This window comes from Paracoccus sanguinis (assembly GCF_012689545.1).
Taxonomy (GTDB): domain Bacteria; phylum Pseudomonadota; class Alphaproteobacteria; order Rhodobacterales; family Rhodobacteraceae; genus Paracoccus; species Paracoccus panacisoli.
In genome coordinates this window covers 1,011,935-1,233,608 of the sequence record NZ_CP051542.1, presented here as the reverse complement: position 1 = coordinate 1,233,608, position 221,674 = coordinate 1,011,935, and the positions used below count along the sequence as shown (strand labels likewise).

Annotated in this window: 212 protein-coding genes, 3 tRNA genes and 4 pseudogenes (2 of these 219 cut by a window edge); 133 read left to right on the top strand and 86 right to left on the bottom strand. The window is 72.1% G+C overall.

Annotation, left to right across the window (positions count from 1 at the left end; all coding sequences use genetic code 11):
* The 4 genes from fliF to fliP form a co-directional block, all read left to right on the top strand.
* Positions 1 to 565, top strand: partial view of a flagellar basal-body MS-ring/collar protein FliF gene (fliF, locus tag HGN31_RS05935; protein WP_168782630.1) — the 3' end only. It extends 1,031 nt beyond the left edge of the window; the window shows 565 of its 1,596 coding nt (coding positions 1,032-1,596); the start codon falls outside the window, past its left edge; the stop codon is at positions 563 to 565.
* Positions 566 to 567: 2 nt separating this feature from the next.
* Positions 568 to 1,125, top strand: a complete 558-nt coding sequence (locus HGN31_RS05930) for a hypothetical protein (RefSeq protein WP_036736148.1) — start codon at positions 568 to 570, stop codon at positions 1,123 to 1,125.
* 1 nt (position 1,126) lies between these two features.
* Entirely contained in the window at positions 1,127 to 1,378 is a 252-nt protein-coding gene (locus HGN31_RS05925; protein WP_036704629.1) for a FliM/FliN family flagellar motor switch protein, read from the top strand.
* Between the two features lie 452 nt (positions 1,379 to 1,830).
* Complete coding sequence (gene fliP / locus HGN31_RS05920; RefSeq protein WP_036736161.1) at positions 1,831 to 2,574, top strand: flagellar type III secretion system pore protein FliP; 744 nt, start codon at positions 1,831 to 1,833, stop codon at positions 2,572 to 2,574.
* A 418-nt stretch (positions 2,575 to 2,992) separates the two neighbouring features.
* On the opposite strand, the gene HGN31_RS05915 is transcribed toward fliP, so the two are convergent.
* From HGN31_RS05915 to chvE (HGN31_RS05875), 9 genes are all read right to left on the bottom strand, one after another.
* On the bottom strand, positions 2,993 to 3,952 hold the full coding sequence (locus HGN31_RS05915; RefSeq protein WP_168782629.1) for an acetyl-CoA carboxylase carboxyltransferase subunit alpha: 960 nt from the start codon (positions 3,950 to 3,952) through the stop codon (positions 2,993 to 2,995).
* Positions 3,953 to 4,434: 482 nt separating this feature from the next.
* Positions 4,435 to 5,298 carry an SMP-30/gluconolactonase/LRE family protein gene (locus HGN31_RS05910; protein ID WP_168782628.1) on the bottom strand — a complete coding sequence of 288 codons (864 nt, stop codon included), beginning with the start codon at positions 5,296 to 5,298 and terminating at the stop codon, positions 4,435 to 4,437.
* A 50-nt stretch (positions 5,299 to 5,348) separates the two neighbouring features.
* Entirely contained in the window at positions 5,349 to 5,951 is a 603-nt protein-coding gene (locus HGN31_RS05905) for a 2-dehydro-3-deoxy-6-phosphogalactonate aldolase (RefSeq protein ID WP_168782627.1), read from the bottom strand.
* Positions 5,948 to 6,865, bottom strand: a complete 918-nt coding sequence (locus tag HGN31_RS05900; RefSeq protein ID WP_211096371.1) for a 2-dehydro-3-deoxygalactonokinase — start codon at positions 6,863 to 6,865, stop codon at positions 5,948 to 5,950. The genes HGN31_RS05905 and HGN31_RS05900 overlap by 4 nt, the downstream gene beginning before the upstream one ends.
* A gap of 20 nt (positions 6,866 to 6,885) precedes the next feature.
* Complete coding sequence (locus HGN31_RS05895; RefSeq protein ID WP_211096343.1) at positions 6,886 to 7,854, bottom strand: Gfo/Idh/MocA family protein; 969 nt, start codon at positions 7,852 to 7,854, stop codon at positions 6,886 to 6,888.
* A gap of 6 nt (positions 7,855 to 7,860) precedes the next feature.
* Positions 7,861 to 9,063, bottom strand: coding sequence for a multiple monosaccharide ABC transporter permease (mmsB, locus tag HGN31_RS05890; protein WP_168782625.1), 1,203 nt, complete (start codon positions 9,061 to 9,063; stop codon positions 7,861 to 7,863).
* Positions 9,060 to 10,586 (bottom strand): multiple monosaccharide ABC transporter ATP-binding protein, encoded by a 1,527-nt coding sequence (gene mmsA / locus HGN31_RS05885; RefSeq protein WP_036735900.1) that lies wholly within the window; start codon positions 10,584 to 10,586, stop codon positions 9,060 to 9,062. The genes mmsB and mmsA overlap by 4 nt, the downstream gene beginning before the upstream one ends.
* 59 nt (positions 10,587 to 10,645) lie before the next feature.
* On the bottom strand, positions 10,646 to 11,710 hold the full coding sequence (gene chvE / locus HGN31_RS05880) for a multiple monosaccharide ABC transporter substrate-binding protein (RefSeq protein ID WP_036735898.1): 1,065 nt from the start codon (positions 11,708 to 11,710) through the stop codon (positions 10,646 to 10,648).
* Positions 11,711 to 11,814: 104 nt separating this feature from the next.
* Positions 11,815 to 12,879, bottom strand: coding sequence for a multiple monosaccharide ABC transporter substrate-binding protein (gene chvE / locus HGN31_RS05875; protein ID WP_036735895.1), 1,065 nt, complete (start codon positions 12,877 to 12,879; stop codon positions 11,815 to 11,817).
* A 142-nt stretch (positions 12,880 to 13,021) separates the two neighbouring features.
* On the opposite strand from chvE (HGN31_RS05875), the gene HGN31_RS05870 reads away from it, so the two are divergent.
* From HGN31_RS05870 to HGN31_RS05860, 3 genes are all read left to right on the top strand, one after another.
* Positions 13,022 to 13,960 (top strand): LysR family transcriptional regulator, encoded by a 939-nt coding sequence (locus HGN31_RS05870; protein ID WP_168782624.1) that lies wholly within the window; start codon positions 13,022 to 13,024, stop codon positions 13,958 to 13,960.
* A 196-nt stretch (positions 13,961 to 14,156) separates the two neighbouring features.
* Positions 14,157 to 14,810: a histidine phosphatase family protein gene (locus HGN31_RS05865; protein ID WP_168782623.1), complete on the top strand. Its 654-nt coding sequence runs from the start codon at positions 14,157 to 14,159 to the stop codon at positions 14,808 to 14,810.
* Between the two features lie 45 nt (positions 14,811 to 14,855).
* Complete coding sequence (locus tag HGN31_RS05860; RefSeq protein ID WP_168782622.1) at positions 14,856 to 15,686, top strand: CoA transferase; 831 nt, start codon at positions 14,856 to 14,858, stop codon at positions 15,684 to 15,686.
* Here the strand turns inward: HGN31_RS05860 and HGN31_RS05855 are convergent.
* Genes HGN31_RS05855 through HGN31_RS05840 form a run of 4 tightly spaced genes read right to left on the bottom strand, consistent with a single transcriptional unit; the run spans position 15,676 to position 19,158 of the window.
* Positions 15,676 to 16,497 carry a metal ABC transporter permease gene (locus HGN31_RS05855; protein ID WP_168782621.1) on the bottom strand — a complete coding sequence of 274 codons (822 nt, stop codon included), beginning with the start codon at positions 16,495 to 16,497 and terminating at the stop codon, positions 15,676 to 15,678. The genes HGN31_RS05860 and HGN31_RS05855 overlap by 11 nt on opposite strands.
* Positions 16,494 to 17,363 (bottom strand): metal ABC transporter permease, encoded by an 870-nt coding sequence (locus HGN31_RS05850; protein ID WP_168782620.1) that lies wholly within the window; start codon positions 17,361 to 17,363, stop codon positions 16,494 to 16,496. Before HGN31_RS05850 ends, HGN31_RS05855 begins: the two co-directional genes overlap by 4 nt.
* Positions 17,360 to 18,256, bottom strand: a complete 897-nt coding sequence (locus tag HGN31_RS05845; protein WP_280529903.1) for a manganese/iron ABC transporter ATP-binding protein — start codon at positions 18,254 to 18,256, stop codon at positions 17,360 to 17,362. Before HGN31_RS05845 ends, HGN31_RS05850 begins: the two co-directional genes overlap by 4 nt.
* Positions 18,253 to 19,158 carry a metal ABC transporter solute-binding protein, Zn/Mn family gene (locus HGN31_RS05840; protein ID WP_168783829.1) on the bottom strand — a complete coding sequence of 302 codons (906 nt, stop codon included), beginning with the start codon at positions 19,156 to 19,158 and terminating at the stop codon, positions 18,253 to 18,255. Before HGN31_RS05840 ends, HGN31_RS05845 begins: the two co-directional genes overlap by 4 nt.
* A gap of 266 nt (positions 19,159 to 19,424) precedes the next feature.
* On the opposite strand from HGN31_RS05840, the gene HGN31_RS05835 reads away from it, so the two are divergent.
* From HGN31_RS05835 to HGN31_RS05730, 22 genes are all read left to right on the top strand, one after another.
* Positions 19,425 to 19,850, top strand: coding sequence for a Fur family transcriptional regulator (locus HGN31_RS05835; protein WP_211096370.1), 426 nt, complete (start codon positions 19,425 to 19,427; stop codon positions 19,848 to 19,850).
* Positions 19,851 to 19,989: 139 nt separating this feature from the next.
* The gene (rplO, locus tag HGN31_RS05830) at positions 19,990 to 20,487 is read left to right on the top strand and encodes a 50S ribosomal protein L15 (RefSeq protein ID WP_168782618.1); all 498 of its coding nucleotides are present in this window, start codon (positions 19,990 to 19,992) and stop codon (positions 20,485 to 20,487) included.
* Positions 20,488 to 20,662: 175 nt separating this feature from the next.
* Entirely contained in the window at positions 20,663 to 22,033 is a 1,371-nt protein-coding gene (secY, locus tag HGN31_RS05825) for a preprotein translocase subunit SecY (RefSeq protein ID WP_036711910.1), read from the top strand.
* Between the two features lie 61 nt (positions 22,034 to 22,094).
* Positions 22,095 to 22,754, top strand: a complete 660-nt coding sequence (locus tag HGN31_RS05820) for an adenylate kinase (RefSeq protein WP_211096342.1) — start codon at positions 22,095 to 22,097, stop codon at positions 22,752 to 22,754.
* Complete coding sequence (locus HGN31_RS05815; RefSeq protein WP_168782617.1) at positions 22,751 to 23,062, top strand: hypothetical protein; 312 nt, start codon at positions 22,751 to 22,753, stop codon at positions 23,060 to 23,062. The genes HGN31_RS05820 and HGN31_RS05815 overlap by 4 nt, the downstream gene beginning before the upstream one ends.
* Positions 23,063 to 23,065: 3 nt before the next feature.
* Positions 23,066 to 23,320, top strand: coding sequence for a hypothetical protein (locus HGN31_RS05810; RefSeq protein ID WP_168782616.1), 255 nt, complete (start codon positions 23,066 to 23,068; stop codon positions 23,318 to 23,320).
* Between the two features lie 129 nt (positions 23,321 to 23,449).
* A complete protein-coding gene (gene rpsM / locus HGN31_RS05805; RefSeq protein ID WP_036704565.1) occupies positions 23,450 to 23,818 on the top strand; it encodes a 30S ribosomal protein S13 in 369 nt (122 codons plus the stop codon).
* A gap of 12 nt (positions 23,819 to 23,830) precedes the next feature.
* Entirely contained in the window at positions 23,831 to 24,220 is a 390-nt protein-coding gene (rpsK, locus tag HGN31_RS05800) for a 30S ribosomal protein S11 (RefSeq protein WP_036704563.1), read from the top strand.
* Positions 24,221 to 24,338: 118 nt separating this feature from the next.
* Positions 24,339 to 25,355 (top strand): DNA-directed RNA polymerase subunit alpha, encoded by a 1,017-nt coding sequence (locus tag HGN31_RS05795; RefSeq protein WP_036704562.1) that lies wholly within the window; start codon positions 24,339 to 24,341, stop codon positions 25,353 to 25,355.
* Positions 25,356 to 25,463: 108 nt separating this feature from the next.
* Positions 25,464 to 25,895: a 50S ribosomal protein L17 gene (rplQ, locus tag HGN31_RS05790; RefSeq protein ID WP_036711914.1), complete on the top strand. Its 432-nt coding sequence runs from the start codon at positions 25,464 to 25,466 to the stop codon at positions 25,893 to 25,895.
* A gap of 242 nt (positions 25,896 to 26,137) precedes the next feature.
* On the top strand, positions 26,138 to 26,749 hold the full coding sequence (locus HGN31_RS05785; RefSeq protein ID WP_168782615.1) for an autoinducer binding domain-containing protein: 612 nt from the start codon (positions 26,138 to 26,140) through the stop codon (positions 26,747 to 26,749).
* 62 nt (positions 26,750 to 26,811) lie between these two features.
* The gene (locus HGN31_RS05780) at positions 26,812 to 27,402 is read left to right on the top strand and encodes an acyl-homoserine-lactone synthase (RefSeq protein WP_036704559.1); all 591 of its coding nucleotides are present in this window, start codon (positions 26,812 to 26,814) and stop codon (positions 27,400 to 27,402) included.
* 56 nt (positions 27,403 to 27,458) lie between these two features.
* Positions 27,459 to 28,838 (top strand): replication-associated recombination protein A, encoded by a 1,380-nt coding sequence (locus HGN31_RS05775; RefSeq protein ID WP_168782614.1) that lies wholly within the window; start codon positions 27,459 to 27,461, stop codon positions 28,836 to 28,838.
* Between the two features lie 129 nt (positions 28,839 to 28,967).
* Positions 28,968 to 29,333, top strand: coding sequence for a fluoride efflux transporter CrcB (gene crcB / locus HGN31_RS05770; protein ID WP_168782613.1), 366 nt, complete (start codon positions 28,968 to 28,970; stop codon positions 29,331 to 29,333).
* Complete coding sequence (locus HGN31_RS05765) at positions 29,330 to 30,382, top strand: RluA family pseudouridine synthase (protein ID WP_168782612.1); 1,053 nt, start codon at positions 29,330 to 29,332, stop codon at positions 30,380 to 30,382. The genes crcB and HGN31_RS05765 overlap by 4 nt, the downstream gene beginning before the upstream one ends.
* The gene (locus HGN31_RS05760) at positions 30,382 to 31,038 is read left to right on the top strand and encodes an HAD-IA family hydrolase (protein WP_168782611.1); all 657 of its coding nucleotides are present in this window, start codon (positions 30,382 to 30,384) and stop codon (positions 31,036 to 31,038) included. Before HGN31_RS05765 ends, HGN31_RS05760 begins: the two co-directional genes overlap by 1 nt.
* Entirely contained in the window at positions 31,035 to 31,751 is a 717-nt protein-coding gene (locus tag HGN31_RS05755) for an ATP12 family chaperone protein (RefSeq protein WP_168783827.1), read from the top strand. Before HGN31_RS05760 ends, HGN31_RS05755 begins: the two co-directional genes overlap by 4 nt.
* A 180-nt stretch (positions 31,752 to 31,931) precedes the next feature.
* Positions 31,932 to 32,957 carry an amino acid ABC transporter substrate-binding protein gene (locus HGN31_RS05750; protein WP_036703421.1) on the top strand — a complete coding sequence of 342 codons (1,026 nt, stop codon included), beginning with the start codon at positions 31,932 to 31,934 and terminating at the stop codon, positions 32,955 to 32,957.
* Positions 32,958 to 33,137: 180 nt separating this feature from the next.
* Complete coding sequence (locus HGN31_RS05745; RefSeq protein ID WP_036703432.1) at positions 33,138 to 34,400, top strand: amino acid ABC transporter permease; 1,263 nt, start codon at positions 33,138 to 33,140, stop codon at positions 34,398 to 34,400.
* 1 nt (position 34,401) lies between these two features.
* A complete protein-coding gene (locus HGN31_RS05740; RefSeq protein WP_168782610.1) occupies positions 34,402 to 35,853 on the top strand; it encodes an amino acid ABC transporter permease in 1,452 nt (483 codons plus the stop codon).
* A gap of 90 nt (positions 35,854 to 35,943) precedes the next feature.
* Entirely contained in the window at positions 35,944 to 36,693 is a 750-nt protein-coding gene (locus HGN31_RS05735; RefSeq protein ID WP_168783826.1) for an amino acid ABC transporter ATP-binding protein, read from the top strand.
* 33 nt (positions 36,694 to 36,726) lie between these two features.
* The gene (locus tag HGN31_RS05730; protein WP_156127490.1) at positions 36,727 to 37,587 is read left to right on the top strand and encodes a calcium-binding protein; all 861 of its coding nucleotides are present in this window, start codon (positions 36,727 to 36,729) and stop codon (positions 37,585 to 37,587) included.
* 258 nt (positions 37,588 to 37,845) lie between these two features.
* On the opposite strand, the gene HGN31_RS05725 is transcribed toward HGN31_RS05730, so the two are convergent.
* Together HGN31_RS05725 and HGN31_RS05720 are read right to left on the bottom strand one after the other, a co-directional pair.
* Positions 37,846 to 39,035, bottom strand: a protein-coding gene (locus HGN31_RS05725; RefSeq protein ID WP_168781936.1) for an IS3 family transposase whose coding sequence is annotated in 2 segments (ribosomal slippage) — positions 37,846 to 38,783 and positions 38,783 to 39,035 — 1,191 coding nt in all. Because the reading frame shifts where the segments join, the coding sequence is not laid out codon by codon here.
* Positions 39,036 to 39,200: 165 nt separating this feature from the next.
* Entirely contained in the window at positions 39,201 to 40,061 is an 861-nt protein-coding gene (locus tag HGN31_RS05720; protein WP_168782609.1) for a D-amino-acid transaminase, read from the bottom strand.
* Positions 40,062 to 40,229: 168 nt separating this feature from the next.
* Between HGN31_RS05720 and HGN31_RS05715 the strand changes: the two genes are divergently transcribed.
* Positions 40,230 to 41,198 (top strand): L-malyl-CoA/beta-methylmalyl-CoA lyase, encoded by a 969-nt coding sequence (locus HGN31_RS05715; RefSeq protein ID WP_168782608.1) that lies wholly within the window; start codon positions 40,230 to 40,232, stop codon positions 41,196 to 41,198.
* Positions 41,199 to 41,459: 261 nt separating this feature from the next.
* On the opposite strand, the gene HGN31_RS05710 is transcribed toward HGN31_RS05715, so the two are convergent.
* The 8 genes and pseudogenes from HGN31_RS05710 to HGN31_RS05675 form a co-directional block, all read right to left on the bottom strand.
* Positions 41,460 to 43,244 carry a BCCT family transporter gene (locus tag HGN31_RS05710; protein WP_168782607.1) on the bottom strand — a complete coding sequence of 595 codons (1,785 nt, stop codon included), beginning with the start codon at positions 43,242 to 43,244 and terminating at the stop codon, positions 41,460 to 41,462.
* 169 nt (positions 43,245 to 43,413) lie between these two features.
* Positions 43,414 to 43,896, bottom strand: a complete 483-nt coding sequence (locus tag HGN31_RS16760; protein ID WP_168782606.1) for a TFIIB-type zinc ribbon-containing protein — start codon at positions 43,894 to 43,896, stop codon at positions 43,414 to 43,416.
* A 9-nt stretch (positions 43,897 to 43,905) separates the two neighbouring features.
* A complete protein-coding gene (locus tag HGN31_RS05700; protein ID WP_168782605.1) occupies positions 43,906 to 45,558 on the bottom strand; it encodes an ABC transporter ATP-binding protein in 1,653 nt (550 codons plus the stop codon).
* On the bottom strand, positions 45,555 to 46,391 hold the full coding sequence (locus HGN31_RS05695) for an ABC transporter permease (RefSeq protein ID WP_168782604.1): 837 nt from the start codon (positions 46,389 to 46,391) through the stop codon (positions 45,555 to 45,557). The genes HGN31_RS05700 and HGN31_RS05695 overlap by 4 nt, the downstream gene beginning before the upstream one ends.
* Positions 46,388 to 47,326 carry an ABC transporter permease gene (locus HGN31_RS05690; RefSeq protein WP_168782603.1) on the bottom strand — a complete coding sequence of 313 codons (939 nt, stop codon included), beginning with the start codon at positions 47,324 to 47,326 and terminating at the stop codon, positions 46,388 to 46,390. Before HGN31_RS05690 ends, HGN31_RS05695 begins: the two co-directional genes overlap by 4 nt.
* A 239-nt stretch (positions 47,327 to 47,565) precedes the next feature.
* Positions 47,566 to 47,904: a helix-turn-helix domain-containing protein gene (locus HGN31_RS05685; RefSeq protein WP_244961204.1), complete on the bottom strand. Its 339-nt coding sequence runs from the start codon at positions 47,902 to 47,904 to the stop codon at positions 47,566 to 47,568.
* Positions 47,905 to 47,968: 64 nt separating this feature from the next.
* Positions 47,969 to 48,298, bottom strand: coding sequence for a hypothetical protein (locus tag HGN31_RS05680; RefSeq protein WP_168782602.1), 330 nt, complete (start codon positions 48,296 to 48,298; stop codon positions 47,969 to 47,971).
* A 21-nt stretch (positions 48,299 to 48,319) separates the two neighbouring features.
* Positions 48,320 to 49,991 (bottom strand): annotated as a pseudogene (locus HGN31_RS05675) (MFS transporter).
* A gap of 72 nt (positions 49,992 to 50,063) precedes the next feature.
* On the opposite strand from HGN31_RS05675, the gene HGN31_RS05670 reads away from it, so the two are divergent.
* Entirely contained in the window at positions 50,064 to 50,393 is a 330-nt protein-coding gene (locus tag HGN31_RS05670; protein WP_168782601.1) for a hypothetical protein, read from the top strand.
* 56 nt (positions 50,394 to 50,449) lie between these two features.
* On the opposite strand, the gene HGN31_RS05665 is transcribed toward HGN31_RS05670, so the two are convergent.
* Complete coding sequence (locus HGN31_RS05665) at positions 50,450 to 50,728, bottom strand: GlsB/YeaQ/YmgE family stress response membrane protein (protein ID WP_036705893.1); 279 nt, start codon at positions 50,726 to 50,728, stop codon at positions 50,450 to 50,452.
* Between the two features lie 381 nt (positions 50,729 to 51,109).
* Here HGN31_RS05665 and HGN31_RS05660 point away from each other — a divergent pair, with 381 nt between their 5' ends.
* The 3 genes from HGN31_RS05660 (at position 51,110) to HGN31_RS16480 (ending at position 54,828) form a co-directional block, all read left to right on the top strand.
* Entirely contained in the window at positions 51,110 to 51,913 is an 804-nt protein-coding gene (locus HGN31_RS05660) for a L,D-transpeptidase (RefSeq protein ID WP_168782600.1), read from the top strand.
* Between the two features lie 194 nt (positions 51,914 to 52,107).
* Positions 52,108 to 53,022, top strand: coding sequence for a hypothetical protein (locus tag HGN31_RS05655; protein WP_168782599.1), 915 nt, complete (start codon positions 52,108 to 52,110; stop codon positions 53,020 to 53,022).
* A gap of 381 nt (positions 53,023 to 53,403) precedes the next feature.
* Complete coding sequence (locus tag HGN31_RS16480) at positions 53,404 to 54,828, top strand: lytic transglycosylase domain-containing protein (RefSeq protein WP_244961146.1); 1,425 nt, start codon at positions 53,404 to 53,406, stop codon at positions 54,826 to 54,828.
* A gap of 189 nt (positions 54,829 to 55,017) precedes the next feature.
* Here the strand turns inward: HGN31_RS16480 and HGN31_RS05645 are convergent, their stop codons facing one another.
* The 3 genes from HGN31_RS05645 to HGN31_RS05635 all read right to left on the bottom strand — a co-directional run bounded on the left by HGN31_RS05645 (position 55,018) and on the right by HGN31_RS05635 (position 57,996).
* Positions 55,018 to 56,493, bottom strand: a complete 1,476-nt coding sequence (locus tag HGN31_RS05645; RefSeq protein WP_168782598.1) for an ABC transporter substrate-binding protein — start codon at positions 56,491 to 56,493, stop codon at positions 55,018 to 55,020.
* Between the two features lie 70 nt (positions 56,494 to 56,563).
* A complete protein-coding gene (locus HGN31_RS05640) occupies positions 56,564 to 57,265 on the bottom strand; it encodes a CDP-alcohol phosphatidyltransferase family protein (RefSeq protein ID WP_036705434.1) in 702 nt (233 codons plus the stop codon).
* A 242-nt stretch (positions 57,266 to 57,507) separates the two neighbouring features.
* Entirely contained in the window at positions 57,508 to 57,996 is a 489-nt protein-coding gene (locus HGN31_RS05635) for an Lrp/AsnC family transcriptional regulator (protein WP_036712621.1), read from the bottom strand.
* 119 nt (positions 57,997 to 58,115) lie between these two features.
* On the opposite strand from HGN31_RS05635, the gene HGN31_RS05630 reads away from it, so the two are divergent.
* The 21 genes and pseudogenes from HGN31_RS05630 to ftsH all read left to right on the top strand — a co-directional run bounded on the left by HGN31_RS05630 (position 58,116) and on the right by ftsH (position 79,254).
* Positions 58,116 to 58,487, top strand: coding sequence for a DUF2849 domain-containing protein (locus HGN31_RS05630; RefSeq protein ID WP_168782597.1), 372 nt, complete (start codon positions 58,116 to 58,118; stop codon positions 58,485 to 58,487).
* Positions 58,480 to 60,162 carry a nitrite/sulfite reductase gene (locus tag HGN31_RS05625; protein ID WP_168782596.1) on the top strand — a complete coding sequence of 561 codons (1,683 nt, stop codon included), beginning with the start codon at positions 58,480 to 58,482 and terminating at the stop codon, positions 60,160 to 60,162. The genes HGN31_RS05630 and HGN31_RS05625 overlap by 8 nt, the downstream gene beginning before the upstream one ends.
* Positions 60,155 to 60,880 (top strand): annotated as a pseudogene (locus tag HGN31_RS05620) (phosphoadenylyl-sulfate reductase); the annotation flags it as partial. The gene HGN31_RS05625 and the pseudogene HGN31_RS05620, both read left to right, overlap by 8 nt.
* Positions 60,881 to 60,985: 105 nt before the next feature.
* On the top strand, positions 60,986 to 61,453 hold the full coding sequence (locus tag HGN31_RS05615; RefSeq protein WP_168783823.1) for a DUF934 domain-containing protein: 468 nt from the start codon (positions 60,986 to 60,988) through the stop codon (positions 61,451 to 61,453).
* A gap of 137 nt (positions 61,454 to 61,590) precedes the next feature.
* Positions 61,591 to 62,379 (top strand): ferredoxin--NADP reductase, encoded by a 789-nt coding sequence (locus HGN31_RS05610; RefSeq protein WP_036713032.1) that lies wholly within the window; start codon positions 61,591 to 61,593, stop codon positions 62,377 to 62,379.
* Complete coding sequence (locus HGN31_RS05605) at positions 62,379 to 62,768, top strand: VOC family protein (protein WP_211096340.1); 390 nt, start codon at positions 62,379 to 62,381, stop codon at positions 62,766 to 62,768. The genes HGN31_RS05610 and HGN31_RS05605 overlap by 1 nt, the downstream gene beginning before the upstream one ends.
* A 178-nt stretch (positions 62,769 to 62,946) precedes the next feature.
* On the top strand, positions 62,947 to 65,754 hold the full coding sequence (gene topA / locus HGN31_RS05600) for a type I DNA topoisomerase (protein WP_168782594.1): 2,808 nt from the start codon (positions 62,947 to 62,949) through the stop codon (positions 65,752 to 65,754).
* Between the two features lie 273 nt (positions 65,755 to 66,027).
* A complete protein-coding gene (locus HGN31_RS16300; RefSeq protein ID WP_211096339.1) occupies positions 66,028 to 66,465 on the top strand; it encodes an MliC family protein in 438 nt (145 codons plus the stop codon).
* A 196-nt stretch (positions 66,466 to 66,661) separates the two neighbouring features.
* Positions 66,662 to 67,393 (top strand): CoA transferase subunit A, encoded by a 732-nt coding sequence (locus HGN31_RS05590; RefSeq protein WP_036712472.1) that lies wholly within the window; start codon positions 66,662 to 66,664, stop codon positions 67,391 to 67,393.
* On the top strand, positions 67,393 to 68,022 hold the full coding sequence (locus HGN31_RS05585) for a 3-oxoacid CoA-transferase subunit B (RefSeq protein WP_036705695.1): 630 nt from the start codon (positions 67,393 to 67,395) through the stop codon (positions 68,020 to 68,022). The genes HGN31_RS05590 and HGN31_RS05585 overlap by 1 nt, the downstream gene beginning before the upstream one ends.
* 20 nt (positions 68,023 to 68,042) lie before the next feature.
* Positions 68,043 to 68,615, top strand: a complete 573-nt coding sequence (locus HGN31_RS05580; protein WP_168782593.1) for a putative glycolipid-binding domain-containing protein — start codon at positions 68,043 to 68,045, stop codon at positions 68,613 to 68,615.
* 54 nt (positions 68,616 to 68,669) lie between these two features.
* On the top strand, positions 68,670 to 69,236 hold the full coding sequence (locus tag HGN31_RS05575; protein ID WP_036736913.1) for a hypothetical protein: 567 nt from the start codon (positions 68,670 to 68,672) through the stop codon (positions 69,234 to 69,236).
* 159 nt (positions 69,237 to 69,395) lie between these two features.
* A complete protein-coding gene (gene ybgC, locus HGN31_RS05570; RefSeq protein ID WP_168783820.1) occupies positions 69,396 to 69,791 on the top strand; it encodes a tol-pal system-associated acyl-CoA thioesterase in 396 nt (131 codons plus the stop codon).
* 154 nt (positions 69,792 to 69,945) lie between these two features.
* On the top strand, positions 69,946 to 70,638 hold the full coding sequence (gene tolQ / locus HGN31_RS05565) for a protein TolQ (protein WP_036705851.1): 693 nt from the start codon (positions 69,946 to 69,948) through the stop codon (positions 70,636 to 70,638).
* A pseudogene (locus HGN31_RS05560) lies at positions 70,638 to 71,135 on the top strand (ExbD/TolR family protein); the annotation flags it as partial. The gene tolQ and the pseudogene HGN31_RS05560, both read left to right, overlap by 1 nt.
* A gap of 103 nt (positions 71,136 to 71,238) precedes the next feature.
* Positions 71,239 to 72,912 (top strand): protein TolA, encoded by a 1,674-nt coding sequence (locus HGN31_RS05555; RefSeq protein ID WP_168782592.1) that lies wholly within the window; start codon positions 71,239 to 71,241, stop codon positions 72,910 to 72,912.
* Between the two features lie 130 nt (positions 72,913 to 73,042).
* Positions 73,043 to 74,371: a Tol-Pal system beta propeller repeat protein TolB gene (tolB, locus tag HGN31_RS05550; protein WP_425325334.1), complete on the top strand. Its 1,329-nt coding sequence runs from the start codon at positions 73,043 to 73,045 to the stop codon at positions 74,369 to 74,371.
* Between the two features lie 53 nt (positions 74,372 to 74,424).
* A complete protein-coding gene (locus HGN31_RS05545; RefSeq protein WP_036705447.1) occupies positions 74,425 to 74,955 on the top strand; it encodes an OmpA family protein in 531 nt (176 codons plus the stop codon).
* Positions 74,955 to 76,031, top strand: coding sequence for a tol-pal system YbgF family protein (locus tag HGN31_RS16655; RefSeq protein WP_168782591.1), 1,077 nt, complete (start codon positions 74,955 to 74,957; stop codon positions 76,029 to 76,031). The genes HGN31_RS05545 and HGN31_RS16655 overlap by 1 nt, the downstream gene beginning before the upstream one ends.
* Positions 76,021 to 77,304, top strand: a complete 1,284-nt coding sequence (gene tilS, locus HGN31_RS05535) for a tRNA lysidine(34) synthetase TilS (RefSeq protein ID WP_168782590.1) — start codon at positions 76,021 to 76,023, stop codon at positions 77,302 to 77,304. The genes HGN31_RS16655 and tilS overlap by 11 nt, the downstream gene beginning before the upstream one ends.
* Positions 77,305 to 77,367: 63 nt before the next feature.
* On the top strand, positions 77,368 to 79,254 hold the full coding sequence (gene ftsH, locus HGN31_RS05530) for an ATP-dependent zinc metalloprotease FtsH (protein ID WP_168782589.1): 1,887 nt from the start codon (positions 77,368 to 77,370) through the stop codon (positions 79,252 to 79,254).
* A gap of 208 nt (positions 79,255 to 79,462) precedes the next feature.
* On the opposite strand, the gene HGN31_RS05525 is transcribed toward ftsH, so the two are convergent.
* Complete coding sequence (locus tag HGN31_RS05525) at positions 79,463 to 79,690, bottom strand: hypothetical protein (protein ID WP_168782588.1); 228 nt, start codon at positions 79,688 to 79,690, stop codon at positions 79,463 to 79,465.
* 105 nt (positions 79,691 to 79,795) lie between these two features.
* Here HGN31_RS05525 and HGN31_RS05520 point away from each other — a divergent pair, with 105 nt between their 5' ends.
* Positions 79,796 to 80,110: a chorismate mutase gene (locus HGN31_RS05520; protein ID WP_036711467.1), complete on the top strand. Its 315-nt coding sequence runs from the start codon at positions 79,796 to 79,798 to the stop codon at positions 80,108 to 80,110.
* On the top strand, positions 80,100 to 80,978 hold the full coding sequence (gene folD, locus HGN31_RS05515; protein WP_168782587.1) for a bifunctional methylenetetrahydrofolate dehydrogenase/methenyltetrahydrofolate cyclohydrolase FolD: 879 nt from the start codon (positions 80,100 to 80,102) through the stop codon (positions 80,976 to 80,978). Before HGN31_RS05520 ends, folD begins: the two co-directional genes overlap by 11 nt.
* Positions 80,979 to 81,017: 39 nt before the next feature.
* Here the strand turns inward: folD and HGN31_RS05510 are convergent, their stop codons facing one another.
* Positions 81,018 to 81,545: a TIGR00645 family protein gene (locus HGN31_RS05510; protein WP_036704900.1), complete on the bottom strand. Its 528-nt coding sequence runs from the start codon at positions 81,543 to 81,545 to the stop codon at positions 81,018 to 81,020.
* A gap of 210 nt (positions 81,546 to 81,755) precedes the next feature.
* Between HGN31_RS05510 and fsa the strand changes: the two genes are divergently transcribed.
* From fsa to HGN31_RS05495, 3 genes are read left to right on the top strand one after another with little or no spacing between them, the layout of a single operon-like run.
* A complete protein-coding gene (gene fsa, locus HGN31_RS05505; protein WP_036704902.1) occupies positions 81,756 to 82,412 on the top strand; it encodes a fructose-6-phosphate aldolase in 657 nt (218 codons plus the stop codon).
* On the top strand, positions 82,409 to 83,164 hold the full coding sequence (locus HGN31_RS05500) for a DUF484 family protein (RefSeq protein ID WP_168782586.1): 756 nt from the start codon (positions 82,409 to 82,411) through the stop codon (positions 83,162 to 83,164). Before fsa ends, HGN31_RS05500 begins: the two co-directional genes overlap by 4 nt.
* Positions 83,161 to 84,117, top strand: coding sequence for a tyrosine recombinase XerC (locus tag HGN31_RS05495; protein ID WP_168782585.1), 957 nt, complete (start codon positions 83,161 to 83,163; stop codon positions 84,115 to 84,117). Before HGN31_RS05500 ends, HGN31_RS05495 begins: the two co-directional genes overlap by 4 nt.
* 8 nt (positions 84,118 to 84,125) lie before the next feature.
* On the opposite strand, the gene HGN31_RS05490 is transcribed toward HGN31_RS05495, so the two are convergent.
* The 6 genes from HGN31_RS05490 to HGN31_RS05465 all read right to left on the bottom strand — a co-directional run bounded on the left by HGN31_RS05490 (position 84,126) and on the right by HGN31_RS05465 (position 89,711).
* Positions 84,126 to 85,112, bottom strand: a complete 987-nt coding sequence (locus tag HGN31_RS05490) for an aldose epimerase family protein (protein ID WP_168782584.1) — start codon at positions 85,110 to 85,112, stop codon at positions 84,126 to 84,128.
* Entirely contained in the window at positions 85,109 to 85,831 is a 723-nt protein-coding gene (locus HGN31_RS05485; protein ID WP_168782583.1) for an SDR family oxidoreductase, read from the bottom strand. The genes HGN31_RS05490 and HGN31_RS05485 overlap by 4 nt, the downstream gene beginning before the upstream one ends.
* Positions 85,828 to 86,613: a GntR family transcriptional regulator gene (locus tag HGN31_RS05480; protein ID WP_168782582.1), complete on the bottom strand. Its 786-nt coding sequence runs from the start codon at positions 86,611 to 86,613 to the stop codon at positions 85,828 to 85,830. The genes HGN31_RS05485 and HGN31_RS05480 overlap by 4 nt, the downstream gene beginning before the upstream one ends.
* Complete coding sequence (gene denD / locus HGN31_RS05475; RefSeq protein ID WP_168782581.1) at positions 86,610 to 87,599, bottom strand: D-erythronate dehydrogenase; 990 nt, start codon at positions 87,597 to 87,599, stop codon at positions 86,610 to 86,612. The genes HGN31_RS05480 and denD overlap by 4 nt, the downstream gene beginning before the upstream one ends.
* A gap of 64 nt (positions 87,600 to 87,663) precedes the next feature.
* Complete coding sequence (locus tag HGN31_RS05470) at positions 87,664 to 88,803, bottom strand: fumarylacetoacetate hydrolase family protein (protein WP_168782580.1); 1,140 nt, start codon at positions 88,801 to 88,803, stop codon at positions 87,664 to 87,666.
* Positions 88,800 to 89,711, bottom strand: coding sequence for a dihydrodipicolinate synthase family protein (locus HGN31_RS05465; protein WP_168782579.1), 912 nt, complete (start codon positions 89,709 to 89,711; stop codon positions 88,800 to 88,802). Before HGN31_RS05465 ends, HGN31_RS05470 begins: the two co-directional genes overlap by 4 nt.
* A 79-nt stretch (positions 89,712 to 89,790) precedes the next feature.
* Here HGN31_RS05465 and HGN31_RS05460 point away from each other — a divergent pair, with 79 nt between their 5' ends.
* Genes HGN31_RS05460 through HGN31_RS05440 form a run of 5 tightly spaced genes read left to right on the top strand, consistent with a single transcriptional unit; the run spans position 89,791 to position 94,814 of the window.
* A complete protein-coding gene (locus HGN31_RS05460) occupies positions 89,791 to 91,572 on the top strand; it encodes an IlvD/Edd family dehydratase (protein WP_168782578.1) in 1,782 nt (593 codons plus the stop codon).
* 14 nt (positions 91,573 to 91,586) lie between these two features.
* The gene (locus HGN31_RS05455) at positions 91,587 to 92,321 is read left to right on the top strand and encodes an SDR family oxidoreductase (RefSeq protein ID WP_168782577.1); all 735 of its coding nucleotides are present in this window, start codon (positions 91,587 to 91,589) and stop codon (positions 92,319 to 92,321) included.
* The gene (locus HGN31_RS05450) at positions 92,321 to 93,115 is read left to right on the top strand and encodes an SDR family oxidoreductase (RefSeq protein WP_168782576.1); all 795 of its coding nucleotides are present in this window, start codon (positions 92,321 to 92,323) and stop codon (positions 93,113 to 93,115) included. The genes HGN31_RS05455 and HGN31_RS05450 overlap by 1 nt, the downstream gene beginning before the upstream one ends.
* 9 nt (positions 93,116 to 93,124) lie before the next feature.
* Positions 93,125 to 94,063, top strand: coding sequence for a 2-hydroxyacid dehydrogenase (locus tag HGN31_RS05445; RefSeq protein WP_168782575.1), 939 nt, complete (start codon positions 93,125 to 93,127; stop codon positions 94,061 to 94,063).
* Positions 94,064 to 94,091: 28 nt separating this feature from the next.
* On the top strand, positions 94,092 to 94,814 hold the full coding sequence (locus HGN31_RS05440) for a GntR family transcriptional regulator (protein ID WP_036702755.1): 723 nt from the start codon (positions 94,092 to 94,094) through the stop codon (positions 94,812 to 94,814).
* A gap of 9 nt (positions 94,815 to 94,823) precedes the next feature.
* Here HGN31_RS05440 and HGN31_RS05435 read toward each other — a convergent pair whose 3' ends face one another.
* From HGN31_RS05435 to HGN31_RS05410, 6 genes are read right to left on the bottom strand one after another with little or no spacing between them, the layout of a single operon-like run.
* Positions 94,824 to 95,237 carry a Na+/H+ antiporter subunit G gene (locus tag HGN31_RS05435; protein WP_168782574.1) on the bottom strand — a complete coding sequence of 138 codons (414 nt, stop codon included), beginning with the start codon at positions 95,235 to 95,237 and terminating at the stop codon, positions 94,824 to 94,826.
* Entirely contained in the window at positions 95,234 to 95,524 is a 291-nt protein-coding gene (locus HGN31_RS05430; protein WP_231555327.1) for a K+/H+ antiporter subunit F, read from the bottom strand. Before HGN31_RS05430 ends, HGN31_RS05435 begins: the two co-directional genes overlap by 4 nt.
* Entirely contained in the window at positions 95,521 to 96,012 is a 492-nt protein-coding gene (locus tag HGN31_RS05425) for a Na+/H+ antiporter subunit E (RefSeq protein ID WP_168782573.1), read from the bottom strand. The genes HGN31_RS05430 and HGN31_RS05425 overlap by 4 nt, the downstream gene beginning before the upstream one ends.
* On the bottom strand, positions 96,009 to 97,604 hold the full coding sequence (locus HGN31_RS05420; protein ID WP_168782572.1) for a monovalent cation/H+ antiporter subunit D: 1,596 nt from the start codon (positions 97,602 to 97,604) through the stop codon (positions 96,009 to 96,011). Before HGN31_RS05420 ends, HGN31_RS05425 begins: the two co-directional genes overlap by 4 nt.
* On the bottom strand, positions 97,601 to 97,999 hold the full coding sequence (locus HGN31_RS05415; protein WP_168782571.1) for a Na+/H+ antiporter subunit C: 399 nt from the start codon (positions 97,997 to 97,999) through the stop codon (positions 97,601 to 97,603). Before HGN31_RS05415 ends, HGN31_RS05420 begins: the two co-directional genes overlap by 4 nt.
* Positions 97,999 to 100,833 carry a monovalent cation/H+ antiporter subunit A gene (locus tag HGN31_RS05410; RefSeq protein WP_168782570.1) on the bottom strand — a complete coding sequence of 945 codons (2,835 nt, stop codon included), beginning with the start codon at positions 100,831 to 100,833 and terminating at the stop codon, positions 97,999 to 98,001. The genes HGN31_RS05415 and HGN31_RS05410 overlap by 1 nt, the downstream gene beginning before the upstream one ends.
* Positions 100,834 to 100,999: 166 nt before the next feature.
* Here HGN31_RS05410 and ruvC point away from each other — a divergent pair, with 166 nt between their 5' ends.
* The 7 genes from ruvC (at position 101,000) to HGN31_RS05375 (ending at position 106,833) form a co-directional block, all read left to right on the top strand.
* The gene (gene ruvC, locus HGN31_RS05405; RefSeq protein WP_036702760.1) at positions 101,000 to 101,494 is read left to right on the top strand and encodes a crossover junction endodeoxyribonuclease RuvC; all 495 of its coding nucleotides are present in this window, start codon (positions 101,000 to 101,002) and stop codon (positions 101,492 to 101,494) included.
* Between the two features lie 10 nt (positions 101,495 to 101,504).
* Positions 101,505 to 102,188: a Holliday junction branch migration protein RuvA gene (ruvA, locus tag HGN31_RS05400; RefSeq protein WP_168782569.1), complete on the top strand. Its 684-nt coding sequence runs from the start codon at positions 101,505 to 101,507 to the stop codon at positions 102,186 to 102,188.
* Between the two features lie 82 nt (positions 102,189 to 102,270).
* Positions 102,271 to 103,128: a M48 family metalloprotease gene (locus HGN31_RS05395; protein ID WP_168782568.1), complete on the top strand. Its 858-nt coding sequence runs from the start codon at positions 102,271 to 102,273 to the stop codon at positions 103,126 to 103,128.
* The gene (gene ruvB, locus HGN31_RS05390; protein WP_168782567.1) at positions 103,125 to 104,153 is read left to right on the top strand and encodes a Holliday junction branch migration DNA helicase RuvB; all 1,029 of its coding nucleotides are present in this window, start codon (positions 103,125 to 103,127) and stop codon (positions 104,151 to 104,153) included. Before HGN31_RS05395 ends, ruvB begins: the two co-directional genes overlap by 4 nt.
* A gap of 6 nt (positions 104,154 to 104,159) precedes the next feature.
* A complete protein-coding gene (locus HGN31_RS05385) occupies positions 104,160 to 104,576 on the top strand; it encodes a PaaI family thioesterase (protein WP_168782566.1) in 417 nt (138 codons plus the stop codon).
* 380 nt (positions 104,577 to 104,956) lie between these two features.
* On the top strand, positions 104,957 to 105,109 hold the full coding sequence (locus HGN31_RS05380; RefSeq protein ID WP_168782565.1) for a hypothetical protein: 153 nt from the start codon (positions 104,957 to 104,959) through the stop codon (positions 105,107 to 105,109).
* 548 nt (positions 105,110 to 105,657) lie between these two features.
* Positions 105,658 to 106,833 (top strand): pyridoxal-phosphate-dependent aminotransferase family protein, encoded by a 1,176-nt coding sequence (locus HGN31_RS05375; protein WP_168782564.1) that lies wholly within the window; start codon positions 105,658 to 105,660, stop codon positions 106,831 to 106,833.
* Between the two features lie 25 nt (positions 106,834 to 106,858).
* Here HGN31_RS05375 and copM read toward each other — a convergent pair whose 3' ends face one another.
* The 3 genes from copM to HGN31_RS05360 all read right to left on the bottom strand — a co-directional run bounded on the left by copM (position 106,859) and on the right by HGN31_RS05360 (position 109,262).
* Complete coding sequence (gene copM, locus HGN31_RS05370) at positions 106,859 to 107,410, bottom strand: CopM family metallochaperone (protein WP_168782563.1); 552 nt, start codon at positions 107,408 to 107,410, stop codon at positions 106,859 to 106,861.
* An 80-nt stretch (positions 107,411 to 107,490) separates the two neighbouring features.
* Positions 107,491 to 108,348 carry a TIGR02186 family protein gene (locus HGN31_RS05365; RefSeq protein WP_244961143.1) on the bottom strand — a complete coding sequence of 286 codons (858 nt, stop codon included), beginning with the start codon at positions 108,346 to 108,348 and terminating at the stop codon, positions 107,491 to 107,493.
* Positions 108,345 to 109,262 (bottom strand): sulfite exporter TauE/SafE family protein, encoded by a 918-nt coding sequence (locus HGN31_RS05360; protein ID WP_168782562.1) that lies wholly within the window; start codon positions 109,260 to 109,262, stop codon positions 108,345 to 108,347. The genes HGN31_RS05365 and HGN31_RS05360 overlap by 4 nt, the downstream gene beginning before the upstream one ends.
* Positions 109,263 to 109,434: 172 nt before the next feature.
* Here HGN31_RS05360 and surE point away from each other — a divergent pair, with 172 nt between their 5' ends.
* From surE to HGN31_RS05345, 3 genes are all read left to right on the top strand, one after another.
* A complete protein-coding gene (gene surE / locus HGN31_RS05355) occupies positions 109,435 to 110,229 on the top strand; it encodes a 5'/3'-nucleotidase SurE (RefSeq protein WP_168782561.1) in 795 nt (264 codons plus the stop codon).
* Positions 110,230 to 110,365: 136 nt separating this feature from the next.
* Positions 110,366 to 110,983 carry a protein-L-isoaspartate(D-aspartate) O-methyltransferase gene (locus HGN31_RS05350; RefSeq protein WP_036703190.1) on the top strand — a complete coding sequence of 206 codons (618 nt, stop codon included), beginning with the start codon at positions 110,366 to 110,368 and terminating at the stop codon, positions 110,981 to 110,983.
* A gap of 546 nt (positions 110,984 to 111,529) precedes the next feature.
* Entirely contained in the window at positions 111,530 to 112,420 is an 891-nt protein-coding gene (locus HGN31_RS05345) for a M23 family metallopeptidase (protein WP_244961142.1), read from the top strand.
* 572 nt (positions 112,421 to 112,992) lie between these two features.
* Here the strand turns inward: HGN31_RS05345 and HGN31_RS05340 are convergent.
* The 3 genes from HGN31_RS05340 to HGN31_RS05330 form a co-directional block, all read right to left on the bottom strand.
* On the bottom strand, positions 112,993 to 114,006 hold the full coding sequence (locus HGN31_RS05340) for a hypothetical protein (RefSeq protein ID WP_168782559.1): 1,014 nt from the start codon (positions 114,004 to 114,006) through the stop codon (positions 112,993 to 112,995).
* A gap of 957 nt (positions 114,007 to 114,963) precedes the next feature.
* On the bottom strand, positions 114,964 to 116,370 hold the full coding sequence (locus HGN31_RS05335; RefSeq protein WP_168782558.1) for a TolC family outer membrane protein: 1,407 nt from the start codon (positions 116,368 to 116,370) through the stop codon (positions 114,964 to 114,966).
* The gene (locus HGN31_RS05330) at positions 116,370 to 117,023 is read right to left on the bottom strand and encodes a protein-L-isoaspartate O-methyltransferase family protein (protein ID WP_168782557.1); all 654 of its coding nucleotides are present in this window, start codon (positions 117,021 to 117,023) and stop codon (positions 116,370 to 116,372) included. The genes HGN31_RS05335 and HGN31_RS05330 overlap by 1 nt, the downstream gene beginning before the upstream one ends.
* A 242-nt stretch (positions 117,024 to 117,265) precedes the next feature.
* Here HGN31_RS05330 and mog point away from each other — a divergent pair, with 242 nt between their 5' ends.
* A complete protein-coding gene (mog, locus tag HGN31_RS05325) occupies positions 117,266 to 117,808 on the top strand; it encodes a molybdopterin adenylyltransferase (protein WP_036703172.1) in 543 nt (180 codons plus the stop codon).
* A 295-nt stretch (positions 117,809 to 118,103) separates the two neighbouring features.
* Positions 118,104 to 119,069 (top strand): TAXI family TRAP transporter solute-binding subunit, encoded by a 966-nt coding sequence (locus HGN31_RS05320; protein ID WP_168782556.1) that lies wholly within the window; start codon positions 118,104 to 118,106, stop codon positions 119,067 to 119,069.
* Here the strand turns inward: HGN31_RS05320 and rsmD are convergent.
* Positions 119,042 to 119,617 (bottom strand): 16S rRNA (guanine(966)-N(2))-methyltransferase RsmD, encoded by a 576-nt coding sequence (gene rsmD, locus HGN31_RS05315; protein ID WP_036735679.1) that lies wholly within the window; start codon positions 119,615 to 119,617, stop codon positions 119,042 to 119,044. The genes HGN31_RS05320 and rsmD overlap by 28 nt on opposite strands.
* 107 nt (positions 119,618 to 119,724) lie before the next feature.
* Between rsmD and rfbC the strand changes: the two genes are divergently transcribed.
* Genes rfbC through rfbA form a run of 5 tightly spaced genes read left to right on the top strand, consistent with a single transcriptional unit; the run spans position 119,725 to position 124,049 of the window.
* On the top strand, positions 119,725 to 120,321 hold the full coding sequence (gene rfbC, locus HGN31_RS05310) for a dTDP-4-dehydrorhamnose 3,5-epimerase (protein ID WP_168782555.1): 597 nt from the start codon (positions 119,725 to 119,727) through the stop codon (positions 120,319 to 120,321).
* Positions 120,318 to 121,361 carry a dTDP-glucose 4,6-dehydratase gene (gene rfbB / locus HGN31_RS05305; RefSeq protein WP_168782554.1) on the top strand — a complete coding sequence of 348 codons (1,044 nt, stop codon included), beginning with the start codon at positions 120,318 to 120,320 and terminating at the stop codon, positions 121,359 to 121,361. Before rfbC ends, rfbB begins: the two co-directional genes overlap by 4 nt.
* Complete coding sequence (locus HGN31_RS05300) at positions 121,361 to 122,323, top strand: hypothetical protein (RefSeq protein WP_168782553.1); 963 nt, start codon at positions 121,361 to 121,363, stop codon at positions 122,321 to 122,323. The genes rfbB and HGN31_RS05300 overlap by 1 nt, the downstream gene beginning before the upstream one ends.
* A complete protein-coding gene (rfbD, locus tag HGN31_RS05295) occupies positions 122,320 to 123,171 on the top strand; it encodes a dTDP-4-dehydrorhamnose reductase (protein ID WP_168782552.1) in 852 nt (283 codons plus the stop codon). Before HGN31_RS05300 ends, rfbD begins: the two co-directional genes overlap by 4 nt.
* Positions 123,168 to 124,049, top strand: coding sequence for a glucose-1-phosphate thymidylyltransferase RfbA (rfbA, locus tag HGN31_RS05290; protein ID WP_168782551.1), 882 nt, complete (start codon positions 123,168 to 123,170; stop codon positions 124,047 to 124,049). Before rfbD ends, rfbA begins: the two co-directional genes overlap by 4 nt.
* Positions 124,050 to 124,179: 130 nt before the next feature.
* Here the strand turns inward: rfbA and HGN31_RS05285 are convergent, their stop codons facing one another.
* Positions 124,180 to 124,896, bottom strand: coding sequence for a response regulator (locus HGN31_RS05285; RefSeq protein ID WP_036703183.1), 717 nt, complete (start codon positions 124,894 to 124,896; stop codon positions 124,180 to 124,182).
* Entirely contained in the window at positions 124,893 to 125,444 is a 552-nt protein-coding gene (locus HGN31_RS05280; RefSeq protein WP_052513243.1) for a MarR family winged helix-turn-helix transcriptional regulator, read from the bottom strand. Before HGN31_RS05280 ends, HGN31_RS05285 begins: the two co-directional genes overlap by 4 nt.
* A 254-nt stretch (positions 125,445 to 125,698) precedes the next feature.
* Here HGN31_RS05280 and HGN31_RS05275 point away from each other — a divergent pair, with 254 nt between their 5' ends.
* The 6 genes from HGN31_RS05275 to HGN31_RS05250 all read left to right on the top strand — a co-directional run bounded on the left by HGN31_RS05275 (position 125,699) and on the right by HGN31_RS05250 (position 134,773).
* Complete coding sequence (locus HGN31_RS05275) at positions 125,699 to 126,571, top strand: branched-chain amino acid aminotransferase (protein ID WP_036712442.1); 873 nt, start codon at positions 125,699 to 125,701, stop codon at positions 126,569 to 126,571.
* 148 nt (positions 126,572 to 126,719) lie between these two features.
* On the top strand, positions 126,720 to 127,862 hold the full coding sequence (locus HGN31_RS05270) for a GNAT family N-acetyltransferase (RefSeq protein ID WP_036712440.1): 1,143 nt from the start codon (positions 126,720 to 126,722) through the stop codon (positions 127,860 to 127,862).
* Positions 127,863 to 128,000: 138 nt separating this feature from the next.
* Complete coding sequence (locus tag HGN31_RS16650) at positions 128,001 to 131,102, top strand: calcium-binding protein (protein ID WP_280529902.1); 3,102 nt, start codon at positions 128,001 to 128,003, stop codon at positions 131,100 to 131,102.
* Between the two features lie 93 nt (positions 131,103 to 131,195).
* Entirely contained in the window at positions 131,196 to 132,095 is a 900-nt protein-coding gene (argB, locus tag HGN31_RS05260; protein WP_036711816.1) for an acetylglutamate kinase, read from the top strand.
* 87 nt (positions 132,096 to 132,182) lie between these two features.
* The gene (locus HGN31_RS05255; protein ID WP_036711806.1) at positions 132,183 to 132,701 is read left to right on the top strand and encodes a SixA phosphatase family protein; all 519 of its coding nucleotides are present in this window, start codon (positions 132,183 to 132,185) and stop codon (positions 132,699 to 132,701) included.
* A 1,415-nt stretch (positions 132,702 to 134,116) separates the two neighbouring features.
* Positions 134,117 to 134,773: a L,D-transpeptidase gene (locus HGN31_RS05250; protein WP_168782550.1), complete on the top strand. Its 657-nt coding sequence runs from the start codon at positions 134,117 to 134,119 to the stop codon at positions 134,771 to 134,773.
* A gap of 333 nt (positions 134,774 to 135,106) precedes the next feature.
* On the opposite strand, the gene HGN31_RS05245 is transcribed toward HGN31_RS05250, so the two are convergent.
* Positions 135,107 to 136,375, bottom strand: a complete 1,269-nt coding sequence (locus tag HGN31_RS05245) for a PP2C family protein-serine/threonine phosphatase (RefSeq protein WP_168782549.1) — start codon at positions 136,373 to 136,375, stop codon at positions 135,107 to 135,109.
* Between the two features lie 116 nt (positions 136,376 to 136,491).
* Between HGN31_RS05245 and HGN31_RS05240 the strand changes: the two genes are divergently transcribed.
* Positions 136,492 to 136,854 carry an Hpt domain-containing protein gene (locus HGN31_RS05240; RefSeq protein WP_168782548.1) on the top strand — a complete coding sequence of 121 codons (363 nt, stop codon included), beginning with the start codon at positions 136,492 to 136,494 and terminating at the stop codon, positions 136,852 to 136,854.
* A 25-nt stretch (positions 136,855 to 136,879) separates the two neighbouring features.
* On the opposite strand, the gene ilvA is transcribed toward HGN31_RS05240, so the two are convergent.
* Positions 136,880 to 138,127 (bottom strand): threonine ammonia-lyase IlvA, encoded by a 1,248-nt coding sequence (gene ilvA, locus HGN31_RS05235; RefSeq protein WP_168782547.1) that lies wholly within the window; start codon positions 138,125 to 138,127, stop codon positions 136,880 to 136,882.
* A gap of 247 nt (positions 138,128 to 138,374) precedes the next feature.
* Between ilvA and HGN31_RS05230 the strand changes: the two genes are divergently transcribed.
* From HGN31_RS05230 to HGN31_RS05215, 4 genes are all read left to right on the top strand, one after another.
* On the top strand, positions 138,375 to 139,604 hold the full coding sequence (locus HGN31_RS05230) for an argininosuccinate synthase (protein ID WP_168782546.1): 1,230 nt from the start codon (positions 138,375 to 138,377) through the stop codon (positions 139,602 to 139,604).
* Positions 139,605 to 140,543: 939 nt separating this feature from the next.
* Positions 140,544 to 140,617 (top strand) — tRNA-Cys (locus tag HGN31_RS05225).
* 99 nt (positions 140,618 to 140,716) lie between these two features.
* A complete protein-coding gene (locus tag HGN31_RS05220; protein WP_168782545.1) occupies positions 140,717 to 141,907 on the top strand; it encodes a 3-deoxy-D-manno-octulosonic acid transferase in 1,191 nt (396 codons plus the stop codon).
* Positions 141,908 to 141,979: 72 nt separating this feature from the next.
* Positions 141,980 to 142,402: a DUF1178 family protein gene (locus HGN31_RS05215; RefSeq protein WP_168782544.1), complete on the top strand. Its 423-nt coding sequence runs from the start codon at positions 141,980 to 141,982 to the stop codon at positions 142,400 to 142,402.
* A gap of 69 nt (positions 142,403 to 142,471) precedes the next feature.
* Here the strand turns inward: HGN31_RS05215 and HGN31_RS16645 are convergent, their stop codons facing one another.
* Positions 142,472 to 146,047: a Hint domain-containing protein gene (locus HGN31_RS16645; RefSeq protein WP_168782543.1), complete on the bottom strand. Its 3,576-nt coding sequence runs from the start codon at positions 146,045 to 146,047 to the stop codon at positions 142,472 to 142,474.
* Positions 146,048 to 146,473: 426 nt separating this feature from the next.
* On the opposite strand from HGN31_RS16645, the gene HGN31_RS05205 reads away from it, so the two are divergent.
* Entirely contained in the window at positions 146,474 to 147,730 is a 1,257-nt protein-coding gene (locus HGN31_RS05205; RefSeq protein ID WP_036735956.1) for an aspartate kinase, read from the top strand.
* A 49-nt stretch (positions 147,731 to 147,779) separates the two neighbouring features.
* Positions 147,780 to 150,038: a phosphoenolpyruvate--protein phosphotransferase gene (ptsP, locus tag HGN31_RS05200; RefSeq protein WP_168782542.1), complete on the top strand. Its 2,259-nt coding sequence runs from the start codon at positions 147,780 to 147,782 to the stop codon at positions 150,036 to 150,038.
* A gap of 40 nt (positions 150,039 to 150,078) precedes the next feature.
* Here the strand turns inward: ptsP and HGN31_RS05195 are convergent, their stop codons facing one another.
* Positions 150,079 to 151,200: a zinc ABC transporter substrate-binding protein gene (locus tag HGN31_RS05195; RefSeq protein WP_168782541.1), complete on the bottom strand. Its 1,122-nt coding sequence runs from the start codon at positions 151,198 to 151,200 to the stop codon at positions 150,079 to 150,081.
* A gap of 89 nt (positions 151,201 to 151,289) precedes the next feature.
* Between HGN31_RS05195 and HGN31_RS05190 the strand changes: the two genes are divergently transcribed.
* From HGN31_RS05190 to HGN31_RS05180, 3 genes are read left to right on the top strand one after another with little or no spacing between them, the layout of a single operon-like run.
* Positions 151,290 to 151,748 carry a Fur family transcriptional regulator gene (locus tag HGN31_RS05190; protein WP_036704781.1) on the top strand — a complete coding sequence of 153 codons (459 nt, stop codon included), beginning with the start codon at positions 151,290 to 151,292 and terminating at the stop codon, positions 151,746 to 151,748.
* Positions 151,745 to 152,647 carry an ATP-binding cassette domain-containing protein gene (locus tag HGN31_RS05185; protein ID WP_168782540.1) on the top strand — a complete coding sequence of 301 codons (903 nt, stop codon included), beginning with the start codon at positions 151,745 to 151,747 and terminating at the stop codon, positions 152,645 to 152,647. Before HGN31_RS05190 ends, HGN31_RS05185 begins: the two co-directional genes overlap by 4 nt.
* Positions 152,647 to 153,438 (top strand): metal ABC transporter permease, encoded by a 792-nt coding sequence (locus tag HGN31_RS05180; RefSeq protein ID WP_168782539.1) that lies wholly within the window; start codon positions 152,647 to 152,649, stop codon positions 153,436 to 153,438. The genes HGN31_RS05185 and HGN31_RS05180 overlap by 1 nt, the downstream gene beginning before the upstream one ends.
* Positions 153,439 to 153,489: 51 nt before the next feature.
* On the opposite strand, the gene HGN31_RS05175 is transcribed toward HGN31_RS05180, so the two are convergent.
* From HGN31_RS05175 to HGN31_RS05160, 4 genes are all read right to left on the bottom strand, one after another.
* Positions 153,490 to 155,280 carry a peroxidase family protein gene (locus HGN31_RS05175; RefSeq protein WP_168782538.1) on the bottom strand — a complete coding sequence of 597 codons (1,791 nt, stop codon included), beginning with the start codon at positions 155,278 to 155,280 and terminating at the stop codon, positions 153,490 to 153,492.
* 156 nt (positions 155,281 to 155,436) lie between these two features.
* Positions 155,437 to 157,170, bottom strand: coding sequence for a di-heme-cytochrome C peroxidase (locus HGN31_RS16295; protein WP_244961140.1), 1,734 nt, complete (start codon positions 157,168 to 157,170; stop codon positions 155,437 to 155,439).
* A 245-nt stretch (positions 157,171 to 157,415) separates the two neighbouring features.
* Positions 157,416 to 158,573 carry a helix-turn-helix transcriptional regulator gene (locus HGN31_RS05165; RefSeq protein WP_036736042.1) on the bottom strand — a complete coding sequence of 386 codons (1,158 nt, stop codon included), beginning with the start codon at positions 158,571 to 158,573 and terminating at the stop codon, positions 157,416 to 157,418.
* A complete protein-coding gene (locus HGN31_RS05160; protein WP_168782537.1) occupies positions 158,570 to 160,633 on the bottom strand; it encodes a DNA/RNA non-specific endonuclease in 2,064 nt (687 codons plus the stop codon). Before HGN31_RS05160 ends, HGN31_RS05165 begins: the two co-directional genes overlap by 4 nt.
* A gap of 310 nt (positions 160,634 to 160,943) precedes the next feature.
* On the opposite strand from HGN31_RS05160, the gene HGN31_RS05155 reads away from it, so the two are divergent.
* From HGN31_RS05155 to HGN31_RS05140, 4 genes are read left to right on the top strand one after another with little or no spacing between them, the layout of a single operon-like run.
* Entirely contained in the window at positions 160,944 to 161,945 is a 1,002-nt protein-coding gene (locus tag HGN31_RS05155) for a trypsin-like serine peptidase (RefSeq protein ID WP_168782536.1), read from the top strand.
* Entirely contained in the window at positions 161,942 to 163,303 is a 1,362-nt protein-coding gene (locus tag HGN31_RS05150; protein ID WP_168782535.1) for a hypothetical protein, read from the top strand. The genes HGN31_RS05155 and HGN31_RS05150 overlap by 4 nt, the downstream gene beginning before the upstream one ends.
* Positions 163,300 to 165,198 (top strand): hypothetical protein, encoded by a 1,899-nt coding sequence (locus tag HGN31_RS05145; protein ID WP_168782534.1) that lies wholly within the window; start codon positions 163,300 to 163,302, stop codon positions 165,196 to 165,198. Before HGN31_RS05150 ends, HGN31_RS05145 begins: the two co-directional genes overlap by 4 nt.
* Before the next feature lie 41 nt (positions 165,199 to 165,239).
* Complete coding sequence (locus HGN31_RS05140) at positions 165,240 to 166,787, top strand: SGNH/GDSL hydrolase family protein (protein WP_168782533.1); 1,548 nt, start codon at positions 165,240 to 165,242, stop codon at positions 166,785 to 166,787.
* A 28-nt stretch (positions 166,788 to 166,815) separates the two neighbouring features.
* Here the strand turns inward: HGN31_RS05140 and HGN31_RS05135 are convergent.
* Positions 166,816 to 166,892 (bottom strand) — tRNA-Arg (locus HGN31_RS05135).
* A 110-nt stretch (positions 166,893 to 167,002) separates the two neighbouring features.
* On the bottom strand, positions 167,003 to 168,406 hold the full coding sequence (locus tag HGN31_RS05130) for a sensor histidine kinase (RefSeq protein WP_036709569.1): 1,404 nt from the start codon (positions 168,404 to 168,406) through the stop codon (positions 167,003 to 167,005).
* 305 nt (positions 168,407 to 168,711) lie between these two features.
* On the opposite strand from HGN31_RS05130, the gene rpmH reads away from it, so the two are divergent.
* The 4 genes from rpmH (at position 168,712) to ttcA (ending at position 170,706) form a co-directional block, all read left to right on the top strand.
* Positions 168,712 to 168,846: a 50S ribosomal protein L34 gene (rpmH, locus tag HGN31_RS05125; protein ID WP_036703770.1), complete on the top strand. Its 135-nt coding sequence runs from the start codon at positions 168,712 to 168,714 to the stop codon at positions 168,844 to 168,846.
* Between the two features lie 2 nt (positions 168,847 to 168,848).
* Positions 168,849 to 169,316: a ribonuclease P protein component gene (rnpA, locus tag HGN31_RS05120; protein WP_331429089.1), complete on the top strand. Its 468-nt coding sequence runs from the start codon at positions 168,849 to 168,851 to the stop codon at positions 169,314 to 169,316.
* Positions 169,317 to 169,387: 71 nt separating this feature from the next.
* The gene (gene yidD, locus HGN31_RS05115) at positions 169,388 to 169,633 is read left to right on the top strand and encodes a membrane protein insertion efficiency factor YidD (protein WP_168782532.1); all 246 of its coding nucleotides are present in this window, start codon (positions 169,388 to 169,390) and stop codon (positions 169,631 to 169,633) included.
* Between the two features lie 161 nt (positions 169,634 to 169,794).
* Positions 169,795 to 170,706 (top strand): tRNA 2-thiocytidine(32) synthetase TtcA, encoded by a 912-nt coding sequence (gene ttcA / locus HGN31_RS05110; RefSeq protein WP_168782531.1) that lies wholly within the window; start codon positions 169,795 to 169,797, stop codon positions 170,704 to 170,706.
* A gap of 6 nt (positions 170,707 to 170,712) precedes the next feature.
* Here the strand turns inward: ttcA and HGN31_RS05105 are convergent, their stop codons facing one another.
* The 5 genes from HGN31_RS05105 to HGN31_RS05085 all read right to left on the bottom strand — a co-directional run bounded on the left by HGN31_RS05105 (position 170,713) and on the right by HGN31_RS05085 (position 174,422).
* On the bottom strand, positions 170,713 to 171,567 hold the full coding sequence (locus HGN31_RS05105; protein WP_168783816.1) for a carbon-nitrogen hydrolase family protein: 855 nt from the start codon (positions 171,565 to 171,567) through the stop codon (positions 170,713 to 170,715).
* A 56-nt stretch (positions 171,568 to 171,623) separates the two neighbouring features.
* The gene (locus HGN31_RS05100; RefSeq protein WP_036703765.1) at positions 171,624 to 172,130 is read right to left on the bottom strand and encodes an isoprenylcysteine carboxyl methyltransferase family protein; all 507 of its coding nucleotides are present in this window, start codon (positions 172,128 to 172,130) and stop codon (positions 171,624 to 171,626) included.
* Positions 172,131 to 172,137: 7 nt separating this feature from the next.
* Positions 172,138 to 173,244: a type III polyketide synthase gene (locus tag HGN31_RS05095; RefSeq protein ID WP_168782530.1), complete on the bottom strand. Its 1,107-nt coding sequence runs from the start codon at positions 173,242 to 173,244 to the stop codon at positions 172,138 to 172,140.
* Positions 173,245 to 173,412: 168 nt separating this feature from the next.
* Complete coding sequence (locus HGN31_RS05090) at positions 173,413 to 174,012, bottom strand: GNAT family N-acetyltransferase (protein ID WP_211096337.1); 600 nt, start codon at positions 174,010 to 174,012, stop codon at positions 173,413 to 173,415.
* Positions 174,009 to 174,422 carry a ketosteroid isomerase-related protein gene (locus tag HGN31_RS05085; protein ID WP_168782529.1) on the bottom strand — a complete coding sequence of 138 codons (414 nt, stop codon included), beginning with the start codon at positions 174,420 to 174,422 and terminating at the stop codon, positions 174,009 to 174,011. The genes HGN31_RS05090 and HGN31_RS05085 overlap by 4 nt, the downstream gene beginning before the upstream one ends.
* An 89-nt stretch (positions 174,423 to 174,511) precedes the next feature.
* Between HGN31_RS05085 and HGN31_RS05080 the strand changes: the two genes are divergently transcribed.
* Positions 174,512 to 175,882: a phosphohexomutase domain-containing protein gene (locus tag HGN31_RS05080; RefSeq protein ID WP_168782528.1), complete on the top strand. Its 1,371-nt coding sequence runs from the start codon at positions 174,512 to 174,514 to the stop codon at positions 175,880 to 175,882.
* A 49-nt stretch (positions 175,883 to 175,931) separates the two neighbouring features.
* Here HGN31_RS05080 and metG read toward each other — a convergent pair whose 3' ends face one another.
* Entirely contained in the window at positions 175,932 to 177,653 is a 1,722-nt protein-coding gene (metG, locus tag HGN31_RS05075; RefSeq protein ID WP_043133087.1) for a methionine--tRNA ligase, read from the bottom strand.
* Positions 177,654 to 178,196: 543 nt separating this feature from the next.
* On the bottom strand, positions 178,197 to 178,958 hold the full coding sequence (locus HGN31_RS05070) for a GcrA family cell cycle regulator (RefSeq protein WP_168782527.1): 762 nt from the start codon (positions 178,956 to 178,958) through the stop codon (positions 178,197 to 178,199).
* Positions 178,959 to 179,119: 161 nt separating this feature from the next.
* Between HGN31_RS05070 and HGN31_RS05065 the strand changes: the two genes are divergently transcribed.
* The gene (locus HGN31_RS05065; protein ID WP_244961200.1) at positions 179,120 to 179,932 is read left to right on the top strand and encodes an ABC transporter permease; all 813 of its coding nucleotides are present in this window, start codon (positions 179,120 to 179,122) and stop codon (positions 179,930 to 179,932) included.
* Positions 179,933 to 180,115: 183 nt separating this feature from the next.
* Entirely contained in the window at positions 180,116 to 181,285 is a 1,170-nt protein-coding gene (locus tag HGN31_RS05060) for an aspartate aminotransferase family protein (protein WP_168782525.1), read from the top strand.
* An 84-nt stretch (positions 181,286 to 181,369) separates the two neighbouring features.
* Here the strand turns inward: HGN31_RS05060 and HGN31_RS05055 are convergent, their stop codons facing one another.
* The 5 genes from HGN31_RS05055 to HGN31_RS05035 form a co-directional block, all read right to left on the bottom strand.
* Positions 181,370 to 182,278 carry a carbohydrate kinase family protein gene (locus HGN31_RS05055; protein WP_168782524.1) on the bottom strand — a complete coding sequence of 303 codons (909 nt, stop codon included), beginning with the start codon at positions 182,276 to 182,278 and terminating at the stop codon, positions 181,370 to 181,372.
* A 76-nt stretch (positions 182,279 to 182,354) separates the two neighbouring features.
* Complete coding sequence (locus tag HGN31_RS05050; RefSeq protein ID WP_244961139.1) at positions 182,355 to 183,668, bottom strand: TFIIB-type zinc ribbon-containing protein; 1,314 nt, start codon at positions 183,666 to 183,668, stop codon at positions 182,355 to 182,357.
* A 70-nt stretch (positions 183,669 to 183,738) separates the two neighbouring features.
* Positions 183,739 to 184,884, bottom strand: coding sequence for an SPFH domain-containing protein (locus tag HGN31_RS05045; protein ID WP_168782523.1), 1,146 nt, complete (start codon positions 184,882 to 184,884; stop codon positions 183,739 to 183,741).
* Positions 184,885 to 184,994: 110 nt separating this feature from the next.
* On the bottom strand, positions 184,995 to 186,101 hold the full coding sequence (locus HGN31_RS05040) for a DUF2927 domain-containing protein (protein WP_168782522.1): 1,107 nt from the start codon (positions 186,099 to 186,101) through the stop codon (positions 184,995 to 184,997).
* Between the two features lie 35 nt (positions 186,102 to 186,136).
* A complete protein-coding gene (locus HGN31_RS05035) occupies positions 186,137 to 187,348 on the bottom strand; it encodes a toxic anion resistance protein (protein ID WP_074826499.1) in 1,212 nt (403 codons plus the stop codon).
* Between the two features lie 251 nt (positions 187,349 to 187,599).
* On the opposite strand from HGN31_RS05035, the gene fabF reads away from it, so the two are divergent.
* The 21 genes from fabF to cysE all read left to right on the top strand — a co-directional run bounded on the left by fabF (position 187,600) and on the right by cysE (position 206,559).
* Positions 187,600 to 188,862, top strand: a complete 1,263-nt coding sequence (fabF, locus tag HGN31_RS05030; RefSeq protein ID WP_036711797.1) for a beta-ketoacyl-ACP synthase II — start codon at positions 187,600 to 187,602, stop codon at positions 188,860 to 188,862.
* Positions 188,862 to 190,040 (top strand): endolytic transglycosylase MltG, encoded by a 1,179-nt coding sequence (mltG, locus tag HGN31_RS05025; RefSeq protein ID WP_036703912.1) that lies wholly within the window; start codon positions 188,862 to 188,864, stop codon positions 190,038 to 190,040. The genes fabF and mltG overlap by 1 nt, the downstream gene beginning before the upstream one ends.
* A 345-nt stretch (positions 190,041 to 190,385) precedes the next feature.
* Positions 190,386 to 190,784, top strand: a complete 399-nt coding sequence (locus tag HGN31_RS05020) for a hypothetical protein (RefSeq protein ID WP_052171956.1) — start codon at positions 190,386 to 190,388, stop codon at positions 190,782 to 190,784.
* A complete protein-coding gene (locus tag HGN31_RS05015; protein WP_081962789.1) occupies positions 190,687 to 192,081 on the top strand; it encodes a DNA-packaging protein in 1,395 nt (464 codons plus the stop codon). The genes HGN31_RS05020 and HGN31_RS05015 overlap by 98 nt, the downstream gene beginning before the upstream one ends.
* A 396-nt stretch (positions 192,082 to 192,477) precedes the next feature.
* Positions 192,478 to 193,623: a phage portal protein gene (locus HGN31_RS05010; protein ID WP_211096368.1), complete on the top strand. Its 1,146-nt coding sequence runs from the start codon at positions 192,478 to 192,480 to the stop codon at positions 193,621 to 193,623.
* A gap of 1 nt (position 193,624) precedes the next feature.
* Positions 193,625 to 193,858 (top strand): GTA head formation protein, RCAP_rcc01685 family, encoded by a 234-nt coding sequence (locus HGN31_RS05005; RefSeq protein ID WP_036703910.1) that lies wholly within the window; start codon positions 193,625 to 193,627, stop codon positions 193,856 to 193,858.
* 4 nt (positions 193,859 to 193,862) lie between these two features.
* Entirely contained in the window at positions 193,863 to 194,435 is a 573-nt protein-coding gene (locus HGN31_RS05000) for an HK97 family phage prohead protease (protein WP_425325327.1), read from the top strand.
* Between the two features lie 215 nt (positions 194,436 to 194,650).
* On the top strand, positions 194,651 to 195,826 hold the full coding sequence (locus tag HGN31_RS04995; protein WP_168782520.1) for a phage major capsid protein: 1,176 nt from the start codon (positions 194,651 to 194,653) through the stop codon (positions 195,824 to 195,826).
* A 136-nt stretch (positions 195,827 to 195,962) separates the two neighbouring features.
* Positions 195,963 to 196,577 (top strand): head-tail connector protein, encoded by a 615-nt coding sequence (locus tag HGN31_RS04990; RefSeq protein ID WP_036703904.1) that lies wholly within the window; start codon positions 195,963 to 195,965, stop codon positions 196,575 to 196,577.
* The gene (locus tag HGN31_RS04985; RefSeq protein ID WP_036703902.1) at positions 196,574 to 196,912 is read left to right on the top strand and encodes a head-tail adaptor protein; all 339 of its coding nucleotides are present in this window, start codon (positions 196,574 to 196,576) and stop codon (positions 196,910 to 196,912) included. The genes HGN31_RS04990 and HGN31_RS04985 overlap by 4 nt, the downstream gene beginning before the upstream one ends.
* Complete coding sequence (locus HGN31_RS04980; protein ID WP_036711801.1) at positions 196,909 to 197,340, top strand: DUF3168 domain-containing protein; 432 nt, start codon at positions 196,909 to 196,911, stop codon at positions 197,338 to 197,340. Before HGN31_RS04985 ends, HGN31_RS04980 begins: the two co-directional genes overlap by 4 nt.
* Before the next feature lie 13 nt (positions 197,341 to 197,353).
* On the top strand, positions 197,354 to 197,770 hold the full coding sequence (locus tag HGN31_RS04975) for a phage major tail protein, TP901-1 family (RefSeq protein ID WP_036703899.1): 417 nt from the start codon (positions 197,354 to 197,356) through the stop codon (positions 197,768 to 197,770).
* A complete protein-coding gene (locus HGN31_RS04970) occupies positions 197,770 to 198,084 on the top strand; it encodes a gene transfer agent family protein (protein ID WP_036703895.1) in 315 nt (104 codons plus the stop codon). The genes HGN31_RS04975 and HGN31_RS04970 overlap by 1 nt, the downstream gene beginning before the upstream one ends.
* Positions 198,071 to 198,367, top strand: coding sequence for a phage tail assembly chaperone (locus tag HGN31_RS16755; protein WP_168782519.1), 297 nt, complete (start codon positions 198,071 to 198,073; stop codon positions 198,365 to 198,367). Before HGN31_RS04970 ends, HGN31_RS16755 begins: the two co-directional genes overlap by 14 nt.
* A 21-nt stretch (positions 198,368 to 198,388) precedes the next feature.
* Positions 198,389 to 199,057 carry a phage tail tape measure protein gene (locus tag HGN31_RS04960; protein ID WP_168782518.1) on the top strand — a complete coding sequence of 223 codons (669 nt, stop codon included), beginning with the start codon at positions 198,389 to 198,391 and terminating at the stop codon, positions 199,055 to 199,057.
* Entirely contained in the window at positions 199,057 to 199,689 is a 633-nt protein-coding gene (locus tag HGN31_RS04955) for a DUF2460 domain-containing protein (protein WP_168783813.1), read from the top strand. The genes HGN31_RS04960 and HGN31_RS04955 overlap by 1 nt, the downstream gene beginning before the upstream one ends.
* Positions 199,686 to 200,528: a DUF2163 domain-containing protein gene (locus HGN31_RS04950; RefSeq protein ID WP_168782517.1), complete on the top strand. Its 843-nt coding sequence runs from the start codon at positions 199,686 to 199,688 to the stop codon at positions 200,526 to 200,528. The genes HGN31_RS04955 and HGN31_RS04950 overlap by 4 nt, the downstream gene beginning before the upstream one ends.
* Positions 200,525 to 200,980, top strand: a complete 456-nt coding sequence (locus HGN31_RS04945) for an NlpC/P60 family protein (protein WP_168782516.1) — start codon at positions 200,525 to 200,527, stop codon at positions 200,978 to 200,980. Before HGN31_RS04950 ends, HGN31_RS04945 begins: the two co-directional genes overlap by 4 nt.
* 58 nt (positions 200,981 to 201,038) lie before the next feature.
* Positions 201,039 to 204,914: a baseplate multidomain protein megatron gene (locus HGN31_RS04940; RefSeq protein WP_168782515.1), complete on the top strand. Its 3,876-nt coding sequence runs from the start codon at positions 201,039 to 201,041 to the stop codon at positions 204,912 to 204,914.
* Positions 204,907 to 205,632, top strand: coding sequence for a DUF2793 domain-containing protein (locus tag HGN31_RS04935; protein WP_168782514.1), 726 nt, complete (start codon positions 204,907 to 204,909; stop codon positions 205,630 to 205,632). Before HGN31_RS04940 ends, HGN31_RS04935 begins: the two co-directional genes overlap by 8 nt.
* Before the next feature lie 99 nt (positions 205,633 to 205,731).
* A complete protein-coding gene (cysE, locus tag HGN31_RS04930) occupies positions 205,732 to 206,559 on the top strand; it encodes a serine O-acetyltransferase (RefSeq protein ID WP_168783812.1) in 828 nt (275 codons plus the stop codon).
* On the opposite strand, the gene HGN31_RS04925 is transcribed toward cysE, so the two are convergent.
* The 8 genes and pseudogenes from HGN31_RS04925 to HGN31_RS04895 all read right to left on the bottom strand — a co-directional run bounded on the left by HGN31_RS04925 (position 206,556) and on the right by HGN31_RS04895 (position 212,556).
* Positions 206,556 to 207,620: a quinone-dependent dihydroorotate dehydrogenase gene (locus tag HGN31_RS04925; RefSeq protein ID WP_168782513.1), complete on the bottom strand. Its 1,065-nt coding sequence runs from the start codon at positions 207,618 to 207,620 to the stop codon at positions 206,556 to 206,558. The two genes, cysE and HGN31_RS04925, sit on opposite strands and share 4 nt — an antisense overlap.
* Positions 207,621 to 207,911: a DUF952 domain-containing protein gene (locus HGN31_RS16445; protein ID WP_244961198.1), complete on the bottom strand. Its 291-nt coding sequence runs from the start codon at positions 207,909 to 207,911 to the stop codon at positions 207,621 to 207,623.
* Between the two features lie 45 nt (positions 207,912 to 207,956).
* Positions 207,957 to 208,607: pseudogene (locus HGN31_RS16440) on the bottom strand (N-acetylmuramoyl-L-alanine amidase); the annotation flags it as partial.
* Complete coding sequence (locus HGN31_RS04915) at positions 208,604 to 209,050, bottom strand: cupin domain-containing protein (RefSeq protein ID WP_168782512.1); 447 nt, start codon at positions 209,048 to 209,050, stop codon at positions 208,604 to 208,606. The pseudogene HGN31_RS16440 and the gene HGN31_RS04915, both read right to left, overlap by 4 nt.
* A complete protein-coding gene (locus HGN31_RS04910) occupies positions 209,047 to 209,652 on the bottom strand; it encodes a hypothetical protein (protein ID WP_168782511.1) in 606 nt (201 codons plus the stop codon). The genes HGN31_RS04915 and HGN31_RS04910 overlap by 4 nt, the downstream gene beginning before the upstream one ends.
* 31 nt (positions 209,653 to 209,683) lie before the next feature.
* Entirely contained in the window at positions 209,684 to 211,159 is a 1,476-nt protein-coding gene (gene gatA / locus HGN31_RS04905) for an Asp-tRNA(Asn)/Glu-tRNA(Gln) amidotransferase subunit GatA (protein WP_168782510.1), read from the bottom strand.
* A complete protein-coding gene (gene gatC / locus HGN31_RS04900) occupies positions 211,156 to 211,443 on the bottom strand; it encodes an Asp-tRNA(Asn)/Glu-tRNA(Gln) amidotransferase subunit GatC (RefSeq protein ID WP_036704735.1) in 288 nt (95 codons plus the stop codon). The genes gatA and gatC overlap by 4 nt, the downstream gene beginning before the upstream one ends.
* Before the next feature lie 99 nt (positions 211,444 to 211,542).
* The gene (locus HGN31_RS04895; RefSeq protein WP_036707592.1) at positions 211,543 to 212,556 is read right to left on the bottom strand and encodes a LacI family DNA-binding transcriptional regulator; all 1,014 of its coding nucleotides are present in this window, start codon (positions 212,554 to 212,556) and stop codon (positions 211,543 to 211,545) included.
* A gap of 128 nt (positions 212,557 to 212,684) precedes the next feature.
* Between HGN31_RS04895 and HGN31_RS04890 the strand changes: the two genes are divergently transcribed.
* Both HGN31_RS04890 and HGN31_RS04885 read left to right on the top strand, forming a co-directional pair.
* A tRNA-Arg gene (locus HGN31_RS04890) sits at positions 212,685 to 212,761 on the top strand.
* Between the two features lie 78 nt (positions 212,762 to 212,839).
* On the top strand, positions 212,840 to 213,637 hold the full coding sequence (locus HGN31_RS04885) for a M55 family metallopeptidase (RefSeq protein ID WP_168782509.1): 798 nt from the start codon (positions 212,840 to 212,842) through the stop codon (positions 213,635 to 213,637).
* Here HGN31_RS04885 and HGN31_RS04880 read toward each other — a convergent pair.
* Entirely contained in the window at positions 213,579 to 214,502 is a 924-nt protein-coding gene (locus HGN31_RS04880) for an EamA family transporter (RefSeq protein WP_168782508.1), read from the bottom strand. The two genes, HGN31_RS04885 and HGN31_RS04880, sit on opposite strands and share 59 nt — an antisense overlap.
* A 68-nt stretch (positions 214,503 to 214,570) precedes the next feature.
* Between HGN31_RS04880 and HGN31_RS04875 the strand changes: the two genes are divergently transcribed.
* Positions 214,571 to 215,476 carry a LysR family transcriptional regulator gene (locus HGN31_RS04875; RefSeq protein WP_168782507.1) on the top strand — a complete coding sequence of 302 codons (906 nt, stop codon included), beginning with the start codon at positions 214,571 to 214,573 and terminating at the stop codon, positions 215,474 to 215,476.
* A gap of 10 nt (positions 215,477 to 215,486) precedes the next feature.
* On the opposite strand, the gene HGN31_RS04870 is transcribed toward HGN31_RS04875, so the two are convergent.
* The 5 genes from HGN31_RS04870 to HGN31_RS04850 form a co-directional block, all read right to left on the bottom strand.
* Positions 215,487 to 217,025, bottom strand: a complete 1,539-nt coding sequence (locus HGN31_RS04870; RefSeq protein ID WP_168782506.1) for an acetolactate synthase large subunit — start codon at positions 217,023 to 217,025, stop codon at positions 215,487 to 215,489.
* A 4-nt stretch (positions 217,026 to 217,029) separates the two neighbouring features.
* The gene (locus HGN31_RS04865) at positions 217,030 to 218,115 is read right to left on the bottom strand and encodes an ABC transporter ATP-binding protein (protein ID WP_168782505.1); all 1,086 of its coding nucleotides are present in this window, start codon (positions 218,113 to 218,115) and stop codon (positions 217,030 to 217,032) included.
* Positions 218,112 to 219,098 (bottom strand): ABC transporter ATP-binding protein, encoded by a 987-nt coding sequence (locus HGN31_RS04860; RefSeq protein WP_168782504.1) that lies wholly within the window; start codon positions 219,096 to 219,098, stop codon positions 218,112 to 218,114. The genes HGN31_RS04865 and HGN31_RS04860 overlap by 4 nt, the downstream gene beginning before the upstream one ends.
* Complete coding sequence (locus HGN31_RS04855; protein ID WP_168782503.1) at positions 219,095 to 220,543, bottom strand: amidohydrolase family protein; 1,449 nt, start codon at positions 220,541 to 220,543, stop codon at positions 219,095 to 219,097. The genes HGN31_RS04860 and HGN31_RS04855 overlap by 4 nt, the downstream gene beginning before the upstream one ends.
* Before the next feature lie 81 nt (positions 220,544 to 220,624).
* A protein-coding gene (locus HGN31_RS04850) for an ABC transporter substrate-binding protein (protein ID WP_168782502.1) crosses the window boundary here: on the bottom strand, positions 220,625 to 221,674 show its 3' portion. It continues 534 nt past the right edge of the window; 1,050 of the gene's 1,584 nt are visible here — the last part of the coding sequence; its start codon lies beyond the right edge, outside the window — the gene reads right to left on this strand; the stop codon is at positions 220,625 to 220,627.

The following is a 221,674-nucleotide window of genomic DNA, read 5'->3' as shown; positions in this document are numbered from 1 at the left end:
CACGGTCCAGACCGCGGCGGACGGGACGCAGAGCATCGTGCCGCGCGCCGAACCCGAGCTCGAGGCGCTGCGCGAGCTGGTCGCCTCGGCGGTTGGCTTCGACGAGGCGCGGGGCGACGTGATCACCGTCAAGTCGCTGCCCTTCTCGGCGGTGGGGGGCGAGGGGACCGCGGCCGAGGCGGGCGGGCTTCTGAGCCGGCTTGCGCTGAACGATCTGGCGCGGCTCGCGATCATCGGGTTCTTCGCGCTGGCGCTCGCCTTCGTGGTGATGCGCCCGGTCCTGCGGGCCCGCGCCGCGGCCGCCCTGCCGGCGCCGGCGCTGGACAGCTCGGGGCCGGCGATGCCCGAGTTGCTCGCCCCGGCCGCGTTAAGCCCGCGCGAGGTCGAGCCGTCCGACGGCGCGCTGGCCCTGCCCAACCTGGCCCTCAACGTGCCTGATTTCGAATTCACCCCGGCCGGCACGGTGGCCGACCCCGTGGCGCGGCTGCGCGACCTGATGCGCGAGCGGCAGGATGAAAGCCTGCGGCTGCTCTCGGGCTGGATCGGCGCGCGGGAGGAGGCGTGATCATGGGCGCCGTCCTGCAACTCGAGCGGTTCGACGTGGCCCCCGCGTCCGCGGCCCCGGAGCTCTACGGCCCGGCCGAGTTGGCCGCTGCCTATGCCCGCGGCCGGGCCGACGGCGAGGCTGCTGCGCGCACGGCCGAAAGCGACGCCCTGCGCGCGGCCCTCTCTGACGCCGTCGCGGCGATGGCCGCGGGGGATGCCCGGCGCCGCGAGGAGGGTCGGGCCGCCGGGGCGGCTCTCGCCCCGCTGGTGCGGGCCCTGGTGGACGGCGTGCTGCCGGCACTGGCGCGCGCCCGGCTCGAGGCGGCGCTGCTCGACGAACTCCTCCGGCTTGCCGAGACGGTCACGCCGCTCGAACTGCGCCTCTGCTGCGGGGCGGACCTCGAGCCGTTCGTGTCCGCAAGCCTGACCGCGGCGGGCATCGCGGCGGTCGAGATCGACACCACCGGCCCCGCGGGGACGGTCACGGCCGAGGTTCTGGGCGGCGTCATCGCCTGGGACGAGGCGGCGGTCGCGGCGCAGCTGCGCGGCATCGTTCAGGACATCATGGAAGCGAACTGACATGGACGTGGAACCCGGCCTCATCCCCACCCATCACATTCAGGTCGAGATCAGCATCCGGCTTGGCCGGACCCGCCTCTCGGTCGCCGAATTGGCCCGGCTTCAGCCGGACGATGTGCTGCCTCTGGACCAGGACGCCCTCGACGGCGTCGAGATCTGCATCGGCGACCGGGTGGTGGCCCGGGGCGAACTGGTGGAGGAGGGCGACGACGGACGGCTGTCGGTGCGGATCGTCGGACCGGCGGCGCCATGAGCTGCGGCAGAGCAGGGCGACGGCTGGGCGAGCCGCCGCAGGGCTGGCGAGGACATTCCCGGCGGGGTGGCGTGGCGGTGTCGGAGGGGGTGGTCGGTCTGCGGGTGCGGCTGGGACACCATCGCAGCGGCCGGATCAGCGCGGCGAGCGGTGTCCTAAGCGCTTCTCAGTACTCAAAATTGCTGGCGACGCTGGTGTGGTCCGCAGTTTCGGTGTTCTCAGCCCTCTCGGTGCACTTCGTTGTCCCGATCCTTTCCGGCGGATCCCCGTCGCAGACCGGGGTTTCGCGCTGTCGGGAACCCGCGTTGTCGGCGGGCGATCCCAGCCAAGGCCTTTTCCCATGCTGCATAGTTGAGTTCAGTCACCCCCTGTGGCGCATGGCGATCTGTCTGCACACCCGTGTGTTCGGATCAGTTTCGGCCTCCCGCTGCGCCTCACAATTCGCCGCGGCCATCGCAGCACTTCTGATCGGTCTCGCGCTGACCGGCCCGGCTGCGGCGCAGGACCTCCCGGGCTTCAGCGCAGGGGGCGAGGCGCTGGGCGGGCTCGGCCGGAATGCGATCCTGCTGGTGGGCGGGCTTACGCTGCTGTCTTTGGCGCCGGGGCTCGCGATCATGGTGACTTGCTTCCCGTTCGTGGTCACCGTGCTGTCGATCCTGCGCCAGTCGATCGGGCTGCAGCAGTCTCCGCCGAACATGCTGATCGTGAGCCTCGCCATCTTCCTCAGCTGGTATGTCATGGACCCGGTGCTGCGCGACGCCTGGCAGGTCGCGGGCGCCCCCCTCCAGCGGGGCGAGATCACCCTCCCCGTCGCATTCGAGCGCGGGGTCGAGCCGTTCCGACGGTTCATGGCAGAGCGCATCGATCCCGACACCATGGCGGCCCTCGCCGACGTGGCACCGACCCCCGCGGGCGCCGCGCCTGTGACTGACGACCCCCAGACGGCGCCGCTGTCGCTGATTGTGCCGTCGTTCATGCTGTCCGAGATCCAGAAGGCGTTTGCCATCGGGTTCCTCGTGTCGCTGCCGTTCCTGATCATCGACCTGGTGGTGTCGGCGATCCTCATGTCGATGGGCATGATGATGGTGCCGCCGACCGTGGTCGCGCTGCCCTTCAAGCTCGCATTCTTCGTGGCGGTCGACGGCTGGGGGCTCCTCGCGTCCGCGTTGGTGCGAGGATATCAGGGGGGAGGATAGTGGCTTCCGGTCGGTGGGAGCGCGATGGCCAGCGCGGATGGAGCGGTTAGCAAAGGCTGACGCTGAGCGTGGGACGTCTGTTTCGCCGAAGGTGCCAGCTTTGCGTGAGGTGTAAGTTTCGCCTGAGAAGTCAGGTGTCAAACCTCCCCCGCCGGTGCGTAAGGCTGCTTCGCGCATGAAGCGACGAGCGCGTTTCGCGAGCAGGTGCGAACGCATCGCGCGGAAACGTAAGAACGCTTCCCTTGCACAAGGAAGAGCGCTTTAGCCGAGCAGGTGAAAGCGCCCCGGCCAAGCACATATGACCGCTTCGGCCGATCAGGCATGGACGCGTCGCGGGGTTCCACTGAACCCTTGTCGGGAGCCAGCGCCAAGGCTTCGGCGGGACCAGTGCGGCCCGACCCCCGCCCCACTCAAGCGCTCAGGCCGCGAGACCCTTTGCACCCATCTCCACGTATTTCCGGCGCCGGGCGCGCAGAAGCTCGGCGGGTTTGCGGCCGGAGAGTTCCTTGAGAAACCGGGCGATCTCGTCGCCGACCCGGGCGACGGCCTCGGCGGGGGCGCGCTGGGCGCCGCCGACCGGCTCGGGGATGATCGCGTCCACGACGCCCAGCCGGGTCAGGTCCTGCGCGGTCAGGCGCAACGCCTCGGCGGCCTCGCGCATCTTCTCGGCGTCCTTCCACAGGATCGAGGCGCAGCCCTCGGGCGAGATCACCGAGTAGATCGAGTGCTCGAGCATCGCCACCCGGTCCGCCGTCGCAAACGCCACTGCCCCGCCCGAGCCACCCTCGCCGATGATAACGCTGACCAGCGGCACCCCGATCTGCAGGCACTTCTCGGTCGAGCGGGCGATCGCCTCGGACTGGCCGCGCTCTTCGGCGCCCTTGCCGGGATAGGCGCCGGGGGTGTCCACCAGCGTCACCACCGGCAGCCCGAAGCGGTCGGCCATGTCCATCAGACGGATCGCCTTGCGGTACCCCTCGGGCCGGGCCATGCCGAAGTTGCGGTGGATGCGCGACTTGGTGTCGTTGCCCTTTTCATGCCCGATCACCACCACCGGCTGGTCGCGGAAGCGTGCGAGGCCGCCCATGACCGCGTGGTCGTCGCCGAAGGTCCGGTCGCCGGCCAGCGGCGTCCACTCGGAAAACAGCGCGTTGATGTAGTCGATGCAGTGCGGCCGGTCGGGGTGGCGCGCGACCAGCGTCTTCCGCCACGGATCAAGGTTGCGGTAGAGGTCGCGCAGCAGGTCCTCGGCCTTGCGGTCGAGCGCGGCGGCCTCCTTTTCCAGATCGACGCCCTCGCCCTTGCGGGCCAGCACCCGCAACTCCTCGGCCTTGCCCTCGAGATCGGCGAGGGGCTTTTCAAACTCGAGATAGGTCATGGACGGCCTTTCCGCTGTTCGCCGGATATATGATCCGCCGCCCGGTGGATTGCAACGCGGGCGGGGAGGGGGCACCGGCGCGGGGCCGGCAGCCAGCGTCGGCCGGCACGGCGGGTGACGCGCCGGCGCCCATGCTACCGCGGAACCGCGGCGCCGCTGGGATGAGTGACACTGGCAGAGGCGGGCACGCTGCTCACGGTGCATCGGCTCTGGTTCACTCATATCAGCCGACAGCGTCGGTATGGAAAGCGTCGGCATGGGCACCTGAGCCTCCCCTGCGCTTTGCCGATCTGCACGAGGCTTCGCCGCGTCCCAGCGGGAGGAGCCTTCGCCGCACTTCCCGTTCCCCGTGCTATAAGGCGCTACCGGACCGCTCCGGGAAATGGACCATTAAACAGGCGCGACTGCGGGGGGCGGCAGAACGCAACGCCATGCGAACCGGATGGCCTCGCTCCCCCGCCGCCCAGCCCCGTCCCCCCGGCTCAGCCCTTGTCCACCCGCACCCGCGGCGCCGGAAGCCCACGCGCCGTGGACTGCACGACGAAGCAGCACCCGGCCTGCGGGTCGGCGGCGCGGGCGGCGGCGTCCAGCCCCTCCCACGCCGAGGTGGCCATCAGCGCGCCGAGGTCGGGGCCGCCGAAGGCCGGGCAGCTCACCTGCCGCGCGGGCACGGGGACCGAGCCGACGCGCCGCCCCTCGGGGTCGAAGGCGTCGATCCGCCCCGCCCCCCAGAGCGCGATCCACACCCGCCCCTCGGCGTCCGTCACCGCCCCGTCCGGGTTCAGCCCCTCGGGCCCGAGGTCCAGGAACACCCGGTGCGGCCCCGCGGGCCAGCCCGCCGCGTCGAGCGGCTGGACCCAGACCACCTGCGCCGCGGTGTCGGCGAAATAGGCAAGCCGCCGCCCCTCGTCGAAGCAGATCGCGTTCGGGATGGTGATGTTGCGATAAAGATGGCGCAGCGTGCCGCGGTGCCAGCGCCAGATGCCGCCCGCGCCCGGCTCGGCCGACTTGCCCATCGTCGAGTGCCAGAACCCGCCCCACGGGTCGGCGCGCCCGTCGTTCGAGCGCAGCCCGGACGCGTCGGCGGCGATCGCCGTGAGCGGCTCGCGCAGCCCGCGGTCGAGGTCGAAGAGCCAGAGCCCGCTCTCGGACGACAGCACCACCAGCCCGCCGCCGACCCAGCCCATCGCCGAGGTCAGCTCGGGCATCTCCCACTCGGTGCGGCCGGCGGGGCCGCGCTCGTAGAGGCGGCGTCCGAGGATGTCGAACCAGAAGAAGCTCTGCCGCTCGGGGTGCCAGAGGGCGCCCTCGCCGAGTTCGCAGCGCGTTTCGTCGAAAATCTGCATGGAAGGCTCCGTAAGGGTCCGGTGAGGGTCCGGTCGGGGTCGCGGCGGGGTCAGCCGCTGGCGTCCCAGGCGGCGGCGATCTCGGCCGCGGCGCGGGCGGTGGCCTCGACCGGCTGGCCGGGGCGGTAGAGGGCGGTGCCGATGCCGAAGCCCGCGGCCCCCGCGCGGCGCCACGCGGCGAAGTTGGCAGGGCCCGCGCCGCCCACGGCGTAGACCGGCAGCTCGGGCGGCAGCACCGCGCGCAGCGCCGACAGCCCGGCCGGGCCGATCAGCGACGCGGGAAAGAGCTTCAGCCCGGTCGCGCCGGCGGCGTGGGCGGCGAAGCACTCGGTCGGCGTCATCACCCCCGGCCAACTCTCCATCCCGGCGGCGCGGGTGGCGGCGATCACCGCCGGGTCGGCGTTGGGCGAGACGACCAGATGCGCGCCCATCCCGGCGAGGCGCTCGACCTGCGCCGGGGTCAGCACCGTGCCGGCCCCGATCCGCGCCTGCGCGCCGAAGCGGGCCAGCAGCCGGGCGATGCTGTCCCACGGGTCGGGCGAGTTCAGCGGTATCTCGAGCGTGGTGATCCCGGCCGCCATCAGGGCCGCGGCATGGGCCTCCGCCTCCGGCGGCGCGATGCCGCGCAGGATGGCGATGAGGGGGCGGGTCATGGGGCACCTGTGGCGGCGGGGGGCGGGGCGAGGCTGCGGGCGCGGGCGAGCCCGGCGAGCGTCGCCGCCTCGGCCGGCGCGCGCCGCGCGGCCACGCCCTGCGCGGCGAGCCCGCGGGCGTAGAGCGCGGCGAGGCGTCCCTCGCCCACGATCACCACGTCGCGGCCGAGCCACCACGGCTTCGCCGCGGCGAGTTCGGCGCCGATCAGCAGCCCCGACAGCCGGGCGCGGGCGGTGTCGGGCGCGAGGCCGGACAGCAGCCCCTCGGCGCGCAGCCCGAACAGCCGCGCGGTCAGCGCCTCGGGCCGGGCCATGCCCTCGGCGAGGCCCGCGTCGAACCCGGCCTCGTCCCAGCCGTCGCCCATCCCGTGGCGCAGCACCGAGTGGCCGGCGAGCAACGCGAACAGCTCTCCGGTCAAAAAGCTGCGGAAGCTGACCACCTCGCCCGCCGAGACCTCGGCCCATTTGCTGTGGGTGCCGGGCAGGCAGACCACCCCGTCCCAGTTCGGCGCGGCGGCGAGGACGCCGGCGATCTGCGTTTCCTCCCCGCGCATCACGTCCGCCGCGGGGCGGGTCTGCGAGAGGCCGGGGACGATGGCGACGCTGAGCCGCGGGTCGGAGACGGGGGCCGGGGTCAGCGGCGGGCCGACGGGCGGGCAGGGGAGGGGGCGATAGGCGGCCTCGACCCAGCCCTGCCTCGCGCCGACCATGCCGCAGGCGATCACGTCGGTGGCACGGCCGGGGGTGAGCCAGTCGTCGATCAGGGCCAGCAGCGCCGGCTCGAACCCCGCGGGGGCCAGGCCGCCCATGCCCGCGTCGCTCTCGCGCCGGTCGAGGATGGCGCCGTCCGCGCCCATCGCCCAGACCCGCAGCCGCGAGGTGCCCCAATCGGCGGCGATCCAGTCGGGCGCGATCAAGTCGGGCACCGCCCCGCCTACCATGCGAAGTCGTCGGCCGGCGCCCAGCGGGCGGCGAGGAAGGCGTCGGCGGTCAGTTGCAGCGGCGCCGCGTCCACGTCCGAGCGGCGCAGCGCGATCAGGTCGGCGAAGCGTTCGTAGATGCGCCGGTATTCGTCGGGCATCGCCCCGCCGGTGCGCGCGACGTCCAGCCCCGGCGCCGACACCACCGCCCCCCCGCGCGAGAGCCTCAGCTCGCCCCGGTCGGTGCGGATCACCATGTCCCAGCGCGCCTCGCCCGCCTCGCGGAAATCCATGTCCATCGTGACCGGCGCGCCGTCCTCGGTCGCCATGACCAGCCGCGCGCCGATCGGAGCGGCGCGGTTGGCGGGCAGGTCGTGCTCGGCCGAGACGACCCGCAGGTCGGCAGGAACGATCCGGGTCAGGATCGACAGGGCGTTGATCCCGGGGTCATAGACGCCGGTGCCGCCGGGCTCGAAGATCCAGTCCTGGCCGGGGTGCGACCAGCGCACGTCCTCGCGCCAGGTGACCTCGATCCCGGTGACGCGACGGGAGGCGAGCCAGTCGCGCGCCGCCTCGATGCCCGGGGCGAACTGCGAGTGCCAGGCGGTGAAGAGCACCCGCCCGCGCGCGCCGGCGAGCCGTTCCAGCGTCTGCACCTCGGCCACGGTCACGCCGGGCGGCTTTTCCAGCAGCACGTCGCGCCCGGCCATGAGCGCCGCGCGTGCCAGCGCGAAGCGCACCTGCGGCGGGGTGCAGAGCGCCACCGCCGTCACGTCAGGCCGGGCGGCGAGCAGCGCGTCGAGGTCGCCGTAGCCCTCGACCGCCTCGAGCCGCGCCACCGGGTCCACGGTCGCGGCGAGCGTGAAGGCGGGGGAGGCCGCGATCTCGGGGACGTGCTGGTCGCGGGCGATCTTGCCCATCCCGACGATGGCAATCCGTGTGGTGGCGATCCGTGTGGTGTCGATCCGTGTGGGGTCGGGCATCCCGGCTCAGCCCTGCTTGTTGCGGTTGTAGACGTCAAAGATCACCGCGGCGAGCAGCACAAGCCCCTTGATGACCTGCTGATAGTCGATGCCGATCCCCATGATCGACATGCCGTTGTTCATCACCCCCATGATCAGCGCGCCGACCACCACCCCGATGATCCGCCCCGAGCCGCCGGCCATCGACGCCCCGCCGATGAACACCGCGGCGATCACGTCGAGCTCGAACCCCGTGCCCGCCTTGGGCGTCGCGCTGTTGAGCCGCGCGGTCACGATCATCCCCGCCAGCGCCGCCAGCACCCCCATGTTGGCGAAGGTGGCAAAGACCAGCCGGTCGGTCTTGATTCCCGACAGGCGCGCAGCCTTTTCGTTGCCGCCGAGCGCATAGATGCGTCGCCCGATCACCGTCTGCTCGGTGAAGAAGGCGTAAAGCACGATCAGCGCCGACATCACGATCAGCACGTTCGGCAGGCCGCGGAACTGCGCGAGCTTCCAGCCGACGAACATCAGCGCCGCGACGACGATCAGGTGGCGGCCCCAGAACAGTGCCGCGGGCTCGGGCTCGATCCCGAAGCTCGCATCGGCGCGCCGGCCGCGGACGCCCGACCAGACGATGGCGAGCGCCGCGAGGCCGACCATCACCAGCGCGGTGATGTTGGGCCGCCCGGCGCCGAACACGTCGGGCAGGAACCCCGTGGACATGGCCTGGAAGGCGCGGGGGAAGGGGCCGATGTTCTGACCCTGCAACAGCCACAGCGTCAGGCCGCGGAACACCAGCATCCCCGCGAGGGTGACGATGAAGCTGGGGATCTTCCAGAAGGCGATCCAGTAGCCCTGCGCCGCCCCGATCAGCCCGCCCATCAGCAGCGTGGCCGGGATCACCGCCCAGACCGGCCAGCCCAGCTTGACGGTCAGGAAGGCCGAGACCGCCCCGGTGAAGGCCGCGACCGAGCCGACCGACAGGTCGATGTGGCCCGAGACGATCACCAGGAGCATTCCCAGCGCCATGATGATGACGTAGGAGTTCTGCAAAAACAGGTTGGTGATGTTCTGCGCCGACAGGAAATCGACGCCCTGCATCGACCGGATCAGCACCGTGAAGAAGAGCACGATGACCAGTAGCGCCAGCACCATGCCGTTCTCGCGCAGATGCCCGCCGAGTTGGGCGCCGATGCCGGGCTGCTGCCCCTCGCGGTCGGTGGTGGTCATGCGGCTTTCCCCTCGCTTTGCAGGATCAGCGCCATGATCCTTTCCTGGCTCGCCTCGGCGCGGGTGAGCTCACCCACGAAGCGGCCCTCGTTCATCACATGGATGCGGTCGCACATCCCCAGCAGCTCGGGCATCTCGGACGAGATCATCACCACGCCCCGCCCCTGCGCCACCAGCTCGTTCATCAGGGCGTAGATCTCGAACTTGGCGCCCACGTCGATGCCGCGCGTCGGCTCGTCGAGGATCAGCACCTGCGGGTCGGTGAACAGCCACTTGGCGAGCACGACCTTCTGCTGGTTGCCGCCCGAAAGGTTCATCACCCGTTGCGCCACGCTGGGGGTGCGGATGCGCAGGTCGCGGCGATAGCGTTCCGCCACCGCCTGCTCGCGCCCCGCCGAGAGCACGCCCGACGACGAGATCCCGGCGAGGTTCGCCAGGCTGATGTTGCGCTGGATCGGCTCCTCGAGGATCAGACCCAGCTCCTTGCGGTCCTCGGTGACGTAGGCGAGGCCCGAGGCGATGGCCTCGGTGACCGAGCCGAGCCGGGCGGGCCGGCCCGCGATCTCGGCGTGGCCGGTGATGTCGCGCCCGTAGCTGCGGCCGAAGAGGCTCATGGCCAGTTCGGTGCGCCCCGATCCCATCAGCCCGGCGATGCCCAGGATCTCGCCGCGGCGCACGTCGAAGGACACGCCGTCGATCACCTTGCGCGGCTGGTCGGGGTGCCACACGGTCCAGTTGCGGACCCGCATCAGCACCTCGCCGATCTGCGGGGTGCGGTCGGGGTAGCGGTGGGCGAGGTCGCGGCCGACCATGTCGCGGATGATCCGCTCTTCGGTGATCTCGCCCCGCTCGAGCGTCGAGACGGTCGAGCCGTCGCGGATCACCGTCACCCGGTCGGCCACCCGGCGGATCTCGTTCAGCTTGTGGCTGATGAGGATCTGCGTGACCCCCTGCGCCTTGAGTTCCAGCATCAGGTCCAGAAGCTTCGCGCTGTCGTTTTCCTGCAGGGCGGCGGTGGGCTCGTCGAGGATCAGCAGCCGCACGTCCTTGGCCAGCGCCTTGGCGATCTCGATCAGCTGCTGCTTGCCGACGCCCAGCTTGCCGACCGGCGTGGTCGGCGCCTCGCGCAGCCCCACCTTGGCGAGGTGGCGGCGGGTCTCGGCCCAACTGCGCTTCCAGTCGATCACGCCGCCGCGGGCGACCTCGTTGCCGAGGAACATGTTCTCGGCCACCGAAAGCTGCGGCACCAGCGCCAGCTCCTGGTGGATGATGATGATCCCCTCGCGCTCGCTGTCGCGGATGTCGCGGAAGGCGACGGGGTGGCCTTCGTAGCGGATTTCCCCGTCATAGCTGCCGTGCGGATAGACGCCCGACAGCACCTTCATCAGCGTCGACTTCCCGGCCCCGTTCTCGCCGCAGATGGCGTGGATCTCGCCGGGTGCGACGCTGAGATTGACCTGATCGAGCGCGCGGACGCCCGGAAAACTTTTCCCGATGCCGCGCATTTCCAGAATCGCCGTCATGGCGCGTCCCCCTGTCGCGGTGGCGCGGCCCGGCCACGGACGGCGGGCCGCGCGCGCCCTTACTTGAGCTGGTCCTCGGTGTAGTAGCCCGAGTCGACCAGCACCTGCTTCCAGTTGGCGGCGGTGACCGACACGGGTTCCAGCAGGTAGGACGGCACGACCTTGACGCCGTTGTCATAGGTCTTGGTGTCGTTCACCTCGGGTTCCTTGCCGGCCATCATGGCGTCGACCATACCGACCGTGACCTTGGCCAGCTCGCGGGTGTCCTTGAACACCGTCGCATACTGGTCGCCGTCGATGATCGCCTTGATGCCGGGGATCTCGGCGTCCTGGCCGGTGATGATCGGCATCTTGAGGTCGCCCGAGCCGTAGCCGACGCCCTTGACTGACGAGATGATGCCGCGCGCCAGCCCGTCGTTGGCCGACAGCACCCCGTGCACGGGCTTGTCGCCGTAGTTGGCGGACAGGATGTTGTCCATCCGCGCCTGCGCCGTGGCCGCGTCCCAGCGCAGCGTCCCGACCTTGTCGAGCCCCATCTGCCCCGAGGGCACCGCGATCTCGCCCGCGTCGATCAGCGGCTGAAGGACGCTCATCGCGCCGTCGTAGAAGAAATAGGCGTTGTTATCGTCGGGGCTGCCGCCGAACAGCTCGACGTTCCAGGGCTTCTGGTCGGGGAAGCGCTCCTTCAGGCCCTCGACGAGTGCGGTGCCCTGCATGACGCCGACCTTGTAGTTGTCGAAGGTGGCGTAATAGTCGACGTTCGGCGTCTCGCGGATCAGCCGGTCGTAGGCGATGACCTTGACTCCCGCCGCGTGCGCGCTTTCCAGCGCGTTCGAGAGGGTGGTGCCGTCGAGCGCCGCGATCACCAGCGCCTTGGCGCCCTTGGTGACCATGTTCTCGATCTGGCTCAGCTGCGCGGGGATGTCGTCGTTGGCGTATTGCAGGTCGGTCTGATAGCCGGCGGCCTCGAAATCCTTGACCATGTTGTCGCCGTCCGCGACCCAGCGTGCGGTGACCTTTTCGGGCATCGAGATGCCCACGAGGCCCCCGCCCTGGGCCAGAGCCGCGGCCGGCAGTCCCAGCGCCAGCGCGCCGGCAAGCATCCAGTGTCTGCGTGTCGTCATGGCAATCTCCTCCCCAGGGTGCCGTTACGCTCGCGTATGTCATGCCGGCATCTGCGGCCGGCTTTGTCGTGGGGGCGGGGCGGCCGTGCGCCCCGCCCGCCGGATCACTTCAGCTGATCTTCCTTGTAGTAGCCCGAGTCGACCAGAACCTGCTTGTAGTTGTCCTTGAACACCGGCACCGGCTCGAGCAGGTAGGACGGCACCACCATCTTGCCGTTGTCATAGGTCTTGGTGTCGTTGATCTGCGGCTCTTTCCCGCCGAGCACCGCGTCCACCATCCCGACCGTGACCTTGGCGAGTTCGCGCGTGTCCTTGAAGATCGTCGCGTACTGCTCGCCCGCCTCGATCGACTTCACCGAGGGCACCTCGGCGTCCTGGCCGGTGACGACGGGCATCTTGAGGTCGCCCGAGCCGTAGCCCACGCCCTTGACCGACGACAGGATGCCGATCGACAGCCCGTCATAGGGCGACAGCACCCCGTGCAGCGGCTTGTCGCCGTAGTTCGCCGACAGGATGTTGTCCATCCGCGACTGCGCCGTGGCCGGGTCCCAGCGCAGCGTGCCGACCTTGTCCATGCCCGTCTGGCCCGACGGGATGGCAATCTCGCCCGCGTCGATCATCGGTTGCAGGACGCTCATCGCGCCGTCGTAGAAGAAGAAGGCGTTGTTGTCGTCGGGCGAGCCGCCGAACAGCTCGACATTCCAGGGCTTCACGTCCGGGAACCGCTCCTTGAGGCCGCGGACGAGCGATTCCGCCTGCTGCACGCCCACCTTGAAGTTGTCGAAGGTCGCGTAATAGCTGACCGCGTCGCTGTCGCGGATCAGCCGGTCATAGGCGATCACCTTGATGTCGGCGGCCTTGGCGTTCTCCAGCGCGTTGGTCAGCGTGGTGCCGTCGATCGAGGCGATGACCAGCGCCTTGGCGCCCTTGGTGATCATGTTCTCGACCTGGCTCAGCTGGGTAGGGATGTCGTCCTCGGCATACTGCAGGTCGGTCTGGTAGCCGGCGGCCTGCAGCTCCTTGACCATGTTGTTGCCGTCGTCGATCCAGCGGGCCGAGGACTTGGTCGGCATGGCGATGCCGACGAGGCCCTTGTCCTGCGCGAACGCGCCGGTGGACAGCAGCGCGAGGCCCATCGCCGCGCTGGCGATCAGGGTCTTGAACGTCATGGGTTTCCTCCCCGTGTTGGTCGCAGGGCGGCCGGTTCCCCGCCGGCTGGCCCTTGCCCCTCACGCTAACGGGCATTTGCCCGCGCCGGCAAATGCGATTACACGCGGTCGGTATGACATTTCCGGTATGTCAGGGGGGCTGATGTCCGTCCGCGCCGTCCAGTCGCTGAAGCTCTCGCAGTTGCGGCTGATCGCGGCCATCGACCGGCACCGCCAGATCATCCACGCCGCCGAGGCGCTGGGGATCAGCCAGCCCGCCGCCTCGCGCAGCCTGGCCGAGATCGAGCGGCTGCTCGACGCGGCGCTGTTCGACCGCCACCCGCGCGGCATGACCCCGACCGCCGCGGGCGAGATCGTCGCCCGGCGCGCCCATGCGCTGCTGACGGGCCTCAGCGACCTCGGCCGCGAACTCGACGAGATGGGGGACGGGCTGTCCGGCGTGGTCCGCGTGGGGGCCGTGACCGGCCCGGCGCTGGGCTGCGTGGTGCCCGCGCTGCGCCGCCTCAAGGCGCTGGCCCCGCGGATCGAGATCGCCGTCGAGGTCGCCCCCTCGGCCGCGCTGCTGACGCTGCTCGAGCAGGGGGCGCTCGATTTCCTGCTGGCGCGGGTGCCCGACGGCCACCCCGCCGACGGGCTGCGGGTCGAGCCGGGGGTGGCCGAGACGCTGTGCTGCCTGATCCGCCGCAGCCACCCGCTGGCCGGGCGCGACGGCGTGCCGATGGCCGAGGCCGCGCGCTATCCGTGGGTGCTGCAGGACCGCGGCGCGCCGATCCGCGTCGCGGTCGAGCGCGCCTTCTGGGCCGAGGGTCTGGACCCGCCGGTCGACATCACCGCCTCGTCCTCGCCGCTGCTGGCGCTGGCGTTGGTGCAGGACACCAACGCGCTGTGCCCGGTCTCGGCCGAGGTGGCGCGGCTGGCGCAGGGCGAGGGGCACCGCTTCACTACGCTGTCGCTCGCCCGGCCGTTCGAGCTGTCGCCCTGCCAGCTCATCTCGCGCGCCGCCCGCAGCCTGTCGCCCGCCGCCGAACGGATGCGGGCGCTGGTGCGCGAGGAGATCGCGCGAGGCGGGCAGGGGCGGTGAGGCGGCGACTGTCGGTTGGGGGCGGTGCTGACCTGCAGGGGGCGGCGTCGGTGTGCGCGCGAGAACGGACACCTTCTAGTCTCTCTGGCAGCCGCAATCCCCCGGACCGACGCGGAATGCGCCCCCCACCGCCCCCACCCCGCGCAGGGTTGCGGCACGCCCCCCGCTCCGGCACATCCGGGGGGTGGAGACCCCGATGCCCGCCAAGCCCCCCCGCGCCCCGCGCCCCGCCGCGACGGCTCCCGCCGCCCCCGCCGGCGCGGCGACGCTGCTGCTGATCCGCCACGGGCCGGTGGAGGATCAGGGCCGGCTCGTCGGACGCCGTGACCTGACCATCCGCATCGACCCCGCCGCGGTGGCGCGTCTGGGGCGGCGGATCGGGCCGGTAGACCGGATCGCCGCCTCGCCCGCGATGCGCTGCCGCCAGACTGCCGCCGCGCTCTGGCCCGACCGCGACGCCGCGCAGCTTCCCGCGCTCTGGGAACAGGATTTCGGCGCGTGGGAGGGGGCGTCCTACGCCCATCTGCCCGACCTCGGGCCGCTCTCGGCCGACGACCTCGCCGCCACCGCGCCGCCGGGGGGCGAAAGCTTCGCCGACGCCTGCGCCCGCATCGTCCCGGCGCTCGAAGCGCTGGCTGCCGGCGGGGGCCGGGTCGCGGTCGTGGCGCACGCGGGCACCGTCCGGGCGGCGCTCGCCCGCGCGCTGGACAGCCCCGGCGCGGCGCTCGCGTTCCGCATCGCGCCGCTGTCGCTGACCCGGATCGAGGCGTCCCCCGCCGGCTGGGCGGTCAGCTTCGTCAACCTGACCGCGGACGAAAGCACCAACGAGAGCACCGACGAGGCCGGGTGATCGCCGCCCCGCTTCGCGCTATCCCTCGGCCCGAGGAGAGCCCCCATGACCGATTCGCCCGACTCGACCTTGCCGCTTGCCGGCCTCACCTGCGTCTGCATGGCCGCCAACGTCCCGGGCCCCGCGGCCGCGGCGCTGCTGGCCGCGCAGGGCATGGCGGTGATCAAGATCGAGCCGCCCGCCGGCGACATGACCGCCACGATCATGCCCGGCTGGTATGCCGAGCTGAACGCCGCCGCCCGCGTCGAGACCGTGGACCTGCGCGCCGAGGCCGGGCAGGCGCGGTTCCGCGCGCTGCTGGAAGGCGCCGATGTGCTGATCTCCAGCCACCGTCCCGCGGCGCTGGCGCGGCTGGGGATTACCGTCCCGGCGCTCGCGCAGGTCAATCCGGCGCTGGTGTGGGTCGAGATCGTCGGCGACACCGAGGCGCCCGAGGTGCCGGGCCACGACCTGACCTATCAGGCCGCCGCCGGCCTCGTCGATCCGCGCGCCATGCCCCGCACGCTGCTGGCCGATCTCGGCGGGGCCGAGGCCGCCGCGGCCGCTGCCTGCGCCCTGCTTCTGGGCCGCGAGCGCGGGCTGCCGGGGCGGCACGCGCGCGTCGGCCTCGCGCAGGTGGCGCAGCGCTTTGCCGCCGCGGTGCGGCACGGGGCGACGGTGGGGGGCGGGCTTCTGTCGGGCGCGGGGCGGGACTACCGCATCTACCCCTGCGCCGACGGGTTCGTCGCCTGCGCGGCGCTCGAGCCGCATTTCTCGGCCCGGCTGACCGAGGTGGCGGGCGAAGACGTGGCTGGCTTCCTCGCCGCCCGCAGCATGGACGAGGTCCGCGCGCTGGCCGAGGCGCACGACCTGCCGCTCGAACCCTTCAGCGGGTAGCGCGGCGCACCCGAAGCTGCCGCCACCCCAGCGCGGCAAGGAACATCGCCGTCAGGATCAGCACGATGGTCGGTGCCGGCGCGCTGTCGAGCCGGAAGCTCAGCGCCACCCCGCCGGCCATCGCGGCCAGGCAGATCACCCAGGCCGCGGCCATCATCTCGCCCATCCGCCGGGTCAGCAGGAAGGCCGTCGCCCCCGGCGCGATCAGCAGGCCGACCGCGAGGATCAGCCCGATCGCCGACAGCATCGCCACGATCATCGCCGACAGCATCGCCAGCATCCCGTAGTGCAGCACCCCCGTCCGCAGCCCCGAGGCGCGCGCCTGCACCGGGTCGAACGCCGCGAGCAGCCAGTCGCGCCACTTGACCAGCAGCACCCCGGCCACCGCGACCGAGATCGCGCCCGCGGTCCACAGCTCCGCCGGCTCGATCCCCAGCATGTTGCCGAACAGGATGTGGTCGAGATGCAGCCCCGAGCCGGTGGCCGTGTGCAGCACGATGCCGGCCGCGAACATCCCCGCGAAGACCACCCCCATCACCGTGTCGGTCTTGACCCGGCTGTTGTCCGACACGAACCCGACCGCGACGGTGCAGGCCATCGCGGCCAGGAACCCGCCCACCGCGTAGGGCCAGCCCAGCAGCCACGCGACCACGACGCCCGGCACCGTGGCGTGGCTGGCTGCGTCGCCCATCAGCGCCCAGCCCTTGAGGACCAGAAAGCACGACAGCATCGCCGCCGCCGGCGCGATCAGCATCGCCGCGATCAGCGCGTTCTGCATGAAGTCGAACTGAAAGGCAGCGAGCGTGCTCATTCCGCCCTCGCCGCCGGGTGGGGCTTCAGCGCGGCGCGCGCCCGGGCGCGGGCGGCCAGCAGCCCGTGGGTGGGCGCGAGGACGAAGGCCGAGACGAACAGCGCCGTCTGCAGCAGCACGATGATCCCCCCCGTCGCCCCGTCGAGGAAATAGCTGAGATAGGCGCCGAGCGCGCTCGTCCCCGCCCCGATCGCCACCGCCAGCGCCAGAAGCCGCGGGAAGCGGTCGGTCAGCAGATACGCCGTCGCCCCCGGCGTCACCACCAGCGCGATGACGAGGAACGCCCCCACCGTCTGCATCCCCGCCACCACCGAGGCCGCCAGCAGCGCGAAGAACAGCGCCTTGAGGCGGGCCGGCCGCAGGCCGATGGTGCGGGCGTGGATCTCGTCGAAGAACACCGCCACGAGGTCGCGCCAGCGAACCAGCAGCACGGCAAGCGTCACGCCGCCGATCAGCGCCAGCTGCACCGTGTCGGCAGGCGTGATGGCCAAAATGTTGCCCATCACGATGGTCTGGATCGACACCGCCATTGGCGCCACCGAGACGATGAAGAGGCCGAGCCCGAAGAAGGCGGTGAAGATCAGCCCGATCACCACGTCGCTCTTGAGCCCCGAGCGGTCCTGCAACGCGAGCATCGCGGCGGCGAGGCCGCCTGCGACGAAGGCGCCGAGTGCGAAGGGCAGGCCGAGAAGGCCCGCGATGGCGACGCCGGGCACGACGGAATGGCTCAGCGCGTCGCCGATCAGCGACCAGCCCTTGAGCATGAGATAACAGGACAGGAACCCGCAGACCCCGCCGACCAGCGCCGCCACCCAGATCGCGTCGATCATGTAGCGGTAGGCGAAGGGCTCGAATGCCGCGCTCATCCCTCGTCCCCCGGCACCAGCGGGCGGCCGCCGTAATGGACCACGGCGCGCTCGTCGTCGGTCAGGATGGTCAGCCGCCGGTCGTCGGCGTGGTCGTCGTGGTGCAGGTCCGGCCCGCCCAGCGAGACCTCGCGCAGTTGCCCGCCGAAGGCGCGTGCGAGGTTGGCGCGGGTGAATGTCGTCTCGGTCGGGCCGTAGGCCAGCACCGTGCCCTTGACCAGCACCACCCGGTCGCAGAACCGCGGCACCGAGCCGAGGTTGTGGGTCGAGACCAGCATCACCCGCCCCTCGGCCCTGAGTTCACCCAGAAGCGCCACGATCTGTTCCTCGGTCGTCACGTCGACGCCGGTGAAGGGCTCGTCGAGCAGGATCACCTGCCCGTCCTGCGCCAGCGCCCGGGCCAGGAACACGCGCTTCTTCTGGCCGCCGGACAGCTCGCCGATCTGGCGGTGGCGGAACGCCTCCATCCCCACCCGCGCCAGCGCCGCGGTGACGGCGGCGCGGTCGGCGGCGCGGGGTCGGCGCATCAGCCCCATGTGGCCGTAGCGGCCCATCATCACCACGTCCTCGACCAGCACCGGGAAGGACCAGTCCACCTCTTCGGCCTGCGGGACATAGGCCACGAGGTTCTCGCGTAGCGCCCGGGCGACGGGGCGGCCCATCAGCGTGATCTCGCCCGCGCCGGTCGGCACGAAGCCCATGATCGCCTTGAAGAGCGTGGATTTCCCCGCGCCGTTGACGCCGACCAGCGCGGTGACGGTGCCACGCGGGACGGCGAAACTCGCGTGCGAGAGCGCGGTCAGGCCGTTGCGGTAGGTCACGGTCACATCGCGGGCGACGATGCCGTCCATCGGGACGTCCGGGGCGCTGTCCACAGGGGGCGAGGGGGTCATGAGGCGGCTCCGGTCAGCCCGTGGGCGATGGTGTCGGTGGTGACGCGCAAGAGGTCGAGGTAGCTCGGCACCGCCCCGTCGGCGGGGGTCAGGCTGTCGACGTAAAGGACGCCGCCATAGGCCGCGCCCGTCTCGCGCGCGACCTGGCGGGCGGGCTTCTGGCTGACGGTGCTTTCGCAGAACACCGCCGGCACGCGATGGGCGCGCACCCCGTCCACCACCGCGCGGACCTGCTGCGGGGTGCCGGTCTGGTCGGCGTTGATCGGCCAGAGGTAAAGCTCGCGCAGGCCCAGGTCGCGGGCGAGATAGGGGAACGCGCCCTCGCAGGTCACGAGCCAGCGCCGTTCGGGCGGCAGCGCCGCGATCCGGGCGCGGGCCGGGGCGAGCGCGGCCTCGATCCGGTCCAGATAGGCGGCCGCGTTGGCGTGGTAGGCGTCGGCGTTGGCCGGGTCCGCCTGCGCCAGCGCGGCGGCGATGTTGGTGACATAGACGCGCGCGCCCTCGACCCCCATCCAGCCGTGCGGGTTCGGGTGGCCCTCGGCCGCGCCGGCCCGCACCGGGATCGGCGCCAGCCCGTCCGAGACGACCGCCGCGGGCGTCGGCGGCAGGGTCGAGAGGAACTGCGCGAACCAGCGCTCGAGCCCCAGCCCGTTCCACAGGATCAGATCGGCGCGGGTGGCGCGCACGATGTCCTGCGGGGTTGGCTCGTAGCCGTGGATCTCGGCCCCGGGCTTGGTGATCGAGACCACCTCGGCGTGGTCGCCCGCGACGTTGCGGGCCATGTCGGCGAGCACCGTGAAGGTGGTTACGACGACCAGCCGCCCGTCTGCCGCGCGGGCCGCGGGCGCTGTGCCGGGGCCAGAGCCGCCGGCGGCGAGCATCAGCCCCGCGAGCAGCGCCATCAGCGCCGCCCCGGCCGCCAGCCATCTGCCCGTCGCCGTCACCCCTGCACCCTCATCCTTCGCGCGCCAGCGGGCGGCGCTGCCCGCCAGTTATCGGGAACGGTTCTCAACTGTCAAGGCAGACGAGAACCGCTCTCATCTTGCTCGGCCCGGCCCGCGGCGGTAACCTGCCTCCCATGACCGACCGCGACCCGTCCCTCACCCCTCCACCCGCCGCGCCCCCGCTGCCCGACCACCCCGCCGCGGCGCGGGCGCAGATCGACGAGATGCTGCGCGGCGCCGGGCTGCGCGTCACCCGCCAGCGCCAGGCCATCGCCGAGGTGCTGCTGCGCGCCGCCGACCACCCCGACGCCGAGGCGGTGCTGGACCGGGCCCGCCGGATCGACCCGAGCGTCTCGCAGGCGACGACCTACCGCACGCTCGCCACGCTCACCGACAAGGGCTTCCTGCGCCAGCACCGCTTCGACGCCGGCCCCGCCCGCTTCGAGGCCGAGCCCGCCGCCCACCACGACCACCTGATCGACGTCGATTCGGGCGAGGTGATCGAGTTCGTTTCGGCCGAGATCGAGGCGCTGCAGGCCCGCGTCGCGGCGCGCTACGGCTACCGCATCGTGGACCACCACCTGGTGCTCTTCGGGCGCCGGATCGAGCCCGGACCCGAGGCTGCACTCGAGCCCGCAGCAGACGCCTGAGCGCTTGCGTCCGCGGCGCTTCTCGCTTATGGCCCCCGGGTTCGTCCTCGGCACACGTCCGCGGGCGATTCCTACCCATCAGGCCGTGTGCGTCCCGCCCTTCGCTTCCGGGGACGTTTCCGGCATCAGGAGAAGCGACATGAAACTGAACGAACTGCGCGACAACGACGGCGCCAACCGCAAGAAGAAACGCGTGGCGCGCGGCCCGGGTTCGGGCAAGGGCAAGACCGCCGGCCGCGGTATCAAGGGCCAGACCTCGCGCTCGGGCGTGGCGCTCGGGGGCTACGAGGGCGGCCAGATGCCGCTCTACCGTCGTCTGCCGAAGCGCGGCTTCAACAAGCCCAACCGGCTCGAGTTCGCGGTGGTCAACCTGGGCCAGCTGCAGGCGATGGTCGATGCGGGCAAGCTGAACGCGGGCGACGCGATCACCGAGGACGCGCTGATCGAAGCCGGCGCCACCAAGCGCAAGCTCGACGGCATCCGCCTGCTCGCCAAGGGCGAACTGACCGCGGCGCTGAACCTGACCCTCGCGGGGGCGTCGAAGGCTGCGGCCGAGGCGGTGGAAAAGGCCGGCGGCTCGCTGACCCTGACCCGTCCGGTGCGCGAGACCGCCTCCGAGGCGAGCGCCGAGGCCTGAGGCCCGGCGCAGCGGAGGGGCGGAAAGCTGTTGAAGGGGCGCGCGCCGCCCCATAGATAGCGTCCGAGTTGACGGACAGCGCCGCCGCGACCGGAACGGGTCCGGCGGCGCTGCCAAATCCGGCCACGGCCGGACACATATGCCGACCCACGGGCCGGAACGACAAGGGGCAGTCATGGCGTCAGCCGCAGAACAGATGGCCGCGAACCTGAGCTGGGGCCAGCTCGGCAAGGCGACCGAACTCCGCCAGCGGATCTGGTTCACCATCGGGTTGCTCATCATCTATCGCCTGGGCACCTACATCCCGGTGCCGGGCATCGACGGCGGCGCGCTGCGCAACTTCATGGAGCAGGCGCAGGCCGGCATCGGCGGCATCCTGTCGATGTTCACGGGCGGCGCGCTGGGCCGGATGGGCGTCTTCGCCCTCGGCATCATGCCCTATATCTCGGCCTCGATCATCGTGCAGCTTCTCGCCTCGATGGTCCCCTCGCTCGAGCAGCTCAAGAAAGAGGGCGAGCAGGGCCGCAAGAAGATCAACCAGTACACCCGCTACGGCACCGTGCTGCTGGCGCTGTTCCAGGCCTACGGCCTCGCCGTCAGCCTCGAGGCGGGCGGCATGGCGCATGAGCCGGGCTGGTTCTTCCGCGCCGCGGTGGTCATCACGCTGGTCGGCGGGACGATGTTCCTGATGTGGCTGGGCGAGCAGATCACCGCCCGCGGCATCGGCAACGGCATCTCGCTGATCATCTACGTCGGCATCCTGGCCGAGATCCCCGGCCACCTGGCGCAGTTCTTCGCGCAAGGCCGCTCGGGCGCGATCTCGACCCCGGTGATCCTCGGCGTGATCGTGCTGGTGGTCGTCGTCATGGCCTTCGTGGTGTTCATGGAGCGGGCCTTGCGCAAGATCCGCATCCAGTATCCCCGCCGCCAGGTCGGCATGAAGGTCTATGACGGCCAGTCGAGCCACCTGCCGATCAAGGTCAACCCGGCCGGCGTGATCCCGGCGATCTTCGCCAGCTCGCTGCTGCTGCTGCCGATCACCATCTCGACCTTCTCGGGCAACCAGACCGGCCCGGTGATGTCGACGATCCTCGCCTATTTCGGCCCCGGACAGCCGCTCTACCTGCTGTTCTTCGCGGCGATGATCATCTTCTTCAGCTACTTCTACACCCAGAACGTGGCCTTCAAATCCGACGACGTGGCCGAGAACCTCAAGAACCAGGGCGGCTTCATCCCCGGCATCCGGCCGGGCAAGCGGACCGAGGAATACCTCGACTACGTGGTGAACCGCGTGCTGGTGATCGGCTCGCTCTACCTCGCCGCGGTCTGCATGCTGCCCGAGGTGATCCGCCACCAGCTGTCGATCCCGTTCTACTTCGGGGGCACGTCGGTGCTGATCATCGTCTCGGTGACGATGGACACCATCAACCAGATCCAAAGCCACTTGCTCGCGCATCAATACGAGGCTTTGATCGAGCGGTCGCAGCTGCGCGGCAAGCGCAAGCCGGGCGAGGCCAAGCCGAAACGCCTGCCGGCCCGCCGCTGACGCAACTTTCGCGCGTGCCCGGTCCGGGCGCGCGCGGTGTCATGTTAAAGGGGGGGACGAATTGACCATCAACATCATCCTGCTGGGTCCGCCCGGCGCCGGGAAGGGCACCCAGGCCCGCACGCTCGTCGAGGATCGTGGCCTCGTCCAGTTGTCCACGGGCGACATGCTGCGCGAGGCGCGCACCTCGGGGACCGAGATGGGCCGCGTGGTGGCCGATGTGATGGACAAGGGCCAGCTCGTCACGGACGAGATCGTGATCGGCCTGATCCGCGAGAAGCTCGAGACCGTGGACGCCCCCGGCTTCATCTTCGACGGCTTCCCCCGCACCCTGCCGCAGGCCGACGCGCTCGAGGAGCTGCTCGCCGGCATGGGCCGCAAGATCGACGCGGTGATCGAGATGCAGGTGGACGACGGCGCCCTCGTGGACCGGATCAGCGGCCGCTTCACCTGCGGCAACTGCGGCGAGGTCTATCACGACACCACCAAGCCGACGACCGAGCCGGGCAAGTGCAACGTCTGCGGCTCGACCGACCTGCGCCGCCGCGCCGACGACAACGCCGACAGCCTGCGGACCCGGCTGCTGGAGTACTACAAGAAAACCTCGCCGCTGATCGGCTACTACTACGCCAAGGGCCAGCTCCACCCGGTCGACGGCATGGCCGAGATGGACGCCGTGGGCCGGCAGGTCGCGGGCATCATGGACGGTCTGAGCGGGTGAGCCACGGCGGGGCGGCGCTCGCGGCGCTGCTCGTTGCGCTGCCGTTCGGGGCGGCGCAGGCCGACGCGCCGCCGCCCACGCTCAGGCTGCTGGCGCCCTGCGGGCGCGAGCTGGTCTATCCGCCCCAGGGCGACGACCCCGGCAGCACTTGGCACATCGGGCCTGCGCGCGACGAGGGGGGCGGGTTCGTCAGCCAGCTCACCGAGGTCTCGGGGCACTTCGCCTCACGCGAGATCGAGCTGGTGGACTGCCGCGCCGGCGCCGAGCTCTTCGTCTCGGACCGCGCCATCGCCCCCGGCACGGCGTAGCCGTTGCCGGCGGCGACCGCCTTCGCCAGCCGCCTCGCGGCGCTGCGGGACAAGGGGGGCCTGCGCGACCTTTCGGCGGTCGAGCAGGGGATCGGCGACGCCGGCAACCCCATCCCGCTGGCGGTGGACTGGGGCCAGAACCTGCGCGCCGCCTGCGCCTGCGAGCACTTTTACCCCGGCTCCAGCGGCCTGCCGCCCGACCAGATCCCGGCGCCCGACAGGGTCCACGGGGTTGACGCTCCGGTCACCAGCGACTAAAGACCGCCATCTCCATGCGAGAATCACCCATCCGGGGTGAGCCCTGGCCCGACGGCTGACCGCCGCGGGCCATTGGTTGTGAAAAAAGGGTCTGGTGCTACGGACCCGCAACGAAAAGGAAGACCGGACTTGGCCCGTATCGCTGGCGTCAACATCCCGACCGGCAAGCGTGTTCCGATCGCGCTGCAATATATCCACGGCATTGGCGCCATGTACGCCGAACAGATCTGCGAGGCCGTCGGCATCGACCGCGCCCGCCGCGTCAACGAGCTGTCCGACGCGGAAGTGCTGCAGATCCGCGAATACATCGACGCGAACCTGACCGTCGAGGGCGACCTGCGCCGCGAGACGCAGATGAACATCAAGCGGATGATGGACCTTGGTTCGTACCGCGGGCTGCGCCACCGCCGCGGCCTGCCGGTGCGCGGCCAGCGCACCCACACCAACGCCCGCACCCGCAAGGGCCCGGCGAAACCCATCGCCGGCAAGAAGAAATAAGGAGAGCGCAACATGGCACGCGACAAGACGCGCATGAAGCGCAAGGAACGCAAGAACATCGCCACCGGCGTGGCGCATGTGAACTCGTCGTTCAACAACACCAAGATCCTGATTTCGGACGTGCAGGGCAACGCGATCGCCTGGTCGTCGGCCGGCACCATGGGCTTCAAGGGCTCGCGCAAGTCGACCCCCTACGCCGCCCAGATGGCCGCCGAGGACGCCGGCAAGAAGGCGCAGGAGCACGGGATGCGGACCATCGAGGTCGAGGTCCAGGGCCCCGGCTCGGGCCGCGAATCGGCGCTGCGCGCGCTGGCCGCTGTCGGCTTCAACATCACCGCGATCCGCGACGTGACGCCGATCGCCCACAACGGTGTCCGCCCGCCCAAGCGCCGGCGCGTCTGACCCGACCGATTTCTGCCCGGCCCCCGCCCGTCCCGGCGGGGGCCGGTCGTCGCATTTTATACCTCGGGCGTTTCCGGCGGCTGGACATGGGGCCGGAAACAGGAATGGAGGCAATCGCATGATCCACAAGAATTGGGCCGAGCTGATCAAGCCGGCGCAGCTTGACGTCCGTCCGGGCGCACAGGCCGCGCGCGTGGCCACCGTCGTCGCCGAACCGCTCGAGCGCGGCTTCGGCCTCACGCTCGGCAACGCGCTGCGGCGGGTGCTGATGTCGTCGCTGCAGGGCGCCGCGATCACCTCGGTGCAGATCGACAACGTGCTGCACGAGTTCTCGTCGGTCGCCGGCGTCCGCGAGGACGTGACCGACATCGTGCTGAACCTCAAGGGCGTGACGCTCAAGATGGACGTGGACGGGCCGAAGCGCCTGACCCTCTCGGCCAAGGGGCCGGGGGCCGTCACCGCCGGCCAGATCTCCGAGACTGCGGGCATCACGGTGCTGAACCGCGACCACGTGATCTGCCACCTCGACGAGGGCGCGGACCTGCACATGGAGCTGACCGTCGCGGTCGGCAAGGGCTACGTCGCGGCCGACAAGAACCGCCCCGAGGACGCCCCCATCGGGCTGATCCCGATCGACGCGATCTTCTCGCCGGTCAAGCGCGTCAGCTACGAGGTCACGCCCACCCGCGAGGGCCAGGTGCTGGACTATGACAAGCTGACCATGCGCGTCGAGACCGACGGCTCGCTGTCGCCCGAGGACGCGGTGGCCTATGCCGCCCGCATCCTGCAGGACCAGCTGGCGGTGTTCGTCAACTTCGAAGAGCCCGAATCGGCCCGCAGCTCGGACGCCGAGGACGGGCTCGAGTTCGACCCGCGGCTGCTGAAGAAGGTGGACGAGCTCGAGCTGTCGGTGCGTTCGGCCAACTGCCTGAAGAACGACAACATCGTCTACATCGGCGACCTCATCCAGAAGACCGAGGCCGAGATGCTGCGGACCCCGAACTTCGGCCGCAAGTCCCTGAACGAGATCAAGGAAGTGCTGTCGGGCATGGGCCTGCACCTCGGCATGGACGTGGTCGAGTGGCCGCCCGAGAACATCGAGGACCTCGCCAAGCGGTTCGACGACCAGTTTTGAGCAGTCGGCGGGGGGCACCCCCCGCCGTACTACCCCGGGCAATCCCGCCCCAAGGAGAGTCCCCGCCACGCACGGGGGCCGGACAAAGCAAAACGCCAGGAGACCATCATGCGTCACGCCCGCGGCTACCGCCGCCTCAACCGTACCCACGAGCACCGCAAGGCGCTGTTCGCCAACATGGCCGGCTCGCTGATCGAGCATGAGCAGATCAAGACGACGCTGCCCAAGGCCAAGGAACTGCGCCCGGTGATCGAGAAGCTGATCACGCTGGCCAAGCGCGGCGACCTGCACGCCCGCCGTCAGGCTGCCGCCCAGCTCAAGCAGGACCAGCACGTCGCGCGCCTGTTCGAGATTCTCGGCCCGCGCTACAAGGACCGCCAGGGCGGCTATGTCCGCGTCCTCAAGGCCGGGTTCCGCTATGGCGACATGGCGCCGATGGCGATCATCGAGTTCGTCGACCGCGACGTGAGCGCCAAGGGCGCCGCCGACCGCGCCCGGCTCGAGGCGGAAGCCGAGGCCGAGACCGAATACGAGGCCTGATTCGCGCCCCGCGGGTGCGCAAGTTTGCCGCACCCGTCCGAGGCGAAAATCGTCGCAACGTCGAAAAGAATCCCGCCCCGACCCGGGCGGGATTCTCTTTTTGTTAACGAGTTATGTGCAAGAAAGCCTCAGTCCGGCGAAATTGGGCCGGGTGGTCGGGGCGAGGCGTGGAAAGATGGATCGGATGCGGCGGACCTCCTGTATCCGATTGACGTTAGTGTGTGCAGTTTATCTAAAAAGATATGTCCTCCAGAGCAGAAATCACCGCGACCCTCGCCCGCCTGCGCAAGCTGGCGCCGATGGGGTATTTCATCGGGCTCCATATCCGCTATGCGGCACCGATCATGCAGTTCCAGGCCTATCCCAAGGCCTGGACCGATCACTACGCCGAGCGCGGCTACGCGCTGCGCGACCCGACCATCGCCTGGGGATTCTCGACCACCGGCTCGATCCGCTGGTCGGTGCTGCCGATCCCCGACCCGTTCGGGATCATCGCCGAAAGCGCGCGATTCGGGCTCAACTACGGTGTCATCGTGTCGTGCGGTTCGCTCAAATCGCGGACGATCGCCGGCTGCGCGCATGACAAGCGTGAATTCACGGATGACGAGATCGAGGCGATCTCGACACTGGTACGACGGCTCCACGATGCGACAGAGCCGCCGGAGAGCCTGACGAAGGCTCAGCAAGAAGCCCTTCGGTGCATCGCGGAGGGGGACCGTCACGCGGCGGCGGCGGCGAAACTTGGGATCACCGAAAGCGCGTTCAAGGCCCGGCTCATCTCGGTCCGCGAACGCCTGATGGCCAAGACGACGGCTGAGGCGCTGCAACGCGCCAAGGACTACCGCTTGCTGTAAGGCCACGGGACTTTCGACGCGGGCGCTCCGACGGGTTGACACGATCAACCAGGAGAAGACCCATGCAAACCACGACCCTCTCGTTCACCAACCTCCACAACTACGGCGAGCTGTTCGCCAATTTCTTCCGTGCCCGCCGCCAGAGCTTCATCATCCAGCGCAACTGGGACCTTCCTCAGGTCGACGGGATGGAGTTCGACCAGTACGACACCCCCCAGTCGCGTTGGGTGGCCGTGCATGACGGCGGCAAGGTGCTGGCCGGGATGCGGTTGACCCCCACCACCGCAAGCTGCGGCATCTATTCCTACATGATCCGGGACGCGCAGCGCGGCATCCTCGGCGGCTCGATCCCGCAGGACCTGCTCTATGGCGAGGCCCCGGTCGACGACCACACATGGGAGGCGACGCGCCTCTTCGTCAGCCACGACACCCCCCAGTCGATCCGCCGCCGGGTGCACGCCCAGCTCGTGGACACGATGGTGAGCTGCGCCCGCGGCGTCGGCGCCACCCGGCTTCTGTCGCTCAACGGCGAGGCGTGGCCGCGGGTGTTCTCGCGCTGCAAGATCGAGGCCGAGGCGATCGGCCGGCTCTGCTGGATCGACGATGGGTATTACCAGTGCACCGCCATCAATCTCGCCGGGAAGATGCACTGAGGCGACACCGCCGGCGGGGGATACACTCTGCCGGCGGTCGGGCATAGTCTCGCGCCATGCCCGACCTGTTCGATTCCGCGCCCGCCCCGACCCCGCTGCAGCCCCACGGCAGCGGGAAGGGTGGGTCACGGGAACGCCAAGCCGCCGCGGGCGGGGGCAGGGGCGCCCACCGGCCGCTGGCCGACCGGCTGCGGCCGCAACGCCTGTCGGAGGTCATCGGCCAGGACGAGGTGCTGGGCGAGGCCGGCCCGCTGGGCGCGATGCTCGCCGCGGGCAGCCTGTCCTCGCTGATCCTGTGGGGCCCGCCCGGGGTCGGCAAGACCACCATCGCCCGGCTGCTGGCCGACCAGACCGACCGGGTGTTCGTCCAGATTTCCGCCATCTTCTCGGGCGTGGCCGAGCTGCGCCGGGTGTTCGACGCCGCCCGCCTGCGCCGCGAGCAGCCCGACGGCAAGGGCACGCTGCTTTTCGTCGACGAGATCCATCGCTTCAACAAGGCCCAGCAGGACAGCTTCCTGCCGCATATGGAGGACGGCACGATTCTCCTCGTCGGGGCCACGACCGAGAACCCCTCGTTCGAGCTGAATGCCGCACTGCTGAGCCGCGCGCAGGTCGTCGTGCTGCGCCGTCTCGAACTCGCCGACCTCGAACTGCTCGCTCAGCGGGCCGAGCGCGAGATGGGACGCGCCCTGCCGCTCGACGGCCCCGCCCGCGACGCGCTGCTCGAGATGGCGGACGGCGATGGCCGGGCGGCCCTGAACCTGATCGAGCAGGTGATGGCGTGGAAGACCGACGCCAGGCTTGACCGCGAGGCGCTGGCGCAGCGGCTCATGCGCCGCGCGGCGCGCTATGACAAGTCGGGCGACGAGCACTTCAACCTGATCTCGGCGCTGCACAAGTCGGTGCGCGGCTCGGACCCGGACGCGGCGCTCTACTGGCTCGCGCGGATGCTTGAGGGGGGCGAGGACCCGCGCTACCTCGCCCGCCGCCTGACGCGCATGGCGATCGAGGACATCGGCCTCGCCGACCCCGCCGCGCAGCGCCACTGCCTCGACGCCTGGGCGCTCTACGAGCGGCTGGGCAGCCCCGAGGGCGAGCTGGCGCTGGCGCAGGCGGTGATCTACCTCGCGCTGGCGCCGAAATCGAACGCCGGCTACGTCGCCTACAAGGCCTCCCGCGCCGAGGCGAAGCGGACCGGCAGCCTCACCCCCCCGGCGCATATCCTCAACGCCCCCACGAAGCTGATGAAGGAGCAGGGCTACGGCGCCGGCTACGCCTACGACCACGACGCCGAGGACGGGTTCTCGGGCCAGAACTACTTCCCCGAAGGCATGAAGCGCCCGGTCCTCTACGTCCCCGTCGAGCGCGGCTTCGAGCGCGAGCTGAAGAAGCGGCTCGACTGGTTCGTGGGCCAGCGCGCGAAGCGCGGCGGGTGAGCGGCCTGAGGGGGCTCTGCCCCCGCGCCCGTGCCGGGCGCTCCCCCGGGATATTTCTGTCCAGCCCGAAGGGCGGGCGACGCCGGGCTGGCGGTTGACTTTGCCCGCCGCCCCCCTAGAGGTCAGCCCATGATGAACCCCATTCTCCAGGTCGCGCTCGGCGGGGCGGCGGGCTCGGTGGCGCGCTACGGCGTCACCCGGGCGGCCGCCGCCGTCTCGCCCGGCTTCCCGCTCGGCACGCTGATCGTCAACGTCGCGGGCTCGCTGGCCATGGGCGTGCTCGCCGCGGCGCTGCTGCCGCGCGCGGGCGCCCACGTGCCGCTGCTGATGACCGGGCTGCTCGGCGGCTTCACCACCTTCTCGGCCTTCTCGCTCGACGCGGTGACGCTGTGGACCCGCGGTGCGCAGGGGCTGGCGGTCGGCTATGTTGCGGCCTCGGTGGCGCTCTCGCTCGCCGCGCTGGCGCTCGGCCTCAGCCTCGGGCGGCCGGCATGAGCGGCGTCCAGACCCTGCGCGTGGCCGAGGACGAGGGCGACCAGCGCCTCGACCGCTGGCTGCGGAAACGCTTTCCGCAGCTCAACCAGATCGCCATCGAGAAGATGTGCCGCAAGGGCGAGCTGCGGGTGGACGGCGCCCGCGCCAAGCCCGCGACCCGCATCGAGGCGGGGCAGGACATCCGCATCCCGCCGCTGCCCGACGCAGCCCCCGAGGCGCCCCGCGCCCCCGCCCAGGCCCGTTCCCCGCGCGAGGATGACGCGCGGATGATCCAGTCCGCCGTCCTCTGGAAGGATGAGCACATCATCGCGCTGAACAAGCCCGCCAGGCTGCCGAGCCAGGGCGGCTCGGGGCAGGGGGACCGGCACGTGGACGGCCTGACCCCGGCGTTGATGTTCGGCTACAAGGACCGGCCGAAGCTGGTCCACCGGCTCGACAAGGACACCTCGGGGGTGCTGCTGCTGGCCCGCACCGACCGGGTGGCGCGGCGGCTGTCGGAATCCTTCCGCGCCCGCACCACCCGCAAGATCTACTGGGCCGCGGTCGCGGGCGTGCCCTCGCCCGCGATGGGCACGGTCCGCTTCGGCCTCGTCAAGGCCCCCGGCCACGGCCGCGGCGGCGAGGGCGAGAAGATGGTCGCTGTCCACCCCGCCAAGGTCGACCAGACCGAGGGCGCCAAGCGCGCCACCACCGACTACGCGGTGCTCGACCGGCTCGGCACCCGCGTCTCGTGGTGCGCGCTGGTCCCCGTCACCGGCCGCACCCACCAGCTGCGCGCGCACATGGCCGAACTCGGCCACCCGATCATCGGCGACGGCAAGTATGGCGGCTCGGGGCAGGAAAACCTCGGCGACGGCTGGGGCGCGCAACTGGGCGGAGAGATCAGCCGCAAGCTGCACCTGCACGCCCGGCAGATCAGCTTCGACCACCCGATCACGGGCAAGCGGATCACCCTGACCGCCCCGCTGCCGGACCACATGGCGCGGACCTGGAAAACCCTGGGCTGGCACGAGAGTGACGTGCCCGCCGACCCGTTCGAGGACGCGTGATGCGGCTGATCATCTGGGACGTGGACGGCACGCTGGTCGACAGCCACGCGATCATCATGGATTCGATGAACGCGGGCATCGCCGCGGCCAACCTGCCGCCGCTGCCCTCGGCCGCGATCAGCGGCATCGTCGGACTGTCGCTGCCGGTCGCGGTCGCCACGCTTCTGCCCGACGCGGACGAGCCCGCCCGCGCCCGCGTGGTCGAGACCTACCGCAGCCACTATTTCACCGCCCGCAGCGGCGGCGAATCGCCCCTGTTTCAAGGCGCCCGCGACCTCCTCGACCGGCTGGCCGCGCGCGAGGACGTGCTGATGGCCATCGCCACCGGCAAGTCGCGGCGCGGGCTCGACGCGCTGCTGGCGGCGCACGGGATCGCGGGGCTGTTCGTCACCACCCAGACCGCCGACGACCACCCCTCGAAACCCGCGCCGGGTATGGTGCTGGCGTGCCTCGCCGCCGCCGGCGTGGACGCGGGTGAGGCGCTGATGATCGGCGACACCAGCTTCGACATCCAGATGGCGGGCAACGCCGGGGTCCGCGCCCTCGGCGTCGCCTGGGGCCACCACACGCCCGAGGCGCTGCGCGCCGCCGGCGCGGCGGACGTCGCCCCCGACATGGACGCGCTCGGCCGCATGATCGACGCGTGGCTGGCATGAGCGAGTGGGCGCCGCGCCGCTTCTGGACGCAGGCCGCGGCCGAGCCGGTCGCGGGCGGCTGGCAGGTCACGCTCGACGGCAAGCCGATCCGCACCCCGGGCAAGCTGCCCCTCGTGCTGCCGACCGAGGCGCTGGCCCGCGCCATCGCCGCGGAATGGGACGCCCAGACCGACCGCATCGACCCCGGCGCGATGCCGCTGACGCGGGCCGCCAACTCGGCCATCGAGAAGGTCGCGCCGCAGTTCGCCGCGGTCGCCGACATGCTGGCCGAGTATGGCGGCACCGACCTGCTCAGCTACCGCGCCGACCACCCCGAGGTGCTCGCCACCCGGCAGGCGGCCGAATGGGACCCGCTGATCGACTGGGCCGCGGTGGCGCTCAAGGCGCCGCTCAGGATCACCGAAGGGGTGATCCCGGTGCCGCAGGACCCCGCCGCCCTCGCCCGCCTGCGCGACCGGCTGGACCGGCTGACCCCGTGGCAGCTCACCGCGCTGCATGACCTCGTGACGCTGCCCGGCTCGCTCATCCTCGGGCTCGCTGTGCTCGAGGGGCGGATCGACGCCGCCACCGCGCACCGGCTCGCGCGCCTCGACGAGGACTATCAGGCCGAGCAATGGGGCCGCGACGACGAGGCCGAGGCCGCCGCCGCCGCCCGGCTCGACGCGATGCGGGTGGCCGAGCGGCTGCTCGCGCTGCTCGTGCCTGCGCTCTGACCAGCGCCCGACCGGGACGGGGCCGGCCTGCGCGACAGGGTTGACCTGTGGGGAGGGACCGGCAAGATGCTGCCGATACGGTGCGACGCCGCGGGGGGACATCCCGCGCGACCGGGCCGGAGCGATCCAAGAAAACCGCACCGGGCAACACAGTCCGGGCGCCCAACAGAGAGGAATCCCATGCTCAACAAGCTGTTCCTGGCCACCGCCGCCACCGCGGCGCTCGCGGCGGGCGCCGCGATGGCCGCCGAAGGCGAGACGCTGGCGCAGGTCAAGTCGCGCGGCGTGCTCAACTGCGGCGTCAACACCGGTCTCGTCGGCTTCGCCGCGCCGGACGCCAACGGCAACTGGTCGGGCTTCGACATCGCCATCTGCAAGGCCGTCGCCGCCGCCGTGCTGGGTGACGCGACCAAGGTGAAATACATCCCCACCACCGGCCAGACCCGCTTCACCGCGCTCTCCTCGGGCGAGGTCGACGTGCTCGCCCGCAACTCGACCTGGACCTTCCAGCGCGACACCGACCTCAAGCTCGATTTCGCCGGGGTGAACTACTACGACGGCCAGGGCTTCATGGTCCGAAAGGACCTGGGCGTGTCGTCGGCCAAGGAACTGGACGGGGCGACGATCTGCATCCAGACCGGCACCTCGACCGAGCTGAACCTCGCCGACTGGTTCCGCGCCAACAACATGACCTACCAGCCGGTCAACATCGACTCGAACGCCGAGGGCGAGCAGCAGTACATGGCCGGCGCCTGCGACGCCTACACCACCGACGCCTCGGGCCTCGCGGCGACGCGGGCGGCCTTCGCCGACCCCGACAACCACATCATCCTGCCCGAGATCATCTCGAAAGAGCCGCTCGGGCCGGCGGTGCGCCACGGCGACAACAACTGGGGCGACATCGTCCGCTGGGTGCTCTACGCGCTCATCTCGGGCGAGGAATACGGCGTGACCTCGGCCAACATCGAGGAGCTGTCGAAGTCCTCGACCAACCCCGACGTGCAGCGGATGCTGGGCGCGACCGACGACTACGGCGCGATGCTGGGGCTGGACAAGGAATGGGCCAAGCGCGCCATCGCCGCCTCGGGCAACTATGGCGAGATCTTCGCCGCCAACATCGGCGAGCAGACCCCGATCGGGCTGGCGCGCGGGCTGAACGCGCTCTGGACCCAGGGCGGGCTGATGTACGCGATGCCCTTCCGCTGAGGGCCGGGGCCGTCCCCTCGCGCGCCCGGCGCGCGAGGGACGGCCTGACCTGAGCCGGGTCGCGGGCGGCCCTCGCGCCGCCCCGGCCCCCCCACCACGACCCAACACGACGCGCGGTCCAAGGCGGACGACAGAGCCGCCGCCCCGCAGGGAGAGTCGACGATGGCGCCCAAGTCGCCCATGTCACCGGTCACCGCGCCGGGGGACCGCCCGTTCCGGCTGTCCATGCTGATCTACGACCGCAAGTTCCGGTCGCTCACCATCCAGACGCTGGTGTTCATCATCGTCATGCTGTTCGCGGCGTGGCTGGTGAACAACACCGTCCAGAACCTCGCCCGGCAGGGCAAGACCTTCGACTTCGGCTTCCTGTGGAACCGGGCGGGCTACGACATCCCGTTCCACATCATCCCCTATTCCTCGGCCGACACGCATCTGCGCGCCGCGATGGTGGGTCTGACCAACACGCTGCTCGTCTCGGCGCTCGGCTGCGTGCTGGCCACGATCATCGGGGTGCTGGTGGGGGTGCTGCGGCTGTCGCGCAACTGGCTCGTGGCGCGGCTGATGACCGTCTATGTCGAGATCTTCCGCAACGTCCCCCTGCTGCTCTGGATCCTCGTGATCCTCGCCCTCTTCACCGAGGTGATGCCGGGCCCGCGCGACTACCGCCCCGACGCGGACGGCAACGCCAAGGCCGAGATGATCCTCTTCGACAGCGTGGCGCCGACCAACCGCTATACCGCCGTGCCGCGGCTCGCCGTGGACCACGACCCGGGCAGCGTGGCGCTGGGGCCGGTCAGCCTCGACACGGTGTTCCTCGCCTTCGTCGTGGCGCTGGTCGCGGCCTGGCTGATCCACCGCTGGCTCAGGGGCTGGGCGCAGGCGCGGCAGGACGCGACGGGGCGGCGGCCGCTCACCTGGCCGTTCTCGCTCGCCCTCTACCTCGTGCCGCTGGTCGTGCTGTCGCGCGTCTTCGGCGTCCACTTCATCCGCCCCGAGCTGACCGGCTTCAACTTCTCGGGCGGGCTCAACCTCGACAACGGCTTCGTCGTCCTGCTGCTGGCGCTTTCGCTCTACACGGGCGCCTTCATCGCCGAGATCGTCCGCGCCGGCATCCTCGCCGTCAGCCGCGGCCAGTCCGAGGCCGCCGCCGCCCTCGGCCTGCAACCGCGCGGGATCATGGGCCTCGTCATCCTGCCGCAGGCGCTCAGGGTCATCATCCCGCCGCTGATCTCGCAGTTTCTGAACCTGACCAAGAACTCGTCGCTCGCCATCGCCGTGGGCTACCCGGACCTGCGCGCCACGCTGGGCGGCACGACGCTGAACCAGACCGGGCGCGAGATGGAATCGATGATCGTGATGATGGGGATCTACCTCGCCATCAGCCTCGCCATCTCGGGGGTGATGAACGTCTACAACGCCCGCGTGAAGCTGAAGGAGCGCTGAGATGTCCGAGCTGCACGCCGAAACCGTCCCCTTCGTCCGCGACACGATGCTGCCGCAGGCCGCCCCGCCCGCGCGCCAGTCCGGCGCCGTGCTGTGGCTGCGCGAGAACCTGTTCTCGGGGCCGCTGAACACGATCCTGACCCTCGTGGGGCTGGCGGCCGTCTGGTACCTCGTCTCGCACCTCTGGCCGTGGTTCGCCAACGCCGTCTGGAACGCCGGCAGCATGGGCGAATGCCGCCGCATCATCGCCGAGCGCGCGGGCGAGGGCGCCACCGGCGCCTGCTTCGCCGTGATCCGCGAGCGCTGGAACCAGTTCCTCTACGGCTTCTACCCGTCGCAGCTCTACTGGCGCCCGACCGCGACGTGGGGACTGCTGCTCTTTGCCGTGGCCCCGGTTCTCTTCTCGGAAAGCCCGCGGCTCAGGCGCGGGGTGCTGGCGGTGGCGGGCGTCACCGCCTTCGCCGCCTGCGTGGCGCTCGGCGCGCCGCCGCGGGTGCTGATGATCCTCGCCGCGACCATCGTGCTCTGGACTGCGCTGATCGAGTACCGCCCCGGCTGGTCGCTGCTGGCGAGCCTGCTCTTTCCCTTCCTCGGGGTCTGGCTGCTCTGGGGTGGCTCGGCCTGGGGGCCGCTCATGGCGCTGGCGGGCTTCGTCGCGGGCTTCCTCGTCTGGCGCGTGACCGCACGGCTCGGCTTCCTCGCCCCCGCGCTCGGCATCGCCGCCGCCATCGGCTGGTGGCTCTGGCTCGGTCCCCGCGCCGCCACCGACCTCCAGGCGATGCTGCCGCTCGCCATCCCTTACGTCGAATCGCGGATGTTCGGCGGCTTCCTCCTCGCCATCACCATCGGCGTCGCGGGCATCGTCATGTCGCTGCCGCTCGGCATCATCCTCGCGCTGGCCCGGCAATCCAACATGCCCGTGGTCAAGATGCTCGCCGTGATGTTCATCGAGTTCATCCGCGGTGTCCCGCTCATCACCCTGCTCTTCGTCGCCTCGATCCTGCTCAACTACTTCCTGCCGCCGGGCACCAGCTTCGACATCATCCTGCGGGTCATCATCATGGTGACGCTGTTCGCCAGCGCCTACATGGCCGAGGTGATCCGCGGCGGGCTCGCCGCCCTTCCCCGCGGCCAGTACGAGGCCGCCGATTCGCTCGGCCTCGACTACTGGAAGGCGCAGCGCCTCATCATTCTGCCGCAGGCGCTCAAGATCTCGATCCCCGGCATCGTCGGCACCTTCATCGGGATGTTCAAGGACACCACGCTCGTGACCTTCGTCGGCCTCTTCGACCCGCTGAAGCAGATGGCCGACACGATCCGCGCCACCTTCGAATGGAAGGGCGCCTATTGGGAGCCCTACGTCTTCACCGGCACCATCTTCTTCTTCATCTGCTTCGCCATGTCCCGCTATGCCATGCATCTGGAACAGCGGCTGAAGCGCGAGCACCGCTGAGAGGCCCCACCCATGACCCAGACCGACCTCTCCCACCCGTCCGAGCGTCTTGCCGAGCGCCTGCCCGACCGGGCCGTCGACCGCAGCCACATGACCGTCAGCGATCAGGTGGCGATCGAGATCGACAAGATGAACAAGTGGTACGGCACCTTCCACGTCCTGCGCGACATCGACCTGATCGTGCGCCGCGGCGAACGGATCGTCATCGCCGGCCCCTCGGGGTCGGGCAAGTCGACGCTGATCCGCTGCATCAACCGGCTTGAGGAACACCAGTCCGGCCGCATCGTGGTGGACGGGACCGAACTCACCAACGACCTCAAGAACATCGACAAGGTGCGCTCCGAGGTCGGAATGGTGTTCCAGCACTTCAACCTGTTCCCGCACCTGACCGTGCTCGAGAACTGCACCCTCGCCCCGATCTGGGTCCGCAAGGTGCCCCGGCGCGAGGCCGAGGAGACCGCGATGCATTTCCTGCGCGAGGTCCGCATCCCCGAGCAGGCGCACAAATACCCGGGCCAGCTCTCGGGCGGGCAGCAGCAGCGCGTGGCCATCGCCCGCTCGCTCTGCATGAAGCCGCGGATCATGCTGTTCGACGAGCCGACGTCGGCCCTCGACCCCGAGATGATCAAGGAGGTGCTCGACACCATGATCGAACTCGCCGAGGGCGGCATGACCATGCTCTGCGTCACCCACGAGATGGGCTTCGCGCAGGCGGTGGCGAACCGGGTGATCTTCATGGACCAGGGCCAGATCGTCGAAGAGAACACCCCCACCGAATTCTTCAACAATCCGAAATCCGAACGCACCAAACTGTTCTTGTCGCAGATTCTCGGGCATTGATTCGGAAAACGCGCACAACGCTCGGGGGACGTGATGAACCAGATGTACATGCTGCTGCTCGGGGTGCTCGGCATTGCCGCGGTGGGCAGCCTGCTCAGCACCGGCGACGATGACCCGATCGACGAGGGCACGCCGGTCCCCGACCTGCCGATGATCGACGGCACCGAGGGGCCGGACGAGCTCGACGGCACCGCCGGGGACGAGATCCTGCGCGGCCTCGCGGGCGAGGATACCATCGACGCGGGCGCGGGCGACGACTGGATCTACGGCGGCCTCGGCGACGACACGGTGATCGCGGACGCGGGCGACGACCGGGTGTTCCTCGGCCAGGGCGACGACCTCTACGGCGACCCGGACGCGGGGCCGGACGTGGCCGACGGCAACGACACGATCGAGGGCGGGACCGGCGACGACACCGTCTATGCGGGCGCGGGCGACGACTTGATCCTGCCCGGCGACAACGACGACGGCGACGACGTGCTGAACGGCGGGGCGGGCCGCGACACCATCGACGGCGGCGACGGCAACGACACCATCGGCGCCGCCGACCAGGCCGACGACGCCGCCGATTCGCTGATGGGCGGCGAGGGCGACGACCGCATCGTGCTGGGCGCCGGCGACTTCGCCGACGGCGGCGAGGACCGCGACGACTACCTCGTCCATACCTCCTATCCCGACTCGACCATCGCCTATTCGCCCGAGGACCGGGTGGTGATCCAGTACGAGGGCCCGGCCGAGGCCCCGCCGCGGATCGAGCTCGTCCAGGACGGCGACAACGTGCGGGTGATGGCCGACGGCGATCTGGTCACCACGCTGCGCGACACGCTGGTGCGCGACGTGAGCTATCAGGTCCAGGCCCAGCCTGCCGCCGAGAGCACCGCCACCGGCGCCTGACCCCTCCGCCGCGGCGACCTGCCCGGCACCGCCGTGACGGCCTGACCGCTCACGCGCGGCAGGTCGCGGCGCCGGCCCGCCCCCTCGGGCTGGACCAAAATATCCTCAGGGGGTGAGGCCGCGCCTGCGGCCGAGGGGGCGCGAGCGCCCCCTTTTGCGTCGGTCCCGACACGCAAAACCGTTCGCATGAACTGTGCATGAACATCGCACGAACGATGCACGAACCCTGCATGGGCCGTGTGACCTGCCACTGAACTTTCATCCAACGGCGACCTGAGCCCGGTTTTTGTTTACGCCTGTTGGCGCGGGTTGAGCAATCGCCCGGCGCGCGGAGCTTTCATCTCGCGCAGCGGGGCGGGCGATTGCGGGGTTCAGGTTCGCGGCAAACCCTACAGGGGTCTGGTAGCCCAAGGCCGAGTGGGGCCTTTCGGTGTTGTAATCCGTGACCCAGGCAGCGATCAGGTCACGGGCATGGGCGATGTTGCGGAACAGGGCCTCGTTCAGAAGCTCGTCCCGCATCCTGCCGTTGAAGCTTTCGACGAACCCGTTCTGCATCGGCTTGCCCGGCGCAATGTAATGCCATTCGACCTTGTGCTCGGCGCACCACTTCAGGATCGCGTTCGATGTCAGCTCTGTCCCGTTATCGCTGACAATCATTCCAGGCCTGCCGCGGCGTTCGATCAGCGCCGTCAGTTCCCGAGCCACGCGGCGGCCCGAAATCGAGGTGTCCGGGATCGCCGCCAGACATTCGCGGGTGACGTCGTCAACCACGTTCAGCACCCGGAAGCGCCGCCCGCAGGCGAACTGGTCATGGACGAAGTCCAGCGACCACCGTGCATTGGCTCGTGTCTCGATCAGGATCGGTGCCCTCGTTCCGAGGGCCTTGCGGCGCGCTTTGCGTTTACGCACGGTTAAGCCCTCTTCTCGGTAAAGCCGATAGATGCGGTTGATCCCGGATGGCTCTCCCTCGCGCCTGAGCAGCACGAACAGCCGCCGGTAGCCGAACCTGCGCCGCTCGTTGGCCAGATCCCGCAACCGCCCGCGCAGCGCCGTGTCCGGCGCTCGCTGGGACTGGTAGCGCACCATCGTCCGGTCCGCCCCGGCAATCTGGCACGCCCGCCGCTCCGACAGCCCGAGATGGGCCTTCAGGTGCGCGACAGCCTCGCGCTTCACGGCGGGCGTTACCACTTTTTTGACAGCAGTTCTTTCATCGCAGCCATGTCGAGCATCTGGTCAGCCAGCAAGCGCTTCAGCCTGGCGTTCTCGTCCTCGAGTGCCTTCAGCCGCTTCGCCTCCGACACCGTCATCCCGCCATACTTCGCCTTCCAAGCGTAAAATGTGCCTTCCGACATGCCGTGCTTGCGGCACAGATCTGCGCACTTCGCGCCGGCATCATGCTCCTGAAGGATACCGATAATCTGTTCCTCGGTCCGTCGTGCCTTCTTCATCTTCGTCCGTCCTCTCGTTGGGCCGGACTCTAGTCACAGATGGAGGAAAAAGCCCGTGGCAGGTCACGTGCATCGCGATTTTCGCCGATTTCCCGGGAAAACCGCCCGAACCGCCGCCCGTGCGCCGCCGCCGTTGCGCGGTGCAGCGCGCGCCGCCGTTGCGCCTCAGACCGCGGTCTTGCGCGACTCCTCGAGGTAGATCTCGCGCAGCCGCCGGGCGAGCTTGCCGGGGGTGCCGTCGCCCAGCGTCGCGCCGTCGATCTCGACCACCGGCATGACGAAGGCCGAGGCCGAGGTGATGAATGCCTCGTCCGCCGCCTGCGCCTCCTCGACGGTGAAATTGCGTTCCTCGACAGTCATTTGCGCCTCGCGCGCCAGCCGCAGCACGGCCGCGCGGGTGATCCCGTGCAGGATGTCGTGCGACAGCGCCCGGGTGACGATCGCGCCGCCCGCGACGATATAGGCGTTGTTCGAGGTGCCCTCGGTCACGAACCCGTCCTCGACCAGCCAGGCGTCGTCGCAACCCTTTGCTTTCGCTTCCATCTTCGCCATCGACGGATAGAGAAGCTGCACCGTCTTGATGTCGCGGCGGTGCCAGCGGATGTCGGGCAGGGTACAGACCTTCCAGCCCGTCTGCGCCGCCGGATTGTCCGCGAGCCCCGGCTTCGACTGCGTGAACATCACGACGGTCGGCGGCAACTCCTTGGGCGGAAAGGCGAAATCCCGGTCGCCCGGATTGCCGCGGGTGACCTGCAGATAGACCATACCGTCCTCGAGCGCGTTCTCGGCGACGAGCTGGCGGTGCAGGTCCAGCCAGGTCGCCTCGTCATGCGGGTTGGCGATCCCCAACTCTCCCAGCGAGCGCGCCAGCCGCGTCATATGCCCCTGAAAGTCCGGCAGTTTCCCGCCGAGCACGCTCACTACCTCATAGACCCCGTCGGCCATCAGGAAGCCGCGGTCGAACACCGAGACGGTCGCCTGATCCTCGGGCAGCAGGGCGCCGTTGACATGGACGATGCGGGACATGGGCTTTCTCCGGGGTTTCTCTGGTCGGGGGTGTTCTGCGCCAATCCGCGCGGTGCTTCAATGCCCGCGGGCGCCCGTGCAGCCGCAGAACCGCTTGATGCAGGCGCAGCAATTATCTATCACCGACGCAGCTCACGACGAAACATCCTTGCCTTTCCGAGGTCCGAAATGTCCTTCCGCCTGCAACCCCAGCCGCCCGCCCGTCTCAACCGCTGCCAGCTCTTCGGCCCGGGGTCGCGGACGCAACTGTTTGAAAAGATGGCGGCCTCGGCGGCGGACGTGATCAACCTCGACCTCGAGGACTCGGTGGCGCCCGACGACAAGGAACAGGCCCGCAAGAACGTCATCCAGGCCATCGGCGACGTCGACTGGGGCACCAAGACGCTGTCGGTGCGGATCAACGGGCTCGACACCGGGTGGTGGTATCGGGACGTAGTGGACCTGCTGGAACAGGCCTCGGACCGCATCGACCAGATCATGATCCCCAAGGTCGGCAACGCGATGGACCTCTACGCCGTCGACGCGCTGGTGACCGGTATCGAGAAGGCCAGGGGCCGCACCAAGCCCATCGCCTTCGAGGTCATCATCGAATCCGCCGCCGGCATCTCCCATGTCGAGGAGATCGCCGGCGCCACCCCGCGCCTGCAGGCGATGAGCCTCGGCGCCGCGGACTTCGCGGCCTCGATGGGGATGGCCACGACCGGGATCGGCGGCACCCAGGAAAACTATTACATGGCGCGCGAGGGGCAGAAATACTGGTCCGACCCGTGGCACTGGGCGCAGGCCGCCATCGTCGCCGCCTGCCGCACCCACGGCGTCCTGCCGGTCGATGGCCCGTTCGGCGACTTCAGCGACCAGGACGGGTTCCGCGCCCAGGCGCTGCGCTCGGCGACGCTCGGGATGGTCGGCAAATGGGCCATCCACCCGAGCCAGGTGGCGCTGGCGAACGAGGTGTTCTCGCCCTCCGAGGCGGCGGTCGGCGAGGCGCGCGAGATCCTCGCCGCGATGGACGCGGCGCAGAAATCCGGGGCCGGGGCCGCGGTATACAAAGGTCGACTGGTTGACATCGCGTCGATTCGTCAGGCACAAGTGATCGTGCGTCAGGCAGAGTTGATCGCCGAGGCGGCAACGCGCTGACGAGACGAATACCCGGGCGGCACGGCGGGGAGGCCCAGCCGCCAATCGGGGGAGGAGCGACAGGTCCCGCTGCATTGCGGGGCCTGTCTCTGTTGAAGGGCCCGGTTCGCGCGATCCGACGCCGCCCATTAACCCCCCGGCATCACCGACACGCTGGAACGTTCTGCCGCACCATCGCACCGGTGGGCTTGAAGCCAAAGCTTTGTTCAAAAACAAAAAAGGCCCGGCACGCGCCGGGCCTTCGTTGTTCGGGGTGTGGACTCAGTCCGCCGCCTTCACCTCGCGGCGCTCGCCCATCAGCCCCTTGATGATCGCGTAGCACGCCCCGAGCAGCACCAGCGTGAACGGCAGCCCGGTCGAGACCGCCATCGCCTGCAGCGCGGTCAGGCCGCCGCCGAGCATCAGTGCGATGGCCAGCATCCCCTCGACACTCACCCAGAACAGCCGCTGCGGCACCGGGGCGTCGACCTTGCCGCCGGCGGCGATGGTGTCGATCACCAGCGACCCCGAATCGGCCGAGGTGATGAAGAACACCATCACCAGCACGATGCCGATCAGGCTGGTCACCTGCGCCAGCGGCAGTTGCCCGAGCATCTGGAAGAGCTGCAGCTCGAGCGCCGCGTCCACCGCACCCGTGAAGCCGCCGAGATACTGCGTGATTGCCGTCCCGCCGAGCGCGGTCATCCACAGCACCGAGATCAGCGCCGGGATCACCAGCACCGCGGTCAGGAACTGCCGCACCGTGCGCCCGCGCGAGACGCGGGCGATGAACATCCCCACGAACGGCGACCAGCTGATCCACCACGCCCAGTAGAACGCGGTCCAGCCTTGGCGGAAGTTGTCGTCGGTGCGCCCGAAGGGGTTCGACAGCGGAATGAAGTCACGCGCATAGGCCGACAGGTTGCCGAAGAAGCCGGTGGCGATCTGCCAGGTCGGCCCGACCGCGATGATGAACGCCAGCAGCAGCATGGCGAGGATCATGTTCGCCTGCGACAGGATCTTGACCCCGCGCTCGACCCCCAGCCCGACCGACAGCCCGGCGACGATGGTGATGGCGATGATCACCACGATCTTGGTCGTCAGCGAGGCCGGGATCCCGAACAGGTAATGCAGCCCCGCCGTCGCCTGCTCGGCCCCGAAGCCGAGCGAGGTCGCCAGCCCGAAGATCGTCGCGAACACCGCGAGGATGTCGATGATGTGGCCGGGCCAGCCCCAGATCCGCTCGCCGAAGAGCGGGTAGAAGACCGAGCGCATCGTCAGCGGCAGGCCCTTGTTGTAGGAGAACAGCGCCAGCGCCAGCGCCACCACCGCATAGATCGCCCAAGGGTGCAGACCCCAGTGGAAGATCGTGGCGGCCATCGCCAGCCGGCGGGCGGCCATGGGATCACCCGCGGCACCCTCGAGCGGGGCCCAGTCGGTGCGCACGCCGTCCTCGATCACCACGCCGCCGAGGGCCGCGTCGAAGTGGCCCAGCGGCTCGCTGACGCCGTAGAACATCAGCCCGATCCCCATCCCGGCCGCGAACAGCATCGCAAACCAGCCGAAGAGCGAGAAGTCGGGCGACGCCTCGGGGCCCCTCAGCCGGACGCTGCCCAGCGGCGAGACGATCAGCCCGAGGCAGAGCAGCACGAAGACGTTGCCTGCGGCGAGGAAGAACCAGTCGAGGTTGCCGGTCAGCGCGCCGCGTAGGCTGGTGAAGGCGGTTTCGACCCCGCTCGGCTGGGCGACGCCGTCGATGGGGGGCTGGGCGGTCAGGATCTGCCCGACCAGGGTGCCGACGGTGAAGAGCGCGATCACCACGGCCGAGACGATGAAGACCACCTTGTGGATGTCGATCTCGAACGTGACGGCGCGGCTGACGTTGTCCTGTCCGATCTCGTAGGGGGTCTCGATGATCTCGGTCGGCCCCTCGGGTTCGGGCAGGGGCTCGGTTGCCGTCTCGGCCAGGTCCGCCTCGGGGACAAGGCGATCCGCGGCGGGGTCGGTTTGGTCGGTGTCGGCGCGTGTGAGGTCACGCGCCCCGGGTTGGCGGGTGGGGTCTGTCATCTCATCCTCGTCATCGGGACTCGCAGGGTTGTGAAGGGGGCGAACCTGTCACAACCCGTCGGCCCAATTCAACCGTCTAGGCGCAGGAGATTGAGAAACCGTTAAGAGCCAGGGACTTGCAGTCGAGAATCAGGGCGGGGGAGGGGCGGGGCCGGGCGAACGGCCCCGTTCAGAAGTCGAAGAGGTCCGACAGGAACGACTCGCGCTTGCGCTTGCGATAGCGGCGGTCGTCGTCGTCATCATCGTCGCGGTCACGGTCGCGGCGGCGTCCGTCGTAGCGGTCGCCGTAGCGGCCGGCCTCGCGCCGTTCGTCGTGGCGCCGGTCATCGGCGCGCCGGTCGTCTGAGCGCCACTCGTCGGGGCGACCACCGCCCGGCTCGCCCCGGAACTGCGGGGCGCCGTGCAGGTCGGGCGCGGCGGCGGGGTGGGCGGCGGGCGCAGGGGCGAAGGCGCCCGAGCCCTGCGGGGCGACGAAGCCCGGCTGGGGCGGCGGCTGCATCACCACCGGCGGCTCGGGCGGCGCGGCGCGGTCGATGATCTTGTCCAGCTCGCCGCGGTCGAGCCACACGCCCCGGCACTTGGGGCAGTAGTCGATCTCGACCCCGCTGCGTTCGGTCATCACCAGGGTCTCGCCGTCAACGGGGCACTGCATGGCCGCTCCTCACCTCTGTTCAGGCAGAGTTAGGGCAGGCGGGGCCGCCTGCAAGGGGGGAATGGCGGCGGCGAGGCCCGCATCGTCGGGGGGCGTCCAGTCGGCGGGAATCCGCGGCGTCGCGGCCACCAGCCGCCTTGTATAGGGGTGGCAGGGGGCGGTCAGGATCGCCTCGGTCGGGCCGTCCTCGACGATCCGCCCCTTCTCCATCACCAGCACCCGGTCGGTGATCCGGCGCACCACCGACAGGTCGTGGCTGATGAACAGCCACGCCATCCCGTGCGACGCCCTGAGCCGCGCCAGCAGGTCGAGCACCTGCGCCCGCACCTGCACGTCGAGCGCGCTCACCGCCTCGTCGAGGATCACCAACCGGGGGCGGATGATGAGCGCCCGGGCGATGGCGATGCGCTGGCGCTGCCCGCCCGAGAACTGGTGGATGTGGCGGGACATGGCCTCGGCGGGGATGCCGACCTCGGCCAGCGCCTCGGCCACGCGGTCGCGCCAGTTCCGGGGGCGGCCGGTCAGGTGGAAGGGCTCGGCCACCAGCCGGTCCACCCGCCAGCGCGGGTCGAAGCTGCCGTAGGGGTCCTGGAACACCACCTGCACCTTGGCCCTGAGCGCCCGCGGCATCCGTGCGGTGACAGGCGCGCCGTCCAGCAGGATGCGGCCCCCCTGCAACGGGTCGAGCCCGAGGATGGCGCGGGTCAGCGTGGACTTGCCGCAGCCGGACTCGCCCACCAGCCCCACCGACTCGCCGTCCGCGACGCTGAGCGAGACCCCGTCCACCGCGCGCAGCACCCCATGCGGCGCCCCGATCCGCGGGCGGGGCAGGCGGTAGGCGCGCACCGCGCCCTCGACCCGCAGGATCGGGGTGTCGTCGGGCGCGACTGCCACCCGCGGCGGCTGGTGGCGGGCGGCGGCGAACAGCGCGCGGGTGTAGGGGTGGGATTGGGTGCGAAACAGCGCCTCGGTCTCGCCCTGCTCGACGATCCGGCCGGACTGCATCACCGCGACGCGGTCGGCCACCCCCGCCACCACCGCGAGGTCGTGGGTGATGAGCATCAGCGCCATGCCCTCGTCGCGCACCAGCCCGGCCAGCAGGTCGAGGATCTGCGCCTGGGTGGTCACGTCCAGCGCCGTGGTCGGCTCATCCGCGATGAGCAGGTCGGGGGCGTCGGCGATGGCCATCGCGATGGCCACCCGCTGCCGCTGGCCGCCGGACAGCTCGTGCGGATAGAGCGTCAGCGGAAACCGCGGCGCCGCCAGCCCCACCCGGTCGAGCCGCGCCCGCGCCACCGCCAGCGCCTCGGCCCGGCCCATGCCGTGATGCCGGGTCAGCACCTCGGCCACCTGGTCGCCGATGGTCATCAGCGGGTTGAGCGCCGTCATCGGTTCCTGAAAGATCATCCCGATGCGGCGGCCGCGCAGGTCGTTCAGCGCCCGCTCGGGCAGGGTCAGCAAGTTGGTGCCGTCCAGCACGACCTCGCCGGTCGCGGCGGCCCCCTCGGGCAAGAGGCCGATCACCGCCAGCGCGGTCATCGACTTGCCCGACCCGCTCTCGCCCACCAGCCCGGTGACGCGGCCGGGGGCAAGGTCGAGCGTCACCCCCTCGAGCACCCGGTGCCCGCCGATGGTCACGCCGAGGTCGCGGACCGAGATCATGCCACCCCCAGCCCGGTGGACCGCAGCCGCAGCTGCGGGTCGAGCGCATCGCGCAGCGCGTCGCCCAGCAGGTTCAGCCCCAGCACCGTGCCGACGATGGCGAGGCCCGGGGCGATGGCGACGTGCGGGGCCACCGTGACCAGCGTCTGCGCCTCGGCCAGCATCCGCCCCCAGCTCGGCGTCGGTGGCTGCGCGCCGAGGCCGACGTAGCTCAGCCCCGCCTCGGCGAGGATGCCGAGGCTGAACTGGATGGTGCCCTGCACGATCAGCAGGTTGGCGATGTTGGGCAGGATATGCTCGAGGCTGATGCGCGCAGGCCCCTTGCCCGCCACCTGCGCCGCGCGGATGTAATCGAGCGTCCACAAGGGCATCGCCCCCGCCCGGGTGACGCGGGCGAAGACGGGGATGTTGAAGATCCCGATGGCGAGGATGGCGTTGACCGCCGAGGGCCCGAGCGCCGCGGTGATGAGGATGGCGATCACCAGCGAGGGGAAGGCGAAGATCAGGTCGTTGCCGCGCATGATCGCCTCGTCCAGCCACCCGCCGCGGCGAGCGGCGGCGATCAGGCCCAGCGGCACCCCGACCAGCACGCCGATCCCCACCGCGACCAGCGCCACGGCGAGCGAGGTGCGCGCCCCCACCATCACCATCGACAGGATGTCGCGGCCGAAATGGTCGGTCCCGAACGGATGCGCTGCCGAAGGCGGCTTCAGCTTGTCGGCGATGCTGATGCCGGTCACGCCGTAGGGCGTCCAAACCCAGGACAGCAGCGCTGCCCCGAGCGCCAGCGCGGTCAGCAGCAGTCCGAGGGTGAGGCCCAGCCGGCGCGTCATCGCCGCCTCAGCCTCGGGTCGACGGCCGCATAGGCCAGATCGACGAGGAAGGTGACGAGGATCACCGCCGCGACCAGCACCAGCACCGCCGACTGCACCACCACCAGATCGCGCTGGGTGATGGCCTGGAAGATCAGCCGCCCGACGCCGGGCAGGTAGAACACGTTCTCGATGATGATCGCGCCCGCCATGAGGAACGAGAACTGCATCCCGAGGATGGTCAGCACCGGGATCAGCGCGTTCCTCAGGGCGTGGCGCCTGAGCGCCTGCCCGCGCGACAGGCCCTTGGCGCGGGCCGAGCGGATATAGTCCTGCCCCAGCGTCTCGATCAGCGCCGAGCGCAGCACGCGGGCGAGGATCGCCGCCTGCGGCAGGGCCAGCGCGATGGCCGGCAGGATCAGCGATTTCAGCGCCGCGCCGGGGTGGGACCAGCCGGGGAAGCCGCCGGCCGGCAGCCAGCGCAGCTTCACCGCGAAGACCAGCACCAGCAGCATCGCGAACCAGAAGTTCGGCAGCGCGATGCCGAGCTGCGTGGCCCCCATCACCGCCGCATCCGCCGGCCCGCCGCGCTTGCGGGCGGCCAGCATCCCGACCGGAAACGCCACCGCCACCGCCAGCCCCAGCGCCATCAGCGCCAGTGGCAGCGAGACCTGCACGCGGGCGAGGATCATCCCCGCCACCGGCGTCTTGTAGGCGAGGCTGGTGCCCAGATCGCCCGTCAGAACCCCGCCGAGCCAGCGCGCGTAGCGGACCGGCCAGGGCAGGTCGAGCCCCATCTGCTCGCGCAGCGCCGCCACCGTGTCGGGCTGGGCGCCGGTGCCGAGCATGAAGCTCGCCGGGTCGCCGGGGACCAGATCGACGACGGCAAAGATCACCGCCGAGGCGACAGCGAGGCTGAGGATCAGCGAGAGCAGGCGGCGGAGGATCGGCGACATGGCCCGGACGCTAGGCGGCGTCCGGCGTCAGGTCCAGCGCCATGCGCCGATGGCAGCCGCAGAGAGGGGCTCTGCCCCTCGCCGCGCGCGGGGCGCGCGCGGCTCACCCCGGGATATTTCGGTCCAGCCCGAGGCTCATGGCCGCAGCTCGCGCCTCGGGCTGGAGACAAATATCCTCGGGGGTCCGGGGGCAGACAGCCCCCGGTCCGGCGCCGGGGCCTGCGGCGCGCCGCCCGCGGTCATCGTTGCCCGGCGATCCTGAGCACGCCCTCGGGGTCGCGGGCGATGAGGCTGAGGTAGCTGCGCACCGCCTTTTCCGGGCGCGAGCGGCCGGTTTCCCATTTGCGCAGGGTCTTGACGTCGAGCCCGTAGCGCAGGGCGAACTCGGTCTGCGTGAGGTTCAGCCCGCTGCGCAGGGCGGCCACGTCCACCGTCTCGGGGGGGGCGATGGGTGTCACCGCCAGCCCGGCGGCGGCGAGCGCGCGGGTGGTGGCGTCCAGATCGGCCACCGCCGGCAGCGTGGCGCGGGCCGGTCCCTCATACATCACCTTTTCGACCAGCCGCTTGGCCTGAAGCATGGTCAACCCCGCCTCGACCAGCGCCGGCACCGCGGCGAAGATGTCGATGCGCCGGTCATTGGGTTCAAGCGCCGCCTCGACGGGCGAACCGGAGCGGTTTGGGTATATGTCCCGGACTGGCCCCAGTCGTTCGAGACGCTCCCTGAACGATGATGGCATCATAATCCAAAACCTCCATGACGGTCGCGGCGACCCGCACCATCCACGTCCGCGTCAACTGCCCCGAACCGACGGCCACCACATGGACCCCGATCAGGGACAACACGCCATCAGCCTCGCAGACCTCGGCCATGAACGTCAGGCTCAGCCCCGCATAAGCCAGCTCGGCCGTGACAAGACGGCCTTCGATGGCCGCCCAGTCGAAGGCGAAACCCACGCCATTCACATACTCCATCGGCGCACCCGTTTCAATCGCTCACGCGCCGGGGACGTTGATCTTGCCCAGCAGCGGCAGGTCGTCGGCCGGGGTGACGCTGTGGCGCTCGATCATCCGGTGGACGGTGGGGTCGCCCTCGCCCCGGTGCAGCGCCCTCAGGGCCAGCGTCACCTCGGCGTCCGACTTGGTGCGGCGCAGGTTGTGGCGGACGTATTCGTCCCAGGTGGCGATGTGATAGGACTCGCTCCAGTGGTCGGGGTTCTCGAGGTCGCGCAGAAGCGCCCAGTTCCGCGCCCCGTCGCGGCGGCGGATCGCGCGGCGCCGCGCCATCAGGCGCAGGAACTCGGCCGTGTCGGCGTGGGCGATGACGTAATCCACCATCACCATGATCGGCCCCGAGCGTCCCCGCAGGTCGAGCGCCAGCGCCGGTTCGCGGAAGCGGTTGGCGGGGTCGAGGTCGAGCTTGCCGAACTCGGGCTGGCTGAACCAGCGCCCGATCGCCGCCCCGGCGACCAGCAGCGCGGCCGCCCACAGCATCGCCTGCGAGACGCCCTGCGCGCCCGCCACCATCCCCCAGACCCAGGCCCCGGCGGCCATCCCGCCGAAGGTCGCGGTCTGATAGAGCGCCAGCGCCCGCGCCACGACCCAGCGCGGGGTCGAAAGCTGCACGGTCACGTTGAAGAGCGACAGCGCCAGCACCCACGAGGCCCCGGCGGGCAAGAGCGCCAGCCCCTGCAGCCAGACGTTGTCGGTCAGGGCCAGCGTGGCGCAGGCGACGGCAAAGCCCAGAAACGCCAGCCGGACGACGTTCTCGTTGTTCATCCGCTCGCGCAACCGCGGGTTGGCTGCGGCGCCGAGGATGGCGCCGAAGCCGTAGCAGCCGAGCAGCAGCCCCAGCATCAGCGACCCGCCCTCGGGGTGGCTCTTGGCGATCAGCGGCAGAAGCGCCAGCACCGCGACGGCGGAGAACCCGAAGAGCGCACCCCGCGCCAGCACTCGCATGAGGTTCGGGGACAGGACCACGTAGCGCAGCCCCGCCGCGACCGGGACCGAGCGGCTCGGGCGCATAGGCGCGCTCGCGCACCGGGGGGCGCCAGCGCAGCATCGCCACGATCAGCGGCAGATAGCTGGCGGCGTTGACCGCAAAGGCCGCCGCCGCCCCCCAGGCCGCGACGATCAGCCCTCCCGCCGCCGGCCCGACCGAGCGCATCAGGTTGAACCCGACCGAGTTCAGCGTCACCGCCGCGGGCAGGTCGGCGCGGGGCACGAGGTCGCCCATGCTCGCCTGCCACGGCGGGTTGTAGAGCGCCTGCCCGACGCCGATCAGGAAGGTCAGCGCCAGCAGCGAATAAGGGTCGAGCCACCCCCGCCACGCCACCACGGCCAGCAACAGCGACACCCCCGCCATGATCGCCAGCGCCGCGAGCAGCAGCCGCTTGCGCTCGAAGATGTCGGCCAGCGCGCCGGAGAGTAGCGCGAACAGCATGATCGGCAGGGTGTTCGACGCCTGCACCAGCGCCACCAGCGTGGCGCTGTCGGTGAGCTGCGTCATCATCCACGCCGCGCCCACCGCCTGCACCAGCCCGCCGAAGTTCGACACCAGCGTCGCCGCCCAGAGGTTGCGGAAGGCCGCGTGCCGGAACGGCGCCAGCGCCGAGGACGACGCAGGCGGGGCGGGATCGCGCAAGGGGGGCGGGGCGGGTCTGGACATCATCGGCGCTCGCCCGGCACTCTGACCCGCCCCGGCGCGTGGGGCAACAGGCCCGGCAGGGGGGAGAGCGAGATGGACGAGCCCGACACCGACCCGGCCGTGCTGCGGACCCGGCAGATGGCGCTGAGGGCGATCATGGACGGCCGCGGCGCCGAGGTGGTGGTGCTGCGCGACCCGGCGCTGGTGGCGCATTACGGCGGCGCGGCGCTGCCCGGCGGCACGGTGCTGCTGGTCACGGCGGCGGAGGTGCGAGCGGTCGCCGGCGAGCCTCAGGCGGTGGAAACCCTGCGCGGCGCCGCGCGGGTCGTCGGGCACGACGGCAGCGGCGGACTGGGCGCGGGCGAGGCGCTTGATCTGGGGGCGGTCATCCGCCGGCAGGTGGCCGGACACGCCGGGCGGTGAAACGAAAACGGCCCCGCGCTCGGCGGGGCCGCTCTCTGGTCAGCGCGAAGCGCCGATCAGTTCCGGTTGAAGAGGCGCAGCACCAGCAGCAGGATCACGGCGCCGATGGTGGCGAACACGATCGAGCCGAGGATGTTGGTGCCGGCCACGGTGTTGCCGGTGGCGGGGGCCGCGCCGAGGTTCCAGCCGAGGGCCGGGAAGAGCAGCGAGGCGATGACCGCGCCGACGACGCCGACGATGATGTTCATCAGCGTGCCCTGGCCGTGGCCCTTGACGATCTGGCCGGCGAGCCAGCCCGCGATGGCGCCGATGATGATGGCGATGATGAGACCCATGGGATTCCCTTTCGAAGCGCAGTTCCTGACCGCCGTCATTGGCGGAGACGGCGGCACAACCCCATGAAAACCGGCAGGGTTCCGCCGATGGGGTCTTTTCGGCGTGATGGTCGTGGGAACTCCGCGCGCTGTGACATCAGGGCCACAGATCACGGCCGGTAAAAATCCTGCGCGCGCGACATTCTTGCAACGCAAACCGGCGTCCGCAGGCCGTTCGAACGGCGGTTTGCCTTGACCTTTCCGCCCCCGCGCCGCCTATGGGGACGTCCTGTCGTCGGGCTGCGCGCCCTGCTTGCGCGCGATTCGCCCGATGTGAGCTGCCACCTCACTGCCCGTCGCGGTCCGCCGCCGAGGGCCGTCCCGAATCATGAGGATCTCGCGATGCGCATCGCCTCTGCCGTCCTGCTCGCTGCCGTGCTCGGTCTGGCCGCCTGCGGCCCCGACCCGGCCGCGCAGGTCGCCCCCGCCACCCCCGCCACCCCGGCCGTCACGCCGGCGATCTATCAGGCCCGCACCGATACCGGCCCCGGCGGTGAGCCGCTGCCGATCGCGGCGATCAAGCCCGCCTACCTGCGCGACCGCAACGTCCGCGCCCAGGTGCCCTACAACGGGCCCGATCCGGCCGGCAGCATCGTCGTCGATCCCTACGCGCGCTTCCTGTATCTCGTCGAGCCGGGCGGCACCGCCACCCGCGTCGGCATCGCCGTGGGCAAGGCGGGCCTGGGCTTTTCGGGCACCGCCACCGTCGGCCGCAAGGCCCGCTGGCCGTCCTGGACCCCCACCGCCAACATGGTCGCGACCGAGCCGGATCTGTACGGCCCGGTGAAGGACGGCAAGGCCGGCGGTCTGGACAACCCGCTGGGCTCGCGCGCGCTGTACCTGTACCAGGGCAGCCGCGACACGCTGTACCGGATCCACGGCACGATGGACCCCTCGTCGATCGGCAAGGCGACCTCGGCCGGCTGCATCCGGCTGTTCAACCAGGACATCATGGACCTGTTCGACCGCGTGCCGACCGGCACCCGCGTCAAGGTCCGCACCGCCGCCGAGTCCCGCGCGCTCGAGGGGCCGCTGGTCGAGACCCCGGACGGGTATCTCGAGCCCGCCGCCGCCGCCCCGGTCGTGGCGATGTCGCCCGCCGGCGTGCCGGTCGTGGAAAGCGCCGTGCCGGCCGCGTGGCGCTGATCGGGCGCTGATCGGGCGCTGAGGCACCGAACGAACGCAACGGACGCCCGGCGAGCCATCGCCGGGCGTCTTGCATTTGCGGCGGTGTGCGGGTTGATTCCGGCCATCCTGCCGCCCTGATCCGGGGCGCGATCCTGTGCGCCGGATCGGCGCGTGACAGCCTGCGCCGGATCGGCGCGTGAAAGGTATGGACCATGGCCAATCCCCCCTCGACCGCCAAACCCCCCGTTGACGTGGCAAAGCTGATCGACCGCACCCGCGAGCCGGCGCTGTCCCGGCACGCGGACCGGACGCTGACCGGCCTGATGCGCAAGCTCGACGCCGCCAGCGCCGAGGCGGGCGCCGACCCCGAGGCGGCGCGGGCGATCGCGGCCGCGCTGCGGCGCGTCAAGGGCGAGGCGAAGAAGCGGCTCGCGGCGTCCGAGGGCGGCAGCCCCGCCCCGGCCGAGCGGCGCGGCCGGCCGGGTGCCGGCAAGGCGGCGCAGCCTGCGGGGCGCAAGCCGGGGCCGAAGACTAAGCCGGCCGACGCGCCGCGCGCCGAGGGCGCCGCAGCCGAGACGCCCCGGGCCCGGGGGCGCAACGCGGGCGCGGCCAAGGCCGATGCAGGTCCGGCACCGGCCCCCGCCGAGGCTGCGGCAAAACCTGTTGCCGCCAAGCCCTCGGCCCGTCAGGCGGCGCGCCGCCCGGCCGTCCGCGACGCCGCCGCAACCCGCGGCCGGGGCCGCGCCGCGGCCGCAGCCGCGACGCCCCGACCGGCCGCCGAGGTGCGCCCAGCCGACCCCCGCACGGCCGACGTGCGGCCGCCGAAACCGGCCCGCCCGCCGCAGGCCGACAGCGCGGCGGTGCGCCCCGACGATCTCGACGCCAAGGCTGATGCCAAGGCGCGCAAGGCCGCCGAGAAGGCCGAGCGCAAGCGGGTGAAGGAGGCCGAGAAGGCCGAGCGCAAACGCGCCAAGGACGCCGAAAAGGCCGCCCGCAAGGCCGCCCGCCTTGACGAGGGGGACGCGGGTGCGGCTGCGAAAGCGCCCAAGGCCGGGAAGAAGGCCGGCAAGGCCAAGGGCGAGAAGCAGAAGAAGGGCAAGGGCAAGGGCGGGAAGTCCAAGGCCTGACGTTTAGGCGGCGGCGGCGAGCGGCTTTTTCGGAGGGCCGCATTCGCAGGTGTTCGTTGCTCGCCTCGCCGGGAATCTGCCTGACTGACCGGGCTAGCCAAGGGGCGGGCCGCACCAAAGAGTTGCGCCTTGCGAGCGCCTTGAACTCACCGCGCTGCCTCCCGCTGTGGCGGGGGGCGCGGACGCTCGCCTCTGCGATTGGGTGGCGGCGCTGCCGCAACTCACCGTCGCCCGCGGTGCCCTCGCCCGAGACACCCGGCCGCCCACCACACCCGCGCTTCGCCAACCGCCGGTTCCCATGCCCCCGGCGGTCTGCTATTTCAGAGGCGGACAACCGCGATTGGGGGCAGGGTGGGCTGGCGATACCGCATAGGCGTGGCGATGCTGCTGGGCCTGCCGCTCGCGGCAGAGGCCGCAGGCGTGGCCGCCGCGCCGGACGGCTCGGTGATGCTCGTGCCCGCCACGCCCGGAGCGGCCGCGCCGACGCCCGGGGCAGCCGCGCCCACCCCCGCCGAGGAAGCGCCCACGCCCGCGGCCTCGCCAGACACCGCCCCTCCCGCGCCGCAGGCTGAGGTCCGCCCGGACCCCGGGCTGCCGCCGGAGGACGGCGCGGCCAGCGCCGCGCCTGCGCCCGCACCCGCGACCGCTGCCGAGCCAGCACCCGCGACCGGCACGCCCGCGACCGCTGCCGCACCCGCGCCCGTTGCTGAGCCCGCACCCGCGACCGGCACGCCCGCGACCGCTGCCGCACCCGCGCCCGTTGCTGAGCCCGCACCCGCAACCGCTGCCGCACCCGCGACCGACACGCCCGCACCCGCAACCGACACGCTCCCGCCCGCCACCGCCGAGGCGTCACCCGACCCCGCGCCCCCCACTGACGCCGCCGCGGCGGCGAACGCCCCGGCGCGCGCCGCCGATCCGGCGCCCGAGGCGCCCGCCGACCCCACCACGCCCGCTCCGCCTCCGGCGATGGCCGGCCCGCACCAGCCCGCCGACACCCGCACCGAGCGCTGCACGGCGGACCGGCGGAGCTGCATCAAGGTCGCCTCCTACGTCTCGGACGTCTGCACGGTGATCGAGCGGGCCGCGACCGAGAACCGGCTCGACCCCAACTTCCTCGCCCGCCTGCTCTGGAAGGAATCGATGTTCGAGCCCGAGGCGGTCTCGCCGGTCGGCGCGCAGGGGATCGCCCAGTTCATGCCCGAGACGGCGCGCATCCGCCGGCTCGATGACCCGTTCAACCCGGCCAAGGCCATCCACGCCTCGGCCGACTATCTGCGCTACCTGATCGACGGGTTCGGCAACATGGGGCTGGCCGCGGTGGCCTATAACGGCGGCGAGGCCCGCGCGCTGCGCTTCTACAACGGCGGACAGGTGCTGCCCTACGAGACGCAGGACTACGTCGAGGCGATCACCGGCCACAACGCCTGGAAGTGGCGCGACGAGCCGCCCGGGACGCTTGACCTGCGGCTCGACAAGGACCGGCCCTTCCGCGAGGCCTGCATCAAGCTCGCCGGCAACCGCTCGCTCAAGGAGTTCACGACCAAGCAGCGGGCGTGGCCGTGGGGCGTGATCCTCGCCTCGCACCCCAAGCAGTCGGGGGCGCAGAGCCAGGTGAGCCGGCTCAACCGGCAACTGCGCCCGATCCTCGGCGGCAAGCGGGTCAGCTACGTGCGCAAGACGATGACCGGCTCGGGGCGCAAGGTCTACACCGCCCAGATCGGCTACTCCTCGCGCGGCGAGGCCAACGCCTTCTGCAACCAGTTCCGCGCCCTCGGTGGCCGCTGCATCGTGCTGAAGAACTGAGGCGCGCGCCGCCTGTCGAGCCCCCAAATCGCCTGCGCCTCGCGTTTCAGATCGCGGAACGTGCCTTGTGCCACCTCCGCCACGCCGGGGTTCCGCGATATGAAACGGGCGGCGCCCCCCGGCACCGCCCGCCTCCATCTTTTTTCAGCCTCATATCCTGCGACCGCACCCCGAGGTGCGGTGCCGGGATCACTCTTTCCAGTGCACCTTGGTCAGGTCATTGGCCGGCGAGGGCGCGTTCTCCCACAGACCCTCGATCCGGGCATCGGCCACCCCGGTCTTGGCGAGCTGGAACAGGAACGCCACCGGGTGATCGTCGGCCAGCATCTCCTGCGCCTCTTTCAGGATCGCGCTGCGCTCGGCCGGGTCCAGCGCCGCCTTGAGCTTCTCCATCAGCGCGTTGAAGGCAGGGTTCTGATAGCCGATGTAATAGCCGTCGCGGGCATAGATGCCGATGTCCATCGGCTCGACATGGCTGATGATCGTCAGGTCGAAATCGTGGTTCTTGTAGACCGTCTCGAGCCACTGGGCCCATTCCATGTTGGTGGTCTGGGTCTCGATCCCGACCTCGCGCAGCTGCGCCGCGACGATCTCGCCCCCGCGCCGGGCATAGGGCGGAGGCGGCAGGGCGAGGCGCAGCTTCAGCCCCGACACCCCCGCCTCGGCCAGCAGCGCCTTGGCCTTTTCGGGGTCATGCGGCGAGCGGTCGAGCAGGTCGACGTAATCGGGGTGATGCGGGGCGAAATGGCTGCCGATGGGGGTGCCATAGCCGAACATCGCCCCGTCGATGATCGCCTGCCGGTCCACGGCCAGCGCAATCGCCTCGCGCACCTTGGGATTGTCCAGCGGCGCATTGCGGTTGTTCATCGACAGGATCGTCTCGCCCTCGGTCGTCCCCACGATCACCTTGAAGCGCGGGTCGGCCTTGAGCTGGTCGAGCGTCTCGGGCGCGGGATAGATCGGGAAGGCGTCGACGTCCCCCGCCATCATCGCCGCGAAGGCCGCCGTCGGGTCGGCGATGAAGCGGAACGTCGCGGTCTTCAGCGCCGGCTTCTCGCCCCAATAGCCGTCAAAGGCGGTCAGCGTGACGTGATCGCCCTGGGTCCACTCGCCCAGCTTGAAGGGCCCGGTCCCCACCGGCTTCGTCGCCGCGTCGGCGGCCGAGGCCGGGTCCATCATCACCGCGTCGCCCCAGGCCATCTTCCACGGGAAATCCGCGTCCGGCGCCTTGAGCGTCACGCGGACGAGGTCGGGGGCCACCGCCTCGACCGTCTCGATGTCGGCAAACAGCGCCTTCTGCGCGTTGACCGAGTCGGGCGCCCGCGCGCGGTCGAGCGAGAACACCACGTCCGAAGCGTCGAAGTCCGCGCCGTCGTGAAACTTGACCCCGCCGTGCAGCTTGAACTCATAGACCTTGCCGCCCTCCTTCGCCTCCCAGCTTTCGGCGAGGGCGGGGGCGATGCTGCCGTCGGGGGCGAAGCGGGTCAGCCCCTCGAAGAGGTTGGCATAAGTGATCTCGTCGATGGCGGCGGCGGCGTTGGCGGTCGGGTCGAGGCCCGGCGGCTCGAGCACCATGCCCAGCCGGATGGCGTCCTGCGCGGCAAGCGCCGGCTCCGAGATGAGCGCCACGGCGGCCGCGGTGGTCAGCAGAAAACGTTGAAACATCGGTCCCCTCCGGGGGGCGGCACGATGCCGCCCGCTGCGGGGGAAGCTTAGGCGGCGCGGGCGCGCCCGATCAAGCGCGGCGGCGCTGGGGCGGGATGATCTGCTGGGCGATCCCGGCCAGCATCAGCCACAGCGAGCTGACGACCAGCCCCCAGAGCGCCCAGCTTTGCGGGTGGAACCCGACCGCGATGGCCCAGCCGGCCGAGACGACCCAGGCGATGGTCATCGGCAGCGAGACGGCCCGCCAGCGCTCGGTCCGCACCGGGTGGATGAACTTGACGGGCAGGAACATCGCCACGGTCAGCGCCACTACGATGATGGCGATCACCCAGAACGAGGGCTTGAGCGCGAAGAGCACCAGCACCACCATGTTCCAGCAGGCCGGAAAGCCCGAGAAGCTGTTGTCCACCGTCTTCATCCGGGTGTCGGCGAAATAGATCACCGAGCCGTAGACGATGGCGATGATGCAGAGCCAGCCGGTCCAGCCGCTGAGCAGCCCCGACTTGAAGAGCGCATAGGCCGGGATGAACACGTAGGTCAGGTAGTCGATGATGAGGTCCATCAGCACCCCGTCATGCGTCGGCCAGTTCTCCTTGACGCGGTAGCGGCGCGCCAGCGGGCCGTCGAGCCCGTCCACCACCAGCGCCACGATCAGCCAGGCGAACATGGTGGACCATTTCCCGTCGACCGCGGCGAGCAGCGCGAGCATCGACAGGACGGCCCCGGTGGCCGTGAACAGATGAACCCCAAGGGCCTTGAGACGCAAATCCATCCCGCCTTGTGTCACCGCCCGTGCGGGCGCGCAACCGTGGCCGCACGAGGCGCGTGCGCCGCAGGACGACCGCAGGGCAGGGGACGCGGCCCGCTGCCCGCTGCGGCCCGCTTCGCCTCGAGAGCGGGCGGCACCGCACGATCATGGGGCGCGGCCCAATTCAGCTTCTCTTCTGACCCAAATATCCGGGGGGACGCGTCCGGCACGGACGCGGGGGGCAGACCCCCCGCGACGGGTGGCCCTCACGCCTCGGGGATGGGCAGGGCGGTAGTGGCCTTCATCTCCTCCATCGACAGCAGCGCGGTGACGTTCTGGATCCGCACCTCGGCGATCAGCGACTGGTAGAAGCGGTCATAGGCGCGGGCGTTCTTCACCATCACCTTGAGGATATAGTCGATGTCGCCGGCCAACCGGTGCGCCTCGATCACCTCGGGGCGGGCGCGGACCGCGGCGAGGAAGCGGGCGGCCCAGTCGGCGTCGTGCTCGGTCGTGCGGATCAGCACGAAGAAGCACGCCTCGAGCCCGAGCGATTCGGCATCGAGCAGCGCCACCTGTCCGCGGATCACCCCCTGCTCGCGCATCCGCCGGATGCGGTTCCAGACAGGGGTGCGCGAGGCGCCGATGCGGGTCGCCACCTCCTCCAGCGGCAGGCTCGAATCCTGCTGGAGAAGGGAGAGTATCTTGCGGTCAGTGTCGTCCAGCCGGACGGGCGTTTGCGGCGTCTGCGCCATGAGGAATATTTTTCCTACTGAGGGGGAGGCGGGTGGAGGGACGGTCTTATTTCCGCCGGAGACTGGCGGAATGCAACATGATTTTCCTATTATCTGGTCATTGCCGAAAGGGTCTGACGATGTCCAAGAGCTTCACCCCCTCGCCCGCCACGCCCGCGGTGCTGACTGCCAACACGCTGCGCGACGGGCGCTGCGTGTGGATGGGGGCGGGTGGCTGGACCACCGACCCGCGCGCGGCGACGCTCTATGAGGACGCGGGGCTGGCCGAGTTCGCGCTGCTCGAGGCGCAGGCCCAGGGCCACGTCGTCGTCGGCCCCTATCTGATCGAGGCGAACCGCACCGCCGACGGCCGTGCCGCGCCCGCCCATTTCCGCGAGGCCTTCCGCCACAGCGGCCCGACGACCGAGCCCGCCGCCCGCGCCGCGCAGGCCGCCCCCAACTCCGCCGACCCCCTGACCGCCCCCCTGACCGTCGAGGCCGCCCATGTTTGACGCAGCCCCCCACGACACCGCCCGCCAGGATACCGACGGGCAGGCCTACCTGCGCCATCGCGCGGCCCAGTTCCGCGCGCAGGTGGCGCGGCGGCTCGACGGCAGCCTGACCGAGGACGAGTTCCGGCCGCTGCGGCTGATGAACGGCGTCTACCTGCAGCTGCACGCCTACATGCTGCGGGTGGCGATCCCCTACGGGACGATCTCGCCCGACCAGATGCGCGGGCTCGCGGCTATCGCCGACCGCTGGGACCGCGGCTACGGGCATTTCACCACCCGCCAGAACATCCAGTTCAACTGGCCGGCGCTGGTGGACATCCCCGACATCCTCGACGCGCTGGCGGATGTGGGGCTGCACGCGATCCAGACCTCGGGCAACACGATCCGCAACGTGACGACCGACGCCTTCGCGGGCGCCGCCGCCGATGAGGCCGACGATCCGCGCCCCTGGGCCGAGCTGCTGCGCGTCTGGTCCACCGACCACGCCGAGTTTCAGTTCCTGCCGCGCAAGTTCAAGATCGCCGTCTCGGGCGGGGCGAAGGACCGGGCGGTGATCCCGGCCCATGACATCGGCCTGCGGCTCAAGCGGCAGGACGGGGCGCTGGGTTTCGAGGTGTGGATCGGCGGCGGCCTGGGCCGGACGCCGATGCTGGGGCAGGTGGTGCGCGACTTCCTGCCCGCCGCGGACCTTTTGCCCTACGTCGAGGCGATCCTCGCCGCCTACAACCTGAGCGGCCGGCGCGACAACAAGTACAAGGCGCGGATCAAGATCACCGTGGCCGAGCGCGGGCTGGACGTGATGCGCGCCGAGATAGAGGCCGAGTTCGCCCGCCGCCGCGCCGTCTTCCGCGGCGTGGACACGGCGCTGCTGGACGGGCTGCGCGTCCGCTTCGCCCCGCCCGTCTTCCGCGAGGTGGACGCCGCGGGGTACGAGGCCGCCCGCGCCGCCGACCCGGCCTTCCGGTCCTTCACCGACACCAACCTGTCGCCCCACCGGGTGCCGGGCCACGCGAGCGTCACCGTGACGCTCAAGGCCGCCGGCGCCACGCCGGGCGACGCGACCTCGGACCAGATGCGCACCCTCGCCGAGCTGGCCGAGCGGCACGGCTACGGCGACCTGCGGATCGCGCATGACCAGAACGTGGTGCTGCCGCACGTCCCGCTCGACGCGCTGCCGGCGCTCTATGCGGGGCTGCGGGCGGCGGGCCTCGCCACCGCCAACGCCGGGCGGATCACCGACATCGTGGCCTGCCCGGGGATGGACTTCTGCACCCTGGCCACCGCCCGCTCGATCCCCGTCGCGCAGGAAATCGCGGCCTATGTCCGCGCCCGCGACCTCGACGACGAGATCGGGGCCTTCGACCTGCGCATCTCGGGCTGCATCAACGCCTGCGGGCATCACCACCTGGGCCATGTCGGCATCCTCGGGCTGGATCGCGCGGGGGTCGAGAACTACCAGATCACGCTCGGCGGCGACGGCTACGACGCGCCTGCGATCGGCGAGCGCGCCGGGGCGGGCTTCCCCTACGACCAGGTGGTGCCCGCCATCGGACGGCTGCTCGACGCCTATCTCGCCGTCCGCGAGACGCCCGAAGAGCGGTTCATCGACGCGCTGCGCCGGCTGGGGCCCGCGCCCTTCAAGGCCGCGCTCTACCCCGAGGCCGCCCATGCTTGACCTGACGCTCGAGGACCGGGCGCGGGCGCTCAACGACCGCTACCGCAACCACGCGGCGGTGTCGGTGCTGCGCCATGCGCTGGCCGACCCCGACCTCGGCCGGGTGGCGCTGGTGTCGTCCTTCGGCGCCGAGTCGGTGGTGCTGCTGCACATGCTGTCGGTCGCGGCGCCCGACACGCCGGTGCTGTTCGTGGACACCGGGATGCTGTTCCCCGAGACGCTCGCCTATCAGCGCGAGATCGCCGCGCGGCTGCCCCTGACCGACATCCGGGTGATCCGCGCCTCGGACGACGAGATCGCCGCCGCCGACCCAGACGGCACGCTGAACCAGCGCGACACCGACGCCTGCTGCAACGCCCGCAAGGTGGTGCCGCTGGAGCGCGCGCTCGCGGGGTTCGACGGCTGGATCACGGGCCGCAAGCGCTTTCAGGGCGGCCAGCGGGTCGAGCTCGAGTTCTTCGAGCCCGAGGCGCCGTCGCGGCTGCGGGTCAATCCGCTGGCGCACTGGCGGGCGCAGGACGTGGTCGAGTACATGGACGAGAACGCGCTGCCCCGGCACCCGCTGGTGGCGCGCGGCTACCCCTCGATCGGCTGCGCGCCCTGCACCTCGCCGGTGAAGCCGGGCGAGGACCCGCGCGCCGGGCGCTGGCGCGGCTCGGCCAAGACCGAGTGCGGCATCCACTTCATCGGCGGCAAGATCGTCCGCGGGCCGCTCGCGCCCGAGGCGGTGCCCGAGCCCGCACCCGCCCCCGAGCCTGTGCCCGCCGCCGCGATCACCCCCGTCCCGACCGATTCCGTCCCGACCCAGCCCGAGGCCCCGACGATGACCCCGACCCCGCGCCCCCGTGCCGACGCCGACCCCGTGGCGCCCCTGCCGGCGTCCTCGGCCACCATCGTGACGCTGCCCGGCGCCGAGGCGGCCGACGCCCCGGTGCTGGTGCGCGACGACGGCTTCCACCCCGTCGAGGGCACGCCGGACGTCAGCCTGCCGCCCGACACCGATCCGGCGAGCCTCGGCCAGCATCTCGGCGCGGCGCTGATCGCGGTCGAGTTTCCGGCGATGACCGACGGGCGCGGCTTTTCGCTCGCCCGCATCCTGCGCGAGCTGGGCTACGGCGGGCGGCTGCGCGCCACCGGCGGGCTGATCGCCGACCAGTATGCGATGGCCCGCCGCGTGGGCTTCGACGAGGTCGAGATCCCCGCCGCGCTGTCCCGCCGTCAGCCGGCCCCGCAGTGGCTCGCCCGCGCCGACTGGCGCGACTGGGACCACAGGTCGCGGCTCGCGGGCTAGAAGCCCGGGCCGCTTTGCACTAGATATTCCGGGACACTGATATGACGCTGGATTTCCCCGTGGCCGATGACACCGCCTCGAACCCGACCCTTGGGCAAGCTGCGCCCGCGGCCAAGCCCGCCTCGACCGCGGCGCTGATGCCCGATGCGCAGACGGTGACGGCGGTGCACCATTGGACCGACCGGCTGTTCTCGTTCCGGGTGACGCGCCCGGCCAGCCTGCGCTTCCGCTCGGGCGAGTTCGTGATGATCGGCCTGCCCGACGACAACGGCAAGCCGATCCTGCGGGCCTATTCCATCGCCTCGCCCAACTGGGACGAAGAGCTCGAGTTCTACTCGATCAAGGTACCGGACGGGCCGCTGACCTCGCGGCTGCAGCACATCCGCGAGGGCGACCAGATCATCCTGCGCCCGAAGCCGGTGGGCACGCTCGTGCTCGACGCGCTGCTGCCCGGCAAGCGGCTGTGGTTCCTCGCCACCGGCACGGGCATTGCGCCCTTCGCCTCGCTCATGCGCGACCCCGAGACGTTCGAGCGCTACGAGCAGGTGATCATGATGCACACCTGCCGCGAGGCCGCCGAGCTGGATTACGGCCGCGAGCTGGTGGCGAACCTGCACGGCGACGAACTGCTGACCGAGATGTTCGGCGCCGACTTTGACAAGCGCCTGATCTATTACCCGACGACCACGCGCGAGGCGACCGCGCGGATGGGCCGGATCACCGACAACCTGACCTCGGGCAAGGTCTTCGCCGACCTCGGCCTGCCGGCGATGAACCCGGCCGAGGACCGGGCGATGGTCTGCGGCAGCCTCGCCTTCAACGTCGACGTCAAGGCGGTGCTGGAAGGCTTCGGGCTGCGCGAGGGCGCCAACAGCGACCCCAAGGAGTTCGTGGTCGAAAAGGCCTTCGTCGGCGACGGGATCTGATGCCCCTGCGGGTACGGGCGCTCGACCACCTGGTCCTGACCGTGGCCGACATCGAGGCCACGGTGGCGTTCTACGAGGCGCTGGGGATGACGCGGGTCCGCTTCGGCGAGGGGCGGGTGGCGCTGGCCTTCGGGGGCCAGAAGATCAACCTGCATCCGGCCGGCGCCGAGATCGCCCCCCATGCCGCCCACCCCCGCCCCGGCAGCGCCGACCTGTGTTTTCTGGTCGAGGGCGACGTGGCGGGTCTCTCCGCCCACCTCGCCGCGGCGGGGCTGGCCGTCGAACTCGGGCCGGTGCCGCGGACCGGGGCGCAGGGGCCGCTCACCTCGGTCTATCTGCGCGATCCCGATGGCAATCTGGTCGAGCTGAGCGTCCCCGCCGCGCCCTGATCCGCGCTTCGCAGGGGGCCGCCGCCCCCGTCTCCGGCCGAGGGCTCCCCCGCGGGTCCTTGCGCCAGAAAGATGCGCGCCGCCCGCCTCCGGCCCCAAGGCCGCCGCAGGGGCCGGCGTTGACACCCCCCGCCGGGGTGCCCATGTTCCCCGCCCGAATCGTCCCCCGGAGAGCCCCATGCCCGTCGTCGTCGTCGAATCCCCCGCCAAGGCCAAGACGATCAACAAGTATCTGGGCGACGACTACACCGTCCTGGCCTCGTTCGGTCACGTCCGCGACCTGCCGCCCAAGGACGGCTCGGTCGATACCGACGCCGATTTCGCCATGACGTGGGAGGTCGCGGCGGACTCGAAGAAGCACGTCAAGGCGATCAAGGATGCGCTCGCCCGCGACCCGAACCTGATCCTCGCCACCGACCCCGACCGCGAGGGCGAGGCGATCTCGTGGCACCTCAAGGAGGCGCTGGCCTCGTCGCTGAAGAAGGCGCAGGTGAGCCGCGTCACCTTCAACGCCATCACCAAGAGCGCCGTGACCGAGGCGATGGCCCACCCGCGCGAGATCGACCAGCCGCTGGTCGACGCCTATCTGGCCCGCCGGGCGCTGGATTACCTCGTCGGCTTCAACCTGTCGCCAGTGCTGTGGCGCAAGCTGCCCGGCTCGCGCTCGGCGGGGCGGGTGCAGTCGGTGGCGCTGCGCATCATCGTCGACCGCGAGATGGAGATCGAGGCGTTCCGGGCCCGCGAATACTGGTCCGTCCACGCCGCGCTCGCCACGCCCTCGGGGGCGCCCTATCAGGCCCAGCTGGTCAGCTACGCCGGCAAGAAGCTCGAGCGCTTCGACCTCGCCGACGCCGAACGCGCCGCGCTGGCGGTCGCCGCGGTGGAAAGCCGCGACCTGACGGTGACCTCGGTCGCCTCGAAACCCGCGAGCCGCAACCCGTGGCCGCCGTTCATGACCTCGACCCTGCAGCAAGAGGCGTCGCGCAAACTCGGCATGGGTGCCAAGGCCTGCATGGGCGCGGCGCAGCGGCTCTATGAGGCGGGCTACATCACCTACATGCGGACCGACGGGATCGACATGGCGCCCGAGGCGGTGATGGCCGCCCGCGATGCGATCAAGGCGCGGTTCGGGGCGGACTACCTGCCGGCCTCGCCGCGGATGTACAAGAACAAGGCCAAGAACGCGCAAGAGGCGCATGAGTGCATCCGTCCGACCGACATGATGCGCTCACCCGACAAGCTGTCGGCCGAGCCCGAGCAGAAGCGCCTTTACGACCTGATCTGGAAGCGCACGCTGGCAAGTCAGATGGAAGCCGCGCGGATGGAGCGCACCACCGTCGAGATCGGCTCGGCCGACGGCCAGGTGGGGCTGCGCGCGACCGGGCAGGTGATGCTCTTCGACGGGTTCCTTAAGGTCTATGACCAGGGCCACGACGACGGCGAGGACGGCGAGGACAGCGCCCGCCTGCCGCAGATCGCCCAGGGGGAGCCCGCGGCCAAGGTCGCAGGCGGCTTTGCGGGCGAACTCGACGCCGGGTCCGAGGGGCTGGTCGCCGACGCCGCCCGCGCCGTGCTGGGCCGCCAGCATTTCACCCAAGCCCCGCCCCGCTATACCGAGGCGACGCTGGTCAAGCGGATGGAAGAGCTCGGCATCGGCCGGCCCTCGACCTATGCCTCGATCGTCACCACGATCCAGGACCGCGACTATGTGCGCAAGGACAAGAACCGGCTGATCCCCGAGGACAAGGGGCGGCTCGTCACCATCTTCCTGACCAAGTATTTCCCGCGCTACGTCTCGTACGACTTCACCGCCGACATGGAGGGCGAGCTCGACGACATCTCCTCGGGCTCGCGCGAGTACCGCGAGGTGCTGCGGCGGTTCTGGCGCGACTTCACCGCGGCGCTGGCGGGGACGAGCGAGCTGCGCATCTCCGAGGTGCTGACGGCGATCGACGAGGCCTTGGCGCCGCATCTCTACCCGCCGCGGGCGGACGGGGGCGATCCGCGCGAATGTCCGCTCTGCCACCGCGGGCGGCTGAACCTCAAGACGGCGCGCTCGGGCGGGGCGTTCATCGGCTGCTCGAACTACCCCGAGTGCCGCTACACCCGGCCGCTCTCGGGCCCCGAGGGCGAGGCGCTGGGCGATGCGGTGCTGGGCACCGACCCCGAGGGCCGCGAGATCAGCCTGCGGAACGGCCGTTTCGGGCCCTACGTCCAGCGCGGCGAGGCGACGGCCGAGGTGCCCAAGCCGCCGCGCGCCTCGATCCCCAAGGGGTGGGAGGCGGCGAGCGTCGACCTCGAACGGGCGCTGATGCTGCTGGACCTGCCGCGCGAGATCGGCCCGCACCCCGAGGACGGGGTGGTGGTCGAGGCCGGGATCGGGCGCTACGGGCCGTTCGTCAAGCACGGGGCGAAATACGCCAACCTGCCCGAGGTGGACGAGGTGTTCACCATCGGCATGAACCGCGCGGTCGAGGTGCTGGCGCAGAAGGCCTCGCGCGGGCGGGCGCCGGCGGCGGCGCCGCTGGCGGAGCTGGGCGAGCACCCGGACGGCGGGCCGGTGCAGGTGCTGAACGGGCGGTTCGGGCCCTACGTGAAGTGGGGCAAGGTCAACGCCACCCTGCCGCGCGACATGGCGCCCGAGGCGGTGACGCTCGAGGCGGCGCTGGAGCTGATCGCGGCGAAGGCCGCGAAGGGCGGCAAGGCGCCGCGCAAGGCGGCGGCGAAGAAGCCGGCGGCGAAGGCCAGCACAACGAAGGCTGGTGCGGCGAAGAAGCCTGCGGCCAAGAAGACCACGGCGAAAGCCGGGACGGCCAAGGCCGCCGCGAAGAAGCCGGCGGCCGGCAAGGCGGCGGCCACGTCGGATGCCGCAGAGGATGCGGCGCCGGTCAAGGCCGCGGCGAAGAAGCCCGCCGCCAAATCCGCGACCAAGGCCAAGCCCGCCGCCAAGCCCAAGGCGGCCAAACCCGCCGACCCCGCCGACTGACCGCCGATCCCCGAGCGGGGCGCCCCGCGCCCCCTCCCACGGCCTGACATCCCCCAAGGCGCCCGCCAACCCGCCCCGCCGGGACGGCGCGCCGCGCCCGCCTCGGGCTGGACCCAAATATCCCCGCCGGAGGCTCCTGCCCGCGCCACCCGCGCGCCGGTCGGGGCTGCGCGCGGCGGGCGCCTCACGCCATCGTGCCGCCGGGCGGGTTGTCCGTGGCGGTGGCTCGGCCTACCCCTCAAGGGGAACGCGCAACCCTGAAAGGGATATCACATGCGGACTTCTGCCCTGATCCTCGCCGCGCTCTGCGCCGCCGCGCCTGCGCTGGCCGAAACCCCTGCGCCCAAAGCCGCGCCCGCCGCCGCGCCTGCCGCCCCCGCCGCGGCGGCCGCCCCGGCTGCCACCACCCCGCCCTCGACCGAACCGGCGCCGGGCGACAGCATCGAGGCGGTCAGCTACGCCTGCGCCGGCAACAAGATCCTGCACGCGGTGGTCGTGAACACCGCCGGCGGGTCGAGCTTCGCCACCATCCTGCAGCAGGACGAGCTGATCCCGATGCAGATCGCCGTCTCGGCGTCGGGCGCGCGCTACACCGCCATCAACCCCGACTACACCTACGAGCTGGTGACCAAGGGCGACTCGGCCGATCTCTACGCCACGACCAACGGCAAGGAAGAGCGGGTGCTCGAGGACTGCACCGCCTCGAACTGAGGCCCCCGCCGCACCATCCGCCCCGCCGCCCGACGCCGCGGCGGGGCGCGCCTGCCCGGGCCACCGCCCGACCCGCAGGGTGCCCCCGACGTGCGCGCCCCCTCGCCCCCCATCGCCTAAGTGACGCTGCGTTGACACGCCCTTTCCCCCCGTGCAGAACCGGGCGTGACCGGGATTTGGGGACAGGCGGGGGGCCATGCAGAAGATCTACGACAACGCCGACGCAGCACTCGAGGGGGTGCTCAAGGACGGGATGTCCATCGCCGCGGGCGGCTTCGGCCTCTGCGGCATCCCCGAGCTGCTGATTGCCGCGATCCACAAGGCGGGGGTGAAGAACCTCACCATCGCGTCGAACAACTGCGGCGTGGACGGGTTCGGCCTCGGCATCCTGCTCGACAGCAAGCAGATCGCCAAGATGCAGTCCTCTTACGTGGGCGAGAACGCCGAGTTCATGCGCCAGTATCTCTCGGGCGAGCTCGAGCTTGAGTTCAACCCGCAGGGCACGCTGGCCGAGCGGATGCGCGCCGGCGGCGCCGGCATTCCCGGCTTCTACACCAAGACCGGGGTGGGGACGGTCATCGCCGAGGGCAAGGAGGTCAAGAATTTCGACGGCGAGGACTACATCCTCGAACGCGGGATCGTCACCGACCTCTCGATCGTCAAGGCGTGGAAGGCCGACGAGACCGGCAACCTCGTGTTCCGCAAGACGGCGCGGAACTTCAACGTACCGGCGGCGACCTGCGGCCGCATCTGCGTGGTCGAGGTCGAGGAGATCGTGCCCGCCGGTTCGCTCGACCCCGATCACGTCCACCTGCCGGGGATCTACGTTCACCGGCTGATCCAGGGCCAGCACGAGAAACGCATCGAACAGCGCACGGTGAGGAAGCGGCCCGAGGCCGCGGCGGCGACGAACGGGGGGAACGCCTGATGGCCTGGGACCGCAACCAGATGGCGGCGCGGGCCGCGCAGGAACTGCAGGACGGCTGGTACGTCAACCTCGGGATCGGCATCCCGACGCTGGTGTCGAACTACATCCCCGAGGGGGTGCACGTCACCCTGCAGTCCGAGAACGGGATGCTCGGCATGGGCCCCTTCCCCTATGAGGGCGAGGAGGACGCCGACCTCATCAACGCCGGCAAGCAGACCATCACCGAACTGCCGCACTCGGCCTATTTCGACAGCGCCCAGAGCTTCGCGATGATCCGCGGCGGCAAGATCGCCATGGCCATCCTCGGCGCGATGGAGGTGGCCGAGAACGGCGACCTCGCCAACTGGATGATCCCCGGCAAGCTGGTCAAGGGCATGGGCGGGGCGATGGACCTCGTCGCCGGCGTCGGCCGCGTGGTGGTGGTGATGGACCACACCAACAAGGCGGGCGAATCCAAGGTGCTGCGCGCCTGCACCCTGCCGCTGACCGGCAAGGGCGTGGTCGACCGGATCATCACCAACCTCGGCGTGCTCGACGTGGTGCCGGGCGGGCTCAGGATCGTCGAATGCGCCGACGGCGTGACCGAGGCCGAGCTGCGCGCCGCGACCGAGGCGACCATCGTCTCGTAAGCGGCGGGGAGGGGCGGCTCATGCGGCGGCAACTGCGCTGGACCGGGTGGGACGGGCAGGGGCTCGACCATTGCGACGTCACCAACGGGCCGGACGGGCTGACGCTCGACGGGGTGGTGGCGGGCCAGCGCGGCAGCCTCTACGGCGCGCATTACCGGGTCCGCACGGATGCCGCCGGCGCCACCCGCGAGGTCTGGCTCTGCTACGCCGGCGGCCCGGCGCTGAAGCTGCGGGCGGACGGGCAGGGGGCCTGGACCGACGCCCTGACGGGGGCGGCGCTCCCGGCGCTCGACGGCTGCCTTGACGTCGACATCGGCGTGACGCCCGCCACCAACGCGCTGCCGATCCGGCGCCTGGGCCTCGCTGCCCGGCAGTCGGCCGAGATCGCCGTGGCCTATGTCCCGCTGCCCTGCCAGATCGAGGGCGCCTTCGTCCCCACCCACGCGGCGCAGCGCTACACCTGCCTCGACGAGGGCCGCTATCGCTACGAGGGGCTGTTCCGCCACTTCACCGCCGAGCTGCCCGTCGACGCGGACGGGATGGTGCGCGACTACCCGGGCTACTTCCGCCGCCTGCCGGAGCCGGGGGCGTGACGGCTGCGAGGCAGGGTGCGTGAGGGGGCGGGGCGCGTGAGGGGGCAGGGCGCGATGACGGCCGACGAGATCGCGGCGCTGTTTACCGGCGCGGACGGCAAGTTCCTGTGCGCCCGCTGGGGGCGGCCGGTGGCGCCGGTGGTGTTCGGGCTGGACGATGCCTCGCTGACGGTGTTCCGGGCCGCGATGGCCGCGGCGCTGGCCCATGCGCGGCACCCGATGGCCGAGACCGACCCCGAGATGGGCGCCAACCTCATGGTCTTTGCCGTGCGCGAGTGGGCGGAGCTCGCCGAGCTTCCCGACCTCGACCGGCTGACCGGGCGGGCGGGGCTGCCCGCGCGGCTGGCCGAGGGGGGCGCCGACCGCTACCGCCTGCTGCGCTTCGACGCGGACGGCGGCATCCGCGCCTGCCTGAGCTTCCTGCGCCTCGGCGGGGCGCTGGCGGGCGCCCATCCGGCGGCGCTGGCCGAGGACGTGGCGGTCAACGCCCTGCTGAGCTTTGCCGCCCACGTCACCCCCACGCCGGACCTCGCGGCGCTGATCCGGGCGGCCTATGACCCGCTTCTGCCGCTGGCGGCGACGGACCCGGCGCACGCGCTGCGGCTCGCGGCGCGGATGTAGGCGCGGCGCGTCCGGGCGGCGGCTGCGCGGGTGGTCAGGTCGGCTGCCTCCGGCGGGGATATTTGGGTCCAGCCCGAGGCGGCCGGGAGGTGCTTGCCACCCCGCGAGGCGCGTGGTTTAGGGCGGGCCATGTCCGACACGACCCCCACCACGACCCCCTTGGCCCACCGCCTTCCCGTCCGCGTCTATTACGAGGACACCGATCTCGGGCAGGTGGTCTATTACGCCAATTACCTCAAGTTCATCGAGCGGGGCCGCAGCGAGTGGCTGCGCGCGGCGGGCGTGGACCAGAGCCGGCTTTACGCTGAGCACGGGCTCGGCTTCGTCGTCCGCCGGGTCGAGGCGGACTATCTGCGCCCCGGCCGCTTCGACGACCTGCTCGAGGTCGTCACCCGGCCGGTGGGGCTGGACGGGCCGCGGATGCTGCTCGACCAGTCGGTCGAGCGTGACGGCACCGTGCTCTTCACCGCCCGCGTGACGCTGGTCTGCGTGGACCTGTCGGTGATGCGCCCGCAGCGCCCGCCCGCCGCCGTCGCCGCGGCGCTGGGGGTCTGAGGGGCGCCCCGCGGCAGCGGTGCGCCGCCGACGCGGCGTCCCCCGCACGCAACTGTGTTGCGCCAAGGCTGGCCTTCCGCGACCCTCTTGCGGCAAAACGCCGCCCATCGCGCGGTCATCCGACCGCCCGGCCCATGGCAAGGGGACAGACCGCATGGACACCGTCGCTCTCGGCGCGCCCACCGATTTCTCGCTGATCGCGCTGTTCCTGCGCGCCACGCTGACGGTCAAGATCGTCATGGTGCTGCTGGTGCTGGCCTCGGTCTGGTCCTGGACGATCATCATCCAGAAGCTGCTGGTGCAGACCGCGACCCGCCGCGACACCGCAGGCTTCGACCGCCGCTTCTGGTCGGGCGAGCCGCTCGACGACATCTTCGACCGCATGAACGGCCGCGCCCGCGGCGCCGCCGAGCGGGTGTTCACCGCCGGCATGACCGAGTGGCGGCGCTCGCAGAAGGATGATGGGGCGCTGATCCCCGGCGCCTCGTCGCGCATCGACCGGGCCATGTCGGTCGCCATCAACCGCGAGAACGACCGCCTGACCCGCGGGTTGCCGTTCCTTGCCACGGTAGGCTCGACCGCGCCGTTCATCGGGCTCTTCGGCACCGTCTGGGGGATCAAGACCGCGTTCGAGGGGATCGCGCTCAGCCAGAACACCAGCCTGGCCGTGGTCGCCCCCGGCATCGCCGAGGCGCTGGTAGCGACTGCGCTGGGCCTGCTCGCCGCGATCCCGGCGGTGGTGTTCTACAACAAGCTCGCCACCGACGCCGACCGCATCACCGGCGCGCACGAGGCGTTTGCCGACGAGTTCTCGACCATCCTCTCGCGCCAGATCGAGGACAGCTGATGGGCGCCGGACCCCTGCCCGGCAAGGGAAGCCGCAAGACGGCCCTTGCCGGCGCCGCGCAATCGGGCCGCCGCGGGCGGCGCCGCAGCGCGCCGATGGCCGAGATCAACGTCACCCCCTTCGTGGACGTGATGCTGGTGCTGCTGATCATCTTCATGGTCGCCGCGCCGCTTCTGACTGTGGGCGTGCCGCTGCAACTGCCGCAGACCGCCGCCGAGGCGGTGCGGGCCGAGCCGGAAGAGCCGCTGACCGTCTCGATCCCCGCCGATGGCCCGCTGGTGCTGATGACCACGACGGTTCCCGAGGACGAGTTCGTCACCCGCCTGCGCGCGGTGGCGGCCGAGCGCGCCTCGCCACGGATCTATCTGCGCGCGGACGGGGCGGTGGCTTACGCGCGGGTGATGCAGGTGATGGGGGCGCTGAACGCCGCCGGCTACCACGACATCGTGCTGGTGACGGATGCGGGCGGGCCGACGATGGACGCCGGTGCGCCGGGGGCCGTCCAGCCCGCAGCCGTCCCTGCCGCCCAGCCCGCAGCCCAGCCCGCCGCCCCTTCCGCCACGCCTCCCGCCGTCCAGCCCCAGCCGGGCGCCCCGGGGAATGGCTGATCCCTTCCCCCCGACCGAGGCGCGCGAGCGCCGGATCGGCGCCTGGATCTCGGGCGTCGCGCACGCCGGGCTGATCGCCTCGGTGGCGCTGGGGGGCGCGCTGTTCCGCGCCCCGCAGGCCCCGGCGATCCGCATGGCCCCGGTCGAGACGATGAGCTCGGTCGAGTTCGAGGCGATGGCCGCGGCCAGCCGCGGCGCGGGCCCGGTGGGCGACACCGCCAGCGCCACCCCCGCCCAGCCGCGCCCGCCCTCGGCCGAGGTGGTGGCCGGCGGCCCGGTCGCCATGTCGCCGCCCGCGCCGAACGCCGACCCGACCGCGCTGCCCGCGCCCGAGGTGTCGGGCGAGGCGGCGCCGAATCTCTCGGACCTGCAGGTGCCGCAGACGCCGGTGGCGGTGGCGACGGTGGCGCCCTCGCCGCAGCAGCCCTCGACCGAGACCGAGGCCTCGCCCTTGGGCGCCGTGGTCGCGGGGCTGGCGCAGCCGCGCCCGACCGGCGCCGCCCCGACGCTCGAGCAGCCGCCGCCGAGCGCGCCCGACATCCCCGACGTGCCGCCGCCGCCCCCGGCGCTGACCAGCTCGCGCGCGCCCTTCGACGTGGCCGCGGCGCGGCAGCGTCTGGCCGAGCGCGCCGCCGCCGAGGCCGCCGCCGAAGCGGCACGGCAGGCGGCGGCCGAGCAGGCAGCGGCCGAGGCCGCCGCCCGGCAGGCCGCCGCGCAGGCGGCAGAGCAGGCCGCCGCAGAGGCCGCAGCCGAGGCCGCCGCCCAGGCCGAGGCGCAGCGCCTTGCCGCCGAGGCCGCCGCCCGCGCCGAGGCCGAACGCGCCGCCGCAGCCGCCGCCGCCGAGGCCGAGGCGGCCGAGCGCGCCGAGGCCGAGGCCCGCGCCCGTGAGGAAGCCGAGCGGCAGGCTGCGCTGGACGCGGAACGGCAGGCGGAAGCCGAGCGCCAGGCTGAAGCCGAACGGCAGGAAGCCGAGCGCCAAGCCGAAGCCGAGCGCCAAGCCGACGCCGAGCGCCAAGCCGAAGCCGAACGCCAGGCCGAGGCCCGCGCCGCCGAAGAGGCCCGCCGCGCCGCCGAGGCCGAAGAACAGCGCCGCGCCGAGCAAGAGCGCCGCCGCGCCGAGGAGGAGGCCGCTGCCGCCGCGGCCGCCGCCGCGCTCGCGCAGGCCGCCGAGGCCGAGCGCGCCCGCGCCGAGGCGCAGGCCCGCGAGGAGGCCGAGGCCCCCCGCATCGCCCCCGACGAGCCCGACGCCCTGACCCAGGCGCTCGAGGAGGCGCTGGGCCCGACCCCGCCCGGCGCCGGCGCGGATGGCGGCGGCGGTCGGGCGAGCGCCGGCCCGCCCCTCTCGCGCGGGGAAAAGGACGGGCTCAGGATGCAGATCGAGGCCTGCTGGAACATCGGCTCGCTGTCGCGCGACGCGCAGCGGACGGCGGTGACGGTCGCCTTCGAGATGACGCCCGCCGGGATGCCCGACGCCGAGACGGTGCGGCTGGTCGGCGCCGAGGGCGGCTCGGACGCGGCCGCCGCGCAGGCCTTCGAGGCGGCGCGCCGGGCGATCCTGCGCTGTGCGCTGCAGCAGGACGGCTATCGCCTGCCGGCCGAGAAATACGCCCGCTGGCGCGAGATCATCATCGAGTTCCGCCCCCAGGGCGGGGCGCGGATCCGCTGACCGCATGGCCGAAAGCACAGCCCGCCCCGCATGGCGCCGGGCCGCAAACGAGATTAAGGAGACGCGCATCATGACCCTCGCCCAGATGACCCCGCGCCTGCCCGTCCTGTCCGTGGCCCTCGCCGCGCTCATGGCGCTGCCGCCGCTCAGCCCCGCGCTGGCGCAGGATGCGGTCCCCGCCGCGGGGCTCGCGGTCGACGAGGACCAGGGCCCGCTCAGGATCGAGATCACCGGCGGCCAGGTCGAGCCGATGCCGATCGCCGTGGTGCCGTTCTTCGACGAGGGCGGGGCGGGCGCGCTCGCCGCCGACATCCAGCGGGTGGTGACGGCGGACCTGACCGGCACCGACCTCTTCCGCGAGATCCCCGAGGACGCGCAGGTGGCCCGCCCCGAGGGGTTCGAGGCGCCGGTGGCCTATCCCGACTGGCGCGCGGTCAACGCCGAGGCGCTGGTGACGGGGGCGGTGGCGCTCGACGGCGACAACGTCACGGTGAAGTTCAAGCTCTACGACGTGTTCTCGGGCCAGCCGCTCGGCGACGGGTTGCAGTTCGACGCCCCCCGCGCGGGCTGGCGCCGCGTCGCCCACAAGGTCGCCGACCAGATCTATGCGCGGATCACCGGCGAGACCGCCTATTTCGACAGCCGCGTGGCCTTCGTGTCCGAGACCGGGCCCAAGGACGCGCGCCTCAAGCGCATCGGGATCATGGATTACGACGGCGCCAACCCGATCTGGGTGACGGATGACGCCGATCTGGTCGTCTCGCCCCGCTTCTCGCCGGATGGCGAGCGGCTGCTCTACACCAGCTTTTCCAGCGGGATGCCGCAGATCATGCTGATGGACGTGGCCACCGTGCAGTCCCGGCCGCTGAAGATGGAGGCGGGGACGATGAGCTTCGCCCCGGCCTTCTCGCCCGACGGGCGCTGGATCGTCTATTCGCGCGAGAAGGGCGGCAACACCGACCTGTGGCAGATGGACGTGGCGACCGGGGCCGAGCGGCCGATGGTCGAAACGCAGGCGATCGAGACCTCGCCGAGCTTCAGCCCGGACGGCCGCCAGATCGTCTTCGAAAGCGACCAGTCGGGCGCCCAGCAGATCTACGTCATGCCCGCCGACGGGTCGGGCGAGCCGCAGCGGATCAGCTTTGGCGAGGGCAGCTACGGCACCCCCGCCTGGTCGCCCAAGGGTGACCTCATCGCCTTCACCAACCAGAACGGCGACAATTTCCACATCGGGGTGATGCGCCCGGATGGCACGGAAGAGAAAATGCTGACTGAATCGTTCCTTGACGAGGGCCCGACTTGGGCCCCCAATGGCCGCGTGGTGATGTTCACGCGGCAGACTCCGGGCGGGGACGGGGTGTCGAGGCTGCATTCCGTGGACGTGACGGGGCGCAATATGCGCCCGCTGGATATCGAGGGCGCGGCGTCGGACCCCGACTGGGGGCCGCTGCTGCCATGAGCAATCGGTCGGGCGACGGGCCGCGGCGACCGCAGAGGGGCGTGGGTGAGATGATGAACGGGTTTCGGATCGGGGCTGCGGCCGCGGCGCTGGCATTGCTCGGGGCCTGCGCCCAGCCGCCCGCGCCGGTGGTCGTCGCCGACCCCTACGCCGGCACCGCCGGCGGCCCTGCCCGCTACACCGGCGAGGTGCGGGGCGGTAACCTGCCCGGCACCGCGACCGCGGCAGATTTCATCCGCACCGCGGGCGACACGGTGATGTTCCCCGAGAACGACGCCACGCTCGACGGCACCGCCCGCGCGACGCTGGTGCGTCAGGCCGCGTGGCTCAAGCAGAACGGCAGCTTCTCGACCGTGGTCGAGGGGCATTCGGACGAGAAGGGCACCCGCGAATACAACCTCGCCCTCGGGGCCCGCCGGGCCGGGGCGGTGCAGGAATACCTCGTCTCGCAAGGGGTCGAGGCCGGGCGCATCCGCACCAGCTCATACGGCAAGGAACGGCCGGTCGAGGTCTGCTCGACCCCCGAATGCCAGGTCAAGAACCGCCGCGCCGTCACCATCGTCTCGCCCGGCGCCGGCGTCTGATGCGCCGCGCGCTGGTCCTGTCCGCGGTGCTGTCGGCACTCGCGTGGCCCGCGGCGGCGCAGACGGCGGTCCCCGCAACGCCTGCGCCCGCGACCGCGGCTCCGGCCGAGGGGCGGACGCTCGCCGACCTTCGCGCCGACCTCAAGGCGCTGGCCGCCGAGCTCAAGGCGCTGCGGGCCGAGCTGAACGCCTCGGGCGCGGCGGGCTTTCAGGCCGCGGGCGGCGACAGCGCCATCGACCGGATGAACGCGATGGAGCGTGACCTCGCCCGCCTCACCGGCGAGGCCGAGCGGCTGCGCAAGCGCATCGACCAGGTGGTGCGCGACGGCACCAACCGGATCGGCGACATCGAGTTCCGGCTCTGCGAGATGGAGGACGGCTGCGATCTCGGCGCGCTGACCACGCCGACGCTGGGCGACCAGTCGGCGGGGACGGGCGGGGTCGTGGGAGGGGTCGTGCCCGGAGTCGTGGGCGGCCCCGTGGCCGCGGCCGGGCCGGCGACGGGGCATCCCGCCGGGGCCGATCCGGTCACGCCGTCCGCCGGCGTGCCGCTGACCGCCGCGGAACGGCGCAGCTTCGACGCCGCGAGCGCGGCGATGCAGCAGGGGGACTTCCCCCGCGCCGCCGAGCTTTTCGCCGCCTTCGCCCGCACCCACGCCGACAGCCCCGCCGCCGCCGAGGCGCAGTTCCTGCGCGGCGCGGCGCTCGACAGCGCGGGCGACGCCAAGGGGGCGACGGCCGCGTGGCTCTCGGCCTTTGCCGCGGCGCCGACCGGGCCGCGGGCGGCCGACGCGCTGCTGGGCCTGTCCCGCGTGGCGGCCGTCGGCAAGGCGCCAAGCGCCGGCTGCGTCTATCTGACCGAGCTGATCACCCGCTTCGCCGGCACCCCGCAGGCCGACGAAGCCGAGCGCCGCAGCACGGCCGCCAACTGCGCCGCGGCGATGCAGGGCGAGCCTGCCGCGATGCCCCCGGACGCCGACGCAGACCCCGCCGCCGACCCCGCCGCCGAGGGCGGTGCCGACCCCGAGGCCAGCGCCGACCCCGAGGCTGCGGCCGATCTCGCCGATGGCGGCTGACCCCACGGGGGGGACGGACCCGCTCGGGCCCGCCGACCCGGAGGAGGCCGTCCGCGCCGAGCTGGACCGCCTCGCCGGGGCGTTGCCCGCGCTGGGGCTGGCGGTCTCGGGTGGCAGCGATTCCACCGCACTTCTGCACATCGCCGCGCCGTGGGCGCAGGCCCGTGGCGTCCGGCTGGCCGTGGCGACGGTCGATCACCGCCTGCGCCCCGGTTCGGGCGACGAGGCCGCCGCCGTCGCCCGCGCCTGTGCCGCGCTGGGGGTGCCGCACCGGGCGCTCGTCTGGGACCACGCGGGGCGGGCGCCCGCGGGCAACCTGATGGCGGCGGCGCGGGCAGCGCGGCTGCGGCTGCTCGCCGACTGGGCCGACGGGGCCGAGCTGGGCGCGGTGGCGCTGGGCCACACGATGGACGATCAGGCCGAGACGCTGGTGATGCGGCTCGGGCGCGGGGCGGGGCTCGACGGGCTGTCGGGCATGGCCGCCGCGCGCCGGCAGGGCGGGACGCTGTGGCTGCGCCCGATGCTGGGGGTCCGGCGGGCGGCGCTGCGCGACTGGCTGACCGCCCGCGGCCTGGGGTGGAGCGACGATCCCACCAACGACGACGCGGGCTTCGACCGGGTGCGGGTGCGGCAGGCGATCGCCGCGCTCGACCTGCCGGTGCCGGGGCTGGCGCGGTCGGCCGCGTGGCTGTCCGAGGCGCGGGCGGCGCTCGCCGATCACGCCGTCACCGTGGCCGAGGGGGCGGAGGCCGATCGCGGGATGCTGCTGCTGCCGCCCGCGGTGCTGGCCCAACCGGCCGACACGCGCCGCCGCCTGATCGCCGCCGGGCTGCGCTGGGTCACCGGGGCGGACTACGCCCCCCGGGGCGACGATCTGTCGCGGCTGCTGGCGGCGCTGGTGGCGGGTGCGCCCGCGACGCTCGCCGGGGTCATCGCCCGCCCCCGCGCGGACGGGGTGGCCCTGCTGCGCGAGCCTGCCGCGGCGGCCCGCGCCCCCGCGGCCGAGGCCGGGGCGGACGGCTCGGCCGTCTGGGACGACCGCTGGCGCCTTCTGGGGCTGCCTCCGGGTGCCCGCGTCACCGCCACACCGCCCCCCGCGCTCGCCACCCGCGACTGGCGCGGCGCGGGCCTGCCGCGTGTCGCGCTGCTCTCGGCCCCGGCGGTGGAGGCGGGGGGGCGCACCCTGCTGCCGCTGCTCGATCCGGGCGCCGGGGTCACCGCCACACCGCTGCGCGGGCGCGCCGATTGGCTCGCCATCCTGCGGGCGCATTGAACCCGTCCGCCCGAGCGCCTATTTTCAGCCGAAACCTGCTTTCCCCCCGCGGAGGATATGCCCTTGGGCAATGCGCGCAACATCGCCTTCTGGGTGGTCCTGTTCCTGATGATCCTGGCCCTGTTCAACGCCTTCGGCGGTGGCAGCGCGCAGATGAACAGCACCCAGATCAGCTATTCCGAATTCCTCAAGCGCGTCGAGAACGACCAGGTGGTCGCCGCCACCATCGACGGCGAGCAGGTGATCGCCACCGGCAAGGACAACCGCCAGTACGTCACCGTGCGCCCGATGGGCGAGGACATCGCCGACAAGCTGATCGCCAATGACGTGGACGTGCGGGTCGAGCGCCAGCAGCAGTCCGGCTTCGTGTCGCTTCTGGGCGTCTGGCTGCCCTTCATCCTGCTGATCGGCGTCTGGATCTTCATGATGAACCGGATGCAGGGCGGCGGCAAAGGCGGGGCGATGGGCTTCGGCAAGTCCAAGGCCAAGCTGCTGACCGAAAAGCACGGCCGGGTGACCTTCGACGACGTGGCCGGCATCGACGAGGCGAAGGAGGAGCTCGAGGAGATCGTCGAGTTCCTGCGCAACCCGCAGAAGTTCTCGCGCCTCGGCGGCAAGATCCCGAAAGGCGCGCTGCTGGTCGGCCCTCCGGGGACCGGCAAGACGCTGCTCGCCCGCGCCATCGCGGGTGAGGCGGGGGTGCCGTTCTTCACCATCTCGGGCTCGGACTTCGTCGAGATGTTCGTGGGCGTTGGCGCCAGCCGCGTGCGCGACATGTTCGAGCAGGCCAAGAAATCCGCCCCCTGCATCGTCTTCATCGACGAGATTGATGCGGTCGGCCGCGCCCGCGGCGTCGGCATCGGCGGCGGCAATGACGAGCGCGAGCAGACGCTGAACCAGCTTCTGGTCGAGATGGACGGGTTCGAGGCGAACGAGGGGATCATCATCATCGCCGCCACGAACCGGAAGGATGTGCTCGACCCGGCGCTGCTGCGTCCCGGCCGCTTCGACCGGCAGATCCACGTGCCGAACCCCGACATCAAGGGCCGCGAGAAGATCCTGAACGTCCACGCCCGAAAGGTGCCGCAGGGGCCGGACGTCGACCTGCGCCTGATCGCGCGCGGCACGCCGGGCTTCTCGGGGGCGGACCTGATGAACCTCGTGAACGAGGCGGCGCTGATGGCCGCGCGCATCGGTCGGCGCTTCGTCACGATGGAGGATTTCGAGAACGCCAAGGACAAGGTGATGCTCGGCGTCGAGCGCCGCTCGATGGTGCTGACCCCCGAGCAGAAGGAGAAGACCGCCTATCACGAGGCCGGCCACGCCATCGTCGGCCTCTCGCTGCCGAAGTGTGACCCCGTTTACAAGGCCACGATCATCCCGCGCGGCGGCGCGCTGGGGATGGTGGTCAGCCTGCCCGAGATGGACCGGCTGAACTACCACAAGGACGAGGCCAAGCAGAAGATCACTATGACGATGGCCGGCAAGGCGGCCGAGATCATCAAGTATGGCGAAGAGGGCGTCTCGAACGGCCCGGCCGGCGACATCCAGCAGGCCAGCGCGCTGGCCCGCGCGATGGTCATGCGCTGGGGGATGTCGGACAAGGTCGGCGCGGTGGACTATGCCGAGGCGCACGAGGGCTACTCGGGCAACACCGGCGGCTTCTCGGTCTCGGCCAAGACCAAGGAGATGATCGAGGAAGAGGTCCGCGAGCTGATCGAGGAGGGCTATCAGGAGGCCCGCCGCATCCTCATCGAGAAGGAAGAGCAGTTCGAGCGGCTGGCCAAGGGTCTGCTGGAATACGAGACCCTGACCGGCGAAGAGATCGGCAAGGTCATCCGCGGCGAGGCGCTGGGCGGCGACGACGACACCCCGCCCTCGGCGATCCCCTCGGTCCCCGCGATCCCGCGGGTGCCCCCGGCGGGTCAGGCGCCGGTGCCGACGGCCTGAGCTGTGTGAGAGGTTTGGAAAAGCCCCGGTTCGCGCCGGGGCTTTTTGCTGTGGTGGCGCGGGGGCGGGCTCCCCATCCAAACTGAGGACTAGTGTGCTGTTCGGCGGTGCGCCACTCAGTGCCCGGTCGTGGGTCAGGGGCCTGGCGCCACGGGATGCGGTAACGCCCGGTTCATAGACGAGGCGCTGCGCGCCACCTCGCGCCGCGTCAGGCGAGGCGCGCCGCGTAGCGGTCCCGCACCACGCGGCTGATGAAGGTCGAAAGCCCCTCGCCGGCGCGGGCGAGGCGCGCCATGTGGTCGAAGTTGGCCTGACCCACCGACAGCACCGTGTAGCGGTAGATCGCCCCGCTCTTGAACCGCACGTCGATATGCGCGGGGCCGAGCGTGTAGGCCGCGACCCCCGAGGGGCCCTGCGGATCGGCATAGGGTGTCATCGGACCTCCGGCATGAGGGCCAAGGCTCCGCCACGGGGGCGGGCGGGTCAAGCCGCCACCCGCGCCCCCTTGCACAGCCGCCCGCCGCGGGGCAATGACCCCGCCATGACCGACCGGCCCGATCCCGCCTCGCTGCCCGACATGGATGCGCTGCGCGCCGCCATCGACGCGCTCGACCGCGAGATGGCCGCGCTGCTCGGCCGCCGCACCCGGCTGATCGACCGCGCCGCCGAGATCAAGGCCGCCGCCGGCCTGCCCGCCCGCATCGGCGCGCGGGTCGAGGAGGTCGCCGCCAACGCCCGCCGCAACGCCGCGGCCGAGGGCGTCGACCCGGACCTGGCCGAGGCGCTGTGGCGGGTCATGATGGAGCATTTCATCGCGCAAGAGGCGCGCGCGCTGGGGGAAACCGATGACCGCTGAGCTGATCGACGGAAAGGCCTTCGCCGCCGGGCTGCGCGCCCGCATCGCGGCCGAGGTGGCGGCGATGAAGGCCGCGCACGGCATCACCCCCGGCCTCGCCGTGGTGCTGGTCGGCGACGATCCGGCCTCGGGCGTCTATGTCCGGGCCAAGGGCAAGGCCACCGCCGAGGTGGGGATGCAGGGGTTCCAGCACCGCCTGCCCGCCGACACGGCCGAGGCCGACCTGCTAACGCTGATCGCGCGGCTGAACGACGACCCGGCGGTCAACGGCATCCTCGTCCAGTTGCCGCTGCCGAAGCACATGGACGAGGCCGCGGTGATCAACGCCATCGCGCCCGAGAAGGACGTGGACGGCTTCACGGTGCTCAACGCCGGGCGGCTGGCGACGGGGCAGAAGGCGATGGTGCCCTGCACGCCGCTGGGGTGCCTGATGCTGCTGCGCGACCGGCTCGGGTCGCTGGCGGGCCGCGACGCGCTGGTGATCGGGCGCTCGAACATCGTCGGCAAGCCGATGGCGCAGCTGCTCACCGCCGACAGCGCCACGGTGACGGTGGCCCATTCGCGCACCCGCGACCTGCCCGACCTCTGCCGGCGGGCCGAGATCGTCGTGGCCGCCGTGGGCCGGCCCCGCTTCGTGCAGGGCGACTGGCTGAGGCCCGGCGCCACCGTGATCGACGTGGGGATCAACCGGACCGAGGACGGGCTGGTGGGCGACGTGGACTTCGAGAGCGCCCGCGCGGTCGCCGGCGCCATCACCCCGGTGCCGGGCGGGGTCGGGCCGATGACCATCGCCTGCCTGCTGGCCAACACGCTGACCGCGACGGCGCGGGTCCACGGCCTGCCCGACCCGCAGGGGCTCACGCCGTAAGGCGCGTCACCAGCGTGGGCGCCCATGCGCCCGCGCGCCTCACGCCCCGCCGTATTTCTTGCCGCTGCGGGCGATCAGCCAGTCCATCGCCGCCATGAGCAGCCCCGAGACCACGAACACCACGTGGATGATGACCAGCCAGCGCAGCTCGCGGTCGCCCAGCGGGGTGATGCCGGGGCGCCCGAGCTCCATGAACCGCTTGAGCAGGTCGATGGCCGAGATCGCCACGATCGAGGCGATCAGCTTCATCTTCAGCCCCGAGAAATCGACCGTGCCCATCCACGACGGCCGCTCGTGCTGCGCGTCGAGGTCGAGCTTCGAGACGAAGTTCTCGTACCCCGAGAAGATCACGATCAGCAGCAGGTTGGCCGCCAGCGTCAGGTCGATGAGCGAGAGCGAGGCGAGGATCGCCGTCTCGGCGCTCATCGTCAGGGCCTGCGGCACGTAATAGGCGACCTGGCGCAGGAACACGATCACCATCATCACCAGCGCGCCGATCAGCCCGAGATACATCGGCGCCATCAGCCAGCGGGTGGCAAAGAGCGCGCGCTCGAACTTCTGTTCCATCGGGGTCCTCGTCGGGGTGGCTGGATCGGCGGCCGCATAGACCGGCGGGCGGGCGTCGGGCAAGGGGGCAGGGTATGTGCGGTGCGACCCGTGCGGGGCATAGGCACCCACGGCCCGGAAAGCCCCCCGCAGCCCTTCGGGCTTTCCGCATCCGCCGTTCTGCGGTAAACCCGCGCCGACGCCCCCTTTCGCCGCAGAAGGCCCCTCGCCATGAGATTTTTCGTTGACACCGCCGACATCGCCGCGATCCGAGAGCTGCACGAGCTGGGGATGGTGGACGGGGTCACCACGAACCCCTCGCTGATCCTCAAGTCCGGGCGCGACATCGCCGAGGTCACCAAGGAGATCTGCGATCTCGTCCCCGGGCCGGTCTCGGCCGAGGTCGTCTCGGAAAAGGCCGAGGACATGATCCGCGAGGGCAAGCACCTCGCCCAGATCGCCCCCAACGTCACCGTCAAGGTGCCGCTGACCTGGGACGGGCTCAAGGCCTGCAAGGCGCTGACCGACGACGGCCACATGGTCAACGTCACGCTGTGCTTCACCCCCGCGCAGGCGATCCTCGCGGCCAAGGCGGGGGCCACGTTCATCTCGCCCTTCATCGGCCGGCTGGACGACATCGGCCTCGACGGGATGGAGCTGATCGCCGACATCCGCACGATCTACGACAACTACGGGTATGAGACGAACCTGCTCGCCGCCTCGATCCGCTCGGTCAACCACATCATCGAATGTGCCCGCATCGGCGCCGACGTGATCACCGCCCCGCCCGCGGTCATCAAGGCGATGGCGAACCACGTGCTGACCGACAAGGGGCTGGAGCAGTTCAACGCCGACTGGGCCAAGACCGGCCAGAAGATCGGCGCATGACCGGCGAGGCCGAGGGCCAGCCCGAGGGCGCGGCTGTGGTGGCGGCCGCAACCCCGGCCGAGGGCGACGCCGCGCTCTCGCCCGAGACCCGCGCCCGGCTGCTGGCCGAGCCGGGGCTGATCCTCGCCGACCGCGAGCTGATGCGCGCCCTCGTCGCCGCGCGCGAGGCCGAGCAGGGCGCCAACGTCATCGACATCCGCGGCCGCGCGATGGAGGCGCTCGAGTATCGGCTCGACCGGCTCGAGAGCGCCCATGAAAGCGTGATCTCGGCCGCCTACGAGAACCAGTCCGGCACCCAGGTCATCCACCGCGCGGTGCTGGCGCTGATCGAGCCGATGGACTTCGCCGGCTTCCTCGAGACGCTCGACAGCGACGTGGCGCCGATCCTGCGGGTCGAGACCCTGCGGCTGGTGATGGAGGGGGCCGAAGGCACCGCCCCCAGCGCCGACACCGGCCCGCTGGTGGTCGCCCCCGAGGGCAGCGTGGCGCGGATGATCGCGGCCGGGCGGCGCGCCCCGCGCGGCGACGACATCATCCTGCGGCGCGCGAGCGGCGAGACGCGGGCCGTCCACGGCACCGAGGTAGCGTCCGAGGCGCTCTTGCCGCTCGACCTCGGCGCCGGTCGCCGCCCGGCGCTGCTGGTCATGGGCTCGCTCGACCCGACGCGGTTCTCGCCGGCGCAAGGCACCGACCTGCTGCGGTTCTTCGCGCAGGTGTTCCGGCTGGTGCTGATCGGCTGGCTTCGGGAATGAGCCGGGCGCCGGCCCCGTCGGCGCCCCTCACCCCGCTGGCCCTCGCGCCGGCGATGGCCGATGCGCTGGCGCGCTGGCTCGAGGGTGAGCGCAGCACCCGGGGCCGGGCCGCGCACACCATCACCGCCTATCAGGGCGACCTGCTGGCGTTCCTCGCCTTTCTCGGCGGCTATCACGGCACCCCGGCGCTGCCCGCGACGCTTGCCGACCTGACCCAGACCGACCTGCGCGCCTTCGCCGCCGACGAGCGCGCCCGCGGCCTCTCGCCCCGCAGCCTTGCCCGCCGGCTCTCGGCGGTGCGGGGGTTCCTGCGCTGGATGTCGGACCGCGAGGGGTTCGACGCCTCGCGCGCGCTGTCGGCCCGCGGTCCGCGCTACCGGCGCAGCCTGCCGCGGCCCATCGCCCCGGCGCAGGCGCGTGCGGTGCTGGACCTCGCCGGCGCGCAGCACCCGACGCCGTGGATCGCGGCGCGGGATGCGGCGGTGCTGACGCTGCTCTACGGGCTGGGCCTGCGGATTTCCGAGGCGCTGGCGCTCGACGGGCAGGACTGGCCGTTTGCCGAGGCGCTGCGGGTCCGCGGCAAGGGCGGGAAAGAGCGGGTGGTGCCGGTGCTGCCCGCGGCGCGGGCGGCGGTGGACGAATACCTGCGCCTCGCGCCCTTCGCGCCGCAGAGGGACGAGCCCCTGTTCCGCGGTGCCCGCGGTGGGCGGCTTGCGCCGGGGCAGGTGCAGGGGGCGATGGCGGCGCTGCGGCAGGCGCTCGGCCTGCCCGAGACGGCGACGCCACACGCGCTGCGGCACAGCTTTGCCACCCATCTGCTGGCGGCCGGGGGCGATCTCAGGACCATCCAGCAACTTCTGGGCCACGCGCGGCTCTCGACGACGCAGGTCTATACCGGCGTCGATGACGCGCGGCTGGTGGCCGTCCACCGCGCTGCGCACCCGCGGGCGTGACGCGGGCCTCAGGCGGGCCGCGGGAACACCCAGACCATCCGGTGGCGATAGACCGCGCCGGGCCGCAGGATCGCCGAGGGGAAATCGGCCCGGTTCGGCGCATCAGGCCAGGCCCCCGGCTCAAGGCAGACCGCCCCCCAGCGCCGCGCCATCCCGCCGCCTTGCAGTGCCACCCCGGCCAGCCCGTTGCCGGTATAGACCTGCATCCCCGGCGCGTCCGTCCACAGCACCATCCGCCGCCCCGAGCGCGGGTGCGCCAGCGTTGCCGCGGCGCGCAGCCCGTGCCCGTCGAGCGCGAGGCAATGGTCGATCCCGCCCATCGCCGCGATCTGCGGATGCGGGGCCGCCAGCCGCTCGCCCAGCCGCGCTGGGGTGCGCAGGTCGAAGGGCGTGCCCGCGACCGGCGCGGGCGCCTCGGGCAGGGGGATCGCCGCGGGCGTGACCGGCAGATAGCGCCGCGCGGCGACGCCGAGGCGGTGGTCCTCGATCGTCTCGTCGCCGCCCGCAAGGTTGAGATAGGCGTGGTTGGTCAGGCTCACCGGGGTCGCCCGGTCGGTCGTCGCGGTGAGGGTGAGCGCGAGCCGCACCCCCGCGGCATCCTCGCTCAGCGCATAGGCAGCCTCGGCCGTGAGGCGTCCGGGAAAGCCCTGATCGCCGTCCGGGCTGGACAGGCGCAGCGTCACCCCGCGCGGCGCGGACGCCGCCACCTGCCAGTCGCGGGCATCTAACCCCTCGGCCCCGCCGTGCAGGCAGTTCGGCCCGTCGTTGGCGCTGAGCCTGTGGGTCGCGCCGTCGAGCGCGAAGGCCGCCCCGGCGATCCGGTTGGCATAGCGCCCCACCGTGACGCCCATGTAGGGGCCGCCGCCGCGCGTGGCGGGGGACAGCAGCACGTCCGCCAGCCGCCCGGCGCGGTCGGGCAGCACCAGCGCCGTGAGCGTCGCGCCCAGCGGGTCGATCCCGGCCCAGACCCCCGAGGGCAGGGCCAGCCGGATCAATAGGTGGCCCGCCCGCCCGACAGGTCGAACACCGCGCCGGTGGAAAAGGCGCAGTCCTCGGACGAGAGCCAGGCGACCATCGCGGCGGCCTCGGCGGGTTCCAGAAACCGCTTCATCGGGATCTTCGACAGCATATAGTCGATGTGCTGAGGGCTCATCTGGTCGAAGATCGGCGTGCGCGCCGCGGCGGGCGTGACGCAGTTCACCAGCACGCCGGTCTCGGCCAACTCCTTGCCCAGCGACTTCGTGAGCGCGATCACCCCGGCCTTCGAGGCCGAGTAATGCGCGGCGTTCGGGTTCCCCTCCTTCGCCGCGACCGAGGCGATGTTGACGATCCGCCCGTAGCCGCGACTGACCATCCCGGGCACCAGCGCGCGGCAGGTCAGGTAGGGGGCGGTCAGGTTCACCTCCATCACCCGGCGCCAGATGTCGGGCGCGATCTCCCACGTGGGCGCGTTGCCGCCGGTGATGCCGGCGTTGTTCACGAGGATATCGACCGCGCCCGCAGCGCCCGCGGCGGCGGTGACGGCGGCCTCGTCGGTCAGGTCCAGCCGGCGGGCGGTGGCGCCGAGGACGTCGGCCGTGGGGGTGGCGTCCTGCACGTCCCAGATCTCGACGCGGGCGCCGCTGGCGACGAGGCGCTCGGCGATGGCGCGGCCCAACCCTTGCGCGCCGCCGGTGACGACGGCGCGGCGGCCGTCGAGGTCGATGCGGTTCATGTCGTCTCGCTTTCCTCTGCGGGGGCGGGGCGGTCGACGGGGCGCGGGTCGGGGCGCGCCGGCATCCCCGGCCCCAGCACCTGCGTCAGAAGCGCGAGCTGGTCGCGGTCGGCCCGCGCCCGGTGGGCGAGGTGGGCGGCGTGCGCGGCCTCGGCGTCGCCCGCGAGCACCGCCTCAAGGATCACCCGATGCTCGCGGTTCGAATCCTCGGGCAGCGGCCGGTGCGGCAGGATCAGCCGCCGGCCGCGGTACTGCTGCCCCCAGTATTCCCCGATCGACCTGAGCAGCCGGGCGTTGCCGCAGAGCCCCACCAGCGTCGAGTGGAAGTCGTCGTCGAGGTCCGACCAGCGGGCGATGTCCCCGGCCTCGGTCGCGCGCTCCATCCGCTGGACGAGCTGGGTCAGCCGGGCGGCGTCGGCGGGCGCGGGGGGATGGGCCGCGGCCAGCGCCACGGCGCGGACCTCGAGCGCCGAGAACACGTCGAGGATGTCGCGGAAATCGCTCACCGTCAGGTCGATGACCGTGACCCCGTGGCGGGGGCGGATCAGCACCAGCCCCTCTTCGGCCAGCCGGATCAGCGCCTCGCGCACCGGGGTCCGCGACAGGCCCAGAAGCGCCGCGATCTCGGTCTCGAGCAGCGTCGTGCCGGGGGCGAGGCGGCCGTTCAGGATGCGGTAGCGCAGGTCCAGATAGGCGCGGTCGCGGGCGTTCAGCCCGCCCGCGCCGGGCGGCAGCGGGCGGGGCCGCGCGGCCCGGAAGGGCGGGGCGCCGGTGGCGTTCATCCCTGCGGTCCCCCGGCGGCAGCGGCGTCGGTGTCGCGGATATGGGCGCGGATCACGTCGTCGAAATCCGTGTCGGCGGTGAACCCGAGGGCGGCCGCGCGGGTCGCGTCGAAGCGCCGCGGCCAGCCGGCGACGATCCCGCGGATGGTGGCGTCGGGCTGGCGGCGGATGCGGGCCACCGCCTCGGGCCCGGCGACGCGGCCGAGGGCCGCGATCATCTCGCCCACGGTGATCGCGAGGCCGGGCATGGTCAGGCAGCGCCGCGCGCCGAGGGCGCCGGTGTCCATGGTCGCGGCATGGATCAGGAACCCGGTCGCCGAGGCGGGCGAGGCCATCCAGTGCAGCACCTCGTCCTCAACCGGCAGGATCGCCTCGAGCCCGGCCAGCGGCTCGCGGATGATGCCCGAGAAGAACCCCGAGGCCGCCTTGTTCGCCGCGCCGGGGCGTACAACGATGGTCGGCAGGCGGATGCCCACCCCGTCGAAGATGCCGCGGCGGGAATAGTCGTTGAGCAGCAGCTCACCGATCATCTTCTGGGTGCCGTAGCTGGTCATCGGCGCGGTCAGGAACTCGTCGCCGATGGCCTCGGGGAAGGGCGCCCCGAAGACGGCGATCGAGGATGTATACACAACCCGCGGGTGGTAGTCGCCGAGCGCGCGGATCGCCTCGAACACCAGCCGGGTGCCGTCCAGGTTGATGCGGTAGCCCTTGTCGAAATCCGCCTCGGCCTCGCCCGAGACGATGGCGGCGAGGTGGAAGATCACCTCCGGCCGCTCGGCTACCAGCGCGGTCACGGTGGCTTCGTCGGCGATGTCACCGGTGCGCACGGTGATCGCGGTGCGGTCGGACCCGGTGGTGGTGGCGGGCACCACGTCGAAGAGCGTCACCTCCTCGACCGGCGTGCCGCCGAGGCTGCCGTCGGCCACCAGGCGGGCGGCGAGGTTGCGGCCGACCATGCCCGCCCCGCCCAGGATCAGAACCCTCATGCCGCGTCCCCCCTCGCTTGCTGATGTATACATTGCCAAGCGCCGTGAAACGGATCAAGGGGCGTCAGGGGCCGACCAGTCCGCGCCCCGCAAGGTTGCGCATCAGCGCCGCCGCCCCGAACCGCCACGGCGGGCATTCGGTCGACAGCCGCACGGTGTTGGTCAGCGCCCCGAGCGCCGGTTCGCTGATCGTCACCACGTCGCCCGGATGGTGGGTGAAGCCCTGCCCGGGCGCGTCGCGGTCCTGCGTCGGGGCGAAGAGCGTGCCGAGATACAGCATGAACCCGTCGGGATACTGGTGGTGCGGCCCCACCGCCTGCGCCACCAGATCGGCCGGATCGCGGCTGATCTGGTCCATCGAGGATCGCCCGTCGAGCACGAACCCGTCCGCCCCCTCGACCCGCAGCGTCAGCTCGGCCCGGCGCACGTCGTCGAGCCCGTAGCTCGCGTCAAAGAGCCGGATGAACGGCCCGATGGCGGCCGAGGCATTGTTGTCCTTGGCCTTGCCGAGCAGCAGCGCCGAGCGCCCCTCGACGTCGCGCAGGTTCACGTCATTGCCGAGCGTCGCGCCCTTGATCCGGCCGCGCGAATCGACGGCCAGCACGATTTCCGGCTCGGGGTTGTTCCAGCGGCTGATCGGGTGCAGCCCGACCTCGGCCCCCCAGCCGACCGAGGCCATCGGCTGGCACTTGGTGAAGATTTCCGCGTCCGGGCCGATCCCGACCTCGAGATACTGCGACCAGAGCCCCTCGGCCTTGAGGATGCGGGCGACCTCGGCGGCGCGGTCCGAGCCCGGCACGATGCCGCGCAGATTGGCCCCGATGGCCGCGCCGATGCGGTCGCGGATACCGGCGGCGAGGTCAGGGTCGCCCGCCGCCTGTTCCTCGATCACCCGCTCGACCATCGAGGCGGCGAAGGTCACCCCCGAGGCCTTGATCGCCTGCAGGTCGGCGGGCGAGAGCAGCCGCGCCGCGTCCTCGCCCCCCGTGGTCACGGTGAAATCGGCCAGCGCGCCGATGTCCTCGCCCGCCTGTGCGGCGATCCACCCCGTGGGGTCGTCCATCTCGAGCAGGTCGCGCATCGTGGGCGCGGCGGGGGCAGTCACGTCCACCAGCCGCCCGTCCCGGTGCACCACCAGCGCCGGGCCGATCCCGGGCCGCCAGACGCGGCCGACGAACATCCCCTCGGGCGGAAGCGGCATCATCTCCCCCATCTCAGCACCACCGGGTCGAGCCGCCGCGCGAGGTCGATGGCCATCGCCCGCGTCGCCGGGTGCAGGGGCGGGATCGGGTGGCGGCAGGCGTCCGAGCCGATCACGCCCCCCTCGACCATCAGCGCCTTGGCGGCGCGGAAACCGCATTGTCGGTTCTCGTGGTTCACGAAGGGCAGGATGCGGGCATAGGCATCCGTCGCGCCCTCACGGTCGCCCGCGGCCCAGAGGTCCAGTACCGGCCTGATCTGGTCCACGATCGAGGCCGAGGTCATCGAACCCGTCGCGCCCGCGTCGAGGTCGGCCAGCAGCGTGATCGCCTCTTCTCCGTCCATCGGCGCCTCTATGGCCGCGCCGCCTTCGGCGATCAGCGCGCGCAGCTTGGCCGCGGCCTGCAGGGATTCGATCTTGAAGAGCTTCACCATCTCGATCTCGCGCGCCATCCGCACCAGCAGCGGCACGGTCAGCTCGACCCCCGACATCGGCGCGTCCTGCACCATGATGGGGATGCCGACCTCGCCCACCGCGGCGAATTGCTCGAAGGTCTGGTCGGGCGTGCCGCGCAGCGTGGCGCCGTGATAGGGCGCCATCATCATCACCGCCGCCGCCCCTTGCGCCCTGGCGCGGCGGGCGCGCTCGACCGCGATCCTCGTGGCGAAATGGCTGATCGTGACGATCACCGGCACCCGCCCCGCGACGTGGTCGAGCGACAGGCGCGTCAGCGTCTCGCGCTCGTCATCGGCCAGCAGGAACTGTTCCGAGAAGTTGGCGAGGATGCAGATCCCCGTCGCGCCCTGGTCGATGATGCAGTCGAGCACCCGCGTCATGCCGTCAAGGTCGAGCGTCCCGTCCGCGTGAAACGGCGTCGGCGCCACCGGCCAGATGCCTTCCCAACCCGCCATCTGCGCGCCCTCCCCGCCGCTTGCGTCGCGGGGATTATGGTATACCATCCGGGCAGCAGCAAGCCGTGGAAGGTGGCCCATGTCCGACACCCGCGCCAACAAGCGCTTTCGCAGCCAGGAATGGTTCGACAACCCGAACAACCCGGGCATGACGGCGCTGTATCTCGAGCGCTACCAGAACAGCACCTACACGCGCGAGGAACTGACCAGCGAAAAGCCGATCATCGGCATCGCCCAGACCGGCAGCGACATTGCGCCCTGCAACAAGATCCACGTCTTCCTGATGGACCGCATCAAGGAAGGCATCCGCGCCGCCGGCGGCGTCCCGATGGAGTTTCCGGTCCACCCGATCCAGGAGACCGGCAAGCGCCCGACCGCCGCGCTCGACCGCAACCTCGCCTATCTGGGGCTGGTCGAGGTGCTGCACGGCTATCCGCTGGACGGGGTGGTGCTGACCACCGGCTGCGACAAGACCACGCCCGCCATGCTGATGGGGGCGGCGACCGTGGACCTGCCGGCGATCACGCTCAACGGCGGGCCGATGCTCGACGGCTGGTGGCAGGGCAAGCGCGCCGGCTCGGGCACCATCGTCTGGGAAAGCCGGCGGCTGCTTTCCGAAGGCAAGATCGACTACCCCGAGTTCATCGAGCGGGTCTGCGCCTCGGCCCCGTCGCTTGGGCATTGCAACACGATGGGCACGGCCAGCACCATGAACGCCATGGCCGAGGCGCTGGGGATGAGCCTGCCGGGCTGCTCGGCCATTCCCGCGCCGTTCCGCGAGCGGATGGCGATGGCCTATGAGACCGGCAAGCGCATCGTCCAGATGGTGCTCGACGACCTCAAGCCCTCGGACATCCTGACCCGCGCGGCCTTCGAAAACGCGATCCGGGTCAACACGGCCATCGGCGGCTCGACCAACGCGCCGCCGCATCTGCAGGCCGTGGCCCGCCACGCCGGGGTCGAACTCGACGTGCAGGACTGGGAGACGGTGGGCTTCGAGCTGCCGCTGCTCGTCAACATGCAGCCCGCGGGCGAATACCTGGGCGAGAGCTTCTTCCGCGCCGGTGGCGTCGCCGCGGTGATGGGTGAGCTGCTTCAGGCGGGGCTGCTCAACGAGGGCGCGATGACAGTCACCGGCCGGACGGCGGGCGAGAACGTCGCCGCGATCCGCTCGACCGACCGGGCGGTGATCCGGCCGGTCAGCGATCCGCTGCGCGAGCGGGCCGGGTTCCTCGTCCTCTCGGGCAATCTGTTCGATTCGGCGCTGATGAAGACCAGCGTGATTTCGGCCGATTTCCGGCAGCGTTTCCTGTCCGAGCCGGGGCACGAGGGGGTGTTCGAGGCCCGCGCCATCGTCTTCGAGGGCCCCGAGGACTACCACGCACGGATCAACGACGCGGCGCTCGGCATCGACGAGCACTGCATCCTCTTCATCCGCAACGTGGGCTGCGTCGGCTATCCGGGCAGCGCCGAGGTGGTGAACATGCAGCCGCCGGACGCGATGATCCGGCAGGGGATCAACCACATGCCGACCGTCGGCGACGGGCGGCAGTCGGGAACGTCGGAAAGCCCCTCGATCCTCAACGCCTCGCCCGAGGCGGCGGTGGGGGGCGGGCTGGCGCTGCTCGAGACCGGCGACCGGGTGCGGCTGGACCTGAACGCCCGGCGGCTCGATGCGCTGGTCGATGCGGACGAGTGGGCGGCGCGGCGCGCGGCGTGGACGCCGCCGGAGCTGGTCAACCAGACCCCGTGGGAGGAGATCTACCGCAAGGAGGTCGGGCAGCTTGCACAGGGCGGCTGCCTCGAGCTGGCGACGGCCTATCAGCGGGTGGTCAGGACGCTGCCGCGCGATAACCACTGACGGGGGGCCACGGGATGGCGAACGGGATCATCATCACCGGCGCGGGCAGCGGCATCGGCCGGGTCACAGCGCGGCGCTTCCTCGACGCCGGCTGGCGGGTCGGGCTGATCGGCCGGCGCGAGGAGGCGCTGCGCGAGACGGCCGGCGACAGCGGCGCGCTGGTCCTGCCCTGCGACGTCTGCGACGCGGGTGCGGTGGACGCGGCCTTCGACCGCGCGGCGGCGGACTGGGGGCGGGTGGACGTTCTCTTCAACAACGCCGGGACCGGGCTGGTCGCCCAGACCCCCGACGAAGTTGCCCCCGACGAGTTCCGCCGGGTGATCGAGGTCAACGTCACCGGCGTCTTCCTGTGCGCCCGCGCGGCCTTCCGCATCATGCGGGCGCAATCGCCGCAGGGCGGGCGGATCATCAACAACGGCTCGGTCTCGGCCCACGCGCCGCGGCCCGGCTCGATCGGCTACACGACCTCGAAACACGCGGTGACGGGGATCACGCGGTCGATCAGCCTCGACGGGCGGCCCTACAACATCGCCTGCGGGCAGATCGACATCGGCAACGCGCTGACCGAGATGGCGGTGCCGATGACCAAAGGGGTTCCGCAGGCGGACGGCTCGACGCGGATCGAGCCGGTGATGGACGCGATGGCGGTGGCCGACACGGTGCTGCACATGGCGTCGCTGCCCGAGGGGGCGAACGTGCAGTTCGTGACGGTGATGGCGACGAACATGCCGTTCATCGGCCGCGGCTGATGGGCGCCCCGGCCGAGGCGCTGCCGCAGGGGCTGTCGCTCTTCGACCTCAGCGGGCGGCGGGCGCTGGTCACCGGCGCCTCGCAGGGGATCGGGCTGGCGTTGGCGCGCGGGCTGGCCGCCGCCGGCGCCGCGGTGGTGCTGAACGCCCGCGACGCGGCCCGCCTCGACGCCGCGGCGGAGGGGCTGGCGGCGGCGGGTTTCGAGGTCGCCACGCTGCCCTTCGACGTGACCGACCATGCCGCCACCCGCGCCGCGGTGGACGGGTTCGAGGCGCGCGTCGGCCCCATCGACATCCTGATCAACAACGCGGGCCAGCAGCATTGCGGCCCGCTCGAGACGTTTCCCGACGATGCCTTCCAGCGCCTGTTGCAGGTCAATGTGGCGAGCGTCTTCAACGTGGCGCAGGCCTGCGCGCGGCACATGATCGCGCGGGGGCGGGGGCATATCGTCAACATCTGCTCGGTGCAGTCGGCGCTCGCCCGGCCGGGCATCGCGCCCTACACCGCGACCAAGGGGGCGGTGGCGAACCTGACCAAGGGGATGGCCGCCGACTGGGCGCGGCACGGGCTGAACTGCAACGGCCTCGCGCCCGGGTATTTCGAGACGCCGCTCAACGCCGCGCTGGTCGCCGATCCGGCGTTCAGCGACTGGCTGGCCCGCCGCACCCCCGCCGGCCGCTGGGGCCGGGTCGAGGAGCTGGTCGGCGCGGCGGTGTTCCTGTCGTCGGACGCTGCGTCCTTCGTCAACGGCACGGTGATATACGTGGATGGCGGCATCACCGCCGCGTTGTAAGGATTGGGCATGACCGGGATTCTCGCCATCGGCCGCTACACCGACACCGACCGCGACGCGCTGGCGGCGATGGGGGCGCGGGCGCTGCCCGACCCGGACGCGCTGGCCGGTCTGGACGCGGCCGCGCGCGCGGCGGTGCGCGGGGTGGCCTATGCCGGGCACGCGCCCTTCGGCGGGGCCGAGATGGACCTGCTGCCAGGGCTGCGGGTGATCGCCAACTTCGGCGTGGGCTACGACGCCATCGACGTGGCGGCGGCACGCGCGCGCGGCATCACCGTGACCAACACCCCCGAGGTGCTGAACGACGACGTGGCCGACCTCGCCGTGGGGATGTGGATCGCGCTGCTGCGCGGGTTCGAGCCGGGCATCGCCGCGGTGCGCTCGGGCCGCTGGGCCGCGGAGGGCGGGCCGCCTCTGGCGCGCAAGGCCTCGGGGCGGACGGTCGGCATCCTCGGGCTCGGGCGGATCGGGCGCGAGATCGCCGACCGGCTGACGGCCTTCAAGTGCCCGGTCCACTACTGGTCGCGCCATCCGAAAGAGACGCCGCCGGGCTGGACCGCGCACCCTGACCCGCTGGCGCTGGCCCGCGCGGTCGACGACCTGTTCGTGATCGTGGTCGGCGGCCCGGACACCGAGGGGATGGTGTCGGCGGCGATCATCGACGCGCTCGGCCCCGAGGGGGTGCTGGTCAACGTCTCGCGCGGCAGCGTGGTGGACGAGGGCGCCCTGACCCGGGCGCTGGCCGAGGGGCGGCTGGGGGGTGCGGCGCTCGATGTGTTCCGCGGCGAACCGGCGGTGGACCCGGACCTCGCGCGGCTCGGCAACCTGCTGCCGCTGCCGCATATCGGCTCGGCCACGGTCGAGACGCGGGCCGCGATGGGGGCGCTGCAGCGGCGCAACCTCGCCGCCGTCCTCGCCGGACGGCCCCCCGAAACGCCGGTCAACTGACCGGCCCCGACAGGCGAGGCGGCCCCCGATGAGCGAAGCCAGCGCAACCCCTGACTCCGACGGCCCCGGCGACCACCCCGCCGAGGGGGCCGAGGCCGCGACCATCCCCGCCGCCATCGCCGACCGGCTGCGGCGCGAGATCCTGACCGGCACCATCCCGCCCGGCAGCCCGATCAAGGAACGCGACCACGCCGAGCGCCTGGGCATCAGCCGCACCCCCCTGCGCGAGGCAGTGCGCATCCTCGCGCAAGAGGGTCTGGTGACGCTGCGCCCGCTGCGCAGCCCGCTCGTCACCGACATGACCCGGGCCGAGGCGCTGGACGAGGTGGCGGTGCTCAGGCTTCTCGAACTGCACGGGGGCGAACTGGCCTGCGCCCACGCGACCGAGGCCGAGATCGCCGCCATCGCCGCGCTGGCGCGCACGGTCGAGGCGAACCACGCCGAGGGCGACCCGCTCGAGGTGTTCGACCTCGACATGAAGATGCACCGCGCCATCGTCGCCGCCGGCCACAATGCCGCGCTGAGCCGCAGCCACGAGGAATACCTGGCCCGGCTCTGGCGCATCCGCTATCTGTCGGCGCGGCGGCGGTCGGATGCGGCGCAGGTGCTGGCCGACCACCGCGGCATGGTCGCGGCGCTCAGGGCGCGGGATGCAGGCGCGATGCAGCGGCACATGGCGAGCCACCTCGACAACCTCAGCCGCAACGTGGCGCGGCATTTCGACGAGCTCGACGCCCCGCCGCCGGGCTGAGGCGCGGCGCTACTCGCTGCGCTTCTCGGCGTAGTAGGGGCCGGTGACGATGGCGCACTCGGCCGCGGTGTCGCCGTAGGTCGCCCATTCGGTCGGCGTCGTCGGCCCGGGCGGGGGCAGCTCGTCGCGCTTCCACGACAGGTGCAGATGCGCCTTGGCGATGAACATCCCGGTGATCGGCGCTGTCAGGAACAGGAACAGCGCGATCATGAACTCGTGCCAGCTGACGATCCCGTAGCGGAACCACATCGTGGCCATCGACGCGATCAGCACCGCGCCCACCCCCAGCGTCGCCGCCTTGGTCGGCGCGTGCAGCCGCGTCATCGGGTCGGGCAGCCGCACCAGCCCCCAGCCGCCGACGACGCCGAACACCCCGCCGACGACCAGCAGGAAGGCGATGAAGATCTCTGCGACGAGGCTCATTCGATGATGTCCCCCCTGAGCACGAACTTGGCGAAGGCCACGGTCGAGACGAAGCCGACCATGGCGAACAGCATCGTCGCCTCGAAATACATCGCCGTCCCCTCGCGGATGCCGAACAGCGTGATCAGCGCGATCATGTTGATCGCCATCGTGTCGAGCGCCAGCACCCGGTCGCTCAACCCCGGCGCAAAGACGACGCGGTAGAGGCAGAAGAGCTGCGCCAGCGCATAGCAGCCGAAGGCGAAGGCGAGCGCGAGATCGAGGAGGCCCATGCCGAACAACGTCATGCGAAGATCTCCAGCAGCCGGGCCTCGTAGCGGCCCTTGATGTCGTCGAGCACCGACTGCGGGTCCGGCGCGTGCAGGCAGTGGACGAGCAGCACCTTGCCGTCCTCGCTCAGGTCGCAGCTGACGGTGCCGGGGGTGAGGGTGATGGTGCCGGCCAGGACCGAGATCGCCTCGGGCGTGGTCAGTGCCAGCGGGACCGGCAGCCAGACCGGGCGCAGGTCGCGCTTGGGCATGAAGAGCACGATCCGGGCCACCGCGATGTTGGCCACGATGATGTCCCAGATCACGATGACGATGTAGGCCGCGATCTTGACCGGGTTGTGGATGCGGGCGCGGTCGGGCCAGTAGGGCGCGGTCGCCACCGGCACGACGAGGCCGATCACCAGCGCGAACACCAGCGAGCCCCAGGCGAAGCGGTTGACGAGCAGGATCCAGACCAGCGCGCAGACCAGCGACAGGACCGGGTGGGGCAGGATGCGGCGGATCATTTCGTGCCCTCCTGCCGCAGCAGCACCGCCTCGACATAGGGGGCGGGGTCGATCAGTTGCCGGGCGGTGGCCTGAGCATAGTCCATCATCGGCCCGGCGAACACCGTCAGCAGCGCCATCCCCGCGATCAGCGTCGCGGTGGCGGTCAGCGCGAGCCACGGGGCCGGGGCGTCGGCGAGGTCCTGGATGCACTCGTCAGGCTCGACCTTCGGGGGCAGCGGGCGCTGGTCGTTCGGCGCAACCACCACCCGCGCGGGCTCGGGGCCGTGCTGGTGGGCGCGCCAGAACACCGTCGAGCCGGCGCGGGCGAAGCCGTAGATGGCGATCAGCGAGGTGACGAGGATCACGCTCCAGATCAGCAGGGTGTGGTCGCTGTGCCGGCTCGCCTGCAGGATGGCGAGCTTGCCGAGGAACCCCGAGAGCGGCGGCAGGCCGGCGATGCCGATGGCGGCGGCGAAGAACAGCGCCCCGACGATGCCCCCCTGGGCGATGGGCGGCATCGGGCGCAGCCACAGGCTGCCGCCCGCGCGGCGCCCGCCGATCAGGTCCACGACGAGGAACAGCGCCGCCGCAGCGAGGGTCGAGTGGACCAGATACCAGATCCCGGCGGAGAGGCCGGGCAGCCGGAACTGCGCCACCCCGATCATCAGCGTCCCGACCGAGCCGAGCGCCGCGAAGGCCGCGACGCGCCCGAGGTGGCGCGAGCCGAGGATGCCGAGTTGCCCCACCACCAGCGTGACCAGCGCCGCGGGCAGCAGCAGGTCGGCGGCAAAGCGCTCGATCACGCTGTCCGACGGGAAGACGAGGGTGAAGAAGCGGATGATCGCGTAGGCCCCGACCTTGGTCATGATCGCGAACAGCGCGGCGGCCGGGCCGGGGGCGCGGGCATAGGTCGAGGGCAGCCAGAAATGCAGCGGCACCAGCGCCGCCTTGACCGCGAACACCAGCATCAGAAGCACCGCGCCGGTCCTGAGCAGCGCGGTGTCCTGCGGCGGCAGCTGCGCCACCCGCACCGCGAGGTCGGCCATGTTCAGCGTCCCGGTGACGGCATAGATCGTCCCCAACGCAGCAAGGAACAGGCACGACCCGGCGAGGTTGTAGACCACATACTGCACGCCCGCGCGCAGCCGCATCTCGCCCCCGCCGTGGATCATCAGCCCGTAGCTGGCGATCAGCAGCACCTCGAAGAAGACGAACAGGTTGAAGGCGTCGCCGGTCAGGAACGCGCCGCTGATCCCCATGAGCTGGAACTGCCAGAGCGCGTGGAAATGCCAGCCCTTGCGGTCCCAGCCCGAGCCGATGGCGTAAAGCTGGACGATCAGCCCGAGCCCCGCGGTCAGCACCAGCATCAGCGCCGCCAGCCGGTCGAGCACCAGCGCGATGCCGAAGGGCGCCGCCCAGTTGCCCATGCGGTAGACCTGGATCTCGCCGCCCGCGGCCTGGGTCATCAGCCACAGCGCGATGACCAGTTGCGCGGCGGTGCCGACGGTCGAGAACACCCGCTGCAGCACCAGGTCGTGCCGCATCCCGAGGACGATCAGCGGCCCGAGGAAGGCGGGCAGCACGACGGGGGCGATGATCCAGTGGTTCATCGGGCGGCCTCCGGCCGGTCGGCGGGCCGGGCCGAGGGCCTCTCGCCCCCCGGCGCAACCTCGCGCCGGTCACCCTTGGGCATGTCGGCGTGGTCGTCGCCCCCCTCGAGGAAGGCGCCGAGCGCCATCATCACCACGACCGCGGTCATCCCGAACGAGATCACGATCGCGGTCAGCACCAGCGCCTGCGGCAGCGGGTCCGAATAGTCGGTGACGCCCTTCTGCAGGACCGGCGGCAGGTTCACCGACAGCCGGCCCGAGATGAACAGGAACACGTTGGTGGTGTAGCTGAGCAGCGTCATGCCCAGCACCACCGCGAAGGTCCGCTTGCGCAGGGTCAGATAGACCCCGGCGGCGGTCATGAACCCCAGCGCCGAGGCCACGAGGATTTCCATCAGCGCGGCCCTCCCAGCTGGATGTCCATCGGGTGGACGTTCACCTTCTGCCCGGCCTGCCGGGCGATCCGCGACAGTGAGTTCAGCGCCAGCATCACGGCGCCCACGACGCACAGGAACACGCCGGTGTCGAAGCCCATGGCGGTGGCCAGCTCGAACGGCTCGATCCCGACGAGGTGGAAATAGCCGAAGGCCGAGGTGAGGAACGGCTTGCCCGCGAACCACGCCCCGGCGCCGGTGATCCCGGCGGCGAGCGCGCCCAGCCCGATCAGCGCGTGATAGGGGATGTTCTGCCGCTCCTGCGCCCAGGCGAAGCCCGAGGCCATGTACTGCATGACCAGCGCCACCGAGACGATGAGCCCGGCGATGAACCCGCCGCCCGGCGCGTTGTGGCCGCGCAGGAAGATGTAGAGCCCGACCACCAGCGAGATCGGCAGCACGACCCGCGTCGCCACCACCAGCATCAGCGGGTGCCGGTCGCCCGCGCGCCGCATGTCGTGGACCCAGTTCCTGAGCCGCGCGCCCGAGCGCCCGGTCAGCAGCGTCTCGGTCAGGGCAAAGATGGTGAGCGCGGCGATGCCGAGCACGATGATCTCGCCGTAGGTGTCATAGCCGCGGAAGTCGACGAGGATCACGTTCACCACGTTGTCCCCGCCGCCCAGCTTGTAGCTGTTGTCGAGCATGTAGCCCGAGATCGGGTCGAACGCCGGCTCGCGCCGCATGATCGCATAGGCGAGCCCGCCGACGCCGAGCCCGGTCACCGCCGCCACGAAGGCGTCCGCGCCGCGCTTGAAGTTGCCGGTGTCCATCACCGTCCGCTTGGGCAGGAAGTTCAGCGCCAGCAGCAGCAGGATGACCGTGACCACCTCGACCGTGATCTGGGTCAGCGCAAGGTCGGGGGCCGAGAGATAGACGAAGGTGCAGCTGACGATCAGCCCGATGATGCCGACCAGCACCAGCGCGAGGATGCGGCGGCGGTGCAGGGCAACCATCGTGCCGGTGGCGACCATCAGCATCACCCAGCCGACCAGAGCGACCGGGGTGATGGGCAGCATCGGCCGCGTCTCGGGCCCGACCTGCCCGGTGTGCCAGGCGACGAAGCTCGCCGCCACCGCGGTCAGCATGAAGGCCGCGAGCGCGCGCGACATCGAGCCGTTGGTGAAGCGGTCGGTGAAGGCCCGCGCCCACCGCTCGGCGGTGCCGGTCATGGCGTCGAAGATCGCCTTGGCGTCCGGGGTCCGCAGGCGGGTCCGCAGCGCCTCGATCGGGTGCCAGAGCGCCAGCAGCACCGCCCCGCCCGCGACCGCGATCACCGACATCCACAGCGCCGGGGTGACCCCGTGCCACAGCGCCAGATGCGCGTGCGGCGTGCCGCCGGTCACCGCCGCGGCGGCGGCATCGACCAGCCAGCCCACGGTCGCGGCGGGAAAGAGCCCGGTGACGATCACGATGCCGACCAGCAGCGCGGGCGAGAAGATCAGCCCCGGGCCAGGATCATGCGGCGCGGCCGGATAGTCGTCGCGCACCGGCCCGAGGAACACGTGCACGATCATCCGCAGCGCATAGGCGACCGAGATCAGCGCCGCGAAGGTGGCGACGCCGCCCACCAGCCACGGCATCCCGCGCCACACGGCGTGGGCGGCTTCCTCGAGCATCATCTCCTTGGAAATGAAGCCGTTGAAGGGCGGGATGCCGGCCATCGAGAGCGAGGCGATCAGCACGATCCCGAAGGTCAGCGGCATCAGCCCGCGCAGGCCGCCGAGCCGCTTGATCGAGCGGGTGTGCGCCTCGTGATCGACGATGCCTGCGGCCATGAAGAGCGCGGCCTTGAAGCTCGCATGGGCGATGATGTGGAACACCGCGGCGATGGCCGCGGCCTCGGTTCCGAAACCCAGCAGCATGGTGATCAGCCCGAGGTGGCTGACCGTGGAATAGGCCAGAAGCCCCTTGAGGTCGTCCTGGAAGAGCGCGATCGCGGCCCCGATCAGCATGGTGATGAGGCCGGTGGTGGCGACGATGGCGAACCACTCGGGCGTCCCCGCCAGCACCGGCCAAAGCCGCGCCATGAGGAACAGCCCCGCCTTCACCATTGTGGCCGAGTGCAGATAGGCGCTGACCGGGGTGGGGGCCGCCATCGCGCGCGGCAGCCAGAAATGGAACGGGAATTGCGCCGACTTGGTGAAGGCACCAATCAGGATCAGCACCAGCGCCGGCAGGTAGTAGGGCGAGGCCTGGATCGCCTCGCGCACCAGCAGGATGTCCGAGAGCCGGTAGGACCCGGCGATCTGCCCCAGGATCAGGCAGCCCGCGATCATCGCAAGCCCGCCCATCCCGGTCACCGTCAGCGCCATCCGCGCCCCCTGCCGCCCCTCGGGCAGGTGCTTCCAGAAGCCGATCAGCAGGAAGGACGAGAGCGACGTCAGCTCCCAGAAGACCAGCATCATCAGGATGTTGTCGCTGAGCACGATCCCCATCATCGCGCCCTGGAAGAGCATCAGATAGGTGAAGAACGGCCCCGCCGCGTCCTTGCGCGACAGGTAGTAGCGGCCATAGAGGATGATCAGCAGCCCGATCCCGAGGATCAGGATGCCGAAGAGCAGGCTCAACCCGTCGATGCGGAAATCGGCGTCGAGCCCGATCTGCGGCATCCACGGGATGCGGGCGGTGATGACCTCGCCCGCCATGATCGCCGGCGTGTGCAGCACGAGACCCAGCAGCGCCAGCGCCGTCGCCGTCCCGCAGGCGATCGCCGCGGCCGATCGGCCCGCGCGGACCATCAGGCCGGGCAGCAGCGCCCCGAGGAACGGCAGCGCGGCAATCAAGGCTGGCGACATCTCAATCCCCCGTTTGGCCCCGTTTCCCAAGCGGGGCCATGGGTGTCAAGCAAACGGCGAAATGCCGCTAGGCGATGTTCGCGTTTCGTGCTAGCGGTTTGAAAAAACGCGGACGGTGCGCCTCGGGTGGACCGGAACCGCCACGGCGCGAGGTGAGGGATCGGGCATGAGGGTTCTGGGCATCGATCCCGGGCTGGTGAACATGGGCTGGGGGGTGATCGCGGTCGACGGCTCGCGCGTCACCCACATCGCCAACGGCATCGTGCGCTCGGGCGCCGACAGCCTCGCCGCCCGCCTGTGCGAGCTGCACCGCGGGCTGGTGGCGGTGATCGCGGCCCACGCGCCGGATGCGGCGGCGGTCGAACAGACCTTCGTCAACAAGGACGCGGTGGGGACGCTGAAGCTGGGGCAGGCCCGCGGGGTTGCGCTTCTGGCCCCCGCGCAGGCGGGGCTGACGGTCGGGGAATACGCCCCGAACGCGGTGAAGAAGGCCATCGTCGGCGTCGGCCACGCGCAGAAGCAGCAGGTCGAGCACATGGTCCGGCTGACCCTGCCCGGCGTGGCGCTGGCCGGGCCGGACGCGGCCGACGCGCTCGCCATCGCCATCTGCCACGCGCGCCACCTGCAAAGCCGGGTGCTCAGGATCAAGGTGGTGGCATGAGGGCCACCCGATGATCGGCCGCATCGCCGGGGTGATCCTGCACCGCGCCCCCGACCACGTGCTGATCGACGTGCGCGGCGTGGGCTACATCGTCCATGTGAGCGAACGAACCGCCGCCAGCCTGCCGCGGGTGGGCGAGGCCACCGCGCTCTATACCGACCTCGTGGTGCGCGAGGATCTGCTGCAGCTCTTCGGCTTCCCGACGCTGCTCGAGAAGGAATGGCACCGGCTGCTGACCTCGGTGCAGGGGATCGGCGCCAAGGCGTCGCTGGCGATCCTCGGGACGCTTGGGGCGGAAGGCGTGGGCCGGGCCATCGCCCTGGGCGACTGGGCGGCGGTCCGCAAGGCGCCGGGGGTGGGGCCGAAGCTCGCGCAGCGGGTGGTGCTTGAGCTGAAGGACCGCGCCCCGCAGGTCATCGCCATGGGCGGCGCGCTGACGGTGGACGCAGGGCTGGGCGACGCGGGCGCGGGGCTGGTCGAGCCCGACGCCACCCCCGCCCCGGCGCCCGCGCCCCGCACGGCCGCGCCCAACTCGGCCGCCGCCTCGGCCGATGCGCTCTCGGCGCTGACGAACCTCGGCTACGGCCCCTCCGAGGCCGCCGCCGCGGTCGCCGAAGCCGCCGCCCGCGACCCCGCCGCCCCCACCCCCGCACTGATCCGCGCCGCGCTGCGGGCGCTGGCGCCGAAGGAGTGACTCCGGATCGGCGCGCGCCGAAAGGGTTGCGCGCCCCCGAGGGTTGGGGCCTGATCGAGACCGGACCAAGGAGACGACGCGCATGAACGGCTACACCCGCACCTTCGTCCTCATGGCGGCGCTCACCGCGCTGGTGATGGGGCTCGGCTGGCTTCTGGGCGGGCAGGGCGGCGCGATCATGGCGCTGGTCTTTGCCGGGGCCACGAACCTCTGGGCGTGGTGGAACAGCGACAAGGCGGTGCTGCGCCAGCAGCAGGCGATCCCCGTGACCGAGGCGAACGGCGCCGAGCTGGTGGCGCTGGTGCGCGAACTGGCCGACCGCGCCGGGCTGCCGATGCCCGCGGTCTATATCCTGCCCGCCGAGCAGCCGAACGCCTTTGCCACCGGCCGCAACCCGCAGAACGCCGCCGTGGCGGTCTCGCAGGGGCTGTTGCGGACCCTCGACCGGGATGAGCTGGCCGGGGTGATCGCCCATGAACTCGCCCATATCCGCCAGCGCGACACGCTGACCATGACGGTGACGGCGACGCTGGCCGGCGCCATCGCCATGCTCGGCAACATGATGATGTTCGCGGGCGGCCGTGACGGGCGCGGCGGCGGGATCGGCCGGCTGGTGGCGATGTTCGTCGCGCCGTTCGCCGCGGGGCTGGTGCAGATGGCGATCTCGCGCACCCGGGAATACGAGGCCGACCGCATCGGCGCCGAAATCTCGGGCCAGCCGCTCAAGCTCGCCTCGGCGCTGGCCAAGATCGCCAACGCCGCGGGGCGGACGGTGAACCTGCCGGCCGAGCGCAACCCGGCCTCGGCCTCGATGTTCATCGTCAACCCGCTGGGGGCGCTCAAGATGGACGCCATGTTCGCCACCCACCCGCCGACCCAGGACCGCATTGACCGGCTGGCCGCGATGGCCGGCACCCGCACCCCCGGCGTCGTCCGTTGAGCCAGCCCGACCCCACCCTGCGCCCCGCGCCGATGGAGGGCGACGCCGAGGATCGCGCCCTGCGCCCGCAGAAGCTCGAGGAGTTCATCGGTCAGGCCGAGGCGCGCGCCAACCTGCGCGTCTTCATCGACAGCGCCCGGATGCGCGGGCAGGCGATGGACCACACGCTATTTCACGGCCCCCCGGGCCTCGGCAAGACCACGCTCGCCCAGATCATGGCGCGCGAGCTGGGGGTGAACTTCAAGATGACCTCCGGGCCGGTGCTGGCGCGGGCCGGTGACCTGGCCGCGATCCTGACCAATCTCGACGCCCGCGACGTGCTGTTCATCGACGAGATCCACCGGATGAACCCGGCGGTCGAGGAAATCCTCTACCCTGCGATGGAGGATTTCGAGCTGGACCTCGTGATCGGCGAGGGGCCGGCCGCGCGGACGGTGCGGATCGAGCTGCAACCCTTCACGCTGGTCGGCGCGACGACCCGGCTGGGGCTCTTGACGACGCCACTGCGCGACCGCTTCGGCATCCCGACGCGGCTGCAGTTCTACACCGTCGAGGAGCTCGACCAGATCGTCGCCCGCGGCGCCCGGCTGATGGGCGTCCACGCCGATGCCGAGGGCACGCGCGAGATCGCGCGCCGCGCCCGCGGCACCCCGCGGATCGCCGGGCGGCTGCTTCGGCGAGTAGTGGATTTCGCGCTGGTCGAGGGCGACGGGCGGCTGGACCGGGCGCTCGCAGACCGGGCGCTGACGCGGCTGGGGGTGGACGACCTCGGGCTCGACGGCGCCGACCGGCGCTATCTGACGCTGATGGCCGAGCATTACGGCGGCGGCCCGGTCGGCGTGGAAACGCTTTCCGCGGCGCTGTCGGAAAGCCGCGACGCGATCGAGGAGGTGATCGAGCCCTATCTCCTCCAGCAGGGGCTGATCCAGCGGACGCCGCGCGGGCGGATGCTGGGGGCGACCGGCTGGCGGCATCTGGGGCTCGAGATGCCGCGCACGGCGCAGGCGGGATTGTTCGAGGAGTAGGGGGCGATGGACGCAATCGAGGCACGGCTGCGCGCGAGTTTCGCGCGGCAGACGATGATGACGACGCTGGGCGCCGAGATGGCGCGCGCCGCGGCCGGCGAAGTGGTGATCGCCGCGCCCATCGCGCCGCATCTGATGCAGCAGCAGGGGGCGGCGCACGCGGGGCTCGCGTTTTCCATCGGCGACAGCGCGGCGGGCTATGCGGCGCTCTCGGTCCTGCCCGAGGGGTCCGAGGTGGTCACGGTCGAGATGAAGATCAACCTGCTCGCCCCCGCGGTCGGCGCCCGGCTGGTGGCCGAGGGGCGGGTGGTCAAGGCCGGCCGGCGCATCGTGGTGGTGGCGGCGGACGTCTGGGCCGAGGGGCCGGCGGGGCGCAAACAGGTGGCGACGATGCTCGGGACGATGGTGCCGGTCGAGGCGTGAGCCGCCTGCGCCCGGCGCGGGCGGGTTTTGGGCCAGACAGAAGGCTGACGCTAGGGCGGACGTGCGGCGGGTGCGGTCGGGCTGGTCGGCAGCGGGCTCCGGGCTGACGGATGGGCCGCACCCGTCTGCGACGACGTCGCCGCGTGTGGGGACCGGGCCGGGTGTGGGGCCGGGGCCGCGAGGAATGTTTGACGCGACAGATGGCCGGCGCCGCATTGGCTGCTCCCGCAGGGACCGCTGTTGCTGCGATCGCTCCGAACGGCTGAGGCGCTGGATCGCGCGTCCGGCAACGGGGGCGGGGGCGCCCTGCGACCGCGCGTCCGGTTGACGGTCGGGGCAGGGGCGGCGAGGGTGGGGCGGTCCGAAGCGAGGGCTGACCGATGCCGCACTGGCCGCTGGCGCTGCGCCTGATCCTGACCGCGGTGGTGTTCATCGCCACGGCGGCCGCCTTTGCCACGGGGCAGATGCTGCTCGCGGTGCTCGGCGTCGTGGCCTGCGCCGTGGCGTTCCAGCGAATGTTCATGACGCTTTGAGCGGCGGCTCCGCCGCACCCCGCTGCTCACGCCGGCCGCGCACGGGTTTTGCAGCCCGGCCTGATCCGCTGCACCGGGAGGCCTGCACGGTCGCCTTCTGGCTCGCCAACCTGGCGGTACTCGGCGAGACCAGCCTCGATAATGCCGAGGCGGCGGCGCAGCGGGTGCCACGGTTGGTCGATTATCGCGACTCCCGCGCCCTTGCTTAGATCGTTCGTTGCGAGCCCTTGCTGATGGAAGGGCGCCGACTCGGAGTGGTCTGCGCCGATGCGGGCGCACCAGCGTGGGCGTCTCAATCCGGTTCGTCGCACGGCTGGCGTCCACCCCCGTTCATCATCGGCTGCCCCGAGCCGCGCGCGTCGGCCTCGGAGGCATTCACCTCATCGTGCATCCTTTCCTGCAGGACACGCGTCGCTCAGCGCGCCGGCGCTGGCGCGGGCGCCCCCCCCTCCACGCCTGTCACGTAAGCCTCACCGCCCCACTCTGGACGCCGCGGCGGGCGGGGCCTACCACTCGGGCGACGCTCCTCCCCCCGAAAGGTGCCCGCCATGAGCCTCGCCGCCGGCCGTCCCGTGCTTGCCATCCCCGGTCCCTCGCCGGTGCCCGACCGGGTGCTCAGGGCCATGCACCGGCCCTCGCCCGACATCTACGGCGGTGAGCTGGTCGAGCTGAACGAGGCGGCGATGGCGCAGCTCAAGCGGCTCGCCGGGACGCGGGCCAACGTCGCGCCCTACATCGGCAACGGCCACGCCGCGTGGGAGGCCGCGAACATCAACCTGCTCGCCCCCGGCGACCGGGCGCTGGTGCTGGTCTCGGGGCATTTCGGCCGTGCCTGGGCGGCGGCGGCCGAGGGGATCGGGGTCGAGGTCGAGATGATCGAGTCCCCGCCCTTCACTGCCCCCGATCCGCAGCGGGTGGCCGACCGGCTGGCCGCCGACCGCGAGGGGCGGATCCGCGCCGTCCTCGTCTGCCAGGTGGACACCGCCAGCTCGGTGCGCGCCGACATCCCTGCGATCCGCGCGGCGATGGGCGACCACCCGGCGGCGCTGGCGGTGGACGCGATCGCCTCGCTCGGGTGCGAGGAGATGCGGATGGACGACTGGGGCATCGACGTGCTCGTCTCGGCCAGCCAGAAGGGGCTGATGGTGCCGCCGGGGCTGGCGTTCGTCTGGTTCTCGGACCGGGTGGCTGCGGGGTGGGGGCGGCCGACGCCCTACTGGAACTGGGGGCCGCGGGCGAACGCGCAGGAGCTGTGGCAGTTCTGGGGCGGCACGCCGCCGGTCCAGCATATCTACGGGCTGACCGAGGCGCTGGCGATGCTGCTCGACGACGAGGGGCTCGAGGCCGCGTGGGCGCGGCACGAGGCGCTGGCCGCGGCGACCTGGGCGGCGCTCGACGCCTGGGGCGCGGGCGGCGCCTGCCGGGCGCAGGTGGCCGATCCGGCGGCGCGCGGGCGGTCGGTGACGGCGGTGGCGTTGGCCGGCGCCGAGCGGCTGCGCCGCTGGACCGAGGCCAACGCCGGTCTGACGCTCGGCATCGGCCTTGGCGCGGCTGAGCCCGCGGACGCGCTCAGGATCGCGCACATGGGCCACGTCAGCGCGCATATGCACCTCGGCACGCTGGCGAGCATCGAGGCCGGGATGGCGGCTCTGGGCCTGCCGCACGGCCCCGGCGGCACGGCGGCCGCCGCGGCCGAGATCGCCCGGCGCAGCGGCGCGCGCTGAGGCCGGGCGCGCCGCCCTTGCGGCGTCAGTTCGACGGCGGGGTCGCGGGCTTCGGCTCGGGCGTCCCGGCGGGCGAGGGCGTGGGCGTCCCGGCAGGCGAGGGCGCCGGCGTGTTCCCGGCCTCGGCCTGCTCGGCGTCGGTGCGGGCGACGTCGGGCGCGTTCTGCTTCAGCCACTCCTGCATCTCGGCGATCTCGCGCTCCTGCGCGGCGATGATCCCCTCGGACAGCTTGCGCAGCTCGGGGTCCTTGCCGAACTGAAGCTGGATGCGGGCCATGTCGATGGCGCCCTGATGGTGCGGGATCATGCCGCGCACAAAATCCACGTCGGCGTCGCCGGTCGGCGCGACCATCATCCCTTCGTGCATCGCCTCCATCGCCCTCGCGTAGGCGCGGGCGGCGTCGGTTTCAGCCGGGGCGGCGGCGGTGGTGGCGGCGGGGGCCGCGTGCCCGGCGTGGGGATCGGCGGGGGCCGCGGCGGGCGCGGTCTGCGCCAGCGCGGGCCACGCGAGGACGCTCGCGGCGGCGCCGATCAGGGCCACACGGCGGCGGGCGGCGGGGCGTTGCGGACGGGTCATCTTGCACCTCGGGGTTGGATCAGGTTGCGGAACGGTAACGCCGCCGGGCCGGCTTGGGTGCCTCACGTTCCGGCGAGGCGTCACCCGCGCCGGATCGCCCGGAACGCCGCCGAGGCGAGCCAGCCCGCCGCCATCGCGATCGCCAGCGACATCAGCCCGTACCAGAACGGCTGCTCGATCGCCAAACGGTAGAGCCAGCGTTCCAAGCCCACCTTGCGGACCCGGATCGGGGCCTGGTCATAGTCGATCACCGCCCCGCCGCGGACGAGGAAGATGCGCGCCCGATAGTCGCCCTCGACAAGGTTCGAGGGCATCCGCACATCGGCCCGGAACAGCGTGTCATCGACGATGTGCACCGCGCCCTCGTCCACGCGGTAGCGCCCCGAGGCGGTGCGCAGGTCCAGCAGCGCCTGGGTGAAGGGGGTGACGTTCTCGACCTCGGCCTCGGCCGACAGCGCCCGGATCGCCAGCGCAGGCGAGATGCGGAAGCGCGTGTCCTCGGCCGGGTCGAGCAGCGCGGGCAGCGGGCCGCTGGTCGCCACGGCATAGAAATCCGGCGCCGCGGCGATCCTGAGCGACTGGGTGTTGATCCAGATCCCGGCCAGCCGCTCTTTCCGGCGCACGGTGACCTGCTGCGAGGGGCCCTCGACCGTCACGATGATGCCGACCGGCCCCGCCTGCGGGGGGGCGTCGCGGCGGATGGCGCCGAAGATGAGGATTTCCGAGCCGGTGAAGCTGGTGGTGATCGACACCGCGTCCTGCGAGAGCCCGGTGACGATGCGTTCCGGCTCGGGTGCCCCGGGCTCGGCGGGCGCGGCGGCGGCGGGCGCGGCGGGGGCCTCGGCCGGCGCCACCGCGGCGGGTTGCGTCTGCGCCCCCGCGCCGCCCGCCAGCAGCGCCAGCAGAACCCCCGCGGCCAGGGCGCGCGCGCCCCTCACGACCGCCCCGGCGCGATCGAGAACAGATGCTCGGGCGGCAGCGCCAGATCGATCGCCAGCCGCGCGCAGACCGCGAGCACCAGCAGCGCCAGCAGCACCCGCAACTGCTCGGCCCTGAGCCGGGCGCCGAGATGCGTGCCGATCTGCGCCCCCACCACCCCGCCGACGATCAGCAGCACCGCCAGCATGATGTCGACGGTGTTCGAGCTGATCGCGTGCATCAGCGTGGTGAAGGCGCTGACTGCGGCGATCTGGAAGAGCGAGGTGCCGATCACGACCTTGGTCGGCATCCCCAGCAGATAGATCATCGCCGGCACCATGACGAAGCCGCCGCCCACCCCCATCACTGCGGCCAGCACGCCGACCGCGAGCCCGACCAGCAGCGGCGGGATGACCGAGATATAGAGGCCCGAGGCGCGGAACTTCATCTTCCACGGCAGGCGGTGGACCCAGCTGTGCCGGTGCAGCCGCCGCCGCACCCCGCTGCGCTTGCGCGCGGCGAGCAGCGCCGACAGGCTCTCGCGCAGCATGGTCAGGCCGATGAGGCCCAGGAAGACGACGTAGCTCAGCTGCACGAACAGCTCGACCTGCCCGAGCCGCTGCAAAAGGTTGAAGACCAGGACCCCCAGCGCCGACCCGGCCACCCCGCCCACCAGCAGCACCAGCCCCATGCGGATGTCCACGGTGTTGCGGCGCAGATGCGCCAGCACGCCGGAAAAGGACGAGGCCACCACCTGGTTCGCCCCGGTCGCCACGGCGATGGCCGGGGGGATGCCGATGAAGAACAGCAGCGGCGTGATCAGGAACCCGCCGCCGACCCCGAAGAGGCCGCTCATCAGCCCGACGATCCCGCCCAGCCCGACCAGCGTGAAGGCGTTCACCGAGACTTCGGCGATGGGAAGGAAGATCTGCATGACTGCCCGGCTTTTCCCCATCCTGACGCCGGGCGCGCACAGGGTCAAACCCCGAATGGGGCGTGTGGGCCGCGTGACGCGGCGCACGTGGCCCGGTTGCTTGCGCCAGACCGCGCCGGGGCGCTAAGCAAGTGACGGAACCGGGGGCAGGTCGCCTTTCGGCGGGGCTGTCATGCGCATACTCATCACCAACGACGACGGGATCAACGCGCCGGGGCTCGAGGCGCTGGCCGACATCGCCGCCGAGATTGCCGGCCCCGACGGCGAGGTCTGGACCGTCGCCCCGGCCTTCGAGCAGTCCGGCGTGGGGCACTGCATCAGCTACGCCCACCCGACGCTGATCGCCGAACTCGCGCCGCGCCGCTGGGCGGCCGAGGGCAGCCCGGCCGACTGCGTGCTGGCCGGCGTCGGCGACATCATGGCCGCGGCGCCGCCCGACCTGATCCTCTCGGGCGTCAACCGCGGCAACAACGCGGGCGAGAACGTGATGTACTCCGGCACCGTCGGTGGCGCGATGGAGGGGGCGTTGCAGGGCATCCGCTCGATCGCGCTGTCGCAGTACCTGGGCCCGGCGACCGCGCGGCTTGCGGACCCGTTCGAGAGCGCCCGGGTCCACGGCCCGGGGGTGATCCGCACCCTGCTCGAGCGTGCCGACTGGGGCGAGGGCGAGGATTTCCCGCTCTTCTACAACGTCAACTTCCCCCCCGTCAGCGCCGCCGAGACCCGCGCCCCGCGGGCCACGACGCAGGGACGCCGGCAGGGGGTGCGCTTTGCGGTCAAACCGCAAGTGGCGCCGAACGGGCGGCGATTCCTCTGGGTCACGGGCGGCGGGCAGGACGCCCCCGCCGGTGCGGGCAGCGACGTCGAGGCGCTGCTCGGCGGGCATGTCGCGGTGACGGCGATGCGGCCCGACCTGACCTGCGCCGCCGCCACCGCGCGGCTCGGCGCGCTCTGGGACGGGGCCTGAGGCGATGGCGCCGCGCCCCGGCCCGGGCAACGGTTTCGACGGCTCGGGCGAAGGGCCCGAGGATGACATCGGCCACGGCCAGGATGCGCCCGGGGCGTTCGGGCTGGACGCCGACGCGGACGCCGCCGAGCGGCAGATGCGCTTCGTCTTCCAGCTCCGCTCGCGCGGGGTGACCGACCCCCGCGTACTGGCTGCGATGGAGCGGATCGACCGCGGCGCCTTCGTCCGCGGCCATTTCGAGGACCGCGCCTACGAGGACACGCCCCTGCCCATCGCCTGCGGCCAGACCATCAGCCAGCCCACGGTCGTCGGGCTAATGACCCAGGCGCTGAACCCGGGACCGCGCGACACGGTGCTCGAGGTCGGGACCGGCTCGGGCTACCAGGCGGCGGTGCTGTCGGTGCTGTGCCGGCGGGTGCTGACCGTCGACCGCCACCGCCGGCTGGTGGTCGAGGCCGAGGCGCTGTTCCGCAGCCTCGGGCTGACCAACATCACCGCCCGGGTGGCGGACGGCTCGTTCGGGCTGCCCGAGCAGGCGCCGTTTGATCGCATCATGGTGACTGCTGCGGCCGAGGACCCGCCGGGGCCGCTGTTGTCGCAGCTCAAGGTCGGCGGTATCATGGTGGTGCCGGTCGGGCAGTCGGACGCGGTCCAGACCCTCATCCGCGTGACGCGGACCGAGACGGGCTTCGCCTATGACGAGATGCGGCAGGTGCGGTTCGTGCCGCTGGTCGAGGGGTTGGGACAGACATGACCCCCGCGAAACGAGGTTGGTGAGGGCAGGCAGATGGTCAGCACGAAAATGCCGCAGCCGCGTCCGGCGGCGCGCGCCGATGTGACGGCTCTGGACGAGGGCCGGGGCGGAGTGGGCCTTGGTGCGGGGCGGGTTGGGTCAGGCGGTGAGGCGGGGGTGGCGCTCGGTGTGGTGCCTGTCGCTTCGGCTCTGGCGGCTCCTGTGGCTCTGGCGGTTTCGACGGCTCGAACCACTTCCGCGCCCGCAGATGACGACGGCCGTCGGCTGATGCCGCTCCCCCATCTTGCTCCGCATCACTCTGACGAAATTCCAGTGCTCCCGAGCGCGGTTGCTGGCATGGCAGGCGATGTAATCACTCCTCAGTCCCCGGCCGCTCAGTCCCCTGAGCCCTCTTCCAGCCGCCCGCTCCCCGGCGCCCGGCGCGGTCTCGCGCTAGCGGCGGTTCTGACGCTGGCGGCCTGTGCCCAGCCCGGCGCCCAGCCGGGGGCTCAGCCCGGCGCCGTGGGCGCGGGTCCGGCGAGTTCCGCTGCCGTGCCCGGCGTCGCCATGCCGCAGGTCGCCGTTCCGCGCGTGCAGATGCCGACGCTGCGCTGGCCCTTCGGCGGTGCCGCCGGCGCCGCGCCCGGCGCCGCCCCCGCTGCAGCCGGCACCCCGCAGGTCCGCGATCCGTTCGCCGGTCAGGGCGTGGCGCAGCCGGGTGTCCCCCCGGCCGCGGGAACCCGCGCGACGGCCGCGGCGGCCAAGCCCGCGGCAAGCGCCCCGGCCGCCACCGCGCCTGCGCGCACCCACACCGTCGTCGCGGGAGAGACCGGCTGGTCGGTGGCGCGCAAGTACGGCATCTCGATCCAGGACCTCGCCCGCGCCAACAACCTGCCCGAGACGATGTCGATCCGCGTCGGCCAGCGCCTCGCCATCCCCGCCGGCGGCACCACGGTCGCCGCCGCCGACGCGACGGCGCCGGGCGTCGGCTCGCCCACCCCGCTGCCGCCCTCGGCCGCCAAGCCCCTCCCGGCCGAGCGCACCCAGCCGGCGAGCACGCCCGCGCCGCGCGGCGATGCCCCCGACCTCGGCAAGACCCGCACCGGCGCCTCGGGCAGCGGCAAGTTCGCCATGCCGGTCAACGGGTCGATCGTGCGGGCCTACAAGAAGGGCAGCAACGAGGGCATCGACATCTCGGCCCCCGCCGGCACGCCGGTCAAGGCGGCGGGCGGCGGAACGGTCGCCGCGATCACCCGGGACACCGATGGAGTCCCCATCGTCGTGGTGCGCCACGACGACGGGCTGATGACGGTCTACGCCGGGCTCGACAAGCTGTCGGTGGCCAAGGGCGACCCCGTCAAGCGCGGCCAGTCGATGGGCACCGCCCGGAGCAGCGGCGTGGTCCACTTCGAGGTCCGCAAGGGCTTCGACAGCGTGGACCCCGAGGGGTATCTGTAGGCAGTAGGCTGTAGGCTGTAGCTGGCTCTTGGCTGGCTGTCTGCACCTGGTTCTGGGCTCCCGCCACCCCGACGGGGCACATGGTGCTCACTCGGCGCTCAACACCTCCTCGGCACTCGCAGTCCTGCTCCGCGCTCGTCATCCCCTCCGAGCTGGTCGCGCCGCTCGGCGCAGACCGGCAGGCCGAGGGGCGCCTTCGCGGTGTTCAGACGCAAAGTTCTGCGCGGCGTCGAGCCGCACTCCGTCTGACACTCAGGCAAAAGCCCCAAGCAGCATGGTACCCCCGCCGACGTACTGCGGGGGCCAAGGACCCGCGCGTCGCCGGGCAGTCCGCCAGTTGACGCACAGGCGAAACCCGAGGCAGTGCGCGAGCCCCGCCGGTTCTCTCAGGTCCGCGAGGCACGAAGCCTCATCGGGACCAGACACCGAACGCTAGCCAAAGGTTTCGCGTACCTGCCGATCGCTCAGCGCGCGTGCCTTTTGCCAGCCTCACGATTCGCGAGACACTTTCCGCCGCGCCGGGGTAGTGCCCGAGCGGCGTGCGGCATCAGCGTCGCCCCGACTGTGCCTTATCAGCGGAGGTCGCGGCCGAACGCCTCGGTCAGCGCCGCGGCGAGTTCTTCGCGGACTACGCGCCGCAGTTCGGTGTCGATCTGCTGGCCGATCTCGCCGCGCATTTCGTCGCGGATCGCCTCGCGCAGAAGCTGGCGGAGGGGGCGGGCATCCATGAAGGGCTCCGGTTGGGCAGGGTTGGTCTGGTCTGTGGTCTGCTGCTCCGGCGTCACGGGCGACGCTAGAGTTGTTTGTGGCGCGCCGAGTCGATCCGGCACGGCCAGGGGGGAGGTGCTTGTGGAGGTGAGCGTGCCGCTCGTCGAAGACATTCGCGCGAAGAGAGGCGTCGCCGGTGCCGAGGGGCTATCGGGGTGCGGCTGAGTGGTTGCCAGAGGCTCAGCGGCAGGGGGGAGCGCTGTGGTACAGTCGCCCGGCGGCTGTTCCCTCGGCCAAGCATCGGCAGGTTGCAGCGCGGACAAAGGCTGGACGTCGGCCGGCTCCGCATTGTGGTTGGTGCCCTGCGCAGCGGCCGGAGGCTCGACGACCGTCAGCATCGGTGAAAGACGGGGACGGTCCGCGCCGGACGTCATCGGCTCGGGGTCGGCAAAGGGGGACTGCGGACCGCGCTCGCCGGTGCCCGGCCGGGCGAAGGCAGGGGGGATCAGGGCGTCGGGGCCGAGACGGAAGGGGCTTTGGATGCCTTGCGCCGTCTCCGGCGAGGCCAGGCCCAAGGCGCTGCCGAGGGGCGAGAGCGTCGCGCCGGGTGGCGGGGCTTCGGTGTGTCGTTGGCTGGCTCCGTCGGAGTCTCGCGCCGCTGCCAAGGGCAGATGCGGGAATCCCGGAGCAGCCGACGCGTCGGCGCGGCGGGCGGTTGCTGCCAGCCGGGCCGTCTCGGCCATGCGGGCGGCGGCGGCCTCGACCGCCTCGGCGAGGGAGGTGGTGAGCGCCGCGGTGCGGGCCGGCGAGAGAGGTGGGGCGCTGGTCCGACTGGCCGGGCCCATGGCATCCGCGTCGACCGCGGCCGAGGCGGCCAACACGGGCGAGGTCGCCGTTGGCGAAGTGAAAACGGGCGATGCGGTCTGGGTTGGTGCGACTTGGGGCAAGGGAGCGTCGTGCAGTGGTGCAACGCGCGGTGCCGTGCTGTGCAGGCGTCCGCCGCTCCATAGATCGACGGGCGATGCGGCAACACACGACGACGTACCGAAGGGTGATGCCGCCCCGGGGAAGGGCGCGATAGGGGGTGCGGCGGCGGGCGAAGCTGCGACGGGCGGTGCGGTGTCAGGCGAGGCTGCGTCTGGCCGTGCTTTACCGGGCGGTGCGAGATGAGACGCAGACGGCGGAGCGGGAAGAGAAGCGGCCGCGAAAGGCGATGCGGAGAAGGGGGGCTCGGCCACGGCAGTTACCGGGGGGGAAGATGCTCCGTCGGGTGTCGCGGCGTCGCGGGATTGCGCCAAGGGTGAAGCTCCGAGCGGCGATGCTCGGTCGGTCATAGCGCTGGCTGGTGCAGCCGCTGGGGGCGATGCACCGATGGGCAATGCCGACGCAGGCGCGGGCGAAGCTCGGAAGGGCGTGGTCGAGGGCACCGCGGGCGATGCTCCAGCAGGCGCGGCCTCTGAGGACGATTGTGATCCTCGCGAAGCCGCCGGCTGAGCCGACTCAACAACGGGCGAAGCACCAAAGGACGAGCCAGCGACAACCGATGCACCCGGGTTCGAGGCAGTCTCCACCTCAGCCGGCGCCGCACCCGGCCCCCGCGCAAAGGACTCCGCTCCATCCCCTGCCGGAGGCGCCGCGCCCACGGACCCCTCGCCCCGTCCCGCCGGCTCGAGCCGCAGCGGCGGCTCGCTGCCCGCAGCCCGCCCGGCGGGGGCGGCGTCCTGGGCGATCAGGCGACGGATCGAGGCGAGCACGTCTCCGATGTCCTCACCCCGCCGGCTGCGCGGGCGGTCCAGCCGCAGCGGGTCGGTCATCGCCCGCCGCCTTGGGAGAGGTCAGTTCCGCGGCTTGCCGGGATCGCGGCCGATGGCGCGCAGCACCCGGTCGAGATTCTCGCCCTGGGTGCTGGTATAGGGCGCCTCGCGCACCGCGTTGTAATAGGCCGAAGGGTCATAGGTCGGGACTCCCAGCTTGAGGTCTTTCACCGTCAAGAGTCCCATAGCGGCCAAAAGTTGATAATGTGCTAACTGGAGATTGGCTTCCGCCGTGATCTTGTTCGCCCGCGCCTCGAGCAGGTTCTGCTCGGCGTCGAGCACGTCGAGCGTGGTGCGCGCACCCAGCGTCGCCTCCTCCCGCACGCCGTCATAGGCCTGCTGGGCGGCCGAGATCTGCTGGTCGATGGCGCCGATCTGCGCGCGGGCCACGTCGATGCTGGCCCAAGCCTTGCCCACCGCCTCGGCGACCTGCCGCGAGGCGTTGAGCAGCGCCGAGCGCGCCGCGTCGCGCTGGGCCATCTGCTTGCGGTGCGCGGCCGGCAGGCGGCCGCCCGAGTAGATCGTCTGCTTGGCCTCGATGCTGCCAGACAGCGTCGTGGTCGTCTCGGGGTCGCCGAGGCCGAAGATCGTCTGCTGCGGCCGCCGCGTGGTGCCGAGGCCCAGCGACCCCGTCACCTCGGGGCGGCGCTCGGCGGCGGCGGCGGCGACGCCCAGCTCGGTCGCGGCCACGGCGCGTTGCGCCTGGCGGATCGCGGGGTGGCTCTTGACCGCCGTGGCGCGGGCCGACTCGAGCGACTTCGGCCGCTTGGGCAGCGGCGGCGGAGCGTCGAGCTTGCCGGGCTTGCGGCCGACCGCGGCCGTATAGGCCTCGCGCGCGACGGCGAGCTGCCCCTCGGCCGCGGCGAGCGAGGCGCGGGTGGCGGCCAGCTGCGCGTCGGCCAGCGCCACGTCGGTGGTGGTGATCTCGCCCACGTCGAAGCGGTCCTGCGCCGCCTGCCGTTCACGGCCCAGCAGCTCGACCGAGTTGCGGTTCAGCGCCACCTGCTGCTCGGCCGAGCGGACCTCGAGGAACGCCTGCACGGCGCTCAGCAGCACGTCCTGCTCGACCGCGATCAGCGATTCGCGGGTCGAAAGCACCTGCTCCTTGGCGATGTCGATGGCGAGCTGGTTGCGGCCCCAGTCATAGAGCGTCATCTGCCCGACCAGCTGGACGGTGTCCGAGACGATCTCGACCCCGTCCGAGCGGGTGAAATTGTGGCTCGCCACCCACTGAACCACCGGGCGCAGCGCGGCGGTGGCGCTGGCCACATCCTCGTCGGCGGCGCGCAGCAGGGCGCGGTTCTGGTCCAGAAGCGACGAGTGGCGATAGGCCGCCACCATGCTGTCGGCGAGCGATTCCGCCCAGGCCGGCACCCCGCCGAGCGCCGTCCCCAGGGCGAGGACCGCGGCGAGGGTGCGGCGGCGCATCACAGGACGAACCCCGGGCGCCGGGCAAAGCCGGGGAGGAGCGGGGCGGCGGCGTTGAAGGCCATGCGCCAGTCGATCCGCCCGTCGAGCTTGCGGCCGAGCCGCACGACGCCAAGCGCGCCTTCGAGGAACAGCGCGACGATGCGCCCGCCCTCGGCGAGCTGGTCGGCGATGGCCTCGGGCAGTTCCTCGATGCCGCCGCCGACGAGAATCGCGTCATAGGGGCCCTGCGCGGCGGCGCCCTCGGTCAGCCGGGCCTGCACCACGGCGACGTTGTCGGCGCGGGCGGTGGCGAGACGCTCGGTCGCGGCGGCGGCCATGTCGGGCAGTTCCTCGACCGCGACCACCGCCTGCGCCATCCGGCCCAGCACGGCGGCCGCGTAGCCGTAGCCGCAGCCGAGGTCGAGCACGAGCTCGGTCGGCTGCACGTCGAGCGTGTCGATCATTTTGGCCAGCGTCCGCGGTTCGAGCAGGACCCGTCCGTGGCCGAGGTCCACGTTGTCGCCGACATAGGCCACGTCGCGGCGCGAGTCGGGCACGAAATCCTCACGCGGGATGTCGAGCATGGCGGCGATCACGGGGTATTTGGTGACATCGTTGGGGCGGACCTGGGTGTCCACCATCATCATGCGGCGCTGTTGGAAATCGGTCATCGCGGGCCATCCGGCTGTCGTGTCGGCTCGTCTTGCCACGATTGGCGGCGCGGGGCAACGGCGGGCAGGCGCGGGGGCTGCGTGACCGCACGGCGCGGTTTGCGGGCGACGGGATCGGTGCGGCAGCGCGTCCGGTTCCCTTCGCGGACGCGAGCGGGCAGGATGGCGCCCGGCGCGGCCTGCTTGCGCCGCCGTCCGCATTTCCCCGGCGCCCCTGCCGCCCCCTACCCGCGAGGCCCCGAATGACCCAGCGCCAGACCGCCCGCATCGCCATCGTCACCGTCTCGGACCGCGCCAGCCGCGGGGAATACGAGGACAAGGGCGGCCCCGCTGCCGAGGCGTGGCTGCGCGAGGTGGTGACCTCGCCGGTCGAGATCGCCCGCCACATCGTTCCCGACGGTCGCGAGGGCGTCGCCGCGACCCTGCGGCGGCTGGCCGACGGCGAGGGCGCCGACCTCATCCTCATCACCGGCGGCACCGGCCCTGCGCCGCGCGACGAGACGCCGGAGGCGCTCGCCGACGTGATCGAGAAGGAACTCGAGGGCTTCGGCGAGGCGATGCGGCGCGCCTCGCTCGACGAGGGGGTGCCGACGGCGATCCTGTCGCGGCAGTCGGCGGGCATCCGCGACGCCTGCCTGATGATCACCATCCCCGGCAAGCCGGCCGCCATCGCCACCTGCCTCGACGCGGTGTTCGCGGCGGTGCCCTATTGCCTCGACCTGATCGGCGCGGCGCGGATCGAGACGGACCCGGCGCGGATCGTGGCCTTTCGGCCGAAGGGGTGAAGGCGGGTCGGGGGCTCTGCCCCCGCGCCCGTTCCGGGCGCCCCCCCGGGATATTTGGGTCCAGCCCGAGGGGGTGGGGGCGTGCCCTGCGAGGGGTGGTGTGGCGGTTGCGTCGGTGGCCGCACAGGGCCCTTTGCCCCGGTGTCATGGCCCAGCCCTAGGCGTCCCGTGGCTCGGCCGAGCGGGGCGGGGGCGGGGGCCGCGGTGCAACCCGGCGGCGGGCGGGGTGTTGGGGGCCCGCACGGGGGGAGCCCCGACACCCAAAAACATCAGGGATTTCAGGGGAGGAGCCCTCATGACCACATTCACACGCCGCGATCTGGGCCGGGTCGCGCTCGGGGCGGGGGCGCTGGCGGCGCTGCCACGCGCGGGTCACGCCCGGACCTTCATCAACATCCTGACCGGCGGCACCTCGGGGGTCTATTACCCGCTCGGCGTGGCGCTGTCGCAGATCTACGGCGCCGGCATCGAGGGGGCGCAGACGCAGGTGCAGGCGACCAAGGCCTCGGTCGAGAACTGCGTTCTGCTGGACCGCCGGCGGGGCGAGCTGGCCTTCATCCTCGGCGACTCGCTCATGCACGCGGCCGAGGGCAACGCCGAGGCGGGGTTTCCGAAGACGCTGACCTCGCTCAGGGTGCTGGCCGCGATCTATCCCAACTACGCCCATCTGGTGGTGCGGCAGGATTCCGGCATCCGCACCTTCGCGGACGTGCGCGGGCACTCGCTGTCGGTAAGCGCGCCGGCGTCGGGGGCGGAACTCAGCAGCCGGCTGATGTTCGATGCCGCCGGGATGAGCTACAAGGACCTGAGCAAGGTGGAGTACCTGCCCTATTCGGACTCGGCCGAGCTGATCAAGAACCGCCAGCTCGACGGCACGCTGCAGTCGGCGGGGCTGGGGTCGGGGTTCATCCGCGACCTTGCCGCCTCGATCCCGATTACCATCGCCGAGGTGCCCGCTGCGGTCGCCGAGAAGATGGGCAAGCCGTTCCAGTCCGCCGTGATCCCCGCCGGCACCTATGAGGGGCAGGACGCCGACGTGATGACGGTGCTGACGCCGAACTACCTCGTCACCCACGACGAGGTGCCGGACGAGCTGGCCTATCAGATGGCGAAGCTGATGTACGCCAATCTCGACGCGCTCAAGGCGGCGCATTCGGCGGCCAACGACATCGACCCGATGAAGGCCGCGCAGAACCTGCCGGTGCCGCTGCACCCCGGCGCCGCGCGGTATTATCAGGAGGCCGGCGTCCCCATCGAGTGAACGAGGAGCGTCACCAGCGTCGCCCCGTAGCGGCGCTGGTCGATCTGGGCGAGGCCCGGCGGGGGCAGAGGGGGCGCCTCCTCCTCCCACACCACGAGCGCCCCGGGGGCGAGCCAGCCGCCGGCCAGCGCCGAGGCGAGCGCCGCCTCGCCCCGCCGCTGCCCGTAGGGCGGGTCGAGGAACACCACGTCATAGCCCGGCCCGCGGTTCGGCCCGAGGTTCGTCGCATCGCGACGCCAGATGTCGGTCACGCCCATCGCCCGGGCCTTCTCGACATTGGCACGCAAGAGCGCCCGCGCCGCGGCGCCGTCATCGACGAACGCCACCCGCGCCGCGCCGCGGCTGAGCGCCTCGAGCCCGAGCGCGCCGGTGCCGGCGAAGAGGTCGAGCACCCGCGCGCCCTCGAGCGTGACGCCGTGGCTGTTCTCGATGAGGTTGAACATCGCCTCGCGCACCCGGTCGGTCGTCGGGCGCAGATGCGCCACCGGGTCGCCGTCGCCGACCTCGGCCAGTTTCAGCCCCCGCAGCCTGCCGCCGACGATCCGCATGAAGAGCCCCCGTTTACGTTGCGGCCCCCAGGGGCCGCGCGTCGGCTCGGCTTCACTTCTGGCGCGGGAAATGGCAAGGGAGCGCGACCCAACGACGAGGCCCGCCGATGCTGATCGAACCCACCGCGCTTCCCGGCGTGCTGATCCTCACCCCGCCGCGGTTCGGCGACCACCGGGGGTTCTTCTCGGAAAGCTGGAACCGCCGGACGCTGGTCGAGGCGGGGCTGGAGCTGCCCGAGTTCGTGCAGGACAACCATTCGTTGTCGGCCAAGGCAGGCACGCTCAGGGGGCTGCACTACCAGGCGCCGCCGCACGCGCAGGGCAAGCTGGTGCGCTGCGGGCGCGGGCGGCTTTACGACGTGGCGGTGGATGCGCGGCGCGGCAGCCCGCATTACGGCCAGTGGGTCGGCGTCGAACTCAGCGCCGAGAACGGCCGCCAGCTGTGGGTGCCGGCGGGCTTCCTGCACGGCTTCGTCACCCGCGAGGACATGACCGAAGTCGTCTACAAATGCACCGACCACTACGACCGCGCCGCGGACGGCGGGGTGCGCTGGGACAGCGTGGGCGTGGACTGGGGAACGGACGCGCCGGTGCTGTCCGAGAAGGACACTACCGCCCCCGCCTTCGCCGACTGGGATTCGCCCTTCGACCTTTCCGACTTCCCCGCGCCCGTCTGGGCCGGGAACGCGGAGGTCCGGGCATGAAGATCCTCGTCACCGGCGGCGCCGGGTTCATCGGCTCGGCCGTCGTGCGTCAGGCGGTGGCGGCGGGGCACGGCGTCGTCAACCTCGACGCGCTGACCTATGCCGCGAACCTCGAGAACGTGGCCAGCGTCGCGGAGAGCCCGCTCTACGCCTTCGAGCACGCCGACATCCGCGACCGCGCGGCGCTCGACCGGGTGTTTGCCACCCACCGCCCGGACGCGGTGATGCATCTCGCGGCCGAAAGCCACGTGGACCGCTCGATCGACGGGCCGGGGGCCTTCATCGAGACGAACGTCACCGGCACCTACAACCTGCTCGAGGCGGCGCGGGCCTACTGGACCGCCGCCGGGCGGCCCGAGGGGTTCCGCTTCCATCATATCTCGACCGACGAGGTGTTCGGCTCGCTGCCCGACGACGCCTCGGTCAAGTTCACCGAAGAGACGCCCTACGACCCGCGCTCGCCCTATTCGGCCAGCAAGGCGGCATCGGACCATCTGGTGCGCGCGTGGCACGAAACCTACGGCCTGCCGGTGGTGCTGACCAACTGCTCGAACAACTACGGGCCCTATCACTTTCCCGAGAAGCTGGTGCCGGTGGTGATCCTGCGGGCGCTCGCCGGGCAGCCGATCCCGGTCTACGGCGACGGCGGCAACGTCCGCGACTGGCTGTATGTCGAGGATCACGCCGACGCGCTGCTGACCTGCCTCATGCGGGGCGAGGTCGGGCGCAGCTACAACATCGGCGGCGAGAACGAGGCGAAGAACATCGAGCTCGTGCGGACCATCTGCGGCCACCTGGACACCATGCGGCCGCAAGGCGCGCCGCACGACCGGCTGATCACCTTCGTCGCCGACCGCCCCGGCCATGACCGCCGCTATGCCATCGACCCGACCCGCATCCGCACCGAGCTGGGCTGGCGCCCCTCGGTCACGGTCGAGGAGGGGCTGCGCCGCACCGTCGCCTGGTATCTCGAGAACGAGGCGTGGTGGCGGCCGCTGCTGGCGCGCGAAGGGGTGGGCGCGCGGCTGGGGACCGGCTGATGGTCGGGCCGCGGTCCCTGTTCCGGCACGTCGGGCTGCCCAAATGCGGCTCGTCGGCGGTGCAGGACTGGGCCGGGACGAACCGGGCGCTGCTGGCCCGGCAGGGCCTCGACTGGCCTGAGCCCGAAGCGACGGACCACATGGCCGCTCGCCACCAGTGGCTGGTCAACGCGCTGCGCTTCGGCCCCGACGCGCGGCTGGAGCAGGCGCTGGCGGCGGCCTCGGGCGACGTGCTGATCTCGGCCGAGGGGCTGAGCCGGCATCTCGACGATTTCGACCCCGCCCATCTCGAGTGGTTCCGCGCGGTGACCGCGGGCTGGGACGTGCGGCTGATCCTGATGACGCGGGCACCCGGCGACTGGGTGCGCGCGATGTGGAAGGACTTCATGCTGAACCCCGCGGCCAACGCCGACGAATACGGGCTTGCCGTGGGGCTGGCCGATTTCGCGGCGCTGCCGCGGGTGCGGCGGCTCGGCGACGTGCGCCGGCTGGGCCGCGACCTCGGCGCGGCCTACGGCGCCCGCGACCTGACCGAGATCGACGCGGACGGCGACTGGCTGCCGGCGCTGGGCCGGCTCTTGGACATCGACCTGACCGGCGCCAGCGCGCCGCCGCGCCGGCACGAATCGGTGTCGGACGCGGTGGTGCCGGTGATCCGGGCGATCAACGCGCTGGCCGACGCGCCGGACGGCAGCGATGCGGCGCTGTCGGGCCCGCTGCTCGCGCTGCTCCAACAGGCGCTCGACAGCCGCAACGACAGCCTGCGCGCGCTCGAGGCGGCACACGGGCCGGGGCTCGCCGCGCAGGCAGAGGCCCTGTCCGCCGCGGTCGCCCGCCTGCCGGCGCTGGCCGAGGCGCAGGGCGGCGATCCGGCGTCCGCGCTGGTGATCGAGACGATGGCCGCGCGACTCGACGCGCTGGGCGGTGCGGGACCGGACGAACGCAAAGGGGATGCGGCATGAGCGGGTTACTGATCTTCGGCCGGACCGGGCAGGTGGCGCGGGAGCTCGCGCGGCTGGCGCCCGAGGCGCAGTTCGCCGGGCGCGACGAGGCCGACCTGACCCGCCCCGACGACTGTGCCGCGCTGATCCGCGCGCGCACGCCCGCGGCCGTCATCAACGCCGCCGCCTATACCGCCGTGGACCGCGCGGAATCCGAGCCCGACCTCGCCCGGCTCATCAACCGCGACGCGCCCGAGGCGATGGCGGTCGCCTGCGCCGGGCTCGGCATCCCGTTCGTCCATGTCTCGACCGACTACGTGTTCGACGGCAGCGGCGACGCGCCCCGGCGCGAGGGCGACCCGGCCGGGCCGATCGGCGTCTACGGCACCACCAAGCTCGAGGGTGAGCGCGCCATCGCCGCCTCCGGCGGCCAGTGGGCGGTGCTCAGGACGAGCTGGGTGTTCTCGGCCCATGGCACGAACTTCGTCAAGACGATGCGCCGCCTCGGGGCCGAGCGCGACCGGCTGACCATCGTCGCCGACCAGATCGGCGGCCCCACCCCCGCCGCCGACATCGCCGCCGCGCTGCTGTCGATGGCGCGGCAGATGCAGGCCGACCCCTCGAAGGGCGGGATCTACCACTTCGCCGGCGCCCCGGACGTGAGCTGGGCCGACTTCGCGCGCGAGATCTTCGCCCGCTCGGGCCTGTCGCCCGCGGTCGAGGACATCCCGACCTCGGCCTATCCCACCCCGGCGCGCCGGCCGCTCAACTCGCGGCTCGACTGCACCGCCATCACCCGCGACTTCGGCATCGCGCGCCCGGACTGGCGCACGGGCCTTGCCGCCGTCATCACGGAGCTTGACGCATGACCACCCCCCGCCAGCAGCGCAAGGGCATCATCCTCGCCGGAGGGTCCGGGACGCGGCTCTACCCGATCACGATGGGCGTCTCGAAGCAGCTGCTGCCGGTCTATGACAAGCCGATGATCTACTACCCGATCTCGGTGCTGATGCTGACCGGCATCCGCGAGATCGCCATCATCACCACCCCCGACGACCAAGCGCAGTTCCAGCGCCTTCTGGGGGACGGCAGCCAGTGGGGGGTGCGCTTCACCTGGATCGTGCAGCCCTCGCCGGACGGGCTGGCGCAGGCCTATATCCTCGCCGAAGAGTTCCTGGCTGGCGCCCCCTCGGCGATGGTGCTGGGCGACAACATCTTTTTTGGCCACGGGCTGACCGAGCTGCTCAGGACCGCCGACGCGCGCGAGGAGGCGACGGTCTTCGGCTACCACGTCGCCGACCCCGAGCGCTACGGTGTGGTCGCCTTTGACGCCGCAGGGCGGGCCCGCGAGATCATCGAGAAGCCCGCCGTGCCGCCCTCGAACTACGCGGTGACGGGGCTCTATTTCCTCGACGCCGACGCCCCCCGCCGGGCCCGCGCGGTGGCCCCCTCGGACCGCGGCGAGCTTGAGATCACCACGCTGCTCGAGACCTACCTGCACGAGGGGCGGCTCAACGTCGAGCGCATGGGGCGCGGTTATGCGTGGCTCGACACCGGGACGCACGGCAGCCTGCTGGACGCCGGGAACTTCGTCCGCACGCTCGAGAAGCGGCAGGGGATGCAGTCGGGCAGCCCCGACGAGATCGCCTATGACTGCGGCTGGATCGACGCCGAGGCGCTGACGGCGCGCGCCAAGCTCTTCGGGAAGAACGATTACGGGCGGTATCTGCGCGGTCTGCTGGACTGAGTCGCCGCACCCCGGGGGCCAGCCCCGGCCCTCGCCCGGGGGCTCGGGCGTTCGGAGGGCACACGGTCCACTGGACCGTGTGCTGGTCCGCCTCACCCCCGGGATATTCGGGTCCAGCCCGAGGGGGCCCTCAGTCCGGCACCAGCATGTACCCCGCGCCCCGCACGGTCTGCAGGTAGCGCGGCTCGCGCGGGTCGGGCTCGAGCTTGCGGCGCAGCCGGGTGATCTGCACGTCGATGGCGCGTTCCGAGTTCTCGCCGCCCTCGTCGGGGTCGCGGCCCAGCACCTCGATCAGCGTCGGGCGGTCCACCGGCTCGCCGGGGCTCTCGGCCAGGCGGCGCATCAGCGTCTGCTCGCTGCCGGTCAGGCGGACGGGGCTCTCGCCCTGCCAGAGCTCGCCCTTGCCGGCGTCGTAGCGCAGCGGGCCGAGGGTCAGGTACTTCGGCCCGCTCGCCGCCGCCGCGGGCACCCGGCGGAGGATCGCGGCGATCCTGAGCAGCAGCTCGCGCGGCTCGAAGGGCTTGGCGAGGTAGTCGTCGGCCCCCGATTCGAGCCCGCGGATGCGGTCGTCGGTCTCGCCCCGCGCGGTCAGCAGCAGCACCGGGGTCTGGCTCTTCCGCCGCAGGTCGCGGGTCAGCGTCAGCCCGTCTTCCCCCGGCATCATCACGTCGAGCACGATGAGGTCGAAGTCGAGCCCCGCGAGCAGCCGCCGCGCCTGGGCGGCATCCCGCGCGGTGGTGACGAAATAGCCGCTGCGGACGAGGAATCGGCGCAGCAGGCTGCGGATCCGCTCATCATCGTCCACGATCAGCAGATGGGCGTCGGGGGCGGGCTCGGGTCGGGTCATCCGCGCGGCCCCGCGCCGACCTCGCCGGGGGCGGGCGGGGCGTCGCGCAGCGCCTGGAACTGGGCTCGCGTCTCGCCGTCCATCATCGCCTCGAGCACCTGCCGGAAGCCGGTCACCGCCTGCGGCCCGGCGGCGCGATAGGCGGCGCGCATCCGCGCCCGCTGGCTCTCCGACAGCCGCCGCTCCAGCGCCGCGCCCTTGTCGGTGAGGGTGAGCTGCCGCTCGCGCCGGTCGCGGCGACCGATGCGGCTGTCGACCAGCCCGTCCTCGATCAGCGCCCTGAGCACGCGGTTGAGCGACTGCTTGGTGACGCCCAGCACCTCGAGCAGCGCGGTCACGGTCAGCCCCGAGTCGCGGTGGATGAAATAGAGCGCCCGGTGATGGGCGCGGCCATAGCCGATCTCGGCGAGGATCAGGTCGGGGTCCGAGGTGAAGGCGCGATAGGCGAAATACATCGCCTCCATCCCGCGCCGGATCTGCTCGTCGGTGAGCGACAGCAGGGTTTCGGCGCCCGCCGGCACGCCCGGTGCCCCGAGCCCCGCGCCCAGCCCGCTTGCCGCCGCCTGCGCCACGCCGGCGCCGGTCGCGCGGGGATCGCGCCGCGCCTCGCGTTGCGCGTCGCGCGCGCCCGTCTTCAGTCCCGCGTTCTGCATCGTTGCCTCACAGTCATGGCGGCCATGATAGGACAGCGTTGTTGACTTTCCAAGAATCAATCTCTACCGCTGGCCGTGGCGCAATTTTCTGCCACCGAAAGGGGGCAGGCGCGACACAATCTGAAAATGACCTGAGGTCGGGGGCTGACATGGCAGCGAGTTACGAGGATCGCGACGGCAAGATCTGGATGGACGGAGAGCTGGTGGACTGGCGCGATGCGCGCGTCCACATTCTCACCCATGCCCTCCACTATGCCAGCGCCGTATTCGAGGGCGAGCGCTGCTACGACGGCAAGATCTTCAAGTCGCGCGAGCACGCCGAGCGGCTGCTCAAGTCCGGCGAGCTGATCGACATGGAGATCCCGTGGACCGCCGACCAGATCGTCGCGGCCAAGGAGGAGGTGCTCAAGGCCAATGGCTTCACCAACGCCTATGTCCGCGCCATCGCCTTCCGCGGCGCCGGCCCCGACATGGGGGTCGCGGCCAGCCACAACCCGGTGCGGCTGGCGATCTGCACGTGGGAGTGGGGCAGCTACTACGGCGACGCGAAGTGGCAGGGCGCCAAGCTCGACATCTCGAAGTGGAAGCGGCCGAGCCCCGAGACGATCCCGGCGGCGGCGAAGGCGGCGGGGCTCTACATGATCTGCACCATGTCCAAGCACGCGGCCGAGAAGAAGGGCTGCTCGGACGCGCTGTTCATGGACTATCGCGGCTACGTGGCCGAGGCGACCGGCGCTAACGTGTTCTTCGTGAAGGACGGCGAGATTCACACCCCGCTCGCCGATGCGTTCCTGAACGGCATCACCCGGCAGACCATCATCCAGATGTGCAAGGACCAGGGCATGGTCGTGCACGAGCGCCACATCCTGCCCGAGGAGGTCTCGGACTTCCAGGAATGCTTCCTGACCGGCTCGGCCGCCGAGGTGACCCCGGTGGCCCAGATCGGCGACGACTGGCACTTCCAGGTCGGCGCCACGACGCGCAAGATCGCCGAGGACTACGAGGCCTTGGTCCGGGCCTGAACCAGGCTGAGGCGGGGCGCGCACACAAGGGCGCGCCCCGTCCCGCGCAAACGCCCGGCTCACCTCGGGCTGGACCCAAGTATCCCTGGGTCCGGGGCAGCGCCCCGGCCGGCGTTGACGTCGGCCCAACGCCACCTATCTTCCCGGCATGGCTGATCTGAGAGTGTCCGTCCTGGCCGCGATCGCGGAAATCGAAGCGACCGCCTGGGACGGCTGCGGCGCGGCAGCGGGGCTGCGCGGCGATCCCTTCACCACCCACCGCTTCCTCGCCGCGCTCGAGGCGTCGGGCTCGGTCGGGCGGGGGCCGGGGTGGCAGCCCGCCCATCTGGTCGCGCGTGAGAGGGCCGCGGTCGTCGGCGTCGCGCCGCTCTATCTCAAGACCCACAGCCAGGGCGAATACATCTTCGACCATCACTGGGCCGATGCGTGGCAGCGCGCCGGCGGGCGCTATTATCCCAAGCTGCAGTCCGCCGTGCCCTTCACCCCCGCGACCGGCCCCCGGCTGATCGCCGACAGCCCCGCGGTGCAGGCCGCGCTGCTGGCGGCGATGGCCGAGGTGGCGGGCCAGGCCGGGTTTTCGTCGGCCCATGTCACCTTCTGCACCGAGGCCGAGCGGCGGCTCGGCGAGGCGCAGGGCTGGCTCGGCCGCACCACGACGCAGTACCACTGGCAGAACGACGGCTACGCCGATTACGAGGACTTCCTCTCCCGCCTGTCGAGCCGCAAGCGCAAGGCGCTGCGGAAAGAGCGCGCCCGCGCCAACGAGTTCGGCGGCCGGATCCGGGCGCTGCGCGGCGACGAGATCGCGCCGCGGCACTGGGACGCGATGTGGGCCTTTTACCAGGACACCGGCGGGCGGAAATGGGGGCGGCCCTATCTGACCCGCGCCTTCTTCGAGGCGCTGCACGAGACGATGCGCGACGACTGCCTGCTGGTCATTGCTGAGCGTGACGGAAGGCCCGTGGCCGGGGCGCTGAACCTGATCGGCGCCGATACGCTCTACGGCCGCTACTGGGGCTGCATCGAGGACCACCCCTTCCTGCATTTCGAGCTCTGCTACCACCGCGCCATCGACTGGGCGATCGCCCACGGGCTCGCCCGCGTCGAGGCCGGGGCGCAGGGCGAACACAAGCTGGCGCGCGGCTATCTGCCCGCCGCGACCCACTCGATCCACTGGATCGCCGACCCGGGGTTCCGCGCCGCGCTCGCCGCCCATCTCGAGGACGAGGATGCCGCCGTCGGCGACGACATGGCCGAGACGGCGGCCTTCGGTCCCTACCGCCGCGGCTGAACCCGAAAAGGTTCCCGCGGCTGTAAGGGGCATTTGAGACAGTTGAACGGCGCGTCAACGGCGAATCTTACCCCAAATTAACCCCTCGCCCGGCAGGATCGTCCACGGGGAAGAAGGTGGACGACATGGATCGGGGACATGACGGGGTTTCGCCACATCGCAACGACCATGCAGGGGCAGGTCCGTAATCTCACGGATCTGACCCTCGGCAAGGTGGGCGACCGGCTGGTGCTGGTCGGGGCGACCCATGCGGGGGGCGGCGGGTCGATCTATGCCGTGACCGGGGCCGACACCGCACCGCAACTGGCCGAGAGCTACGCCTATGCCCGCAGCCTGCGCCACATGGCCGAGCCGCAGGCGCTGCTGATCGACCGGCCGAACGGGGGAACGGCGCTGCTGACCGCGGGGATCTCGGGCGGGGTGCGGGACGTGCGCTGGCTCGACCCCGACCTCGGCCGGGGGGCGGGGGACCGGGGCCTCTCCGGGGCGGGGCTGCCGTCGAGCCTGCTGGACGCAGGCAGCTTCACCACGGCCTCGGGGCGGTCGCTGCTCTGGACCACGCGCGACAACTCGGGCGAGCTGTCGATCTGGCACCAGCGCGCGGACGGCGGGCTGAGCCTGATGGCGCGCGATGCCTGGCCGGGGCGGATGCCGCCGGGCGGGCAGATCGACAGCGTGCTGACCCTGCGGCTGGGCGGGGTGGACATGATCGTGCAGGCCTCGACGCTGGGCAACTACATCGGCGCCCATGTCGTCACCCCGGACGGACGGATGGGCAGCGGCCAGTTCGTCAGCAGCAGCCGCGGCACCGGTTTCAACGGCCCGCGCGACCTCGCCGCGGTCGAGGTCGAGGGCAAGCACTACCTCATCGTCAGCTCGGCCGGATCGTCGTCCCTGACCACCGTGCGGATCGTCGCGGGCGGCGGGCTGGTGCCGGTCGATCACGTCATCGACGAGCGCACGACGCGCTTCCAGTCCGCCACGGTGATGGAGGCGGTGCAGATCGACGGCCGCGCCTTCGTCGTGGTGGGCGGCGCGGACGACGGGCTGAGCCTCTTCACCGTGACCCCGGACGGGCGGCTCGTCCATCTCGACACCATCGCCGACGCGGACGGCATGAGCCTCGCCAATGTCTCGGCGCTGGCGACCCGGGTGATCGACGGGCGCATCGTGGTCTTTGCCGCCTCGGCCACCGAGGACGGGATCAGCCAGTTCGTGATCGACCCCGGCCGGATCGGCCAGACCCGCCACGTCGATCAGGGCCGCCACGTCGGCACCGACGGCAACGACCTGATCCAGGGCGGGCTGAACACGACGCGGATCTCGGGCGGGGACGGCGACGACATCCTGATCTGCGGCTCGCGCGCCATCGACCTGTATGGCGGGGCGGGGGCCGACGTATTCATGCCCCTGCGGGTCCGAGGCCAGGTGGCGATCCGTGACTTCGAGGCGGGGGTGGACCGGCTCGACTTTTCGATGATGGGGATGATCCGCTCGATCTGGCAGGTCAAGATGACCGCCCAGAGCTGGGGCATCCGCATCAAGTGCGGCGAGACGACGGTCAACGTCTACAGCCACAACGGCAAGCCGCTGTCGGCGTCGTGGTTCGACAATGCCATGTTCCCCGTCGCGCATTACCAGCCGCCGGACGTGCGCTCGACGGTGACCGGCACCGGCCGCGCGGACCTGCTGCGAGCCACCGAGGGCGGCTCGACCGTCTACGGCTTCACCGGCAACGACACGATCCTCGGCAGCCGGCTCGAGGATTTCATCGTCGGCGGCGCCGGCCACGACCGCATCAGCGCGGATGATGGCGAAGACACGATCTGGTCGGGCGGGGGCAACGATTTCATCCGCGCCGGAGGGATGAACGACATCGTGCTGGCCGGGGACGACCATGACGTGATCCTGGGCGACGGCGGCGACGATCGCCTCGCCGGGCAGAACGGCAACGACATCCTGTATGGCGGGGCGGGCGCCGACCGCCTGAACGGCGGGTCCGGCGACGATTTCCTGGCCGGCGAGGACGGCGACGACCGGCTGTTCGGCCTGTCCGGCAATGACCGGCTGGTGGGCGGGGCGGGCAACGACCTGCTGCTCGACGCCGACGGCGACAACGTGTTCCGCGACATCGCGGGCAACAACATGATGTTCGCCGGCGCCGGGCGCGACCGGATGTTCGCGGGCTCGGGCAACGACACCATCCGCTCGGGCGCGGGCAACGACTTCGTCGCGGGCGGCGGCGGCAACGACAACATCGTCACGGCGGCCGGCAACGACCTCGTGCTGGGCGAGGACGGCGACGACCTGATCCTCGGGGTCGGCGGGTCGGACTGGCTGCACGGCGGGGCGGGCAACGACACGATCTTCGGCGGGGCCGACGACGACCGCATGGCCGGCGCCACCGGCAACGACATGCTGCTGGGCGAATCGGGCAACGACGTGCTGCTGGGCGGCGAGGGGGCCGACACGCTGCGCGGGCAGGGCGGCAACGACACGATCTTTGCCGGGGACGGCGACGACCGCCTGATCGGCGGCATGGGCGAGGATCTGCTGGCCGGCGACACCGGCAACGACCGGGTGCTGGGCGACGGCGGGCGTGACCGGCTGATCGGCGGGGCCGGGCACGACACGCTCGACGGCGGCTGGGACGACGACGAGATGTGGGGGAACGGCGGCAGCGACCTGCTGATCGGCGGCGGCGGCAACGACCGGCTGCGCGGCGGGATGGACAGCGATTCCCTCGACGGCGGCGAGGGGGACGACACGCTGAACGGGCAGGCCGGCGACGACGCGCTGGACGGCGGCGCGGACGCGGACGTGCTGCTGGGCGACTGGGGCAACGACACGCTGGCCGGCGGCGACGGCGCCGACCGGCTGTCGGGGGGCGGGGGCGATGACGTGCTGGACGGCGGGGCGGGGGCCGACTGGCTCGTCGGCGATCCCGGGGCCGACATCTTCGTCTTCTCGGCGCTCGACGATCCGGCCGGCGGGCAGGACACCATCGCCGATTTCGTGAGGGGAGAGGACCGCATCGACCTCTCGGCGCTCGGCGCGGAGATCGAGGGCGGGCTGTGGCTCGGCGGGCGGTCCTTCACCGGCCACGCGGGCGAGGTGATCCTGGTCGCCTATTCCGACGGGGTCCGCATCGCGCTGGATGCCGACGGCGACCGCGTGACCGACCTCTCCATCCGGGTCGAGCGGCTGACGGCGCTCGGCCGCGACGATTTCCTGCTCTGAGCGCGCCGGTCCCGCCGGACTGGACCTCGGGCCGCGCTTTGCCTAGCTTCGCGCCACGCCCCTGAGGACAGCCACCGGATGAGACAGCAGAACATGGACCGCGATTTCGTCAGCACCGCCCGCACGCTCGCCGAAGCGCTGCCCTACATGCAGCGCTACGCCGGCGCGGTGGTGGTGGTGAAGTTCGGCGGCAACGCGATGGGCGACGACGCGGCGATGGCCGAGTTCGCGCGCGACATCGTGCTGATGAAGCAGGTCGGCATCCACCCGGTCGTGGTTCACGGCGGCGGGCCGATGATCAACGAGCTGCTCGACCGGCTGGGGATCGAAAGCCGCTTCGTCCGCGGCAAGCGTGTCACCACGCAAGAGGCCGTGCAGGTGGTCGAGATGGTCCTCTCGGGCCTCGTGAACAAGCGCATCGTCCAGGCGATCAACGACGCCGGCGGTCGCGCCATCGGCATCTCGGGCAAGGACGACGACCTGATGGTGTGCGAGGCCGACGACCCCGAGCTGGGCTTCGTCGGGCGCCCGATCGAGATGAACGTCCAGATCATCCGCGACCTCTATGGCGCAGGCCTGATCCCGGTCATCGCCCCGGTCGCCACAGGCATGGCCGACAACGAGACCTTCAACGTCAATGGCGACACCGCCGCGGGGGCGATCGCCGGCGCGCTCAAGGCCGACCGGCTGCTGCTCTTGACCGACGTGGCGGGGGTCAAGGACGGCTCGGGCCAGGTGCTGACCCAGATCCACCCCGACCAGGTGCGCGCGATGATCGCCGACGGCACCATCGCCGGGGGGATGATCCCCAAGACCGAGACCGCGCTCAAGGCGCTGGACGAGGGGGTGCGGGCGGTGGTGATCCTCGACGGGCGGGTGCCGCACGCGACCATGCTCGAGCTCTTCACCGAGCAGGGGGCGGGCAGCCTGATGCGGTCGACCGAGCCGCGGGTGAAGCCGCACGGGCTCAGGCAGGGCGGCAGCGGGCTTTAGCCGTCGTGAAAATCTAGCCGCCGTGGTGGCTTGCGGGCCGGCATTGCGGGTGGCAGTCTGACCCGGCACCCGCGGGAAAGGACCGAGATGACACCGCCCGGACATTGCCGCCTGATCCTGACCCGCCACGCCAAGTCCGACTGGGACGACCCGAGCCTGCCGGATCAGGAGCGGCCCCTGAACGCCCGCGGCCGCCGCTCGGCCCGGGCGCTCGGCGACTGGCTCGCCAGCCGCGGCTATGACCCCGAGGAGGTGCTCTGCTCGCCCGCCCGCCGCACCTGCGAGACGTGGGAGTGCGTGTCAGGCGCGGTGTTCGAGACCCGCCCGCCGGTCCGGCTCGAGCCCGCGCTCTACCACGCCGCGCCCGAGGTGATGCTGAAGGTGCTGCGCACGGCGACGGCACCGACGGTGATGATGATCGGCCACAACCCCGGCATCGCCGCCTTTGCGGCGCAGCTTCCGGCCCGCCCCCCGCTCTCGCCCGAGTTCCGCCGCTATCCCACGGCGGCGACGCTGGTGGTGGATTTCCAGACCGACGACTGGTCGAAGCTGCGCCCCGGCGACGGCAGCGTGCTGGACTTCGTGCGGCTCGACGGGCGGGAGTGAGGCGGCGGACCGGGGAGTGCGGTCAGCGTTGTGATCCACGATGATCCCCTGCGTTTCGTGCAGCGAGGTTGACAAGCTGGACCCGAAAGACGGTGTAGTCGCGCACGCGCCCTGACGTTCTGGGTGATGCGGGGCTACCTAATCGCAAAACGAGATCAGCATTGCCTGGCTGAACCGCGGCGAACGAGGATGTCCGGCTGCCGAGCGGCTCACCGGGATACCAACGCCAAGGCTTGCGCACCTCGGCGACTTCATCCCGACCCAAGCGCCGCTGACCAAGACGAGTAGTTTACCGAGCGCCAAGGGTGGTGACATTGGCCTTCTGCAGGCTGCGCACGAATGCTCCAAGCGCCTCCTCCATCTCTCCCGAGCGTCAAGCACGGCTTTGCTTGCCTCCAACGCAGAGGCACGATGGGCGGTACGCATGGCTCGCTTCGCGTTAAGTTTTTGCGGACGAGGCTGTGTGCCCACCCGGCGAGCTGTGCACCCTGCGCCGGGAGACTGAGTCCCGGTTCAATCTAACTGACCCGTCCATAGCTTCCCAAGCCGGCACGGCATTCCAAGGTGCCCCCTCTGCGGCAGGCAGAACTGTCTGAGCGGAGGGTCTTCCATCTTCGTGAGTTGCGGCTCGATGTGAACGCTTAAGCGTGATCGAATAGGTGTTTCGAATGCGCGAGGGTCGGGTCGTGATTGCTCTTAGAGGGATCGTGAATTGTACCACCGGGCGCCCCGCGCGCGTTGAGCGGCGTATCATGCATTCTTTGACTGGTTTGGCGGTGCGCGGTGCGGCGCACCACACAGGCTCGACGGGTGATTGGCTGCACGGCATCGGTCGAGGCGTGCCTCACGCCGTGGCCGAACTTTTTCGCCCCTTGGCCACGTGCGGCCTCCTGCGGGCGACTTTGGTGGTCCGAGCGAAGAAGTCCCGGGCAGGGGCCGAACGCACTTTGCCTCCAAGGAGAACGACCCGTGCTGTGCTTTCTTGCCGGAACAGCTGGCACCCTTAGCCAAGCCGGTGTGTGCTGTGGGGCAAGGCTGCCCGGCTAAACCGAGCCGCCGATGTCGGCTAGCATTTTGCGGATCAGCGTAAAGCGCTTCGCCTCAGGGCTAATCTCAGCCCCCGGTGATGCGGCGCCCGTCCTGAGCGGCGCCTGCACGGTTGACCATTTCGCCCGCCTCCACCGCGTCCCGCCCCCTCGCGGCCTCGTAGAAATTCCCGTCTCCGCACCTGAGTCCCAGCCACCCGCCATCACATCTCCCACCCGATTGTGGCGCCGCCGCCGCAGCGACGGCGGGGTCGTGCGGCGGTGACGGGGGTTTGAATTGAAATCGGCGGCGCTCCGCCTATCTGCTTGGCCTGAATCAAGCAGGTTGCCGACAAGAGCCTCGACGGCCCGGCAGGACAGGAGACGTACATGACCCGGATCGCCACGCCCGCCCTTCACCGGCGGCGGTTTCTCGCCAGTTCCGCCGCGCTCGGCGTCGCGAGCGTCGCCGGCGCCGCTGCCGCGCAGGCGATCGACCCCTACACCGGCCAGCCGCTGCAGGGCGCGCCCGCGGCGGGCGCAACCCCGGACGCCGGCGTGGTGCAGTTCGACACCCAGGACAACCGGCGCAACCAGTCGAGCTTCCGGATGCACGACTGGCAGCCGTTCTTCGACAACCTCACCAACGGCGCGATCCTCGTGGATTTCACCTCGCGCGCGCTCAGCTTCTGGTCGGAGGACCAGACCGTCTTCCGTCTTTACCCCACGTCGATCCCGGTCAGCGAGGATCTGACGCGCAAGGGGCGGACCGAGATCATCAAGAAGGTCGAGGGGCCGACCTGGTCGCCCACCCCCGAGATGAAGAAGCGCAACCCCGAGTGGCCGGACTTCGTGCCTGCCGGACCGGACAACCCGCTCGGCACCCACGCGCTGTGGCTGAGCTGGCAGTACTACCGCATCCACGGCACCCACGACACGCGCAAGATCGGGCGGAAGTCGTCGAACGGCTGCATCGGGCTTTACAACGAGCACATCAAGGAGCTGTACGGCCTGACCAAGATCGGCACGCAGGTGCTGGTGATCTGAGGACGGCGGCGGTCGCGCGGTCGGCTAGGTGGGCCGCTTGGTCAGCTCGCCGGCGCGGCGGCCAACGCCTGGATCGAATGTGGCAAGCGGCTGTTTGGTCCGCCGTCCGCCCCCGATCTTTCGGCGCGGTAGGGCAGTTCGAGGACGCCGCCAAGGAAGTGGCGCTCCTCAACCGGCCGCCCGCCGATTTGCCGCGCCAAGCGAGCGCCCGCGGCGGGAGTGCGAGACGGTAGAACACGCTTCCTTGCCGATCGCCCGCGCGCCTCAGCGCCTCCGCTCGACTCCCCGCGATCAGTCCCGGCTTCTTCCAGCCTCCCTCCCCGCCGACCGCGCTCACCCTCCACCTCCCCGCGGCCCCGGCACCACCTCGGCCGGGGCGAGGTACTCGACCAGCAGCGCCGAGACGTCGTCCTGCCGCTCGCCCGAGGCGAACTCGGACACTGACCAGCACATCGATTCGAGCAGCCCGAACCCCGACAGCGGCGCGTTGAGCTGCAGGATCGTCCGCAACCCCTCGTCGCCCAGCAGCTCGCCCCGACGCGAGCAGGCGTCGGTGATCCCGTCCGACACGATCAGCAGCCGGTCGCCGCTGCCCAGCGTCACCACCGTCTCTTCGAACACCGGCGCCTCGATCACCCCGACCGGTAGGCCGCCGCCGCCGATCCGCTCGACCCCGCCGCCCGCGCGCTGCAGCGCCGGGTGCGGGTGGCCGGCCTGCACCAGTTGCAGCCGCCCGGTCGGCAGGTCCAGCCGGCCGTAGATCATGGTCAGGTAGTTATCGGTCTGGATCCCGTCCAGCATCAGCCCGTTCAGCGCCGCGACGACCTGCACCGGCGACAGCGCGTGGTCGAGCGACAGCGAATCGATCTGCGTCGCGATCCGCGCCGTGATCAGCGCCGAGGCGACGCCGTGACCCGAGACATCCACGGCATAAAGCCCGACGGTGCGCTCGTCGATCTGGTGGAACCCCACCAGGTCGCCGCCGATCATCCCCGCGGGCCGCATCAGCAGCGACAGCCTGAGCGGGCCGAAGCTGCGCTGCCGTTCGCGGATCAGCGCCTGCTGCAGCTTGCGGGCCTCGCGCAGGTCGGTGTTGATCTGCTCCTGCGCGGCGCTGAGGCGGTCCAGCGCGCCGCGCAGCTTGGCGTTCGCCTCGCTCAGCGTGTCCTGCATGTCGAGCACCCGCTCGGCCGCGCCGAGCCGCGCGACCAGCTCGGCCCCCGAGATCGGCTTGGTCAGGAAATCGTCGGCGCCGGCGCCCATCCCCTCGGTCACGTCGGCGCTGTCGTTGCGGGTGGTCAGCAGGATGAAGAATCCGTAGCCGCGCCGCGGCAGGGCCCGGTGCGCGCGGCAGAGGTCGAGCCCCGAGAGCCCGTCGAGATGCCAGTCCGAGAGGATCAGGTCCGGCTCGGACGCGCGGGCCAGCCGCAGCGCCTCGGACCCGTTCTCGGCCTCGATCACCCGGTAGCCCGCCCGCTCTAGGTGGATGCGCAGCATCCGCCGGTGCGCCCGGCTGCCGTCGGCCAGCAGCACCAGCCGGCCCGGCGCGCGCTCGGGCCGGGCAGGGGGGGCAAGGGGTGCATGGCGATTCGGCTGCCTCATGCCGCCTGTCTAGCGGGCGGGGGTGAACAGCCGGTTAAGCCGCGCTTTGACGGCGTTTACGGTTTGTGAACCCGCCGCCCGTATAAGCGGCGTCAGAGGCTGGCCAGAGGCGGACGATGATCGACTGGAAACGCATGGCGGCGCTGCGCCACGAGGTGGGGGAGGACGAGTTCGCCCCTCTCGTCGAGCTGTTTCTCGACGAGATCGAGGGGGCCATCATGACCATGGTCCCGAACGATCCCGACCGGATGGAGCAGCGGCTGCATTTCCTGAAGGGCTGCGGGCTCAACATGGGGCTGAACGCCTTCTGCCGCCTCTGCGACACGTGGGAGCGGATGGTCGCGACCGGGCTTGGCGACCAGTTCGACGTCGAGGCGCTGATGGCGGGCTACGCCGCGTCGAAGCAGGCGCTGATGCGCGATCTCGAGGCGATGACCGCGCCGCCGACCGATGCGGCGGGGCGCGAGGGGGCCGCGTGAGGCGAATTGGCCCTGCCGCGGGGCCTCAGATCAGGAACTCGGCCAGCACCGGGTCGCCGGTGATGTCGCGCCAGTCGAACCCCGCCTCGGCCAGACGCGCGTTCAGCGCATCGAGATTGGCCGGGTCGGTGGTCTCGATCCCGATCAGCACCGAGCCGAAGTTGCGGGCCGATTTCTTGAGGTACTCGAAGCGGGCGATGTCGTCCTCGGGGCCCAGCAGGTTCAGGAACTCGCGCAGCGCGCCGGGCCGCTGCGGCAGCCGCAGGATGAAGTATTTCTTCAGCCTCGCCCAGCGTTGCGCGCGCTCGCGCACCTCGGGCAGCCGCTCGAAGTCGAAGTTGCCGCCCGAGCAGATGCAGACCACCCGCCGCCCGGCGAGACGGCCCTGCGCCGCGAGGTCGCGCAGCGCGTCGATGGCCAGCGCGCCCGCGGGCTCGAGCACGATGCCCTCGCCGTTCAGCATCTCGAGCATGGTGGCGCTGATCCGGTCCTCGGGCGCCTGCAGCGTGTCGGAGACCGCGAATCGGCCCAGCCGGGCAAATGGCAGCGCACCGATCCGCGCCACCGCGGCGCCGTCGACGAAGCTGTCCACCCGCGGGAGGGTCACCGGGGCGCCCGCGGCCAGCGCCGCGGCGAGGCTGGCGCCGCCCGCGGGCTCGACGAAGGCAAAGCCGGTCTGCGGGGCGCTCAGCGCGCAATATTCGGTGACCCCGGCGGCCAGACCACCGCCGCCGACCGGCAGCACCACGAGGTCAGGTGCCGCGTCGATCTGCGCCAGCATCTCGGCCGCGACCGTGGCCTGCCCCTCGATCACCCGGGCGTCGTCGAAGGGCGACAGGAACACGGCCCCATGCGCGGCGGTGTAATCCTGCGCCGCCTTCAGGGTCTGGTCGAAGTAGTCGCCGGTCAGCACGATCTCGACCGCGCCCGCGCCGAACATCCGGGTCTTGTCGATCTTCTGCCGCGGCGTGGTGACCGGCATGAAGATCACCCCCCGCGCGCCGAAGTGCCGGCAGGCAAAGGCCACACCCTGGGCGTGGTTGCCGGCGCTGGCGCAGACAAAGCGCGCGCCCGGGTCGGCGCCCGCGTGACGCATGGCGTTGAAGGCGCCGCGCAGCTTGTAGCTGCGCACCGGGGTCAGATCCTCGCGCTTGAGCCAGATGTCGGCGTCATAGCGCGCCGACAGGTGATCGTTGCGCTGCAGCGGCGTCGGGTCGAAGAGCGTCCGCAGCGCCGCCTCGGCGTCCGCGACCGCGGCCAGGAAATCGCTCATCGCGCCGCCCCCACCCACGGGCGACCGGCCGTGGCCCCGGCGCCCCCGATGCGGGCCGGGATACCGGCCCCTGCTCGGTCCCGGGGCTGCGCCTGCGGGGTCGCCGCGATCCTGTCGTTCATCCGCCTCGCCCTCGCCCTTGTCCTGGCCCTGACCGTCCACGCCGCGCGGCGGCCGCGCCGTTCCACTTGTGAGCCTGCCCGAAACCCCATAATCCCCAAGCCAGCCAGCGAAAAGGGGACCGCAGATGAGCGCCGCGCCGAAAAAAGTCGTTCTCGCCTATTCCGGGGGGCTCGACACCTCGATCATCCTCAAGTGGCTGCAGACCGAATATGGCTGCGAGGTCATCACCTTCACCGCCGACCTCGGCCAGGGCGAAGAGCTCGAGCCGGCCCGCGCCAAGGCCGAGCTGCTCGGGATCCGCCCCGAGAACATCCACATCGAGGACGTCCGCGAGGAGTTCGTGCGCGACTACGTCTTCCCGATGTTCCGCGCCAATGCGGTCTATGAGGGGCTGTATCTGCTCGGCACCTCGATCGCCCGGCCGCTGATCGCCAAGCGGCTGGTCGAGCTGGCGCATCAGCATGGCGCCGACGCGGTGGCGCATGGCGCGACGGGCAAGGGCAACGACCAGGTCCGCTTCGAGCTGTCGGCCTATGCGCTCGACCCCGCGATCAAGGTGATCGCGCCGTGGCGGCTGTGGGACCTGACCTCGCGCACCAAGCTGATCGAGTTCGCCGAGGCGCACCAGATCCCGATCGCCAAGGACAAGCGCGGCGAGGCGCCGTTCTCGGTCGACGCGAACCTGCTGCACACCTCGTCCGAGGGCAAGGCGCTGGAAAACCCGGCCCAAGAGGCCCCGGAGTATGTCTACGCCCGCACCGTCAGCCCCGAAGAGGCGCCGGATGAGCCGCAATACGTCGAGATCGGCTTCGAGCGCGGCGACGCGGTCTCGATCGACGGCGAGGCGCTGTCGCCCGCGACGATCCTTACCCGGCTGAACGAGCTGGGCCGCACCCACGGCATCGGCCGGCTGGATTTCGTGGAAAATCGCTTCGTTGGCATGAAGTCGCGCGGCATCTACGAGACCCCCGGCGGCACGATCCTGCTCGAGGCGCACCGCGGGATCGAGCAGATCACTCTCGACAGCGGCTCGGGCCACCTCAAGGACAGCCTGATGCCGCGCTATGCCGAGCTGATCTACAACGGCTTCTGGTTCTCGCCCGAGCGCGAGATGCTGCAGGCGCTGATCGACAAGAGCCAGGGGCACGTGACGGGCACGGTGCGACTGAAGCTCTACAAGGGCTCGGCGCACACGGTCGGGCGCTGGTCGGACCACTCGCTCTACAGCGAGGCGCACGTGACCTTTGAGGACGACGCCGGCGCCTACGACCAGAAGGACGCGGCCGGGTTCATCCGGCTGAACGCCCTGCGCCTCAAGCTGATCGGCAACCGCAACGCCCGCGTGGGCGGCTGAGCGGGGCCGGGGCGTGGGGTTGAGCTAGGCGGGGGCTTGCTCGGAGGGGAGCGGGCGGAACGCAGGCCTGCCCCTGACGGCACACCGCCGGACGGAAGGGCGCCGCGCCGTGCGCGGCTCGGCGCAAGCGCGGACGCGTTGACGCGGCAGGCTGTCTTGATGGCTTGCGGCACCCGGGGGTTGTCGCTCCTGTCCTCCACCACCGACGGTGATCTGCGCTTATCGGCTTCCAGCAGCTCAACGTCGCTCGGCGGGTCGGCGCGAGCGCGGACGCGTTGACGCGATGGTCGGTACGGCGGGTTCTGGCGCTTTCGTAGGGGGACGGGTCTTCCTTGTCCGCCACCGCCGACGCCGACGGGCGCGCTAACACCCAGAAGTTCGTCGTCGGTCTCCCGCTGGCATCGCCAGCGTGCTTCCCCGGAAGGGGGCTGTGGGGCGGACACATGCCGCAGTGGTTCCGCGCTGTTGGCGTTCGGGACGCTCTGGGCGTTCTGGGCAGCAGAGGTGACACCAAGTCCGACCACGGACTCGTCACCCGATGGCCTGCAGCGCAGAGCCCGTGGATGCAGCGGGGAAACTGCGCAACGGTGCGTCCCGGTGTGGGCGATCACTCCAGTTTCTGGGCGGCGCCGCGGGGCCGGGCCGGCTGGGCGACCGTGTGTGCCACGCTGACCGCACAGGCTTGCCCTGCACTGCCACACAAACCGCGCCAGCCGGCCTGCGACAGACAGGAGATTTCCTATGCAACGCTGCGAGCCGACCGACCGGGCGCTGCCCCCACCACTGCCAGCACCCAGCCGACCCGCTCCCGCCCCCGCACCACACACATCACCCGGCAGGCCCGAGGGGCACGGCATCCCCCCGCCCCCCCGACCGCACCCCCTTCCTGCCGTCTTGCCCTGCGCGTCGGATTAGCCTATCTCTCCGCCACCTCACGGCGGCGGGTTGGCGGAGAGGTTACGCAGCGGATTGCAAATCCGTGAAGACCGGTTCGATTCCGGTACCCGCCTCCATCCTTCCCGGCGCCTGCCCATTGGGCCACGCAGGGGTGCCGGTCGCGGCAGCATCGGGGTCAGCGCAGGCCCTCCCTCTCACCGCAGGTGGCTCAGGACATGATCTACCGCAGCATCTCGGGCCTCGTCGGCGCCGCCCTGCGCCCGCTTGCGCGGGGCGTGGCGCGTGAGCGGCTGGCGCTCGACCTGCCGGACCTGCCTCGGGGCGCGATCTGGGTCCACGGCGCGAGCGTCGGAGAGCTGAACTCGGCCCGGCCCGTCGTCGCGGCGCTGGCGGCGGTCCGGCCGGTGGTGGTGAGCGCCAACAGCGACACCGGGCTGGCGGTGGCGCGGGGCTGGGGGCTGCCGGCGCTGCGGGCGCCGCTCGACGTGCCGCAGGCGGTGGGGCGGTTTCTTGACGCGCTGCAGCCGTCGCTGGCCGTCACAATCGAGAACGAGCTCTGGCCCAACCGCGCCGCGGCGCTGACCGCGCGGGGGATCCCGCAGGCGCTGATCGGGGCGCGGATGTCGGCGCGTTCGGCCCGCAGTTGGGGGCGGGTGCCCGGCCTCGCGGGAGGGGCGCTGGCGGGGGTGCGGCTCGCCTCGGCGCAGGACGCGGGGACCGAGGCGCGGCTGCGGGCGCTGGGCCTGCCCGCGGCGGCCGTAGCGCCGCGGCTGAACCTCAAGCTGCTGACCCCCGCCGCCACCCGGCCCCCCGCCACAGACGCGGGGCGGGGGCGGGTCTGGCTCGCCGCCTCGACCCACCCGGGCGAGGATGAGATTGCGCTCGCCGCCCATGCCGCGCTCGCCGCGCGCTGGCCGGACGCGCGGCTGATCCTCGCCCCCCGCCACCCCCAGCGGGCCGACGCGGTGGCGGCGCTGATCGCCGCCCGGGGCCTGCGCCACGACCGCCTCGGCGCGCGCGACGTCGCCCATGTCCCGCCTGTGCCGGTGCTGCTGATCGACCGGCTCGGCGCGCTCGACGGGGCCTATGCGGCGGCGGGCGTCTGCCTGACCGGCGGCTCGCTGGTCGATCACGGCGGCCACACCCCGTGGGAGCCCGCGGCCCACGCCTGCGCCCTCCTGCACGGGCCCCATGTCGCCAATTTCGCCGCCGATTATGCGGCGCTCGACGCGCAGGGGGCGGCGCGCGAGGTGACCGCGGCGACGCTCGCCACGACGCTCGCGGCGCTGATGGCCGACGAGGCCCGGCGCCGGGCGATGGGCGCGGCCGCCCGCGCCGCGCTCGACGCCGCTGCGCCCGATCCGGCGGGGCTGGTGACGGCGCTGCTGGCGCTCGCGCGCGACTGACCGCACCGGCCCGCCCTTGCACGGCTGCGCCGAGCGGCCGATATGTGCCGGGACAAGGAGGCTGCGACCATCATGATCCGCTATGCCCTGCGCTGCGACAAAGGCCACGCGTTCGACGGCTGGTTCCGCTCGGCCGAGGGCTTCGACGCGCTGCGCCAGGCGGGGCAGGTGGGTTGCGCGATCTGCGGCTCGCACGCGGTCGAGAAGGCGCCGATGGCCCCCGCGGTGCCGGCCCGCGACGAGGCGGCAGCGCGCCCGCTCGACGCCCCCGGCTCGGCGGCCGAGCAGGCGCTGGCCGAGCTGCGCAAGCGGATCGAAGCGGGGTCGGATTACGTCGGGACCGAGTTCGCCCGCGAGGCGCGCGCCATGCACGAGGGCGAGATGCCGTCGCGCCCGATCCACGGCGAGGCGCGGCTGGAAGAGGCCAAGAAGCTGATCGAGGACGGGGTGCCGGTGGCGCCGCTGCCCTTCCGGCTGCGGCGCAAGGTCAACTAGCGGCGCACGGCTAGGCCAGTTGCGGGGCAGGGGGCGCAGGGCGGCGAACCGCCCCGCGCCGCCCCGGTGTCACGAGACCAGCGGCTTGCCGTTCTCGGCGTGGCGGACGGCGAGCTTGCGCCCCATCCGGCCCGAGGCCAGCACCCGCGCCCCGGCCGGCGCCTCGGCGCGCGTCCGCAGTTCGGGGAAGAGCGCCAGGATCTCCTCGCGCGCCGCCTCGCCGACCGAGCGCAGCGCCTCGGCGCCGGTATAGAGCGACTCGGTCTCGGCGCCGTTCGAGATGACGATCTGGTGGTCGTCGAAGAGGAAGTGGACGTAGGTCACCTCCGCCCCGTCCGCGACCACGTCGATCCCCTCGATCTGGAGGAGCTGCTTGGCCGCCACCAGCACCTCGTCGGTCCCGAACATCCGCTGCGCGATCCGCGAGCGGACCAGCACCCGGTGCTGCGGCGACACGTCGAGATCGGCCGACGGCACCCCGCGCCCCAGCGCCCCCGCGCGGATGCGGACCGGGCGCATCTGCGGCCAGGCCGCCAGCGTCGCGGCATCCAGCCGCCGGGTGCCGATCCAGCGGATCGGCTGCAGCCCGGCGTCGCGGGTGACGACCAGATCGCCCACCGCCAGATCGCCCGCCGCGACCGGGCCGCGCTCGGTCTCGATCATCACGTCGGCGGCGAAGCAGACCACGGCGGTGTTCTCGACCGTCAGGGCCGAGCCGGCGACGGCCGCGCCCGCGCCGTCCTGCAGCGTCAGGGTGAAGCTCGGCAGACCGCCGGTCCCGTCGAGCATGTTCAGCACGCCGTCCGCCTGGTCCGCGCGCAGCCAGGCGAGCGGGTTGGCGTAGTCTACCCCGCCGTGCGAGGCGTTGTAGAGCGCCAGGTTCTCGGCGTTGTAGTAGCGCGAGAGGTCGACGAAGTCGTTGTTGGTCGTGTCGCCGTCGTTGACCGTGCCGGTGTTGCCGACGTTGAAGTCGGTGATGATGTCACCCGAGCCGGCGAGGAAGGTGTCGTTGCCCTCGCCACCGGTCAGCGTGTCGGCGATCAGGTCGTCGACGTGGACGTTCGTGCCGTTCGACGCGCTGTAGCTGTCGCCGGTGACGAAGTCGTTGCCGGTGCCCCCATCGACAAGGTCCGCGCCACTTCCGCCCACGACGAAGTCGTTTCCGGCCTCGCCATAGACCGAGTCGTTGCCCGAGCCGCCCATCAGGCCGTAGGTGCCCGCGTAGGCGCCGCCGCCGGCGACCACCGAATCGTTGCCGTCGCCGCCGCGGATCACGTCGTTGCCGGCATCGCCCGACAGCACGTCGATCCCGGTGCCGCCGATCATCGTGTCGTTGCCGTCGCCGCCGTTGTTGGTCAGCAGATAGCCGTCCGGCTTGGTCGTGCCGATGTTGTCGCCGTTGCCGACGTCGATGTAGTCGTCGCCGCCCTCGCCGCCGACCCTGTCGGCGCCTTCGCCGCCGAGGATCGTGTCGTTGCCGGTGCCCCCGAACATCGCATCGTCGCCGTCGCCGCCGACCATCGAATCGGCCCCGTCGTTGCCGTAGAGCAGGTCGTTCCCGATGCCGCCCTCGATGGTGTCGTTGCCGAGCCCGCCGGAAATCGTGTCGGCCCCGGCTCCGCCGCGCAGCGTGTCGTCACCGGCGTCGCCGTTGATGCCGTCGTTGCCCTCGCCCCCGTCGATGAGGTCGTTGTCGTCGCCGCCGGACAGGCCGTCGTTGCCGTCCCCGCCCAGCAGGACGTCGGCCCCGGCACCGCCCTGGATGTTGTCGCTTTCGGTTCCGCCGTCGATGGTGTCGGCGCCGTCCCCGCCCGTGATCGTGTCGGCGCCGCCGCCACCCAGGATGCTGTCGTCGCCGGCGCCGCCCAGGATGTTGTCGTTGTCGGCGCCGCCATCGAGGGTGTCGTTGCCCGCACCCCCGACGATGGTATCGGCACCCGCGCCGCCCACGATCGAGTCCGCGGTGCCGAGCGGGTCGGTCCCGGCGGCGTCGTCGCCGTTGAGCCGGTCCGCGCCGTCGCCGCCGATCAGCGTGTCGGCCCCCAGGCCGCCGGTGAGGACGTCGCTCCCCGCGCCGCCGTCCAGCGAGTCGTTGTCCGCACCGCCGTCCAGCACGTCGTTGCCGAACCCGCCGATCAGGGTGTCGTTGCCCGCCCCGCCCGAAAGCGCGTCCGCGCCGCCGAGCGTGTCGGTGCCCGCCGTGTCGTCGCCGTAGAGCCGGTCGGCGCCGTCGCCACCGTCCAGCGTGTCGGTCCCGAGCCCGCCGATGAGCGAGTCGCTCCCGGCCCCACCGACCAGCGTGTCGGAGTCGGCACCGCCGTCGAGCGTGTCGTTGCCGAACCCGCCCACGAGGCTGTCGTTGCCCGCCCCGCCCACAAGCGAGTCCGCACCGCCCAGCGTGTCGGTGCCCGCCGTGTCGTCGCCGTACAGACGGTCGTTGCCGTCGCCTCCGTTCAGCGTGTCGGTCCCGAGCCCGCCGATGAGCGTGTCGGCCCCGGCGCCGCCATCCAGCGTGTCGGTGTCGGCACCGCCGTCGAGCGTATCGTTGCCATAGCCGCCGACGAGGCTGTCGTTACCCGCCCCGCCCGAAAGCGAATCCGCGCCACCCAGCGTGTCGGTCCCGGCAGTGTCGTCGCCATAGAGCCGGTCGGCGCCGTCGCCGCCATCCAGCGTGTCGGTGCCAAGACCGCCGATGAGCGAGTCGCTCCCGGCCCCGCCGACCAGCGTGTCGGAGTCGGCGCCGCCGTCGAGCGTGTCGTTGCCGAACCCGCCCACGAGGCTGTCGTTGCCCGCCCCGCCCACGAGCGAATCCGCGCCGCCCAGCGTGTCGGTCCCGGCGGTGTCGTCGCCGTAAAGCCGGTCGTCGCCCATGCCGCCATAGAGCGAATCGTCGCCCTGACCCCCGATCAGCGTGTCGGCCTCGGCAATCGTGTCGGCGCCGCCGAGCGTGTCGCCGTAGCCATAGAGCACGTCGTTGCCGACGCCGCCCTGCACGCTGTCATTGCCGGTCCCGGCATAGACCGTGTCGTCACCCTGCCCTGCGTCGACGGTGTCATTGCCGCCACGGCTCGCGATCACGTCGTTCAGCCCGTCAATGCCGTCGATCTGGTCGCCCTGCCGGTCGACGAAACCCGGATTCATGACGTCTGCGCCGCTTGTGCCGTCAACGACACCGTCAGGCGCGGTCGCAAGGGTCGAATAATTTACATCGGCAATGTGATAGTAGTCGGTGACGGTGTAGGTCACGTCCGGGTTGAGGGGAAAGTTCGAAACCAACCCGCTGACCGTGTTGGTACCCACGGACGTGGTGAGGGCATAGATGGTACGCAGCGATCCGTCGCTGCCCCGCAGCGTGTACGAATACTGAGTCTCGACTCGGGTTCCTGCCGGGGCACTGCCGAGGGGCGCAGCAAGTACCTGACTTCCGTCGAAATCGTCGTTGAACGTGCCGTCGTCGTCGGTGATGGAAATGGTGCCCACCGCTCCGGTGAGCGTGATCTTGCCGGGGTTTGCCGCGTCCTTCGCCCAGGAGTTGGCAGTATCCGAGTTCTCGAAGACTTCACCCCGCCATCCGCCAGCTGGCCCGGTAGGGTTGACCACCGACAAGGACGTCAGCGGAATGAAGTAAAGGTCATAGGTAGCCATTCGTGCGTCGTCCCCCTGCAAGGACGGGCGCGGTTGGCGCGGGCGTCCTTCGTCTCGTTGTCCCGCAACCGTCGCCACGGCGGATCATGGACCGGCACCAGGGCGTCCGCCTGCTCGAGACTCTGCACGTGGGGGGAATGCGCCCACGGGATGGGGCACAGTTCACCAACGATACAGACCGGATCGCTTTCTGCGATCGATCGAGGGACAGTTGACCCGCGTCAGTGGTCCGCTGTTACGCCCGCGCGAGCCAACCCGTCAACGGGGTGCATCGAATGTGACGCAATGTCCGCGCGCGGGCCCCTCGGCCCCCGCGCCCGCGGCCTTTCCGGCGCCCGTCGCAGCGCCCGTCGCACCCGCCCCTTGCCCCCGCCCCCGCGCCGCCCTATGCAGCGCCCCGTTCCGTTCCCGACTGGAGGCACTCGGATGCCGCTTCTGGTGATGAAATTCGGCGGCACCTCGGTGGCCGACCTCGACCGCATTGCCAATGCGGCCGCCAAGGTCCAGCGCGAGGTCGAGCGCGGCTACGACGTGATCGTCATCGTCAGCGCCATGTCGGGCAAGACCAACGAGCTCGTGGGCTGGGTCGAGGGCACCTCGCGGCTCTACGACGCGCGCGAATACGACGCCGTGGTCGCCTCGGGCGAGAACGTCACCGCCGGTCTCATGGCGCTGCGCCTGCAGGAGATGGGCGTCCCGGCGCGCAGCTGGCAGGGCTGGCAGGTCCCGATCAACACCACCGCCCAGCACGGCTCGGCCCGCTTCGTCGACATCCCGCGCGCCAACATCGACGCGAAGTTCGCCGAAGGCATGAAGGTCGCGGTCGTCGCGGGCTTCCAGGGCATCGGCCCGGACGGCCGCATCACCACGCTGGGCCGCGGCGGGTCCGACACCACCGCGGTCGCCTTTGCCGCCGCCTTCGCGGCCGAGCGCTGCGACATCTACACCGACGTGGACGGCGTCTACACCACCGACCCGCGCATCAGCTCGAAGGCCCGCAAGCTCGAGAAGATCGCGTTCGAGGAGATGCTGGAACTCGCCAGCCTGGGCGCCAAGGTGCTGCAGACCCGCTCGGTCGAGCTGGCCATGCGCTACAACGTGCGGCTGCGGGTGCTGTCGTCGTTCGAGGATACCGACGAATCCAGCGGCACGCTGGTCTGCGATGAGGATGAGATCATGGAATCCAAGGTCGTTTCGGGCGTCGCTTACAGCCGCGACGAGGCCAAGATCACGCTGGTGACGGTCGAGGACCGGCCGGGCATCTCGGCGGCGATCTTCCAGCCGCTGGCCGATGCTGGCGTCAACGTGGACATGATCGTCCAGAACATCTCGGAGCGCGACTACGAGGATCACCCGGGCGCGGTCACCGACATGACCTTCTCCTGCCCCGTGAACCAGGTCGAGCGTGCCCGCAAGGCGATGGAGGATGCCCGCGCCAAGGGGCTGATCGCCTATGACGAGCTGGCCGTGGACAGCGACGTGGCCAAGGTCTCGGTCGTGGGCATCGGGATGCGGTCCCACGCCGGGGTCGCGGCGCGGATGTTCAAGGCGCTGGCTGATGAAAACATCAACATCAAGGTCATCGCCACCTCCGAGATCAAGATTTCGGTGCTGATCGACCGCAAGTATATGGAACTGGCCGTGCAGGCGCTGCATGATGCCTTCGAGCTGGAAAAGGCCTGATCCGCCGGACGCGCCCTCCGGCCAATCTGGGCCAGGGGACCGCACGGAGATGCCGGAACGCACCGAAAGCGAATCGCGCAGGCTGCTGAGGCGGCTGCGCGATTCGCTGGCGGCGCCGGGCGGGGGGCAGGATCGGCTGGACCGGATCACCCACCACATCGCGGACTCGATGCGCTCGCAGGTGTGCTCGGTCTATCTGTTCCGCGACGCCGACACGCTGGAACTCTGCGCGACCGAGGGGCTGCGGGCCGAGGCGGTGCACCGCACCCGCCTGCGCCTGGGCGAGGGGCTGGTGGGCCGCGTCGCCCGCACGGGCCGTCCGATCAACACCCCCGACGCCCCCGCGCAGCCCGGCTTCCGCTACATGCCCGAGACCGGGGAAGAGGTGTTCCCCTCGTTCCTCGGCGTGCCGATCCAGCGGGTCGGCGAAAAGCTGGGCGTCCTCGTCGTGCAGTCGCGCGAGGCCCGCGAATACACCGAGGACGAGGTCTACGGCCTCGAGGTGGTGGCGATGGTGCTGGCCGAGATGGCCGAACTCGGCGCCTTCCTCGGCAACGAGGCGCAGCCCTCGACGCACCGCTTCCCGGCCGTTTTCCGCGGCGACACGGGGCAGGAGGGGGCGGCCGAGGGCCAGGTCTGGCTGCACGAGCCGCGGGTGGTCATCACCAACCCCGTGGGCGACGACCCCGACAAGGAACGCGCCCGGCTGGCCGAGGCGGTGGCGATGCTGCGCCAGACCGTGGACCAGATGGTGGCCGAGACCGAGATGCCCGGCGCCGAGGGCGAGGCGGTACTCGAGGCCTACCGGATGTTCGCCAACTCCAAGAGCTGGCTCCGGCGGATGGAGGAGGACATCGACCTCGGTCTCTCGGCCGAGGCGGCGGTCGAGAAGGAACAGTCGCAGGCCCGCGCCCGGCTGGAAAGCGCCGCCGACCCCTATCTGCGCGACCGGCTGCACGACCTCGACGACCTGTCGAACCGCCTGCTGCGGATCCTGACCGGGCAGGGCAGCGACACCGGCGGGGCGATGCCCGCCAATCCGATCCTCGTCGCGCGCAACATCGGCCCGGCCGAGCTGCTCGACTACGGCCGCTCCTTGCGCGGCGTGGTGCTTGAGGAAGGGTCGGTCGGCAGCCACGCCGCCATCGTCGCCCGCGCGCTGGCGATCCCGCTGGTGATCCACGCCGCCCGCATCCGCTCCGAGGCGCTGAACGGCGACCCGATCCTCGTCGACGGCGACAGCGGCATCGTCCACCTGCGCCCCGAGGAGACCGTCGCCGCCGCCTTCCGCGACAAGATCGCCATGCAGGCCGAGGCGCAGAAGATGTATGCGGGCCTGCGTGACCTGCCCGCCACCGCGCGCTGCGGCACCACCGTGCGGCTCTGCATGAACGCGGGGCTGATGGCCGACCTGCCCAGCCTCGAGGGCTCGGGCGCCGAGGGGGTCGGGCTCTTCCGCACCGAGCTGCAGTTCCTCACCCGCACCCGCGTCCCGCGCCGCAGCGAGCTGGCGGCGCTCTATGCCCGCGTGCTCGACAACGCCCACGGCAAGCCGGTGGTGTTCCGCACCCTCGACATCGGCTCGGACAAGGTGCTGCCCTACATGAAGCGCATCGACGAGCCGAACCCGGCGATGGGTTGGCGGGCGATCCGCGTCGGCCTCGACAAGCGCGGGGTGCTGCAGATGCAGCTCCAGGCGCTAATCCGGGCGGCGGCGGGGCGGCCCTTGCACCTCATGTTCCCCTTCGTCGCCGACGCGACCGAGTTCGCCAGCGCCCGCGCCATGCTGGACGAGCAGCTCGAGCGCGAGGCGGCGACCGGGCGGCCGCTGCCGACCGAGCTGCAGGTGGGGGCGATGCTCGAGACGCCGTCGCTGGCCTTTGCCGCGCCCGCGTTCTTCCGCCAGTGCGATTTCATCTCGATCGGCGGCAATGACCTCAAGCAGTTCTTCTTCGCCGCCGACCGCGAGAACGAGCGGGTGCGGCGGCGCTATGACACGCTGTCGGCGCCGTTCCTGAACCTGATCGAGATGATCGTCGCGCGCTGCGATGCCGAGGGGGTGCCGGTCAGCTTCTGCGGCGAGGATGCGGGCCGCCCGGCCGAGGCGGCGGCGTTCGTCGCGCTGGGGCTGCGGTCGCTGTCGATGCGCCCGGCCTCGATCGGGCCGGTCAAGTCGCTGATCCGCCGCATCGACATCGGCGAGCTGCGGGCGGTGATCGATGCCGCGCGGGCGGCGGGCGAGACGAACCTGCGCCCCGCCGTCACCGCCGTGCTGGCTCGCGCGAGCGCGAGCGCCAGCGCCGCCTGACGGGGCGCTGGCGGCAGTCGCTGGCGGCAGGCGCCCGGCCTCAGCGGCAGGCGGTGAGCGCGGTGCCCATGCGGCGGATCAGCGTCGGGTAGAACCCCGGCCCCGCCGGGATCGCCGCGCCGACCGGGTCGATGACCGCGGTCTTGACCCCGGTGCCGTCGAACACGGTATTGAGCAGGTCGGCGTCGAACTGCGGCTCGCTGAGCGCGCAGCTCACCCCCATCGCCGCCACCGCCTGCCGCAGCTCGGCGATGCGGGCGGGCGAGGGCGCGGACGCATCGCTCAGCGACACCGACCCCGCCGCGCTGACCCCGAAGCGCGTCTCGAGATACTGGTAGGCGTCATGGAAGGCGACGAAGCGCAGGTCGCCCAGCGGCGCGAGGGCGGCGCGGGTGTCGGCCTCGGCGGCGTCGATCTCGGCCACCGCGGCCTCGGCGTTGGCGGCGTAGGCGGCGGCGTGGTCGGGGTCGAGCTCGGTCAGCGTCGCCGCGATGGCGCGGGTCCAGGCCTTGCCGTTCTCGGGGTCGAGCCAGGCGTGCGGGTCGATCCCGTCGTGGCTGTGCGCGTGGTCGTGGTCGTCGCCCGCCGGGGCGGCGTGGTCGTGATCCTGGGCCGCAGGGGCCGGGGCGGCCGCCTCGGCGGCGTGGTCATGGTCATGGTCGTGGCCGGCGTTGTCGTGGACATGGTCGTGCTCGGCCGCCGGGGCCTGCGCCGGGGCTGCCGCTTCGGCGGCATGGTCATGATCATGCTGGGCCGCGTGGTCATGCCCCTCGTCCCCGTGGTCGTGCGGGGCAAAGGTCGCGCCGGTCCGGGTCGGCAGCGTCACGGTGCCCGGCGCGGCCAGCAGCTCGACCTGCTTCGCCTTGGGCGCCAGCGACTCGATCGGCCGCATCAGCCACGGCGTCAGCTCCGGCCCGACGAAGAACACCACCTGCGCCGCTTCCAGCGCGCCGGCCTCGGACGGCTTCATCGCATAGCCATGCGGCGAGGCGCCCGGCCGGACCAGCAGCGCGGGCTCGCCCACGCCCTGCATCACCCGCGCCACCAGCCCGTGCACCGGCGCGATGTCGGCCACCACGCGCGGCCCCTCGGCCAGGGCGGGTAGGGCGCCGAGCGCGAGGGGAAACGACGCGGCGACGGCCGCCAAGAGGGATCGTGACATCGGGGACACTCCGCATTAGGATGGAGGCATGAGTTATAGTATAACATTCCCGCGGTCAACCGGCGCCGACCGTCGGGGGAGGGTATGCCATGCATGACCACAGCCGCTGCATCGCCGACGCGATGGCCCGCGTCGATGCCGAAAGCACCGCCCACGGCCGGGCGCTGACCCCGGTCCGCCGCCGGGTGCTCGAGATCCTGCTCGAAGAGCACCGCGCGCTCGGCGCCTACGAGATCCTCGACCGGCTCAGGGCCGAGGGCCTGGGCAGCCAGCCCCCGGTCGCCTACCGCGCGCTCGACCACCTGATGAAGGCTGGCTACGTCCACCGGATCGAGACGCTCAACGCCTTCGTCGCCTGCACCCAGGGCGCGGCGGGCCACGCGCCCGCGTTCCTCATCTGCCGCAACTGCCGCACGGTGATCGAGACCCCGGCCGAAACCCGCGGCGGGGCGCTGGGCGATGCCGCCGCCGACGCGGGCTTCGCCATCGAGACCACGGTGCGCGAGGCCGAGGGCCTCTGCGCCGACTGCCGCGCGGCCGCGGCATGAGACCCGCGGACGGGACGGGTCCGGCCGCGACACCCGGCGCGCCGCCGACGCGGGCGACCGCGGCGGCCCCCGCGGCACTGCTGGCCGCCGCACCACGCGTGGCACCGCCTGCGCCCGCGCGCGACGGCGCGCCGCTGGTGCGGCTCGCCGATGTCGGCGTGACGCTGGGCGGCCACGCGGTGCTGCGCGACATCGACCTGACCGTGCGGCGGGGCGAGATCGTCACCGTCCTCGGCCCCAACGGCTCGGGCAAGACGACGCTGATGCGGGTCATCATCGGCGCGCTTGCGCCCTCCGAGGGGCAGGTCTGGCGCGCCCCCGGCCTGCGCCTCGCCTATGTGCCGCAGCGGCTGGCCGTCGATCCGACCCTGCCGATCAGCGCCGCGCGGTTCCTCAACCTCCCCCACCGCCGCCCCGCCGCCGCCGTCGAGGCCGCGCTGGACCGCGCCGGGCTGGCCGGGCTCGGCCGCCGCCCGCTCGCGGCGCTCTCGGGCGGGCAGCTGCAGCGGCTGCTGCTGGCCCGCGCGCTGATGGGTGCCCCCGACCTGATGATCCTCGACGAGGGCGCCGCCGGGCTCGACCAGCCCGGCGTCTCGGCCTACTACGCCCATATCGAGGCGGTCCGCGCCGAGACCGGCTGCGCGGTGCTGATGGTCAGCCACGACCTGCAGATCGTCATGCGCGCCTCGGACCACGTCATCTGCCTCAACGGCCATGTCTGCTGCGAGGGCACGCCCGAATCGGTGTCGCTCTCGCCCGCGTACCGCGGCCTCTTCGGCGCCTTCGGGGGCGGGATGCCCGAGGGCGGGGCGCTCGCGCTCTATCGCCACCACCACGACCACACCCACGCCGACGGCACCCCCTGCGCCGGCCACGACCACGGCGAGGATGCCGCCTGATGCTGAGCGACTTCATGATCCGCGCGGCGCTCGCCGGGGTCGGTCTGGCGCTCGCCTGCGCGCCGCTGGGCTGTTTCGTCGTGTGGCGGCGGATGGCCTATTACGGCGACGCCACCGCCCATGCGGCGCTGTTGGGCGTGGCGCTGTCGCTGGCGTTCAGCCTGCCGCTGGTGCCCTCGGTCGTGCTGGTGGCGCTGGCGATGGCCGCGGCGATCTCGACGCTGAGCGGGCGGCAGGCGGTGGACACGATGCTGGGGGTGATGGCCCACAGCGCGCTGGCCGCGGGGCTTGTCGCGGTGTCGTTCCTGCACGGGGTCCGCAGCGACCTCAGCGCGTGGCTGTTCGGCGACCTGCTGGCCGTCACCCGCGCCGATCTAGTGGTGATCTGGGCGGGCGCGGGGGCGGTGGTGGCGCTGATCTTCTGGCGCTGGTCGCGGCTGCTGCTCTCGACGCTCTCGCCCGAGATGGCGGTCGCGGACGGCATCAGCCCGCGGGTCGAGCAATGGGTGCTGAACCTCGCACTGGCGCTGGTGGTGGCGGTGGGCATCCGCATCGTCGGCGCGCTGCTGATCAGCGCCATGCTGATCATCCCCGCCGCCGCCGCCCGCCCGCTCGCCCGCAGCCCCGAAGCGATGGTCGCGGCCACCGCCCTGACCGGCACGGCGGCGAGCCTCGGCGGCCTGGCCGCGGCCTGGCACCTCGACACGCCGGCGGGCCCGACGATCATCTGCGCCGCAGCGGTGATCTTCGTCCTCGCCACCGCGCTGAGCCTCGGCCGGCGCACGGCGTGACGCCGAATTGACGAGCGGGGCGGAGGAGGAGGCCGCCCCGCTCGGTTGCGCCTAGTTCATCACCAGCGCAAACCTCATCCACCGCTCGAGGCTGTCGACCGGCGCCCCGTCCGGCGTCCTGAGCGGGCTCTGCGCCGGGGTGAACCCGCGCGACAGCGCCGAGTCGGGGTCGGCCAGCAGCACCCCCACGAAGGTCGTGGCGACGATCCAGCTGCCGAGTTCGCCCAGCCGGTTGCCGCCGCCCGCCTCGGCCTCGGCGAGGATGTAGAACCAGAGCGGCGTCGCCCGGGCGAGGGCCGCGCCCGGCCCGGAGAGGAACGCCGCCATCTCGGGCTTGCCCCGCAGCGCCGCCGCGATGTCGGGGATGGGGTCGCTGGTCAGCGCCCCCGCCGCCTTAAGCTGGCGGTGCAGCGCCTGCCCGGTCGGCAGCCTGAGCGACAGGCCCCGCCGCAGGTTGCGCCGCGCAAGGTGGCGATGCAGCGCCTTGAGGTCGGCCGTCGGCGCATCCCCGCCCTCGTTGGCCAGATCGCCGAGCGGCGGGGCGAGCGCGGTGTCGATCGCCCGCGCCGCCCGCTGCGGCAGCCCGTCGTCGAAGTCGGTCCGCACCTCGAGGAACCGCGCCCAGTCGATGATCCAGTTGGCCGGCAGCCGCGGCTTGGCCGGGGCCTGGGGCGAGGGGCGGAACCCGCCGCCGGCGGTGAACCCGAACAGCAGCTCGAAGGGCGACTCGGGCAGGATGACCCCCGGCCGGCCGAAGTTCTGGTTATAGTCGTAGCTGCCGCGCACCATCGTGTGCCCGAAGCGATAGGCGGCGGCCGAGAACTCGAGCGGCAGGGCGTTGCCCAAGGTGGTGCCCCCCGCGCGGGCGGCGTGCGCGGCCCGGAAGGCGAAGAAGGGCGCCGCCCGCTCGTCCCGGACGCGCGCCACCACCGCCGGGTCGCAGACGGCGGGCAGATAGACCTCGGCGATCAGCCATTGATAGTGCAGCCGCGTCAGCTCGCGCGCGGCGGCAAAGTCGGCCAGCCAGCCCGTGCCCGGATGGGCGAGGAAATCCACCACCCGGTTGTGGAACCGCAGCACGCTGAGGTGGAACTGGGCGACGATGAGGTTTTCCTCGTTGCGCTTGTCGCCGATGATGGCGCGGCTCGGCAGCGATGCGCGGAAGGCGGCGAACTCGGCCGGCGTGAGCTGCGACTGGGCGAGCGCGAGATAGGCGTCGCGGACCGGCGGCTCGACCTGCAGGAAGCGCGGCAGGTCGCGGTGCCGGTCGAGGTCGTCGGGGATCGGATCGTTGCTCTCGCCGGTCAGGCAGGTCCCGATCCGCATCTTGGCGGGATTGGACGGATGCCGCATCCCAGAGACGACCGTCGCGGTCTGCGCGGCGCTCGTGGGGGTGAAGTCCGGCCCGATCGGCGGTCCGCCATAGACGCTGTCGAGATCGAAGCGCGGGCTGCGCGCGTTCTTCAGCTCGGCCGCGATCCGGGCCGCCGACGCCTGGGGCACCCCCGCGGCAAGGTCCGAGACGACGCTTTCGCGGTCGGTGCGGGCGGTCAGCTCGTGGTCGAGGAACTGGCCCCAGTAGGTCATCACCGCGGGAATGTCCGACTCGGTCTGCGCGGCCTCGGCGTCGGGGACCATCAGCCGCGCCATCTCGTCGAGCAGCGGCAGCGCGGCGTCGGGGACATAGTCGTCCGCCGTCGCCGCCTCGTGGTCGAAGAGATAGCCGAAGTCGGCGCGCTCGTCGGGGGCCACGTCGCCGCCCGTGGGCACCGCCGCCTCGAGCGGCCGGAGGGTGCGGGTCGGCGTGGTCGGGCCGCCGTGGGATTGCACGATGATGGTCATGGCGTGGCTCCTGATCGGGTGGGTGCCGGGGGCGGGGGCAGCCGTCAGGCCGCCCGCCCGCGCGAGGCAGGTGGAAAGGAGAGGGCAGGTTTTCGGGGTCTTGGGGCGGGTGAGGCGGGGCGGTCAGGCGGCCTCACCCGCCAAGGCGGCAGGCGGTCAAAGCGACTTGAGATATTCGAGAAGGTTCAGCCGGTCCTCTTCGGAGAGGCTGGCGTTTCCGTAATCATGCCCGGCGTTCGAGTTGCCGGGGATCGGCGCGCCCGCGGCGTCGCGGACGTTGAAGGTCCAGGTGCTGTCGGGCGTACCCTCGGCGAAGCCCACCTTCACCGGGTCGAAGGCGCGGGTGCCCAGCGTGAAGCGTTCCGGCCGCAGCGGCCCGGCGGGGTCGGGGACGGGGACGCCGGCGGGAACCGTGTTGCGCAGCCGGGCCGGCAGCAGCAGGTCGTAGAGGGTCGGCACCGAGCCGTTGTGCAGATAGGGCGCGGTGGCCCAGATCCCGTTCAGCGGCCGGGCCTTGTAGGCCAGCAGCTCCTGCGCCCCGGCGGCCAGGCAGCGCCGGGCGCGGTCGCGGCGGACCGGATCGGTGACGCCCGGCAGCACCTCGAGCCCCGACAGGTTGCGCTCTCTGATGACGCTCTCGAGCGGGCGCGGCACGAGGTCGGTGACCACGCTCGCCAGCAGCTCGCGCCACTGGCGCAGGATCACGCCCGAGGCGGCGTTGACCAGCATCTTGTGGGCCACGTCCGTCCGCTCGATCCGGGCGCCCGCGACGCCGAACATCTTCTTGCCGGCCATGCTGCCCGCGTCGGCGGTGCGCAGGAAGGTGTTGCAGGCCAGGAACAGGTCGGTGCCGGCGGTCTCGATCGGCTCCATCCGGATCGGTGCCGGGCTCTGCTGGTCGCCCGCGGCGAGGGGCTGGTGGCATTGCTGGCAATGGGCGGCGTAGAGCGGCGCCCCCGCCGCCACCCGGCCCCGGTCGAGGGGGCCGAGCACCCCCTCGGGCCAGACCGGCGACTGCAGCCGCTCGAGCACCCGCTCGAGCGAGACGATCGGGATCAGCCGCACGCTGCTGCGATAGGTGATGCCGGGCTTGTCGGCCTCGATCTGGGCAAAGACGCCGATCACCTCGGAGATGTTGCGGATCAGCGCGCCGACGTCGGTGTTGCGGGAAAAGACGTTGAGCTTGAGCTCTGCCCCGGCGATGCCGTTCCACTGCAGCTTGTCCTGCTGGTGGGTGTTCCAGATGAAGGGATAGCTGGCCGGCGCGTCGGCGCGGAAGTCCTCGGGCGGCGGGCCGCCACCGTTCACCGCCGCGACCTTGGCGAGGATGTGGCCCTGCGCGTCCAGCCGGCCCGGCCCCGCGGCCACGGCGCCGTCGTTGACCCGGCGCAGCCCCTCCATCCAGGCGATCTGCTCGCGCAGCTGCCGGTTCAGCGACTCGACGTCGCGCGGGGTCGCGGCCCCGAGGTCGAGCGCCAGGCGCCGCAGCCGGGCGCCGTCGTTCGCGGTCGCCACCAGCGCGGCCTCGAGCCCGTTCACCAGCCCGTCGAAATCCGCGAGCGTCGGCGCGCCCTCGATCCGCAGCCGGCGGCCCTGATAGGTGATCTCGGTCGTGTGGCAGGCGGCGCAGTTCAGCCCCAGCCACGGCGCGCGCATGGTGCCCGCCGCGCACATCGCGGGAAAGCGGTCGCACATGAGCTGCGGCGCGTCCGCGGGGTTCTGGTCCACGGCGAACCCGACCGGCAACCCCTCGGGGTTGGTCGCGGACACGGGATTGTCGAGATACCCCAGCGCGCCCAGATGCGCCGCCCCGAAGAACGGCCGACTGTCGTCGGCCGTCCTCAGGTGGCGTGCCCAGGAGAGCGGCAGCAGGCGCGATCCTTGCGACATGGTGTACCACATCGCCCGCTGTGCGTCGGTCCATCCCTGGTCGAGGCACAGCAGACCGTCCCCCCGGCAGGCTGCGACGACCTGGCCGGACGCTGACGGAGACCCGAGGGACAGCAGGGTGCAGGCAGCAATCACAGAACGCGAAAACAGCTTCATCATTACCATGCTCCGTGCCGATCCGGTCCCCCGGGTCTCGTGTCCATCCTGCGGCCGCCGGGCAGGCTTCGCATCACCCGTTCTGGTGATCAGGCCAGAAACCGGCAGCCGATCGTCGTCGCGCGGCGGATCAGCTGCGTGCGGTTGGCGCAATCGGCCTTGGCCAGCAGCGACTTGACCTGCGTGTTGATCGTCTCGACCGAGCGGTCGCGGTGGCCGGCGATCTCGCGGTTGGTCAGCCCCTCCGCCAGCAGGCCGAGCAGGTCGGCCTCGGCCGCCGTCAGCCCCATCGCCCGGCGCACGCCCTCGAGGTCGATCTCGACCGGGCGGCTGGTGTCGAGGCAATAGACCACATAGCCGTCCAGCCGCCCGCCGCCGAACGCCTCGAGCGTCCCGAGGGGCGCGATCTCGACCGAGACCGACACACGCTCGTCCCGGCGCAGCGCACCCAGCGCCTCTTTCCGTGGCCGGGCGCCGAACTGACCGTGCCGGGCGGGGTCGCCGGTCAGCCGCTCGAGCCATGCCCGCCCCTCGGGGTGGCGCACCTCAAGCCTGCCGTCGCGCGTCACCGCCATCACCCCCAGCTCGTCGACCTGGCGGCGGAACTCGGCGTTCTGGGCGATCACCGCGCGGTCGGGGCGGATCAGGCAGATGCCGATGCTGAGCCGGTCGAGCGTCGCGGCCAGCCCCGCGGCAAGGCCCCGCCAGCGGTCGATCGGGCGCGACAGCTCGAACGCCTTGGCCAGATGCGGCAGGTAGAGCCCCAGCACCGCCCGGTCCCCTGACCCGAGCGGCCCGTGCGAGCGCGAGAACTGGATCGAGAAGCGGTCGCGGCCGGGGTTGTCGCGGCTGAGCAGCGCCCCCGCCCGGTGCAGGATGCCGAACTGCGCCATCGCCTGCGAATTGGGCCGCGCGGCAAGCTGCGCCGAGGTGGGGGCCAGCACCTCGTCCCCGATCACCTCGATCCGGTCGGCCGCCGCCGAGTGGCGGGCGAAGATGCGCTGGTCGGCCATCTCGTAGCTGACATGCAGCGCAAGGTAGCGCTCGATCGCCCCGCGCTCGTAGCGCGACGAGAACGTGCGCACGCTCAGCGCCTCGGCGTCGTCGGTCATGTCGAAGATGATGATCCCCAGCGCGCCGACCTCGTGGGCGAGGCGGTCGAGGATGTCGGGCCAGAGCGCCGGGTCGAGGACGGCATCGTAGATGCCGAGCACGAGGTCCTGCCGTGGGGCGCGCGGCGTGGTCACAGCACGAGGTCGTCCGGCCCGTCGATGGGAACCGCGCGGCGTGGCGCGAGCTCGCGCCCGCCGGGGTCGAGCGGATCGGCGTCCCGCAGCGCCGCCCCGAAGTCGAGGCCCGTCGCCGCCTCGATCTGCCGGATCGGCAGCTGGTAGGTGCGGTAGGCGCCGAGGACAAAGGCGGCCTCGGTCAGGTCGCGGATCATCCGGCCCTGCGACAGGACATAGCCGGTCGCGTGCAACGCCCCGGTCGCGTCGTTGATCATCACCGCGACCTTCCAGAACTCTTCCGGGATGCGGATGGGGGCGCCGCCGTCCGGGGGCGGCGCGGCCCCGGCCAGCGGGCGGTCGCTCTCGCGCAGCACCGGGCCGGTGAACACCGACAGCCGGAAGCCGCGCGTCTCGGCCGCGCCCATCAGGTAATCCTCGAGCCCGGCCCAATGGCGCTGGTTCAGCGCCGCGTGCTGGGGCGCGGCGTTGGTGTAGTGGAAGCTGTCCTCCTCGCCCTCGCGCGCGGCCTCGGGGGTGCCCCAGCCGGGATCGCGGCGGCGGACCATGTGGCCCTTGTCGAAGGGGTTGTCGGCGTAGAAGGCGCCGCCGATCTGGTGGGCCGCGTCGATCCGCCCGTCGAGCGCCCAGCGGTCGCGCCGCTTCAGCGGCTGCGCCTCGGCCCCGTCGATGTTCACCGCCGTCAGCAGCGGCATCCGGCGCGAGGCCGATTGCAGCACCGAGAAATGCCGGTAGGTGAGTTGCCCGTCGTCGCGCCCCGCGACGGGGGCGAGATCGTCCCCCCAGTCGCCCACGTCCGGCAGCTCGACCCGGCGGTCGGGGCCGAGGAACGCCGGGTCATAGCCCTCGCGCCCGGCAAGCGCCTCGGGCGCCGTCACCCGGTCGCGGGGCGCGGCCTCGGGCCCCGGCGCCGCCCCGTCCGGTCCCGGCACCGCCGCCGAGGGGTGGGTGCGCGGCAGCACCGCCCGCAGCGCCGCCGTCACCAGATCGACCGGCACGCCGTAGTTCGCGCTGTGATAGGCGCCGGCGAAATGCAGCCCCACGACCTCGCCCGTATCCAGCGAGACGATCGCCGACCCCGAGTTGCCGCCGAGCGTCGAGTAGTCGGTGGTGAAGGTCGCGCCGTCGGGCTGCACCTCCATCACGAAGCCGGGCGAGAAGCGCTTGACGTTGTAGATGTCCTGAAACACCTGCCCCATCACCGTGGCGTCGTTGCGCGAGTCCCGCGCCGGGTAGCCGATGGCCCCCACCGGCTCGCCCTTCGCGGCGCGCCGGGCCGAGATCGGCAGCGGCTCGATCCCCGTCGCCGGCTCGATCCGCAGGAAGGCCATGTCGGGCTCGCCGGGGCCGGCGACAAACAGCACCTCGTTGACGAAGGTGCGGCGGCGCAGCCCGTCGGTCTCGTGCTGGGCGATGCAGTTCAGCGTGGCCTCGATCGGCTGGTCGTCAAGACCGCGGCGGAAGCGCAGGCGGCCGAAGGCGTCGGCCTCGGCGAACTCCTGCGCGACGTGGCGGTTGGTGACGACGATGCCGGGCGCGATCGGCCAGCCGGTGCCGACGAACTCGTTGGTGGCGTGGTGGATCAGGTCCACCCGCCCGACCGGACGGCAGAGCCCGTTGAAGAGGTCAAGCCGCCCGCTGACCAGATCCGAGCGGTCGAAGTCGCGGTCGATGCGGATGGCGTCCCCCACGATCAGCCACGGCGGCCGCATCGTGTCGAGCACGATTGCCTCGACCGCGTATTGCACCGCCTCGCGGCCGGGGGCGGGGGGCGCCCCCTCGGCGATCCGCTGCGCGGCCTCGTCCACCGCCGACGCGGGGTCGGCGTCGCCGGTGACCACGATGGCCCCGGAAAAGCCCTCGAGCCCGCTCGTCATCGGGGGAGGGGGCGCGGTGGCGCCCTCTGTCGGCGGTGCGGCCCCGGCCGGATCGGGGCCCGCGTCGGCCATCGGGCCGGGCGCCGCGGGGGGCGTGTCTGCGGCGGCGGCAAGCTGGCGCGCGGCGCGGGCCAGCACCCGGTCGAAGTTCGCGGAAGCACGAAGGGACTCAAGGCGGCGCATCACTCACACCCCGGAAAACAGACCCGGGCCGGCCCTGCGCGGCCTCGGGCAATGGAACGCGTTAACCTTACGTCACATATTGTAACCCATTCGCCCGATTCGGAAAAACCCTGTGCCGCAACCTTGGGCAGAGTGCCGCCGACGTTGACAGACGGCTCACGTCGGCGTTACCCTGATCCTCGTTCATGTTTGCTGAAGCCTGTTTTCGTGTTCTCCATTTCGGGGGTTTCTGGTGCTCAGCCCGGACGACTCCACGCGCCTCGCCAGGTTGCTGGCGTCGGCTGTCAGCGTGGCAGAACTGGAACGCTATGTGTGGCAAGCCACCGGCGATCGCCTGTTCGTCGAATACGCCGACATGCACCTGCCGCTGCGCCCCGCCATCGAGCAGCTGCTCGCCGCGCTCGAGCGCGACGGGACGACCGAGTGGCTGGCGCGCGTCGTCTACCGCGAGAAGCCGCAGCGCGGCGACGTGCGTGCCGCCCTGCGCGCGGCCTTTCCCGACCTCACGCGGGCCGACACCACCGCGACCGCGAGCTTCGATGTGCAGTCCGCCGGCGCCCCGCACCCCGAGGTCCCCGGCAACGGCGGCCCGGCGCTGCGGCGGCTGGTGCGGCCGAACCTGGCGCAGATCGACCTCAAGGCCTGGGTCCAGCGGCTGGAACGGGTCATGGCGCAGGTGGGCCGTATCGAATCGAACGGGCGGCCCTTCGGCACCGGGTTCCTCGTCGGTGACGGGCTGGTCCTGACAAACTGGCACGTCGTCGATTTCGCCCGCAAGGCGGGGGCCGCGGATACGCTGGCGGTGCGCTTCGACTATCACCGGCTGCCCGACGGGACCGAGGCCGGGACCGAGTTCCCGGTCGAGCGCGTGGTCGATGAACGGCCCTGCGCGCCCGGCGAGATGGGCACGCGCCCCGACGACCCGCCCGCCGCGGACGAGCTGGACTACGCGCTGCTGCGGCTGTCGGCACCCACCGCCGAACGGGGGTGGCAGACGCTGCGCCCGGGGCCGCCGCTCGGCCCCGACGCACCGATCATCATCGTCCAGCACCCGCAGGGCGAGCCGATGAAGATGGCGCTGGACGACAACGCCCTGATCGGGCCGGTGCACAAGGGGCTGCGGCTGCGCTATCGCACCAACACCCAACCCGGCTCGTCCGGTTCTCCGGTGTTCGACTGGGACCTCAACCTGGTGGGGCTGCACCACCTTGGCGACCCGGCGCTGAACGATCCGGCCTACAATCAGGCGGTGCCGGTCGGCCTCGTGGCCCAGAGCATCGCCACCCGCGCGCCGGGGGTGCTGCCGCCATGACCGCGCCGTTTTCGATCCCCTTCGCCAACTGCCGGACGGTGTTCGTCGACGGCATCCAGACCGACCACCTGCGCGAGGCGCTGCGGCGCTATCCCGGCCAGCGCCTCGCCGACGATACGTTTCCGGCTGTCCTGAGCAGCACGCCGGCGGGCCAGATCCTCGACGGCTGCGTGTTCGCCGTAGGGCCCGAAATGCCGGGCGAGGCGCTCGTGACCTCGTTCCTCTTGCGGGTCATCGAGGCGCGCTGGCGCCACCAGGGGCGCAACTGCGAGCTGGTCGATCTGGGCGCCGTGCTGGTGACGGCGCCCAGCATGGCGGCCGAGATCGCCGCCGCGCAGGCGCTGATCGACGGCTATGCCGATGTCGTCTGCGGCCTGGCCCGGGACGGCGCCCAGGCCTCGGATGCCGAGGTCAGGCTGCTGGCCAAGCTCTGCAGATGCCGCGAGACCACGCTGGTCATGGCCTGCGAGGGCTTGGAGCGGATGGTCGACCTCAAGCGCCTGCACGATGCGCTGCACGGGCTGCAGGTGATGGGGGCCGGGGCGATGCGCCCCACCCCCGGCCCCACCCCCGGCCCCGCCTCGGCCCCTGCCGCCGCCGCGGGCGGGGCCGCGCTGGCCGGGCTGGCGCCTCTGGTCGCCGCGACCGAGGCGCTGCTGGCCGAGGATTTCGGCGGGCTGGACGCAGCCGGGCAGGACGCGCTCGGCCGCTGCCGCGGGGCGCTGGCCCTGGCGCGCGGGCTGCTGGCGGCCACTGACCCCGCGCAGGTCGCCTATGCCCCCTTCGTGCTGCGCGAGATGCTCAGGACTGAAATGCCGGCGCTCGAAACCGCGATCTTTGCCGAGGCGGCGGCGTTCCCGTTCCGCGGTCTGGTGGACGAGTTCGAGCGGGCGCGGGCGGAAAACCTGTTCGACTACGACACGCTGGTGATCGTCGCGCTGCATGATACCCTGCTGCGCCGGGTGCTCGCCCACTCGGTCTGGCAGTACGTCGATCTGGGCCTCTATGCCATCGAAGAGGCGATGCGCGCCCCGTTGGCCGCTGACTGGTTCGCCCGCGTCGTCAAGGGGCTGAAACCGCTCGAATTTGCGCTGGGCCGGCTTTTCCCGGACCGCGCCGTGGAGCTGCCGTCCGACGTCCTGCGCGCCGCCATCGTTGAATACGAGGTGTTGAGCCACGACGCGGGCTACGCGGCGCTCTGCGCCGCGCTGGATGAGACGAGCCGCCGCGTGCGCGGCCAGTTCATCGAGGTGGACCAGCAGCTCAAGCGCGATTTCCTGCTGCTGGGCGGGCTGCGCGCGGGGATCGGCCGCATTCTCGGCCGGGTCCCCGAATATTGCAGCCTGAACGGGCCATGATCGAGGGCGTCGCCTCGCCCGCCGTTCAGGCGCTGATCGACCGGGCCGCCGCGTTGCCCGACCCGCGCCCGGGCGGCCCCGCCAACCCCGACCGCCAGGCGCTGCTCGATCAGGTCATCGCGGCGGGGGCGGGGGTGCCGGTCGGACTGGACCGTGACGCGCTGCGCGACCTGATGTTCACGCTCGCCGCGCAGGTCGGGGCCGAGACGGGCCGCTTCGCCATCCCCGCGCTGGCGGATTTCGCGCAGGCGGCCAGCCAGCCGGAGCCCGCGAGGGTCGGCTCAGGTCCCGCCGGGGCGGGCGGCACGGCGGGGGCGGCAGATGCCCGGACCGCCATCCGGTCAGACGCCGCCGCCCCCGACCCGACCTCTGGCGGCCCCGCCCCCAGGGTGCCCGGCCCGCCGCCCCGGTCGCGCATCGTGCGCAAGGCCGCTGCGACGTTCCGCCCGCACCAGGCGCCCGAACCCGAGCCCCCGCCCCAGACCCGGCGCGAGGCGACCTTCGAGCAGGTGCGCTTCGCGGCGATGGCGCGCCAGTGGCAGCAGGCCCAGGGCACCGCCCGCGACGGGCTGCTGCTGGCCGGGGACGCCATCGAGGCCGCCCGGCGCCATGCCCATGCCGACCGAGACATCGCCGCCTTCGTGGCGGCGTCGGTCGAGGCGGCGGCCGCGCGACGCAGGCGGCGGAGGGGCACCGCGGCGCTGGTGCTGTTGGCCGTGGCGCTGATCGCCGGGCTCGGCTGGGTCCGCATCGCCAATCTCAATTATGACCAGCAGAAGATCCTGAGCGCCCGCCAGTCCGAGCGCGCCCAGATCAGCGAAGAGGCGAAAGCCGCTGTCCTCGCGCTGACGGACCGCAATCTGGCCCCGACGCGGGAGCTGCTGACCTCGCTCGTCGGGCAGCCCGCGCCGGTCCTCGACCTGCTCGAGCTGCGCGGCGGCGGGATCGAGCGGAGCAGTGACGACGTGGTCTCGGTGAGTACGTCGCTGGCCGACCTCGACCCCGCCGCCGGCGCCGCAGATTCGGGCGTCGGCGCGACGGCGCAGAGCGCGTTCTCGCCCCTCCGCCGCGACGGCGCGCTTGCGCCGTGGCCCGGGGTAAGGACCCTCAGTCCGACGGGTGGCGTCCTGACCTCGTTGCCCGAGATGCCGGACGCCGGCGCGGCGGCACCGGGGGCAGCGCCGCAAAATCCCGTCCCGGCACCGCGACCCGCGATGCCGGCCCCGGACGTGTCCGGGGGCGCACCGCTGCCCGCCGATCTCGGGACGTGCGGCGGCGCCATGTGGCTTGGCAACGCCGGCGACAGCCGGCTGGCCGGCGGTGTCGATCCGCAAACCCTCGCCCCCGGCGCCCGGGTGGCGGTCGCCACCCCTTCGGGCATCAACCTGCGCGACGCGCTGCCCGACCCCGACTATACCCTCGCGCCGACCAAGGGGGTGGTTCCCAATGGCGGGCAGGTCACGCTGACCTCGGCCGCGCAGGGTTACCCGCGACCGGACGGCACGACGCGTCTGTGGGCCGAGGTCGAGGCGCCGCAGCAGAACTGCACCCGGGTCTTCCTGCAGTTCGCCGGTCGCGGCACGATCGGCCCGCCCCCCGACCCCGCCGTGGCCGCCGCGGACGCGGCCATCGCCGCCCGTGCCGACAGGATCAGCGAAACGCTCAGGAACCAGGGGTTCGCGGTGCCTCCGGCCGAGTACCGGCCCGAGGCGATCGGCAAGGACGAGCTGCGCTATTTCCACGACGCCGACGCGCGGCTGGCCGAGGCCGTCGCCGCCGCGCTCGTCGCCGGCAACACGATGGCGTCCCCGCCGGTCGTCGTGCCCCTGACCCAACTTCCCCAGCTGCCCGCCACCGGCGTGATCGAGCTGTGGCTCGACCTCGGCGCCGGGTGACGCGGGGCTTTCGCTCACCCCGGACGGACGAGGACGACGCCATGACGATGCCTTCGACGACCCCCACGCCCGAAACCGCGGCCGAAGCGCGCCCCCGCGTCCGGCCGCCGTCCCCCGTCGGGCCGCCACCCCGGCGCCCGGCGCCGCCGATCAGCCGCGCCGCGTTCGAGGCGATGCTGGCCGACCCCGCCATCCCCGACCGGGCGATCCGCCCCTACGTGATGCTCGACCCGCTCGCCGGCGGGCCGCTGATGCCGCAGGTGATCCCCAACCCCGCGCGGGTGGACTATGGCGAGGCCGAGTCGGCGGCGGCGATGGCCTCGCTCAACGGCGTGGCGCGGTGGCGGCGGCTGCAGGCCTACCGCCAGCGCATCGCCGCCGGGTGGCGCGGCCCCAAAGTGGTGGCCGAGGGCGATTCGTGGTTCCAGTATCCCTTCCTCATCGACGATGTGGTCGATCACCTCTCCGGGGTCTGGGCGATTCACTGCCTCAGCGCCGCGGGGGACATGCTCTCGGACATGGCCCGGCAGGACGAGGTGGGGGTGACCGTGCGGGCCGAGCGCCCCGACCTGCTTATCCTCAGCGGTGGCGGCAACGACGTGCTGGGCGCGGGGCTGGGGCGCTGCCTAGTGCCGTGGCGGCCGGGGGCGCGCGCGGACGACCTGATCGGGCCGGGGTTCGCGCCGCTGCTCGGCGCGACGCTGGAGCTTTACGGCAACCTGATCGAGACCGGGCTGAGCGCCGGCGCACCGCGGGTGGTCTGTCACAGCTACGACCGGGTGGTTGCCGCCAACGGCCGCTGGCTCGGCCAGCCGCTGGCGCGGCTCGGGATCGTCGATCCGACGCTGCAGTCGGCGGTGCTGGGGCTGCTGATCGACCGCTTCCACGCCGGGCTGACGGCGCTGGCCGCGCGCTTCGGCGGGCGGGTGATCGTGGCCGACTGCCGCGGCAGCGTCCCGCGCGGCCAGTGGCACGACGAGCTGCACCCGACCAGCTTCGGGTTCCGCGGCCCGGCCGGGATCATCCGCGCCGCCGCCCGCCACATCGGCCTGGGCGAAGCGGTACCGGGGGGACTCGAGTCGGTCGACCTTGCGCCGCCCGAGGAGGCCGTCGCGCCCGCCCGCCCCCTGCCGGTCGCCGACGCCGCCGCCATCGAGGCGCTGCTGGCGCTGCCCGAGGGGGCGCTGATGAACGAGATCGGCCGCCGCGACACGCTGATCTCGCTGCGCCCGGACGCGGCCCGGACCCTGACGCTCGAGGTGGCGCCGGTCGGGCTCGAGGGGGTCGGCGACGCCTTCGCCGCGCTCGGGCAGCGGCTCTTCGGCCGCTGGCACCGCGAGCTCTACGGGCTGGTCTGCGGCCCCGCGCCCGCCGACGCCGCCGCCCGCGACGAGCTGCGCGGCGCGCTGGGCCTGGGCGAGACGGCAATGGTCGGCGCGCTGACCGCGGCGCTCTCGGCCCTCGGCTGCCCGCCGCTGCTGGCACCGATGATCGCCATCCTCATCGTCAAGAAGGGCATCTATCCGGCGTGGGAGGAGACCTGCGCCTGGTGGGGACAGCAGCTCGATCCGGCCCCGCCGCAAGGGTAGGGCATCTCTGACAGATGGTGGGGAAAAGTGGCGGACCCGGAGCGATTCGAACGCCCGACCCCCAGATTCGTAGTCTGGTGCTCTATCCAGCTGAGCTACGGGTCCGTCGTAGGGCGGCTACCTAGGCCGGGGCGCGGGGGGTTGCAAGGGGGAAAACGACCCGGCCTGCGATATTCCTCGCGCGCGCCCGCAACCGGCGCCGGGGGACCCGCCGCTTACGCCGCGGCGACCTCGCGCGGCAGACGCAGCAGGAACTCGGTCCCCTCGGCATCACTGCGCACCAGCTCGAGGCTGCCGCCGTGCCCGCGCACGAGGTCGGCGGCGATGGCGAGGCCGAGGCCGGTGCCGCCCTTGCGGATGCCGCCGGTGAAGGGCTGGAACAGATGGTCGAGCGCCTTCTTCGGCAGCCCCGGCCCGGTGTCGCCCACCCGGATGCACCAGTGCGTCTCGTCCTCGGCGCCCGACAGCTCGATCGTGCCCGGCTGGCGCGTCGCGGCGATCGCCTGCCGCGCGTTGCGGGCGAGGTTCGAGAGCACCCGGTAGAGCTGGTCCCGGTCGGCGCGGATACGCAGCCCGGCCGGCACGTCGGTGACGAAGTCGACCTCGCCCCCGTCGCCGGCCGCCTCGGCGGCGAGCGTCTCGGCCTCGACCACGTCGGCCACCAGCGGCGCGAGGTTGAAGATCGTCAGCGTCGGCTGCGGCTCTTCCGCCTTGCCGAAGGCGAGCGTCGTCTCGCACAGGTTCACCGCCCGGCTGATCGATCCCACGAGCTTCGGCGCCGCCCGCCGCACCGCCGGGTCGGCGCTGTTCTCAAGCCGGTCGGCGAGGATCTGGCTGGTCGACAGCACGTTCCGCAGGTCGTGGCTGATCTTGGCCACCGCCTGCCCCAGCTGCGCCAGCCGCTCGCGCTGCTTGAGCGAGGCGGTGACGGTGCGCTGCATGGCGGCGAGCGCGGTCTCGGCGGCGCGGACCTCGCCCATGCGGGCGGCGGGGGTGATGATCGTGCGGCTGTCGTCGGGCGAGGCGGCATAGGCCGTCATGTGCCCGATCACCCGCCGGATCGGCCCCACGATCAGCCGCTGGGTGGCGAGGTTCAGAAGCAGCGCGGTCAGCACCGAGAACGCCGCCGACACCGCCAGCAGCCGCAGGGTGAAGTCGATCATCGCGGTCCGCATCGGCGCGGTGTCCATGGTGATCTCGATCAGCTGCCCGGCCTGGCGCACCGGCTGGCCGATCACCCGGATGATCTCGGGCCGGGCGTTGACCAGGTCGTGCAGCGTGTCGCGCACCGCCCGCGGCCAGCCCGTCTCGCGCAGGTCATAGGTGGCCGAGATCGGCCGCGGCAGCTTCGAGGACAGCACGAGCTGGCGCACGTCGTCGCGCCGCAGCACCACGTTGAAGACCCCCGCATTCTCGAGCAGCTCGCTCTCCAGATCGGCGGCGATCGATTCGTCGGTCGCCAGCAGCGCGAGGCTTGCGATCTGCGCCCGCTCGAGCCGGGTGGCGAGGTAGTCGCGGCGGAACCCGGTGACGCTGGGCACGAGGATGAGGACTTCCGCCAGCAGGACGAAGACGATCGTCAGCAGTGCAAACCGGCCGGAAATGCTGTTGAGGGTCATGGCGTTCCGTATCTCGCCCCGCTCGGCCCGGGCAATGCGGCCTGGTCGGACAGGGACGGGGAATCAAACAAACGTGAACTGGCACGGTTCCCTGACAGCGACCTTGCCGCATCGGCGCGCGCGGGGCAACGAGGGCGCGCCAGCCCGCGCGGCGAAGGGTTTTTCCCGCGTTTTCGCGGGCGCCCCGCGCGGTTTGCGTGTTGACTCGTCCGGCGCACCCCCCTATCTGACGGGCTTCGCATTACCGGCGCGTTTCGCGCGGGGTTTCCCCGCGCCTCTCGCGCCATGTCTGTTGGAGCACGACGATGAAACGCACCTTCCAGCCGTCGAACCTGGTTCGCGCGCGCCGGCACGGGTTCCGCGCCCGCATGGCCACCAAGGGCGGCCGCAAGGTTCTGGCCGCGCGCCGGGCCAAGGGCCGCAAGGTCCTGTCGGCCTGATCTTGGCCGGGGCCTCGCCTGACCCGTCCGCCGCCCCTGCGGGCGGCGCCGGGGCCGGGCGGCGGCCCCTCGTCACCCTTGCGCGGCGCGCCGACTTCCTGCGTGCCGCATCGGCCCGCCGTCAGGGCACGGCGGGCTTTCTGCTGCAAGCCCGCCAGCGCCCCGAGGGCGACGCGACCCCCGCGACGATGGTCCGGGTCGGCTACACCTGCTCGAAGAAGCTCGGCAACGCCGTGGCCCGCAACCGCGCCAAGCGCCGGCTGCGGGCACTCGCGCGCGAGATCCTGCCCGACGCGGCACGGCCCGGCTGGGACTATGTCCTCGTCGGCCGGCCCGAGGCGACCGCCACGCGCGACTTCGCGCTGCTGCGCGCCGACCTCGAAGGCGCGCTGCGCCGTGTCCATGCGGCCCCCGAGCCGACGCCCGCGACCGATCCGGGTGCCGCGCCGCGCCGCCGGGGCGGGCGATGAGCGCCGGGCCCGGCCCTGATGCGGGGCGCTGCACGGGGCACCCGCCGCGCGCGACCCCGGCGCCGCGCGCCATGACCCCCGCCGCACGGATCGTCGCGCTGCCGGTGCGGGCCTACCGCCTGCTGCTCAGCCCGTGGATCGGCCACGGCTGCCGGTTCCAGCCGACCTGCTCGGTCTACGCGCTCGAGGCGCTCGAACGGCACGGGGCGCTGCGCGGCACCGCGCTGATGCTGCGCCGGATCGGGCGCTGCCACCCGTGGGGCGGGTCGGGCTATGACCCGGTGCCGCCCCCCCGGCGCGACGGGGTCGGACGATGAGCCCGCCGCGCCGCGTCCTGCCGGGGCTGCTGCTGGTCCTGCTGGCAGGCATGGCGCTGGTCGCGCTGCTGACGTTCGTGTTCGACGCTTGGGGCCTCTGACCCCGCGCCGCGTTTCCTCCCAATGACCCAGCCCCGTGCGGGCGCCGACCGGACCGCCTCATGCTCGACGACCTGACCGACGACGCCGCCGACCCCCGCACCGACGCCGCCGACGACACCGAGATCCACCCGCTCTTCCGCGGCGCCCCCAGCTCGACCGAGTTCCGCAAGCTGCGCAAGCGGCTGGTGCGCGAGGTGCGCGCCGCGCTCGAGACCTATCACATGGTCACGCCCGGCGACCGCTGGCTGGTCTGCCTGTCGGGCGGCAAGGACAGCTACACTCTGCTCGCCGTGCTGCACGAGCTGCAGTGGCGCGGGCTGCTGCCGGTTGAGCTGCTGGCCTGCAACCTCGACCAGGGCCAGCCGGGCTTCCCGGCCACCGTGCTGCCGCAGTTCCTGACCGAGCGCGGGGTGCCGCACCGGATCGAGTATCAGGACACCTATTCGGTGGTGAAGGCCAAGGTGCCCGAGGGGCGGACCTATTGCAGCCTGTGTTCGCGGCTGCGGCGCGGCAACCTCTACCGCATCGCGCGCGAGGAGGGGTGCAGCGCGGTGGTCCTCGGCCATCACCGCGACGACATCCTCGAGACGCTGTTCATGAACCTGTTCCACGGCGGGCGGCTGGCGGCGATGCCGCCGAAGCTGTTGAACGAAGAGGGCGACCTGAACGTCCTGCGCCCGCTCGCCTTCGTGGCCGAGGCCGATTGCGACCGCTTCGCCCGCGCGATGCAGTATCCGGTGATCCCCTGCGACCTCTGCGGCAGCCAGGAGGGGTTGCAGCGGATGCAGGTCAAGAAGCTTCTCGACGAGTGGGAGGCGCGCAGCCCCGGCCGCCGGCAGGTGATGTTCCGGGCCCTGACCAACATCCGGCCCTCGCAACTGCCCGACCCGGCGCTGTTCGACTTTGCCGCGCTGCGCCCGCGGACGGGCGAGGCGGCAGCGGACGACACGGTGCCGCGCCTGCGCGACTAGGCGCGCTCAGCCCAGCAGATCGACGGCGCTCTCCGGCCAGTGCCGGAAGGGCAGCACCCGCCCGTCGCGGCGGCTTTCGGCCACGCGGTCCAGATCGACCGTCGCCTTGACCCAGCCGGGCCCGTCCATCTCGCCCTCGGCCACGATCCCCGTCTCGGGCCAGAGCCCGTCCGGGGGCGCATAGATCGCCGCCCGTCCGCGGTTCTCGTCCAGCGCCGGGTTCCAGTCCACCGCGCCCACGGTGGGCGCGTGGACGACGACGCACTGGCTTTCCAGCGCCCGCGCCATGGCGCCGATCCGCACCCGGTTGAACCCTGCCACCGTGTCGGTGCAGCTCGGCACCAGCAGGACCTCGACCCCCGCCTCGGCCAGGCGGCGGGCGATCAGCGGGAACTCGGAATCGTAGCAGATGGCGACCCCGAGCCGCCCCACGGGCGTTTCGAAGACCCGCAGGCCGGGGGCGCCCGCGACGTGCCACTCCTCGCGCTCGAAGCGGGTCATCACCTGCTTGTCCTGGTGCCCGATCCGCCCCGAAGGGCCGAACAGCACGGCCCGGTTCAGCACCGTGTCGCCCGCAAACGCCGGGCCGGAGGCCGCGAGGATATGGACCCCGTGCGCCGCCGCGAGGCGGGCGTGCAGCGCGTCGCGGGCGGCCTCGTGGCGGGCGACCTCGCGCAGGCTGGCCTGCAGGTCGCCGGCCACCGCGGGGCCGCCGAGGCCCGCCAGCTCCATCGCGCCGTATTCGGGGAAGACGAGCAGGTCGCAGTCGGCGCCCTCCTCGACCCAGGCGGTGATCTTGGCTTCGTAGGCGTCGAAGTCGGCCTGCCAGTCGATGGGATAGGCGGCGGCGGCGATGCGGATCTCGCGCATGGGGGCGTCCTTCCGGGAGCAGCGATCGGGGCGGCGATGGCGCCAGCCTAGGCCAGCGGGCGCAGGCTGGCGAGGGCCGCGTTCTCGGCCCGGATGCGCACCCACAGCACCAGCGCGTTCAGGACCGAGAACACCACCGCCACCCAGACCAGCCCCAGCACCATCGGCGCGACGGCGATCTCGGCAACCACGACGGTATAGTTGGGGTGCCTGAGCCAGCGGAACGGCCCGCGCGCGACCAGCGGCTGGGGCAGCACGATGATCCGCGTGGTCCAGCGCGGCCCGAGGCTCGCCAGCACCCAGAGGCGGGCGAGCTGCAGCGCCGCGAAGAGCGCGAGCCAGAGCGGCCGCACCGCCTCGCCCCAGCCCCACAGCGCGATGGCGGCCAGCCAGCTGGCGTGCAGCGCCACGATCAGTGGGTAATGCGCGGCGCCATGTTCCACCGCGCCCTGCGCCAGCAGCCGGGCGGTGTTGCGCCGGGCGATCGCCAGCTCGGCCAGCCGCTGGACCACGAGGAAGGCGATGAACAGCGCCGAGGGCCAGGCTTGGGTCATCGCGCCCTCAGACATCGAGCGGGATCGCCGAGAGGGTGAACCCCGGCCCCAGCGCCGCCAGCATCAGCCGCCCGCGCGCGCCCTGCGCCAGCACCCGCCCCAAGACGAACAGCACCGTGGGCGCGGACATGTTGCCCGCGTCGCGCAGCACGGCACGCTCGGCGTCGAGCGTGCCGGGGGGCAGCGCCAGCGCATCCTCGAGCGCCGTCACCACCTTGGCGCCGCCGGGGTGGCAGACCATCCGCGCCACCGGCGTGTCGCCGAGCGCGGGGGCGAGGGCGGCCATGGCGGCGGCGATCTCGGCGGTGACGAAGGCGGGGATCGAGCGGTCGAAGATCACCCCCAGGCCCCGGTCGTCCACCGACCAGCCCATGATGTCGAGCGTGTCGGGCCACAGATGCTGCGCCCCCCGGCCCAGCACCGGCCCGCTGCCGGCCGCGCCGGGGGCGTCCGAGGCCAGCACCACCGCCGCCGCCCCGTCACCGAAGAGCGCGGTGGCGATGATGTCGGCCTTGTCCATCCGGTCCATGCGGAACAGCAGGGTGCAGGTCTCGACCGCGACCATCAGCACCCGGGCGCCGGGGCGGGCGGCTGCCAGCTCGCGCGCGATGGCAAGCCCGCTGACGCCCCCCGCGCAGCCGAGGCCGAAGACCGGCACCCGCAGCACGTCGGCGCGGAACCCCATCTCGCCCGCGACCCGCGCCTCGAGCGTCGGCGTCGCCACCCCGGTCGAGGAGACCGTGACGATCACGTCGATCTCACCCGCGCTCACGCCCGCGGCGGCGAGCGCCCGGTCGGCGGCGTCCCGGAACAGCGCCGTGGCGCCGGCGAGATAGGGTTCGGTGCGCGCCTGCCAGCCGTGATCGCCGCCGAACCAGTCGAGCGGCACGACCGAGCCGCGCTGGTCGATCCCGGCGTTCTGGAACGCCGCCGCGATGCGGTCGAACTGCGGATAGCGGGGGGCGAGCAGCGCGTGGGCGCGGGCGGTCACCTCGTCCTGGCGCAGGATGTGGGGCGGCAGCGCGGTGGCGAGGCCGGCCAGCCGGACCGTGGCCCCGGCGGGCGGGGCGAGGCCTTGCGGGACCGGCAGAGGCGTGTTCAGCGGGACGTTCATGGGGCGGTTCCTCTCGGCGGCGGGGCGCCGGGGCGCGGGGGTGTCAGGGCGTGACGGCAGCGACAGGCGCAGGGTCAACCCGGCCGCGGGGGCAAGGGTTGCCGACCGGGGCGCGAGGGGCCGAGAAAACCGGCGCCGGCTTACGGGGCGCTGACGGGGGCGGTTGATCTAAAGCAGCCGCATCCAGAACTGCAGCGGTTTCTCGGTGTCTTCGGCGGCGCCCACGTCGCGCCAGCGGAAGCGGGCGATGACGCCCGGCAGCGGCGCATAGCCGCGCTTGTGCCAGAAGGCGTCGAGGGGGCGGTAGCCCGCGGGTCGCGCCGGATGGTCGGCGGGGCGGATCACCGAACAGAATGCCGACCAGCGGAAGCCGAGGGCGCGGGCGTGCGCCTCGCGTGCGTCGAAGAAGGCGTGGCCGAGGCCGCGGCCGCGGAAGCCGGGCAGCAGCACCGATTCGGCACAGTAGAAGATGTCGGACAGCGGCTCGGGCCGGCCGGCGAAGGCGGCAGCGAAATCGGCGGCGTGGTGTTCCATCGGCGCGCCGGTGGCGGCGCCGATGATCGGCCCGTCGCTCCCGTCGCGGGCGGTCACGATCACCGCGCCGGGGTTGGTGTAGGCGCGCAGATACTCGCGCTCATACGCCGCGTCGCCGTCGTAGAGATAGGGCCAGTCGCGGAACACCGCGATCCTCAGCCGCGCCACGTCGTCGAGGACCGCCGTGGCGGCTGCGCCGGTCAGGGTCTCGGTCGGGGGAGGGGGGGCGCTCACCCCGCGCTCACCTGCCGCGTCCAGTCGGCGAGGTTGTAGTAGGTCGTCACCCGCGTGATCCGCCCGTCCCGCACCGCGAAGAACGCCCCCGCCGGCAGGACGTAGCGCTGGCCCCGCGCCTCGGGCAGGCCCGCGTCGGTGCGCAGGTATTCGCCGTGCACGGTGAACTCGGCCGCCGCGCGGGTGCCGTCATCGCTCGCCATAATGGTCAGGTCAGCCAGCCGCTCGGCATAGCTGTCAGCCATGTGGCGGCTGAAGGCGGCAAAGGCGTCGCGGCCGCGGCGGATTTCGCCCTCGTTGACGTGGTGTTCGACGTCCTCGGCCAGCAGCGCCAGCATCGCGTCCGCGTCGCCGCGGTTGAAGGCGTCGTAATAGGCGGCGATCAGGTCGAGCGTGGCGGCACGGGACATCGGGAACCTTTCGTTGCGGCGGGGGCAGGTTGCGCTGCAAGCGGGTGGCATGGCAAGCCGGACCAAAGCACGGGGGCCAAGGGGGCGGCATGGACGCGCGCAGGATCGACTGTTTCGGGGCCTACGACCTGCGCGGTCGGCTGGGCGAGACGCTGGACGCGGACGTGGCCTGGCGCGTCGGGCGGGCCTTTGCCGCGCGGCCGGGCACGCGCCGGGTGGTGGTCGGGCGCGACGGGCGCGACAGCTCGCCCGCGCTGGCCGCGGCGCTGACAAAGGGGCTGGTCGCGGGCGGGGTCGAGGTGCTGGACCTCGGCATGGCTGGGACGGAGGAGATGTATTTCGCCACCGACTTCCTCGGCGCGGATGGCGGGATCGAGGTCACCGCCTCGCACAACCCCATCGATTACAACGGGATGAAGCTGGTCAAGGCGGGCGCGGCGCCGCTCGACCCCGCGACCGACCTGGCCGCGCTCAAGGCGCTGGCCGAGGGCGGGGCGTTCCCCGACGCCGCGCCGGGCCGGGTGGTCGATGCCGCGGCGGTGCGGGCGGATTACGCGCGCCGGGTCTGCGACTTCGTCGACGCCGCCGCGCTGCCGCCGCTGCGGGTGCTGGTCAACGCCGGCAACGGCGCGGCCGGCCCGGCCTTCGACGCCATCGCGGCGGAGCTGGCGCGGCGCGGCGCGAGGCTCGAGTTCGTGCGGATGCACCACGACCCCGACCCGAGCTTTCCGCACGGCATCCCCAACCCGCTCTTGCCCGAGAACCAGCCGGTGACGGCCGAGGCGGTGCGGGACCACGGCGCCGATCTCGGCGTGGCGTGGGACGGGGATTTCGACCGCTGCTTCCTCTTCGACGAGACCGGCCGCTTCATCCCCGGCGAATATGTCGTGGGGCTGCTTGCCGCGGCGTTCCTGGCCCGCGAGCCCGGCGCGCGGATCGTTCATGACCCGCGGGTGGTCTGGAACACCCGCGACGTGATCGCCGAGGCGGGGGGAGAGGCGGTGCAGTCCCGCACCGGCCACGCCTTCGTCAAGCAGACCATGCGGCAGGCGGGCGCCGTCTATGGCGGCGAGATGTCCGCGCATCATTATTTCCGCGACTTCGCCTTTGCCGACAGCGGGATGATCCCGTGGCTGCTGGTGGTGGCGCAGATGGGGCGGACGGGGCTGCCACTGTCGCAACTCGTGCGCGCGCGGATGGCGGCCTTCCCGTCCTCGGGCGAGATCAACTTCCGCCTGACCGACCCCGACGCCGCCATCGCCCGGGTGCTCGCGGCGCACGCCGGCGCGGCCGAGGCGCGGGACGAGACGGACGGCATCAGCCTCGCCTTTTCCGACTGGCGCTTCAACCTGCGGCGGTCGAACACCGAGCCGGTGGTGCGCCTCAACGTCGAAAGCCGCGGCGATGCGGCGCTGGTGGCGACGAAGGTGGCCGAGATCCGGGCGTTGCTCGGCGCCTGAGGTGACCCTTGCGGTTGCCGGCCTAGGCGCGCGGGCCCGATCTGCGCGCCTACGCGCGCAGGCCCGCGAACCGCGCCTGCCACCCCTCGCGGTCGGCGTCGGCGATCTTGGCGAACAGCACCTCGGGCACGGCGAACGCCTGTCCCGGCTGCACCGCGGCGAGGTAGTCGCCCAGGTCGCCCTCGGGCCAGTCGGCGGGGATGCCGGGCAGCACCGCCTCCATCGCCGCGGCGGCGAAGGGGATGAACGGCGCCGAGATCGCCGCGTAAAGCCGGATCAGCGCCAGCCCCATGCGGGCTTGCGCGGCGGCGGCCTCGGGGTCGGTCTTGATCGTGGACCAGGGCGCCGCGGCCTGCAGGTATTCGTTGCCGAGCACCCACATCGCGCGCAGCTCGGCCGCCGACTTGCGGACCTCGCGGGCGTCCATGAACCCCTCGTAGGCGCTGAGCCGCTCGGTCAGCGCGGTGATGAGCTCGGCCTCGCGCGGGCCCCAGGCGGCGCCCTCGGGGACCGTCTCGCCGAACTTGGCGCGGGTGAACTTGGTGATCCGGCTGACGAAGTTGCCCAGCACGTCGGCCAGGTCCTTGTTCACGCTGGCCTGGAAGTTCTCCCAGGTGAACTCGCTGTCCGAGGATTCGGGCGCGTGGCTCAACAGCCACCAGCGCCAGTAGTCGGCCGGCAGGATCTCGAGCGCGTGGTCCATGAACACGCCGCGGCCCTGCGACGTCGAGAACTGCCCGCCGTCATAGGTGAGGTAGTTGAAGGACTTGATGTAATCGACAAGCTTCCACGGCTCGCCCGAGCCCATGATCGTGGCCGGGAACGAGAGCGTGTGGAAGGGCACGTTGTCCTTGCCCATGAACTGCGTGTAGGTCACGTCCCCCGCGCCCTCGTCGGTGCGCCACCAGCGCCGCCACGCGGCGTCGGGCTGGCCCTTGCGGTCGGCCCATTCGGCGGTCGCGGCGATGTATTCGATCGGCGCGTCGAACCAGACGTAGAAGACCTTGCCCTCCATCCCCGGCCAGGCGGCGTCGCCCTTCTTCACCGGGATGCCCCAGTCGAGGTCGCGGGTGATGCCGCGGTCCTGCAGCCCCTCGCCGTCGTTGAGCCACTTGCGGGCGATCGATGTGGTGAGGATCGGCCAGTCGGTCTTGCTGTCGATCCAGTCCGAGAGCTGCCCGCGCATCGCCGACTGGCGCAGGTAGAGGTGCTTGGTCTCGCGGATCTCGAGGTCGGTCGAGCCCGAGATCGCGCTGCGCGGGTTGATGAGGTCGGTGGGGTCGAGCTGCTTGGTACAGTTCTCGCACTGGTCGCCGCGGGCCTTGTCGTAGCCGCAATTGGGGCAGGTGCCCTCGATGTAGCGGTCGGGCAGGAAGCGGCGGTCGGCGTTGGAATAGACCTGCCGCTCGGAGACCTCGCGGATCAGCCCGGCCTCGGCGAGTTTCCCGGCGAAATGCTGGGTGAGCAGGTGGTTGCGCTCGGAGGACGAGCGGCCGAAGTGGTCGAACGAGAGGCCGAAGCGGGCCGCGATGTCGGCCTGGGTCTTGTGCATCTCGGCGCAGTAGACGGCGACCGGCTGGCCGGCCTTCTTGGCGGCGAGCTCGGCGGGCGTGCCGTGCTCGTCAGTGGCGCAGATGAACATCACCTCGTGCCCGCGGGCCCGCAGGTAGCGGGCGTAGAGGTCGGCGGGCAGCTGGCTGCCGACGAGGTTGCCCAGGTGCTTGATGCCGTTGATGTAGGGGATGGCCGAGGTGATGAGATGGCGGGTCATGGCGCGCGTCCTTTGCTTGGCCGCTGTGTAGCGGGCGGGCGGGCAAAGTGGAAGAAGGGGGCGCTCGCGCCCCCTCTGGCGCGCGAAAGGCGCGCGCCATTCACCCCCCGAGGATATTTGTGTCCAGCCCGAGGGGCTTTACCGGATCTCAAGGATTCCGTGGCAGATGTCGGGGTGCGGTACAGGCGGGGACGCCGATGACCGCTCCAGACCGAGGCGCCCCCTGTCCCGCCCGACGCGGCCGGATCGGGGGCTCCCACCCTCGAGGCGCGCGGCCTCGGGCTGGACGGAAATATCCTCGGGGGGATGAACGCTTGCGTTCATGGGGGGCAGACAGCCCCCCATCGACAGGGAACAGAGGCGCTGCGGCTCGGCGGAGAGCAACGGCGAGAGGGGTGAGGCAATCACCTGCGAGGGGGGTAGACAGATGCGCCCCGGGGGCCGGCACGCGCCTGCTTACGCGGGGTCAAGTGCGCCACCGGAGCGCGGCACGCGCCTGCACGCGCGCACGTGCGGGTCAACGCCCGCCAATCAGTGCGCCAATCAGCGCCGGCGGTCGCGGCGGGCGCTCATCGGCTGGAAGGCGACGCCGACATGGGCCTCGCAATAGGGTTTGCCGGGCTGGGCGGGCAGGCCGCAGAACCAGAACTTGTCGGTGGCCGGGTCGCCGATGGGCCATTTGCAGGTCCGCTCGGTCAGCTCCATCAGGCTGAGCTTGCGGGCGCGCTTCTCGACCTCGCGGACCGAGGCGAGCGCCTCGGGCGAGATCTCGTTGGCCGAGGGCTGCGGCGGCAGCGGCTGGCCGGCCGGCACGATCGGGCGGCGCGGGGTGAAGACCGGCTGCGGGGCGGGCTCGGGCGCGGTGTCGGCGTCGTCCTCGGGCAGGGGGGCCGCGTCACGGGCCGTGGGCGCCGGGCTCGCCGCGGCCTCGCCCGGCTCGGCGGTCAGGTTTGCCGCGGGCCGCGGGCTGCCCGCGGCTGCGCGGGGGGGCGAGGGGGTGGCGGGCGTCGGGCTTGCTGCGGCGCCCGTGGCGGGGACGGTGTCCGGCGCGTCGCTCTTGGCCTCGGGGCGGGCCGGGCGCGGGGTGTCGGTTGCGTCGGCGGCGGCGGGGGGCGCGGCCGGGGTGGGGGCAGGGGAGGCGGTCGCCTCGTCGGTTTCGGTGCGGTTCGACAGCCCCAGGCGGTGGACCTTGCCGATCACCGCGTTGCGGGTCACGCCGCCCAGTTCCTTGGCGATCTGGCTCGCCGACTGGCCCTCGGCCCACATGCGTTTCAGCGTCTCGACGCGGTCGTCGGTCCAGGACATCGGCGGCTCCTTGCGGATCGGGGGCGGATCGGGCGGTGCGGGGCACGAGGCGGGGTTGCGCCGCGCGCGCCCTCTGGGTCTAAGGCGGGATGCCCGGACATATCGTCTGCACCCCGCGAGTTCAAGGACGACACGCCGTGACCGACCGTTCCGCCTCTGCCCTGCCCGGTTCCCGGACCGACTACCGCGACGCGCCGATCCGCCGCTTCGGGCGGATCAACTGGCTCGGCCTGCGGACGCTGGCCACGCGCGAGGTCATGCGTTTCCTCGCCGTCTGGCAGCAGACGATCTTTGCGCCGCTGATGACGGCGGGGCTGTTCGTCACCGTCTTCGCGCTCGCGCTGGGCGAGGGGCGGACGGTCATGGGGCTGCCCTATCTCGCCTTCGTGGGCCCCGGCATCCTGATGATGACGGTGATCCAGAACGCCTTCGCCAACTCGTCCTCGTCGATCATCTCGGCCAAGATGCAGGGCAACATCGTCGACACGCTGATGCCGCCCCTGTCCGCGGGCGAGATCCTGACCGGCTACCTGCTCGGCAGCCTCGCCCGGGCGCTGATCGTGGCGGTGGTGATCGGCATCGGCATGGCGCTGGTCCTGGGGCAGGCGCCGGCGCATCCGCTGTGGGCGCTGGCCTTCGTCAGCGTGGGGGCGCTGATGCTGGGCGGCCTCGGCGTCATTGCGGGGATCGTGGCGCAGAAGTTCGACCAGATGGCGGCGATCACCAACTTCATCGTCACGCCGCTGTCGTTCCTGTCGGGCACCTTCTACTCGGTCGAGGCGCTGCCCGAGCCGTTCCGCACCCTCTCGCACTGGAACCCGATCTTCTACCTGATCGACGGCGCGCGCTACGGATTTGCCGGGGTCAGCGACGCGCCGCCCGAGCGTGGCCTTGCCGTCTGCCTGCTGGCGGCGGCGCTGGTGATCGGGCTGGGCTGGCGCTGGCTCAGGACCGGTTACCGGATGAAGCCGTGAGGGGTAGGCGCCCGACCCCGCTTGCGCCCGACCCCGCTTGCGCCCGCCCCCGCCCGGCGCTAACGCTGCGTCCCATGACGAGCCGCACTGCCCTGCGACGCTGACCGCGTCCCGCCTTGCCCCCCGGTCCTGCCGGCCGGGGCCGTTGCCGTCACCACCCCGCACGAACCAGAGGACCGACCCATGATCGACGCCGTCCTGCCGACCTACAACCGCGCGCCCCTTGCCTTCGAGCGGGGCGAGGGGGCCTGGGCCATCACCGCGGACGGCACGCGATACCTCGACCTCGGGGCCGGGATCGCGGTCAACGCGCTGGGCCACGCCAACCCCGATCTGGTCGCGGCCCTGACCGCGCAGGCGGGGCGGATCTGGCACGTCTCGAACCTCTACCAGATCCCCGAGCAGCAGCGGCTGGCCGAGATGCTGGTGGACAAGACCTTCGCCGACACGGTGTTCGTGACGAACTCGGGGACAGAGGCGGCCGAACTCGCCATCAAGATGGTGCGGCACTACTGGTACCATCACGGCCAGCCCGAGCGGATCGAGATCCTGACCTTCGAGGGGGCGTTCCACGGCCGCTCGACCGGCGCCATCGCGGCGGCGGGGTCCGAGAAGATGGTCAAGGGCTTCGGCCCGCTGATGCCGGGGTTCCGGCAGCTGCCGTGGGGCGACATCGCGGCGCTCAAGGCCGCGATCAGCGACACGACGGCGGCGGTGATGCTGGAACCCGTGCAGGGCGAGGGCGGAATCCGCCCGCTGCCCGAGGCCGACCTGCGCGAGATCCGGGCGCTCTGCGACCAGACCGGGGCACTGCTGGTGCTGGACGAGGTGCAGTGCGGGATGGGGCGGACCGGCAAGCTCTTTGCCCATGAATGGGCGGGGATCACCCCCGACATCATGATGGTCGCCAAGGGCATCGGCGGCGGCTTCCCGCTGGGCGCGGTGCTGGCCACCGAGCAGGCGGCCGAGGGGATGGTCGCGGGCACCCACGGCTCGACCTACGGCGGCAACCCGCTGGCCTGTGCGGTCGGCGCGAAGGTGATGGAGATCGTCGCCGACGACGATTTCCTGGCCGAGGTGCGGCGCAAGGGCGGGCTGATGCGCCAGAAGCTCGAGGGGCTGGTCGCAGCCCACCCCGAGGTGTTCGAGGCGGTGCGCGGCGAGGGGCTGATGCTGGGCCTCAAGTGCAAGGTCGCGCCGGCGGACGTGGTGAAGGCCGGCTATGCCGAGCATCTGCTGACTGTGCCGGCCGCCGACAACGTGCTGCGCCTGCTGCCGCCGCTGACGATCACCGACGCCGAGATCGGCGACGCGGTGGCGCGGCTCGACCGGGCCGCGGCTCGGCTCGGCTGAGGGTTCTGTCTCGCTCGAAGACCCGGTCGGCGGTCGGTGGTTGCCGACCGTCGGCTGGGTATTTTTCCCAAGTAGAAGCGGGCCTCAGCCCAGCTCATGCGGCCAGGGCGGATCGGCGCCGGGGCGCGAGACGGTGACGGCCGCGACCCGCGTCGCGTGCGCCAGCGCCGCGTCGAGCGTCGCGGCGTCCAGATCGGCCAGCCGGGGCAGCGGCCCCGCGCGGTTGAGCGCGTCGAGGATACCGGCGTTGAAGCTGTCGCCCGCGCCGATGCTGTCGGCCACGGTGACGGGGCGGGCCGGGGCCGCGCAGCGCAGGGTGGGGGTGTGGCCCACCGCGCCCGCCGCGCCGGCGGTGATCAGCACCAGCCGCACGCCACGGGCGAGGAGGTGGCGCGCGGCCTCGTCGGGGGACGCGCCGGGCCAGAGCCAGCCGGCGTCGTCGGCCGAGAGCTTGACGATCGCCGCCAGCCCGAACAGCCGGTCGAGCCGGGCGCGATAGGCTGCCGCGTCGGTAACGAAGGCGGGGCGGATGTTGGGGTCGATCATCACCGGCACGCTGGCGTGGGCGGCGCGGGTGGCGAGCGTCTCGACCGTCGCTCCGCAGGGCTCGGCGGCAAGGCTGATGCCGCCGATGAAAAGGGCCGCGAGGGTGGGCGGCAGCGGCGACAGGTCGGTCTCGGCAAACAGCCGCCCGGCGCTGCCCTCGTCGTGGAAGATGTAGCTTGCCTCGCCGTCGTTCAGCCTCACCTCGGCGCGGGTGGTGGGGCGGTCGGGGCGCGGGCAGCGCGCGGTGTCCACGCCCGCCTCGGCCAGCGGGGCGAGGAGCCGCGGGCCGAACGCGTCAGTCGAGATCGGCCAGAGGAACGCCGCCGGCGCGCCGAGCCGGCCGAGCGCTAGCGCGGTGTTCCAGACCGCCCCGCCGGGGACAGGGCGGATCGTGCCGTCCGGGCCGGGGATCAGGTCGATGAGCGCCTCGCCCGTGCAGAGGATCATGGGTGCGGCCTTCGGGCGGGTTGGTGGCGGGGGTGAGGGTCGGGCAGCCGATCCTGACCGCGCGGCGGGATGCGGGTCAATAGCCGCGGATCACGTAGTCGCCGCCGGGGGAGAGCCCGCCCGGCAGGCCGTAGCCCGGCGGCATCTCGTAGCCCTGTGGCATGGGCGCCGCGCCGATCTGGATATAGCCGCTTTCCTGCCCCAGCCACAGCAGCGCCGCGATGGCGACGGCGGCGGCGAGGACGGCGAAGGCGATCTTCCACACCGACCACGGCCGGTCGCCCTGCACGCGCCCCGACTGGCCGTTGACCACGAAGCGGTAGGAGTTGCCGTTGTACTTGTAGGCGGCGAGCCAGACGGGCAGCAGGATGTGCTTGAAGGTCTCGGCCGAGAAGTCGGTCTCGACCGCCTCGATCTGCTGGACGTCGCCGCCGATGTCGCGGCGCACGTCGGTGGCGATCACGCCGGCCATCTCGGCCCGGGCGACGCCGTGGCCGTCGGCGAGCGCGACGGTGTAGCCCTCGGCCCCGAAGCCCGCGAGATACTGCGGGTCGTAGCTTGCGAGATGCGACAGGTCCCACGGCGCCAGCGCGTCGGTGAAGCGCCGCGGCAGCGCCGTCGAGGCGAGCACGAGCACGTCGTTGAAGCGGCGCGCGACGCTGCCCGCGGCGCGCGTCCAGCGGGTGCGCATGACCTGCTGCGGCACCTGCTGGGTGCGGCCGTTGACCTGACGGGTGACGTAGACCGTCTCGAAATAGTGGTCGCCGCGCAGGCCGCGGTAGCGGCTGCGGGTGTCGGCGTCGAAGGTCCAGAAGGGGGAATAGACCCCCTGCATCCGCCGCCCGCGCCGGGCGTAGCGCACCAGCCCCGAGGGCGCGAACCACAGCCCCTTCAGCCAGTCGTCGAGCGCCGCGCGGGCCTGCGCCTCGGTCAGCACGAAGGGCAGCACGCCCTGCGGCTTCAACATCCGCGCGGCCCCGGTGTCGGTGACCACCGGCGTCGCGCAGAAGGGGCAGAGACTGGCGTGGGTGTCGCCCGACTGCTCCATCCGCGCGCCGCAGTTGGGGCAGGACACGGTGCGGACGGTCTGCGTGAGATCGCTCGACTGGTCGAGGCGCAGGCCCTGCGCGAGCGGGATTTCTTCGAGTTGGGGGGACTTGTGGCTCGCGTCCCACTGGATCGCGCGGCCGGTCGAGGGCTCGCGCAAGAGGACATCCTGCCCGTCCGGTCCGCCCGCCGACTGGCGCGCCGGGGCGCGGCCGGCGCCGGGCGAGATCGCCTGGGTGTGGCCGCAATAGGGGCAGGTCAGCGCGTTCTGGCCCGGCGCGAAGGCGAGGCTCGCGCCGCAGTTCTCGCACGGGAAGCGGTGTTCGATCTGGGGCGTGGGCATCGGCGGTCCGCGCGAGAGGCGAGGGCGGGGTGAGCGAGGGGCCGGGCGGCGGCCCCTCAGGGCGCTGCGTTCAGCGCTGCGGCAGGGGCGGGGGCAGCATGGTGAAGAGCTGTGCGAGGGCGGGGACGTCGTCGGCCTCTTTCCAGCCGTCCTGGCCCGGGGTCCAGACCAGCGTGTCGCGGGTGAAGCGCCCCTCGTTCATCAGCCGCCCGAGGTCGGCCTTGCCAAAGGGCCCCGACGCCGCCCCGTCGAGCGCGACGTGCCAGACGGTGTCGGAGGCAGGCGCGGGGCCCGCGATCATGCCGGGCTGCGGGGCCGGTGCGGGCGCGGCGGGCACGGCCTGCGGGATCTGCCCCCACGGGCCGCGCGCGCCCTGCTGCGCGGCCATCCCCATCCCGAGCGCCGCGCCCATTCCAGCGCCGAGCCCCGCGCCCATGCCGCCGTCGCGGTTCGAGGCGTTCAGCATCGCCTCGGACTGGGCGTAGCGGCCGAAGCGGTCGAGGTCGCCCACGATCCCGATCGAGGTGCGCTTGTCGAGCATCCGCTCGACCTCGTCGGGCAGGCTGATGTTCTCGATGTAGAACTCAGGGAGCGTCAGGCCGTATTGCGCCACCGTCGGGCCGATGGCCTTGGCGACCATCTGGCCGAGCTGCTGGGTGTTCGCGGCCATGTCGAGCACCGGGATGCCCGACGAGGCGATGAGGCGCGAGAACTCCTGCACGATCACGTTGCGGAGCTGGAAGGCGATCTCGTCAGCGGTGAATTCGCCGTCGGTGCCGACGATCTCGCGCATGAAGGCGGCGGGGTCGGTCACGCGCATCGAGTAGGTGCCGAAGGCGCGCAGGCGCACCGGCCCGAACTCGGGGTCGCGGGCGATGACCGGGTTGCGGGTGCCCCACTTCAGGTCGTTGAAGCGGGTGGTGTTGACGAAGTAGATCTCGGACTTGAAGGGCGAGCGGAAGCCGTGGTCCCAGTGCTGGAGCCGGGTCAGGATCGGCATGTTGTTCGTCTCGAGCATGTAGAGCCCGGGGCCGAACACGTCGGCAAGCTGGCCCTCGTGGACGAAGACCGCCGCCTGCCCCTCGCGCACCGTCAGCTTGGCGCCGTACTTGATCGCCCTGCCGCGCGTCTCGTAGCGCCAGACCATCGTGTCGCGGGTGTCGTCCACCCATTCGATGACGTCGATGAACTCGCCGGTCAGGAAGTCGAGGACCATGGTTTCCTCCGTTCGGGGTGTCGTGGGCGGGGCGGCCCTGTGGGCGTGGGTGGGTCAGGTCGGTGGGGGAACGCGCCGCGGGCGGCGCCGTTCCGGGGCGGCAGAGCGCATCAGGGCAGCATCTCGGCGGCGATCGCCTGGACGATGGGCCGGGCCTCGGCCTCGGTCATGCCGGGGCGCAGGCGGGGGTCGTAGAGCATCCTGAGCAGCAGCTCGTCGTGGCGGGTGAGGAAGGCGAACTCCTCGTCGTCGTTGAAGATCGAGGGGCGGGCGTCGGGGCTGTCGTTGGCCAGACCCATGCCCTGCGCGAGCTCTTCGTGGACGCAGCTCGTCCGCAGGCGCTGCGGCAGCTCGGCCCGGATCACCGCGACCGCGTTGGAATAGGCGGCGCCGGCGCCGGGCGAGTAGGCGAAGACGGTGCAGTAGTTCTGCGGCGAGAGTCGCTCGATCGCGGCGAGGTCGGCGCGGGGAATGCCGGGGATCAGCTCGGCCACCCGCGGGCCGATGGCGCGGCGTTCGTCCTCGGAAAGGACCAGCACGACGAAGTTGCCACCCGCGCCGGCCATCGAGACGGGGTGGCCCGAGATGCGCGCGAGGCGGGCGGCGTAGTCGCCGATCGTCGCGCGGTCGCGGATGCGGGTCGCCTCGGGGACGGACTCGCCGAACTCGACGGTCAGGGTCACCGGGCGGTCCCAGCGGCGCAGCGGCGCGGGGTGGGCGCCGGGGACGAGGCGCCCCGCGGCGTTCATCTGGTATTCGTCGCGCAGCGCGATCTGGACGAAATCCTCGGCCAGCTTGGCGGCGCCGACCTTGATCCCGGCCCCGTCGTCGGTCCGCAGAAGGCCGCGGGCGAGGAGCGTGTCCTCGATGTTCTCGAGATACTGCGCCATCGTGGCGCTGGCGGTCGTGGGGGGCGCGCTGGCGGCCTTGGCGCGGGCGCGCGCGGCCTCGGCGCGGTCGCGGCGCAGCTGGGCCTCGGTCGCGGCCTCGGGGCGCGGGAGCGGCGGGGGGACGGCGGCGGGCCGGGCGGCGGGGGCCGGGGCGGGGACCGACGGCGGCGCGGGCGCGGGCGCCTCGGGCGCGCAGGCCGAGAGGGCGAGGGCGGTGAGTGCGGCCAGCGCGGCGCCGCGGGTGGTGCGGGGCGCAGGACGAGGCGCGGGGGACCGACCCGGCGCGGGGGCGACGGGGCGGCGGGCGGGGGCGAGAGGCGGGGTCATTCGATCCGAGAGCACGCGAGGGGAAGGGGTCAGGGTCAGCCGCGCGGCCGCGCCGGGGTGGCCGTCGCGGGGGCTGCGCCCATCGCCGTCGGCGCAGAGGCGCGGGCGCGCGAGGCGGCGAGGGTCTGGCGCAGCTCGGCCTCCATCTTCTGGAGGTCCATCTCGGCGGCGGCGCGGCGGGCCTTGCCTTCGTCGGCGATGCGCAGGCTGTCCTCGATGGTGGCGATCAGCTCGGCGTTGGCGGTGCGGACCGATTCGATGTCGAAGACCCCGCGCTCCATCTCGGTGCGGATGCGGACATTGGCCTCGCGCAGGTTCTTGGCGTTCGCGGTCAGCAGCTCGTTGGTCAGGTCGGTCGCCTGCTTGACGGCGCCCGCGGCCTGGGCGCCGCGCTGGATCGTCACCGCCTGCGCGAGCTGGGTTTCCCAGAGCGGGACGGTGTTGACCAGCGTCGAGGAAATCTTCGTGACCAGCGACTTGTCGTTCTCCTGCACCAGCCGGATCGAGGGCAGCGACTGCATCGTGACCTGGCGGGTCAGCTTGAGGTCGTGGACCCGCCGCTCAAGATCGTCGCGGAGCGCGCGCAGGTCGCGCAGTTGCTGGGCCGCGATCACGTCGCCGTCGGTGGCATCGGCGGCGACCTTGCGCTCGGTCGCGGGAATGGTCTCGGCGTCGAGCTCGCGTAGCTTTTCCTCGCCCGCGGCGATGTAGAGGGCGAGCTCGTCGTAGAAGTCGAGCGTGCGCTCGTAGAGCACGTCCAGCGACTTGATGTCCTTCAGCAGCCGGTGCTGGTGGGTGTCGAGATCGGCGGTGATGCGGTCGATCTGGCCCTGCACCTGCTCGTAGTTGGCGACGAACTTGGCGAAGGGCGCGGCGCGGCCGGTCAGGCGTTCCCACCACGAGCGCTCGCGCCGGACGTCGAGTTCCGAGATCGAGAAGCCGCGGATGGTCGAGACGATGTCGCGCAGGCTGTCGCCCGCCGGGCCCACGTCCTTGTTCTTGACGTCGGCCAGCATGGACTGGCTGATTTCCTGCAGCCCCGACTGGGCGCGGCTGCCGAAATGCACGATCGAGGTCGTGTCGGAGAGGTCGATCTCGGCCATGCGGCGGCGGATTTCCTCGGCCACCGGGGGGGCGGCCTCGGCCAGCGGCGCCACGGGCGGGGCGGGTTCGGGCAGGACCACGGCGGTCACGGCCTCGAGTTCGGGCAGCGCAGCCTCGGCGCGGGCTTGGGTCTGGGTGCTCATCGGGGGTCCCCTTGTGGCCGGTTCGAGGGCTGGGCGGCGGGCGAAGCTGCGGGCTGCCGCGGGCCGAAGTATCGCGCGATCAACAGGATATGGCCAGTAAAGTTCCGCTCCCTAGGGCCCGGTCGGCGGGGGCGGGGGCGATCACGCGGTTGTGCGCGGCCGGGGGGGCGGCACCCGGCGGCTGGCGCGCGTTGCGCGGGCGGGGCGGCCTGTGTATGGAGCGTCGTTGCACGATTGGTGGAAGGAACATCATGCGCAGGGTCGTCGTCACCGGGCTGGGGATGGTCACGCCGCTGGCGTGCGGGGTCGAGGAAACATGGTCGCGGCTGCTCGAGGGGCAGTCGGGGGCGGGGCCGATCACCCGCTTCGACGCCGCGAACGTGGTCACGACCTACGCCTGCGAGATCCCGTTCGGCGACGGCGCGGACGGCAGCTTCAACCCCGACGACTGGATGGAGCCGAAGGACCGCCGCAAGGTGGATGACTTCATCCTCTACGGCATGGCCGCGGCGACGCAGGCGGTGGCCGACAGCGGCTGGACCCCTGACACCGACGAGGCGCGCGAGCGCACCGGGGTGATGATCGGCTCGGGCATCGGCGGGCTGACCTCGATCGCCGAGACCGCCGTGTTGATCAAGGAGCGCGGCCCCAAGCGGGTGTCGCCGTTCTTCATTCCGGGCGCGCTGATCAACCTTGTGAGCGGGCAGGTCTCGATCCGCTTCGGCTTCAAGGGGCCGAACCATGCGGTGGTGACGGCGTGCTCGACCGGCGCCCATGCCATCGGCGACGCGGCGCGGCTGATCGCGCTGGGGGATGCCGACGTGATGGTGGCGGGCGGCGCCGAGGCGCCGATCAGCGAGATCGGCATCGCCGGGTTCAACGCCTGCAAGGCGCTGTCCACCAAGCGCGCGGACGACCCCAAGGCGGCGAGCCGCCCGTGGGACGCCGACCGCGACGGCTTCGTCATGGGCGAGGGGGCAGGCGTCGTCGTGCTGGAGGAGTACGAGCACGCGAAGGCGCGCGGCGCGAAGATCTATGCCGAGGTTCTGGGCTACGGGCTCTCGGGCGACGCCTATCACATCACCGCGCCGAGCGAGGACGGGGACGGCGGGTTCCGCTCGATGTCGGCGGCGCTGAAGCGCGCGGGGCTGGGGCCGGAGGCGCTCGACTACATCAACGCGCATGGGACGAGCACCATGGCCGACGTGATCGAGCTGGGCGCGGTCGAGCGGCTGCTCGGCGATCATGCGCGGAACGTCACCATGTCCTCGACGAAATCCTCGATCGGGCATCTGCTCGGTGCGGCGGGCGCGGTGGAGGCGATCTTCTGCATCCTCGCCATCCGCGACCAGATCGCGCCGCCGACGATCAACCTGGACGATCCGGTGCAGGAGACGCCGATCGACCTCGCCGCCAACGCCGCCGTGCGGCGCAGGATCGACGTGACGCTGTCCAACAGCTTCGGCTTCGGCGGCACCAACGCGAGCCTCGTCATCGGCAAGGTGCGCGACTGATGTGGCGGGCCATCGCCTCGAACGCGCTGACGCTGCTGGTCGTGCTGCTGGTCGGCGTCGCCGTGGCGGTGGCGTGGGGGCGCAACGCCTATGTCGCGCCGGGGCCGAGTGCGGCGGCGCAGTGCATCGAGATCCCGCAGGGCGCCAAGCTCGACGCGGTGAGCAAGCAGCTGGGCGCGCAGGGGGCGATCAGCTCGCCCTATATCCTGCGCACCGGGGCGGATTACGCGGGCAAGGCGGGGCAGCTCAAATACGGCAGTTACCTCGTGCCGCCGCACGCCAGCATGGCCGAGATCGTGGACACGATCACCGCCGGCGGCCCCTCGACCTGCGGGACCGAGGTGATCTTTCGGGTCGGCGTGCGCGAAAACGCGGTGGTGCTGCGCGACCTGAACCCCGCGAGCGGTCGCTATGAGGACCGGGTGAAATACGACCCGGCGAAGGAGCAGGCGCCCGAGGCCATCGTGCAGGCCGAGGCCAAGCCCGGCGCCCGCCTGCGGGTCGCGGTGGCCGAGGGCACCACGGTCTGGCAGGTGGTCGAGGGGCTGAAGCTCGCCGGTTTCCTCGACGGGGCGACGGGTCCGCTGCCGCCCGAGGGGGCGCTGGCGCCGGACACCTATGAGGTCAACCGCGGCGGCAACCGGCGCGAGCTGATCGACCGGATGCGCGCGGCGCAGCAGGCGATCCTGACCCGCGCGTGGGAGGCGCGGCCGTTCGGCCTGCCCTACAAGACCCCCGAGGAGGCGCTGACCATGGCCTCGATCGTGGAGAAGGAGACCGGGGTTCCCGACGAGCGGCGCACGGTCGCCGCGGTGTTCGTCAACCGGATGCGCGAGGGGATGCGGCTGCAGACCGACCCGACGGTGATCTATGGCGTCACCGGCGGCAAGGAGGTGCTCGACCGCGGGCTGCGGCGGTCCGAGCTGAACCGCAAGACGCCCTACAACACCTATCAGATCGACGGGCTGCCGCCGACGCCGATCGCCAACCCCGGACGGGCGGCGATCGAGGCGGCGCTGGCGCCTGACGAGTCGCCCTATCTGTATTTCGTCGCCGACGGCTCGGGCGGGCACGCCTTTGCCCGGACGCTGGCCGAGCACGAGGCGAACGTGGCCCGCTGGCGCGAGATCGAGCGGGCGCAGGGGGCGGATACGGAAAGCCCGGTGCAGACGGACTGACCTGCGTTCTGCGCTGGGCGGGGTGTCTGGGGCGAATCGTCGGGTTGGGGATTGGGGCCGCAAAGAGGGCCCGAGTCGGGGCGGGTTTGGCCCGCTGCGCGGCGGAAGCGCAGGGTGTTGCGGCCGGGACGCTGGGGCGTTGCGTGCCGCAAGTGTCTGATTTGTAATATGGAAATCAAGAAGCTCGGCGCCCGGACCGGCGTTGCGGATTGACTTTGCGCACGGTCCCGGATACACATTCGACATGCTGGGAGAGATGGGCAAGCGGCCGGGGCGATGAGCCCGCGGGCCGCTTTTTCGTTTCTCGCTCGTGCGGACAGGCACCGAGGGGCAGGGCATCACCATATGGACATGAGGCACGACACCGGGCGCGAGCCGCCCGGCGCAGGACCGTTCGTCGCCGGGGGTGAGGGCGAGGGACTGGACGCACGGTTGAGCGGCGGGCCTCTGGCCCCCGAGGTGGCGATCGACGTGGCGGGGGACATCTTCCGCGAGGTCGCCGAGGAGCTGCACAAGCTGCGCATCGGCATCCGACGCGGCGAGGTGGAGCAGGCGGACAAGACGGGCAAGGCGGTGCGCGACCTCAGGGTGGCGACCGCGCTCGTGCTGGAGGAAAGGACGCGCGTTGACAAACTTCGCAAGGACATTGCCGGAGACGTCGGGCCGGGCACGCTCGACCTCGACGCCGCACGCGACGAGATCGGGCGCCGCCTGGCTTGCCTGCGCCGAGCCGGAGGAGGTTGATGCCTTCATCGCGGGGCTCTCGGACAACGCGCTGGCGAGCCTGCCATGGCTGTTCGAATTCTGGGCGCTGCCGCATCAGCTGCCGCCCGAAGGGGACTGGAAGTCCTGGGTGATCATGGGCGGGCGGGGCGCGGGCAAGACCCGCGCCGGGTCCGAGTGGGTGCGCGCGCAGGTCGAGGGTCCTGTGCCCGAGGCGCCGGGTCGGGCGCGCCGGGTGGCGCTGGTGGCCGAGACCTTCGATCAGGGGCGCGACGTGATGGTGATGGGGGACTCGGGCATCCTCGCCTGTTCGCCCCCCGACCGGCGGCCGGTGTGGGAGGCGGGGCGGCGTCGCCTCGTCTGGCCGAACGGGGCGACCGCGACGGTCTATTCGGCGCACGAGCCCGAGGCGCTGCGCGGGCCGCAGTTCGACGCGGCCTGGGTCGACGAGCTGGCCAAGTGGAAGAAGGCCGAGGACGCCTGGGACATGCTGCAGTTCGCGCTGCGGCTGGGCGAGAACCCGCAACAGGTGGTCACGACCACGCCGCGCAACGTCGGCGTGCTCAAGACGATCCTGCGCAACCCCTCGACGGTGGTGACGCACGCGCCGACGGACGCCAACCGGGCCTATCTGGCCGAGAGTTTCCTGACCGAGGTGCAGGCGCGCTATGCCGGCACGCGGCTCGGGCGGCAGGAGCTGGAGGGCGTGCTGCTCGACGATGTCGAGGGGGCGCTGTGGACGACGGCGATGCTCGAGGGCTGCCGGGTGGACGCGGCGCCGAAGCTCGACCGGATCGTGGTGGCGGTGGACCCGGCGGTGACGGGCGGGGCGGGCAGCGACGAGTGCGGGATCGTGGTCGCAGGCGTCCAGTGCGAGGGGCCGCCGCAGGACTGGCGGGCGGTCGTCCTTGAGGATGCGAGCGTGCGGGGCGGGCCGACGGACTGGGCGCGGGCCGCCATCGCCGCGATGGAACGGCACGGGGCCGAGCGGCTGGTGGCCGAGGTCAACCAGGGCGGCGATCTGGTCGAGAGCGTGATCCGGCAGGTCGATCCGCTGGTGCCGTTCCGCGGCCTCAGGGCCGGGCGCGGCAAGGGCCTGCGGGCCGAGCCGGTCGCGGCGCTCTATGAGCAGGGGCGGGTCAGGCATCTGCGGGGTGGTGGCCTCGGCGCGCTTGAGGACCAGATGTGCCGGATGACGGTCAGGGGCTTCGAGGGGCGCGGCTCGCCCGACCGGCTGGATGCCTTGGTCTGGGCGATCCACGCGCTGATGATCGAGCCGGCGCAGGCGTGGCGGCGGCCGCAGGTGCGGGGGCTGTGAGAGTGCGCTGAACCTCCCTCCTCGGGCTGGACATAAATATCCCGGGGTGAGGCGGGTAAGACAAAGGTCCGGTGGACCTTTGTCCCGACGAACGTCCTCGGGCCCTGCCCGAGGGCTGGGGGGCAGCGCCCCCGGGGCGGCAGGTGCCGGCGACACAGGCGAAACAGGGCCGCGGGAGCGCGGCGGGGCCGTCCCGGCGGGGGCGGCTTTTTTCATCGACAGGAGGCACGCATGGCGATGCGGTGGTTCGGGCGGCGCGGGCCGCAGGCGGAAGCGGCGGGGCTCTCGGACAGCGGCGGCGGCGGTTCCGTCGGGGCCGAGGCCGTGCCGGTGGCGCCGGTAGGGGCGCTGGCGTCGCCGGCCGAGTGGAAGTCGAGCGCCGCGCCGCTGGGCGGCATGGTGGCGCAGGGGCCGTGGCAGGGCGCGGTCGCCCGCGCCGTGGCCGGGATGCGGGACGGGGGCGCGCTGACGCGGGCCGGGTTCATCGGCAACCCGGTGGGCTTCCGCGCCGTCAAGCTGATCGCCGAGGCGGCGGCGGCGGTGCCGCTCGTCTGCCAGGACGCGCGGCGGCGCTATGAGGTGCACCCGGTCATCGACCTGCTGCGCCGGCCCAATCCGGGGCAGGGGCGGGCGGAGCTCTTCGAGGCGCTGTTCGGGCAGTTGCTGCTGAGCGGCAACGCCTTCGTCGAGGCGGTGCCGGACGAGGCCGGCGGGGGCGTCTCCGGTCTGCCGGGCGAGCTGCACGTCCTGCGCTCGGACCGGGTGAGCGTGGTGCCGGGGCCGGATGGCTGGCCCATCGGCTACGACTACGCGGTGGGCGGGCGGCGGGTGCGGTTCGACATGACCGGCAGTCCCGACCCGATCTGCCACATCCGCAGCTTCCATCCGCTCGACGACCACTACGGCCTCTCGCCCCTGCAGGCGGCGGCGACGGCGATCGAGGTGCACAGCGCCGCGAGCCAATGGTCGCGGGCGCTTCTGGAGAACGCGGCGCGGCCCTCGGGGGCGATCGTCTATCGCGGCGGCGACGGGCAGGGGGTGCTGGCGCCCGAGCAGTACGAGCGGCTGGTCGAGGAGATGGAGGCGCATCACCAGGGCGCGCGCAACGCCGGGCGGCCGATGCTGCTGGAAGGTGGGCTCGACTGGAAACCGATGGGGTTCAGCCCCGCGGACATGGAGTTCCACGAGACCAAGCTGGCCGCGGCGCGCGAGGTGGCGATGGCCTTCGGGGTGCCGCCGATGCTGATCGGCATCCCCGGCGAGGCGACCTATGCCAACTATGCCGAGGCCAACCGGGCCTTCTACCGGCTGACGGTGCTGCCGCTGGCGACGCGGGTGGCGGCGAGCCTCGGGTGGTTCCTCAGCGAGCATCTGGGCGAGGAGGTCGATCTGAAGCCGGACCTTGACCAGATCCCGGCGCTGGCGGCCGAGCGCGACCAGCACTGGGCGCGGGTGGGGGCGGCGAGCTTCCTGACCGACGCCGAGAAGCGGGCGGCGCTGGGGCTGCCGCCGCTGGGCCTGACGGCCCGGGGGGAGGGTTGAGATGGAGGGGTCGAAGTTCATCGACCGGCCCTCGATCTGGCACGAGCAGAAACTCGAGGCACAGGAGCGGATCATGGCCTTGCAGTTCGGACAGGTGGACCGGCGGCTCGAGCGGATCGAGGCGCTGATCGAGGGGCTGGAGCGGCGGCTGTGGATGACGGTGTACGGTGTGGTGGCCGTGATCCTGACGCAGGCCGTGCAGTCGATCTTGCAGTTTGCGCCGAAGGGGGGCTGAGGGGATGCGGATGGACGATCTGGGGCTGGAGCTGAAGTTCGCGGGCGGCGCGCCGGTGCTGACCGAGACCGAGGCGGGCGGCCATGTCATCGAGGGGTATGCGAGCCTCTTCGGGGTCGCCGACCAGGGCGGCGACGTGGTGGCGCCGGGGGCCTATGCGGCGAGCCTCAAACGGCTCGCGGACACGGGCGACAAGGTGCGGATGCTCTGGCAGCACGATCCGGGCCAGCCGATCGGCATCTGGGACGAGGTGCGCGAGGACGGCCGCGGCCTGTGGGTCAGGGGCCGGCTGCTGCCCGAGGTGGCGCGGGCCCGCGAGGCGGCGGCGCTGGTGGCGGCGGGGGCGATCGACGGGCTGTCGATCGGCTATCGCACCGTCCGGGCCGAGCGCGACGAGAACGGGCGGCGGGTGCTGGCCGAGGTCGAGCTGTGGGAGGTGTCGCTGGTGACCTTCCCGATGCTGCGCGAGGCCAAGGTGGCGGGCAAGTCCGACGACCCCGGCGCGGGGGCGGACGAGGCGGCCGCGCTGGTCGAGGCGCTGCGGGCCGCGACCGAGGCGCTGCGCGGCGCGCGGTAGGGCGCGGCCCATTTTTCACGAATGAGGCCCGGGCGGGCCGGGCGGCGGGACGGCGGGGCGGTGGCCCGCGCCGGGCCTGCGGCTGAGGCCCGCCCCCTGGGCAGATGGGTACGGCAGCGGGCGGGGCGCACCCGCGACGCCGGACGGCAGGCGGCCCCCCGACGGGATCGGGGGCCGCCTTTTTCGCGCGGCAACGACGACGAGGAGAGACGGCAATGACCGAGAGGACGGCCCGGGCGGCCGGGGTTCCCGGCGGCACGCCGGACGGCGTGAGCGGGGCGATGGCCGAGTTCGTCAACGAACTCAAGGGTTTTCGCGCTGACATCGAAGAGAAACTGCAAGCACAGGACAAACGCATGACCATGCTGGACCGCAAGACCGCGCTGCGCGGCCGTTCCCCGCTGTCGCACTCGGCCGAGACCGAGGCGCCGCACCAGAAAGCCTTTGCCGCCTATCTGCGGCGCGGCGACGACAGCGCGCTGCGCGGCCTCGCGCTCGAGGAAAAGGCGATGGCGGTGGCCACCGACGGCGGCTATCTGGCCGCGCCGACGATCTCGGACGAGGTGCAGGCGGCGCTGCGGGCGACCGGCTCGCTCAGGGCGCTGGCCAACGTGGTGCAGGTCGAGGGGGGCAGCTACGAGGTGCTGCTCGACAAGTCCGACATCGGCGGGGCCTGGGTCAGCGAGACCACGGCCACCGAGACCGACAGCCCGCAGGTGGACAAGATCGTGGTCCCGCTGCATGAGCTGGCGGCGATGCCGAAGGCCACGCAGCGCCTGCTGGACGACGCGTCGTTCGACCTCGAGGGGTGGCTGGCCGAGCGGATCGCCGAGAAGTTCGCCCGCGCCGAGGCGACCGCGTTCATCAACGGCAACGGGTCGGACAAGCCGCGCGGCATCATGACCGCGGCGATGGCCCCGAACGCCACCGCGACCGAGATGCAGGTGGGCATGATCAACACCGGCGTGGCGGGCGACTTCCCCGCCGCGGCGCCGGCGAACGTGCTGATCGACCTCGTCTATGCGCTGGCCGCGCCCTATCGCGCCAACGCCACCTTCCTGATGAACAGCCGGGTGGCCGGGCTGATCCGCAAGATGCGCGACGGCGACGGGCGCTATCTGTGGACCGACAGCCTGGCGGCGGGCGAGCCGGCGCGGCTGCTCGGCTATCCGGTGATGATCTCGGAGGACATGCCGCCGCTGGGCGGGGGGTCGAAGTCGGTGGCCTTCGGCGACTTCCGCCGCGCCTACACCATCGCCGAGCGCGCCGACCTGCGCATCCTGCGTGACCCGTTCTCGGCCAAGCCGCACGTGCTGTTCTACGCCACCAAGCGGGTGGGCGGGAACGTCGTCGATCCGCGTGCCTACAAGGTGCTGAACTTCTCTGCCTGACGGGCGGCGAAGGGGGTCGCGGTGGCGGTCGGCCGGACCGGCCAAGCCATCTGTCCGCGCGTGCTGCGGCCGATCAGCGGCCGCCGCGACCCCGCTTTTCATCAACGGCTGCTGCGGAGGCACGGAGGTTACGGAAATGTTGCTCGTCGAGGAAACGGCGCCGGCGCCGGAGGCGCTGCCGGTGGCGGCGCTCAGGCGCCATCTGCGCCTGGGATCGGGGTTCGAGCCGATCGAGGACGAGACCGAGGAGGCGGCGCTGGCGGGGTTCCTGCGCGCCGCCATCGCCACGGTCGAGGCGCGCACCGGCAAGGTGCTGCTGACGCGGGTGTTCCGGCTGAGGCTGGAGGACTGGCGCGACCCTGCCGGCCAGCCGCTGCCGCTGGCCCCGGCGCTGGCGGTGGTCGCGGTCGAGATGACGGATGCCGCGGGCGAGACCGTCGCGGTTCCGCCCGCGCGGTTCCGGCTGATCCCCGACAGCCAGCGGCCGATCCTCGCCCCCGTCGGGGCGGGTGAGCTGCCGATGGTGCCGATCGGCGGCCATGTCACGGTGCGGTTCCAGGCCGGCTTCGGCACCAGCTGGGACCGGGTGCCGGGCGATCTGGCGCAGGCGGTGATGATGCTCGCCGCCCGCTACTACGAGGACCGCGGCTTCGACGGGGGCCAGAACCTCGCGCTGCCGCACGGGGTGGGGGCGCTGATCGAGCGCTGGCGCGCGGTCCGTACGCTCGCCGGTCGGGGCGGGCGGGCATGAGCGCGCCGCGGCTGACGGTGCCGCTGGTCCTTGAGGCGCCGGGGCGGGTGGCGGACGGGATGGGCGGCTATCGCACGGACTGGACGCGGCTCGGCATCCTTTACGGGCGAATGCGCGCCGGGGCGGGGGCCGAGCGGCAGGCCGAGGTCGGGGCCGAGAGCGTGGTGGCCTGGCGCATCACCCTGCGCGCCGCCCGCGAGGGCGATCCGCGCCGGCCCCGGCCGGGGCAGCGGTTCCGCATGGGGGCCCGGGTCTTTCCGATCGAGGCGGTGGCCGAGGCGGATGGCGCGGGGCTGTGGCTCGACTGTGTTGCACGCGAGGAGAGGTTGTCATGAGCCTAGCGGCTTCGGCGGCATTGCAGGCCGCCGTCTATCAGGCGCTGCGCGCCGACCCGGGCCTGGGGGCGCTGGTCGGCGACGCGGTCTTCGACGCGATGCCGGTGACGGCGCCGACGGGCACGCACGTGGCGCTCGGACCCGAGGACGTGGCGGATGCGGGTGACATGACCGGCGGGGGCGCGCGGCATGATTTCGTCGTCTCGGTCCTGTCGGGGTCCGAGGACGGAGGCGGCTTCGGCCCGGTCAAGGCGGCCGCCGCGGCGGTCGTGGCGGCGCTCGAGGACGGCGCCCTGACGCTCGAGCACGGCCATCTGGCCGGCTTGTGGTTCGTCGCCGCGCGGGCGCGGCGGTCCGACGGCGGGGCCGGGCGGCGCGTGGACATGACGTTCCGGGCCCGCATCGACCTTGGTCTCAACGCAGCTTGAAGGAGGTCACAGCATGGCTGTGCAGAACGGACGCGATCTGTTGATCAAGATGGACATGACCGGCACCGGCAGTTTCGAGACCATCGCGGGGCTGCGCGCCACGCGGCTGGGCTTCAACGCCGAGACGATCGACGTGACCTCGACGGCGAGCCCCGGCGGCTGGCGCGAGCTGCTGGGCGGGGCGGGCATCCGATCGGCCTCGATCTCGGGCTCGGGCGTGTTCCGCGACGCCGCGACCGACGAGCGGGCGCGGCAACTGTTCTTCGACGGCGAGGTGCCGCGCTGCCAGGTCGTCGTGCCGGGGTTCGGCACGGTCGAGGGGCCGTTCCAGATCACCGGGCTCGAATACGCCGGCAGCTATAACGGCGAGGCGACCTATGAGCTGTCGCTCGCCTCGGCCGGGGCGCTGACCTTCGTGGCGGCGGTGTGATGGGCAACCCCCATCGCGGTGAGGTGACGGTGCTGCTGGACGGCGTGCCGCACACGGCGCGGCTGACGCTGGGGGCGCTGGCGGGGCTTGAGGCGGACCTGGGCGCAGACAGCCTGATCGGGCTGATCGAGCGGTTCGAGAGCGGCCGGTTCGCCAGCCGCGACGTGCTGGCGGTGCTGGTCGCCGGCCTCAGGGGCGGCGGCTGGCAGGGCGGGCCAGAGGCGCTGATGACGGTCGAGATCGGCGGCGGCCCGGTGGGCGCGGCGCGGGCTGCGGCCGAGTTGCTGGCGCGGGCGTTTCATGGCGCCGCGTGAGGGAGATGGCGCGGCGGCGGGCAGCGGGGCGGCGGGCGAGGAGGCTGGCTTTGAGGCGGGCCGCCCCGCGGGGGGACTCGACTGGGCCGGGCTGATGCGGGCCGGGCTGACGCGGGCGAGCCTCGGGGGGCTGGGGCTCGCGCCGCGGGAGTTCTGGGATCTGACCCCGGCCGAGCTGGCGCTGATGCTGGGGATCGAGCCGGGGCGCGGCGGCGGCATGAACCGCGCCGGGCTGGAGGCGCTGATGGCGCGGTTCCCCGATGCGCCCGCGGGCGGGGGCTGACGCGCAAACGAGGAGAGGCAGATGGCGGACAAGGACGGGTTTGCGGCCGGAGGGCGCGACGGGTTCGAGCGGCTGGGCGAGCGGCTGGACCAGTCGGGGCGGATCACGGCCGCTTTCGAGACCGAACTGGGGCGGCTGTCGCAGGTGATGGCGCAGACCGGGCGCGAGGTGACGACGTTGACCTCGGGGTTCGGGGGCGGGCTGCGGCGGGCCTTCGAGGGGGTGGTGTTCGATGGGATGAAGCTGTCGGACGCGCTCAAGGGCATTGCGCGGAACATGGCCGACACGGTGTTCGCCGTGGCCATGCGGCCGGTGCAGCAGGCGGTGGCGGGCGCGCTCGCGCAGGGGGTCAGCGGGTTCGTCTCGGGGGCGATGCCCTTCGCGCAGGGCGGGGCGTTCACCCAAGGCCGGGTGATGCCGTTCGCGCGCGGCGGGATCGTGACGCAGCCCACGCATTTCCCGATGCGCGGCGCGACCGGGCTGATGGGCGAGGCCGGGCCCGAGGCGATCATGCCGCTGCGTCGCGGCGCCGACGGGCGTCTGGGCGTCGCCGCCGCCGGCGCGGGCGGGCGGCCGGTCAACGTGACCTTCAACGTCTCGACCCCCGATGTCGCCGGCTTCCGGCGCAGCCAGGGGCAGATCGCGGCCAGCCTCGGACGGGCGCTGGCGCGGGGTGAAAGGAACGCATGATGGCATTTCACGAGGTCCGGTTCCCGCCCAAGCTGTCCTTCGGGTCGCTGGGCGGGCCCGAGCGGCGCACCGAGATCGTCACGCTGAGCAACGGCTTCGAGGAGCGGAACTCTCCGTGGGCGCATTCGCGCCGCCGCTATGACGCGGGGGTGGGGTTGCAGAGCCTCGACGATATGGCGGCGCTGATCGCGTTCTTCGAAGCGCGGGCGGGGCAGCTGCACGGGTTCCGCTGGAAGGACTGGGCGGATTACAGCTCGGCCCTGCCGAGCCGGGCGGTGAGCGCGGGCGATCAGCTGATCGGGCGCGGCGACGGGCGGACGGTGCGGTTCGCGCTGTCGAAGCTCTATCGCTCGGGTGAGGCGAGTTACCGCCGGCCGATCGCCAAGCCGGTGGCGGGGACGGTGAAGCTGGCGCTCGGCGACGTGGAGCTGGTCGAGGGCACGGATTTCACCGTCGATCTGACGACCGGTGAGGTGACGCTCGCCGTCGCGCCGATGATGGATGCGCCGGTGACGGCGGGGTTCGAGTTCGACGTGCCGGTGCGGTTCGACACCGACCGGATCGCGGTGTCGGTCGCCTCGTTCGAGGCGGGCGAGGTGCCACAGGTGCCGGTGGTCGAGGTGCGGCAATGACCGAAGTGGTGACCACGCTCGCCCGTGCCTGGGCGGTGACGCGGGCCGACGGGATGGTGCTGGGGTTCACCGACCATGATGCGGGGCTGAGCTTCGAGGGCATCGCCTTTCGCCCCGACGCGGGGCTGACGGCGCAGGCGCTGGTGCAGGGCTTGGGCCTCGCGGTGGACAACACCGAGGCGCAGGGGGTGCTGTCGGATGACGCGATCACCGCCGCGGACCTCGGCGCCGGCCGCTGGGACGGCGCGGAGGTGCGGCTGTGGGAGGTGGACTGGACCGCCCCCGCCAACCGGCGGTTGGTGTTCCGCGGCAGCCTGGGTGAGGTGACGCTGGCGCAGGGCGCCTATCGCGCCGAGCTGCGGGGTCTCGCCGAGGCGCTGAACCGGCCGCAGGGCCGGGTCTACCACGCCCGCTGCGCGGCCCGGCTGGGCGATGGCGCCTGCCGGTTCGACACCACGCGCGAGGGGTATCGGGCCGAGGGGCGCATCACCTCGCTGGCCGAGGGCGGGGCGCGGCTGGCGCTGGCCGAGGTGCCGGCGCATGAGGCCGGGTGGTTCGAGCACGGGCGGGTCGAGTTCCTCGACGGGCCGGCGCAGGGCCTTGAGGGTTGGGTCAAGATCGACGCGATGCCGGCCGCGGGGGTGCGGGCGGTCGAGCTGTGGACGGCGCCGGGTGCGGTGCCGGCGGTCGGCGACCGGGTGCGGCTGATCGCGGGCTGCGACAAGCGGGCCGAGACCTGCCGGATGAAGTTCCTCAACTTCCTCAACTTCCGCGGTTTTCCGCATCTGCCGCCCGAGGACTGGCTGATCTCGCCGCAGGCGCATGGGGGCGGGCGGTGAGCGGCGCGGGCGCGCGGGCGGTGGCCGTCGCGCGGCTGTGGCTGGGGACGCCCTATGTGCACCAGGCCTCGGCGCAGGGCGCGGGCAGCGACTGCCTGGGGCTGGTGCGGGGGGTGTGGCGGGCGCTCTACGGCGCCGAGCCGGAGCGGCCGCCGGCCTACAGCGCCGACTGGGGCGAGGTGGGGGACGCGGAGCTGCTGTGGCAGGCGGCGCTGCGGCACCTGATCCCCGTGGCCGAGGATGCGCCCGCCGAGGTGGGCGAGGTGCTGCTGTTCCGGATGCGGGGCGGGGCGATTGCCAAGCATCTGGGCATCCGGGCGGCGCTGGACGGCGCGCCGGGCGGGGCGCGGTTCATCCATGCCTATGAGCGGCACGGGGTGGTGGAAAGCCCGCTTTCGGCCCCGTGGGCGGCGCGGATCGCGGCGCGGTTCCGCTGGCCCGAGGCGGGCTGAGGCGCGCCGGGCCAGCCGAACGGGGCCGCAGGACGGGACGAGTTCAAGGAGGAAGGCGATGGCGACGATACTTCTCGCGGCGGCGGGCGCCTCGGTCGGGGCGGGCTTCGGCGGCACCATGCTGGGGCTGACCGGCGCGGTGATCGGCCGGGCCGTCGGCGCGACCATCGGCCGGGTCATCGACCAGCGGCTGATGGGCGCGGGCGCGAAGCCGGTCGAGACCGGCCGCGTCGACCGGCTGCGGCTGCAGACCGCGGGCGAGGGGACGCCGATCCCGCGCATCTGGGGGCAGATGCGGGTGCCGGGGCACGTCATCTGGGCCTCGCCCGTGACCGAGATCAGCCGCACCGAGGAGGTCGGCGGCAAGGGCGGCAGCGGGCCGAGCGTGACCGAGCTGACCTATCGGGTGAGCCTTGCCATCGCGCTGTGCGAGGGGCCGATCCTGTCGGTCGGCCGCATCTGGGCGGATGGCGAGGAGATCGCCGCGGGCGAGCTGAACCTGCGCGTCTATCCGGGCAGCGAGACGCAACTGCCCGACCCGGCGATTGCCGCGCATGAGGGCGAGGCCGCGCCGGCCTATCGCGGGATTGCCTATGTCGTGCTCGAGGAGCTGGCGCTGGAGCGGTGGGGAAACCGGGTGCCACAGCTCTCGTTCGAGGTCACCCGCGGGGTGACGGGCGCGGCGTCGCTGGCCGAGAATGTGCAGGCCGTCGCGCTGATCCCCGGGACGGGCGAGTATGCGCTGGCGACCGAGGAGGTCTCGGTCGATCTGGGGCTGGGCGAGACGCGCATCCTCAACCGCAACACGCCGATGGGGGGGACGGATTTCGAGGTCTCGCTGGCCACGCTGGGGCGCGAGTTGCCGCGGGTAGGGGCGGTGTCGGTGGTGGTGTCGTGGTTCGGCGACGATTTGCGGGTGAACCACTGCACGGTGCGGCCGAAGGTTGAGCAGACCGAGCAGGACGGCGCCGGGATGGCCTGGCGCGCGGGCGGGATCGGGCGCGGGGCGGCGGGCGTGATCGCGCGCCGGGACGGGCGGTCGATCTATGGCGGCACGCCCGCGGACGCCTCGGTCGTGCAGGCGATCCGGGCGGTGCGCGCATCGGGGAAGGCCGCGGTGTTCTATCCGTTTATCCTGATGGAGCAGCTGGCCGGCAACGGCCGCCCCGACCCGTGGAGCGGCGCGGCCGACCAGCCGGTGATGCCGTGGCGGGGGCGGATCACCAGCTCGGTGGCCGCCGGCCGGGACGGCTCGCCCGACGGGACGGCGGCGGCGGACGCCGAGGTGGCAGCGTTCTTTGGCACGGCGGCGCCCGGGGATTTCCGGGTCGAGGGCGGGCGGGTCGTCTATAGCGGGCCCGACGAGTGGTCCTATCGCCGCTTCATCCTGCATTATGCGCATCTGTGTGCGCTGGCCGGCGGGCTCGACGCCTTTCTGATCGGGTCCGAGATGATCGGGCTGACGCAGATCCGCGGGGCGGGGCAGCGCTACCCGGCCGTCGCGGCGCTGCGGCAGCTGGCAGCGGAGGTGCGCGGCATCCTCGGGGCGGGGGTGAAGCTCGGCTATGCCGCGGACTGGAGCGAGTATTTCGGCCATCACCCGGGCGGGGACGAGGCGGTGTTCCACCTCGACCCCCTGTGGGGGGATGCCAACATCGACTTCGTCGGCATCGACAACTACATGCCGCTGTCGGACTGGCGCGAGGGCGAGACGCATCTCGATGCCGGCTGGGGGGATGTCCACAACGTCGATTACCTGCGCGCCAACGTTTGCGGCGGCGAGGGGTATGACTGGTATTATGCCAGCGACGCCGACCGGACCGCGCAACGGCGCACGCCCATCTCCGACGGGCAGGGGGAGCCGTGGATCTGGCGCTACAAGGACCTGCGCGGGTGGTGGTCGAACTGGCATTATGACCGCGGCCCGGGGGGCGGGCGCTCGGACGCGCCGACCGCCTGGGTGCCGGGGTCGAAGCCGATCTGGTTCACCGAATACGGCTGCGCGGCGCTCGACAAGGCCACCAACCAGCCCAACAAGTTCCTGGATGCGATGAGCAGCGAGTCGATGCTGCCGTGGCATTCGGACGGGCGGCGCGACGATTCGATCCAGGCGGCCTATGTCGAGGCGGTGACGTCCTACTGGGGCGATCCGGGCAATAACCCGCTGCGCGCGGACGGCAAGGGGCGGATGGTCGAGCTGTCGCGCGCCCATGTCTGGGCGTGGGACGCGCGGCCCTATCCGGCGTTTCCGGGGCGCGACGACCTGTGGTCGGACGGCCCGGCATGGGAGCGCGGGCATTGGCTAAACGGCCGTGCCACGGCGCTGCCGCTGGGCGACGTGGTGGCCGACATCTGCCGCCGCTCGGGGCTCGACGGCGTGGACGTGAGCGGCCTGTGGGGCGTCGTGCGCGGCTATGCGGTCAGCGGGACCGAGACCGCGCGGGCGGCATTGCAGCCGCTGATGCTGACGCACGGGTTCGACGCGGTCGAGCGGGAAGGCGCGCTGCGCTTCGTCATGCGCGACGGTCGGCTTGACGGGACCGTGGCGCTCGAGGACCTGGCGGTGGTCGAGGAGGCGCGGGGGCTGGAGGTCACCCGGGCGCCGGCGGCCGAGCTGGTCGGCCGGGTGCGGCTGAGCCATGTCGAGACCGGCGCCGATCACGCGATCCGCACCGCCGAGGCGGTGCTGCCCGATGCGACGGCCATCGCGGTGTCGGACAGCGACGTGCCGATGGCCCTGACGCGGGGCGAGGGGCACGCGGTGGCGGCGCGCTGGCTGGCCGAGGCGCGGGTTGCGCAGGAGGTGGCGCGGTTCGCGCTGCCGCCCTCGCGCGCGCATCTCGGGCCGGGGGACGTGGTGGCGCTGGGCGAGGACGCCACACGCTGGCGGATCGACCGGGTCGAGCGGGCGGGGGCGACCCTCGTCGATGCGGTGCGGATCGAGCCGGGGGTCTATCGCCCGGCGCCGCAGCCGCTCGAGGGGCCTCGGGTGGCCCGGCACGTCCCCGCGGGGCCGGTCTGGCCGGTGTTCCTGGACCTGCCGCTGCTGCGCGGGACCGAGGCGCCGCACGCGCCGCATCTGGCGGCGACGGCGACCCCCTGGCCGGGGGCGGTGCGGGCCTGGTGCGCGGTCGATGAGGCGGGCGGCTACGCGCCGAACGTGATCCTCAGCCGCCGCTCGGTCATGGGGGTGACGCTGGCGCCGCTGGCGGCGGCGCGGCCGGGGGTGCTGGACCGGGGCGCGCCGCTCAGGGTGCGGGTGAAGGGCGGCAACCTGCGCTCGGTCACGCCCGAGGCGCTGCTGGCGGGGGCCAACGTCATGGCGATCGGCGACGGCTCGCCCGGCAACTGGGAGGTGATGCAGTTCACCACCGCGACGCTGGTCGCGCCGGGGGAGTGGGAGATCGCCGGCCGGCTGCGGGGGCAGGCCGGGACGGACGCGGTGGCGCCGGCGGTCTGGCCGGCGGGCAGCGTGGTCGTGCTGCTCGACGGGGCGGCGCGGCAGGTCGAGCTGCCGCCCGACGCGCGCGGCCAGTTGCGGCACTGGCGCATCGGGCCGGCGAGCCGGTCGCCGGACGATCCCGCCTATCGCCAGCGCGACGAGGCCTTTGCCGGGATCGGCCTCAGGCCGCTCTCGCCCTGTCATCTGCGCGTCCGCGACGGCCGGGCCGCGTGGGTGCGGCGCACCCGGATCGGCGGCGACGGATGGGACGGGTACGACGTGCCGCTGGGCGAGAGCGTCGAGCGCTATCTCGTGACTGCCACGCAGGGCGGGCGCGAAATCGCCCGTGACGTGGTGGGCGAGCCGTTCTGGGCGCTGAGCGGCGCCGTGCAACAGGCGGCGCTCGCCCCGGGCGGGGTCGAGATCGCGGTCGCGCAACTGTCTGATGTCTTCGGGCCGGGCCCGTCTGCAAGGAGCGTTTATCATGGCTGAACAGACCACCCTGCGTTGCGGCCTGCCGCTGCTGCAACCGGCGCAGGCGCAAAAGCACGTCACGGTCAACGAGGCGCTGATGCGGCTCGACGGGCTGGTGAACCTGGTGCTGCAGAGCGTGACGACCGCCGCCCCTCCGGCGACGGTCACGGACGGGCTGTGCTTTGCGGTGCCCTTTGCCGCGAGCGGCGCATGGGCGGGGCAGGACGGGCGGATCGCCGTCGGCAGCAACGGGGGGTGGGTGTTCGTCGCCCCCTCGCGCGGGCAGCAGGCGTTCGTGGCGGACCGCGGGGTGACGGCGATCTGGACCGGCAGCGCCTGGGCGGTGGGGGCGCTGACGATGGGCGCCTTTGGCGCGGGGCTGAGCGCAGGGCTGATCGAGGCCGACGTGGCGGTGGCCGCGGGGACCGGCTTTGCCTCGGGCGTGAAGGTGCCGGCGCACTCGCTGATCGTGGGCGTCACGGCGCGGGTGACGGAGGCGATCACCGGCACGCTGACGAGCTGGAGCCTCGGGACGGCCGCGGATGCGGGGCAGTTCGGCTCGGGGCTGGGGAAGGCTCTGAACTCGTGGGCGCAGGGGCTGTTGTCGGCGCCGATGGCCGTCTATGCGCCGCTCGAGCTGCGGCTGACCGCGGCGGGCGGCGCGTTTGCCGGCGGGCGGGTGCGGGTCGCCGTGCACACGCTGGCGCTGCGGCTGCCCGATCCGGTCGCCGCGTGACGCGAGGGCGCGCCGTGCGGTGCGCGGCGCGCGCCCCGGCCGGTCTTTCGATCGGGGGCGATCTGGCGTATCTCTGGGGCACGACCGATGGAGAGACGCATGGACGAGCAGCGCGATCCGAGGGGCCCCGCCGCCCAGTCCCGCAATGCGCTGTGGGCGGCGATCCGGTCCGAGGCGGCCGAGGCGGTGCGCACCGAACCGCTGCTCGGGGCGCTGATCCATGCGGGGCTCTTGCACCATGCGACGTTCCAGGCGGCGCTCGCCTATCGATTTTCGCTGAAGCTCGCCTCGGGCGAGATGAGCGAGCAGATCCTGCGTGAGATCGCCGAAGATGCCCATGCCCGCGCGCCGGCGCTGGCCGAGGCTGCGCAGGCGGACCTCGAGGCGGTGTATGAGCGCGATCCGGCCTCGCACCGGCTGATGCAGCCGATGCTGTTCTTCAAGGGGTTCCAAGCGCTGCAGGCCTATCGCATCGGTCACTGGCTGTGGAACAACGGCCGGATCGACATGGCCTATTTCGTGCAGATGCGCTGCTCGGAGGTGTTCGGCGTGGACATCCACCCGGCGGCCCGGATCGGGACCGGGGTGATGATAGACCATGCCCATTCCATCGTGATCGGCGAGACGGCGGTGGTCGGAAACGACGTGTCGATGCTGCACTCGGTCACGCTGGGCGGCACCGGCAAGGAGGACGGCGACCGGCATCCGAAGATCGGTGACGGGGTGATGATCGGCGCCGGCGCCAAGGTGCTGGGGAACATCCGCGTCGGGCATTCGAGCCGGATCGCGGCGGGCTCGGTGGTGCTGGCGGATGTGCCGCCGTGCAAGACCGTGGCCGGCGTGCCCGCGCGGATCGTGGGCGATGCGGGCTGCGATCAGCCCTCGGACGCGATGAACCAGATCCTCGGGCTTGAGAGCCTGTTCTAGCGGGCCCAACGTTCCGGGTCTGAGCCGGTGACCTGGGCGAGGGTCTTGCCCTCGGCGGCGAGGCGGGCGTCGAGGCCGCGGGCGATCTCGGAGGCGAGCGAAAAGCCGTTGTAGATCAGTGCGCTGTAGAGCTGGAGGGCAGAGGCGCCGGCCTCGAGCTTGGCCCAGGCTTGCTCGACCGAGCCGATGCCGCCGACGCCGATGATCGGCAGTTTCCCGTCGGTCAGCAGCCGCAGGCGCGCGAGGATGCGGGTCGAGCGGGTGAAGAGGGGGGCGCCGGAGAGGCCACCCGTCTCGGCCGCGTGGGGCGAGGTGAGGCCGCTGCGGTCAAGCGTGGTGTTGGTGGCGATGATGCCCGCCGCGCCCGAGTCGGTCAGCACGGCGGCGAGTTCGGCGAGCGCCGCGTCATCGAGGTCGGGGGCGATCTTGACCAGCACCGGGGGCCGGGCGGTGGTCTCATCCCGCGCGGAAAGGACGCCGGCGATCAGCGCGGCGAGCGCGCGCGCGCCCTGGAGGTCGCGGAGCTTCTCGGTGTTGGGGGAGCTCACGTTGATGGTCAGGAAATCGACGTGCGGGGCGGCCATCCGGGCGACCTCGGCAAAGTCGGCGGCGCGGTCGGGGCTGTCCTTGTTGGCGCCGAGGTTCAGGCCGACCGGGACCGGCGAGGGGGCGCGGGCGGCGAGGCGGCCGGTGATGGCGGCGGCGCCTTCGTTGTTGAAGCCGAAGCGGTTGATGATGGCGCGGTCGGCGGTGAGGCGGAAGAGACGCGGCTGGGGGTTGCCGGGCTGCGGGCGTGGGGTGGCGGCGCCGACTTCGATAAAGCCGAAGCCGGCGCGGGTGAGCGGGCCAATCGCGCGGGCGTTCTTGTCGTAGCCGGCGGCGAGGCCGACGGGGTTGGGGAGGGCGAGGCCCGCGACGCTTGTGGCGAGGCGCGGCGAGGTGACCGGCGCGCCGGGAAGCGGCACGACGCCCGCGGCCAGCGCCTTGAGCGAGAGGTCATGGGCGCGCTCGGGGTCGAGGCGGTGCAGCGCGGCGAGGCCAGCGCGTTCGATCAGGCGCATTCAAAGACCCTCGAGGTCGTGGCCCGCGGGCGTGAGGGGGATGGGGCGGGTGTGCTCCACATCCGCGAGGCGCAACGGGCGGTAGAGATGGGGGAAGAGGGCGCCGCCGCGCGACGGCTCCCACCGGAGGGCGGGGCCGAGGCGGGCGGTGGGGCAGGCGAGCAGCGTCAGGTCGCGCTCGGCCGCGAAGTGCCTGGCGAGGGTGCCGGGGAGTTGGGCGGCGGTGGAGAAGTGGACGTAGCCGTCGGCGAGGTCGACGGGGGCGCCGAGGGTCTCGCCCGCCGCCTGCAGGGCCGCCCATTCGGCGGGGCGCAGGACCTTGTAGACCGTGGCGGGGGGCAGCGCGGCGAGGACGCGGGCGGCGAGCTGGCGGTCGGCGGGCGCCTCGGGGCCGCGGTGCCACGGGGCGAAGCGCAGGCGGAAGGCGGCGAGGCGGGTCTCGGGGTCGGCCTCGGGGTAGCCGATGCGGGTGAGGCGCGCGGCAAGCGACTCGGGCGAGTCCGGCGCGTCCGCCGCGGGCGCGAGGGCGAGGCCCTGGCGGGCGAGGCGGGCCCAGTCGAAGCGGGAACCGGGGTCGGATTTGCGGCCCGGTGCCATGTCGGAATGGGCGATGACGCGGTCGGGCGGGATGGACCAGCGGGCGAGGATCGTGGCGAGCAGCACCTCGAGCGCGGCCATCTGCGGCTCGGGGAAGGGGCGGTCGCCGGGGTTCGCAAGCTCGATGCCGATGCTGTGCGAGTTGACGTCGTCGCGCCCCTGCCAGGCGCCTGCGCCGGCGTGCCAGGCGCGGCGGTCCTCGGGGACCAGCGCCTCGGTGGTGCCATCCTCGGCGATGAGCCAGTGGGCGGAAACCTCGGCCGCTGGGTCGCAGAGCCGGGCGCGGGCCGCGGCGAGATCGGCCATGCCGGTGTAGTGGAGCACGACCAGATCGGGCTGGTTTGTGCCGCGGCGCGGGCCGTGGTTGGGCGAGGGGTGGGGGGCGGTCATTCCTGCCAGGCGCGGATCAGCGTGCCGTCGGCGGCGACGACCCGCGCGTCGGGGCGGTCCCAGTGCAGGGTCTGGCCGTCGTCGGGATAGTGGACCGTGTCGCGGTCGGGGTTGGTGCCGGCGCAGAGATAGCGCAGCGGCGCGTCAGTGTGGTTCCAGATGTGGTGGGCGTTGGCGGCGCGCGCGGGCCAGAGCGCCATGTCGCCGGGGGCGAGTTCGGTGGCGCCGTCATCCTCGATGACGGTGGCGTGGCCGTCGAGGACCAGCACGAATTCGTCGGAGCTGCTGTGCCAGTGGCGCATGGCGGAGCGCTGGCCGGGGGCGAGGGTGACGACGTTGACGCCCATCTGCGCCAGCCCGGCGGCGTCGCCGAACCGCTCTTCGATCCGCGGCGCCGAGCCGTTGACCTGCTGGCCCGGAACCGAGCCTTGGCGCAGGATCACAGCGGCTCGCCGCGGCCGGGGGTCCAGCCGCAGACGCGGCCGTCGCCATCCGGGTCGAGCCCGAGCGGGTCGCGTTGCGGGCCGCCCTGCGCGAGGAAGGCGCGCTGCGCCGCCTCGGGCGAGGGCCATGCGGCGCAGTTGCCGGGGCGCACCGAGCCGTCGCGGGTGTAGCGGCCGGCGGGGGTCACGACGACAGCTTGTGGTGTGGTGCCCACGACGACGGCGGCGGGTGCCGCGCGGCGGACGGGGTAGACCACCGGCGGCGGCACGTCGAAGGCCGGCGCCCGGGCGCGGTCGGGCAGGCGGCGGTTCGAGGTGATGCCGACCGCGCCGGCGGCGACGGTCGTCTCACGCTCGATGATCTGGACCGGGGTCGGACCGGCAAGCTCGGCCGCGGTGGGGGCCTTGGCCGGCAGCGCGATCGGGATGCCGCGCGGCGGCTCGGCGATCTTGCCGGTCAGGGCCGATTCGCGGGCACGGAGGTAGTCGCCGTAGGGCGTCGCCTCGGCGCGGTAGTTGGGATTCCAGCCCTGGTTCTCGCCGGAGCACGCGGCGAGCGCGATGGTCAGCGCGATGGGCGGGATCAGGTTCAAGGCGCGCATCGCGGGGTCCTTTGCGTGTGTCGCCGCCAGCCTACCACCAGCGGGCGGGCTTGGCGACGAAGCCTGCGGCTTTTTCCAGCACCGCGCCGTGGTTGAGCAGGTTGCCCTCGTCCCACGGCCGGCCGATGAGTTGCAGCCCGAGCGGCAGGCCCTGGGCGTCGAGCCCCACGGGGACGGCGAGGCCGGGCAGGCCGGCGAGGTTCACGGTCACGGTGAAGACGTCGTTGAGATACATCTCGACCGGATCGGCGTCCTTCATCGATCCCAGCGCGAAGGCCGCCGAGGGCGTCGCCGGGGTCAGGATCGTGTCGATGCCCTGCGCAAACGCCTGGTCGAAGTCGCGCTTGATCAGCGCGCGGACCTTGCGGGCGCGGTTGTAGTAGGCGTCATAGAACCCCGCGGACAGGACGTAGGTGCCGACCATGACGCGGCGCTGCACCTCGGGGCCGAAGCCCTCGGCGCGGGTCTTTTCGTACATCTCGGTGATGCCGTCGCCTGCCGCGAGCTTGGCGCGGCGGCCGTAGCGGACCCCGTCATAGCGGGCGAGGTTCGAGGACGCCTCGGCCGGCGCGATGACGTAATAGGCAGGCAGCGCGTATTTCGTGTGCGGCAGCGAGATGTCGACGATCTCGGCGCCCGCGTCGCGCAGCATCTCGGCGCCCTGCTGCCAGAGCGCGTCGATCTCGGCCGGCATTCCGTCCATGCGGTATTCGCGCGGGATGCCGATCTTCTTGCCGCGGATGTCGCCGGTCAGCGCGGCCTCGTAGTCCGGCACCGGGCGGTCGGCCGAGGTGGAATCCTTGGGATCGACCGAGGCCATCGCGCCCAGCATGATCGCCGCGTCGCGCACCGTCCGGGTCATCGGCCCGGCCTGGTCGAGGGACGAGGCGAACGCGATCGTCCCCCAGCGCGACACGCGGCCGTAGGTGGGCTTGAGCCCGACCGTGCCGGTGAAGGCCGCAGGCTGGCGGATCGAGCCGCCGGTGTCGGTGCCGGTCGCCGCAAGACAGAGGTCGGCCGCCACCGCCGCCGCCGAGCCGCCGGACGAGCCGCCGGGGGTCAGGGGCGCGTCGATCTTCCACGGGTTGACGGCAGGACCGTAGACGCTGGTCTCGTTGGACGAGCCCATGGCGAACTCGTCCATGTTGAGCTTGCCCAGCATCACCGCGCCGGCGTCGAACAGGTTCTGCGTCACGGTCGATTCGTACTCGGGGCGGAAGCCCTCGAGGATGCGGCTGGCGGCCTGGCTGGGCACGCCCTTGGTGCAGAAGAGGTCCTTGATCCCGACCGGAATGCCGCACATCGCCGGGGCATCGCCGGCCGTGAGCCTCGCATCGGCGGCCTTTGCCTGAGTGCGCGCGATCTCGGGGGTGTGGTGAACGAAGGCGTTGAGCGCGCCAGCGCCCTCGATGGCCGACAGGCAGGCGTCGGTCAGCTCGGCGGCCGAGATGTCGCGGGCGCGCAGGCGGTCGCGGGCCTCGGCGATGGTCAGGCTGTTCAAAGTCATTCCACCACCTTCGGCACGGCAAAGAACCCCTCGCGCGCGTCGGGCGCGTTGGCGAGGACGGCGGCCTGCTGGTCGCCATCGGTCACGACGTCCTCGCGGCGCTTGAGGCGCATCGGCTCGACCCCGGTCATCGGCTCGATGCCGTCCACGTCGACCTCGTTCAGCTGCTCCATGAAATGCAGGATGCCGTTCAGCTCGGCGGCAAGCGCCGGCAGGGCGTCGTCAGCCACCGCGATGCGCGCCAGATGCGCCACCTTGCGGGCCTCGGAAGGGTCAATCGACATCGGAATTCCTTTCGCTCGGGCCGGATTTACCGGGCGGGGCCGGGCTCGGCAAGGCGGGATGGGCAGGCGACGGGGGCGCGTGGCGTCAAGCCTGCCGCCTCAGCGGATCGTGTCGCCCGGCAGGAAGGTCGGGGCCAGCGCCACGATCCCGTCCTCGGGGCGGGGGTCCTTGCCGGCGACGATCCGCGCCGCCCGCCGGCCGATGTCGAGCCGCCGCGCGTCGGTCGTGGCCAGCCGCATCGGCAGCCCGTCCAGCAGATCGACCCCGTTGAACCCCGCGAGCCCGAGCTTGCCCGGAATGTCGATCCCCTGCTCGCGCGCCCAGATCAGCCCGCCCGCGCCGATCAGGTCGTTGGAGTAGTAGAGAAAATCCAGCCCGGGCTCGCGCGCCAGGATGCGCTCGGTCAGCTCGCGGCCCTTGGCCAGCGACGACCCGCCCTGGTAATACTCGCGCGCCACCAGCGGCACGCCCGCCGCGCCCAACGCCCGCTCGAACCCCGCAAGCCGCTTTCGCGCCCGGTGGTCCTCGGGCATGTGGGTGCCGATGAAGCCGATGCGCCGGTAGCCGGCCCCGAGGATATGGCCCGCCATCTCGGCCCCGGCCCGCTCGTGGCTGATGCCCACCGCGGTGTCGATCGGGTCGCCGTCCACGTCCATGATCTCGACGACCGGAATCCCCGCCGCCTCGAGCATGGCGCGCGACGCCCGCGAGTGCTCGAGCCCGGCGAGGATCACGCCCGAGGGCCGCCAGCTCAACATGTCGTAGAGCACCGTCTCTTCGCGCGCCGGGCCGTAGTGCGTGACCCCGACGACCGGTTGCAGGCCGGTATCGTCCAGCTCGGCCGAGATCCCCCCCAGCACATCCGGAAACACGAGGTTCGACAGCGACGGGATCACCACGGCCACGAGGTTCACCCGCTGCGAGGCGAGCCCGCCGGCGATCTTGTTCGGGACATAACCCAGCGCCCGTGCCGCGGTCAGAACCTTCTCCCGCGTCGCCGGAGAGACGTCGCCGCGGTTCCTGAGCACGCGGCTGACGGTCATCTCGCTGACCCCCGACGCCATCGAGACATCGCGCAACGTGAGCGGGCGGCGGGGACGGCTCGGGGTCATCGGCTCTCCGTTCCGGGACACCCCAGCGTTAGCGCACGCCATGGACGCCCGCAACCGTGGCCCGCTACCGTGCCCCGCGTGCCGCGCGCTTGCCATGCCCGGCCGGCCCGTGCGACAAGGCGGGCTGTGACCTCGTGGCTCAACTGGATAGAGCAGCCCCCTCCTAAGGGGCAGGTTGCAGGTTCAAGTCCTGCCGGGGTCACCATCCGCCCACGCCCCCCACCTTGCCTTTCGCCGCGCGATGCCTGAGCCTCGCCCCGTCACCCGCAGATGAGGCGCCGCCATGAAAGTCTTTCTCAGCGCCGACATGGAGGGGACGGCCGGCGTCACCGCCTGGTCCGAGACCGAGCATGACAAGCCCGACTACCCCCAGTTCCAGGCGCTGATGACCGCCGAGGTCGTCGCCGCCTGCGAAGGCGCGCTCGCCGCCGGCGCCACCGAGATCATCGTCAAGGACGCCCACCACACAGGCCGCAACCTGCTCGTCGACCGTCTGCCGGCCGAGGTGCGGGTGGTGCGCGACTGGTCGGGGCACCCGCATTCGATGATGTTCGGGATCGACGCGGATTGCCGGGCGGCGCTCTTCACCGGCTATCACGACGCGGCGGGGACCGACAGCAACCCGCTCGCCCATAGCTTCACCGGCCGGATCATGCGGCTGACGATCAACGGCGCGCTCGCGTCCGAGTTCACCGTCAACGCCATCACGGCCGCCTCGCTCGGGGTGCCGGCGGCGTTCGTGTCGGGCGATGCGGGCATCTGCGCCGGGGCGGCGGCGCTGGTGCCGGGGATCGTCACCGTGCCGGTCAGCGCGGGGTTCGGCCCGGCGACCGCCTCGCTGTCCCCGGCCCGGGCCCGCGCGGCGATCCGCGACGGCGTTGCCCGCGCGCTCTCGGACCTCGACGCCCGCCAGCCCGCCCCCCTCGCCGACCGGTGGGAGGTCGAGCTCGAATACACCAACGCCGTCGAGGCCTATCGCGGCAGCTTCTTCCCCGGCGTGGACTATCCCGCGCCGCGCCGCCTCACCTTCGTCCGCGACGACTGGTTCGAGGTGCTGCAAACCCTGCGCTTCCTCTGGTGACCCGCCCGCGCGGCGGGTTGATGACGAGCACCCCGGCGAGGATCAGCGCCCCGCCGGCCAGCTCCACGAGCCGCGGGGTTTCCGACAGGATCAGCCAGCTCGACAGGATGCCGACCACCGGCACCAGCATCGACCACGGCGCGATGACGGCGGCGGGATGGCGGGTCAGAAGCCGGTTCCATACCCCGAACCCCACCACCGAGGCGCCGAACGCGCTGAAGGCGAGCGCGAGGTTAGCGGGCAGTGCCGCAGGGCTCAGCGCGCCCGCGAGCGCCGGGCCGATCCGGTCAGCCTCGGTCAGCGCCGACAGCGCCAGCAGCGGCAGCGGCGGTACCACGGTCATCCACAGCGCCAGATGCAGCGGCCGCGCGGCCTGGGCCTTGCGGATGCAGATGTTGCCGCCCGCCCAGGACAGCGCCGCCAGCATCGTCAGCGCGACAGGCCACCACGACACCGCCTGCGCGCGCACCGTGCCGATCACCGCCAGTCCCAGCATCGCCAGCGCCAGCCCCGCCACCCGCGGGGCGGTCAGCCGCTCGCCCAGCAGCACCACGGCCAGCGCCACCGTCAGCGGCGCCGAGGCCTGCAGCACCACCGAGGCGAGCCCCGCCGGCATCCCCGCCGCCAGCCCGGCGTAGAGAAAGGCGAACTGGAAGAACCCGATCCCGAGGCCGGTGCCGAGCAGCCAGCCCAGCCCCACCCCGGGGCGCGGCACCAGCAGCACGGTCGGCACGGCGATCAGCAGGAACCGGATCGCCGCCCCAAGCATCGGCGGGTAATGCGCGAGGATGAAGACCGAGGCGGGAAAATTCAGCCCCCAGAGGACCGGCACCAGCAGCGCCAGCATCATCTCGCCCCGCGTCATCGGCGCCCCGCCGCCTGCCCACGCGGCGGTTGACGACCGCCCCCGGATCGGGCGCTCATGGCGCCAGGATGGACAAGCTCAGCTGGAACCTGCTCAGGATCTTTGCCGCCATCGGCGAGGCCGGCGGCGTCACCCGCGCGGCCGAGGGGCTGGGCCTCAGCCAGCCCGCGGTCAGCCAGTCGCTCGCCCGTCTCGAGGCGGCGCTCGACACCGTGCTGGTCGATCGCGGCGCCCGCGACTTTGCGCTCACCGAGGCCGGGGCTGCGATCCACGCCGAGGCGGTGGCGATGCATCGCTCGGTCGAGCGGATCGGGACGCTCGCCGGCCACGCGCGGGCGCGGCTCGAGATCGCGGTGATCCCCGACTGGCCCTCCGAGGTCTTCGACGAGGCGCTGCGGCTCTTTCACCAGCGCTACCCCCAGACCCCGGTCCGCATCGACGTGCTGAGCAGCATGGACATCCTCGCCCGGCTGCGCGCCACCGGGCGCGGGATCGGCGTCTGCCTGCTGCCGCGGCCGCTCGACGATCTCGAATGCCGGCTGCTCGACGAGCCGGAGTGGTCGGTCTTCTGCGGGGTCGAGCACGCCATGTTCGGCCGCGACGAGATCAGCCTCGACGAACTGCGGGCCGAGCCCTTCGTCGCCTTCACCTGCGCCGGCAGCCCGCGCGGGTTCGAGCCGATGGACCCGCTGTCGCGGGGCCTGGGCCTCGGGCAAAACGTCATCGCCACCAGCACCAGCCCCGACGAGGTGCGGCGGATGATCGTCGCCGGGCTGGGGCTCGGGGTGATGCCCTGGACCACGACGCGCGAAGCGCACCGCGCGGGCCTGCTCTGGCCGCTCAGGATCACCCACGAGACGCTCGCCGCGCATATCTACCTCGTCCACCCGCCGTCCTTCGGCGAGGATGCCGTCGCCGCCAGCTTCGCCGCGCTGGTGGCCGAGGTGCAGGACACCCGCGTGCCCCGGGCGTGACGCTCTGGCCTCACACGAGGACCGCCTCGATCAGCATCGGCCCCGGCTCGCGCACGCCTGCGGCGATGGCCCGGTGCAGCTCGGCGGCATCCTCGACCCGCACCGCCGGCACCCCCATCCCGCGCGCGAGCTGCACGAAATCCAGCTCGGGCCGGCGCAGGTCGAGCATGTGGAGCGCCGTCGGCCCGGGGTTGGCGCCGACCCGCATCAGCTCGCCCTTCAGGATCTCGTAGCTGCGGTTGGCGAGGATGATCGTCGTGACGTTGGCCTGCTCGCGCGCCTGCGTCCACAGCCCCTGCAGCGTGTACATCGCCGACCCGTCCGCCTGCAGCGCCACCACCGGCCGGTCCGGGCAGGCAATGGCGGCGCCGGCGGCCAAGGGGATGCCGATCCCGATCGAGCCGCCAGTGATCGACAGCCAGCTCTGCGGCCCCGCGCCTTGCGCAAAGCGCATCGCGGTCTGCGCCCGCGTCAGCCGCTCGTCGATGACGATGGCATGGTCGGGGATCGCTGCGGCAATGGCCATCGACAGCGCGTCGTCCCTCAGCGGCCCGGCCTGCGGGGCGACGGGGCGGGCGGCGTCGGGCGGGGTCGCGGCCCGCGCGCCCACCAGATCGGCCAGCGCCGCCAGCGCCGCCGGCCCGTCCTGGTCGCGCCCGGCCAGCGTCTCGACCCGCGTGCCCAGCGGCAGCAGCAGGCTCGGCCGGTCGGGATAGGCGAAGAACGCCACCGGCTCGACCGCCTCGACCAGCACCGCGCGGTCGAACCGCGCCAGCGTCCCGAGCGCGAGGTCGATCGGATAGGGGATGCGCGCGATCTCGACCCGCCCGCGCCCCATCTCGAGCCGCCGGTTCGATCCCGGCGCCATCACCTCGGCCCCGGTCCGGTCCGCGATCCCCGCGGCCAGCGCCAGCGCCTCGGGACGCTCGAGCACCGTGCCCCCGACGAGCAGCAGGCACCCTGGCCCCAGCAGCGCCACCGCCCGGTCCAGCGCGCCGTCCTCGAGCGCCCGGGGCGCGGCCGCGGGCAGGGGCGGGGCGATCTCGCCGCCCTCCTCCCACCCGAGGTCGGCGGGCAGGATCAGCGTCGCCACCCCGCCCGGATGCCCCGAGGCCGCGGCGAGCCCCGCCATCGCGTCCCGCGCCAGCGTCGCGGCTGCCGTGCCGGTCCCCACCCAGTCCGAGAACGGCGCCACCGCCGCCGCCACGTCGGCCGTCAGCGGCGCGTCATAGCGCGCGTGCCGCACCGCGTGGTCGCCCACGAGGTTCAGCACCGGGGTCCGGCCCTTCTTCGCATTGTGCAGGTTCGCCGCCCCGTTGGCGAAGCCGGGGGCGAGGTGCAGCAGCGTCACCGCAGGCTTCCCCGCCATCCGCCCGTAGCCGTCGGCGGCCCCCGTCACGACCCCCTCGAACAACCCGAGCACGCAGTGGATCAGCCGGGTGCGGTCGAGCGCATCGACGAACTGCATTTCCGAGGTGCCCGGATTGGCGAAACACACCTCGGTGCCCGCCGCGTGCAGGCTGCGGACGACGCTTTCGGCCCCGTTCATCTGATCACTCCTGTCTCTGCCCTGTCTCTGCGGCCGCCGCCGCGCGCGCCGCGGCCAGCACCGCCAGCCGCCGGGTCAGCGCCGGCGCCTTGGCCGCGTCCTCGCCCGCCGCGGCGGCCGGCAATTCTTCGGCGAAATGGCAGGCGACCAGCTCGCCCTCCACCGCGCGCAGCTCGGGCCGCTCAACCCGGCAGCGCGCTTGCGCGAACGGGCAGCGGGGGTGAAAGGCGCAGCCCGGCGGCGGGGCCATCGCGCTCGCCGTCTCGCCCTTGACGGGGACGTGCGGCACCCGCCCCGTGGGGTTCGGGCGCGGCGCGGCGGCGATCAGCGAGCGGGTGTAGGGATGGCGCGGGTCGGCAAACAGCCGCGCCGCGTCCGCGTGCTCGACGATCCGGCCGAGGTACATCACCGCCACCCGCGTGGCGATGTGGCGCACCACGGCCAGGTCATGGCTGATGAACACATAGGCCACGCCGGTGTCGCGTTGCAGGTCCTGCAGCAGGTTCACGATCTGCGCCTGCACCGAGACGTCGAGCGCGCTCACCGGCTCGTCGCAGACGATCAGCCGTGGGCTGGTGGCCAGCGCCCTGGCGATCCCCACCCGCTGGCGCTGCCCGCCCGAAAACTCGTGCGGGTAGCGGTCGGCGTGAAAGGCCGAAAGTCCGGACTGCGCCAGCACCGCCTCGACCCGCGCATCCAGATCGCCGTCGCCCGCCAGCCCGTGCAGGCGCAGCGGCTCGGCGATCACCTCGCGCACCGTCATCCGCGGGTTGAGCGAGCCGTAGGGGTCCTGGAAGATCATCTGCATCTCGCGCCGGGCGCGGCGCAGATCGGCGGGCGAGAGGGTCAGGATGTCGGTCCCGCCCAGCACCACTTGCCCCGCCGTCGGCTCGAGCAGCCGCAGGATCGCGCGCCCGGCAGTGGATTTGCCGCAGCCCGACTCGCCCACGATGGCCAGCGTCTCGCCGGCGTTCAGGTCAAGGCTGACGTCCGTCACCGCCTGCACCGCGCCGACCTGCCGGCGCAGCACGCTGCGGTGGACGGGGAAATGCTTGGTCAGGTTGCGGACCTGCAAGAGGGGGCCGCTCATGCCGCGGCCTCCTCGATCGGGGCATACCAGCAGGCGACGCTGTGGCCGGGCGAGAGCGTCCTCAGCGGCGGGCGCTCGGCCCGGCAGCGCGCGGTGGCGAGCGGACAGCGTGAGGCGAAGCGGCAGCCCTGGCGGTTGGCCCAGGGCGGCGGCACCGCGCCGGGGATGGTGGCCAGCCTGTCGGCGGGCGAATCGAGCCGCGGCACGGCGGCCATCAGCCCGATGGTGTAGGGGTGCTGCGGATCGGCAAAGAGCGCCTGCGTCGGCGCACGCTCCACCACCGAGCCCGCATACATCACCGCCACGTCGTCGCACGTCTCGGCCACCACCCCGAGGTCATGGGTGATCAGCAGGATCGCCGTCCCGGTCCGGTCCTGCAGCTCCTGCAGCAGCTCGAGGATCTGCGCCTGGATCGTCACGTCCAGCGCCGTTGTGGGCTCGTCCGCGATCAGCAGCACCGGATCGTTGGCCAGCGCCATGGCGATCATCACCCGCTGGCGCTGCCCACCCGACAGCTGGTGGGGATAGTCGTCCACCCGGCTGGCCGGCGAGGGCAGGCCGACCATGTCCAGCAACTCGATGGCCCGGTCCCGCGCCGCCTTCGCCGACAGCTTCGCGTGCGCCTGCAGCATCTCGGTCAGCTGGAAGCCCAGCGTATAAACGGGGTTGAGCGACGTCATCGGCTCCTGGAACACCATCCCGATGCGCCCGCCCCGCAGGTCCCGCATCTCGTGCTCGGGCAGCGCCAGCAGGTCGCGGCCCTCGAACATGATTCGCCCGGCGGCGTAGTGGCCGGGCGGCTCGGGCACCAGCCGGATGATGGCGAGCGAGGTCACCGACTTGCCGCAGCCGGACTCGCCCACGAGGCCCAGCGTCCGCCCGGCCTCGAGCGTCAGGTCGATGCCGTTGACGGCGGGGAAGCGCTCGGCGCCGCGGCCGAACTCGATCACCAGCCCCTCGACCGAAAGCAGCGGTGTGCTCATGGTGCCCTCCCGTAGACCAGCGGCGAGACCGCGTCATGCGCCCGCCCGCGCGGGTCGCGGCGGGCAAAGTCGGCCTCGGCGCGGCGCTGCGCGGCTTCGACCCGGGCCAGCGCGTCGTCCAGATCGAAGGCGGTGGCGCGCCCGTCCTCGACCACCTGCCGCCCGTCCACGAAGACCTGCCGGATCGGCCGCTCGCCCGCGACGTAGATGAGCGAGCGCAGCGGCTCGCGCAGCGGGCGCATCGCCGGATGATCGAGGTCGGCCATGAACAGGTCCGCCTTCGCCCCCACCGCCAGCCGCCCGATGTCGTCGCGCCCGAGGATCGCGGCCCCGCCGACGGTCGCCGCGTCGAACACGTCCGAGGTGCGCAGATCCTCGACGTTGCCGGACATGAGCCGGGCGTTGATGAGCGCGTGGCGCATCTCTTCGATCATGTTGTGGGGGTAGGTGTCGGTGCCGATCCCGAGCCGCACCCCGGCCCGGGCGTAGCGGCCGAAGCTGCGCAGGGCGATGCCCCGGCGCTGGAATACGGTCGGACAATGCGCCACCGCCGCGCCACTGGCCGCGAGCCGCGCGAGATCGTCGCCCTGCGGCCAGTGCACCCAGGGGTGGTCGTTCAGGAAGATGCCGTGGCCGATGATCGTGCGGCCGTCGAGCACGCCCAGCCGATCGAGCCATTCGACGGTCGTGCAGCCGTGGCGGCGGGCGATCTCGTGGAACTCGACCACCGACTGGGCGGCGTGGATCTGCATGGGGACGCCGCGGCGGGCGGCCTCGGCATGGCTCTCGCGGATCAGCGCTTCGGGGCAGGTGTCGATCTGCGCCGGCGCCACCATCCCGGTGATCCGCCCGCTCTCATGGGCCGTCGCGCGGTCGAGGAAATCCAGCGCCGCCGCCATCGCCGCCGCGCCGCCGTCCGCGGCCCAGTCATAGGTGACGCTGTGCCCGTCCGCGGTTTTCCACGTCCCGCCGCGATACATCGGCGCCACGACCCCCCGCAGCCCCGAGCGCGCCAGCAACTCGAGCCAGCCGTCGTAGACCACCGACAGATCGACGAGCGTGGTCACCCCCGACTGCAGCAACTCGGCATAGGCGACCTCGGTGCAGGCCCGCGTGCCGTCGCCGTCGGTGCCGAACAGCGGCATGAACTCGTAAAGCGAGCTCATCCCCAGCGCCGGGCTGCCGAGCTCGTCCAGGAACCCCTTGTTCAGCGGCTCGCTGAGCGGGTGCGAATGGATGTTGACCAGCCCCGGCGCAACGAGGCTCGAGGCTCCGTCGATCTCGCGCGCCGCAGCCCCCGCGTAGGGCCCGCCGACATGGACCAGCCGGTCGCCCGCGAAGGCCACGTCGCCCGAGCCGTAGGCGTGGCGGCCCGTGGCGTCGTCCCAGGCCACGATCCAGGGGCAGTCGCGGATCACCGTGACGGGCTGGGAGGGGGGGGACATCGGCGCCTCCTTCGATGCAACGGGCAGGGACGGGGAGGGAACGGCGGGCAGGGGCGTCGTCACCCCCGCCCGCCGGAGGGGTCACTGGACCAGCTTGAGGTCCAGCCCCTTGTAGAGCGCCGCGCCATAGTTGCTGTGCGGCACGATCGGCGCGAGCGTCTTGGACGACACCACCGTCCGCGGCTCGTGGATCAGCGGCAGCCAGACCGCGGCGTCATGCACCTTGTGCAGCACCTTGCCGTAGGCCGCGGCGCGGGTCGCGTCATCCAGCGCCGCCTTGCCCTCGGCCAGCAGCGCGTCGGTCTCGGGGTCGTTCCAGTTCATCCGGTTCGGCGTCGGGATGTTGGTCGAGGGGAAGTACAGGTTCAGCGCATCCCCCGCCGAGACATAGGGATAGCTCATCCCGAACATGTCGAACTCCTGCGTGGCCATCTTGCCCCAGGCGACCGTCGCGTCGAAGGCCTGGATCTGCAGGTCCACGCCGATCTTGCGCAGGTCGGCCTGCACGTATTCGGCCAGCCGCTGCCAGGTCGAGCCGGTGAAGAAATACCCGACCGGGGCCAGCCGCTGGCCGTCCTTGGCCCGGATCCCGTCCGAGCCCATGACCCAGCCCGCCTCGTCCAGAAGCTTGTTGGCCGCGTCGGGGTCATACTTCAGCAGCGTCGGCGTCAGCGTCGGGTCATAGTCCGTCGTCGCCTCGCTGATATAGCTGTGGGCGGGCTTCACGGCGCCGAAGAACTGGTCGCGGGCCAGCGCGTCCTGGTCGATGGCCATGTTGATGGCCTTCCGCACGGCGACGTCGGCGACGACCGGATGGTCGATCTTGAAGCCGATGAAATAGGTCCAGAAGGCGTGATCCGACTGCACCACGTTCAGCTGCGGGCTGGTCTTGAGCTGCTCGAGCGCGATGTAGGGCACATACTGCGTGGCCTGCGCCTGTCCGGTCATCAGCGCCACGGTGCGGGTGTTCTCCTCCGGCACCACCTGCCAGGTGATGCGGTCAAGCTGCGCCTCGCCCTTATTCTCGTAGAAGGACGGGCCCCACGCGTAACCCGCGTGCTTGGTGATCGTCATCTTGTCGCGCGGGTTCCACGCCTCCCAGCAGAACGGGCCGGTGCCGTTCATCCCCTG

Coding starts and splice junctions, on each gene's coding strand:
- HGN31_RS05930 (WP_036736148.1), top strand. CDS start 568: ATGGGCGCCGTCCTGCAACTCGAGCGGTTCGACGTGGCCCCCGCGTCC.
- HGN31_RS05925 (WP_036704629.1), top strand. CDS start 1,127: ATGGACGTGGAACCCGGCCTCATCCCCACCCATCACATTCAGGTCGAG.
- HGN31_RS05915 (WP_168782629.1), bottom strand. CDS start 3,952: ATGACCTATCTCGAGTTTGAAAAGCCCCTCGCCGATCTCGAGGGCAAG.
- HGN31_RS05910 (WP_168782628.1), bottom strand. CDS start 5,298: ATGCAGATTTTCGACGAAACGCGCTGCGAACTCGGCGAGGGCGCCCTC.
- HGN31_RS05905 (WP_168782627.1), bottom strand. CDS start 5,951: ATGACCCGCCCCCTCATCGCCATCCTGCGCGGCATCGCGCCGCCGGAG.
- HGN31_RS05895 (WP_211096343.1), bottom strand. CDS start 7,854: ATGCCCGACCCCACACGGATCGACACCACACGGATCGCCACCACACGG.
- mmsB (WP_168782625.1), bottom strand. CDS start 9,063: ATGACCACCACCGACCGCGAGGGGCAGCAGCCCGGCATCGGCGCCCAA.
- mmsA (WP_036735900.1), bottom strand. CDS start 10,586: ATGACGGCGATTCTGGAAATGCGCGGCATCGGGAAAAGTTTTCCGGGC.
- chvE (WP_036735898.1), bottom strand. CDS start 11,710: ATGACGACACGCAGACACTGGATGCTTGCCGGCGCGCTGGCGCTGGGA.
- chvE (WP_036735895.1), bottom strand. CDS start 12,879: ATGACGTTCAAGACCCTGATCGCCAGCGCGGCGATGGGCCTCGCGCTG.
- HGN31_RS05870 (WP_168782624.1), top strand. CDS start 13,022: ATGTCCGTCCGCGCCGTCCAGTCGCTGAAGCTCTCGCAGTTGCGGCTG.
- HGN31_RS05865 (WP_168782623.1), top strand. CDS start 14,157: ATGCCCGCCAAGCCCCCCCGCGCCCCGCGCCCCGCCGCGACGGCTCCC.
- HGN31_RS05860 (WP_168782622.1), top strand. CDS start 14,856: ATGACCGATTCGCCCGACTCGACCTTGCCGCTTGCCGGCCTCACCTGC.
- HGN31_RS05855 (WP_168782621.1), bottom strand. CDS start 16,497: ATGAGCACGCTCGCTGCCTTTCAGTTCGACTTCATGCAGAACGCGCTG.
- HGN31_RS05850 (WP_168782620.1), bottom strand. CDS start 17,363: ATGAGCGCGGCATTCGAGCCCTTCGCCTACCGCTACATGATCGACGCG.
- HGN31_RS05845 (WP_280529903.1), bottom strand. CDS start 18,256: ATGACCCCCTCGCCCCCTGTGGACAGCGCCCCGGACGTCCCGATGGAC.
- HGN31_RS05840 (WP_168783829.1), bottom strand. CDS start 19,158: ATGGCGCTGCTCGCGGGGCTGATGCTCGCCGCCGGCGGCTCTGGCCCC.
- HGN31_RS05835 (WP_211096370.1), top strand. CDS start 19,425: ATGCTGCGCGGCGCCGGGCTGCGCGTCACCCGCCAGCGCCAGGCCATC.
- rplO (WP_168782618.1), top strand. CDS start 19,990: ATGAAACTGAACGAACTGCGCGACAACGACGGCGCCAACCGCAAGAAG.
- secY (WP_036711910.1), top strand. CDS start 20,663: ATGGCGTCAGCCGCAGAACAGATGGCCGCGAACCTGAGCTGGGGCCAG.
- rpsK (WP_036704563.1), top strand. CDS start 23,831: ATGGCACGCGACAAGACGCGCATGAAGCGCAAGGAACGCAAGAACATC.
- HGN31_RS05795 (WP_036704562.1), top strand. CDS start 24,339: ATGATCCACAAGAATTGGGCCGAGCTGATCAAGCCGGCGCAGCTTGAC.
- rplQ (WP_036711914.1), top strand. CDS start 25,464: ATGCGTCACGCCCGCGGCTACCGCCGCCTCAACCGTACCCACGAGCAC.
- HGN31_RS05785 (WP_168782615.1), top strand. CDS start 26,138: ATGTCCTCCAGAGCAGAAATCACCGCGACCCTCGCCCGCCTGCGCAAG.
- HGN31_RS05780 (WP_036704559.1), top strand. CDS start 26,812: ATGCAAACCACGACCCTCTCGTTCACCAACCTCCACAACTACGGCGAG.
- HGN31_RS05775 (WP_168782614.1), top strand. CDS start 27,459: ATGCCCGACCTGTTCGATTCCGCGCCCGCCCCGACCCCGCTGCAGCCC.
- crcB (WP_168782613.1), top strand. CDS start 28,968: ATGATGAACCCCATTCTCCAGGTCGCGCTCGGCGGGGCGGCGGGCTCG.
- HGN31_RS05765 (WP_168782612.1), top strand. CDS start 29,330: ATGAGCGGCGTCCAGACCCTGCGCGTGGCCGAGGACGAGGGCGACCAG.
- HGN31_RS05760 (WP_168782611.1), top strand. CDS start 30,382: ATGCGGCTGATCATCTGGGACGTGGACGGCACGCTGGTCGACAGCCAC.
- HGN31_RS05755 (WP_168783827.1), top strand. CDS start 31,035: ATGAGCGAGTGGGCGCCGCGCCGCTTCTGGACGCAGGCCGCGGCCGAG.
- HGN31_RS05750 (WP_036703421.1), top strand. CDS start 31,932: ATGCTCAACAAGCTGTTCCTGGCCACCGCCGCCACCGCGGCGCTCGCG.
- HGN31_RS05745 (WP_036703432.1), top strand. CDS start 33,138: ATGTCACCGGTCACCGCGCCGGGGGACCGCCCGTTCCGGCTGTCCATG.
- HGN31_RS05740 (WP_168782610.1), top strand. CDS start 34,402: ATGTCCGAGCTGCACGCCGAAACCGTCCCCTTCGTCCGCGACACGATG.
- HGN31_RS05735 (WP_168783826.1), top strand. CDS start 35,944: ATGACCGTCAGCGATCAGGTGGCGATCGAGATCGACAAGATGAACAAG.
- HGN31_RS05730 (WP_156127490.1), top strand. CDS start 36,727: ATGAACCAGATGTACATGCTGCTGCTCGGGGTGCTCGGCATTGCCGCG.
- HGN31_RS05720 (WP_168782609.1), bottom strand. CDS start 40,061: ATGTCCCGCATCGTCCATGTCAACGGCGCCCTGCTGCCCGAGGATCAG.
- HGN31_RS05715 (WP_168782608.1), top strand. CDS start 40,230: ATGTCCTTCCGCCTGCAACCCCAGCCGCCCGCCCGTCTCAACCGCTGC.
- HGN31_RS05710 (WP_168782607.1), bottom strand. CDS start 43,244: ATGACAGACCCCACCCGCCAACCCGGGGCGCGTGACCTCACACGCGCC.
- HGN31_RS16760 (WP_168782606.1), bottom strand. CDS start 43,896: ATGCAGTGCCCCGTTGACGGCGAGACCCTGGTGATGACCGAACGCAGC.
- HGN31_RS05700 (WP_168782605.1), bottom strand. CDS start 45,558: ATGATCTCGGTCCGCGACCTCGGCGTGACCATCGGCGGGCACCGGGTG.
- HGN31_RS05695 (WP_168782604.1), bottom strand. CDS start 46,391: ATGACGCGCCGGCTGGGCCTCACCCTCGGACTGCTGCTGACCGCGCTG.
- HGN31_RS05690 (WP_168782603.1), bottom strand. CDS start 47,326: ATGTCGCCGATCCTCCGCCGCCTGCTCTCGCTGATCCTCAGCCTCGCT.
- HGN31_RS05685 (WP_244961204.1), bottom strand. CDS start 47,904: ATGCTTCAGGCCAAGCGGCTGGTCGAAAAGGTGATGTATGAGGGACCG.
- HGN31_RS05680 (WP_168782602.1), bottom strand. CDS start 48,298: ATGGAGTATGTGAATGGCGTGGGTTTCGCCTTCGACTGGGCGGCCATC.
- HGN31_RS05670 (WP_168782601.1), top strand. CDS start 50,064: ATGGACGAGCCCGACACCGACCCGGCCGTGCTGCGGACCCGGCAGATG.
- HGN31_RS05665 (WP_036705893.1), bottom strand. CDS start 50,728: ATGGGTCTCATCATCGCCATCATCATCGGCGCCATCGCGGGCTGGCTC.
- HGN31_RS05660 (WP_168782600.1), top strand. CDS start 51,110: ATGCGCATCGCCTCTGCCGTCCTGCTCGCTGCCGTGCTCGGTCTGGCC.
- HGN31_RS05655 (WP_168782599.1), top strand. CDS start 52,108: ATGGCCAATCCCCCCTCGACCGCCAAACCCCCCGTTGACGTGGCAAAG.
- HGN31_RS16480 (WP_244961146.1), top strand. CDS start 53,404: ATGCTGCTGGGCCTGCCGCTCGCGGCAGAGGCCGCAGGCGTGGCCGCC.
- HGN31_RS05645 (WP_168782598.1), bottom strand. CDS start 56,493: ATGTTTCAACGTTTTCTGCTGACCACCGCGGCCGCCGTGGCGCTCATC.
- HGN31_RS05640 (WP_036705434.1), bottom strand. CDS start 57,265: ATGGATTTGCGTCTCAAGGCCCTTGGGGTTCATCTGTTCACGGCCACC.
- HGN31_RS05635 (WP_036712621.1), bottom strand. CDS start 57,996: ATGGCGCAGACGCCGCAAACGCCCGTCCGGCTGGACGACACTGACCGC.
- HGN31_RS05630 (WP_168782597.1), top strand. CDS start 58,116: ATGTCCAAGAGCTTCACCCCCTCGCCCGCCACGCCCGCGGTGCTGACT.
- HGN31_RS05625 (WP_168782596.1), top strand. CDS start 58,480: ATGTTTGACGCAGCCCCCCACGACACCGCCCGCCAGGATACCGACGGG.
- HGN31_RS05615 (WP_168783823.1), top strand. CDS start 60,986: ATGACCCCGACCCCGCGCCCCCGTGCCGACGCCGACCCCGTGGCGCCC.
- HGN31_RS05610 (WP_036713032.1), top strand. CDS start 61,591: ATGCCCGATGCGCAGACGGTGACGGCGGTGCACCATTGGACCGACCGG.
- HGN31_RS05605 (WP_211096340.1), top strand. CDS start 62,379: ATGCCCCTGCGGGTACGGGCGCTCGACCACCTGGTCCTGACCGTGGCC.
- topA (WP_168782594.1), top strand. CDS start 62,947: ATGCCCGTCGTCGTCGTCGAATCCCCCGCCAAGGCCAAGACGATCAAC.
- HGN31_RS16300 (WP_211096339.1), top strand. CDS start 66,028: ATGCGGACTTCTGCCCTGATCCTCGCCGCGCTCTGCGCCGCCGCGCCT.
- HGN31_RS05590 (WP_036712472.1), top strand. CDS start 66,662: ATGCAGAAGATCTACGACAACGCCGACGCAGCACTCGAGGGGGTGCTC.
- HGN31_RS05585 (WP_036705695.1), top strand. CDS start 67,393: ATGGCCTGGGACCGCAACCAGATGGCGGCGCGGGCCGCGCAGGAACTG.
- HGN31_RS05580 (WP_168782593.1), top strand. CDS start 68,043: ATGCGGCGGCAACTGCGCTGGACCGGGTGGGACGGGCAGGGGCTCGAC.
- HGN31_RS05575 (WP_036736913.1), top strand. CDS start 68,670: ATGACGGCCGACGAGATCGCGGCGCTGTTTACCGGCGCGGACGGCAAG.
- tolQ (WP_036705851.1), top strand. CDS start 69,946: ATGGACACCGTCGCTCTCGGCGCGCCCACCGATTTCTCGCTGATCGCG.
- HGN31_RS05555 (WP_168782592.1), top strand. CDS start 71,239: ATGGCTGATCCCTTCCCCCCGACCGAGGCGCGCGAGCGCCGGATCGGC.
- tolB (WP_425325334.1), top strand. CDS start 73,043: ATGGCGCTGCCGCCGCTCAGCCCCGCGCTGGCGCAGGATGCGGTCCCC.
- HGN31_RS05545 (WP_036705447.1), top strand. CDS start 74,425: ATGAACGGGTTTCGGATCGGGGCTGCGGCCGCGGCGCTGGCATTGCTC.
- HGN31_RS16655 (WP_168782591.1), top strand. CDS start 74,955: ATGCGCCGCGCGCTGGTCCTGTCCGCGGTGCTGTCGGCACTCGCGTGG.
- tilS (WP_168782590.1), top strand. CDS start 76,021: ATGGCGGCTGACCCCACGGGGGGGACGGACCCGCTCGGGCCCGCCGAC.
- HGN31_RS05525 (WP_168782588.1), bottom strand. CDS start 79,690: ATGACACCCTATGCCGATCCGCAGGGCCCCTCGGGGGTCGCGGCCTAC.
- HGN31_RS05520 (WP_036711467.1), top strand. CDS start 79,796: ATGACCGACCGGCCCGATCCCGCCTCGCTGCCCGACATGGATGCGCTG.
- folD (WP_168782587.1), top strand. CDS start 80,100: ATGACCGCTGAGCTGATCGACGGAAAGGCCTTCGCCGCCGGGCTGCGC.
- HGN31_RS05510 (WP_036704900.1), bottom strand. CDS start 81,545: ATGGAACAGAAGTTCGAGCGCGCGCTCTTTGCCACCCGCTGGCTGATG.
- fsa (WP_036704902.1), top strand. CDS start 81,756: ATGAGATTTTTCGTTGACACCGCCGACATCGCCGCGATCCGAGAGCTG.
- HGN31_RS05500 (WP_168782586.1), top strand. CDS start 82,409: ATGACCGGCGAGGCCGAGGGCCAGCCCGAGGGCGCGGCTGTGGTGGCG.
- HGN31_RS05495 (WP_168782585.1), top strand. CDS start 83,161: ATGAGCCGGGCGCCGGCCCCGTCGGCGCCCCTCACCCCGCTGGCCCTC.
- HGN31_RS05485 (WP_168782583.1), bottom strand. CDS start 85,831: ATGAACCGCATCGACCTCGACGGCCGCCGCGCCGTCGTCACCGGCGGC.
- HGN31_RS05480 (WP_168782582.1), bottom strand. CDS start 86,613: ATGAACGCCACCGGCGCCCCGCCCTTCCGGGCCGCGCGGCCCCGCCCG.
- denD (WP_168782581.1), bottom strand. CDS start 87,599: ATGAGGGTTCTGATCCTGGGCGGGGCGGGCATGGTCGGCCGCAACCTC.
- HGN31_RS05470 (WP_168782580.1), bottom strand. CDS start 88,803: ATGATGCCGCTTCCGCCCGAGGGGATGTTCGTCGGCCGCGTCTGGCGG.
- HGN31_RS05465 (WP_168782579.1), bottom strand. CDS start 89,711: ATGGCGGGTTGGGAAGGCATCTGGCCGGTGGCGCCGACGCCGTTTCAC.
- HGN31_RS05460 (WP_168782578.1), top strand. CDS start 89,791: ATGTCCGACACCCGCGCCAACAAGCGCTTTCGCAGCCAGGAATGGTTC.
- HGN31_RS05455 (WP_168782577.1), top strand. CDS start 91,587: ATGGCGAACGGGATCATCATCACCGGCGCGGGCAGCGGCATCGGCCGG.
- HGN31_RS05450 (WP_168782576.1), top strand. CDS start 92,321: ATGGGCGCCCCGGCCGAGGCGCTGCCGCAGGGGCTGTCGCTCTTCGAC.
- HGN31_RS05445 (WP_168782575.1), top strand. CDS start 93,125: ATGACCGGGATTCTCGCCATCGGCCGCTACACCGACACCGACCGCGAC.
- HGN31_RS05440 (WP_036702755.1), top strand. CDS start 94,092: ATGAGCGAAGCCAGCGCAACCCCTGACTCCGACGGCCCCGGCGACCAC.
- HGN31_RS05435 (WP_168782574.1), bottom strand. CDS start 95,237: ATGAGCCTCGTCGCAGAGATCTTCATCGCCTTCCTGCTGGTCGTCGGC.
- HGN31_RS05430 (WP_231555327.1), bottom strand. CDS start 95,524: ATGACGTTGTTCGGCATGGGCCTCCTCGATCTCGCGCTCGCCTTCGCC.
- HGN31_RS05425 (WP_168782573.1), bottom strand. CDS start 96,012: ATGATCCGCCGCATCCTGCCCCACCCGGTCCTGTCGCTGGTCTGCGCG.
- HGN31_RS05420 (WP_168782572.1), bottom strand. CDS start 97,604: ATGAACCACTGGATCATCGCCCCCGTCGTGCTGCCCGCCTTCCTCGGG.
- HGN31_RS05415 (WP_168782571.1), bottom strand. CDS start 97,999: ATGGAAATCCTCGTGGCCTCGGCGCTGGGGTTCATGACCGCCGCCGGG.
- HGN31_RS05410 (WP_168782570.1), bottom strand. CDS start 100,833: ATGTCGCCAGCCTTGATTGCCGCGCTGCCGTTCCTCGGGGCGCTGCTG.
- ruvC (WP_036702760.1), top strand. CDS start 101,000: ATGAGGGTTCTGGGCATCGATCCCGGGCTGGTGAACATGGGCTGGGGG.
- ruvA (WP_168782569.1), top strand. CDS start 101,505: ATGATCGGCCGCATCGCCGGGGTGATCCTGCACCGCGCCCCCGACCAC.
- HGN31_RS05395 (WP_168782568.1), top strand. CDS start 102,271: ATGAACGGCTACACCCGCACCTTCGTCCTCATGGCGGCGCTCACCGCG.
- HGN31_RS05385 (WP_168782566.1), top strand. CDS start 104,160: ATGGACGCAATCGAGGCACGGCTGCGCGCGAGTTTCGCGCGGCAGACG.
- HGN31_RS05380 (WP_168782565.1), top strand. CDS start 104,957: ATGCCGCACTGGCCGCTGGCGCTGCGCCTGATCCTGACCGCGGTGGTG.
- HGN31_RS05375 (WP_168782564.1), top strand. CDS start 105,658: ATGAGCCTCGCCGCCGGCCGTCCCGTGCTTGCCATCCCCGGTCCCTCG.
- copM (WP_168782563.1), bottom strand. CDS start 107,410: ATGACCCGTCCGCAACGCCCCGCCGCCCGCCGCCGTGTGGCCCTGATC.
- HGN31_RS05360 (WP_168782562.1), bottom strand. CDS start 109,262: ATGCAGATCTTCCTTCCCATCGCCGAAGTCTCGGTGAACGCCTTCACG.
- surE (WP_168782561.1), top strand. CDS start 109,435: ATGCGCATACTCATCACCAACGACGACGGGATCAACGCGCCGGGGCTC.
- HGN31_RS05350 (WP_036703190.1), top strand. CDS start 110,366: ATGCGCTTCGTCTTCCAGCTCCGCTCGCGCGGGGTGACCGACCCCCGC.
- HGN31_RS05345 (WP_244961142.1), top strand. CDS start 111,530: ATGCCGCAGGTCGCCGTTCCGCGCGTGCAGATGCCGACGCTGCGCTGG.
- HGN31_RS05335 (WP_168782558.1), bottom strand. CDS start 116,370: ATGCGCCGCCGCACCCTCGCCGCGGTCCTCGCCCTGGGGACGGCGCTC.
- HGN31_RS05330 (WP_168782557.1), bottom strand. CDS start 117,023: ATGACCGATTTCCAACAGCGCCGCATGATGATGGTGGACACCCAGGTC.
- mog (WP_036703172.1), top strand. CDS start 117,266: ATGACCCAGCGCCAGACCGCCCGCATCGCCATCGTCACCGTCTCGGAC.
- HGN31_RS05320 (WP_168782556.1), top strand. CDS start 118,104: ATGACCACATTCACACGCCGCGATCTGGGCCGGGTCGCGCTCGGGGCG.
- rsmD (WP_036735679.1), bottom strand. CDS start 119,617: ATGCGGATCGTCGGCGGCAGGCTGCGGGGGCTGAAACTGGCCGAGGTC.
- rfbC (WP_168782555.1), top strand. CDS start 119,725: ATGCTGATCGAACCCACCGCGCTTCCCGGCGTGCTGATCCTCACCCCG.
- rfbB (WP_168782554.1), top strand. CDS start 120,318: ATGAAGATCCTCGTCACCGGCGGCGCCGGGTTCATCGGCTCGGCCGTC.
- HGN31_RS05300 (WP_168782553.1), top strand. CDS start 121,361: ATGGTCGGGCCGCGGTCCCTGTTCCGGCACGTCGGGCTGCCCAAATGC.
- rfbD (WP_168782552.1), top strand. CDS start 122,320: ATGAGCGGGTTACTGATCTTCGGCCGGACCGGGCAGGTGGCGCGGGAG.
- rfbA (WP_168782551.1), top strand. CDS start 123,168: ATGACCACCCCCCGCCAGCAGCGCAAGGGCATCATCCTCGCCGGAGGG.
- HGN31_RS05285 (WP_036703183.1), bottom strand. CDS start 124,896: ATGACCCGACCCGAGCCCGCCCCCGACGCCCATCTGCTGATCGTGGAC.
- HGN31_RS05275 (WP_036712442.1), top strand. CDS start 125,699: ATGGCAGCGAGTTACGAGGATCGCGACGGCAAGATCTGGATGGACGGA.
- HGN31_RS05270 (WP_036712440.1), top strand. CDS start 126,720: ATGGCTGATCTGAGAGTGTCCGTCCTGGCCGCGATCGCGGAAATCGAA.
- HGN31_RS16650 (WP_280529902.1), top strand. CDS start 128,001: ATGACGGGGTTTCGCCACATCGCAACGACCATGCAGGGGCAGGTCCGT.
- argB (WP_036711816.1), top strand. CDS start 131,196: ATGGACCGCGATTTCGTCAGCACCGCCCGCACGCTCGCCGAAGCGCTG.
- HGN31_RS05255 (WP_036711806.1), top strand. CDS start 132,183: ATGACACCGCCCGGACATTGCCGCCTGATCCTGACCCGCCACGCCAAG.
- HGN31_RS05250 (WP_168782550.1), top strand. CDS start 134,117: ATGACCCGGATCGCCACGCCCGCCCTTCACCGGCGGCGGTTTCTCGCC.
- HGN31_RS05245 (WP_168782549.1), bottom strand. CDS start 136,375: ATGAGGCAGCCGAATCGCCATGCACCCCTTGCCCCCCCTGCCCGGCCC.
- HGN31_RS05240 (WP_168782548.1), top strand. CDS start 136,492: ATGATCGACTGGAAACGCATGGCGGCGCTGCGCCACGAGGTGGGGGAG.
- ilvA (WP_168782547.1), bottom strand. CDS start 138,127: ATGAGCGATTTCCTGGCCGCGGTCGCGGACGCCGAGGCGGCGCTGCGG.
- HGN31_RS05230 (WP_168782546.1), top strand. CDS start 138,375: ATGAGCGCCGCGCCGAAAAAAGTCGTTCTCGCCTATTCCGGGGGGCTC.
- HGN31_RS05220 (WP_168782545.1), top strand. CDS start 140,717: ATGATCTACCGCAGCATCTCGGGCCTCGTCGGCGCCGCCCTGCGCCCG.
- HGN31_RS05215 (WP_168782544.1), top strand. CDS start 141,980: ATGATCCGCTATGCCCTGCGCTGCGACAAAGGCCACGCGTTCGACGGC.
- HGN31_RS16645 (WP_168782543.1), bottom strand. CDS start 146,047: ATGGCTACCTATGACCTTTACTTCATTCCGCTGACGTCCTTGTCGGTG.
- HGN31_RS05205 (WP_036735956.1), top strand. CDS start 146,474: ATGCCGCTTCTGGTGATGAAATTCGGCGGCACCTCGGTGGCCGACCTC.
- ptsP (WP_168782542.1), top strand. CDS start 147,780: ATGCCGGAACGCACCGAAAGCGAATCGCGCAGGCTGCTGAGGCGGCTG.
- HGN31_RS05195 (WP_168782541.1), bottom strand. CDS start 151,200: ATGTCACGATCCCTCTTGGCGGCCGTCGCCGCGTCGTTTCCCCTCGCG.
- HGN31_RS05190 (WP_036704781.1), top strand. CDS start 151,290: ATGCATGACCACAGCCGCTGCATCGCCGACGCGATGGCCCGCGTCGAT.
- HGN31_RS05185 (WP_168782540.1), top strand. CDS start 151,745: ATGAGACCCGCGGACGGGACGGGTCCGGCCGCGACACCCGGCGCGCCG.
- HGN31_RS05180 (WP_168782539.1), top strand. CDS start 152,647: ATGCTGAGCGACTTCATGATCCGCGCGGCGCTCGCCGGGGTCGGTCTG.
- HGN31_RS05175 (WP_168782538.1), bottom strand. CDS start 155,280: ATGACCATCATCGTGCAATCCCACGGCGGCCCGACCACGCCGACCCGC.
- HGN31_RS16295 (WP_244961140.1), bottom strand. CDS start 157,170: ATGTCGCAAGGATCGCGCCTGCTGCCGCTCTCCTGGGCACGCCACCTG.
- HGN31_RS05160 (WP_168782537.1), bottom strand. CDS start 160,633: ATGCGCCGCCTTGAGTCCCTTCGTGCTTCCGCGAACTTCGACCGGGTG.
- HGN31_RS05150 (WP_168782535.1), top strand. CDS start 161,942: ATGACCGCGCCGTTTTCGATCCCCTTCGCCAACTGCCGGACGGTGTTC.
- HGN31_RS05145 (WP_168782534.1), top strand. CDS start 163,300: ATGATCGAGGGCGTCGCCTCGCCCGCCGTTCAGGCGCTGATCGACCGG.
- HGN31_RS05140 (WP_168782533.1), top strand. CDS start 165,240: ATGACGATGCCTTCGACGACCCCCACGCCCGAAACCGCGGCCGAAGCG.
- HGN31_RS05130 (WP_036709569.1), bottom strand. CDS start 168,406: ATGACCCTCAACAGCATTTCCGGCCGGTTTGCACTGCTGACGATCGTC.
- rpmH (WP_036703770.1), top strand. CDS start 168,712: ATGAAACGCACCTTCCAGCCGTCGAACCTGGTTCGCGCGCGCCGGCAC.
- yidD (WP_168782532.1), top strand. CDS start 169,388: ATGACCCCCGCCGCACGGATCGTCGCGCTGCCGGTGCGGGCCTACCGC.
- ttcA (WP_168782531.1), top strand. CDS start 169,795: ATGCTCGACGACCTGACCGACGACGCCGCCGACCCCCGCACCGACGCC.
- HGN31_RS05100 (WP_036703765.1), bottom strand. CDS start 172,130: ATGACCCAAGCCTGGCCCTCGGCGCTGTTCATCGCCTTCCTCGTGGTC.
- HGN31_RS05095 (WP_168782530.1), bottom strand. CDS start 173,244: ATGAACGTCCCGCTGAACACGCCTCTGCCGGTCCCGCAAGGCCTCGCC.
- HGN31_RS05085 (WP_168782529.1), bottom strand. CDS start 174,422: ATGTCCCGTGCCGCCACGCTCGACCTGATCGCCGCCTATTACGACGCC.
- HGN31_RS05080 (WP_168782528.1), top strand. CDS start 174,512: ATGGACGCGCGCAGGATCGACTGTTTCGGGGCCTACGACCTGCGCGGT.
- metG (WP_043133087.1), bottom strand. CDS start 177,653: ATGACCCGCCATCTCATCACCTCGGCCATCCCCTACATCAACGGCATC.
- HGN31_RS05070 (WP_168782527.1), bottom strand. CDS start 178,958: ATGTCCTGGACCGACGACCGCGTCGAGACGCTGAAACGCATGTGGGCC.
- HGN31_RS05060 (WP_168782525.1), top strand. CDS start 180,116: ATGATCGACGCCGTCCTGCCGACCTACAACCGCGCGCCCCTTGCCTTC.
- HGN31_RS05055 (WP_168782524.1), bottom strand. CDS start 182,278: ATGATCCTCTGCACGGGCGAGGCGCTCATCGACCTGATCCCCGGCCCG.
- HGN31_RS05050 (WP_244961139.1), bottom strand. CDS start 183,668: ATGCCCACGCCCCAGATCGAACACCGCTTCCCGTGCGAGAACTGCGGC.
- HGN31_RS05045 (WP_168782523.1), bottom strand. CDS start 184,884: ATGGTCCTCGACTTCCTGACCGGCGAGTTCATCGACGTCATCGAATGG.
- HGN31_RS05040 (WP_168782522.1), bottom strand. CDS start 186,101: ATGACCCCGCCTCTCGCCCCCGCCCGCCGCCCCGTCGCCCCCGCGCCG.
- HGN31_RS05035 (WP_074826499.1), bottom strand. CDS start 187,348: ATGAGCACCCAGACCCAAGCCCGCGCCGAGGCTGCGCTGCCCGAACTC.
- fabF (WP_036711797.1), top strand. CDS start 187,600: ATGCGCAGGGTCGTCGTCACCGGGCTGGGGATGGTCACGCCGCTGGCG.
- mltG (WP_036703912.1), top strand. CDS start 188,862: ATGTGGCGGGCCATCGCCTCGAACGCGCTGACGCTGCTGGTCGTGCTG.
- HGN31_RS05020 (WP_052171956.1), top strand. CDS start 190,386: ATGGACATGAGGCACGACACCGGGCGCGAGCCGCCCGGCGCAGGACCG.
- HGN31_RS05010 (WP_211096368.1), top strand. CDS start 192,478: ATGGTGGCGCAGGGGCCGTGGCAGGGCGCGGTCGCCCGCGCCGTGGCC.
- HGN31_RS05005 (WP_036703910.1), top strand. CDS start 193,625: ATGGAGGGGTCGAAGTTCATCGACCGGCCCTCGATCTGGCACGAGCAG.
- HGN31_RS05000 (WP_425325327.1), top strand. CDS start 193,863: ATGCGGATGGACGATCTGGGGCTGGAGCTGAAGTTCGCGGGCGGCGCG.
- HGN31_RS04995 (WP_168782520.1), top strand. CDS start 194,651: ATGACCGAGAGGACGGCCCGGGCGGCCGGGGTTCCCGGCGGCACGCCG.
- HGN31_RS04990 (WP_036703904.1), top strand. CDS start 195,963: ATGTTGCTCGTCGAGGAAACGGCGCCGGCGCCGGAGGCGCTGCCGGTG.
- HGN31_RS04985 (WP_036703902.1), top strand. CDS start 196,574: ATGAGCGCGCCGCGGCTGACGGTGCCGCTGGTCCTTGAGGCGCCGGGG.
- HGN31_RS04980 (WP_036711801.1), top strand. CDS start 196,909: ATGAGCCTAGCGGCTTCGGCGGCATTGCAGGCCGCCGTCTATCAGGCG.
- HGN31_RS04975 (WP_036703899.1), top strand. CDS start 197,354: ATGGCTGTGCAGAACGGACGCGATCTGTTGATCAAGATGGACATGACC.
- HGN31_RS04970 (WP_036703895.1), top strand. CDS start 197,770: ATGGGCAACCCCCATCGCGGTGAGGTGACGGTGCTGCTGGACGGCGTG.
- HGN31_RS16755 (WP_168782519.1), top strand. CDS start 198,071: ATGGCGCCGCGTGAGGGAGATGGCGCGGCGGCGGGCAGCGGGGCGGCG.
- HGN31_RS04960 (WP_168782518.1), top strand. CDS start 198,389: ATGGCGGACAAGGACGGGTTTGCGGCCGGAGGGCGCGACGGGTTCGAG.
- HGN31_RS04955 (WP_168783813.1), top strand. CDS start 199,057: ATGGCATTTCACGAGGTCCGGTTCCCGCCCAAGCTGTCCTTCGGGTCG.
- HGN31_RS04950 (WP_168782517.1), top strand. CDS start 199,686: ATGACCGAAGTGGTGACCACGCTCGCCCGTGCCTGGGCGGTGACGCGG.
- HGN31_RS04940 (WP_168782515.1), top strand. CDS start 201,039: ATGGCGACGATACTTCTCGCGGCGGCGGGCGCCTCGGTCGGGGCGGGC.
- HGN31_RS04935 (WP_168782514.1), top strand. CDS start 204,907: ATGGCTGAACAGACCACCCTGCGTTGCGGCCTGCCGCTGCTGCAACCG.
- cysE (WP_168783812.1), top strand. CDS start 205,732: ATGGACGAGCAGCGCGATCCGAGGGGCCCCGCCGCCCAGTCCCGCAAT.
- HGN31_RS04925 (WP_168782513.1), bottom strand. CDS start 207,620: ATGCGCCTGATCGAACGCGCTGGCCTCGCCGCGCTGCACCGCCTCGAC.
- HGN31_RS04910 (WP_168782511.1), bottom strand. CDS start 209,652: ATGCGCGCCTTGAACCTGATCCCGCCCATCGCGCTGACCATCGCGCTC.
- gatA (WP_168782510.1), bottom strand. CDS start 211,159: ATGACTTTGAACAGCCTGACCATCGCCGAGGCCCGCGACCGCCTGCGC.
- gatC (WP_036704735.1), bottom strand. CDS start 211,443: ATGTCGATTGACCCTTCCGAGGCCCGCAAGGTGGCGCATCTGGCGCGC.
- HGN31_RS04895 (WP_036707592.1), bottom strand. CDS start 212,556: ATGACCCCGAGCCGTCCCCGCCGCCCGCTCACGTTGCGCGATGTCTCG.
- HGN31_RS04885 (WP_168782509.1), top strand. CDS start 212,840: ATGAAAGTCTTTCTCAGCGCCGACATGGAGGGGACGGCCGGCGTCACC.
- HGN31_RS04880 (WP_168782508.1), bottom strand. CDS start 214,502: ATGACGCGGGGCGAGATGATGCTGGCGCTGCTGGTGCCGGTCCTCTGG.
- HGN31_RS04875 (WP_168782507.1), top strand. CDS start 214,571: ATGGACAAGCTCAGCTGGAACCTGCTCAGGATCTTTGCCGCCATCGGC.
- HGN31_RS04870 (WP_168782506.1), bottom strand. CDS start 217,025: ATGAACGGGGCCGAAAGCGTCGTCCGCAGCCTGCACGCGGCGGGCACC.
- HGN31_RS04865 (WP_168782505.1), bottom strand. CDS start 218,115: ATGAGCGGCCCCCTCTTGCAGGTCCGCAACCTGACCAAGCATTTCCCC.
- HGN31_RS04860 (WP_168782504.1), bottom strand. CDS start 219,098: ATGAGCACACCGCTGCTTTCGGTCGAGGGGCTGGTGATCGAGTTCGGC.
- HGN31_RS04855 (WP_168782503.1), bottom strand. CDS start 220,543: ATGTCCCCCCCCTCCCAGCCCGTCACGGTGATCCGCGACTGCCCCTGG.